Origin of the sequence: Enterobacter cloacae complex sp. BZL2005 (genome assembly GCF_049238885.1) — a bacterium.
In the GTDB taxonomy this organism is placed as follows: domain Bacteria; phylum Pseudomonadota; class Gammaproteobacteria; order Enterobacterales; family Enterobacteriaceae; genus Enterobacter; species Enterobacter roggenkampii.
In genome coordinates, this window is record NZ_JBMKGI010000001.1 from 111444 (window position 1) to 336304 (window position 224861).

A 224861-nucleotide genomic window follows, 5' to 3' on the forward strand; every position below is an offset into this window, starting at 1 on the left:
CCGGGCCTACAAAATGCAAGTTGGCAAATGCAGTACGGGGGGTATATGACCTGGTTTATTGACCGGCGTCTTAACGGCAAAAACAAGAGCACGGTGAACCGCCAGCGCTTCTTGCGTCGTTATAAAGCGCAAATTAAACAGTCTATCTCCGAGGCCATCAACAAACGCTCGGTGACCGACGTCGACAGCGGCGAGTCTGTCTCCATCCCCACCGATGACATCAGCGAACCGATGTTTCATCAGGGGCGAGGCGGCCTGCGCCATCGCGTACACCCAGGTAATGATCACTTCGTTCAGAACGACAGAATTGAGCGCCCTCAGGGCGGCGGCGGTGGTTCAGGAAGCGGTCAGGGACAGGCCAGCCAGGACGGTGAAGGTCAGGACGAATTTGTCTTCCAGATCTCAAAAGATGAATATCTCGACCTGCTGTTCGAAGACCTGGCGCTGCCGAATCTGAAAAAGAATCAGCATCGTCAGCTTAATGAATATAAAACCCACCGCGCGGGCTATACCGCCAACGGCGTGCCCGCAAACATCAGCGTCGTGCGTTCGTTGCAGAACTCGCTGGCGCGACGCACGGCCATGACGGCAGGCAAACGTCGCGAACTGCGCGAGCTGGAGAGCAGCCTGAAGGTGGTGGAAAATACGGAACCGGCGCAACTGCTGGAAGAGGAGCGCCTGCGTAAAGAGATTGCAGAGCTGAGGGCGAAGATCGAACGGGTCCCGTTTATCGACACCTTTGACCTGCGCTACAAGAACTACGAAAAACGCCCTGAGCCCTCCAGCCAGGCGGTGATGTTCTGTCTGATGGACGTGTCCGGCTCGATGGATCAGGCCACCAAGGATATGGCGAAGCGTTTTTATATCCTGCTCTATTTGTTCCTGAGCAGAACCTATAAGAACGTGGAGGTGGTTTATATCCGCCACCACACCCAGGCGAAGGAGGTGGATGAACATGAGTTCTTCTACTCGCAGGAGACCGGGGGCACCATCGTCTCGAGCGCGCTGAAGCTGATGGATGAAGTGGTCAAAGAGCGCTACGACCCGGCGCAGTGGAATATTTATGCTGCGCAGGCGTCGGATGGCGATAACTGGGCCGACGATTCGCCGCTGTGTCACGAGATCCTGGCGAAGAAAATTCTGCCGGTCGTGCGTTACTACAGCTATATCGAAATCACCCGTCGCGCGCACCAGACCCTGTGGCGGGAGTATGAGCATCTGCAGGCGATGTTCGATAATTTCGCCATGCAGCATATCCGTGACCAGGATGACATTTATCCGGTGTTCAGGGAGCTGTTCCACAAGCAGTCTGCTACCAGCAACGCATAATCCCACAGCCAGCGAACCCGCTGGCTGTTTTCTTTCGACCCCGTTCATCCCGTGCTAATGTAGACCCCTGCATACTGGATTATCACCGGGAAAATCGTTATGACTGACGACGTTATTGGCACAGGAACCCACCAGCAGCTCATTACCTTACTCACCGAGCAGGGCGCGCGTTTTCGCGTCATGGAGCACGAGGCGGTCGGGAAATGTGAAGCGGTAAGTGAAATTCGCGGAACCGACCTGCGGCAAGGCGCTAAAGCCCTGGTCTGCAAGGTGAAGGGAAACGGCGTAAAGAAACATGTTCTGGCGATCCTCGCCGCCGACCTGCAGGCTGACCTGAGCCAGCTTGCCAGCCATTTTGGCGGGCTAAAGGCCTCCCTCGCCAGCCCTGCCGAAGTCGATGCCCTGACCGCCTGCGTTTTCGGCGCTATCCCGCCCTTTAGCTTCCATCCTGACCTGGCGCTGGTTGCCGACCCGCTGCTGTTCGAGCGCTTTGACGAAATCGCGTTTAACGCCGGCCTGCTGGAGAAATCCGTGATTATGGATACCCAGGATTACCTGCGCATCGCCCGTCCTGAGCTTGTCACCTTCCATAAAGCGTAACTGCGATGGCTGACGCCCCTGTCAGCCTTTTCTTTCCAGGAACAGCACGGAGGCAACAAGAATAACGGCAATAGCGAAAAACGATGAGGAGATAATCAGCGTTTCCACAAACATGTGATCGTTCATGATGGCGACCCTTTTGCGATATCTGCTTTCGTTTTAATCCGCGTAAATGACAAGGTTATGACAACGATAAAATCTTTTTAACACTGTTCTCTGCCGCGTTTGCGCGTACAGTAAACAGGACCATTATTCTGGCAAGGATTCCCTATGTTTGACCCTACTCTGCTCATTCTTCTGGCACTCGCCGCGCTCGGCTTTATCAGCCATAACACTACCGTCGCCATCTCGATTCTGGTGCTGATCATTGTGCGCGTGACCCCGTTAAATACCTTTTTCCCGTGGATAGAAAAACAAGGCCTCACCATCGGGATTATCATCTTAACCATTGGGGTGATGGCGCCGATTGCCAGCGGCACCCTTCCCGCCTCAACGCTGCTGCATTCGTTTGTAAACTGGAAATCGCTGGTGGCGATCGCGGTGGGGATATTTGTGTCGTGGCTGGGCGGACGCGGCGTCACGCTGATGAGCAGCCAGCCCTCGCTGGTGGCGGGCCTGCTGGTGGGCACCGTGCTGGGCGTGGCGCTCTTTCGCGGCGTGCCGGTCGGCCCGCTGATTGCGGCAGGCCTTGTCTCGCTGTTTATTGGGAAGTCGTAGTCAGGCTGGCCATATAACGCGCCGGCGTCTGGCCCAGTCCCTTCCTGAACATGGTGATAAACGCGGTGGTCGAGTCATAGCCCAGTGACTGGGCCACCTGCTGCACCGATTTGCCGCTTATTAAATGCTGTAACGCCACAATCAGCTGCAGCTGGTGACGCCAGCGGCGGAAGCTCAGACCGGTCTCCTTCACTACCAGCCGCGCCAGGTTGCGCTCGCTCATGGCGAAGTGGCTCGCCCACTGCGCCAGCGTCTGCCAGGCGGCGGGCTCTTCCGCCATCTTCTCGCTCATCAGCCTGATTTTGGGATGGGGCGACACGGGCAGCTGCAGATGCTCCTGTCGCTGGAGCGGCAGCTCGTCAAACAGGACGTCCACCAGACGCGAGGTGGCCGCGAGCTGCAGCTGTTCACGTGATTTTTCCGCGAGCGATAAAATCAGCTCCCGCACCAGGGGGGAGATTTTCAGGGTACAGCAGCGCTCGGGCAGGCTGGCAGCCCCCGGCTCAATGAACAAAAAGCAGAGCTGCGCGCCCGGCGTGGCCCTGTTACTGTGCGGCATCTGTCCAGGGATCCAGACGGCATACTGGGGCGGCACCATCAGCATGGCATTTTCCACTTCACAGGTGATTGCGCCGCCGAGGGCCAGAATCAGCTGCCCCTTACGGTGATGATGAAGCGGAATATATTGTTCCTCCGCCACTACCTGAATGCGAAATGCGACGGCCGCATCGTACTGGCTATCCGGATCGTAGCCTTCCAGTCCCAGACCAATCATCAGTTTGTCCGATATGAGCGATAAACTGTCATTTTAGCCTGATTTCAACCGCTGAGAAAATCGGTATTGTGTGCGCTCGCTTGAACGTATGAGAACATAATGACTACTGCTATTCGCACCTCAGGAAAACACGGCGCGCTGTTGATTGCAGGCATCCTGATGATTGCCACCACGCTTCGCGTCACCTTTACTGGCGCAGCGCCGCTGCTCGATACCATTCGTCTTGATTATGGCTTAAGCACGGCGCAAACCGGTCTGCTGACCACCCTGCCCCTGCTGGCTTTCGCCCTTGTCTCGCCGCTCGCCGCAGGCGTTGCCCGGCGTATCGGCATGGAGCGCAGCCTGTTTATCGCCCTGCTGCTCATTTGCGCCGGGATTGCCGTTCGCTCGCTGCCTTCCGCCGCTTTGCTTTTCATCGGAACGGCGATCGTCGGCTGCGGTATTGCGCTCGGGAACGTGCTGTTACCGGGATTAATTAAGCGTGATTTTCCGGGCCAGGTGGCGAAGCTCACCGGCGCCTATTCCCTGACGATGGGCGTCTCGGCGGCGTTTGGCTCAGCGATGATCGTTCCCCTTGCACAGGGGAGCGCGGGATGGCATGGCGCGCTGCTGATGCTGATGGCGTTTCCGCTGGTCGCACTGCTGCTCTGGCTGCCGCAGTGGCGTCAGAAACACGTCGCAACGGTAACGGGCGCAGGCGCGCTGCAAAACCGCGCGCTCTGGCGCTCGGCCCTCGCCTGGCAGGTGACGCTCTTTTTAGGAATTAACTCGCTGATCTACTACGTCATCATCGGCTGGCTGCCGGCGATATTGCTGAGCCATGGCTACAGCGAAGCGCAGGCCGGTTCGGTGCACGGTCTGTTGCAGCTGGCCACGGCCGTGCCGGGACTCGCCGTTCCGCTGATCCTCCACCGCCTGAAAGATCAGCGAGCGATCGCAGGCTTAGTGGCCCTGATGTGCGCGATAAGCGCGGCAGGATTATGGTTTATGCCCGGAATGGCGGTGATGTGGACGCTGATGTTTGGCTTTGGCACTGGGGCAACGATGATCCTTGGCCTGACGTTCATCGGCCTGCGCGCCAGCTCTGCGCACCAGGCGGCGGCGCTCTCCGGAATGGCACAGTCGATTGGCTACCTGCTTGCCGCCTGCGGCCCGCCGCTGATGGGGAAAATTCACGATACCGCAGGAGACTGGCAAATCCCGCTTCTGGGCTGTGCGCTGGCCGCTGTGATAATGGCTATCTGCGGTGTGTTAGCCGGGCGAGACCGGGAGATCGCGCCCCGTTAAATCCTCAGGCAGACCAACGGGTCTGCCTTTTTTACCCGCGCGCTGCGCGCAGCATCGCCTGCACCAGCACGACCGGGCGTCCTTCCAGCGCGGCACGTTCATGCTGGAATAAGGTGATCACGAAGAACGGGTGCGTCACCAGCTCCGCGGCACGAATTTCACCCCGATCGTCCCAGCCCGTTACATGCATATCACCGCTTTCCAGCGCCTGCGCAAACGCCGGCGACACGCCATAGTTACAGTGATACCCCTCTTCAATTTCCGGCTTGCCGTACGCTTTGGCGATCAGTGTATTATTGCGCAGCTCAATGGCATCCGTTTTTTCCATCAGCGAGCAGGTCAGCGGCGCAATCACCATGGTGCCTTCGGTATCCGTCTCAGCGTGTGCCGCATCAGCCCAGCCCAGCACGTTTCGGGCATACTCAATCAGCGCATGCTGGAACCCGCCGCAGGTGCCCAGGAACGGGATGCCGTTCTCACGGGCGTAGCGCGCGGCAATAAAAGCGGCCGCCGTGTTTTTATAGGGGCTGGCAGGAACCAGCCAGATGGCATCGTAGCCCACCAGATCTTCAGCGCTTGTTAGCTCCGTCGTGGCCAGCCAGTCGTAATCGGCGGTGAGGTCAAGCACTGCAGCGGCGTCGTCAATGGCCAGCGGGATAGCCTGATGCGCAATAACATTGGGATTGTAATCGCCAACCAGCGCAATGCGCAGCGTTGTTTTAACCGGGAGGTGTTCCATGAAAGGTTCCTTATGCCAGAGTATTATCAGATAACATAAGGAACCTCAGACTACCGATCTTTTGCAATTATCACAATACCTTAAATTGGGAGGGTGGAATCATGATTCAGTGCAAACGGGTATACGAACAGGCAAGCCCTGACGACGGCTATCGGGTACTGGTGGACAGGCTGTGGCCGCGCGGGCTGAAGAAAACGGATCTCGCGTATGACGAATGGTGTAAAGCGCTCACGCCTTCGAATGAATTACGCAAGGCTTTTCACAGCGACACGATTGATTTCGCCGCCTTCAGTCAGGCCTATCGGGAAGAGCTGGCGCAGCAGGATGACGAGGGCGTGCGTCTGGCGACGCTGGCGCGCAGGCAGACCGTCACCCTGCTCTTTGCTGCCAAAAACACGGAGCAAAATCACGCCCTGGTCTTAGCCGACTGGCTGCGCCATCTGTGATCAGCCGATCGTCAGTTCATCCAGAATTTGCGGCGCTTCATCCGGGGTGAGCGGCATCAGATGTTCGGCGCGGACAAAGGCAAAGCCGTGCTGGTTGTCAAAGGCGTAGACATCACCCGTCACCAGCCAAAGCGCGCGATCTGCGGTGACCGGTAATTGCGTCATCACGCCGTTGACCGGGTTAACAAAACGCAGGCCAGGCTGGCAAAGGCCAAACAGCTCAACGGATTTACCAATATTGCGACGGCCTGACGCCGTGCGGGCGCCAACGATCATCGCCATGCTGCCCGGTTTTAGCTGAAACATACTTCTCTCACGATAACGAACGCCAGGAACTGGCTAAGAATAATCTTAAAGAGAAGTGTATCGCAGGCAATATTACTTTGTCACCTGGCGGGTTGCGGATGGTCGCGACGATAGAGCGTCCATTCATCAATCACTTCGCCGCCCGGTAATTTGCACTCGGTACGCACGCCCTGCGGGCTTTGAACCGGGACCTGTTCCCCGCCTTTCTCCAGACAGTAGACGGAAGCTGGGTTCGCCATACCGATAACGTGCGGCGGTTTCGGTGCATCAGGTGGCGTGGTTTTGGCGGTGCAGGCGGCCAGGGGAAGCGCCAGCGCCAGAAGCAGAAATCTCATCTCATTGATCCTTTTGACGTCATCAGAGTCTAAGGGTAACGGGTCATCGCCACGTTCTCCATGATTTCTCCATTTTAACTGCACTTTTCAGCACTATAGTGTGGCATGTTCTCGATATGACCAGAGAACATCATTCCGTAATCAAGATGTCTTTGCCCCGGTCTCAACAACGGGGCTTTTTTTCTCGCCTGCGGCCCGCCCCCTGCATATATTAAATTTTCTGTATTCATGTTTTACTATGTCTGAAGCCTAAAAATTCAGCATAACATGCAGATGCAGACGTCTTCTGCCTGGGAGTCATTCTACGTCATGTCGGATCTTATCCTCGCTCGCGTTTCAGAAACCCTTGCCACCGAGCAATCCCTTGAAAGCCTCGTTCGCCAGCTGCTGGAGATGCTGGAGATTGTCACCGACATGGAGTCGACCTACCTGACGAAGGTGGATATCGAAGCGCGGCTGCAGCACATTCTCTACGCCCGCAACAGCAAGCAGATGACGATTCCGGAGGGGCTGAGCGTCCCATGGGATGAGACGCTGTGCAAACGCGCGCTGGATAGTGACACGATGTTCAGCAATGACGTGCCCGAGCGTTGGCCCGAGTGTGAAGCAGCGAAAGCACTTGGCATTACCACCTACATGAGTATTCCTGTCCATTTTGCGGATGGTTCACTTTACGGAACGCTCTGTGCCACCAGCACGGCCAGAAAGCCGCTGAGCGAGCGCGCTGAACAGGTGCTGAAGCTCTTCGCCGGGCTGATTGCCCAGTCCATTCAGAAAGAGTCGCTGGTGACCCAGCTTCGCGAAGCCAATGCGGCCCTCATCGCGCACTCCTATACGGATGCCCTTACCGGTTTACCCAACCGTCGCGCCATTTTTGAAGATCTGACCACCCTCTTTTCTCTGGCCCGGCACCTGAAGCGTAACGCCATCATCGCGTTTATCGATCTGGATGATTTCAAGCTGATTAACGATCGTTACGGCCACGAGGCTGGCGACCAGTTCCTGATAGAAGTGGGCAAGCGTTTGACCGAAGAGAAACAGCAGGACGATATTATCGGTCGTCTGGGCGGGGATGAATTTCTGGTGGCGTCGCTAAGCCAGCCCCACCAGGACGGGGATAACGCGCAGCTTACGCTGCTCAAAACGCGCCTCAGCGCCTGCATCGCTGGCGAATACTGGCTGGGCAGCGTTCATATTATTTATCCGGGCGCCAGCTTCGGCGTGATCGAAGTGGACCCTGCCGCAACCGATCCTGACAGCGCGTTACGCGCTGCGGATGTCGCGATGTATCAGGATAAGAAAGGAAAAAGCAAATCACGCTTTCTCACTATGGATTAACCCCGTACACTCTACGGCGTTACAGAAACCGAAACAGGTGATGGTATGAGAATAGGGATCCTCTTCCCGGTCGTTATATTTATAACGGCGGTGGTATTTTTAGCGTGGTTTTTTGTCGGCGGTTACGCGGCGCCGGGGGCATAAATGCGGAAGACAACCGTCATTATGCTGATCGTTGCCATCGCGGCGTTTGCCGGCACGCAGCTTGGCTGGTGGTAAACGCCAGTACGTAAAAAGGCCGCCATCTGGCAGCCTTTTTCAACGCTTTCAGACCTTAGCTTTTGATCTTTCTGTAGATAAACAGAACAACCAGCGCACCGATCACCGCGACGGCGAAACTGCCGAAGTTAAAGCCATCGACCTTGCCAAAACCGAACAGCGTACTGATCCAGCCGCCGACTACCGCGCCGACAATACCCAGTATTACGGTGACGATAAACCCACCGCCATCTTTGCCCGGCATGATCCACTTCGCCAGAATACCCGCAATAAGCCCAAAGATAATCCAGGATAAAATTCCCATAACTTTCCTCTCTGTATGGTTTTTGTCATTAAATCAACGACACAAAAAAGGATAGCACAGGATTCCAGAAAGGAAATTTGTGATAAGCATCACAATGAGAGAGTGGGGAATTATTCATCAAAAAAATGTACGGGCCACAGAAACTGTGGGGTTGCATCTTTTGTTGAGAAAGATTATCTTTCTCAACACTGAATAGTTGAGAGAAACACTCAAGTATTCAGTACGACATTGCTCACATTGCTTCCAGTATTTCTTGCCCACTCCTGAGTGGGCTTTTTTTTTGCTCATACCCCAACAAACGCGTACCGGTTACGTACCGCGCGTTTCGCCTGATAGAGCGCCTGGTCTGCGGCAATAATGATATTTTGCTGGCTGCCTGCAATGTCGACGGCACGGGCGGTGGAAATTCCGACGCTTACCGTCACCCGGCCGAAGGGGCTAAAGGCATGCGCGATTTGCAGCGAGAACACATTGCGAATAATCGTCTGGGCCAGACGAAGTGCCTCCTGAATATCCGTATCCGGCAATATCAGCGCAAACTCCTCTCCGCCGTAGCGCGCCACAAGCTGATTATCACGGGTAAGGCTCTCCCTGAGGCTGTTTCCGAGCATTGCCAGACACCGGTCCCCTTCAGGATGACCATAGTTATCGTTGTATTTTTTGAAGTAGTCCACGTCCACGATCAGTACCGAAATCGGCGCGTCATGTGCGGCGCACGTAGCAATTTCCGAGAGGATTTTTTCATGAAAGACGCGGCGGTTGTACAGCCCGGTCAACGCATCTTCTGAAGCGATAATCTTCAGCGCTTTGTTATCCCGTGTTTTTCGGGACAGGTCGGAATACAGGAAGTACGACGCCACGATGAGTATCGCCGTAAACACGAAAATGAGTACCGCCAGCTGAATCGCCTGCTTGCGCCAGGGTGCAAGCGCTTCATCAATGCTGACGGCCACTGTGGTGACCAGTCCGTAGCGTCGGTTTTTCTCATAGGCATAGATGCGCTCGATTTTATCAAACCGTGAGATGGAGCTGGCTATCCCCGTATTTTGTACTTTGAGATATTTCCTGAAGAGCGGTGAATCAGAAACAATCGTGCCGATATAGGTATTTTTAAAGGGATAACGGACCAGCAGCACGCCTGATTGCGTCGTTAAGCCGATGACGCCCGAGTGACCGATATTAATCTGCCCGTAGAGTGCCAGAAAATTTTCAATACCGAGCGTCACCACCACGACACCGTTAAATGCCCCGGACTGGGTTTCAAGGCGCCGACTGAGGGTGATAACCCATTTGCCATTGGTTCTGCTTACCACCGGCTCCCCAATAAAGACCTGCTGAGTTTTATTTTCCTGGTGATAGATAAAAAACTCTCTGTCCGAGCCTTTGCGTGGCCCCGTGAAACTTTCATGCAGCGCGGTGAAGATATCGCCCTGAGCATCGTAAACAACCACATTATTAATCTGGGTAAGAAGGTTATCCTGATTATGGATCATGTGCTGAATATTGGCCGCCTGCTGCGGGGTCATGCCATAAATTTCGATTATGTCGGAAACGGTAGTAATTAACATTTCACTCTGGCGCATGATCCCTTCAGTATAAACATCCAGGGTGTGGCTGAGGTTAGCGACGCTGGTATTAATTTGCTGGATTGACTGCTGTCTGGACGTGGCAATTTGGACGGCAAGCGACAGCGAGATGATCAATGAGACAATGATGACGGTAATGGTTGTTGTGTAAAAAGTATTTTTCACATGCACGAGCTTTTCCACCTTATCACGCCTGATATCCCTGGCTGACAACTCTTGTCACTGTAACAAAGCTCAGGATAAGAGGAAAATGAATTGCACTTAAGCATACAACAGAAGCTCGTCTTTATTTTGTGTTTCACCGCCAGGCAACCTGCTCTATTCCTGATTTTTTTACAGCGCCTGACGTTTTACAGCATCACGGCCTCCCTGGGCTTAGATAAAATGACTTTAATAAAATCGATATAGGAGACGGGTTTACCAAAATAATACCCCTGCAACAGGGTAATTTCATTACGGTTGAGGTACTCCAGCTGCTCTTTCGTTTCCACACCTTCGGCCACGATACGCAATGAGAGTTTTTTCGCCAGGTCAATAACGCAGTCCAGCAGGATCGTTGAGTCCTTCTCCTCAGAAACCCGGTTAACAAAGCTTTTATCAATTTTAATATAATCTATGGCAAGCGCATTAAGACATGACAGCCCGGAATACCCCGTACCAAAATCATCCAGTGCAATGACAAAACCGGCGTTATGCAGCGCGTTGAGGTTTTCCACCAGATGAGGATTATCGATCAACGGTTCACGCTCGGTCACCTCGAGAACCAGCTTCACGGCTTTACCCTGAAACCCCTTGCCAAAGAGACGACAGTCACCGAGGAAAGAAGGGGCATCAATGTGTCTGGCGCTGATGTTCACTCCGATATGGAACCCATCCGGTAGCTTCGGCAACAGCGGCTTAAGCTGTGTGACCACTTTCGCCATCAAGCCTTTGGTCAGCGGAATAATCAACCCGCTACGTTCAGCAATCGGAATAAAGACATCCGGCGGGATAAACCCAGACTTTGGATGCTTCCACCTTGCCAGGACTTCAACCCCGTATAACCCGCCGGTGTCCCCGTTCACGATCGGCTGATAATAAGGCACGATCTCTCCCTGCAAAATGGCCTTACGCAAATCGTCTTCAAAGGTGGTGCTTTTTCCCTTGTATCGGCGGATCAAAATGCCCACCGCCAGGGATAGCGCGAGAATCAGCAGTATCAGGCTCCAGCCCTGGTGCAGTAGCCGCGTCAGGCTAAAAAAGGCAGGCGGTTGCCAGGCCAGACTAAAGGGGAATTGCGAAGATGCCATAAGTGAACCCGTCCACGAGGCCGCTTTCCAGCCGGTCACGTCACCGTTGCGCGTAAACATGCTTTCGCCGACAACCAACCCCAGGTCAACGCTGTTTGATGCGTTCGCGATGACGTCCTGCAAATGCGCATCGCTGACGCTGACGATGATGCGCCCGCCTGCGATGGGCATCTGGAAGACAAGTACCGGGATCTCGTTCACCAGTCGATTACCGGGGAGCAGCATTAATTCTTTTTCAGGTAGCGTCTCCGGATGAACAATCAATACGCCATTCCCCGGAAGGGATGTACAGATGATTTCCCCCTGCTGCTGGATCATGATGGCGCGCAGATGCGGTTTTAGCGCAGCTTCTGTCCCCAGCGCCAGCTTCCCGCTGCTGGTACACCCCTGCTCCGCAACGCGCTTCGCCGTGCTGGCCGCACTGACGGCTTCCGACAAAATGCTTTCTATTTTCTGGGTGCTTACCGTGGCGGTATGAACGTTATTCATTTTCGCCATCTGCCATAACTGCCAGTTAATAATCAGTATGCCGATCAGAAAAAGAAACAGGGCACTGAGAATAGGGATCATCACGTTGCGCACGATGTTTTCCTTAATAGAATAAACAAGCATGAAGGATCTGAAAGAAGAACCCGTGGTTTACCTGACGTTGCCGATCGCAATGAAAATAGCTTAGCTGATAATTGTCTTAAAAAACTGATGCTTTCGTATGAGTTCATCCGCCCGAATTTGCTCACCCGGCGTGACTATCAGGCTTGTGCCTTGCCCAGGCTGTGTTAAGATTTATGAATTCAGGGAGCGGACAGGATAACCGGAAAATGAAAAAGCGCATTGCCGTTGCGATCGTTTCAACGCTTCTGGTCATTCTGTCTCTTTATGCGGTCAATGCGGTTATCCTTGGTCAGCAAAAAACCAAACAGCTTGAAATATCCCGGACCCTTTTACATTATTCCGAAGACCTGTCCCAAAACGTGGCGCTGGGCCTTAAAAGCATAACGACGCAGGGCTGTGATAAAACCAGCCTTGATAGCTACAGACAAATAAAGCTTAACAACCTCTATTTCGGCGATATCGGTTTTATTGAAAAAGGAAAAATTATCTGTACTGCTTTTTGGGGTAAACTCGCGACGCCCGTTCCACTTCCTGCGGAACTGCATAAAACGCCGAGAGGTTTTCTCCTCGCGCAGTTTTCAAGAAAAGACTTTTTCACGGGCAATGCGGCCATTTATAATAATATTATTATCTTCACCTCCCGCTATGCTTACGATAAATTCACCCCGGTTACCGCAAGCTATTCTCTGAGTGCCACCACAAAGGACTTTGGCCGGATCTTTTTTTCGGCTGCCCCCGACCTGCGAGCGCGGAGCTGGCTGCACTCCACGTTGTTCACCCTGACCATTACACAGTGCAGCGCCGTGTGGGATTTATGCGTGATTGTAAAACATCACGATGCGGGACTGGCCTCGTTACCCCCGTTTATCTTGACGTTTCTCGCGATCATTCTCTACTTTATCTGGGTCGCGATAACGTTATTTGTCTTGCGCATCCATGAAGACCGTTTTTCGCTGGAACGTACGCTAATCAAAGCCGTGATAACAAATACCTTCAGCGTTAACTATCAGCCCATTATTCGCATTCGCGATCAAAAAATCGTGGGCGTGGAAGTTCTGTCGCGATGGCGCGATCAAAAACACGGAGACGTCTCGCCGGAGCTGTTTATCCCATTAATTAAGAAAATCGGGCTGTATAAAAGATATTATGGCAATGTTATCGGTAAATCGCTCTCAGAAATTGCCCCGCTGGCGATTAAGCATCAGCTGATCGTTTCAATCAACGTTGGGCGGAAAGAAATTGAAGACGGACAGTTTATTAACATTTTGCGTCGCGAGTGCTTAGTCAACAACCTTCCCCTTTCCCTGATGAAGGTCGAGCTTTCTGAGAAAGCCGTTTCCGCGGCGAATATCCTAGAGGGATTCTGCCAGGAACTAAAATCGCTTGGCGTTAAAATTTCAATCGATGATTTCGGCGTACAAAATTCAAATCTGGCGCGGCTGTCGCAGCTTGAATATGATGAAATCAAAATTGACAAATCGCTGGTGGATGGCATCAGCGAAGATTATAAGCAAAACATCTTTGTTATCTTCAGCGATGCCCTCGCGAAGTTGAATAAAACCCTTGTTTTCGAGGGCGTGGAAAATGAAACTCAGTATCGCTTCATTGCGGACAGATATCCCGACGCGCTGATCCAGGGATGGTATTTTTCAAAAGCACTCACCCGGAGCGAGCTGGCGCAGCGACTCACCGGCGTCGCCCCGTAATCAGAAACCTGTCCTGCCCGTTTTTTTACACTCGGACGTTTCCATTTTTTCCGCCAAAACATATAGTCGTCATATTCAGACGGTAGATTACCCTGAAGCACACTCTTATTTTGGTTAAAAACGTGAAATTATCCTTAGTTTTTCCAGCAGTACTCTTTTTTCTGATCGTTATTTTCGCGCTGCTTGTCGATAAACCCGCTTCGCCTATTCTGCGGAAAAAATGCATGTGGTCCGATAGCGTGATGCTGAGCTGTATCGCAAAGCATCACCATAACGGTTTTTGAGGCAGGCTATTCATTTCCCCACTGATTGAGGAAGTTCGCAACATCATCAATGCGACCCGCACGGATCCCAGCTTCTGTGGCCATCTCCTGCTGGGCTTCCTCGCTGATCTCCTCATTATTCGCTAAGCGGGTGAGCAGCAGCTGGAAATAGTGTGCCAGCGCGTCGCGCTCTGATTCCGCGACTTGCTCTGCGGCCTCCGTCGCGTACTCATCGGCAATATCATAATATTTCAGGGGGATATCGTTGTGCATAACAGTCTCGTCTCTGGTCAATAAAGGTAACGTCACGAGTATATCGGACGCATTATCTCAACCAAAACATTGCTTCAGATGAGTAACGCAAGCAGCGCAGCGAGCGCGGGAATGGCCTGCACGTACAAAATTTTACGGCTGGCGGTGGCTGCGCCAAAAAGCCCGGCGATCAGCACGCAGGTCAGGAAGAAGATGGCCACCTGAATCCCGTTTTCGCCGAGCCAGAGGCTCCACAGCAGGCCCGCCGCCAGGAACCCGTTATACAGCCCCTGATTCGCCGCCAGCACGCGGGTGTCGCGTGCAAAATCAGGACGCAAATTAAAGGCCTTGTGTCCTGTTTTGGTATTCCACAGGAACATTTCCAGCACAAGAATGTAGAGATGAATAAGTGCAACGACAGTGATAAGGACAGTGGCTAACATCGGGTTGTCTCCCGCGGGCAGAGGCAAAAAAAACGGGAACCCTCAGGCCCCCGCTCTTGGTTAACCCAGAATCTGGATTACATGTTCGCGATAATCGCGTCGCCAAACTCTGAACATTTCAGCAGCTTAGCGCCTTCCATCAGACGTTCGAAATCGTAAGTTACGGTTTTCGCGTTGATTGCGCCTTCCATACCTTTAACGATCAGGTCTGCGGCTTCGAACCATTCCATATGACGCAGCATCATCTCTGCGGACAGGATGATAGAGCCTGGGTTCACTTTGTCCTGACCTGCGTATTTAGGTGCAGTACCGTGGGTTGCTTCGAACAGGGCGCACTCGTCACCGATGTTCGCGCCAGGGGCGATACCGATACCGCCAACCTGAGCTGCCAGGGCGTCAGAGATGTAGTCACCGTTCAGGTTCATACAGGCAATCACGTCGTATTCCGCTGGACGCAGCAGGATCTGCTGCAGGAACGCATCGGCGATCACATCTTTAATGACGATCTCTTTGCCGGTGTTCGGGTTTTTGATCTTCTGCCATGGGCCGCCGTCGATCAGCTCACCGCCGAACTCTTCTTTCGCCAACTGGTAGCCCCAGTCTTTGAACGCGCCTTCGGTGAACTTCATGATGTTGCCTTTGTGAACCAGGGTCACAGAGTCACGGTCGTTGGTGATCGCATATTCGATGGCCGCGCGCACCAGACGCTTGGTCCCTTCTTCGGAGCACGGCTTAATGCCGATACCGCAATGCTCAGGGAAGCGAATTTTCTTCACGCCCATCTCTTCGCGCAGGAATTTAATCACTTTCTCTGCATCAGCAGAGTCCGCTTTCCATTCGATACCCGCGTAGATGTCTTCTGAGTTTTCGCGGAAGATGACCATGTCGGTCAGTTCTGGGTGCTTAACCGGGCTTGGGGTGCCCTGATAGTAACGAACCGGACGCAGACAGACGTACAGGTCCAGCTCCTGACGCAGTGCCACGTTCAGGGAACGGATACCGCCGCCAACTGGCGTCGTCAGTGGGCCTTTGATAGCAACGCGGTAGTCGCGGATCAGGTCCAGCGTTTCTGCTGGCAGCCAGACGTCCTGGCCATAAACTTGCGTCGATTTCTCACCGGTGTAAATTTCCATCCAGGAAATTTTACGCTCGCCTTTGTAGGCTTTCTCAACAGCGGCATCAACCACTTTCAGCATTGCCGGGGTAACGTCTACACCGATACCATCACCTTCGATGAATGGAATGATCGGATTGTGAGGAACGTTAATCTTGCCGTTTTGCAGGGTGATCTTTTTACCTTCCGCCGGAACAACTACTTTGCTTTCCATTAACCTCTCCTTCGAGCGCTTCTGGTTGTTACTGATCTTATGTTAATAAATTGTAATGAGCCCTTCGATAGTACCTGATTGTCCGACGCCATGAAAGGTCTTCGTTATTAGGCTATAATGCGGCAATTGATAACGCCTGAAAATACCATGAAGAAAACTTCTTTTACAAAACACCGGGTTGAGCGATTCAGCTCGCGACAAGCCGCCAGACGACCGCAAGAAACCCAGCCAAAGCGGGTTATTCTGTTCAATAAACCCTACGATGTTTTGCCGCAGTTCACCGATGAAGCCGGACGCAGCACGCTTAAGGACTACATCCCCGTTCAGGGGGTCTACGCGGCCGGGCGTCTGGACCGCGACAGCGAAGGCCTGCTGGTCTTGACCAACGACGGCGCGCTGCAGGCGAAGCTCACGCAGCCGGGGAAACGCACCGGCAAAATTTACTTCGTCCAGGTAGAAGGCGAGCCGGATGACGAGACGCTGGAAAAATTGCGCAAAGGCGTCACGCTCAACGACGGTCCCACCCTGCCGGCAGGTATTGAACGCGTGAATGAACCGGCGTGGCTGTGGCCGCGTAACCCGCCTATCCGCGAACGCAAATCCATTCCGACAAGCTGGCTTAAAATCACCCTTTATGAAGGCCGCAACCGCCAGGTTCGGCGCATGACCGCACACGTCGGCTTCCCCACCCTGCGCCTGATTCGTTACGCCATGGGTAACTACACCCTGGAAACGCTGGCAAACGGTGAATGGCGGGACGTTACCTCTTAAGGAGTCACTATGTTTAAACCTCATGTCACGGTTGCCTGCGTGGTCCACGCCCGGGGGAAACTCCTGGTTGTCGAAGAGAGCATTAACGGCAAAGCGCTGTGGAATCAGCCTGCCGGGCACCTTGAAGCCAATGAGACCCTCCTGCAGGCGGCAAAACGCGAGCTGTGGGAAGAGACCGGTATTCACGCCGAGCCCCAGCACTTCATCCGTATGCACCAGTGGATTGCGCCCGACAGCACACCGTTCCTGCGTTTTTTATTTGCCGTTGAGCTTAGCGAAACGTGCGCCACTGAACCGCAGGATAACGATATCGACCGCTGCCTGTGGGTCACCGCCGACGAGATCCTGAACGCGCCAAACCTGCGCTCGCCGCTGGTTGCGGAAAGCATTCGCTGCTGGCAGTCAGGCGCACGCCTGCCGCTGGATGTCATCGGCGCATTTAACTGGCCGTTTACAGAGGGTGCCAATGGTGGGGGGGCGTGATAGAATACGCCGCCTTGAAGTTCAATGTCGTGAGTATTCCATGTCAGATAACAGCCAGAAAAAAGTGATCGTCGGCATGTCCGGCGGTGTCGATTCCTCCGTTTCCGCCTACCTGTTACAGCAACAGGGCTATAAGGTGGAGGGCCTGTTCATGAAGAACTGGGAGGAAGATGATGGCGAGGAATACTGCACTGCCGCAGCGGATCTCGCCGATGCGCAGGCCGTGTGCGATAAGCTCGGCATTGAACTGCATACCGTTAACTTTGCCGCAGAATACTGGGACAACGTTTTTGAACTGTTCCTTGAAGAGTACAAAGCGGGCCGCACGCCGAACCCGGATATTCTGTGCAACAAAGAGATCAAATTTAAGGCCTTCCTGGAATTCGCCGCGGAAGATCTGGGCGCAGACTACATTGCGACCGGTCACTACGTGCGTCGCGCAGACGTGAATGGTAAAAGCCAGCTGCTGCGCGGTCTGGACGGCAACAAAGATCAAAGCTATTTCCTCTATACGCTGAGCCACGAGCAAATCGCCCAGAGCCTGTTCCCGGTTGGCGAGCTGGAAAAGCCTCAGGTGCGTAAAATCGCCGAAGAGCTGGACCTGATCACTGCGAAGAAAAAAGACTCTACGGGTATCTGCTTCATCGGCGAGCGCAAATTCCGCGATTTCCTCGGACGTTACCTGCCCGCACAGCCGGGTAAAATTGTCACCGTCGACGGGGAAGAGATTGGCCAGCATCAGGGGCTGATGTACCACACCTTAGGCCAGCGTAAAGGCCTGGGTATCGGCGGGACGAAAGAAGGTAGCGAAGATCCGTGGTACGTGGTCGACAAAGATGTCGAAAACAATATTCTGGTTGTTGCTCAGGGTCACGACCATCCGCGTCTGATGTCCGTTGGCCTGATCGCGCAGCAGCTGCACTGGGTCGATCGTGAGCCGCTGAAAGGCACGCTGCGCTGCACGGTGAAAACACGCTACCGTCAGACCGATATTCCTTGCACCGTTACCGCGCTTGATGACGACCGTATTGACGTGCGCTTCGACGAGCCGGTCGCCGCCGTCACCCCGGGTCAGTCCGCTGTCTTCTACAGCGGCGAAATCTGCCTGGGCGGCGGGATCATTGAACAGCGCCTGCCGCTGCCCGCTGTTTAACAGCGTTTGCACACATAAAGGAGACCGTGTGGCGAAGAACTACTATGACATCACCCTGGCGCTGGCGGGAATTTGCCAGTCAGCCCGTCTGGTGCAACAGCTGGCGCATCAGGGTCATTGCGACGCTGATGCCCTGCACGTTTCACTCAATAGCGTTATCGACCTCAACCCCGGTTCGACCCTGGGCGTGTTCGGTGGCAGTGAAACCAATCTTCGTCTCGGTCTTGAAACCCTGCTTGGCGTGCTTAACGCCAGCAGCCGTCAGGGGTTAAACGCAGAGCTGACCCGCTACACGTTGAGCCTGATGGTGCTGGAGCGTAAGCTGAGCGCAGCAAAAGGCGCGCTTAATACCCTGGGCGATCGCATTGCCGGGCTACAGCGTCAGCTTGACCATTTTGACCTGCAGTCCGACACGCTGCTGAGCGCCATGGCCGGCATTTATGTTGACGTCATCAGCCCGCTGGGCCCACGGATTCAGGTCACCGGCTCCCCTGCCGTGCTGCAAAGCCCGCAGGTACAGGCAAAAGTACGCGCCTCCCTGCTGGCAGGGATCCGTGCCGCCGTACTGTGGCACCAGGTTGGCGGTGGCCGCCTGCAGTTAATGTTTTCTCGTAATCGCCTGACCACTCAGGCAAAACAAATTCTTGCTCATTGTTAACCTCCCGGAGTTGCGAATTATGGAATTATCCTCACTGACCGCCGTATCCCCTGTCGATGGACGCTACGGCGATAAAGTCAGCGCGCTGCGCGGGATCTTCAGCGAATATGGTTTGCTGAAGTTCCGTGTTCAGGTTGAAGTACGCTGGCTGCAAAAGCTGGCCGCCCAGGCAGCAATCAAGGAAGTTCCTGCTTTTGACGAAAAGGCAAACGATTACCTTGATAAAATCGTTGCCGAGTTTAGCGAACAAGACGCCGCGCGCATTAAAACCATTGAGCGCACCACCAACCACGACGTGAAGGCGGTTGAGTACTTCCTGAAGGAGAAAGTGGAAAGCGTTCCTGCGCTGCACGCCGTGTCTGAGTTCATCCACTTCGCCTGTACGTCTGAAGACATCAACAACCTCTCTCATGCGCTGATGCTCTCCACCGCGCGCAAAGAGGTGGTGCTGCCTTACTGGCGTAAAATCATCGACGCGGTGAAAGCGCTGTCCGTGGAATACCGCGACATTCCGCTGCTCTCCCGTACCCACGGCCAGCCAGCCACCCCATCCACGATGGGTAAAGAGATGGCGAACGTCGCGTACCGTATGGAGCGCCAGTACCGTCAGCTGGAACAGGTTGAAATTCTGGGCAAAATCAACGGCGCGGTTGGTAACTATAACGCCCACATCGCCGCGTATCCGGAAGTGGACTGGCACCAGTTCAGCGAAGAGTTCGTGACCTCGCTGGGCATTCAGTGGAACCCGTACACCACCCAGATTGAGCCGCACGACTATATTGCGGAGCTGTTTGACTGCATCGCGCGCTTTAACACCATCCTGATCGATTTCGATCGTGACGTGTGGGGCTACATCGCCCTGAACCACTTCAAGCAGAAAACCATCGCCGGTGAAATCGGCTCTTCCACCATGCCGCACAAAGTGAACCCGATCGACTTCGAAAACTCCGAAGGTAACCTGGGTCTGGCGAACGCCGTGCTGCAGCATATGGCGAGCAAACTGCCGGTATCCCGCTGGCAGCGCGACCTGACCGACTCCACCGTACTGCGTAACCTGGGCGTGGGCATCGGCTACGCGCTGATCGCGTATCAGTCCACGCTGAAAGGCGTGAGCAAGCTGGAAGTGAACCGTGACCGTCTGCTGGATGAACTGGATCACAACTGGGAAGTGCTGGCGGAGCCGATTCAGACCGTGATGCGTCGTTACGGCATCGAAAAACCGTACGAGAAGCTGAAAGAGCTGACCCGCGGCAAACGCGTTGATGCCGAAGGTATGAAGCAGTTTATCGACGGTCTGGCGCTGCCGGAAGAAGAGAAAACCCGCCTGAAGGCGATGACTCCGGCGAACTACATTGGCCGCGCCATCACCATGGTTGACGAGCTGAAATAATCCCCTCTCCCCCCTTTCCGCCCGGAAAGGGGGTTGCTTTTCCCCGGTTTACTCAATGTTTATCCCCACAGCAACATAATCAGCGTTAAACTATTCATACTATTTATTCTGGGAGAAAAGATGATGCGCGTACTGGTTGTTGAGGATAACGCATTGCTACGCCATCACCTGAAGGTTCAGCTTCAGGAGATGGGACATCAGGTGGACGATGCTGAAGATGCAAAAGAAGCCGATTATTATCTCAATGAACACCTGCCGGATATCGCCATTGTCGATTTAGGGTTGCCTGATGAAGACGGCCTGTCGTTGATTCGCCGCTGGCGCAGCCACGATGTTTCCCTGCCGGTTCTGGTGCTGACCGCCCGTGAAGGCTGGCAGGATAAGGTTGAAGTGCTCAGCGCGGGGGCAGATGATTACGTCACTAAGCCGTTCCATATTGAAGAGGTGGCGGCCCGCATGCAGGCGCTGCTCCGTCGCAACAGCGGGCTGGCGTCGCAGGTTATTTCCATCCCGCCTTTCCAGGTCGATCTCTCCCGCCGCGAGCTCTCAATTAACGATGAAGTCATCAAGCTGACCGCATTCGAATATACGATTATGGAAACGCTGATCCGCAACAGCGGCAAGGTGGTGAGTAAAGATTCTTTAATGCTTCAGCTCTACCCTGACGCTGAACTGCGCGAGAGCCATACTATTGACGTACTGATGGGACGGCTGCGTAAGAAAATTCAGGCCCAGTACCCGCAGGATGTGATTACCACCGTCCGCGGCCAGGGCTACCTGTTTGAATTACGCTAAATGAGACGGATTTTGCGTCATCTTCTGCCCCTCTCACTGCGGGTTCGTTTTTTACTGGCAACGGCTGCGGTGGTGCTGGTGCTGTCGCTCTCCTACGGCATGGTCGCCCTGGTGGGGTACAGCGTCAGCTTCGATAAAACGACCTTTCGTCTCTTACGCGGCGAAAGCAATCTGTTTTATACCCTGGCGAAATGGGAAGATAACCGAATCACCGTCGAAATGCCGGAAAACCTTAATCAGCAAAGCCCCACCCTGGCCCTGATTTACAACGAAAAGGGAAAGCTGCTGTGGGCGCAGCGCGACATTCCGTGGCTGGTCAAAAGCATTCGTCCGGAGTGGCTTAAAACCAACGGGTTTCACGAAATTGAAGCCGATCTCAACACCACCAGCTCGCTGATCCGTGAAGATCGTTCCCTGCAGCAAAAGCTGAACGAGATCCGCGCCGACGACGCGGAAACGGAGATGACGCACTCCGTTGCGATTAACCTTTATCCGGCGACGCTAAACATGCCGCAGCTGACCATCGTGGTGATCGACACCATTCCGGTCGAGCTGAAGCGTTCTTATATGGTCTGGAGCTGGTTCATCTACGTTCTGGCGGCAAATCTGCTGCTGGTGATCCCGCTGCTGTGGATAGCGGCGTGGTGGAGCCTGCGCCCCATTGAATCACTGGCGAAAGAGGTTCGCGAGCTGGAAGAACATCATCGCGAAAAGCTAAATCCGGAAACCACCCGCGAGCTCACCAGCCTGGTGCGAAACCTCAACCGCCTGCTGAAAAGTGAACGCGAACGCTATGATAAATACCGTACGACGCTTACCGATCTGACCCACAGCCTGAAAACCCCGCTCGCGGTGTTGCAAAGTACCCTGCGTTCCATGCGCAGTTCGAAGCTGAGCGTCGATGATGCCGAGCCGGTGATGCTGGAGCAGATCAGCCGTATTTCCCAGCAAATTGGCTATTACCTCCACCGCGCCAGCATGCGTTCCGGCAGCGCCCTGCTGAGCCGCGAGCTGCATCCGGTCGCCCCGCTTCTGGATAACCTCACGTCCGCCCTCAACAAGGTGTATCAGCGTAAAGGGGTGAATATCAGCCTCGATATCTCGCCAGAGATAAGCTTTGTGGGTGAAAAAAATGACTTCATGGAAGTGATGGGCAACCTGCTGGATAACGCCTGCAAATACTGTCTGGAGTTCGTGGAAGTGTCGGCGCGCCAGACGGATAACGAACTGCATATCATCGTGGAGGATGATGGCCCGGGGATCCCGCGCAATAAACGTGATGTGGTGTTCGATCGCGGTCAACGCGCCGATACGCTACGTCCTGGCCAGGGCGTTGGATTAGCCGTCGCGCGTGAGATTGTCGATCAGTACGACGGGAAAATCGAAACCAGTGAAAGTTTGCTGGGCGGCGCGCGAATGGAGGTCATTTTTGGTCGCCAGCAGCCGACATCGAACGATAGTTAACCCGTTATGTGAAAAATGCGAGGATCTCGCAGCCGGGGGGCTGAGCTTCCGTTATAATCCGAGTCAGTAAGAGCCTGCGGAATAAAAAAATATGGATTATCACTTAACGCTTAACTGGCCCGAGTTTATTGAACGTTACTGGCAAAAACGCCCGGTCGTTCTGAAACGCGGGTTCAGCAATTTTGTCGACCCTATCTCGCCTGACGAGCTGGCCGGTCTGGCCATGGAAAACGAAGTCGACAGCCGCCTGGTCAGCCACCAGGACGGGAAATGGCAGGTTAGCCACGGTCCTTTCGAAAGCTACGATCATCTCGGTGAAAACAACTGGTCGCTGCTGGTACAGGCGGTCAACCACTGGCACGAGCCGACGGCCGCATTAATGCGTCCGTTCCGCGCCCTGCCCGACTGGCGCATGGACGATCTGATGATCTCCTTCTCCGTACCGGGCGGCGGCGTAGGCCCGCATCTGGACCAGTACGATGTGTTCATCATTCAGGGTACGGGCCGCCGCCGCTGGCGCGTGGGCGAAAAAGTGCCGATGAAGCAGCACTGCCCGCATCCGGACCTGCTTCAGGTTGATCCCTTTGAAGGGATTATCGACGAAGAGCTGGAGCCGGGTGATATTCTCTACATCCCGCCGGGATTCCCTCACGAAGGTTACTCCCTGGAGAATTCCCTCAACTACTCCGTCGGGTTCCGCGCGCCAAGCGGCCGCGAGATGATCAGCGGATTTGCCGACTATGTTCTGCAGCGCGAGCTGGGCAGCTATCGTTATAGCGATCCCGACGTGCCTGCGCGTGAGCACCCGGCAGACATCCTGCCTGCGGAGCTGGATAAGCTGCGCGGCATGATGCTGGATCTGATCAACGAGCCGGAACATTTCCGTCAGTGGTTTGGCGAGTTTATTAGCCAGTCCCGCCACGAGCTGGACGTTGCGCCTCCGGAGCCGCCGTATCAGGCGGACGAGATTTACGATGCGCTTCAGCAAGGCGACAAGCTGACGCGCCTGGGCGGGTTGCGCGTGCTGCGCATTGGTGAGGACGTGTTCGTCAACGGCGAGAAGCTGGACTCTCCGCACCGACCGGCGCTGGAAGCGATTGCCAGCCATCTGGTGCTGACTGCTGATACCTTTGGCGATGCGCTGGAAGACCCGTCCTTCCTCGCGATGCTGGCCGCACTGGTCAACAGCGGGTACTGGTTCTTTGAGGACTGAGTCGCTTTAGTGCCCGGTGGCGCTGCGCTTACCGGGCCTATGGGATCGAGCTTTTGTAGGCCGGGTAAGGCGTAGCCGCCACCCGGCTTTTCACTTCCGCTCCCCCGCGGCAAAATCCTCAATCTCTCCTGCCCAATCCACCGGATACAACCCTTCAGCCACGTCCCGATGAAACGTTGAATACGGCCAGTCGCTGACTTTACCCACATAGCCGTGCTTCAGCGGATTGATATAAATGTAATCCACATGCCGCCGGTAGTCCTCTTCGTTGCGGATAGTGTGCTCCCAGAATCGTGGCTGCCAGATATAGCGCATGTCGATGCTGCGGCTGAATGTCTTTTTGATATCCCGCCAGCGGGCGGAAAAATCACTGTCCCCGTCCGGTAGGGTCCAGATACAGTGCATATGTTCAGGCAAAATAACCCACGCGTTGATGGTGAAGGGCTTCGCACGCTTAACCGTTGAGGTGGCGGAACGCAGGTTATCGATATGGCGGGTAAGCAAATCGCTTTGACGGTTTTGCAGGTTAACGGTGAAAAACCAGGTGCCACCGGGGACGTAATGGCGACGGTAGTTTGACATGGGCACTCCTTGCCTCATTGCCCGGTAAGCGCAGCGCCACCGGGCATTTTTTAGCGTTTAGCGGTCAACTCAGCTATCCGCACTATCACCTTCACCGCCTTTTCCATCCCTTCCAGCGTCACAAACTCATGTTTACCGTGGTAGTTATAGCCACCGGTAAACAGGTTCGGGCACGGTAGTCCCATAAACGACAGCTGAGAACCGTCGGTACCGCCGCGAATCGGTTTTAATACCGGTTCAATATCGCAGTCGCGCATCGCCTGCTGGGCGATATCGAGAATATGCGGATGGGCCATCACCTTCTCGCGCATATTGTAATAGCTGTCTTCGATGATGAGCTCGATATAGCAGTCAGGATGCAGGCCCTTGCCCACCTTCTTGGCGATCTCCATCATCTTACGCTTGCGCGCCTCAAAGGCTTTACGGTCAAAATCGCGGATGATGTAGTGCATCTGCGCGCTGTCCACGGTGCCTTTGATGCTGGTCAGGTGATAGAAACCTTCATACCCTTCGGTCTGTTCGGGGCTCTCTTCCGCCGGGACTTCCGCGTGAATTCGCGACGCCAGCGACAGCGCGTTGACCATGACGCCTTTGGCAGAGCCTGGGTGGACGTTGTTGCCGACAATTTTGATCGTGACTGACGCGGCATTGAAGTTTTCATACTCCAGCTCACCGACGCCGCCACCGTCGACGGTGTAGGCCCACTGGGCGTTAAAGGCGTCCACGTCGAAGTGCTTCGCGCCCTTGCCGACCTCTTCATCCGGCGTAAAGGCCACGCGGATATCACCGTGCGGAATATCGTTGCCCTTCAGCACTGCCAGCGCCGTCATGATCTCCGCGATGCCCGCTTTGTCATCCGCCCCCAGCAGCGTTTTACCATCGGTGGTGATCAGCGTCTGACCGAGCAGCTGGTGCAGCACCGGGAACATCACGGGCGAGAGCACTTCGTCGCCAATGCCCAGCGCAATGTCGCCGCCGCGGTAGTTTTCAACAATCTGCGGGTTCACATGTTTACCGCTAAAATCCGGAGAGGTGTCGACATGGGAGATAAAGCCAATCGCCGGAATGTCGCCTGGGACATTCGCCGGCAGCGTTCCCATCACAGTGCCTTTCTCGCTTAACGTGACGTTGACCAGCCCCATGGCGTCAAGCTGCTCTTTAAGCAGGTTTAATAGCTTCCACTGGCCTTCGGTGCTCGGCACCTGGCGAACACCCGGCTTAGATTGGGTATCCAGCGAAACGTACTGTAAAAAACGCTCAAGTAATTTATCCATGCAGTCACCCTCACTTTTTGTGACAACATTATCAATAAGCATCAAAACGCAAATATTGCGTCAGGTCACTTTTATCCCGCAAACGAGAATATTTTCCGTTTATATCGTTGTGCGTTAGTAAATGTAGCTTATGAATCAGTGACAAGGATTGGCGATTGCGGGGGATTGCCGTAGAATGTCCGCCCTCATTACGAGTCACCAAGGTGGTTACACACAAACCCCGCTTCAGTCTGCTGCCTGAGGCGTCTATATGGGACAGCGCAAAAATTGAATACACAATCCCGTTCACGTTCACCGCTGGTGCAACTGGAACGAATTCGTAAAAGTTTTGATGGCAAAGACGTCATTTCCGACCTCACTCTCACCATCAATGACGGTGAGTTTCTGACGCTGCTTGGCCCCTCCGGCTGCGGCAAAACCACCGTACTGCGCCTTATCGCCGGGCTGGAGAGCGTCGATAACGGCCATATCCATCTTGAAAACCAGGACATCACCCAGGTTCCCGCTGAAGACCGCCACGTCAACACTGTCTTTCAGAGCTATGCCCTCTTCCCGCACATGACCGTGTTTGAAAACGTGGCGTTTGGCCTGCGGATGCAAAAAACCCCGGCGAATGAAATCGAACCGCGCGTCACCGAAGCCCTGCGCATGGTGCAGCTCGAGACGTTTGCCCAGCGAAAACCGCATCAGCTTTCCGGCGGCCAGCAGCAGCGCGTGGCCATCGCCCGCGCCGTGGTCAACAAGCCGCGTCTGCTCCTGCTGGATGAATCCCTCTCCGCGCTGGATTACAAGCTGCGTAAGCAGATGCAGAACGAGCTTAAAGCCCTGCAGCGCAAGCTCGGCATTACCTTTGTCTTCGTCACCCACGACCAAGAAGAAGCCCTAACCATGTCCGACCGCATCGTGGTGATGCGCGACGGCAAAATCGAGCAGGACGGCACGCCGCGTGAAATCTACGAAGAGCCGAAAAATCTGTTTGTCGCCAGCTTCATTGGTGAAATCAATATCTTCGACGCCACGGTGATTGAGCGTCTGGACGACCAGCGCGTTCGCGCCTGCGTCGAAGGACGCGAGTGCGCCATCACGGTGAATTTCCCCGTCGAAAAGGGACAAAAGCTCAACGTTCTGCTGCGCCCGGAAGATCTGCGCGTCGATGAAATCCACGGCAATGCCGAGGCCGAAGGGTTAATCGGCTATATCCGCGAGCGCAACTACAAAGGGATGACGCTGGAGTCTGTCGTCGAGCTGGAGAACGGCAAAATGGTGATGGTCAGCGAGTTCTTTAACGAGGACGACCCGGACTTCGACCACTCTCTCGACCAGAAAATGGTTATCAACTGGGTAGAAAGCTGGGAGGTTGTACTGGCTGATGAAGAACACAAGTAAGTTCCAGAATGTGGTGATTGCCACGATCGTCGGTTGGCTTGTGTTGTTTGTCTTTTTACCCAACCTGATGATCATCGCCACCAGCTTCCTGACCCGTGACGACGCAAACTTCGTTTCGCTGGTTTTTACGCTGGACAACTACGCGCGCCTGCTCGATCCGCTCTATTTTGACGTGCTGCTGCATTCGCTCAATATGGCGCTGATTGCCACCATTGCCTGCCTGGTGCTGGGTTATCCGTTCGCATGGTTCCTCGCGGGTCTGCCGCAAAAGGTGCGTCCGCTGCTGTTGTTTCTGCTGATTGTCCCGTTCTGGACCAACTCGCTGATTCGCATCTACGGGCTGAAAATCTTCCTCAGCACCAAAGGCTACCTCAATGAATTTCTGCTGTGGCTGGGGGTGATTGATACGCCGATCCGCATCATGTTTACCCCGAGCGCGGTGATTGTGGGTCTGGTCTATATCCTGCTGCCGTTTATGGTGATGCCGCTCTACTCCAGCATTGAGAAGCTGGATAAACCGCTGCTGGAAGCGGCAAAAGATCTGGGTGCCAGCAAGTTCCAGACCTTTATCCGCATTATCATTCCGCTGACCATGCCCGGCATTATCGCGGGCTGTCTACTGGTCATGCTTCCGGCCATGGGGCTGTTCTACGTTTCGGACCTGATGGGTGGCGCGAAAAACCTGCTGATCGGGAATGTGATCAAGAGTCAGTTCCTCAACATTCGCGACTGGCCGTTCGGCTCCGCCACCAGCATTACGTTGACGGTGGTGATGGGTCTGATGCTGCTGGTTTACTGGCGCGCCTCACGGCTGCTGAACAAGAAGGTGGAACTCGAATGATCGGTCGACTGCTTCGCGGCGGTTTTATGACCGCCATTTACGCTTACCTGTATATCCCGATCATTATTTTGATCGTGAACTCGTTTAACAGCTCGCGCTTTGGGATTAACTGGCAGGGCTTTACCACCGACTGGTACAGCCTGCTGATGAACAACGACAGCCTGCTGCAGGCCGCGCAGCACTCGCTGACGATGGCGATCTTCTCCGCCACCTTCGCCACGCTGATTGGATCCCTGACCGCCGTGGCGCTCTACCGCTATCGCTTTCGCGGTAAGCCGTTCGTCAGCGGCATGCTGTTTGTGGTGATGATGTCGCCGGACATCGTGATGGCGATTTCGCTGCTGGTGCTGTTTATGCTGCTGGGCGTACAGCTTGGCTTCTGGTCGCTGCTGTTTTCCCATATCACCTTCTGCCTGCCGTTTGTGGTGGTGACCGTCTTTGCGCGCCTGAAAGGGTTCGACGTGCGCATGCTGGAGGCGGCGAAAGATCTGGGCGCCAGCGAAATGACCATCCTGCGCAAAATCATCCTGCCGCTGGCGATGCCCGCCGTGGCGGCCGGATGGCTGCTGAGCTTTACCCTGTCGATGGATGACGTGGTGGTCTCCTCCTTCGTGACCGGGCCGAGCTATGAAATTCTGCCGTTGAAAATTTATTCGATGGTGAAAGTCGGCGTTTCACCTGAGGTGAACGCGCTGGCGACCATTCTGCTGGTGTTTTCGCTGGTTCTGGTGATCGCCAGCCAGGTTATTGCTCGTGATAAAACAAAATCTCAGGGGACAATGAAATGAAAAAAATGCTCGCCGCTGCGGCGCTGGTGCTTGGTATGGGTGCCGCACACGCTGATGACAGCAAAACGCTCTACTTCTACAACTGGACCGAGTACGTGCCGCCGGGCCTGCTGGAGCAGTTCACCAAGGAGACGGGCATCAAGGTGATCTACTCGACCTACGAGTCGAATGAAACCATGTACGCCAAGCTCAAAACCTACAAAGATGGCGCGTACGATCTGGTGGTTCCTTCCACCTACTTTGTCGACAAAATGCGCAAAGAAGGCATAATCCAGAAGATCGACAAAACGAAGCTAACCCATTTTTCAAACCTCGATCCTGAGATGCTCAACAAGCCGTTTGACCCAAATAACGACTACTCCATTCCGTATATCTGGGGGGCAACCGCGATTGGCGTTAACAGCGAGGCCGTCGATCCGAAATCGGTGACAAGCTGGGCCGATCTGTGGAAACCGCAATACAAAGGCAGCCTGCTGTTGACCGACGACGCGCGCGAAGTCTTCCAGGTGGCGCTGCGCAAGCTTGGCTACTCTGGCAACACGACGGATCCTAAAGAGATTGAAGCGGCATATGCCGAGCTGAAAAAGCTGATGCCTAACGTGGCGGCATTCAACTCTGATAACCCGGCAAACCCGTATATGGAAGGCGAAGTAAACCTGGGGATGGTGTGGAACGGCTCCGCGTATGTGGCCCGCCAGGCCGGTACGCCGCTTGAGGTAGTCTGGCCAAAAGAAGGCGGGATCTTCTGGATGGACAGCCTCTCCATTCCGGCTAACGCGAAAAATGTGGATGGGGCGCTGAAGCTGATTAACTTCCTGCTGCGCCCGGACGTGGCGAAACAGGTTGCCGAGACGATTGGCTACCCGACGCCAAACCTGGCCGCACGCAAGCTGCTGAAGCCTGAGGTGGCTAACGATAAGTCGCTCTACCCGGATGCGGAAACCATCAGCAAAGGTGAGTGGCAGAACGATGTCGGCGACGCCAGCCGGCTCTACGAAGAGTATTACCAGAAGTTAAAAGCGGGCCGCTAACCGGTAACGCGTACTTCCTCACGCCGCCTGCGCGCCGTGAGGAAGGATTAACTGACCGTATTCTCTCCAGCCCAGAGCGTCGCTTTTCGCATCGCCTCAACCACCTCTTCATCTGACAGGCCCAGCGCCTGACGGACCCGGGTCGCCTCGTCCCACCGCTGCTGTTCATAGTAACGGCAGAGGTTAATCATGTCGGCTAACCGTCCCTCCTGGTGGCACAGCGCGTTGCTCACGCTCTGCGGCACCGCAATTTGCTTCATCAGCTCTGCCATCGGAAGCTCCAGAAGGGTATCGAGCAGAGAAAACAGGCCGCACATGAACGCATTTTCAGCCAGAGTAGGTTCGTTCATCGTCTCAGCCAGCAGTTCGCAGAATTTGCCGCGCATCATACTCAGCGGGTAAAGCTCGCTGACGGTGTCATTGCCCGCACTGGCGAGGACCACGACGGCAACAAACCGTCGGAGCTGGTTTTCGCCAAGATACCTGAGCACCTCGCTCAGGGTTAACTTGCTGAAATTACAGGCGCCGACATGCTTAAACGCCGTATGCTTCATATAGCGCATGATTTTATAAGAGAGCGTGAGATCGGTTTTTATCAACGACTCGATGATTCGAAAATCAGGTTTATTGCGTCCAACCTCCATTTGCAGCCGAAAAATCGCCAGCTGATTTTGCGACAGCCGTTTATATTTAATGACCTCCGGACGGCAGAAAAAATAGCCCTGAAAAAGGGAAAATCCCTCGTCTCTGTATTGGTTGAATTCCTCTTTAGTCTCAATTTTTTCAGCAAGATATTTAATATGACCGGTCAGATGTTTACGTACTTTCAGATACGCTTTAATTTGCGCTAAGGTATAATTTCTGACGTCAAATTTCAGGATTGAAATAAAGGGTAAAAAAACATCCCATTCTGGCGCAAGGGTGAAATCATCAAGCGCAAACTGATAGCCGTGCGCATTCATCTCCCTGACGGCCTGCAGCAGTTCGGCCCCAGGCACAGCATCTTCAAGGATCTCAATCACCACGCTCTCTTTATCAAGCGCTTCTCCACTGCGGTCAATAACCATCCTTGAAGGGAAATTAATAAACGACGTATGTGCCCCGGCAATGCGCTGGGACGGCACACATAAGAACTGATCTGATATCATCCTGGACGTGGCATATTCTGCCGACACATCCGGAAAACGATTTGTCATCCCGTCTCTGAAAAGCAGCTCATAGGCTACGGTATTCATTCCAGGGTTAAAAATGGGTTGTCGCGCGATAAATCCGTACATATCCCATCCTCCTCTACCACTTTATATTTATTAGCATCCTCTTTCTACACGACGATAACGAGTTTTATCGAGCACTATTTTGATTGAATGCACAAAATAAAAGCATCCACACTAATTAACGGGAATTAATCGTCTGGATTTAAATTAAATATATCCTTCGCTCTACAGAAAGGGGATGAAATATCCGATAAGTACTTTGTGCCTGCCCGACATGCACGACATTACGGGAGATGAGAATGAAAGACGCCATGGTCCGAAGACAAAAAATAAGAGTCAAGACGTTGATGCTATTGTCCATTTTCCTCACCGTGACGGTGGGCTTTACGGCAACGATCGGGTTTATGATGTGGCAATGGATGGCGCAGCAAGAGGTGCTGGCCAAAAACCATATTCGCCAGATAGCCGAGGTACAAGCTTTACAGGTCAGCAAACAGCTGGATTCTGCCCTGACTGCCGCCCGGGATATGGGCAACAGCGCCCTCGCGCTACGCGAAGCGGGCATTTCCGACCGCCAGAGCCTGAACCAGCTGCTCGTCCACTACCTCTCGGCTCACCCGTCGTTTCTCTCCATGTCGATGGCCTTTGAGCCCAACGCGTTTGACGATAAAGATGCCGTCTTTGCCGGTCAGAGCGGTGAAGATCCTGCCGGGCGCTACGCCCGCTACGTCGACCGCGATGCCACCGGCAAACCGACATTGCACCTGCTGACGGACATCGAAACGCCCGGCAGCGGTGATTACTATCTGTTGCCGAAACAGCGGCATAAAGATGTGATCATCGAACCCTATATTTACCCCTACAACGGCGTGGACGTGATGCTCACCTCAATTGCCGCCCCCATCATGCGTGACGGTCAGTTTCTGGGCTCAGTCACCTCTGACTTCTCGCTCGCCACGCTGCAGTCCATGATTGGCGCCATTAAACCGTGGAACGGCACAGGCTACGCCCTGCTCCTGTCTGCGGGCAATAACGTGGTGTCCAGCCCGGACAAAGGTGCGGCGGGCAAGCCTTACGCGGGTCACATTGCAGGACATGACGTCACTCGGGTAAACGATCCGCTGCTGAAAGAAGAGGTGTTTATCACCTGGCAGGCGATCGCCGTCGGCAATAGCCAGACGCCGTGGAAACTCGCCATCATCACCCCGGTCAGCGAAGTGATGGCCGAAGCGCGCGCATTTTTACTGAAGGCCATCGTCATGATGGTGTTAAGCATCGTTGCGGTTAGCCTGGTGATGGCCCAGATCTTTACCCGCAAGGTTGACCGTCCGGTGGGGGGAGAACCTTCCGAGGCCGCCGGGATCGCCCTGGCCGTCGCCCGCGGGGATCTGAACAACACCATCCCGGTGCGATCCGGGGATACCCACAGCATTTTTTATGCCCTGCACACCATGCAGACGCAGCTCAAGCGCATCGTCGACAACATCAGCGAAGCCAGCCACTCCGTGCACGGCGGGACCAGCGAAATTTCGGCGGGCAACCTTGACCTCGCCTCGCGTACCGAGGAACAGGCGGCGGCGATTGTTGAAACCGCTGCCAGCATGGAAGAGATTTCGGTTACGGTGAAGAACAATGCCGACAACGCCCACAAGGCGACCACCCTGACCGATCGCGCCGCGAGCCTTGCCGGGCATGGCGAAACGCTGGTGAACGACGTGGTCGTGGTGATCGGCGAGATTGATGAGAGCGCGCGCAAGATCGGTGAGATTAACAGTATCGTCGACGGCATCGCCTTCCAGACCAATATCCTGGCGCTGAATGCGGCCGTTGAAGCGGCGCGCGCGGGCGAACAGGGTCGCGGTTTCGCAGTGGTCGCAGGTGAAGTGCGCAATCTTGCCCAGCGAAGCGCCAACGCGGCAAAAGAGATCTCTCAGCTGATTGCCGAGTCCTCAGGCCGCGTCAGCAAAGGCGTTGAGCTGGTCAATGAAACCGGCGTAATGATGAAACAGGTGATTGAGGCGGTGTCGCACGTGCATCTGGTCATCAACGACATTGTTCAGGCGCTGGACGAGCAGAATCGGGGAATTAGCCAGGTCAGTACCGCCGTTAACCAGATGGACAGCACCACCCAGCAGAACGCCTCTCTGGTTCAGCAGATCTCTGCGGCGGCGCTCTCGCTGGACGAGCAGGCTAAATCGCTGGAGAAGACGCTGGCGTTCTTTCATTCTTAAATAAAAAGGCACCCGTCCGGCGGGTGCCTTTTCACGCCATGAGCGTCACAGCCCTTTCAGCAGCTTGTCGACAAACTCAGGAACAACCGTGCTTGCCAGACCGTAGTGTTTCTCTTCAAACTCGCTGCCCACCTGGCTTGGCTCAAGATTGAGCTCTACCGTATGCGCACCGTGCAGCCGCGCTTCGTGAACAAACCCCGCCGCCGGGTAAACGTGGCCGGATGTACCGATGGCGATAAACACGTCGGCCATCGCCAGCGCGCTGTAGATCTCATCCATTCCCAGCGGCATTTCGCCGAACCAGACCACGTGCGGACGCAGGCGCGACGGGAACTGGCAGCAGTGGCACTTATCCTCCGGCAGCACGTCCTCTTTCCAGTCCAGCACCTGACCGCTCCATGCGCAGCGAACCTTGAGCAGCTCGCCGTGCATATGGATGATGTTCTTGTTACCGGCCCGCTCGTGAAGGTTGTCGATATTCTGCGTCACCAGCAGAAAACGATCGCCCAGCGCCTCTTCCAGCTTCGCCAGCGCCAGATGCGCCGCATTCGGCGCGACGTCAGGCTGCTGAAGCTGACGACGGCGGGCGTTATAAAACGCCTGCACAAGATCCGGATCGCGGGCAAAGCCTTCCGGCGTGGCGACATCCTCCACGCGGTGCTCTTCCCACAGCCCGTCCGCCGCGCGGAAGGTTCGAATTCCTGACTCGGCGGAGATCCCCGCCCCGGTCAGCACCACCACTCTGGGTTTATCCATCGCTTCTGGCATCATTCTGTCTCTGAAAAAGATCCGCTGGCGCAAGCGCTCACGCAAGCGGCGTTTATTTTTGCGAAAACGGCTGAGTCGACCCTGGCGACGCGACAGCATAGAAACCTCGTAAACTAATCGGTGAGATGAAGGAATGCGGCTCCGCGCATGCCTCCTGCGTCCCCGTGTCGCGCGCGTTCAATACGCGGCACGCGGGCAACCGGCAATAAGTGTCGGGGCAAACGCCCGGACAACCGTTCCGTAATCGCGGTAAAGTTTGAGAGCCCTCCCCCGATCACCAGCAGATCCGGGTCGACGATGGTGAGAATATTGCCCAGACACACCGCCAGCAGATCCAGATAGCGCTCGACGTGCTCACGCGCCTGCGCATCCCCTTGCTCCCACAGGGTAATGATTTGAGGGGCCTCAAGTTTCTGATGATAGAAGTGTTCGTAAAGCCATGCAAACCCGCGGCCTGACAGGTAGTTCTCAATACAGCCGTGCTGCCCGCAGCCGCAGCGGGTCAGCGGGAAATCACGGCCGACGACCTCCAGCGCATCCACCGGGAGGCGGATATGACCAAACTCGCCGGTGATGTAGCTGCGGCCGGTGATGGGCTTACCGTTGATGACGATTCCTCCGCCGACGCCGGTACCGAGGATCAGCCCCATCACCAGCGGGTAGCGACGGAACTCATCATCCCAGGCTTCGGAGAGCGCAAAGCAGTTGGCATCGTTATCTAAACGCACGTCGCGTTCAAGGAGCGCGGAGAGATCGGCGCGCAGCGGTTTACCGCTGGCGGCAGGCACGTTGGCCGCGTAAAGCGTACCATCGTCGGTTTCCGGCATGCCCGGAATACCAATGCCGACGCTGCCTTTCACGCCAAAGCGTTCATCGGCCTGCGCCACCAGCGCGGCAATGGCGGTTAAAAATTCGTCGTAGCTGTCGCGCGGCGTGGGAACGCGGGTTTCCCACTGCAGTTTGAGGTCTTTATCAAACACGCCGAGCGCAATCTTGGTGCCGCCAATATCAAATCCATAATACATAACGCATTCCTCTTTCGATCTGGCGACCCGAAAGCCGCTAGATCGTGACGTAATTACTGGCCACTTAATACCCTCGCCGGATCAATTCGGCTTGCGCGACGCGCCGGATACCAGCTTGCCAGCAGACTCAGTAAAAGTGCTGTAAGCAGCACATAAAAAACATCCAGCCAGTGCAGTTCAGACGGCAGGAAGTCAATAAAATAGATATCACCCGACAGGAACTGGTGACCAATAAGCTTTTCAATGCCGTTGATAATCGGCGTTAGCTGCAGGGAAACCACCACGCCAATCACCACGCCGCACAGGCTGCCGAACAGACCCGCCAGCAAACCGTACCAGACGAAAATGGCGCGAATAAGACCGTCTTTTGCCCCAAGAGTACGCAGCACGGCGATGTCGCCGCTCTTGTCTTTGACCGCCATCACCAGCGTCGAGACGATATTAAAGCACGCGACACCGATCACCAGCACCATCGCCAGATACATAATGGCGCGGATCATCTGGATATCACGGTACATATAGCCGTAAGTGCCGATCCAGCTTTTGATGTAGACATAGTTATTGGTCACGCTGCCCGCGTCGCGCACCAGTTTGTTAGCGTTAAAGACGTCGTTCACCTTAATGGCAATGCCCGTCACGCTGTCGCCCATGTCGAGATACTGGCGTGCATCCTCCATCGGCACCATCGCAAAGCTGTGGTCAAGCTGACCGCTCAGCTGAAGAATACCGGTAACGTGCAGGCGCACGCGCTTTGGCTGCTGCAGTTTGTGATCGGCGCTGGCATTCGGGATCATGATTGACACCCAGTCGCCCTGCTTCACCTTCAGGGCATCAGCAACGCCTTTACCCATGATGATCTGCTGCTCGCCCGCCTTGAAGTTGGCCCACGCGCCGTTCTGCACGTAGTTCGGCAGCGCGCTGAGGCGCGCTTCCTGCGCCGGGTTCACCCCTTTCACCTGAATGGCGCGCAGGTTTACCCCGCTCTCCACCAGCCCGGTAAAGTTAATGTAGGGCGCAGCCGCGGCGATGCCCGGCACTTTTTCAACTTTGGTGAGCGCATCGCTCCAGTTCGTCCACGGCTGGTTAACCGGTTCGATCTCCCCGTGCGGCACCACCGCCAGAATGCGGTTATTCAGCTCGCGCTCGAAACCGTTCATGGCGCTCAGGCCGACAATCAGCACCGCCACACCCAGCGCAATACCGATGGTCGAGATAACGGAGATCAGCGACACCATGCCGCCGCGACGGCGGCCGCGGCTAAAACGTAAACCGATGAGTAACGATAACGGTGACGCCATTACTCTGCTCCCATCAGGGTCAGTTCCGCGTTCAGATGGCCGTCGCGCATCTCAAGCTGGCGCCCCATGCGTTTTGCCAGCTGCAGATCGTGGGTCACCACCAGAAACGCGGTGCCCTGCGAGGCGTTCAGCTCGCCCAGAAGCTGGAAAATACTGTCCGCGTTGCGCGCGTCCAGGTTACCGGTAGGCTCATCCGCCAGCACCAGACGCGGGTTGTTGACCAGCGCACGGGCAATCGCCACGCGCTGACGCTCGCCGCCGGACAGCTCCGACGGACGGTGGTTTCCGCGATGGCCCAGCCCTACCGCTTTCAGCATGTCGCTGGCGCGGGCGTTAATCTCTGCCGGTTTCTTTTTGCCAATCAGCAGCGGCATCTCCACGTTTTCCAGCGCCGTGAAGTCAGGCAGCAGGTGGTGGAACTGGTAGATAAAGCCCAGCTCGCGGTTGCGCAGCTCGGCCTTCGCCGCCGAGGACATTTTGCTCATCGGCTGGCCGGAGAAAATCACGTCGCCGTTGGTTGGGGTATCCAGCCCGCCCAGCAGATGTAATAAGGTACTTTTACCCGAGCCGGAGCTGCCGACAATCGCCATCATCTCGCCTTCGCCCACGCTAAAGCTCACATTGTGCAGCACGTCGGTTTGCACAGTGCCTTCCTGATAGCGTTTGGACAGGTTGTCGCATTGCAACAGGATCTTATTCATAACGTAAAGCCTCAGCGGGTTGAGTGGCGGCAGCGCGCCAGGAAGGATAAAGCGTAGAAAGCAGCGCAATGGCCATCGCGGCCAGCGCGATACCGACCACCTGCAGCGGCTCGATGGCCACCGGCAGCGCCGCGCCGTCAAGCAGCGCACCGATGATCGGCATTAAATTGTTGAGCTGGCTGGCAAGCAGCGCACCCAGCACCGCCCCGAGCAGCGCGCCGATGATACCGGCGCTGGCCCCCTGCACCATAAACACGGCCATGATCTGCCGCGGCGTCAGCCCCTGGGTTTGCAGGATAGCGACCTCGCCCTGCTTCTCCATCACCATCAGCCCCAGCGAGGTGATGATGTTAAAAGCAGCCACGGCGACGATCAGGCTCAGCAGCAGCCCCATCATGTTTTTCTCCATCCGCACGGCCTGGAACAGCTCGCCTTTACGCTCGCGCCAGTCCTGCCATTTGGTGCCGTCCGGCAGTTTTTGCTGGCTGAGGGTATCGACCTTCAGCGGCGCGTCGAGCCACAGGCGCCAGCCGGTGATATTGCCGGCCGGGTAGCGCATCAGGCGTGACGCGTCCTGAATGTTAACCAGCATCTGGTAACCATCGACTTCACTGTTGGCGGCAAAGGTCCCAACCACGGTAAACAGGCGCTGGCTTGGCAGGCGCCCCATCGGCGTAAACTGGCTGGCTGAAGGCACCATCACGCGCAGCTGGTCGCCGCGGTTGACGCCAAGCTGACCGGCAAGCTGCTCACCCAGAATCACGTTGTATTTCCCGGCTTCCAGATCGGTCTGCTTCACGTTAACGAGATACGGCGTCAGCGGATCTTTTTGTGCCGGATCGATACCCAGCATCACGCCGACCGCCACGCTGCGGGCGCTTTGCAGCACCACGTCACCGGTGGTCAACGGCGCAACGCGCGTGACGCCCTGTAACTTCGCCGCGCTTTCCGGCAGCTGCTGTGGGTTAACCGAACCGTGAGTGGATGAGAGTACGGCCTGCGGCATCAGCCCCAGGATGTTGTTTTGCAGCTCGCGCTCGAAGCCATTCATGACGGAAAGCACCGTCACCAGTGCCATCACGCCAAGCGTAATGCCAATAGTCGAAAGCCAGGAGACAAAGCGACCGAAGCGGTCCGCGGCGCGCCCACGCATGTAGCGTAAGCCTATGAAGAGTGCGACAGGTTGATACATGAAGTCCGTCTGTTTGCTGATAGCAGACCCACGAGTATATAAGCGAATCCGTTAAGCGTAAATGACTGAAACCGTAAGCTTTGGTAATCATTTTTCCAAAAAATTCAGATAAATCAGGATACTAATATCTGAAACCGCCCCTCGCAACCTCCACCTTTTCCGAAAAACCTCCTGATACAGACTGTTACCCATTACAGCCCGGTTTCGTTTAACAACAATTGCTCGTTCGTCTATGGCAATAAGGTAGTTGCGAACAATGAAGCAAAAAGCATTATGGATTAACCAGATAAAAGGGCTGTGTATCTGCCTGGTGGTTATCTACCATTCGGTTATCACGTTTTATCCGCACCTGATCGGGCTGCAACACCCGCTCTCCGGCCTTCTCGCCAAATGCTGGGTCTATTTTAATCTCTACCTCGCCCCCTTCCGTATGCCGGTCTTTTTCTTTATCTCCGGCTATCTGATCCGTCGTTATATTGATGAGGTGGACTGGCGAACCAGCCTCGACAAGCGAATCTGGAGCATTGTCTGGGTCCTGGCGCTGTGGGGGATTCTGCAATGGCAGGCGCTGACCCACCTGAATGCCTGGCTGGCCCCCGATCGTGAGCTTGCCACCTCATCGAACGCGGCCTACGCCGATTCCCTCTGGGGATTTGTGCGAGGCATGCTCACCGCCAGCACCAGTCTGTGGTATCTGTATGCCCTGGTTGTGTACTTCACGCTGTGTAAACTGCTGAGCCGCTGGAAGCTGCCGATGCTGGGGCTGCTGGCGCTGGCAAGCATCGCGATCAACTTCCTGCCGCTGCCGTGGTGGGGAATGAACAGCGTGGTACGCAACATGATCTACTACAGCCTCGGGGCGTGGTATGGCGCTGAGCTGATGACATGGATGAAAAATCTAAACCTGCGCCGCACCTGGCTGGCAACGGGCGCTTTCGCCGCCGTCTCCGTGGTGCTGTGGTTTGCTAACGTTCCGCTGCAGCTCTCCTTGCTGTCGATTGTGCTGATCATGAAGCTGTTCTACAGCGTTGAGCAGCGCTATGCCGTTCACCCTGACAACCTGCTGAACGTGATTGGCTCCAATACCATTGCGATTTATACCACCCACCGCATCCTCATTGAGGCCTTTAGCCTGTTCCTGATTGGCGAGATGAATGCCGCTTACTGGCCGGTCTGGGCTGAACTCACCTTAATTCTGGTCTACCCGTTTGCCAGCCTGCTTATCTGTACCCTGGCCGGGCTGGGGGTGCGTAAACTCTCCACCGCGCTGTTCGGGGACATTTTCTTTTCTCCGCCTTCGACGCTTACGCTCTCGCCGACCACTCGTTAATGCCCTCTCCGCCCCCTTTCGGGGGCGTATAACCCCGCCGTGCGGTTACGATTTGCTTATGTAAAACGATCGAGGATAATAAAGACATTGCGTATCAGTGATATGCCCCAATACTGTTGGTATATCCATAAGAGACTCTGACATAGCCATGCCTGAACACTATCGTTATTCCTTGCCTGTCAAAGCGGGCGACCAGCGCCAGCTGGGTGAACTCACGGGCGCAGCGTGCGCCACGCTGGTGGCGGAAATTGCTGAGCGTCATCCTGGCCCGGTGATCCTGGTTGCCCCGGATATGCAAAACGCCCTGCGCCTGCACGATGAAATTCGCCAGTTCACCGATAATCTGGTGTTCAGCCTGGCCGACTGGGAAACGCTGCCCTATGACAGCTTCTCTCCGCACCAGGAGATCATCTCCTCGCGCCTGTCGACGCTGTATCAACTCCCGACCATGCAGCGCGGCGTGCTGATTGTGCCGGTAAACACCCTGATGCAGCGTGTCTGTCCGCACAGCTATCTGCACGGTCACGCGCTGGTAATGAAAAAAGGCCAGCGCCTGTCCCGTGATGCCCTGCGGGCGCAGCTTGACGGCGCCGGGTATCGCCACGTCGATCAGGTGATGGAGCACGGGGAATATGCGACCCGAGGCGCGCTGCTCGACCTTTACCCGATGGGCAGCGACCAGCCGTATCGTCTGGACTTTTTCGATGATGAAATCGACAGCCTGCGCGTCTTCGACGCCGACACGCAGCGCACGCTGGAGGAAGTGGAGTCCATCAATTTACTGCCCGCACATGAGTTCCCGACGGACAAAACCGCTATCGAACTGTTCCGCAGCCAGTGGCGCGATAAGTTCGAGGTGAAGCGCGACGCGGAACATATTTATCAACAGGTCAGCAAAGGCACGCTGCCTGCCGGGATCGAATACTGGCAGCCGCTGTTCTTCAGCGAGCCGCTCCCTGCCCTGTTCAGCTACTTCCCGGCGAATACCCTGATTGTTAACACCGGGGATATCGACGCCAGCGCCAGCCGCTTTGAAAGCGAAACCCGCGCTCGCTTCGAAAACCGGGGCGTTGACCCGATGCGTCCGCTGCTGCCGCCGGAGGCGTTGTGGCTGCGTACCGACGAGCTCAACGCCGAGCTGAAGCGCTGGCCGCGCATGCAGCTGAAAACCGATTCGCTTGCCAATAAGGCCGCTAACACCAACCTCGCCTTCCGGACGCTGCCGGACCTGGCCGTCCAGGCGCAGCAGAAATCCCCGCTGGATAATCTGCGCAAGTTCCTGGAGTCCTTTACCGGCCCGGTGGTGTTCTCCGTTGAGAGTGAAGGCCGTCGCGAAGCGTTAGGTGAGCTGCTGGGACGCATTAAGGTGGCGCCGAAGCGCATCCTGCGCCTGAGCGAAGCGACCGGAAACGGCCGTTACCTGATGATTGGCGCCGCCGAGCATGGGTTCATCGACACGCTCAACAACCTGGCGCTGATTTGCGAAAGCGACCTGCTGGGCGAGCGCGTCGCGCGCCGTCGTCAGGACAGCCGTCGAACCATCAACCCGGACACGCTGATCCGCAACCTGGCCGAACTGCATCCGGGCCAGCCGATTGTGCACCTGGAGCATGGCGTTGGACGCTATCAGGGGATGACCACGCTGGAAGCGGGCGGCATTAAAGGTGAATACCTGATGCTGACCTACGCGAACGACGCCAAACTGTATGTCCCGGTGTCGTCCCTGCATCTGATCAGCCGCTACGCGGGCGGTGCCGAAGAGAACGCGCCGCTGCACAAGCTGGGCGGCGACGCCTGGGCGCGCGCGCGCCAGAAGGCCGCGGAAAAAGTGCGTGACGTGGCCGCCGAGCTGCTGGATATCTACGCCCAGCGCGCGGCCAAAGAGGGCTTCGCCTTTAAGCATGATAAGGAACAGTATCAGCTGTTCTGCGACAGCTTCCCGTTTGAAACCACGCCGGATCAGGCTCAGGCTATTAACGCCGTGCTGAGCGACATGTGCCAGCCGCTGGCGATGGACCGTTTAGTGTGCGGCGACGTCGGCTTCGGCAAAACCGAAGTGGCGATGCGCGCCGCCTTCCTTGCGGTGGAAAACAACAAGCAGGTGGCGGTGCTGGTGCCAACCACCCTGCTCGCTCAACAGCATTTCGACAACTTCCGCGACCGCTTCGCCAACTGGCCGGTACGCATCGAGATGCTGTCGCGTTTTCGCAGCACCAAAGAGCAGACGCAGATCCTGGAGCAGGCCAGCGAAGGCAAGATCGATATTCTGATCGGCACCCATAAGCTCCTGCAAAGCGACGTGAAGTGGAAAGATTTGGGGCTGCTGATCGTCGACGAAGAGCACCGCTTCGGGGTGCGTCATAAGGAACGCATCAAAGCGATGCGCGCCGACGTCGATATCCTGACCCTGACCGCGACGCCAATCCCGAGAACCCTGAACATGGCGATGAGCGGCATGCGCGATCTGTCGATTATTGCCACGCCGCCGGCGCGCCGTCTGGCGGTAAAAACCTTCGTCCGCGAATACGATAATCTGGTGGTGCGTGAGGCCATTCTGCGTGAAGTGCTGCGCGGGGGTCAGGTCTATTACCTGTACAACGACGTGGAAAACATCCAGAAAGCCGCCGACAGGCTGGCGGAGCTGGTGCCGGAGGCGCGCATCGCTATCGGTCACGGGCAGATGCGCGAGCGCGAGCTGGAACGGGTGATGAACGACTTCCACCATCAGCGCTTTAACGTGCTGGTGTGCACCACCATCATCGAAACCGGGATCGACATTCCGACGGCGAACACCATCATCATTGAACGTGCGGATCACTTTGGCCTGGCGCAGCTTCACCAGCTGCGCGGGCGCGTCGGGCGTTCGCACCATCAGGCCTACGCCTGGCTGTTGACGCCGCACCCGAAAGCGATGACCACCGACGCGCAGAAGCGTCTGGAAGCCATCGCCTCGCTGGAAGACCTCGGCGCAGGCTTCGCGCTGGCCACGCACGATCTCGAGATCCGCGGTGCCGGTGAACTGCTGGGTGAGGACCAGAGCGGCTCGATGGAGACCATCGGCTTCTCGCTCTATATGGAACTGCTGGAAAACGCGGTTGATGCCCTGAAGGCCGGGCGCGAGCCGTCGCTGGAAGATCTCACCAGCCAGCAGACCGAGGTCGAGTTGCGTATGCCTTCCCTGCTGCCGGATGATTTCATTCCAGATGTAAATACCCGACTGTCGTTCTACAAGCGCATCGCCAGCGCGAAGACGGAAAGCGAGCTGGAAGAGATTAAGGTTGAGCTGATCGACCGCTTTGGTCTGCTGCCCGATGCGGCGCGAAATCTGCTGGATATCGCTCGCCTGCGCCAGCAGGCGCAGAAGCTGGGCATTCGCAAGCTTGAAGGCAACGAAAAAGGCGGCGTGATTGAGTTCGCCGAGAAGAACCACGTCAACCCGATGTGGCTCATCGGTCTGCTGCAAAAACAGCCGCAGCATTTCCGTCTGGATGGCCCAACGCGTCTGAAATTTACCCAGGAGCTGACGGAGCGCAAAACCCGCATGGACTGGGTGCGTAGCTTTATGCTCCAGCTGGAAGAGAACGCGATCGCCTGACCTCCCTTCACCCCGTTAGCCCAGCGCTAACGGGGGACAATTTACAAACTCTTTGCACTTCACCCGATCTTCCCGACACACCCATTCGCCATAATTATCTTTAACGCTTTATAAAACAATAACCTTATCATTTATATGGACTATAGTGATGATCTCTTCGCGTATGACTCGCTGGTTAACCCTGTTTGCGCTGGCAGCCACCGTTGCGGTTGCACTTCCCGCTCGCGCAAATACCTGGCCCCTTCCTCCGCCCGGCAGCAAGGTGGTGGGGGAAAACCGCTTTCATGTGGTTGAAAATAATGGCGGTTCGCTGGAAGCCATTGCCAAAAAATATAACGTTGGTTTTCTGGCCCTGCTGCAGGCGAACCCTGGCGTCGACCCCTACGTCCCGCGCGCGGGCAGCGTATTGACTATCCCGTTACAGACTATCCTGCCGGACGCTCCGCGTGAGGGGATCGTCATAAATCTGGCTGAGCTGCGTCTGTACTATTACCCGCCGGGTAAAAATGAGGTGACCGTCTACCCGATTGGTATTGGTCAGCTGGGCGGCGACACCCTGACGCCGACGATGGTCACCACCGTCTCGGATAAACGCGCGAATCCAACCTGGACACCAACGGCCAATATTCGTGCCCGTTATAAAGCTCAGGGCATCGATCTTCCAGCCGTGGTGCCAGCAGGCCCGGATAACCCGATGGGTCACCACGCGATCCGTCTGGCGGCCTACGGCGGCGTTTACCTGCTGCACGGAACGAATGCGGACTTTGGCATCGGCATGCGCGTCAGCTCCGGCTGCATTCGTCTGCGCGATGACGATATCAAAACGCTGTTTAAAGTCGTTACGCCGGGTACCAAAGTCAATATTATCAATACGCCGATCAAGGTTTCTGAGGAGCCGGGCGGCGTGCGGCTGGTTGAAATTCATCAGCCGCTATCGAAAAACATTGGCGATGACCCGCAGACGCTGCCCATTAACCTGAATGCCGCGATGGTAAGCTTTAAAACGAATGCGAATACCAACAGCGAGGTGATGGAGCGCGCAATGGAGGCCCGCTCAGGTATGCCGACCGACGTCACCCGGCATCACGATGTCATCCAGCAATCGATGTAAATCATAAATAAAAAACGCCCTGCTAAGCAGGGCGTTTTTTATTGCAGTGGCATAAATGAGGGTTTATGCCCGGCTTATTTGTAGATGACGGCGGTGCCGTGCAGGGTGTTAGGACCGGTCACAGAGGTGATGCGGTAAGATTTTGCACCCATCTCTTGCGCTTTTTGCGCCAGCTGATCTTCCAGTGAACCCAGGTTAGTCCCGGCAGAGGCAGAGATCGTGCCGACTTTATGCTGATCGGCTGGAGTGGACTGTACCTGTACAGCCGCAAAGCTTGCGAAAGAGAGTGAACTCAGGACAGCAGCAGCGATGAGGGTTTTTACGTTTTTCATGATGTTTACCTTTAGCAGATGAATTAGGAGGTCGCTAGCTATTTAGTTAACGATCGATAGGTAAATAATAAATGTGATCCATCTCACACGTCAACATAATTTTATAATGGTCGTTAACTTAATTTTAAAGTCGTTATTTTTCATACTCATATGATTAATTTATTTTTAAGCATTCAGCGCTGGTGGTGACTTGGGTTTATTTTTATAATGGTCATTCAACAAACCAACAGAGGACCAACGGCACATGACAACCGACGTCACGAGTTGTGCAAAGAAAAGCCGTGGCCGACCAAAAGTGTTTGACAGGGATGCAGCGCTTGATAAGGCCATGACTCTCTTCTGGCAACATGGGTATGAAGCAACCTCACTTTCCGATCTGGTAGAAGCCACCGGCGCCAAAGCGCCGACGCTCTATGCCGAATTTACCAATAAAGAGGGGCTGTTCAGGGCAGTGCTGGACAGATACATTTCGCGCTTTGCGGCGAAACACGAAGCCCAGCTGTTTTGTGAAGAGAAAAGCGTCGAACAGGCGCTTCGGGATTACTTTACCGCCGTCGCGACCTGCTTCACCAGTAAGGACACGCCTGCGGGCTGCTTTATGATTAACACCTCTGCCACCCTGGCGGCGTCCTCGAAAGAGATTGCCAATACGGTGAAATCGCGTCATGCCATGCAGGAGGAGACGCTGAGCGCCTTTCTGGCTCAGCGGCAGCAGCGCGGTGAAATCCCTGCACAGTGCAACCCTCAGCTGCTGGCGCAATACCTGAGCTGTATTTTGCAGGGGATGTCGATCAGCGCCCGTGAAGGGGCAACGCTGGAAAAACTGCAGAAGATTAGCGACACCACGCTGCGGCTGTGGCCTGAGCTACTCAAAATCTGAAGCAAAAAAAGCTCCTCAGCCTGAGCGCATGAGGAGCTAAATTCAGAGAACATCTTTTTTACACTTTGTTATTCAGAACCAGCTGGCCATTTCCATCGAGCGGAATTTGCGTGCCCGGGTCTTTATCCATGCGGATTTTGCCCTGCTGATCGCCAATTTTGTACGTCACGTCATAACCCAGCATTTTTTCCGACTTGTCATAGACGGTTTTGCAGCGTTGCTGAGTCGTGGTGTAGGTATCGTTATCCTGCATCGCGCCCTGCACCTGGTTACCGGCATAGCCGCCACCCAGCGCGCCGACCACGGTCGCCACATCTTTACCCCGGCCGCCGCCAAACTGGTGACCAATCACGCCACCCGCTACCGCACCCAGAACAGAACCGGCGATACGGTTTTCATCCTGCACCGGACGACGATGCGTCACGGAGACGTTACGGCACTCCTGACGAGGCGTTTTTACCGTTTCTTTAATCGGTGTAGCAGAAACCACCTGCGCATACTGCGGGCCGCGGTCTAATACGTTGAGACTGGCAACGGCAGCCACACCTAACGCAGCCGCGACGCCAATCCCTATACCCGCCAACATTGATTTATTCACGGGACTTCCTCCTTTGTTGCTATTGGTAACAATTTTGCAATGGAGGCACGGCTTCGCCAATCAGATAAAGGATCAAAAAAGGGGCATAGCGAGGAGATATATTCTATTTAGGAGAACTCTTAAGCAGTCAAACTGTGATCTGCAGCATGAAATGCTAAAAACTCCCTCCGGAGAGCCCGGAGGGAGTGAAAGATTAGTGCAGCTTCAGACGCGGACGGATCACGCGGTTGATTCTGCCCACCAGCATCATCAGCCCGGTTTTGAAGTAGCCGTGCAGCGCAATCTGGTGCATACGGTACAGGGAGATGTACACGAAGCGGGCAATGCGCCCTTCTACCATCATCGAGCCCCGCATCAGGTTGCCCATCAGGCTGCCGACGGTTGAGAAGTTTGACAGAGACACCAGAGAACCGTGGTCTTTGTAAACATAGGCCTTCATTGGCTTGCCTTTGTACTGCGCCAGAATGTTGTGCAGGACCAGGCTTGCCATCTGGTGTGCAGCCTGGGCGCGCGGCGGCACAAATCCACCTTCAGGACGGGCGCAGGAGGCGCAGTCACCGATAGCAAAGATTTCAGGGTCACGGGTGGTTTGCAGCGTTGGCTCCGTGACCAGCTGATTAATGCGGTTGGTTTCCAGGCCGCCGATATCTTTCATAAAGTCAGGCGCTTTGATACCTGCCGCCCAGACCATCAGATCCGCTTTGATATACTCGCCGTCTTTGGTGTGCAGGCCGCCTTCGTCGGCGCTGGTCACCATGGTCTGCGTCAGCACCCGCACGCCCAGCTTGGTGAGTTCATTGTGCGCCGCACCGGAAATACGCGGAGGCAGCGCAGGCAGAATGCGTTCACCGGCTTCAACCAGCGTGACGTTCAGCGCTTCGTTCGTTAACCCTTTGTAACCGTAGCTGTGCAGCTGCTTCACCGCATTGTGCAGCTCAGCGGACAGCTCAACGCCCGTCGCACCGCCGCCGACAATGGCGATATTGACCTTACCGTTCGCACCCATATTGCTGGTGTACTTCAGGAACAGGTTCAGCATTTCCTGATGGAAACGACGCGCCTGGTGCGGGTTATCGAGGAAGATACAGTGCTCTTTCACGCCCGGCGTGTTGAAGTCGTTGGAGGTACTGCCCAGCGCCATGACCAGGGTATCGTACGGCAGCTTGCGCTCAGGAACCAACAGCTCCCCTTTTTCATCACGCAGTTCTGCCAGAGTGATGGTTTTGCTTTCACGGTTGATGTCCACCACCGAGCCCAGCTGGAACTGGAAATGGTGGTTGCGCGCGTGTGCCAGATAGCTGAGCGCGTCCACGCCCTCGTCCAGAGAGCCGGTCGCCACTTCGTGCAGCAGCGGTTTCCACAGGTGGCTGTGGTTACGATCCACCAGCGTGATTTTGGCTTTTTTACCGCGCCCCAGCTTCTTACCCAACTGTGTCGCCAGCTCCAGCCCGCCAGCACCACCGCCTACAATCACTATCTTTTTCAATGGCGTAGTCAACGTGACCCCCTCAAATTATTAACCAATTGTTAATTAAAAGTTATAAAAATAACCCTTAATTAACAACAGGTTACAGCACTGAAACCATTCAGGTGCATTGAGAATACCACGTCAGGCGCATTGGTCATACCAAAATTGATATGCATCAAGTTTTGATGGCTTAAAAGTAGACAATTTTGGACAAAAAGAAACCCGGTGCGCGTTCGCGACCGGGTTTCTGAAGTGGCAGGCTGTGGTTTAGCCCAGCGTTTTAAAGGCTTTGATGCGCTGGAGGTGCGGGGAGATATTCTTAAACTTGTGGGTCTGTTCTTCGTCCCAGACAATTTCATAGTAATGATGCAGGAGTTCTGCCGCCCGGTGGCTGTTGAGCGCCTCATCGTTACGCGACAGGATCACCAGGCAGCGGTCACGGTTTTTCTCCCGAAAATTGCTGACGCACTTGGTCGCAATATCGACATACTCTTCCGGGCGGTCGATTTTGCCTTCCATGTTTTCGTTCGGGAAAAGGTTGGGATTGAATACGACCTGGCGGATGTCGCACAGGAAGCCAATCCGCTCTGCCCAGTAGCCGCCCAGCCCCACGCCACAAATCAACGGCCGATCGTCGACGTTGAGCTGCAACATCTTGTCCACCTCTTTGAGCAGGTGCTGCATATCATGCTTCGGATGGCGCGTGCTGTAGCTGATCAACCGGACATCCGGATCGATAAACTGCAGCTGCAGCACCTTCTCATGATTACCAGGACTGTTTGAGTCAAAACCGTGTAAATAGATGATCATCGTCTTCTCACCACGCTACGCCTTCCGGGAGGGTTTACAGGCTGGCTTTATGTGCCTGCCAGCGCTCATTCAGGTCTTCAAGCCGGGCGTTGACCGTCTTCCAGCGCGCCGAATCCATCAGCTCCTGACGGCTAAATGAACCTTTATGATACAATTGTGTAACACGCTCTGCATTGATCGGCGACAGGTTATCCAGCACGCTAACGGCACCTTTATGATTATTGCAGACCAGGATCATATCGCAACCTGCATCCAGCGACGCCTGACCGCGTTCAGCGTAGCTGCCCATAATCGCCGCCCCTTCCATTGATAGATCGTCAGAGAAAATCACGCCATTGAAGCCCAGCTCCTGACGCAGAACGGTTTTCAGCCAGTGCGGAGAACCGCTGGCAGGACGCGGATCAACGTCGCTGTAAATCACATGCGCAGGCATGATGGCATCCAGCTTGTTGTCGGTGATAAGCGACCTGAACACCGACATATCTTTGGCGCGAATTTCTGCTTCCGGACGCGGATCGCGCGGGGTCTCTTTATGCGAGTCCGCCGTTACCGCCCCGTGGCCAGGGAAGTGTTTCCCGGTGGTTTTCATCCCGGCATCGTGCATGCCGTCAATGAAGCGGGTCGCCATGGCCAGCGCAATGCGCGGATCGTCATGGTACGAGCGCTCGCCAATGGCGGCGCTGATATGCCCCACGTCCAGAACCGGGGCAAAACTGATGTCGATATCCATGGCAATCATTTCACTGGCCATCAGCCAGCCGGCCTCCTGCGCCAGTGTCCCGCCCTCTTCCGTGCCGAGCAGCGCGGCAAAAGACTGGGCTGCCGGCAGGCGGGTAAACCCTTCGCGAAAGCGCTGCACGCGGCCGCCTTCCTGATCGACGGCGACCACCAGATGGTTGTGCGACGCGGCGCGGATCTGGCGCACCAGCTCGCGCAGCTGCGCCGGATCGTGATAGTTGCGGGTAAACAGGATCACGCCCCCCACCAGCGGATGCGCCAGAATTTCACGCTCCTCCGCATCCAGTTCAAACCCTTCTACATCCAACATGACTGGACCCACATCCACCTCTCTTATCCTTTCGTTTATAACTGACGCCAGGCATCGTCTGCCAGCGCAATAAAATGTTTGTCTCTTGACTGCTGATAGCGCATTTCAAACCAGCCAGCCATTAACATGACGACCCATGGCCGCCAGCGTTTGACCTGACGCCTCAGCGCGTCGGCGTCAATGTGCGCCACCTCGGCGTAGTCCCTGATAAGCCTCTGCCGCGCGTCGTCACTCTCCGTCCAGACTGCCGCCAGCTCCAGCGCCACATCGCCATCTCCGGCGTATTCCCAGTCGATGAGCCTGATGCCCTCTGCCGTATGCACAATATTTCCGGCATGAACATCCATGTGCAGCGGCGATAGCCGAATCGGCTGCGGCTCGCCTGCTTTACGCAACCGCTTGAGATGTGCCAGCCACACTGGAGTGCGTCTGTCAGGCGCGGCCTGCTGCCAGTAGCGTTCAAGCAGCGGGTATAACGTGATTCGCCATCCCAGACGTGGCTGTCGGTGCAGATGATACAGCATTGCCGCGAGCGTCGGCGTGTCCGGCAGCGCGCTTTTCACGTCACCGTCCAGATAGTCGACGGCCATCCAGCCCTCGCTGAAAAAACGGGGGGCAGGCACGAGATCTGACGGAAGGCGCCTCAGGGCGCGAAACTGACGACGGAAATGGGAGGCAGGCGCATAGGGGTCGTGATGTTGCCGCAAGACCAGGCGTCGTTCCCCCTGCGCTATAATGCAACTCGCGCCGCCAAGCCCGGAGTGGGCCTGCGGCGCGATAAGGCGGTACTGAGGAAAATAGCGCGTCAGAATCTCTTCACGCGTGCTGTCATTGTTGCGTAACCGCACCTTTACCTGACCAGATAATTTCGCCTGTCTGAACCAGCATCAGCTGCATCTGCAGGGCCGGTGTATTCACGTTACCGGTGGCGTTAGAGTACAGCACATACTGTGCGCCAACGTTACGGGCAATGCCGATCGCCTTGCTGCGTGTGCCGAGGCTATCCTGCGGCGACAGGCCCAGCTGCTGTTTGGCTACCGCGAGCTGCTGAGCCGAGACCAGCGTAAACTTACCGTTGTTTGCCAGCGCATTGCGCAGCGTTTCTGTCGCTTCACCCGCGTTCAGCGAACCGTTGGTACGGTTGTTCACGCTATCGACCAACAACACGCTGCCTGCCGTCACGCCCTGTGCCTGCAGCATTTTGCCGACCATGGGCTGCATTGCCCCATTCCAGTCGTAATGGCGCACGCGCGGCGTGGGCTGCGACGTCTGGTCCGGATGCTCAATCGGGCCAGGCTGTGACGGAATAGACGGCACAGACGGCACGGTTGGCTGCGGCTGCGTTGGCTGTGTCGGCTGTTCAGTGCCCGGTTTCGCCTCTTCCACAGGCGCTGGCTGTTCAGTTCGGGTCACACACCCCGCCAGGAACAGCGCGAAAGCTGTCACGAGCGCATAGCGGCTCAAGTTTTTAATCAAGGTTCACCCCTTAGAGATAAAGATAAAGTCTCACCTTATGCGCACCCAGATAGTTGGCGCTGCCATAGAGCGTTACCGACGATCTGGCCGGAATGGTGACGCTGCGCGGCGCCTCCAGCGGATGCATTTCAAGACCTCTTACGTCATACCAGAAAAAACGGTAGTGGACCGTCACGGGTTCATGTCTTTCATTAAAGAGCGTAGAGGAGGCAGAGGAATTGATTTCACTGATGGTCAGCACGGGTTGTTGCGCCGTGATGCCCGCGGCAAGCACGGAGGATTCCATCACCAGCGTCTGTTCATCGTTCACGGGGATCGCCGGGCGCGAGCTGCACCCCACAATCATCATCGTCAATACCAGCGCTGCAATACGCCCTTTACGCATATCAAAGACCTTTATGTGCCAGCATCGGCCCCAGAGGACGTCCACCCAGCAGATGCATGTGAATATGATAAACTTCCTGGCCACCATGACGGTTGCAGTTCATGATCAGACGGTAACCGTCTTCTGCAATGCCTTCCTGTTCAGCGATTTTCGCGGCCACCGTCAGCATACGACCTAACGCCACTTCATGCTCGGTTTTTACGTCGTTTACGGTCGGAATCAGAATATTGGGAATGATAAGGACGTGCGTCGGGGCCTGAGGGGAAATATCCCGGAAAGCCGTTACCAGTTCATCCTGATAGACGATATCCGACGGGATTTCGCGACGGATAATTTTACTGAAAATCGTTTCTTCAGCCATGACCTTTTCCTTTTTTGTTTAATCTGGCGCGAGCAATTGCTGTTAACACACGCTCTGGTTGAGTGCGTGACACAATTCAAGAGTATGAGCGAGTTTCTCCTGTCCTTTCAACCTCCTCCCTCGATTTCTTTCCTGAATGTTCATCAGCTGAACGAAGAGTGACCGTTAAAGCGTGCTGCTGCATTTTTTTAAGACAGAAATAAAAAAGGCAGCCATTCGGCTGCCTTAGTCTCCCCAGGTCACAGCTTAGTTGTTGCGGATGTATTCATCCATTTCGGTTTTCAGGTTATCGGATTTCGTACCGAAAATTGCCTGTACACCAGAACCTGCAACAACCACGCCCGCTGCGCCCAGTTTTTTCAGACCCGGCTGGTCTACTTTCGCGACGTCGGCAACGCTCACACGTAGACGAGTGATGCACGCGTCCAGGTTAGTGATGTTCTCTTTACCGCCGAACGCGGCAACCAGTGCCGGGGCCATTTCGCTGGTCGCGCCAGCTTTGCTGTCTTCTGTCGCATCTTCACGGCCTGGGGTTTTCAGGTCCAGTGCTTTAATCAGCACGCGGAAGATGGTGTAGTAAACAACGGCATAGCACGCACCCACGATTGGGAACAGCCACAGTTTGCTGCTGTTACCGGACAGAACGATGAAGTCGATCAGACCGTGAGAGAAGGACGTACCGTCACGCATACCCAGCAGAATACAGATTGGGAACGCCAGGCCCGCCAGAATCGCGTGGATGACGTACAGGATCGGCGCAACGAACATGAAGGAGAACTCGATCGGCTCGGTGATACCGGTCAGGAACGAGGTCAGCGCTGCGGAGATCATGATACCGCCCACTTTTGCACGGTTCTCTGGCTTAGCAGAGTGCCAGATAGCAATCGCCGCTGCTGGCAGACCGTACATTTTGAACAGGAAGCCACCAGACAGTTTACCTGCAGTTGGGTCACCCGCCATGTAACGTGGGATATCGCCGTGGAATACCTGGCCTGCTGCGTTGGTGAATTCACCAATCTGCATCTGGAATGGAACGTTCCAGATGTGGTGCAGACCGAATGGCACCAGGCAACGCTCGATGAAGCCGTAGATACCAAACGCCACGACCGGGTTCTGGTAAGCAGCCCACTGAGAGAAGGTCTGGATAGCGGAGCCGATTGGTGGCCAGATGAAGGACAGGATCACGCCAGTGAAAATCGCTGCCAGACCAGAGATGATCGGAACGAAACGCTTGCCCGCGAAGAAGCCCAGGTACTCAGGCAGCTTGATGCGATAGAAGCGGTTGAACATGTACGCTGCAATCGCACCGGAAATGATACCGCCCAGAACACCGGTGTCCGCCAGGTGTTTCGCGGCGATCTCTTCTGCCGGTAAATGCAGAACCAGCGGCGCAACCACAGCCATGGTTTTCACCATGATGCCGTAAGCAACCACTGCAGCCAGCGCAGATACGCCGTCGTTATTGGTGAAGCCCAGAGCCACACCGATCGCGAAGATCAGTGGCATGTTAGCAAAGACAGAACCGCCTGCTTCGGCCATCACATGGGACACTACGGCTGGCAGCCAGCTGAAGTTAGCAGAACCGACACCCAGCAGGATACCTGCGATAGGCAGTACGGATACTGGCAGCATCAGCGATTTACCGACCTTTTGCAGGTTAGCAAATGCATTCTTAAACATAATTGAGAGTGCTCCTGAGTATTTGTGCTTTTTTTACGCTTTCACGCATTGGCCCGGGGGGAGTACCGTGCCGTGGACAGGACATCTAAGCGCCCTTTATTTATTACACAGAGTAAAATAATTCCCTCTGAGTTTGTTTGACGGCTATCACGTTTCAGCTTAAGGCGGTCGAAAAACTTTCAGTTATTTACAAAAAGCATGTCCGGATGTGTCTAAAAACACCCTCACCGCCCCAAATGAGGCGGTGAACTTTACTCGTTTTATTTATTAATTACGAGCCTAAAAAAAACAGGTGTATCAGACAGATTGCAGGCGGGCGGGGTCAATATGGAACAGCGTTGAGAAGTTTTCCGTGGTCACGCGGGCCAGCTCTTCGATGCTGACGCCCTTCAGTACGGCCATGTACTCAGCCACGTCTCGCGTCATCGCCGGTTGGTTCTCTTTACCGCGATGCGGAACCGGGGCCAGATACGGAGAGTCTGTCTCCACCAGAATGCGATCGAGCGGAACATAACGCGCGGCATCCCGGAGCTGCTCAGCGTTACGGAACGTCACGATCCCGGAAAACGAAATATAAAACCCTAAATCAAGCAGTTTACCCGCCGTTTCTCTGTCTTCTGTGAAACAGTGTAGTACGCCACCGCAATCCGTCACGTTTTCTTCCCGAAGGATCGCCAGGGTTTCGGCACGCGCATCGCGGGTATGCACAATGACCGGCTTGTTCAGTTCGCGGCCAATGCGGATATGATGGCGGAAGGACTCCTGCTGCCGCGGTTTCGTTTCCGGCGTGTAAAAATAGTCCAGGCCGGTCTCCCCCATCGCCACCACGCCCTCTTCTGCTGCCAGTCGGCGCAGTTCCTCAACGTCATACGCCTCGTCCTGATTCAGCGGATGCACGCCGCAGGAGAACACCACGTTGTCGCGAACGCCCACCAGCTCACGCATGGTGCGATAACCCGGCAGCGTCGTCGCCACCGCAAGGCAGAATTTCACATCGCGGGCAGCGGCTTTTTCCAGCACGTCATCCACGTTTTTATGCAGGGATTGATAATCCAGGCCATCAAGATGGCAGTGTGAGTCGACTAAAAACATAATGTCTCTCTCAGAGATGGGAAACTGGCGGTGTGACGCCGGGTTGCAGGTAATGTTCAATACGCAGTAACTGGTCGGTCAGTAAAAGCTCGCGATTAAGACCCGTCACGGTTAAAAGCTGTTCGCGGCTCTGGCAAACTTCATGAAGCATCGCGTGAAGAATCGCGCCGGAGAGGCGGTTCGCCAGCGTACTCACCAGTGGCCACGCGTCAGGGTTAGTCAGCAGCGTTGCCCCTTGCTGAATTTTAAGGGCATCCAGCAGCAACGCGGCCAGCCAGTGCAGACGCTCAACGGCACTATCGCTGTTAAGTGTCGGGAGTAAGCTTAGCCAGTCGTTGTTATTCAGCGCCGCTTCGACGGCCCGGCAGAGCGCTTCTCGCTGTGACCAGACGTCAGGTTGCAGCAAGGCCAGCGCCGCCGCGGGCGCGCCGCTACTCAGGCGCAAGGCGGACAGCGCACTTTCAGGTGACGTTGTCACCTCTCGCTCCAGCCAGCTCAGCGCCCATGATTCCTGAGGCACCGCAAGGTGATGAAGACGGCAGCGGCTGCGCAACGTCGCCAGCAATCGTCCCGGATCGCGGCACGAGAGGAAAAACCACGTTTTTTCCGGCGGCTCTTCAAGAGTCTTAAGCAGGGCGTTAGCCGCCGCCTCGGTCAGCAGGGTGGCGTCTTTGAGCAAGACGACCTTAGCGCCACCCAGACGCGCATGTTCGTACAATTTTTCACTGACCTCACGCACGGCATCAATACCCAGCGCGCTCTTGCCCTTCTCAGGCTCAAGGGTGTAGTAGTCAGGATGTGTGCCCGCCTGCATCAGCTGGCAGCCGCGGCACTTACCACAGCTTTTGTGCCCTTCCGGCTGCTGGCACATCAGAAAACGGGTGAGGGCATAAATTAGCGCCTCATCCCCCATCCCTGGCAATGCCTGAATCAGTAACGCATGATGCCCCCGCCCCGCCTGATAGCTGCCGATCAGCTGCTCAAAGTGCGGACGCAACCATGGATACCATTTCATGCCTGCTGCTCCTGTACCCACTGCGTAACGGTCTGCTGGATGTTGTGCGTGACGTCATCCAGCGACTGCGTCGCATCGATGGTACGAATAGCGCTATCCTGTGCCGCCAGCTCAAGATAGCGCGCACGGGTGCGGTTAAAGAAATCAAAGGACTCTTGTTCAATGCGGTCCAGCTCGCCGCGCGCGCGGGCGCGCTTGAGGCCCACTTCCGGCGTAACATCCAGATAGAGGGTCAGGTCGGGGCGAAAATCACCCAGTACGGCATCGCGCAGCGTTGCCAGCATCGTCTGGTCAATACCGCGTCCCCCGCCCTGGTAGGCCTGAGTCGACAGATCGTGGCGATCGCCGATCACCCATTTACCCTCGGCCAACGCGGGTTTGATCACCGTCTCAACCAGTTGTACGCGCGCCGCGTAGAACATCAACACTTCGGCTTTGTCAGTGATAACTTCGTCGCCAACGGATTTAATATCCAGCACCAGGCTGCGCAGTTTCTCCGCAAGTTGTGTACCGCCCGGCTCGCGGGTGAAGACCATGTCGGCGACGCCAAGCGATTTCAGCGTATCCACCACTACGTTGCGGGCAGTGGTTTTACCCGCCCCTTCGAGTCCCTCAATGACAATGTATTTACTGCGCATTTTTTTCCTTAAGTGCCTTCAGATAGTCCTGAACAGAGCGATTGTGGCTGGCAAGGTTGGTGTTAAAGGTATGCCCCCCTTTTCCATCAGCCACAAAATAGAGATACGGTGTTTTCGCCGGGTGCGCGGCGGCTTTTAGAGAAGCCTCGCTAGGCGTGGCAATCGGGCCAGGCGGTAAACCGCTAATCACGTAGGTATTATACGCCGTTGGCGTTTCCAGATCTTTTCTGGAAATCTTGCCCGTATAGTTCTCTCCCATGCCGTAGATGACGGTAGGGTCGGTTTGCAGGCGCATACCAATGCGCAGACGATTGATAAATACTGACGCCACCCGATCGCGCTCGGCGGCAACGGCGGTCTCTTTCTCGATAATCGAGGCCATGGTAACAAACTGATTTTGATCTTTATAAGGTAAACCATCCATTCGCCCTTCCCAGGCGGCGTCCACGGCGGCGACCATTTTTTTGTGTGCCCGCTTCAGGATCGCCACATCGGTCGTGCCTGCGGTGTACATCCAGGTATCCGGCCAGAACCAGCCCTCTACCCACTCGGGATGCTCAAACTTGAGCACGTCGGCCACCGTCTGGTAGCTGTCGTCCTTCAGGGTATGTTTGATATACGGCGCATCGCGCAGCTGTTTGAGGTAATCGCTCAGGCGCATACCTTCGACAAAACGCAGCGGGAACTGGGCTTCTTTACCGCTTTCCAGCAGTTGCAGCATCTCTCTGACTGTCATGCCGGGCGTAAAGCGGTAGGTACCAGCCTTGAAGTGAGATAGGTCAGGCTCAATACGCAATAACCACTGGAACACACGAGGACGGTTAATGATTTTATCCCCGTAAAGCTGCTCGCCCAGCGCCATCCGCCCGGTACCGGCTTTCAGGGTAAAAATCGTCTCGTCTTTAATCAAGATTTTACTGTTCGCCAGCTGGCGGACTTTCCATACTCCCGCTCCGCCAGCAATGCCCAGCGCAATAATAAGGAGAAGGACAAAACGCAACATTTTCTTCATGACTATCTGGTTTGCTCACATATCGGGGCTAAAAACTGGAACAGCTCGCGCGAAGACCAGCGCTGTTGGTCATACGCACGGACGGCGATAACAGGCATCAAGGCATTGCAGATCACAACTTCATCGGCGGAAAGCAGCGCCTCTTCCTTCGCGTTTACTTCGACAACGCGAAAGCCTGCATGTGCCAGCTGTTGCAAACAAAACTGGCGCATGATTCCGTTAACGCCAGCCTGCGCCAGCGAAGGGGTGAAGACCTCACGGCCCTTCCGCCAGAGTAAATTAGCCGCACAGCATTCCGTAATGAACCCTTCGCTGTCAAGGACTAGCGCCTCATCGGCGTCCGTCTGTTCAAGATGAGTACGAATAAGCACCTGTTCAAGGCGGTTAAGATGTTTTAGTCCGGCAAGCATCGGGTTTCGCCCCAGCCGCACCGGGCTCAGCGTCAACGTCACGCCCTCTTCACGCCAGCGCGCATAGTGAGCAGGATAAGCTGAAACAGAGAGAATACGTGTTGGATGCTGACAGGCGGCACCGCTGTACCCCCGCCCACCGCTGCCTCGGCTAATGATAACCTTTAAGACACCGCTGGTTTTACCTGACGCCAGCTGACGCATCTCATGTTCAAGAATTTCCCACTGCGTAAAAGGGATCAGTAACGTCTGGCAGGCGTCTTGTAACCGGCGGAGGTGTGCATCAAGCAAGCACACGTCGCCTTCCAGAATACGCGCTGTCGTAAAGCAGCCATCGCCAAACTGCGTCGCCCTGTCGCTTGCTGGCAGCGTGTCTTGCTCAAGGCCATTAATTAAAAACATGGTGGCTCCTTATGCGTGGGCGTTTAGTCTGGCAGGATGCCATGCAACCGACAAGAAGATTAGGCTTAATAAAAAAGGCCCGGCAAGCGGACCTTTTTTTATAGCTTTCGGGCCGTCAGGCTCAGACCTTTTTGAAGATCAGAGAACCATTCGTGCCGCCAAAGCCGAAGGAGTTACACAGGGTGTACTCCATACCGCTAACCTGGCGCGCTTCATGAGGAACGAAGTCCAGATCGCAACCTTCATCCGGGTTATCCAGGTTGATGGTTGGCGGAACAGCCTGATCGCGCAGCGCAAGGATAGAGTAGATGGACTCTACTGCACCCGCAGCACCCAGCAGGTGACCGGTCATAGATTTCGTGGAGCTAACCAGTACGCGGCTGGCAGACTCGCCGAAGATAGACTTCACAGCCTGCGCTTCAGCTTTGTCGCCTGCTGGCGTAGAGGTACCGTGAGCGTTAACGTAGCCAATCTGCGCTGGGGTAATACCCGCATCACGGATCGCGTTTTCCATCGCCAGCGCAGCGCCCGCACCGTTCTCCGGAGGAGAGGTCATGTGATAAGCATCGCTGCTCATACCAAAGCCAACGACTTCAGCATAAATTTTCGCACCGCGTTTTTTCGCATGTTCGTACTCTTCCAGCACGAGCATACCTGCGCCGTCACCCAACACGAAACCATCGCGGTCTTTATCCCACGGACGGCTCGCCGCCTGAGGATTATCGTTACGGGTAGAAAGCGCACGCGCTGCACCAAAGCCACCAACACCCAATGGGGTACTGGCTTTTTCAGCACCGCCCGCAACCATAGCATCTGCATCGCCGTACGCAATGATACGCGCGGCCTGGCCGATGTTATGCACGCCAGACGTACACGCGGTAGCGATAGAAATGCTTGGCCCACGCAGGCCGAACATAATGGTCAGGTGACCTGCCACCATGTTAACAATCGTGGACGGAACGAAGAACGGGCTGATCTTACGCGGTCCGCCATTCATCAGCGATGTATGGTTTTCCTCGATCAGGCCAAGACCGCCAATCCCGGAGCCGATAGCAGCGCCGATACGGGTTGCGTTCTCTTCCGTAATCTCAAGGCCAGAATCCTGCATGGCCTGAACGCCAGCGACAATTCCATATTGAATGAAGGCATCCATCTTGCGCTGTTCTTTGCGCGAGATGATCTCTTCACAGTTAAAATCCTTTACTAAGCCAGCAAATTTCGTTGCATAGGCGCTAGTATCGAAATGGTCGATTAGGCTGATGCCGCTCTGACCGGCAAGGAGAGCTTTCCAGGTGGACTCTACGGTATTGCCGACAGGAGACAACATGCCAAGTCCGGTCACAACTACACGACGCTTAGACACGTTTGTCCTCCAGGGAGGGATAAAAAAAGAGATTCGTGGGACTAAAAAAGATAAAACTCAGGCGGTCGAATGACCGCCTGGAGATGTTCACTTACGCCTGGTGGCCGTTGATGTAATCAATGGCAGCCTGAACGGTGGTGATTTTCTCAGCTTCTTCGTCCGGAATCTCAGTATCAAACTCTTCTTCCAGAGCCATTACCAGCTCAACGGTGTCAAGAGAATCTGCGCCCAGGTCTTCAACGAAGGAAGCGGAGTTCACAACTTCTTCCTGCTTAACGCCCAGCTGTTCGCCGATAATTTTCTTAACGCGTTCTTCGATAGTGCTCATACTCTTAAATTTCCTATCAAAACTCGCTTTCGCGATGGTTTTCGTAGTGTATAAAATGTTGAAAAATTTGCAACTAAATCCCGGCAGGTCTTACCACGATTTTACGTTATTTTGAGGCCATTTGCCCTAATAACGCAAATATTTTCGATCGTGATTAAACCATGTACATCCCGCCGTTGACGTGGAGGGTCTCACCAGTGATGTAACCCGCTTCGTCAGAGGCTAAAAATGCAACCGCACTGGCGATTTCTTTAGGATCGCCAAGACGACCCGCCGGAACTGCCGCCAGTGTACCCGCACGCTGCTCATCGGTCAGCGCACGCGTCATGTCCGTTTCAATAAAGCCCGGAGCAACAACGTTTACAGTAATCCCGCGGGACGCGACTTCACGCGCCAGCGATTTACTGAAACCGATCAGACCTGCTTTCGCCGCAGCGTAGTTAGCCTGACCAGCATTTCCCATGGTACCAACCACAGAACCAACAGTGATAATACGACCATGACGCTTTTTCATCATAGCGCGCATTACCGCTTTTGACAGACGGAATACAGATGACAGGTTGGTTTCGATAATATCGTTCCACTCGTCATCTTTCATTCGCATCAGAAGGTTGTCGCGCGTGATCCCGGCATTATTGACCAGAATATCCACTTCACCAAACTCTGCGCGAATATTTTCCAGAACAGATTCGATAGATGCTGGTTCGGTCACATTCAGTACCAGACCTTTACCGTTCGCACCCAGATACTCGCTGATGGCCTGCGCGCCATTCTCGCTGGTTGCTGTACCAATCACCTTCGCGCCGCGCGCAACCAGTGTTTCAGCAATTGCACGCCCGATGCCGCGGCTTGCGCCAGTCACCAGGGCGATTTTTCCTTCAAAACTCATGGTATTCCTCTTTTATTGCGAGAGTGCCGCTGACATCGCTTCCGGCTCGTTAATCGCCGAGGCTGTCAGGGTGTCAACAATACGTTTCGTCAGACCGGTGAGGACTTTCCCTGGGCCGACTTCATACAGATGCTCAACGCCCTGAGCGGCCATAAACTCAACGGTTTTGGTCCACTGTACCGGGCTGTAGAGCTGGCGAACCAGTGCGTCGCGGATAGCTTCCGGGGCGGTTTCGCATTTCACGTCGACGTTGTTCACAACGGCAATCGTCGGTGCGTTAAACGTAATTTTTTCCAGCTCAACCGCCAGTTTCTCGGCGGCTGGCTTCATTAACGCACAGTGGGACGGCACGCTGACCGGCAGCGGCAGCGCGCGTTTCGCGCCAGCAGCTTTACAGGCAGCACCGGCACGCTCAACCGCTTCTTTATGACCAGCGATAACCACCTGGCCCGGCGAGTTGAAGTTAACCGGTGAAACCACCTGCCCTTCAGCAGATTCTTCACACGCTTTTGCAATCGCAGCATCATCCAGACCGATGATAGCAGACATGCCACCTGTGCCTTCCGGCACCGCTTCCTGCATGAATTTACCGCGCAGTTCCACCAGACGTACGGCGTCAGCAAACGCGATCACACCGGAACAGACCAGCGCTGAGTATTCACCCAGACTATGGCCCGCGAGCAGCGCTGGCGCTTTACCGCCCTGCTGCTGCCAGACACGCCACAGCGCAACGGACGCTGTCAGCAGCGCTGGCTGTGTCTGCCAGGTTTTGTTCAGTTCTTCGGCCGGGCCCTGCTGGGTCAGCGCCCATAAATCATAACCCAGCGCATCAGAAGCTTCACGGAAAGTCTCTTCAATGACCGGATAGTGTGCTGCCATTTCAGACAACATCCCAACGGTTTGAGAGCCCTGACCCGGGAACACAAAAGCAAATTGCGTCATTTTTTAATCCTTATTCTAGAAACGAACCAGCGCGGAACCCCAGGTGAACCCGCCACCGAAGGCTTCAAGCAAGACCAGCTGGCCCCGTTTGATTCGCCCGTCGCGTACCGCTTCATCAAATGCGCACGGTACTGACGCCGCAGAGGTGTTGCCGTGACGATCCAGCGTCACCACAACGTTATCCATCGACATGCCCAGCTTTTTCGCGGTCGCGCTGATGATACGCAGGTTCGCCTGATGCGGCACCAGCCAGTCGAGCGCGGAGCGCTCAAGGTTATTCGCTTCCAGCGTTTCATCAACAATGTGCGCAAGCTCAGTCACCGCCACCTTGAACACCTCGTTCCCTGCCATGGTCAGGTAAATCGAGTTGTCCGGATTAACGCGATCGGCGTTAGGCAGGGTCAAAAGCTCACCGTAGCTGCCATCAGCATGCAGATGCGTAGAGATGATACCCGGCTCTTCGGACTGCCCCAGCAGCACCGCGCCCGCACCATCACCAAAAATAATGATCGTTCCGCGATCGGTTGGATCGCAGGTACGCGCCAGCACGTCAGCACCGATCACCAGCGCATATTTGACGGCTCCGGACTTCACGTACTGATCGGCAACGCTCAGCGCATAGGTAAAACCTGCGCACGCAGCGGCAACGTCAAACGCCGGGCAACCTTTAATGCCGAGCATATTCTGCACCTGGCATGCCGCGCTTGGGAAAGCATGTGTAGCAGACGTCGTGGCCACCACGATCAAACCGATCTGTTCTTTATCAATGCCCGCCATCTCGATAGCACGCTGTGCGGCTTCGTAACCCATGGTGGACACGGTTTCGTCTGGCGCGGCGATACGACGTTCACGGATACCTGTGCGCGTGACAATCCACTCGTCAGACGTATCTACCATTTTTTCCAGATCGGCGTTGGTACGCACTTGTTTTGGCAGGTAGCTGCCGGTACCTAAAATCTTCGTATACATGTACGCTCAGTCACTTTTAGCTAATACAGATTCCAGGCGAGCGGCAATCCGCTGAGGGACTTGTCGCTGCACCGCCTGCACTGCCTGTTCAATGGCGACAGAAAATGCTCGCTGATTGGCGGCGCCATGACTCTTAATCACGATGCCGCGCAATCCTAACAGACAGGCGCCATTATACTGGTCGGGGTTGAGGTGACTGAATCGCCGCGTCAGGCTCTTTTGTAACCAACGCTTCAATAAAATCAGCCACCAGGCGCTTTTTTTGCCCTCTCCCTGTGATTTCAGCAGAGAAAGAAACATCCGCACGACCCCTTCCATGGTCTTCAACGTTACGTTTCCAGTGAAGCCATCGCAGACCAGAACATCCGTTTTACCCGTCAACAACTCATTGGCTTCGAGATAACCAATATAGTTGATGGAGGGAACCTGTTTGAGCAATTCAGCTGCTTCGCGAATGCTGTCCAGGCCTTTGGTCTCTTCTTCACCAATGTTCAGTAACGCAACACGGGGAGTATTGATCCCGACCACTTCTTCTGCCAGCACCGATCCCATTACGGCAAACTGAGCCAGCATTGTACTATCACAATCGACGTTCGCGCCCAAATCAAGCACCACCGTCTTGCCCTTCTGCTGATGCGGCAACACCGTCACCAGCGCCGGGCGCTCAATACCGTCAATCGGTTTGAGCAACAATTTCGCCAGTCCCATCAGCGCGCCGGTATTACCCGCGCTGACGCAAGCCTGGGCTCGTCCTTCTTTCACCAGCTCCAGCGCTATCCGCATCGAGCTGCCGCGGCTATTGCGAATCGCCTGCGAGGGTCGGGCATCACTGGCAATAACTGACTGCGCAGGAATAATCTGCAGACGTGAACGTTGTTCAAAGTCAGCTTTTGCAAGTAATGGCGTGATTGCGTCGGGATTGCCGACTAAAAGAAGAGTGAGTTGCGAATTAGAATTCAGTGCCTGCAATGCTGCAGGCACTGTCACGGAAGGGCCAAAATCTCCCCCCATGACATCTAACGCCAGGGTTAGACGTGTCAAGGTATCGTCGCAGCCTGGTTCGGTAAGTTCCCCGTTTGCACGGGGAGCTCCTCACTAAGCCTAATCACGCTGACGCGTGATTACTTAGTGATAACCTTGCGGCCGCGGTAGAAACCGTCAGCGGTGATGTGGTGACGCAGGTGTTTCTCACCAGAAGTCTTGTCTACAGACAGGCTGGTAACTGCAGTCAGCGCGTCATGGGAACGACGCATGCCACGTTTGGAACGGGTTGGTTTATTCTGTTGTACGGCCATGGACCTTACTCCTCAATTACTTACGCTTTAAGCTGGCTAATACGGCAAATGGGTTTGGTTTTTGCGCTTCATCAGGCAGTTCCCCAAAGACCATGTCCGCCTCGGACACTTCACAGTGTTCAGAATCATGCACCGGAACGACTGGCAAGGAGAGGATGATTTCATCTTCAACCAGAGCCAGAAGATCGATTTCACCGAATTCGTTAACCTCAATCGGCTCATACGCTTCCGGGAGTGCTTCAGCCTGTTCGTCAGAACGAACCGGACTGAAACAATACGTTGTGTGAACATGCTTTACAAACGGTTTCCCGCAACGCTGACACTCGAGCGTTACCGTCACCTTTGCATCACCGGTTAACACGGCGAGGCGCTGGTTGTCGATAGCGAACGACATGGAGCATTCTACATCACTGTCCACACTGACTACGGATTCGGCAATACGCTCAGCCTGATCGGAAGTATAGATACCTTCGTAATCGAGGCGTTTTTGAGCCGTACGTACCGGATCAAGAGTCAGGGGTAATTTTACCTTTTGCATAGGGCGCGCATATTAACTTTGTAACGTCATAGAGTCAAAGAAAAAGGCAACCAGAGCTGCCTTTTGCCAATTATTCGCACACATTGCGGCCTGTAGTTTAAAATGGCTGGCATCGATACGCTATATCTGGTGATAAAAATATGCCAAATCTCGTCCTTGCTTCCACGTCTCCCTACCGCCGAATGCTGCTGGAAAAGCTCGGGATCCCGTTTGAATGCGCTGCACCAGACGTGGATGAGACGCCACAGCCGGGCGAGTCACCGCGCCATCTGGTGACGCGTCTTGCTAAGGAGAAAGCGCAGTCGCTGGCCGCACGCTATCCTTCGCATTTGATTATAGGCTCCGATCAGGTTTGCGTACTGGACGGTGAAATCACCGGCAAGCCGCATACAGAGGAAAATGCCTGCCAGCAGCTTCTGCGCGCGCGCGGTACTATCGTGACCTTCTATACGGGCCTCGCTCTCTATAACGCCGCGTCTGGCCATCTGAAAACAGAGTGTGAGCCGTTCGACGTACACTTCCGCCATCTCAGCGAGCAAGAGATTATGGATTATGTGCGTCGTGAGCGCCCGCTGGACTGCGCGGGGAGCTTTAAAAGTGAGGGGCTTGGGATTGCGCTGTTCGACAAGCTGGACGGTCGGGATCCGAACACCCTGGTGGGGTTACCGCTGATTGCCTTGTGTCAGATGTTACGGCGAGAAGAGTGTAATCCGCTGACGATGTGACCTTCGCCGGGTGGCGCTGCGCTTACCCGGCCTACAAAACCGTAGGCCCGTGCAAGCGCAGCGCCGCCGGGCAAAATCAGCCGCGCAGAACCTTCAGGCAGCGTTTCAACTGCTCATCCAGCGGCGCTTCAATACGGATGACTTCACCGGTATTTGGGTGGGTAAATTTCAGCGCTGCCGCATGCAGGAACAGACGCGATAGCCCCGTTCCCGCCAGCTGCTTATCAAACTCGCGGTCGCCATAGCGGTCATCAAACGCGATGGGGTGCCCTGCAAACTGCGTATGTACGCGGATCTGGTGGGTACGACCGGTCACCGGACTGCAGCGCACCAGCGTGGCAAACTCATAGCGCTCTTCAACCTTAAACCGCGTCTCAGACGGTTTCCCTTCCTGGCTGACGCGGACAATACGCTCGCCGCTTTGCAGAATGTTCTTCAGCAGCGGCGCCTGCACCACTTTTACATGGGACTGCCATTGGCCGCGCACCAGCGCCAGGTAGTCTTTCTGCATCCCTTTTTCACGCAGCTGTTCATGCAGGGAACGCAGCGCAGAACGTTTTTTCGCTACCAGCAGCACGCCAGAGGTGTCACGGTCGAGACGGTGCACCAGTTCAAGGAAACGCGCATCCGGGCGCAGCGCGCGGAGCCCTTCAATAACACCGAAGCTCAGGCCGCTACCGCCATGGACTGCCGTTCCTGACGGTTTATTCAGCACCAGAATGTGGTCATCTTCGTAAAGGATGACATCGCTCAGGGCCGCCACTTTCTGTAGCTTCGGTGAAACGGTCTCTTCTTCACGCTCTGCCACGCGCACCGGCGGAATACGCACTTCATCGCCCGCCTCGAGTTTGTACTCGGGCTTCACGCGTTTTTTGTTCACCCGCACTTCGCCCTTACGCAGGATGCGGTAAATCATGCTCTTTGGCACCCCTTTCAACTGGGTGCGCAAGAAGTTATCGATACGTTGCCCCGCTTCATCTTCGGCGATGGCAACCATTTTTACGGCTGGAGTCTCTGTTTTCATGGTTGGCGATTCTAAATATCGTCAGCCATTAGCGCCACTCATTTTTCTATGCTTATATTTACTTTTATCCGGCCTGCGCCCCGTTTCACGCAATCGATTTGGTGGTTATTAAACCAATCACCACCTTGAGGTGAAGAAACTGTGAGTAACCGGGTGATAATTGGTAAAAGTCATCTTGCTATAACCCGGCGAGCAGTGGAATAATGAGGTCGTTTTCCGCGTTAAATCCGGGTTTTGTAAGGATGTCGACGGAATGACCAATTTTGTCTGACCGATCATCCACGCAGCAATGGCGTAAGACGTATTGATCTTTCAGGCAGTTAGCGGGCTGCGGGTTGCAGTACTTCCCGGTATAAGGATTGTTCTCTGGAGAGTTCTACCCAGGCAATTCCCCTGATAATTGCGCTGTGTTTCCGTATGAAACACAGGCAACCGACACTCTGCGCCTCTTAAGCGAGCGACAACCGTGAGGTTGGCGACGTGAACAGACACGAGGCCATCGGTTCATACCCCGGAAAGCGTCACCTTGCCCGCAGCTTTGTCGTCAATGTAAGAATAACGAGTAAGTTACGATGAAAAGAATGTTAATCAACGCAACTCAGCAAGAAGAGTTGCGTGTCGCCCTTGTGGATGGGCAGCGCCTGTACGATCTGGATATCGAAAGTCCTGGACACGAACAGAAAAAAGCGAACATTTACAAAGGCAAAATCACCCGCATTGAACCAAGCCTTGAAGCTGCATTTGTCGATTACGGTGCTGAGCGTCATGGTTTCCTCCCTCTGAAAGAAATCGCCCGCGAATATTTCCCTGCAAACTACAACGCACATGGCCGCCCAAACATCAAAGATGTTCTGCGTGAAGGTCAGGAAGTTATCGTTCAGATTGATAAAGAAGAGCGTGGCAACAAAGGTGCCGCACTGACAACCTTTATCAGCCTGGCGGGGAGCTATCTGGTGCTGATGCCAAACAACCCGCGTGCGGGTGGTATCTCTCGCCGTATCGAAGGTGATGACCGTACCGAGCTGAAAGAAGCGCTGGCAAGCCTTGAACTGCCTGACGGCATGGGGCTTATCGTGCGTACCGCAGGCGTCGGGAAATCCGCCGAAGCGCTGCAGTGGGACCTGAGCTTCCGTCTGAAGCACTGGGAAGCCATCCAGAAAGCAGCGGAAAGCCGCCCTGCTCCGTTCCTGATCCACCAGGAAAGCAACGTGATCGTGCGTGCCTTCCGTGACTACCTGCGTCAGGACATCGGTGAGATTCTGATCGATAACCCGAAAGTGCTTGAGCTGGCGCGCCAGCACATCGCCGCGCTGGGCCGTCCGGATTTCACCAGCAAAATTAAGCTCTACACCGGTGAAATCCCGCTGTTCAGCCACTATCAGATCGAATCCCAGATTGAGTCCGCCTTCCAGCGTGAAGTGCGTCTGCCATCCGGCGGTTCTATCGTTATCGATACCACTGAAGCGCTGACCGCTATCGACATCAACTCCGCGCGTGCAACCCGCGGCGGCGACATCGAAGAGACAGCCTTCAACACCAACCTTGAAGCCGCTGATGAAATCGCCCGCCAGCTCCGCCTGCGCGACCTGGGTGGTCTGATTGTTATCGACTTCATCGACATGACCCCTGTACGTCACCAGCGTGCGGTAGAAAACCGTCTGCGCGAAGCGGTGCGTCAGGATCGTGCGCGTATTCAGATTAGCCATATCTCACGCTTTGGCCTGCTGGAGATGTCCCGTCAGCGTCTGAGCCCATCGCTGGGTGAGTCCAGCCATCACGTCTGCCCACGCTGCTCCGGCACCGGCACCGTGCGTGATAACGAGTCGCTGTCCCTCTCTATCCTGCGTCTGATTGAAGAAGAAGCGCTGAAAGAGAATACCAAAGAGGTTCACGCGATTGTGCCTGTGCCAATTGCGTCCTACCTGTTGAACGAAAAACGTGCTGCGGTCAGTGCCATTGAAGCGCGTCAGGGCGGCGTTCGCTGCATCATCGTGCCAAACGATCAGATGGAAACCCCGCACTACCACGTGCTGCGTGTCCGTAAAGGTGAAGAGACGTCAACGCTCAGCTACCTGCTGCCGAAGCTGCACGAAGAAGAGATGGCCCTGCCATCTGATGACGAGCCAGCAGAGCGTAAGCTGCCAGAGCAGCCTGCGTTAGCGACCTTCATCATGCCAGAAGCCCCACCGGAAGCCGCCCTGGAAAAACCAGCGGCCAAACCTGCGGCGCAGAAACCAGAAGCGACGGCAGCGAAAGCACAGCCAGCGCAGCCGGGTCTGCTGAGCCGCTTCTTCGGCGCGCTGAAGAAGATGTTTGCCGGCGAGGAAGTTCAGCCAGAGCAGCCGAAAGAAGAGCCAAAAGCGGCCAAGCCTGAACGTCAGCAGGACCGCCGTAAGCGTCAGAACAACCGCCGCGACCGTAATGACCGTAGCGATCGTAATGAGCGCAACGAGCGTCGTGACAACCGCTCTGACAATAACGAAGGCCGTGAGCAACGCGAAGACAACCGTCGCAACCGTCGCGAGAAACAGCAGCAGAATGTTGAAGATCGTGAAATTCGCCAGCAGGCGGGCGATGAGTCTGAGAAGAGCAAACAGCGTGACGACCAGCAGCCGCGCCGTGAACGCAACCGTCGTCGTAACGACGAGAAGCGTCAGGCACAGCAGGAAGTCAAAAACCTGAACCGCGAAGAGCCTGTTGAGCAGCAGGACGGCGAGCAGGAAGAACGTACTCAGGTCATGCCGCGCCGTAAGCAGCGCCAGCTTGCTCAGAAAGTCCGCTTCGCCTCTGAAGCAACCGGAGAGACAGCAAACGTTGCGGTTGAAACTCGCGAGAGCGCAACCGGTACGCAGCTGGCAAAAGTTGACCTGCCAGCGGTCGTTGATAACAACATTGAGCAGGATGAAAACGGTGAAAACCGTGATAACGCCGGTATGCCGCGCCGTTCACGTCGTTCCCCACGTCATCTGCGCGTCAGCGGTCAGCGCCGTCGTCGCTATCGTGACGAGCGGTACCCGACTCAGTCTCCAATGCCGCTGACCGTTGCCTGTGCTTCACCAGAAATGGCTTCCGGCAAAGTCTGGATCCGCTACCCTGTTGCTCGCCCGGAGCAGGTTGTTGAAGAACAGCCGGTAACGGAAGAGGTCATTGCACCTGTAGCAGCGGTAGAAGAGGTCGTGACTGAAACGGCAACCGTGGTTGAACCTCAGGTTGTTGAAACTGAAGCACCTCAGGCCGCGGACGTCGAAACCACGCATCCGGAAGTGATTGCCGCGCCGGTTGATGCCGCACCGCAGCTTATTGCTGAAGAAGATGTCGTGGTGGCTGAGGAAATCGCTGAAGAGGCTGAACCTGTAGCCGCGGTAGAAGAAGCCGCTGAAACCCTCGTCGAAACCACCGCTGAAGAGGTCGTTCAGGACGTTGAGATTCAGGTTGAACCGGTTGTTGAAGAGCCGAAAGCGCCAGAAGTGAAGCCTGAGCCGGTTGTTTCTGCGCCAGCCGCTGCCCACGTAGCGACAGCACCAATGACCCGCGCCCCGGCGCCGGATTACGTGCCTGAAGCGCCGCGTCACAGCGACTGGGTTCGCCCGGCCTTCAGCTTCGAAGGTAAAGGCGCAGCCGGTGGTCACAGTGCAACGCATCAGGCGACTGCACCGGCAACGCGTCCACAGTCTGTCGAATAACGACAAACGACACTGAAGTAAAAAGCCGACCCTTGGGTCGGCTTTTTTATGGCTGCTGAACAGGCTTTCTCATCCCGGTCACCTCCGGCATGACCTGCCGCATCAACTCCAGAAATCGCCGCAAGCGTGCCGGATAATAACGGGACCAGGGATAAACCAGATGTACCGGTAGCGCCGCGGGCTGCCACTCGGGCAGCAAATGCACCAGCCGCCCTTCCCGAATATCGTCCTGTACCGTCCAGCTGGATACCACGGCCACGCCAAGGCCGGTAAGTGCCGTATTGCGTGCGACATACAAGCTGTCGGTGCTGAGCCGTGGCGTAATAGCAATCCGCGCGGTGGCGGACGAGGCATCGTGAAAAAGCTCCACGTGGCGCTGGTAGAAAGAGCTGATGGCTATCCAGGGAAACTGCTGCAAATCCTCCGGCGTATTCACCGCCGGAAAGCGGGCCAGCAGTGCCGGAGAAGCCACCACCGAGCGCGGCACCTCCGCCAGCAGTACGGATACGGTTGCCGGATCGACCTCCACGCCCACCCGAATAGCACAGTCAAGGTTGTCGCCGAGGAAATCCGCCGACCGATCGTTGAGCATCCACTCAATCGAAAGCTGCGGATAGCGTTGCAAAAATTCGGTTACGGGTTTCAGAAGCTGATCCTGACCAAACGCGTGCGGTGCCCGCACCCGCAGCACGCCTACAGGCTCATCTTCCGTCTGCCCCACCTCATCCTCCAGCGCCAGCCAGCTGTCAATCACCCGACGGGCGTGCTGATAGCAGCGCTCGCCGTCATCCGTTAGCCGCGTCGTGTGGGTAGTGCGCAACAACAGGCGCACGCCCAGCATGGTTTCAAGCGACTGCAACCGTCGGCTTACCGTGGCCTGGGTTGTTGCCAGCTGCCGCGCCGCCGCTGAGAGCGAACCCGCCTCGACAATGCGGACAAACGTCCGCATTAACTCTACCCTGTCTATACGCTCAGCTCTTTTCATCGCATTTTCATTTATACGTTCAACGTATAAGCGTTTTACCACCGGGCCCGCTACCGTCGCAAGGCGTACTGATAAAAAATAGCCGCACACGATGAATGAGGAACAACTTATGAACACAACAACGACTCCCCATGCTGTAAGCCGCTGGGTGATCTTTATGCTGGCTCTGGGGGCTGGCTTCAGCGTGGCATCAATCTATTACGCGCAGCCCCTGCTGCCGCTGATGGGTGCCGACCTGCATTTGAGTATTGAAGGTATGGGCCTGGTGCCAACATTAACGCAGGCAGGCTACGCGCTTGGCATCCTGTTCCTGCTTCCTCTGGGCGATCGCCACGACCGCAGGACGTTAATTTTGATCAAAAGCGCGGCGCTGGCGCTGTTTCTTCTCGGCTGTAGCCTGACCGGGCAGATCCATTCCCTGCTGCTGGCAAGCCTGCTTATCGGCATGGCCGCCACCATGGCACAGGATATCGTCCCTGCCGCGGCCATTCTTGCGCCGGAAGGCAAACAGGGAAAAACCGTAGGTACAGTAATGACCGGGCTGCTGATGGGTATCTTATTATCCAGAACCGTGAGCGGCGTGGTGGGCGAAGCGTTTGGCTGGCGCGTCATGTACCAGCTGGCAGCGGCGAGCATTGCGTTCATCGGGGTGATGATGTGGTTTGTACTTCCCCGTTTTGCCATTCACTCCACGCTGAGCTACCCCGCGCTGATGCGCTCAATGGAACACCTGTGGCGTCGCTACCCGGCGCTGCGCCGCGCGGCGCTGGCTCAGGGTTTCCTGTCGATTGCCTTTAGCGCCTTCTGGTCAACGCTTGCGGTCATGCTGCTGGAACGCTATCACCTGGGTAGTGCCGTCGCAGGTGGTTTTGGTATTGCCGGTGCCGCGGGTGCGTTAGCTGCCCCACTGGCGGGGGATCTGGCGGACAAACTGGGGGCAGGAAAAGTCACGCAGCTTGGTGCCGTTCTTGTGACCGTCTCTTTCGCCCTGATGTTCCTGATGCCCGCGCTGGGCGTTCATGGACAGCTGATGCTGATCGCCATCTCTGCCGTCGGGTTCGACCTGGGCCTGCAGTCCAGCCTGGTCGCCCATCAGAACCTGGTGTACAGCCTTGAACCGCAGGCGCGTGGTCGTCTCAACGCCCTGCTCTTTACGGTCGTCTTTATCGGGATGGCCCTGGGGTCCGCGTTAGGCAGCAATATCTACTCGTTGGCTGGCTGGACGGGTGTGGTCGCACTGGCCACCGTCTGTGGTGTCATTGCGCTGGTCATCCGTCTGATAGAAAGCGCGCGTGTCGCCTCAGTAACGGCAGAAGTCGCATAAAAAAAATGCCCAATCCAGACGGATTGGGCAGCAAAACATGCCCAGTTTCAAGACATGTTCTAAGAGGTCAAGATGTTATTTGTTCAGCTGGAACAGAGACATGCCCTGCATATCGCTAAACGCTTTATAAGACGCCTGCAAGGCCGCCTGCTGCATGGTGTAAGAGGAAATCGCTTCGTTCCAGTCGACATCCACCAGGTCGCTCATCTGCTTGGTCTGGCCCAGCGCGCGGTCATCGCCCAGCGTATCGAGTTTTTCCAGCTCGTTCATCTTGGTGCCCACATCCGCGACGACCGTCAGGATATTGTTCTGGGAGTTTTTGATGCCGATTTGCGCATTGGCAATCACCTGGCTTTGCGCCGTTGCAGCAGCCGGATCGTTCTCAATCGGCGTCTTCAGCGACGCGATGGCAGAATCCAGGATTTTGAACATGTTCGTCTGGCCATATCCACCGCCCGGCAGCTCTTCCGCATTACTGGTAATGCTTTCGAAAATCTGCTGCCCGGTATGGCTAATGGTCATATTTCGCGCCGTATCAACCTGCTGCGTGATGGCCTCTGCGCCGCCGTTATAATCCCCGGTCGCCGCATCAAACGGTGCGCTCTCGGTTTTGTATCCCGCAAAGATAAAGCGACCATTACCATCCGTCGTGTTGGCCAGGTTCATAAGCTGATCGCGGATCCCCTGAATATCGGTCGCCAGAGAAAGGCGGTCGTCATCGCTTAATGTGCCGTTCGACGCATAAACGAGCTTCTCGCGCACGCTTGAGAGCGCGGTGTTCACCTGCGTTAACACGTTATCTTCCAGCGAGACTTTTTGCGTGGCGAAGGTACGTGCAAGCGCGAACTGGCTGTTTTGCGACTGCGATTGTGACAGAACGATGGCCTGCGACGCGGCGATAGGATCGTCCGAAGGACGGTTAACGCGCTTACCGGTGGACATCTGCTCACCGTAGCTCAGCCATCTGCTCTGGGAATCGGTGATCCCGCGCATGTTCTGCTCATACATCATCTGGGTGCTAATACGCATTATTCACCTCAACCTTAACGAATGTTGATAATTGCATCGAAGAGCGTACTGGCAGTCTGGAGAACCTGGGCGTTTGCCAGGTAATACTGCTGATAACGCTGCAAATTGCCATACTCTTCGTCGAGGTTTACCCCAGAGATGGTCTGCTGCTGCTTGATTAACTGCGTTTCCACATTCGCTTTCGTCTGGCTGCTCACCTTCAGTGACGCCGTTGAGCTACCGACTGTACTGACGAGAGAGGCATACGCATCGTTAAAGGTTTTATTCCCACCCACAACTTTCGCGTTTTGAAGATCAAGCAGTTTCTGGCCATTACGGTTATCACTTTCGCCGCCGTTCTGCACTGACGCCATCGCCAGTTTGGACTCGTCGCTGATCGCCAGATCCATGTTCATGATGACGTCGGAAACCGGCTTCACGGTAAAGCTGTCTTTGGTATTTGCCGTGCCGCTCACGTTGACGTTAAGACCATCAAACGACAGGTTGCCGCTGGCATCCGGGCTCATCGTAAAGCTGGTTTTGTCTGATGTACGAGTGATCGTCCAGTCAGTGCCGTTGAACTGCAGCTTATAGTCTGTCGCCTGGACCTGTTTGCTGTCCGTCACAGAGGCCGTAACAACCGCCGATCCGCCGTTCTTGCTGTTGGACAGCACCGCCGGAGAACCAAAGTTGAACAGCTTACCGCCCGCATCACCGTTAGCGTCAAAGCCAGCCTCATGCTGCGTGTTCATCGAATCGGCAAAGGCCAGCGCCATCTGGTTCAGGGTGTTACGAGCTTTATCCAGATCTTCCGTGCGGAAGGTCAGTAAACCGCCCAAAGAACCGGTGGTGATCATCTTTTCCGGGATCTCTACGTTCCCGGCCACGTCATCGACATAGGCTACGGTAGTACGAGCCGGATCGGCACTCGACTTCACGGCAGCCAGCTGGTTGGCTTTGCTGCCCTGTACCAGGCTGTAACCGTTGCCGAAAGAGATGTTATACGTGCCGCTATCCTGAACAGACACTTCCACGCCGACGATTTTGTTCAGCTCATTGACGAGCTGATCGCGCTGGTCAAGCAGATCGTTAGGCGATGCGCCCGCACCGACGCCGGTCAGACGGGAAATCTGATCGTTCAGGTTGGCAATCTGTTTGGCATAGTTGTTGATCTGAGAAACGCTGGTGCTAATCGCGGTATTCACCTGCGTATCCTGGTCACGAAGATACTGATCGTTGGTTTTGAACTGATTGACCAGACCGCCCGCTTTACCCAGCACCGTCTGACGCGCCGCCGGATCTTCCGCGTTGCTCACCAGCGTTTGCAGGCTTTTGAAGAAGTCCTGCAGCGTGGTGGAGAGCGAGTTGGTGGTATCGGAGAGCACATCGTCGATTTTTGACATCTGCTGATAGCGCGTCGTCAGGCCGCTGCTCTGCGTCTGCGCGGCGCGCAGCTGATTGGTGATGAAGGCGTCATACTCACGCTGGACACCGGAGACATACACCCCGTTACCCACCCAGCCACCGCCGGTCAGCGTGCTGTTAGATGCGCCCAGCACCGTGGTCTGGCGGGTATAGCCTGCCACGTTATAGCTTGAAATATTATTACTGACGGTATTGAGTGCCGACTGCGCAGCACTGAGGCCACTCATGGCGCTGTTAATCAAACTGGACATGGGGGTTCCTTTTATACGTTCAGACACGAGTCCTGATGAAGGTTATCGGCAACCTCCACCGGGACTTGAGAACTTTCAGAACAGATTTTCAATATCTGTGCTATAGGCTTTGCTGACCTTCTCGCCCATGGATTTCAGCTGCTGGATCATGCTGGTGAGCTTGCGTGCATAGTTCGGGTCGGTCGCGTAGCCCGCGTTTTGCAGCGCCTGAGCGCCCTGCTCCGCCGTTGCCGCCTGCGTCACGGCGGTATAGCGCGGATTTCGGCTCAGCAGGCCAACATAATCGGACAAGGCTTCCAGATACGAGCTGTAGACGCGGAATTTGGCTTTGACCTTCACCGCCGCACCGTTCTCGTATTCGGTGGTTGTGATCTCCGTAGTTGGCCCCTTCCAGCTGGAGGTGGCTTTCACGCCGAAGATGTTGAAGCTCGGTTCGCCGTTTTCCTTGCGGATCTGGCGCTGACCCCAGCCCGACTCCAGCGCGGCCTGCGCCAGAATCAGGTGATGCGGCACGCCGCTCTGTTCGCTGGCAAGGCGCGCAGGCAGAGAAAGCTGCGCCAGGAAGTCTTTGCTGTCACCGGAGAGCGGCTCATCGCCGCTGCCCGTGGCTTTCGGCATGGCTTTACGCACCATTTGCGTCAGAGCCTGGTTCTGATAGCTGGTCACCGTTTCCAGGTCGAACTTCATCGGCACCTGCTGCGGCTGATCCTGAGGCTGAATGCCCTGCGCGGCTTCGGTCTGCTTGACAATCATGTCAGCCAGACCGAGGCCTTTCCCGGCGGTCATCTGCTGCGCAATCTGCTGGTCATACATGCTGGTGTAGAGACGCGTTGAATCACTGCTGAACATCCCGTCTTTCGGCAGGGTTTCGCGCATGCTCTTCAGCATCATCTGTACAAACATTCCTTCCACCTGGCGGGCGACCGGGCGGATATTCGCCGCCGGGTCTTTGCCTGCTTTGGTTTTCAGTTCGTTGAGCGACTGGGCGTCCCAGGCTGCACTGGTCAACAGTTTGCTATCGGTCAGCATTAGATGATTTCCAGTTTGGCGCGCAGGCAGCCCGCGCTTTGCATGGATTGCAGAATGGACATCAGATCCATTGGCGTTGCGCCCAGGGCGTTCAGGGCGCGCACCACGCTGTTCAGGTTGGCGCTGGAGCGCACGCTCTGTAAAGACCCACCGCTCTGACGTAAATCAATCTGCGTTTGCGGAGTTACCACCGTCTGACCACCGCCAAACGGCGTGTCCGGCTGGCTGACGTTAGCGGAGCGGTTCACCGTCACCGACAGGTTCCCCTGCGCCACGGCACAGCTGTCGAGCGACACTTCCCGGTTCATCACCACCGAGCCGGTACGGGAGTTGATGATCACCTTCGCATCCTGGACCGGAACGTTCACTTCCATATTCTGGATATCGGCCAGCATGCGCACCTGATTGCTGCTGCCGGTAGAGGTACGGATCTGCACGGTGCGCGCATCGAGTGCCGTGGCATTACCGTAGCCGCGGCTGCGGTTGATGGTATCGGCAATCTGCTGCGCCATCGTGAAGTCTTCATTATTGAGCTGCAGTTTGATGGTGTTGCCCGCGCCAAACTGGGTCGGCAGTTCACGCTCAATGATCGCCCCGTTGGTAATCCGTCCGCCGTTGAGCTGGTTCACCTGCACGCTGCTTCCGCCTGCGGATGCACCCGCACCGCCGACCAGAATGTTCCCCTGCGCCAGCGCATAAACCTGGCTGTCGACGCCTTTCAGCGGGGTCATCAGCAGCGTACCGCCGCGCAGGCTTTTGGCGTTACCCATTGAGGAGACCACCACGTCAATGGTCTGTCCCTGACGCGCAAACGCCGGGTAGGACGCGGTGACCATTACTGCCGCCACGTTTTTCAGCTGCATGTTAGTTCCCGCCGGCACGGTAATGCCGAGCTGGGAAAGCATGTTGTTCAGACTTTGGGTGGTAAAGGGGGTCTGGGTCGTCTGGTCACCGGTACCGTCCAGCCCCACCACCAGGCCATAGCCAATCAGCGAGTTTTCACGCACGCCCTGTACGCTGGTGAGATCGCGAATACGGTCAGCCTGGGCAAAGGTAGCCACCAGCGCGAGCGCCACGGCGAAGATCGATTTAAACATGGGTCACCTCGCTTACATCGGCGATAAGTTAAGGAAGAAGCGCTGCAGCCAACCCATATTCTGCGCTTCATTAATGTAGCCGTTACCGACGTACTCAATGCGCGCATCCGCCACCTGGGTGGACGGAACGGTGTTGGTGCCGCTGATGGTGCGAGGGTTAACCACGCCCGAGAAGCGAATGAATTCAGTGCCCTGGTTGATGGCGATCTGTTTTTCACCCACCACGTGTAAGTTGCCGTTAACCAGTACCTGGTCAACCGTGACCGTCAGCGTGCCGCTGAAGGTGTTGCTGGCGTTCGCGCCACCTTTACCGTTAAAGGTGTTGCCGCCAGAGGCATCGACATCAGCACGCGCGTTGCCGAACAGTCCCTGCAGGTAGCGCGGGACGGTATCGAAGCCAAAATTCGTTTTGCCATCGCGGCTGGCGTTCGCCGACGAGCTCTTGCTCGCGCTGACGTTTTCCTGCAGCACAATGGTCAATGTATCGCCGACGTTACGCGGGCGGCGATCTTCAAACAGCGGCTGATAGCCGTAATTAATCGGCTGCGCGGTCTGGAAAATGGAGCCGTTGACTACTGGCGCAGGGCCAGGAACGGGTTGGGCAGTCGTCGCACCCTGGACCAAAGGTTTAGACGGGATCCAGGCACACCCGCTGAGGGTGACGGCCAGAACAGTCAGTATCGGATAACGAAACGCCGCGTTTTTTTGCATTGCCTTCATCTTCGAAAACAGGGAGCCGGCGCGGCGTTTACCGCACCGGGCTGCACCTTAGAGTTGCGTCAGTTTCTGCAGCATCTGGTCGGTCGTCGACACTGCTTTACTGTTAATTTCATACGCGCGCTGAACCTGGATCATATTCACCAGCTCTTCCGCCACGTTCACGTTGGAGGTTTCAACATAGCCCTGATACAGCAGGCCCGCGCCGTTCAGGCCCGGGGTGCTCTCATTTGGCGTACCGGAGGATTGCGTCTCGGTGTAGAGGTTCTCACCAATGCTTTCCAGACCGGTATCGTTCATGAAGGTGGTCAGGTTGAGCTGCCCAACCTGAACCGGCGCAGCCTGCCCCTGCTGGGTTACGCTGACCACACCGTCACGTCCGATGGTAATGCTCAGGGCGTTCGCCGGGATGGTAATCGCAGGCTGAACCTGGAAACCGCCCGCCGTCACCAGCTGGCCGTTCTGATCGACCTGGAACGAGCCGTCGCGAGTGTAGGCAGAAGTCCCGTCAGGCAGCTGCACCTGGAAGAAGCCCTGGCCTTTGATCGCCACGTCTTTGCTGTTGTTGGTCTGAGACAGGTTGCCCTGGCTGTGCAGACGCTCAGTCGCCACCGGACGAACACCAGTACCGATCTGCAGGCCCGATGGCAGCGTCGTCTGTTCAGAAGACTGCGCGCCCGGCTGGCGGATGGTTTGATAAAGCAAATCTTCGAAAACGGCGCGTTGACGCTTGAAACCATTGGTGCTCACGTTTGCCAGGTTGTTGGCAATCACGTCCATATTGGTTTGCTGGGCGTCCAGGCCAGTTTTCGCGATCCATAAAGAACTGATCATAAGGAATCCTGTTAGCTCATAGCCAGAAGTTGGTTAGCCTTGCCCGCGTTTTCATCGACGCTGCTGATGATCTTCATCTGCATTTCAAAACGACGGGCGCTGGCGATCATGTCGGTCATGGCTTCGACCGGCTTGACGTTACTGCCTTCCAGAACACCGGACATCACGCGGATGCTCGGATCGGCCTGTAAGGTGGCACCCCGCGTCGCCTGCGCCGCCTGGGTCAGACGGAACATACCGTCGTCGCCACGCTGCACTTCTTTGCCTTCCGCCTTAACCAGCTTCAGACGACCGACGGGCGCAACGGTATTGGCCGGGTCGCCAGGGTTGAGCGCCGAAATGGTGCCGTCCGCAGCGATAGTCAGCTCAGAGCCTTCCGGTACGGTCAGCGGACCCGCTTCCCCCATCACCGGATGCCCCTGAATCGTCAGCTGGCCCGTCGCGCTCACCTGGATGTTCCCGTTACGGGTATAGCCTTCGCTACCGTCCGCCGTTTGCACCGCCAGCCAGCCGTCCTGCTGCAGAGCCACGTCCAGCGGGCGTGAGGTGTAATCCATCTGCCCTGGCGTCATATCGGCGCCAGGGGTTGATGCCGTCACCAGCGTACGGGTCGGCAGGGAAAGCCCTTCTACCGGCACCGCGCGCAGCGCATTAAGCTGCGCGCGAAAGCCCGGCGTTGAGGCGTTTGCCAGGTTGCTGGCGGTAACGGCCTGCTGATTGAGCGTCTGACTTGCCGCGCCCATCGCGGTATATATTGCGTGATCCATTGCGCTTTCCTGTTAGCCGCTTAACGCAGGTTAACCAGCGTGTTGAGGATCTGGTCCTGGGTTTTGATGGTCTGCGCGTTCGACTGATAGTTACGCTGCGCGACGATCATGTTCACCAGCTCTTTGCTCAGATCGACGTTAGAGGCTTCCAGCGCACCGTTGGTCAGCGTGCCGAAGTTACCGCTTCCGGCAGTACCCAGCAGCGCCACGCCGGAGGACTGGGTGGCAGACCAGACGTTGTCGCCTTCCGATTTCAGACCTTCGTTGTTGGCGAAGTTTGCCAGCACGATCTGGCCCAGAACCTGGGTCTGTTCGTTGGAATAGTTACCGACCACAGTGCCGTCGTCATTGATTTGGTAGCTCACCAGGTCGCCTGGTTTAAAACCATTCTGGCTGGTCGCGACGATATTGTTCGCACCGGTGTTCTGCTGCATGGAGTTAGCAAAACTCATGGCGAAGGTCGCTGGCGTCGCACCTGGGATGGTCGCGGTAGTGATGTTGATATTTCCACCACCGGTCAGCGTACCGTTATTATCGAAGGTCAGCGTGGTGGCCAGTGCCGCCGTGCTGCCTGCGACGCTACCGTCCTGGGCATACACTTTCCAGGAGTTAGCCGGGGTCGCATCTTTGACATAAAACAGGTTCATGTTGTGCGCATTACCCTGGCTATCAAAGACGGTCACCGTACCTTTTTTGTTGTACGTGTCCGGGTTAGCCGGATCAAAGGCGGTGGTCGGCGCGGTATCGGTGGAATTCAGGTTAATCTGCTGGGAAGCCGTGGTGGTGGACTTCGCGGCCATCAACGTGGTTGGGATATTAATGACCTGTGGGTTCGCCCCGGTCTGAACCGTTGATGGCGTCCCGGCAACCGGATACCCGGTTAACTGCATCCCCTGCATGTTCACCAGGTTACGGTTTTCATCCAGCTTGAACTGGCCGTTACGGCTGTAGAACACAGAACCGTTGGAGTCGACCATACGGAAGAAACCGTTCTGGCTGATGGCAACGTCCAGACCGCGACCGGTGTTGGTGGTGGTGCCGTCGCTAAAGTCCTGAGTGATGCCCGCAACTTTCACGCCCAGGCCGACTTTGGAACCGGCAAACATGTCTGCAAAGGAAGCAGAACCGGATTTAAAACCATAGGTCGCGGAGTTGGCGATGTTGTTGCCAATGACGTCCAGGTTGGTGGCCGCAGCATTCAGGCCGCTGACCGCTTGAGAAAAGGCCATGACTTACTCCTGATAAGTGTTAAGGCTTAGATAATCTGCCGAACTTCGTCGAGTGTGGTGGAACCAGAGGTTCCCAAATCCAGTTTGTTGCCGTCGCTTCCTTTAATCACGCCCTGGACCAGCGCGAACTGCAGCGGCTGCGCCACCAGCTGGGTCGTCCCGTTGCTGGCGCTGATCGCTACTTTGTAAGCACCGTTTGGCGCTTTCGTGCCGTCGGTCAGGCTGCCATCCCACGTAAAGGTGTGAACGCCCGCCTTCAGCTCGCCGATGTCGATGGTGCGAACCACGGCGCCGGTTGAGTCGGTGATCGTCGCCGTCACTTTGTCAGCCGCCTGCTGCAGCTCAACGCCAAACGGCGTTGTGGTCGTTGTGGTGTTGCCTTCAGTAGTGCTGGTGCCTGCCAGAATCGTGGTTCCCGGGATCATCACCCCGTGGCCAATCAGGCTTGCCGCCTGCAGAGACTGGGCGCTATTAATCTGTCCAGAGACGGAACCAAGGGTGGTGTTGAGTTTCTCAATGCCGCTAACGGTGCTGATCTGCGCAAGCTGCGTGGTCAGTTCGTTGTTCTGCATCGGGTTAGTGGGATCCTGGTTCTTAAGCTGCGCCACCAGCAGCGTCAGAAAGCTGCCCTGAAGATCGGCGGCGTTACTTCCCGTCAGGGAGTTAGAACCCGTCGTACTCTTTGTGTTGTTAACACCCGAGTTCGTCGGATCATTCACATTTACGGCGATGGACATGCATGTCTCCTTTACTGGCCGAGAGTGAGTGTTTTGAGCATCATGCTCTTCACGGTATTAAGCACTTCGACGTTGGCCTGGTAGCTACGGGAAGCCGACATGGAGTTCACCATCTCACCCACCACATCCACGTTTGGCATCTTCACGTATCCGCTGGCATCCGCCAGTGGGTTACCCGGCTCATACACCAGTCTGTCCGGGGCCTGGCTCTCCACCACATCCGAGACCTTCACGCCGCCCGTCGCCGCGCCTGGCGCAGCATCGACCTGAAAGACAACCTGTTTGGCACGATAAGGCTGGCCGTCGGGTCCGGTGACGCTGTCGGCGTTCGCGAGGTTACTGGCGGCCACGTTGAGGCGCTTGGACTGTGCGGTTAACGCCGAACCGGCGATATCAAAAATATTCAGCAAGGCCATCTATCAATTCCCCCCCTGCAGGACGTTCATCATGCCTTTGATTTGTCCGCCGAGTACGGTCAGGCCCGTCTGGTATTTCAGGCTGTTGTCGGCAAACTGGGTACGCTCCCGGTCCATATCCACGGTGTTACCGTCGAGTGAGGGCTGATCGGGAATGCGATAAAGTAAATCGGTCGCTGGCGCGGTCATCGCCTGAGCAGGAATATGGCGAGAGGATGTCATGGCAAGTGCAACACCCGTTCCTTCGGCACGTCCACGCTCCATCACCTTTTTGAGTTCACTGGAAAAATCAATATCGCGCGCCTGATACCCTGGGGTATCGGCGTTAGCGATATTGGCGGCTAAAATCTCCTGCCGCTGGGCGCGTAAGTTGAGCGCTTCCTGCTGAAAACGTAACGCGGCGTCGAGTTTATCGAGCATGTCTCCTCCGCTGATGGCAAAATTTCAGTTCACAGCTTAAATCTCACCCGGTCTCCCCTATCGACGGAATAAGCGCAAAATGCGTCGCTATTTATTCCGTTGATGCAAAACCACAGCAGGTAGAATTCGTTCAACTCTGGAAACGGTGGAACTTGCGATGCAAACGTTAAAACGTGGTCTGGTGGCGGCGCTCTTGCTGTTAAGCCCTCTGGCGCAGGCTGATGGGTTACAGGATCGGCTAACGGCTTTTTTTGCTGAAAAACTGGCAGGCTTTAGCGATGACGTGACCGTTACCGTGCGCACGCCACCGAATCTGTACCCGACGTGCGACCAGCCGTCCTTCAGCGTGGTAGGGTTCACAAAGCTCTGGGGGAATGTGAACGTGCTGGCACGCTGCGCCAACGAAAAACGCTATTTACAGGTTGCCGTTCAGGCGACGGGCAATTATGTTGTCGCCGCCGTGCCCATTGCGCGCGGCAGCGTACTGCAGACAAACAGCGTGACCTTGAAGCGCGGCCGTCTGGATCAGCTGCCGCCACGCACCATGTTGGATATTAACCAGGCACAGGACGCCGTCAGCCTGCGCGACGTCGCGCCAGGCCAGCCGATACAGATCTCCATGCTGCGTCAGGCATGGCGGGTAAAAGCAGGCCAACAGGTGATGGTGGTGGCCAACGGAGATGGCTTTAGCATCAACAGTGAAGGGAAAGCGTTGAACAATGCCGCGGTGGCGCAAAACGCCCGCGTCAGAATGTCCTCAGGCCAGGTGGTGAGCGGAACCGTCGATGCTGATGGGAATATTCTGATTAACCTATAATCTTTTTAAAGATTTCGCGGCGCGTGCCGATAAATATTCCACTAATGATGATGTCAGGCGCAAACGCCGCGAACCCTCGATGAGGACAACACTATGAGCATTGATCGTACATCAGCCCTGAAGCCGGTAAGCGCTGTACAACCTCGCGAAACGAATGACGCAACGGCGCAGAAAACGCGTCTGGAGAAACCGTCAACGTCCAACAGCACCAGCGTGACCCTGAGCGACGCGCAGGCAAAACTGATGCAGCCGGGCAGCAACGATATCAATATGGAACGTGTTGAAGCGCTGAAAACGGCTATTCGTAACGGTGAGCTGAAAATGGACACCAGCAAAATCGCTGACGCCCTGATTCAGGAAGCACAGAGTTTCTTACAGAGTAACTAACCGTATGAGTCGACTGTCAGAAATACTGGATCAAATGACGGTTGTCCTGAACGACCTGAAAACGGTAATGGACGCTGAACAGCAGCATCTCTCTTCCGGTCACATCAACGGCAGCGCGCTGCAGCGTATTACTGAAGACAAAAGTTCGCTTCTGGCAACGCTGGATTATCTGGAACAACAGCGACGCGCTGAGCAAGATCCTAAGCGCAGCGCCAATGACGATATTATTGAGCGCTGGCAGACCATTACTGAAAAAACCCAGCACCTGCGCGATCTTAACCAGCATAACGGCTGGCTACTGGAAGGGCAGATTGAGCGTAATCAGCAGGCGCTTGAGGTGTTGAAACCGCATAAAGAAACCGGTCTGTACGGTGCGGATGGTCAGACGGCGACGGCGCGTATTGCAGGTGTGAAAAAGATTTCGATTTGACGCATAAGCGACTAATCATGCAGTGGGGAGCACCATGAGGTGAACTCCCCTTTTGGCGTTTATGCCGTCCGGCGGGCAAACTCTTTGACTTTGAAACCCAGCACCGCGAGCGTGGCAAAGTACGCCACCACACCAACGCACACCACGGCCATCAGGCGCATCAGACGATAAGGCATCGTGCCCAAGGACCACTCCGGCATCACGTGCATCATGCCAAGCAGCGCGGCAGACATCACCAGTACCGCAACGATCAGACGCACCAGGAAACTGCCCCACCCCGGCTGCGGCGTGAAAATATCCTGCTTGCGCAGCTGCCAGTACAGCAGCCCGGCATTCAGACAGGCCGCGAGACCAATCGATAATGACAGGCCGGCATGTTTCAGCGGACCAATAAACGCCAGGTTCATCAGCTGCGTCATAATCAGCGTCACGATGGCAATTTTTACCGGCGTTTTGATGTCCTGACGCGAGTAAAAGCCCGGCGCCAGCACTTTCACCACGATCAGCCCCATCAGTCCCACCGAGTAGGCAATCAGCGCGCGCTGGGTCATGGCGGCATCGAAGGCAGTGAATTTCCCGTACTGGAAGAGCGACACCGTCAGCGGTTTGGCCAGAATACCCAGCGCCACCGCACTTGGCAGGGCCAGCAGGAAGCAGAGACGCAGGCCCCAGTCCATCAGGCGGCAATACTCATCATGATTGCCGCTGGCAAAACTTTTCGACAGCGACGGCAGCAGGATGGTCCCCAGCGCCACGCCCAGCACCCCGGACGGAAACTCCATCAGGCGGTCGGCGTAGTACATCCAGGAAACCGAGCCGGACACCAGGAACGAGGCAAAGATGGTGTTGATAATCAGCGAGATCTGGCTGACGGAGACGCCGAGAATGGCGGGCCCCATCTGCTTGATGACGCGCATCGCCCCGGCATCTTTGAGGTTGATGCGCGGCAGCACCAGCATGCCGATTTTTTTCAGGTGCGGCAGCTGATACGCCAGCTGCAGCACGCCGCCGACGGTGACCGCCCAGGCCAGCGCCAGCACAGGCGGGTTGAAGTGCGGGGCGGCGAACAGGGCAAAGCCGATCATGCTGACGTTAAGAAACGTCGGCGCAAACGCCGGAACGGAGAAGCGGTTCCAGGTATTGAGGATCGCCCCCACCAGCGAGGCCAGCGAGATCAGCAGAATATAGGGGAAAGTAATGCGCAACAGCTGCGAGGTCAGGGCAAACTTGTCGGCCGTATCGGCAAAGCCGGGCGCGGTCACCATAATGACCCAGGGCGCGGCCAGCATCCCGAGGACGGTCACCACCGCCAGCGCCAGCGTCAGCAGGCCGGAGACATAAGACACAAAGACGCGCGTGGCGTCCTCGCCCTGCTTGCTTTTATATTCTGCCAGGATCGGGACGAATGCCTGGGAAAACGCCCCTTCCGCAAAAATACGACGCAGCAGGTTCGGTAATTTGAACGCGACGAAAAAGGCGTCCGTGGCCATCCCTGCACCAAATACCCTTGCCACAATGGCGTCGCGCGCAAAACCCAGCACGCGGGAAAACATGGTCATCGAGCTGACGGCCGCCAGCGATTTTAATAAGTTCATTAACGTGAATTTCCAGAACCATACGGATTTCCAGGACGGGCAAGCGTAAGCGCCACCCGGCAAAGCCTACAAGCGGCGCTTAGTCTACCCGGATTTCAACGAATTACTATCCGCAGATGTTACAGCGAGTTATTCACTCATGGCCTCGCGCCAGAGCCTTTCCACAATGCGCTGCGCCATGATGGCCTGCTCGCCGGACGTTTCAGGAACCGTCTGATTTTGCACGCAGGTGATGAAGTGGCGGGCGCAACCGGCAAAACCGCGCTGTTCAAGCGTGCTCTGCCAGCCAGGCGCGGGGAGCGTCACCACGCCGCTGCCCTTCTCTTCCCGCCATTCACGCATGTCGGTAATGTCGTACAACGCGCCGTCGGTGACGGCCTGGACGCATTCTCGCTGGCTGCCGGCACGACGATGCATGCTGGTCGTGATCTGCAGATGGTCAATCGCGAAATGGTGTTCTGCGTAGACCATTTCACCCTGCTCGTTCGTGAGCAGCGTGCCACTTTGCAGCTGCGCGTTGCTACCGGCGAGCCACAGCGCCGTATCCACAACGTGGAGATAATCATCCAGCAGCGTGAAGCGCAGATCGTTTGGCCCGATGCTGTCCGTGCGGTGTTTATCCATCCGCAGCGAGGCAAGCGTGCCCGACTGTGCCTTAAGCTGCTGGTAAAGGGGCGCGAAGCGGCGGTTGAAGCCGACCATCAGCGTCAGTTTTTTACGCGCCGCCAGTTCAATCAGGCGTTCCGCGTCCGGAACATTTTCCGCCAGCGGTTTATCCACGCAAACGTGAACGCCTGCATTGAGCAGCTCGCTCACGACCTGATAGTGGGTAGACGTTGAGGTATGCACAAAGACCGCATCGCACTCGCGGGCCAGATCCTGAAGCGACGCCGCATACGGCATACGCCAGGTTTCGCAGATCCTCTCGGCCTTCTCGCGCGTGGGTGACCATGCCCCTTGCAGCGTCCAGTCCGTCGCTGCCCCCAGAACCGGCAGCCAGGCTTTTTGTGCAATACCGCCCAGCCCTACTACGCCAATGCGTAATTTTTTCACCGTCAGTCTCCCAAATGTGCCAGCAGGGCATCCAGACGCTGTTTCAGCCCGGCGACCTCGTCTTCCAGCGCCGCTACGCGGGCAACCAAATCATCATCTACGGCCGTTATGTCGGTTGCGCTGGATTTAACTGAACTATCAACGTCACCGCTGAACAGGTGCATATAGCGGCTTTCACGCTTGCCCGGCTCGCGCGCCAGACGCACCACGTAAGGACCGTCTTCACGCGCGGCCAGCCCTTCGAGGGTCTGCTCGACCTCCTGCATATCGCTGAACTCATGCATGCGGGAAGCGCGCGTGCGCAGTTCTCCCGGCGTTTGCGCCCCGCGCAGCAACAGCGTGGTGATGACCGCCACTTCCGCACTGCTCAGCTTCAGGTCACCGAATTCGGAGTTACAGAAGCGCTGTTCGTATTTGGTCACGCGGTTGCCGAAGCCGCTGACGGTGCGCAGATAGTGGCGTTTGACCAGCGCATCCAGCACGTCCTGAACCTCATGCTCGCTGAGGTTCATCACCGGCTCGCGGTTGGTTTTCTGGTTGCAGGCCATGGTCACGGCGTTTACGGACAGCGGATACTGCTCCGGCGTGGTGACCTGTTTTTCGAGTAAGCACCCAATCACGCGCGCTTCTGTACCGTTTAGCTGATACTTCATCTTTTCTCCTTAACGACCTGCAGTCCAGTCCCGGGTGGTTAATGCCGTCAGAACGTGGTCGCGCCACTCTCCGTCTATCAGCAGATAGTCTTTGGCGTAACCCTCTTTCTCGAACCCTAAACGCGCCAGCAGATTTCCGCTGCGCTGGTTATGCGGCATATAGTTCGCCATAATGCGATGAATGTGCTGGGTGCGTTGCATATAGCGGATCGCTACCGTCAGCGCCTCGTACATCAGCCCCTGCCCCTGCCACTTCTGGCCGATGGAGTAGCCCAGGTAGCAGGCGTGAAACGATCCCCGCACCACGTTTGAAAAATTGGCGATCCCGATAATCTCTTTCTCTTCAGGATCCAGCAGCGCGAAATAAAACGCGCTGCCCTGCTTGTGAAATTCCGTAATCATGCTGAGGCGCGCCTGCCAGCCGGAAGGGTAACAATGGCTCTCATCCCGAACGGGTTCCCAGGGTTTTAAAAACTGGCGATTCTCGGCGTAATAATCCGCCAGACGCCAGGCATCACGCTCATGCACCAGACGAACGACCAGCCTGTCCGTTGTCAGACGCACTTTTGGCACATTGCTGCGATAGCCAAACATCGATACCACTCCTTCCCGTCACTTCAGCTTGCCCATTAGCTTTACTATACCTGCGCCTGCGCCGTCTGTGAAAACAGTGACATACCATTTTCACCTCTTTTCACATTTTTCGATGAGAACTCTCTATCAAAGCACCCTTTTGATAAAAAAATATTGTCACGTGCAGGGGTGGGAAAAAACGCGGCGACACCGCAGAATGTTAGCGTGCTCACCATCTTATTTTCCCTGGAGGGAAAATGTCCCGCGTATCACAGGCCAGGAGCCTGGGTAAATATTTCCTGCTCGTCGATAACATGCTGGTCGTGCTCGGCTTTTTTGTCGTTTTTCCGCTTATTTCGATCCGCTTTGTCGATCAGATGGGCTGGGCGGCATTAATGGTCGGCATTGCCCTGGGGCTACGCCAGTTTGTCCAGCAGGGCCTGGGCGTCTTTGGCGGGGCCATTGCCGACCGCTTTGGCGCGAAACCGATGATCGTCACCGGTATGCTGCTGCGCGCGGCAGGGTTTGCCACGATGGCGGTCGCCCAGGAGCCCTGGCTGCTCTGGTTCTCCTGTTTCCTCTCCGGCATCGGGGGCACGCTGTTCGATCCGCCCCGCACCGCGCTGGTGGTAAAGCTGATTCGCCCGCAGCACCGCGGCCGTTTCTTCTCCATTCTGATGATGCAGGACAGCGCCGGGGCGGTTATCGGCGCCCTGCTGGGAAGCTGGCTGCTGCAGTATGACTTCCGTCTGGTCTGCGCGGCTGGGGCGGTGCTCTTTATGCTGTGCGCGCTGTTTAATGGCCTGTTCCTGCCGGCGTGGAAACTGTCAACGGTGAAAGCGCCGGTTCGGGAAGGGCTGGGCCGCGTTCTGCGCGACAGACGTTTTGTCACCTATGTGTTGACCCTGACGGGATATTACATGCTGGCCGTGCAGGTCATGCTGATGCTGCCGATCATGGTTAACGACATTGCAGGTACCCCTGCGGCGGTGAAATGGATGTACGCCATCGAAGCCTGCCTGTCGTTAACGCTCCTCTATCCGATTGCCCGCTGGAGCGAGCGGCGTTTTCGCCTGGAGCATCGCCTGATGGCCGGACTGTTCCTGATGACGCTGAGCATGATGCCGATCGGCCTGGTGAACACGCTCCAGCAGCTGTTTACGTTGATTTGCACGTTCTATATTGGCTCGATCATCGCCGAGCCTGCCCGCGAAACGCTGAGCGCCTCGCTTGCGGATGCGCGTGCACGCGGCAGCTATATGGGGTTCAGCCGACTGGGGCTGGCGCTTGGCGGGGCATTAGGTTACGCCGGCGGCGGCTGGTTGTTTGATGCTGGCAAAGCGTTAAATCAACCTGAACTTCCGTGGATGATGCTGGGCGTGGTGGGCTTTATGACGCTACTCGCCCTGTGGTGGCAGTTCAGCCAGAAACGCAGCGCGAGCGGCATGCTCGAGCCTGGCGCGTAGCCTTTCCCTCGGGCGGGAGGCCTTCCCGCCCCACTTCTCAGTTTTTTCTGCTGGTTTCTGCCCATTCACGCTGACATACTGGCGTAACAGGACAGAAGCGCCGATTTTTCGTTGAGGAACACTATGAAGAAAATTGTCTTAGCCGCGGCATTGATTGTCAGCGGCCTGCTGGTTGGCTGTAACCAGCTCACGCAATACACCGTCAGTGAACAGGAAATTAATCAGGCGCTGGAAAAACATAACAATTTCTCGAAAGACATTGGCGTACCGGGTCTTGCCGATGCGCATATCGTGCTCACAAACCTCACCAGTCAAATCGGACGTGAAGAGCCAAACAAAGTCACCCTGGCCGGTGATGCGGACCTCGATATGTCCTCCCTCTTTGGCAATCAGAAAGCCAACATCAAGCTCAAGCTGAAGGCACTGCCTGTTTTCAACAAAGAGAAAGGGGCGATTTTCCTGCAGGAGATGGAAGTGGTCGACGCGAAGGTGTCTCCGGACAAGATGGCGCCGGTTTTGCAAACCCTCATGCCCTATCTGAATCAGTCGCTGCGGAATTACTTTAACCAGCAGCCCGCGTACGTCTTAAGCGAAGACAAAAGCAAGGGTGAAGCTCTGGCGAAAAAATACGCAAAAGGCATAGAGGTGAAACCGGGCGAAATTATCATTCCTTTCACCGATTAACCTGAAGGGCGCTGCGGCGCCCTTTTTTTTCACGGAAAAGTGTGCAAACGAAAACGTTTCCGCTTATGATTTGTGTCCGGCAAAAACAGCCATCCTTATGACTGATTCCTGACAAGCCGGAGCTTCCATGACTGCACAACCCCAGGTTCTTAAAATCCGCCGCCCTGACGACTGGCATATCCATCTGCGTGATGGCGATATGCTGAAAACCGTCGTGCCTTATACCAGCGAAATTTATGGCCGCGCGATTGTCATGCCTAACCTGGTGCCACCAGTCACCACCGTCGATGCCGCGATAGCCTATCGCCAGCGCATTCTCGACGCCGTTCCTGCGGGACACGATTTTACCCCGTTGATGACCTGCTATCTGACCGATTCACTGGATCCGAACGAAGTGGAGCGCGGGTTTAACGAAGGCGTCTTTACGGCAGCGAAACTCTACCCGGCGAATGCCACCACCAACTCCAGCCACGGCGTCACCAGCATTGATGCCATTATGCCGGTGCTGGAACGCATGCAGAAACTGGGTATGCCGCTGCTGGTTCACGGCGAAGTAACGCATGCCGAGATTGATATCTTCGACCGCGAAGCCCGTTTTATCGAGACCGTGATGGAGCCTTTGCGCCAGCGCCTGCCCGCGCTGAAGGTGGTCTTCGAGCATATCACCACCAAAGACGCGGCAGAGTACGTGCGTGACGGCAACGATCTTATCGCCGCCACCATTACGCCACAGCACCTGATGTTTAACCGTAACCACATGCTGGTGGGCGGGGTGCGCCCTCACCTCTACTGCCTGCCTATTCTTAAGCGCAACATCCACCAGCAGGCGCTGCGCGAGCTGGTCGCCAGCGGGTTCTCCCGCGCGTTCCTCGGTACCGATTCCGCGCCTCACGCCCGCCATCGTAAAGAGGCGAGCTGCGGCTGCGCGGGCTGCTTCAACGCCCCAACGGCGCTGGCCAGCTACGCAACCGTGTTTGAAGAGATGAACGCGCTGGAACATTTCGAAGCATTCTGCTCCCTTAACGGCCCGCGCTTCTACGGCCTGCCGGTCAACGACACCTTCATCGAACTGGAGCGTAAAGCGAGCCACGTTGAGGAGTCCATTGCCCTGACGGATGACACGCTGATCCCCTTCCTGGCGGGTGAAACCGTAAGCTGGACGGTAAAACGTTAAAAAATCAGTGCCCCTTGTTGTCAAACTGATAATATACCTGTATAAATAAACAGTATATTACACAGGGGGCATTTATGCGTATTGAAGTCACCATAGCCAAAACTACCGTTCTGCCTGCCGGCGCGCTTGATGCACTGGCAGGCGAATTATCCCGTCGTATTAACAACACCTTTCCCGACAACGCGGGTGCCGTCACGGTGCGTTACGCCGCGGCGAACAACCTCTCCGTCATTGGCGCCGCAAAAGAAGATAAAGATCGCATCAGCGAAATCCTCCAGGAAACGTGGGAAAGCGCTGACGACTGGTTCATCACGGATTAACACTGCTCCCTCATTGTGTTTTTTTGCCGGGTCGCCCCGGCTTTTTTTTGCCTCATAATCCTGTAAGTTCAAAATAATTCGGCATCTTCTTTAAAAATCGTGAACGAGATGGTGTTTTATTGTTCGAACAATCCTAAAAAGCAGAAAAATGTGTTGCCACCTGTTTATTTTTCCCTTCGGAACCCTTATTACTTGGTATACTGAAGTTGCTTTCAGAAAAACATGCATTGAACCTCAAAGCCGTTGTCTTCTAACACGCATTAAGGGGGTTATAATGGAAAAGAATAGTGAAGTCATCCAGACCCACCCACTTGTTGGCTGGGATATCAGTACCGTAGATAGCTACGATGCGCTGATGCTGCGTTTGCACTACCAGACCCCAAATCAACTCAACCGTGAAGAAGCGGAAGTTGGACAGACGCTGTGGCTAACAACAGACGTCGCCCGTCAGTTTATTTCTATTTTAGAAGCAGGTATTGCAAAAATAGAATCTGGCGACTATCAGGAAAATGAGTATAAACGGCACTAAGCTTATGCCCACTTTTCTCTCTACAGGCACCCTCGCGGTGCCTTATTTATTTCTCCCTTGTCTAACCCCGCGTTGTTAATTACTCTGCTAACAAAACATCAGTTTATGAGATGCATATGAGATACGACTTAATCATTATTGGCAGCGGCTCCGTAGGATCTGCCGCAGGCTATTACGCAACACAGGCTGGTCTGAAGGTTCTGATGATCGATAGCCATCTGCCTCCTCATGCGGAAGGCAGCCATCATGGCGATACCCGCCTCATCCGCCATGCGTACGGTGAAGGTGAACGCTACGTTCCGCTGGTGCTTCGCGCCCAGACGCTGTGGGATGAACTGGCGAAACAGACCGAAGATCGTATTTTCGAGCGTACTGGCGTCATCAACCTGGGTCCGGCACATTCTGCGTTTCTCGCTGGCGTCGAACGCAGCGCGAAAGCGTTTAATCTGGACGTTGAGAAGCTGGACGCGACGGGCATTACCGCACGCTGGCCCGAAATTACCGTCCCGGACGATTATATTGGCCTCTTTGAAGCCCACTCCGGGGTGCTCCATTGCGAAACGGCGATCAAAACCTGGATCGAGCTTGCTGCGAAGGCAGGCTGCGCGCAGCTGTTCAACTGTCCGGTAGAGGCCATCACCCATGATGATAATGGCGTCACGGTCACCACTATTGACGGCGATTATTCAGCGTCCCGCCTGCTGGTCAGCGCAGGTACCTGGGTTACCCGCCTGCTGCCCGATCTGCCGATCCAGCCGGTGCGCAAGGTCTTCTCCTGGTTCCAGTCGGATGGCCGTTACAGCGCCCAGAATAAATTCCCGGCCTTCACCGGCGAATTACCCAACGGCGACCAGTTCTACGGCTTCCCGTCAGAAAAAGACGCGCTGAAAATCGGTAAACACAACGGCGGCCAGGCGATCTCCTCCCCTGAAGAGCGTAAACCTTTCGGCGCCTTCCCACAGGATGGTTCAGAGGCCTTCTCGTTCCTGCGCACTATTCTTCCGGGCATTGGCGGCTTGCTGTATGGCGCGGCCTGTACCTACGACAATACGCCGGATGAAGACTTTATCATTGATACACTGCCGGGGCATGACAACACCCTGCTCATCACCGGACTGAGCGGCCACGGCTTTAAGTTTGCTTCCGTGCTGGGTGAAATCGCCGCGCAGTTTGCCCAGGGCATTGCGCCGCAGTTTGATCTGACGCCCTTCTCCCTCTCGCGTTTTAACGGATAATCCGCACGGGCTCCGGAGGTCACGGGGCCCGCTTCATTCACACCGCATGTTGGGGCGTTATGCGCAAGATCGTTAGCTTTCTGATGAATAATATTCGCGAGCATTTTATGCTCTATCTCTTATTGTGGGCGCTGCTGGCCATTATTGATTTTGTTTACATTGTATTTTACTGAAAACCCAGACTGACAATAATTGACATTACTTTATCTTTATTGAAACTTATAATTTCATCTTGCACGAAGAGATTGAATTAGCGTTAGCGATCCTTTTCAAAATTGCTGAAATAAATAAAATAAAAATCAATAGCCAATTATTTCAGTTGCAATATCCCGCCTTCCCGTTCATTTTTACTTTCCGGTTAATTTGAAAATGGACATTCTGATGCAATGGCGTAACTCCTCCCGGCGCTACGGAATAATATCCATAGGTTTGCACTGGATATTTGCTCTTGCCGTCTACGGTATGTTTGGACTTGGACTCTGGATGGTCACGCTCAGCTATTACGATGGCTGGTATCACCAGGCGCCGGAATTGCATAAAAGCATTGGTGTCCTGCTGATGCTGGGTCTGGTTTTCCGCGTTATCTGGCGGCACATTTCCCCACCGCCCGGCGCGCAAAAGACTCACAGCAAATTTACCCGCATCAGTGCAGTCGCCGCGCATATTGCCCTTTATGCGCTGCTGTTTGCCATCCTGATTAGCGGCTATCTCATTTCGACGGCTGACGGTAAGCCGATTAACGTTTTTGGCCTGTTCGAGGTTCCGGCAACCCTTAGCGATGCCGGCGCTCAGGCCGACACGGCGGGGGTTGTTCACCTCTGGCTCGCCTGGAGCGTGGTGATTCTGTCCGTGCTGCACGGGCTTGCCGCCCTCAAACACCATTTTATTGATAAAGACGATACGCTAAAGCGCATGCTTGGCCGCTCGTCAGTTGACTCTGGAGCATAAAATGAAAAAACACCTGCTGGGTATCGCACTGGGTTCTCTGTTATTCACCGCCGGCTCCGCCGTGGCGGCGGATTATAAAATTGATAAAGAGGGCCAGCACGCTTTCGTTAATTTCCGTATTCAGCACCTGGGATATAGCTGGCTGTACGGCACCTTTAAGGATTTTGACGGCACATTCACCTTTGACGAAAAAAATCCCGCAGCCGATAAAGTCAATGTGACCATTAATATAAACAGCGTCGACACGAACCACGCAGAGCGCGATAAACACCTGCGCAGTGGGGAATTCCTCAACGTCGCGAAATTCCCGCAGGCGACCTTCACTTCTACTGAGGTGAAGAAAGAGGGTGATAAGCTGAATATTACCGGCAACCTGACGCTTAACGGCGTAACCAAACCGGTCACGCTTGATGCGAAATTACTGGGCCAGGGTGACGATCCGTGGGGCGGTAAACGCGCAGGCTTCGAAGCGGCAGGGAAAATTCACCTGAAAGATTTTAACATCACAACGGATTTAGGCCCGGCGTCTCAGGACGTGGAGCTGATTATTTCCGTTGAAGGTGTACAGCAGAAATCATAATAACGTCGCCCGGCAGGCTTTTGCCGTGCCGGGCGTTATTATCATTCCGGGTCAGGGATACCCAGTTTGGTATTCAGACGACCGCGAGATTTATTGAAAATCTTGTTGCCGTTTTCACGTCCTGCGCGACGGCGACGCTGCTCTTCTTCCGGCAGGATGCTCTCTTCACTGCACAGCTCGCTACAGCAACCGTTAAACTTCTCGGCACAGGCCGGGCACTGAATGAACAGCAGATGACAACCGTCGTTTTTGCAGTTGGTGTGGGTATCGCACGGCGCGCCGCACTGGTGGCACTGGGCGATGACGTCATCCGAAATACGTTCACCCATACGCTCGTCAAAGACAAAGTTTTTCCCGATAAAGCGTACCGGCAACCCCTGTTCACGAGCGCGGCGAGCGTACTCAATAATGCCGCCTTCAATGTGCCAGACTTTATTGAAGCCGTTGTGCTTCATCCACGCGCTGGCTTTCTCACAGCGGATACCGCCGGTGCAGTACATAACGATCTTTTTATCTTTATGCTCCTGCATCATCTCAACCGCTTTCGGCAGCTGCTCGCGGAAGGTATCCGCCGGAATCTCCATCGCATTCTCGAAATGCCCCACTTCATACTCATAGTGGTTACGCATATCGATGAACACGGCATCCGGATCGTCCAGCATCGCATTCACTTCCGCCGCCTTCAGGTATTCACCGACGTCCGCCGGGTTAAACTCAGGATCGTCGATACCGTCCGCCACGATGCGTTCACGCACCTTCATGCGCAGCACCCAGAAGGATTTCCCGTCATCATCCAGGGCAATGTTCAGGCGTAAGCCGTTAAGGGCCGGGTCAAATTGATAAAGTACGTCGCGGAAGGCGCTGACTTTGCTTTCCGGTACGCTAATCTGCGCGTTGATGCCTTCACGGGCAAGGTAGACGCGGCCGAAGACGTTCAGCGCCGTGAACGCCTGATAAAGCGCATCTCGGGTCGCCTGCGGATCGTCGATCGTGAAGTATTTATAGAATGAGATGGTTGTGCGCGGTTCGGTTTCAGCCAACATACGCGCTTTTAACATCTCGTTCGAAACGCGGTTGTGTAACACTGGCATGGTGTACAGTCCTGGAGTCGTTAGAGAGAATGAAAAATCGGTCGGCATCATATAGCAAACAAAACCAATTTACATCCACACAATTTACGCTACATTTCACACACCCTGATTAATCAGGATTAACAATTGCTGTATTCGTGCACGCTTCGAAAGCAGATATTTTGGCTACGCCTCAAAAAATGAGACACTAGCGAAACAGGACGTTTGAACACAGGAAAGACATGACCCAGTTACCAAAATTTACTGCCGCCCTTTTGCATCCCCGCTATTGGTTGACCTGGCTTGGCATCGGCTTTTTATGGCTTCTGGTACAGCTTCCCTACCCTGTTATTTTTCGGTTGGGTAAATTTCTGGGCCGTTTCGCACAACTATTCATGAAGCGTCGCGCCAGAATCGCGTACCGCAACCTTGAGCTGTGTTTTCCGCAGATGAGCGACTCAGAGCGTCACAATATGGTCGCGAAGAACTTCGAATCCGTTGGGATGGGCCTTATGGAAACCGGCATGGCGTGGTTCTGGCCGGACAAACGCATGGCCCGCTGGAGCGAGGTAACGGGAACCGGCATGGATCCTGTACATACGCTTCAGGCCAACCAGACGGGCGTTCTGCTGATCGGCGTCCATTTTCTGACGCTGGAAATCGGGGCGCGTATGTTCGGCATGCAGGCGCCCGGCATTGGCGTTTATCGCCCTAACGATAACCCGGTCATCGATTTAATCCAGACCAATGGCCGCATGCGCTCCAACAAAAGCATGATCGACCGTAAAGATCTGAAGGGAATGATCCGTGCGCTGAAATCCGGCGAAGTGGTCTGGTATGCCCCCGACCACGACTATGGCCCACAGGCCAGCGTTTTTGTCCCCTTCTTCGCCGTTGAAGAGGCCGCCACAACCACCGGCACCTGGATGCTGGCGCGCATGTCCAAAGCCGCCATCGTACCCTTTGTTCCCCGCCGCAAGCCTGACGGTTCGGGCTACGAGTTGATGATGCTAGAACCGGAACTCGCGCCGCCGCTTGACGATGCAGAAACCACCGCGCGCTGGATGAACGGTATCGTAGAGAAATGCATCATGCTCGCACCCGAGCAGTACATGTGGTTGCACCGCCGCTTTAAAACACGGCCAAAAGGCACGCCGTCCCGCTATTGATTTTCAGGATGCGATCCCCAGGGTCGCATCCTGTTTTAGCTTTAAAAGCTCCCCCTCATTGCGGCAATCATAACCCAGGCGCATAATTAGCAGGCTTATTACTTCTTGCCTCAGGTGCTCAGCACCTCATTATGCGGATTGTTATGTCACCTTCAGATGCCCCCATAAACTGGAAGCGTAACCTCACGATTGCGTGGCTTGGCTGTTTTCTCACCGGCGCGGCGTTTAGCCTGGTCATGCCTTTTCTGCCGCTTTACGTCGAACAGCTGGGCGTGACGGGCCATAGCGCGCTCAATATGTGGTCCGGCTTGGTATTCAGCATCACGTTCCTGTTCTCCGCGATAGCCTCGCCCTTCTGGGCGGCCTTGCCGACCGCAAGGGCCGTAAAATCATGCTGCTGCGCTCGGCGCTGGGGATGGCCATTATCATGGCGCTGATGGGCGTGGCGCAGAACGTCTGGCAGTTCCTGATTTTGCGCGCGTTGCTGGGTTTGCTGGGAGGATTTATTCCCAATGCCAATGCCCTGATTGCCACGCAAATTCCTCGCCATAAGAGCGGCTGGGCGCTGGGCACACTCTCAACCGGCGGCGTAAGCGGTGCCCTGTTGGGGCCACTGGCCGGCGGACTCATGGCCGATAGCTATGGCCTGCGTCCGGTGTTCTTTATCACCGCCTGCGTGCTGTTCCTGTGCTTTGTTGTCACCCTGCTCTGTATACGGGAAAACTTCACGCCCGTTGCGAAGAAAGAGATGCTCCACGCCAGGGAGGTGCTGACCTCGCTTAAAAATCCCAGACTGGTGCTGAGCCTGTTCGTGACGACCCTGATTATTCAGGTCGCAACCGGATCGATTGCCCCTATCCTCACGCTGTACGTTCGCGATCTGGCGGGCAACGTCAGCAATATCGCGTTTATTAGCGGGCTGATTGCGTCCGTGCCCGGGGTGGCGGCGCTGCTTAGCGCGCCGAGGCTGGGGAAACTGGGGGACCGCGTCGGTCCGGAAAAAATTCTGATCTGTGCGCTGGTGATCTCCGTCCTGCTGCTGATCCCCATGTCGATGGTGCACTCTCCGTGGCAGCTGGGCTTACTTCGCTTTTTGCTTGGTGCCGCAGACGGGGCCTTGCTGCCCGCCGTACAGACCCTGCTGGTTTACAACTCCACGAACCAGATTGCCGGGCGGGTCTTCAGCTATAACCAGTCATTTCGCGACATCGGTAACGTCACCGGACCGCTTCTCGGGGCGAGCATCTCCGCCAGCTTCGGTTTTCGCGCCGTCTTTATCGTGACGGCGGGCGTGGTACTGTTTAATGCAATTTATTCGTGGTTCAGTTTATCCCGCGCGCTACGGCCAGTGGCGGAATAAGACGAACGCCTGACGCTTATTTTCGCATTCATACTTGCAGAATCGGATATTAAGCTATTCTTTCCCTGAAACCTTCTGGAAAACAGGGAGACACCAATGACCATGTACGCCACGCTGGAAGAAGCTATTGATGCCGCTCGTGAAGAGTTCCTCGCCGACAACCCCGGCGTTGAAGAAGAAGATGCTGACGTGCAACAACTTAATATCCAGAAATACGTTCTGCAGGATGGGGATATTATGTGGCAGGCCGAATTCTTTGCCGATGAAGGTGAAGAAGGGGAATGCCTGCCGGTCCTGAGCGGTGAAGGTGCGCAGGCCGTCTTTGATGGCGACTATGATGAAATCGAACTGCGGCAGGAATGGCTGGAAGAGAACACATTGCACGAGTGGGATGAGGGCGAATTTCAGCTCGAGCCACCGCTGGATACGGAAGAAGGTCAAACCGCAGCCGATGAGTGGGACGAGCGTTAATTTACGCTACTCGTAAGGGCCGTGGCTGGCATCGATCGGCAGCAGCAGCGTGTCGAAAATTAGCGAGAATGGCAGATCCAGCACGGTGAGGTAGCGCCATGCGGAGTCACGGAGATCCCATTTCACGCCCGGGTAATACTGATTCCCGTGGCCCTGCCCTGGAATGGTGCGGCTGATGATACTGCCGCAGCCGCTGAGCAGGCATGCCATCAGAACGACGATGATGATTCTCATGAGTAACCTCTAAAAAAATACCGGCGATTATGCCGGTATTTTAGTTGGCGGGAGGCGCTTCGCTTACCCGCTCTACTTAACCACTTACTTCGCCTTCAACGCCAGCGGGTTCAGCTTCAGTTCTTTATAGTAGTTTACCCACGAAGAGTATCTCTCCGGAGCGGACCATACGCGGTAGTGAAGACGCGCCATCGTAACCGGGTCGCTCAACAGGACCAGACGACGGTCACGGTTGAGTTTTTCCGGAGTCTCGTTCAGCGCCTGCTCAACGTGACGATCGCGGGCAATCTCCAGCACCTGGCTGGCGCGGTGACGCGCCGTCGCCATTGCCGTTGCCAGGGCGTTGAATGACGGGTTAAACACGGCGTGCATAAAGCCATCATCCAGGGTGCGATTGCGGTTCTGCTCGAGATAGCGATCGGTATCCACCAGCACCTGCGGCGGGGAATACTCTTCCGGGATCAGGAACAGCTTCCAGCGTTTGGTCCGCAGCCCCACCGTCGAACGGCTGGAGATCACGGAGACAAACGGCGACAGGATCAGCGAGAAGACAATCGGCGCCAGCCAGAACAGGAAGCGCAGATCCAGCCACGCCATCCCGGCCGCCCACACCAGACCCAGCAGCAGCTGAGAACCATGGCGCATAAAGGCTTCGCTCCACGGCGTGGAGTCGTCATCACGCTGCGGTGAGTTCCAGACCACTTCCCAGCCCAGGAACGCACTGACCACGAAAACGGTGTGGAACAGCATACGCACCGGTGCCAGCAGCACGGAGAACAGCACTTCCAGCAGCAGTGAAAGGGTCACGCGGAAGAAACCGCCGTACTCTTTCGAGCCTTTGCACCAGATCAGGATAATGCTGAGCAGCTTAGGCAGGAACAGCAGCACCATGGTGGAGGCAAACAGCGCAATCGCCAGCTCCGGACGCCACTGCGGCCACACCGGGAACAGCTGGCGCGGCTGCAGGAAGTATTGCGGCTCCGTCAGGGCATGGACGACCTGCAGCGCTGTGGAGAGCGCAAGGAACATAAACCACAGCGGTGCGGAGAGATAAGACATCACGCCCGTCAGGAACACCGCGCGGTGAACCGGGTGCATCCCTTTCACCAGGAACAGGCGGAAGTTCATCAGGTTACCGTGACACCAGCGGCGGTCACGCTTGAGCTCGTCCAGCAGGTTCGGCGGCAGCTCTTCGTAAGATCCCGGCAGGTCGTAGGCAATCCAGACGCCCCAGCCAGCACGACGCATCAGCGCCGCTTCCACGAAGTCATGTGACAGAATAGAACCGGCAAACGAACCCTCGCCCGGCAGCGGCGCCAGCGCACAGTGCTCAATGAACGGCTTCACGCGGATGATGGCGTTGTGACCCCAGTAGTGGGATTCACCCAGCTGCCAGAAGTGCAGACCTGCCGTGAACAGCGGCCCGTAAACACGGGTGGCGAACTGCTGACAGCGCGCATAGAGCGTGTCCATTCCCGACGCTTTTGGCGAAGACTGAATGATACCCGCGTTCGGGTTGGCTTCCATCAGACGCACCAGACCGCTCAGGCAGTCACCGCTCATGACGGAGTCAGCATCCAGCACCACCATGTAGCTGTACTGGTTACCCCAGCGACGGCAGAAGTCATCGATGTTACCGCTTTTACGCTTCACACGACGGCGGCGGCGACGGTAGAAGATCTGCCCTTCGCCCTGCACTTCTGCAATCAGCTCCATCCACGCTTTTTGCTCTGCCACGCAGATATCCGGGTTGTAACTGTCGCTCAGGATGTAAACGTCAAAATGCTCCGCGTTGCCGGTCGCCTTCACGGACTCCCAGGTGGCACGCAGGCCCGCAAACACGCGGTCAACGTCTTCGTTACAGATAGGCATAATCAGCGCGGTACGGTGCTCAGGATTGAGGGGTTCATCCCCGACCGTTGACGCCGAAATGCTGTATTTGTCACGCCCCATCAGCAGCTGCAGGAAGCCCATCAGCGCGGTCCAGAAACCGGCCGAGACCCAGCAGAAGAGAACCGCGAACAGCAGAAGGATGCCGCTCTGCAGGATATACGGCAGCAGCTGCATGAAGGAGACCCAGAGATCCTGGCCCATCATGTCCATCGGGTTGATGAACGCCCAGCCCTGATACGGCAGGATGGTTTTCATATACCAGGTCGCGACGACCGTCTGCGCCAGCGTCAACAGCAGCAGGATGTAGCGACGGATGGTCCCCACGGTACGCCATTTCTGTTCGGAAGCCTGCTCTTCTTTCGTCAGGCGTGACAGATAGCGCGGCGTCACATCACGCCCGCGCAGGCGATCCCAGAAGCGGCCCACCGGGTTGGTGCGCCACGGATCGGGGAACATTGAGGAACGCGTGGCCTTCGGCATCGCCTGAAGCTGATCGCGCCCTTCGTCGTCTTTAATCAACTGCCCTTCTGCCAGCGAGTCCGACCAGGCCTGCTCCAGACGTGCCTTTACTGACCCCAGCGGCGTGTCATCATCACGGGAAAACTGACGATGTTCGCCATCCAGCGCGGTGTGAACCGCGCGGATGTCGCTCTTAGGCAGTGCCGCTTTTTCGATATCCGTCAGCGGCATGGCATCAATATATTCAGATGTATTATTCATTGGCAGGTAGCTGATAGCTCCAGGTTTCACTCAGCGGCTGATCGTTACTGACCAGCGCAGCACGCATTTCAGTGGTCTGTTTCGGATCTTTCACTTTCACGCGCAGGGTCAGACGCCAGCCTTTGGTTACCGGGTTGTAACGCACGGTATTCTCAACGATTTCACCGTTATCACCGATGCTGGCCTGAGCGGCAACGGCGGTGTCCGGTGACAGTTTCTTCATATCCTGGCCTGTAAAGTCCACGACAAAGGCCACGGTACCGTCAGGCTGACGGATAAGATTAGACTGCTTCACATCACCCGTTGAACGGCGAGTCTGCATCACATACGCGTTATCCGGCGCATGCAGCTTATCTTCGTCGCGGCTGAAGGTGATGGTGTACTTGAAGTTCATCTCTTTACCGGCTTCCGGCAGCTGATCCGGCGTCCAGTAAGCCACGATGTTATCGTTGGTTTCGTCGTTGGTTGGAATCTCAACCAGCTCAACCTTACCTTTACCCCAGTCACCGTTTGGCGTGACCCAGGCGCTTGGACGCTGGTCATAGCGGTCGTCCAAATCTTCAAAGCGGGAGAACTGACGGCCACGCTGCAGCAGGCCAAAACCTTGCGGGTTTTCCATCGCGAAGCTGCTCACCGCCAGATGTTTCGGGTTGTTAAGCGGACGCCAGATCCACTCTCCGTTACCGGCATGAATAGACAGACCGTTGGAGTCGTGCAGTTCCGGGCGGAAGTTAGTGGCCGGAGACGGCTGGTTCGGCCCAAACAGGAACATACTGGTCAGCGGCGCAACGCCCAGCTTGCCCACTTTATCACGCAGGTAAACCTTAGACTGCACGTCAACCACGGTGTCACGACCCGGCATGATCACAAAGCGATAGGCACCGGTCGCACGCGGAGAATCCAGCAGCGCATATATAGTCAGACGTTTGTCCGTTGGTTTTGGACGTTCAATCCAGAACTCACGGAAACGTGGGAATTCTTCACCTGATGGCAGCGCGGTATCAATAGCCAGTCCGCGCGCAGAAAGCCCGTATACCTGCCCCGCGCCAATCACGCGGAAATAGCTGGCACCAAGCATGCTGACGATTTCGTCGTTTTTATCTTTGCTGTTGATCGGGTAAAGCACCTTAAAGCCAGCGAAGCCCAGGTCTTTCACCGTATCTTTGTCGTGTTGCACATTGCCAAAATTGAAGTAATCCGGGCTGTATTTAATCTTACGTACCGCTGTGGCCGTCACTTCATTGATGGCAACAGGCGTGTCGAAATACATACCCTGATGATAAAACTCAAGCTTGAACGGGGTCTTGATGTTGCTCCAGTAGGCTTTGTCGTGATTGAACTGGATCTGCTGATAGTCCGCATATTTCATATCGCGGAAAACGGAGGGCAAGTTACTTTTCGGCGCTTCGTAGCTCTTGCCAGCCATCGATTTTGCCTGTTTTGCGACATCGTCGATGTTAAAGGCCAGTGCCGATGAGGTATACAGTGATAACACCACTGCAGCACCTAACCAACGCATTTTCATCATCTGTGGTTTATGTTTCATAATAAGTAAGCACTTCCCCCTTTGTGTGCTTATATCGATCCGATCCATTTTAATGGAAACTCAGGCAATCCGACAACATTATCACTGCTTTGTTCAGCTGCTGGCTCATGGATTAAGCAAATGAAAGAACCCATTATTCACTTTGCGTGCTTATCCTGGAGACAGGGTGTCGGTCTTGGTGTAGGGTTGCTTTCGAATGTAACCATTATGAGTCTTAGGGATAAGACGAAAAGTCTGAGAATGCACAACGTTATATGAGCACAACACCAACAGAACGTGAATATTTCCTCGACTCGATCCGGGCATGGCTGATGCTATTGGGGATCCCTTTTCACATATCACTGATTTACTCCAGCCACACCTGGCATGTGAATAGCCAGATGCCCTCCTGGTGGCTGACGCTGTTTAATGACTTTATTCACGCCTTCCGTATGCAGGTGTTTTTTGTCATCTCCGGCTATTTCTCTTACATGCTGTTTCTGCGATACCCGCTTAAACGCTGGTGGAAGGTGCGCGTCGAGCGCGTGGGGATCCCCATGCTGACCGCGATTCCGCTGCTGACGCTGCCTCAGTTCATTATGCTGCAGTACGTCAAAGGCAAAGCGGAAAACTGGCCGAATCTGTCGCTGTATGAAAAGTACAACACGCTGGTCTGGGAGCTGGTGTCTCACCTGTGGTTCCTGCTGGTCCTGGTGGTGCTTACCACGGTGAGCCTGTTCATTTTCAGCCGCCTGCGTCGCCACCTGAGTTCGAGAGCTGACGCCTTTTTCGCCACCGTTACGCTGGGCAAACTGTCGGTGCTCTTCTTGCTGTTGGGTATCGCTTACGCCGCGGTGAGACGCATCCTGTTTATCGTCTATCCACCGATACTGAGCGACGGCCTGTTTAATTTTGTGGTGATGCAGTCCCTTTTCTACATTCCGTTCTTTTTAATCGGCGCGCTGGCGTTTATTTACCCGAAGCTGAAAGCGCTGTTTACTACCCCGTCACCGTGGTGTGCTGTGGGTGCGGCCATCGCGTTCGCGGCCTATCTGCTGAACCAGCGCTACGGGAGCGGTGACGCCTGGATGTACGAAACGGAAAGCGTGATCACCATGCTGCTGGGTTTATGGATGGTGAACGTAGTATTCGCGCTCGGCCACCGCCTGCTGAACTTTAAGTCCAGCCGCGTGACCTACTTCGTGAATGCGTCGCTGTTTATTTATCTGGTGCATCACCCGCTCACGCTCTTCTTCGGGGCTTACATCACCCCGCATATCGCCTCCAACACGCTGGGCTTCTTTACCGGTCTGGTGTTTGTCGTGGGGATTGCGATCGTGCTCTATGAAATCCATCTGCGGATCCCGCTTCTGCGTTTCCTCTTCTCAGGAAAACCTCAGGTAAAAGCCTCATAAACAACCGCGGCGCACTCAGTGCGCCGCGTTTGCTTCAGGTGTCCAGTTCCTGCCCGCGCTGGGTCAGCAACCGTTGATAAAGGTGGGTGGTTTCTTCATCGAAACAGACAAAGATTACTTTCTCAGGCATCGGTTTTAGCGACAGATAGCGGTAAACGGTGTCGACGGCGATCGTAGCGGCAGCCGCCTTAGGATAGCCATACACCCCCGTACTGATGGCCGGGAACGCCATTGTTTTATAGCCGTTGTCGGCAGCCAGCCGCAGACAGTTTCGGTAAGCCTCTTCCAGAATACTCGCCTCGTGCCGATCGCCACCGTGCCAGACAGGCCCTACGGCGTGGATCACCGCTTTGGCAGGCAGATCGCCCGCAAGCGTAATGACCGCATGGCCGGGAGGACATTCGCCCTGCTGTTGCCGTACGGTTTTGCAGGCTTCCAGCAGCTGCGGTCCGGCAGCCCGGTGGATAGCCCCGTCCACACCGCCTCCCCCCATCAGGGAGGGATTGGCCGCATTGACGATGACGTCGACGTGCATGGTCGTAATATCACCATGAATAACTTCAATTTGCGGTTTCATAAAGCCCCTCTGCAACCCGCCTTTTTATTAAGTGTATCGCAGGGCTGCCCGGGAGAAAAAACTATCAGAAAAAATCCTCTTCCGCACAAAGCGGAAGAGAGAACGCTATCGATACTGGATTTCGACAACCGCGAGCGTTTTTTCAGGGTTAAGGTATTTCATGCGGAGCGACACCAGATCTGAATCGGACACTTTGCCATTAAGCGCCTCTTCATAACTGACCATGCGCGTTTGCATACGATTATTATCCGGACAGGACATAGCAAACTGTCTCTGCTGCGGCGTAACTTCACAGGGGTCTGCAACAATGGCACCGCGAAAATGAATAACGCCACCGTTCACAATGGTAGCCGAATAAACCGGGAGGCTAAAAACAGAAACAATCAGGCCCAGACCCGTCACGAGTCGAGCGAAAGAGTGGTTCATTATCGGTACTCCTCAATGAAAATCGTCCTTGAGGGGTAAACGCACTTCATTATGACAAACGAAGTCTCACGTTAAGGAACATAATGACCTGATCCCTGATATCAGCATAGCTCAACGGCACAGACCCGCCACATTCGCAACACATTGATTTCATGAATGATTAAAGCGAACGTTCCGCTGGCGACCACTGCTGTGATAAATGAAGCGATTTACCGTCTGAAACGGTGACAACGATTTTTACCGTGTCTCCCGCATTAATATTTAAACTCAGGCGCATTAAATCAATCGTCTGATTAGCGGGTATAAAAAGGGTATTTTGCTGTCGGGACGAACTTTGTCCCCCCTGCCCTTCCCGAACGGAAACAATCTGAACCTGACAATCACACGGCTGCGCCAGGGTGACCTGAGGAATAATGGTGGTCATATTTTCCTGCTGCGACGTTTTGAAAGTTATCTGGCTGGAAAGCGCGGCAAGAAGAATTAAGGTATTCATGATGAACTCCCGAAAAAAAACAGGGCATCAGCCCTGTTTTTTTGTAGCACAGATTTAAGTATCAGTACTGATGAGCTGTCGCGTGGTTACCAAAACCAATCTGGGTAACGTTGACAGTAGAGTTAGAGGCAGTCTGGTCGACGAGGGCGCCGTTAAAGCCGCCGGACTGGCTAACGTTCATAACAGATTTTTTGCTGTTCCACTGATCCAGTGTTGCACTGTTGCCAAATCCTTTCTGGGTCAGGTTGATTTTACTGTCATCAGAACCCTGACCAACGTCAGCGCCGTTACCGCCACCTTTCTGGGTAATATTCAGCACGGAATTTCTGGCGTCTGTCTGCAGAGCAACCGCGGAGTTACCGCCACCGTCCTGATAAATATTCAGGGTTGAATTTGGGCCACTGTATCCGCCATGACCATGCCCATGGCCCCAGCCGCCCTGATTAATAGAACCCGCCATAGCACTACCAGAAACTACGATTGCTGCAAGCGCTGCCACTTTGAGAAATTTCATGGTAAACCCCCATCGGATTGATTAAAATCGTCGCGAATGCGCTAATGTTGAATAACGTTAATCGCCATTTGCGACTGTTTCTGCACTACAACTGCGGTTTTCTGCGTACCGTACTGCGTAATATTTGCTCTATTACCCGACCCTTTCTGGATAATTTTCGCGCTATTACCGTATCCCTCTTGCGTAATACCTGCATCATTAGCGGTACCGCTCTGATCGATCCAGGCTATATTGTAACTCCCTGATTGTTCAACTCTTGCTCTGTTGCCCGCTCCATCCTGTGAAACAATGGACAAGAGTTTTGAACCTTCCTGGCGAACCTGAGCGTCATTAAAAACACCCTGTTGACCAATAATGGCTGCCTGATTGAGTGATGAAAGACTTAATTCGTTAACCGCAAAGTTATATTCAGGATTGGCTAAATCTGAATTCGCTGCGGTTACAAATCCAGGCGCACCCAGTAATGTAAACACCATAAATAACGATGTGTATTTCATGTTGTCACCCTGGACCTGGTTATTTAATCACGCCATAACCTATAACCGTGTTACTTGTAAAAACGATGCATATTGTGTTAACGCGTCGTTACGGTGAAGAGTATGTCCGCTGAAACATTTTAAATATCTCACCCGCGCGGCTTATTTTTATTTTTCGGATCACCACAAAGTCGTAATTAACGACAAAAATCACTTTACTCAGGCCAGCTTATATTTTTTATTTGCCCTGTCCAACAATCAGGTTGTACAACGAGGCGAAGGCTGTCCACGCGTCTTCTCGCGTTGTTTAAACGTAACGGCAGAAGGACACTTTTTCACAGTCGTGACACGAAGCCCGTTTTCTTAAGCCAGACAACCGCGCATTTATGGGCTTAGAAATAATCTGTACCTCATACAGTTTTATCGTTCGCATAAAATAATAAATACACCTAATAATCAATGAGATATAAATATTTGTATGATTTTTAAAAACTGTGCATCTCTATTTAGATGTACAACTTTCTCATCATTTCTCGCTATTCATCACAAGTGATTTTCACAAATTAATATTGATTTTTACATTCGGTTACATGTTTAACACTTGCTTTAAACTTCGTAAAAGCTAGATTGAAATTAGATGTACGAAATTGGTTTTATATTTACCTCCCCGTGGAGGTTATGGTCTGATTCTACACACAGCAGTGCAACATCTGTCAGTACTTCTGGTGTCCTCTATTAAACAGGAGGACAGCTGCCAGGTGCCAAAAAAAAGTGGGGTTTCATCATGTATAATGAAGTCCATAGTTTACATGGTCATACATTACTGTTGATCACAAAACCTTCTTTGCAAGCGACAGCGTTATTACAACATTTAAAGCAATCTTTATCACTGAACGGGAAATTGCATAATATTCAACGTTCTTTTGATGATATTGCACCTGGCAGCATCATTCTGTTCGATATGATGGAAGCTGATAAAAAGCTCATCCATTACTGGCAAGATATTTTAAGCAGGAAAAACAATAATATCCGCGTGCTATTATTGAATACGCCTGATGAATATCCTTTCAGGGATATTGAAAGCTGGCCGCATATCAATGGCGTGTTCTACGTCACGGAAGAAGAAGACCGGGTAGTTGAGGGTCTGCAAGGCATATTGCGCGGAGAGTGTTATTTTTCGCAAAAGCTGGCCAGCTACCTCATCACGCACTCCGGAAATTATCGCTATAACAGCTCAGAGTCAGCACTGCTCACGCACCGTGAGAAAGAGATCCTGAATAAGTTACGCATTGGTGCTTCAAATATTGAAATCGCCCGTTCGTTATTTATCAGCGAAAATACGGTAAAGACGCACCTTTATAATCTTTTCAAGAAGATAGCTGTAAAAAACCGAACTCAGGCGGTTTCGTGGGCAAACGATAACCTCAGGCGTTAATCACATGAAGCGCACGTTGAGTTGCATCGCCGCAGCGAGTTTCCTGCTCGCTGCCGGGAATCTGAAGGCCATCGAGGTCGAAGTTCCCGGATTGTTAACAGACCACACTGTCTCATCGGTCGGGCACAGTTTTTACCGAGCCTTCAGTGACAAATGGGACAGTACTTATACCGGAAATATAACAATCAACGAGCGGCCCAGTGCACGATGGGGAAGTTGGATAACAATAACGGCCAATCAGTACGTTATTTATCAAACGTTTTTATTCCCCACTAAAATGGACTTCGATAAAAACGTAGCCCTGGCACTGGCCCAATCAGAAGACGCTATTAATCGCCTGCAAATAGATAAAGCCCTATTAAGCACCAGCGATTTAGCTAAAGACGAGTTCTAGCGAACCGATATGCGGAGGCTGTCATGCGTATTGCATATGCAGTTGTTTCGATAATGCTAATAACACCTATAAGCTGGGCCGGAAATATGACGTTTCAGTTCCGTAACCCTAACTTTGGCGGTAACCCTAACAACGGTGCCTTTCTGCTGAATGAAGCGCAGGCGCAAAACTCCTATAAGGACCCAAGCTTAAAGGATTTTAGCGTTGATACCCCATCCGCACTGGACAACTTCACTCAGGCTATCCAGTCGCAGATTTTAGGCGGGTTACTGACCAACATTAATACCGGCAAACCCGGCCGGATGGTGACCAACGATTTTATCGTTGATATCGCCAACACCGATGGACAGCTTCAGCTGAACGTGACCGATCGTAAAACCGGAAGGATCTCCACTATTCAGGTTTCCGGTCTACAAAGTAATTCAACTGACTTTTAAACAATAGCTAAATAAGGACAACGATCATGCAGCGCTTCCTGATATTTGTTGCAGTGTGCTTATTGAGCGGTTGTTTAACTGCTCCACCTAAAGAAGCTGCAAAACCAACATTAATGCCTCGGGCCCAGAGTTATCGTGATTTAACGCATTTACCTGCTCCAACGGGGAAAATATTTGTCTCCGTATACAACATTCAGGATGAAACCGGGCAATTTAAGCCTTACCCGGCAAGTAACTTCTCCACGGCCGTGCCGCAAAGCGCCACCGCGATGCTGGTTACCGCGCTCAAGGATTCGCGCTGGTTTATTCCGCTGGAACGTCAGGGTCTTCAGAACCTGTTGAATGAACGGAAAATCATTCGTGCCGCACAGGAGAATGGTACCGTCGCGGCCAATAACCGCACGCCTCTGGAATCTCTGGCGGCAGCGAACGTGATGATTGAAGGATCGATTATTGGTTACGAAAGTAACGTTAAATCGGGTGGTGCGGGCGCGCGGTACTTCGGTATCGGTGCGGATACCCAGTACCAGCTCGACCAAATCGCCGTTAACCTGCGTGTGGTCAACGTCAGTACAGGCGAAGTGCTCTCTTCGGTGAACACCAGCAAAACCATCCTGTCTTATGAAGTTCAGGCAGGGGTATTCCGCTTCATCGATTACCAGCGTTTGCTGGAGGGTGAAATTGGCTACACCTCTAACGAGCCGGTCATGATGTGTCTGATGTCGGCCATTGAAACCGGCGTGATCTTCTTAATCAACGACGGTATTGACCGCGGGCTGTGGGATCTGCAAAACAAAGCAGACGTGCAGAACCCGATACTGGTGAAATACCGCGATATGTCAGTCCCTCCGGAATCCTGACAGGAAGCGCATAAAAAAGGCGAGATGATTATCTCGCCTTTTTTTATTCGCTCACCGCCGTGATGCCTTGCGCTTTTTCCCGCCGCGACGCCAGCCAAAGACCGCTGTTTTTCATGGCATAGCCAAACAGCAATCCCAGCGCCAGAGAAGGAACGACCAGCTTCCAGTCACCCTGCCCTGCAAAGGTCGCGCACGCCCCAATAAAGGTGCCCGGCACAAACGAAAGCAGGAGATGCTTAGCCTGAATACACATCAGGAAGGCAACAACGCCCGTCATGATGTACCCCAGCATCTCCAGATGCGGCGCCAGCGCGCTGCCTTTCATGATCACCAGCGCCCAGATCACCCCGCTCATCAGCGTGCAGCCTGAGATAAAGAGCCCTTTGACGCCCCCCTGCGGGCAGGCGAAATAGGCCGTACAGCCAAGGAATCCAGCCCAGCTGAGCAATCCGAGAGACACGGCCACCCATCCCCAGAGCCCGGAGAGAATGCCCGTTGTTATTGCGATACAAAGTAATATGTTCATGGCGCGCATCTTAGCAGAAGCGCACCATGGAAATGCGATCAGAAGCACATTATGTGCAAATTGAAATGCGGCGTTGCAGAATTTATGTGATCTAAATCACTCTCCGTTCTCTTCTTCCAGCTCATCCCACATCGCCGCAATTGCGTCGCGGGTCAGCGGTGCCAGCGTTCTCCAGAATGGCGAGGCGGCGTGGGCTTCTACTTTCCCAAGGAATGTTCCGACCCACGGCAGCAGGTACGTTTCGAAAAGCGTTTCGATAGCTTCGTTCTCATCATCCCCGGCGTTATCTTCAATCCAGGAAGCGGCCAGCAGCAGCGTACCGATATGGTCCGCAGGCGTATCGCTCAGCGGCATACCGCGCGTGGAGAGGAAAGCACGGACTTCCGCTTCCGTCGCCCCTTCCTGCCAGGCAGAACGGTATGGCGAAACGCGGCACTCATCGCCGACGAACAGCGCATTGTAATCGGTCGCAATCTGCTGCATGTCGCAGCTTTTTTGCAGACGCGCCAGTAAATCATCCTGTTCCAGCGGCCAGTTCTCCGCCAGCTTACCTTCACGAATTAACGTAAAGAGCGGAACCAACAGCGGGTCTTGCGGCTGGCGATAATAGAGCGTACCCAGCACGCGGCAAAGGATGGAAAACTCGTTCATTTTTATTATTCCATTACACAATTAAAGATCGGCAAATTCGGCAATCGGCTCCATGCCGCGCGATTCGAGGAAATCGAGCATGCGGCGCGGAGTCACGTTCAGGATTTGCGCTTCCGGGAAGTTAACGTCATTGAGCACTTTCAGGCACTCGCTGAAATCACCCAGCGTAAAGGCGGTATGGGAATCCGAACCCAACGCCACCATGCCGCCCGCATCGCGTACGGCGGCGGCCACTTCGCGGCAGTTGGCTTCACTGCCCTTGCGCGAGTGAACAAAGGAGGAGTTGTTAATCTCCAGCGCCACGCGGTGCTTCGCTGCCGCCTGCGCGACAGCCTGAATATCAATCGGGTACTTCGGGTTGCCGGGGTGGCTGATAATGTGCACATTGCCGCTGGCAATGGTGGCAATCATCGCCGCGGTGTTGGTCTCTTTATCCTGAGGTGCAAAAACCGGCTCGTGGAAACCGGCGAGGATAAGATCCAGAGACGTCAGCATCGGCCCGGTGCAGTCGATCTCACCGTCGGTATTTTTGATATTCGCCTCGATGCCGCGCAGTATCCCAATGCCGTCCACCAGACGTGGCCAGATCCGCATATTCACAAAATGCCAGTAGTGCGGCGCATCCGCCATGTCCGGACCATGATCGGTGATCGCGAACAGCTTAATGCCTTTCAGCTTCGCCTGGGCGATATAATCATGGAGGTTGCTATACGCGTGGGTACTGGCGACGGTGTGCATATGCAGGTCAACGGGATACATCTCTCTCTCCTCTGCGGTTTTTCCAAAGGATAGCAGTTATCAGCGGCGAATATTAGCAAAAACCCGGCGAACGCCGGGTTTCTCTCAGTAGCCGCGCTGTCTGTCAACCTGGCCGGTGACCGCGTTACCCTTCTCCATTTCGCTGATGGTATGGGATATGTACGCCACCGCTTCTGCCGGACGCGTCACGGCGGCCACGTGCGGGGTCATCGCCACGCGCGGATGTGCCCACAGCGGGCTTTCCACCGGCAGCGGCTCACGGCTGTAGACATCCAGCATGGCGCCTTTTAGCTTTCCACTGTCCAGCGCCTTCAGCAGATCGGGCTCGACCAGATGCACCCCGCGCGCCAGGTTCATCAGGTAGCTCTGATCGGCTAACTGGTTGAGCAAGGTTTCATTGATGATCCCTACCGTTTCCGCCGTGTTGGGCAGCAGGTTGATCAGCACGCGCGTGCCGTTCAGAAAGGCCGGAAGCTCATCCGTTCCGGCAAAGCTCTCTACGCCCGGATAGTCCTTACGGCTGCGGCTCCAGCAGCGCAGCGGGAAGCCCCACGGAGCGAGAGCTTCAGCCACTTTTGAGCCCAGCACGCCCGCACCGAGGATGCCGATGGTAAAGTCTTCGCGACGGTAATCCGGCAGCGGCTCCCAGTGGGCCTGCTGTTTAAAGGCCTGATAGTCATCAAAGCGGCGGAACCAGTGCAGCACCTGGCTGACGGCATATTCCTGCATCTGCTGGCCCATGCCGGTATCTTCCAGGCGGAACAGGGGAATCGCTTCCGGCAGCATGTCAGGGTGCGCCTTCAGCTTGCTCAGAATGGAATCCACGCCCGCCCCCAGGGCAAAAACGGCCTTCAGCTTACGGCCCTGGAGCATTTCTACCGGCGGATGCCAGACCAGCGCATAGTCAGCATGTTCGTTATCTCCACGCTTCCACTCGCGAACGCGTGCGCCGGGTAAAGCTGCCGTGAGCGCCTCGATCCAGTAGGCCGTATCAAACGTGGGGTGATAGAAAAGTATATCCATAGTCATTCCTGCCTTTTATTGCGCTGATTTATTTTGCTTTTTAACGAGGTTGTCAGCATAACAAATTTATTGCGCGGCTGTGTTGCTGATAAAAAAGACGCTTTCAGCACAATTAAGAATCATGTTGCCTGAAGTTTGTCTAAACGCGCTAAATTACTGAAAAAGTGAGTTGACGGCAGTTCGGCTTTTCCTTACATTAGCGCCCGTCCCGTCAACAACGGGATGACAATATGGTGAGGTGTCCGAGTGGCTGAAGGAGCACGCCTGGAAAGTGTGTATACGGCAACGTATCGGGGGTTCGAATCCCCCCCTCACCGCCATATTTAAAGAAGAGCTCGCATGAAAATGCGGGCTTTTTTTTCGCATATTGCACGCATGCAGGGGGGATTCGAACCTTGAAACTCCCTGCGCTCTTTATGTCGGGTGGCGCTGCGCTTACCCGACCTACAAAAAGCTACTCCTCCACCATCTTCGCATACTCTTCAGTCAGAAAATCCACCAGCGTCCTGACCGACGGCAGCATGCCGCGCCGCGAAGGATAAACCGCGTGAATCACTTCCCGTCGGGGTTCCCACGCGTCCAGCACCCGTACCAGTTCCCCTGACGCAAGCTGATCCTTCACCATCAATATCGGCAACTGTACAACGCCCACGCCCGCCATCGCTGCTTCCCGCAATGCCAGCATGTCGGTGGTAATAAAGCGCGGTGCGTAGTGGATCTCCGCTTTCGCCCCTTCTGGACCACTGAGCTCCCATTTATGCACCTGTTTACCGGCCCCCATACTTAATCCAGGCCATTCACTGAGCTCGGAAGGCATTCGCGGTTTACCCATACGTTCAATCAACTGCGGACTTGCCACCAGGCAATGCCCCCTGTCAGCCAGCACCCTTAACACCAGATCGCTGTCATCAAACGGACGCGGACGCACGCGGATAGCCACATCAATACCTTCGCCAACAAGATCGACCCGACGATTGGTGGCCTCAAGCTGGAGATTAATCCCGGGGTAGCGCGCCATAAACCGCGCCAGCATCGGTCCCACGTGGACGTGCAGTAACGTGACGGGACAGGTGATCCTGACGACGCCGCGCGGCTCAGCCTGCAGCGCAGCAACGGCCTCCTCTGCCGCTTCTGCTTCTATCAGCATTGCCTTACAGTGCTGATAGAAAGTGTGCCCCACTTCCGTCACCGTAAACTGCCGCGTCGTGCGCTGTATCAACCGTACGCCAAGCCGCTCCTCCAGCTGCGCGATCCTGCGGCTCAGTTTGGACTTGGGTTGGTCAAGCGCCCTTCCCGCCGCCGCAAACCCCCCGTACTCCACTACCTTCACAAACCAGACGAAGTCATTGAGATCCTGCATAAATCCTCATCGTTCTATTTTCAGAACAGTGAATGCCATTTTAACTATCTACCGGGATATTAACCCTGAATATAAGCTAATTACATCAACAGAACATCAGGAGTTAATCATGAAAAACATCACTGGCGTTTATACCGCTCCTCGTCAGCACTGGGTGGGCGACGGTTTCCCGGTCCGTTCAATGTTCTCCTATCAGACGCACGGCGAGCCGCTCAGCCCGTTCCTGCTGCTGGACTACGCGGGCCCATACACCTTTCCGGCAGACGGTGCGAAACGCGGCGTAGGCCAACACCTTCACCGGGGTTTTGAAACGGTCACTCTCGTCTATTCCGGTGAAGTGGAGCATCGCGACTCCACGGGGAAAGGCGGCGTCATTGGGCCCGGCGACGTGCAGTGGATGACCGCCGGCGCAGGCATTTTGCACGAGGAGTTCCACTCCAGCGCGTTCTCACAGAAAGGCGGAGAACTCAAAATGATGCAGCTTTGGGTCAACCTGCCGGCGAAAGACAAGATGGCCGCACCGGGCTACCAGAGCATTACGAAAGCCGACATCCCGGTAGTGACGCTGCCTGACGACGGTGGAACGCTGCGGGTTATTGCCGGTCGCTACGACACGGTGACCGGCCCGGCGCACACCTTCTCGCCGCTCAACGTCTGGGACTTCGCGCTGAACCAGGGAAGCCATCTTACGCTCGCTCAGCCGGAAGGCTGGAGCACGGCGCTGGTCGTGCTTGAAGGCAGCATCACGGTAAACGGTACCGCTCAGGCGGGTGAAGCCCAGCTGGTCGTGTTAAGTCAGGAAGGCGACAAACTGCACCTGGAAGCGAACAGCGATGCAAAAGTGCTGCTGATGGCCGGCGAGCCGCTGAATGAACCGATCGTGGGCTACGGCCCGTTTGTGATGAACAGTAAAGCCGAAATCAACGAAGCCATTCGTGATTTCAATTCCGGCCGCTTCGGCCAGCTCTGAACGTAATAAAGGAGAAGAACATGTCTACACCTGCGAACTTTAATGGAACCCGTCCGGTCATCGATGTGAACGATGCTGTGATGCTCCTTATCGATCACCAGAGCGGTCTGTTCCAGACCGTTGGTGATATGCCAATGCCGGAACTGCGTGCCCGTGCGGCAGCGCTGGCAAAAATCGCTACCCTGGCGAAGATCCCGGTGATCACCACCGCGTCCGTCCCGCAAGGGCCGAACGGACCGCTTATCCCGGAGATCCACGCCAACGCGCCGCATGCGCAATATGTTGCCCGCAAAGGCGAGATCAACGCCTGGGATAACCCGGAATTCGTGGCGGCGGTAAAAGCCACCGGGCGTAAGACGTTGATCATTGCGGGTACCATTACCAGCGTCTGCATGGCCTTCCCGTCGATCAGCGCGGTTGCGGACGGGTATAAGGTGTTTGCGGTGATTGATGCCTCCGGCACCTACAGCAAAATGGCGCAGGAGATCACGCTGGCGCGCGTTGTACAGGCCGGTGTGGTCCCGATGGATACGGCGGCGGTGGCCTCTGAGATCCAGCGTACCTGGAACCGTGAAGATGCGGCGGAGTGGGCGGAAGTGTACACCCACATCTTCCCGGCTTATCAGCTGCTGATCGAAAGCTACAGCAAAGCGCAGGAAGTGGTTAAAAACAGCGAAGTGCTCGATTCACAGCGTTAATCCCCTGCTCCGCGGCGTAAAAACCGTGGAGCTGATTATTGCTTAACCGAACAGGCACTAAAGCTGAAAATCTGCTTGACCGTGTCAGCGCAACTCCCTATAGTAGCGCCCCGTTGCCCCCCACGCGGTCAGGCAGCAAAACAATATGGTGAGGTGTCCGAGTGGCTGAAGGAGCACGCCTGGAAAGTGTGTATACGGCAACGTATCGGGGGTTCGAATCCCCCCCTCACCGCCATATTCGAGATGAGAGCTCGTACGAAAGTACGGGCTTTTTTCTTTTATATTCTCCGAAAGGGGGGATTCAAACCTTGAAACTCCCTGCGCTCTTTATGCCTGGTGGCGCTGCGCTTACCATGCCTACGGGTATTGTAGGTCGGGTAAGCGCAGCGCCACCCGACAACATGCCTGCACATAAAACAAAGCCCGGTTTCCCGGGCCTTGAACGCAACTGCACACTCAGTAATACGCTTGCAGCGTGCGCTGGCAGAGCGCCGAGCGCACGCAGTCATCTTTGGTGAAGCGTACCACCCCAATCATCTCATCTTCCTCAAAACGTGACATGGCGTCGCTCAGTCCGGATTTCACGCCGGACGGCAGGTCACACTGGGTAATATCGCCGTTAACGATAACCGTCACGTTCTCCCCGAGGCGCGTTAAAAACATCTTCATTTGCGCAGCGGTCACGTTCTGAGCCTCGTCAAGAATGACGACCGCATTTTCAAATGTACGTCCGCGCATATAGGCGAACGGCGCGATTTCCACCTTGCCAATCTCTGGCCGCAGGCAGTACTGCATGAAAGATGCACCCAGCCGCTTCACCAGCACGTCATAGACGGGCCTGAAGTACGGGGCAAACTTCTCCGAAATGTCACCGGGCAAGAAGCCGAGATCTTCATCAGCCTGCAGTACCGGACGGGTAACAATGATTCTTTCCACGTCCTTATGGATCAGCGCTTCCGCCGCTTTGGCTGCACTGATCCAGGTTTTCCCGCATCCGGCTTCACCGGTTGCAAAGATGAGCTGTTTACTCTCGATAGCATTCAGGTAGTGCGCCTGAGCCTCATTGCGCGCCACAATTGGAGAATTATCACGGCTGTCACGGGCCATGCCAATTGCTTCTACGCCACTCATCTGCACAAGCGAGGTGACCGATTCTTCTTCACGCTGTTTATGGCTACGTGAATCCCGTCTCAGCACACGTTTTGCTTCGCGACGAGCTTTGATCACTGCTTTTTGTCTTCCCATGGATAGCACCTTGAGTTGTTGGTATTCATCACACGCGCCAGCATCGGCACGATTATGCGCACGAACATCAGAGGGTTGGCTTCCTTGTAAGCCATTGCTTGCACTATCGGATGACGATACGGAACAGCTACGCGCACCGTTCTGCACGTCGGTCGAATCAGATTCTTGAGGGAGGGGGGAAAATTTAGTGGTGAGGAAATCGCTGCCGGAGTCTGAGCCTCCGCGCCGGGTGCTGCGGTTGTTATGTTTACCTTGTCCAGTACAGGACGCAACCATTCGCGATCTCCATAGTGATTCAGCATCACTGCCGGGAACTACCGCTGTCTTATCTTAAGTACATCAGGAGTTATCATAAATGCAACATTTATTTTACCTGAATGCAACTTTTAGGACTGTCCCTACAGTTGAAATCAGTCTCATATAGAAATATTACAGAAATATAACAGCAGGATAGTCATATGAAAAAATAATGTCCCCGCGAACGGTTGCGGGGACAATTATCAGGCTTCAATAAGACCCTGCGCGAGATACGCGTTGCTGTCGCGCACGCCTGGCAGGGCAAAGAAATAGCCGCCGCCGATAGGTTTAATGTACTCTTCCAGCGCTTCGCCGTTTAAGCGCTTCTGTACCGTCAGGAACCCCTTCTCGAGATCGTGCTGATAGCAGACGAACAGCAGCCCCATATCGAGCTGACCGGAATTGGTCACGCCGAGCGAGTAGCTGTATCCCCGACGCATCATCAGACTGGACTGCGTCTCTTTGGTACGCGGATTGGCCAGACGAATATGGCTGTCCAGCGCAATCACGTCGCCATTCGGATCGCGGGCGTAGTCAGGCACATCATGCTCGTTCTTCATGCCGAGCGGCGCCCCGCTTTGCTTATCGCGACCGAAGATCGTCTGCTGCTCTTTGAGCGGCGTGCGGTCCCAGAACTCCACGTGGAACTGAATAATGCGCACCGCCTGATAGCTACCGCCGACCGCCCATGCCGGTTCGCCCTGATCGGCAGTGACCCACACCACCTCCTTCATGAGCGCGCTATCATGGCTGTCCGGGTTGGCCGTGCCGTCCTTGAAGCCCAGCAGGTTCACCGGTGTCTCTTTCCCTTTGCTGCGGGCGGCGTGGTCAGAGATAAACCCTTCCCGCTTCCAGCGCACGCTCAGCAGATCCGGCGTGTGCTTAATGATGTCGCGCAGGGCGTGGATTACCGTGTCCTGCGTATTGGCGCAAATCTGCAGAAGCAGATCGCCGTGGCAGAGGGCGGCGTCCAGGGAATCATTCGGGAAACGCGTCATTTTTTGCAGCGCCTTCGGCTTCTGTTTTGCCAGCCCGTAGCGCGCGTCAAACAGCGATTCACCCAGCGAAACGGTAATGGTCAGGTTATCCGGGGCGATGAAAGGCCCCAGAATGCCGGAGTCCATTGGCGGCAGACGCGGGTTCGGCGTCTCGGGCGCCGGTCCACCGGCGGTAAGAAACGCGATGCGCGTCGTCAGCAGGCGGAACAGGCGTTCCAGATCGGCTTTATCGCTGGCCAGCGAATCAAAGGCCACCAGCATCATCGACGCCTGCTGCGGCGTAAGAATGCCCGCCTGATGCTCGCCATAAAACGGCTGCGTCTCCATGCGGGCGTTGGGTGACAGCGTGCCGGGCGCGCTTTGCGGTTTCGCCGCGTGCGCCACCGGACACCCGCCACCCAGAGCAAGCGCGCCCCCGAGCGCCCCCACCCCTTTTAACAACCGACGACGGGAAGGCTCAGCCACGTCGTTCTCGTTATGCTTATTCATCGTGCTTAGTCCAGACCCAGTACGCCACGCAGCAGGGAGAGATCTTCCGCCAGGGCGGTAATCGGGCCTTTCAGCGCGTTACGGTCGGCATCGGTCAGCTTATCGTAGGTCTCAAACCCGTCTTTGGTGCGGTACTTCGCCAGGATGGTGTCGACTTTTTTGAAGTTGGCATCCACCTTGGCCAGCAGCTCGCCGTTCTCTTTCTGCAGCTGAGGACGCAGCAGGTTAACAATTTTCTGCGCGCCGTCGACGTTTGCCTGGAAGTCCCACAGGTCGGTATGGCTGTAGCGATCTTCTTCGCCGCTGATTTTGCTCGCGGCCACTTCTTCAATCAGACCGGCCGCGCCGCCCACCACTTTAGACGGCGGGAAGGCCAGCTCGCTGATGCGCTTTTGCAGCTCCAGCACGTCGCTGTTCAGCTGCTCAGCGTATTTCTCCATCCCTTTGGTGGTGTTGTCGCCAAACAGGGCTTTCTCCAGACGGTGGAAACCGGTGAATTTCGGATCGGCGGCCTTCTGCTCGAAATCATCTTCACGGGCATCGATGCTGCCATCAAGGTCAGAGAACAGCTCGGCGATCGGCTCGATGCGCTCGTAGTGCTGACGGGTTGGCGCATAGAGGGATTTCGCTTTTTCGATATCCCCGGCCTTCACCGCATCGGTAAAGGCTTTGGTTGCCGTCGCCAGCTCCGCCGTCTCTTTCGTGACGTACGCCTTATACGCGGTAATTGCATCGCCCAGGCTCAGCACCGCAGCGCCTTTCGCCGCATCGGCCGTCGCTTCACCTTTGACGATGAGCTTCCCTTTCGGGTTGGTCAGCAGGCCGCAGGTCATCTCATACTCGCCCGGCTGCAGGTTGGCGGTCATCTTCTGGCTAAAGCCAGGGGCGATATTTTCACGCTCTTCCACCACCAGAACCCCTTTCAGGATCTCCCACTCCAGCGCCTTCTGGCTGTGGTTCTGAATAATAAACTGGGTTTTACCGCTGTTCACCGTGAGGGTCATCGGCTCACACTGCTTGTCGTTGACGGTGACCTTAACCTGTGGAACATCCGCGCCCCAGGCGGAGAAAGCAGAAGCGAACAGCGCGGCAATGCCTGCGCATAACGCACTACGACGGAACTGAATTGCCATGACTCTTCCCTTTAAAAGTATGTTGTCACTAAATCAAAAATTACGGCGCAACGCGCGACGCCTGCGTGCCGGTACGCGGCGGCATTGCGAACAGCACCAGCGCCGGAACCAGATAAATGAAGTACATCGCCACCTCGCTGACGCTCGGCGTTTCCTGATAGCCGAAGATACCTTCGAGCAGGGTTCCGGTCAGAGAGTGCGTGGAGAGAACGTTGCTGAGGTCAAACGCCACGTCCTGGAAATGGTTCCACAGGCCCGCTTCATGGAAGGCGCGAATCGCCCCAGCCGCCAGACCCGCCGCCACCAGCAGAATAAACAGGCTGGTCCACTTGAAGAAGGCGCCCAGGTTCAGGCGGATACCGCCCCAGTACAGCAGGAAGCCGAGCACCACGGCCGTGGCGAGGCCCAGCACGGCCCCCAGCGGCGGCCAGATCCCCACATCCTGCTGAAACGCTGCCAGCAGGAAGAAAACAGACTCCAGCCCTTCACGCGCGACGGCGAAAAAGACCATCATAATGAGCGCCCAGCCGTGGTTGTTCCCCTTCTGCAGCGCGTTATCCACCGCCTGCTCCAGCTGCACCTTCACGTTACGCGAGACTTTACGCATCCAGAACACCATCCAGGTGAGGATCACCACCGCAATCACGGCGACGATACCTTCAAACAGCTCCTGCTCTTTCTGCGGGAACTCGCCGGTGGTTTCGTTAATGAGAATGCCCAGGCCCAGGCAGAGCGCCGCGGCAAGGAATACGCCGACCCACATGACGCCAATCCAGCGCCCGCGCTGGGTTCGCTTCAGATAACTGGCGATGAGGCTCACGATAAGGGCGGCTTCGAGCCCTTCACGTAACATAATGAGAAATGGAACAAACATGCCGACACCTTAAATGTTTATCGCGGTCAACTGATGCAAAGAAAGGTAAATTCTTGTGATAGTGATTATCATTACGACGGAAAGAAAAACAAGCGAAATGTGCGGTGTTTTGATGACGAGTTGTAAACGCAAAGCCTGATAATAGTGACGTACGTAACGTTCAGGTTTATAAGTTATAACGAAAATGCCCATTTACGCTGATTCAGGGCTGTGGCTAAATATCCGCCTCACAACCTAACTGAAAATAAACCATGTTTAAAATTGTCCATTTCCTGCTGGCGCTGGTGATTATTCTTGCGCTCGCCTGGCTTACGAGTTTTGACCGCCGGAAAATTCGGGTTCGTTTTGTTTTACAGCTGATTGTTATTGAAATTGCGCTGGCGTTCTTTTTCCTGCACGCCGAAAGCGGGTTATTCCTGATTAAATACGTCTCAGGATTTTTTGAGTCACTGCTCAAATTTGCTGGCGAAGGCACCAATTTCGTCTTTGGCGGTATGGGTGAAAAAGGGCTGGCGTTCATTTTCCTCGGCGTGCTTTGTCCGATTATTTTTATTTCCGCACTGATCGGTATTCTTCAGCACTGGCGGATCCTGCCAATTTTTATTCGGGTAATCGGTACGCTGCTGTCAAAACTGAACGGTATGGGCAAGCTGGAATCCTTTAACGCGGTGAGCTCGCTGATCCTCGGCCAGTCGGAAAACTTCATTGCCTACAAAGGCGTGCTGGGCGATCTCTCCTCGCGTCGTCTGTTCACCATGGCGGCCACGGCCATGTCGACGGTCTCCCTGTCGATTGTCGGGGCGTATATGACCATGCTCGACGCCAAATATGTCGTCGCGGCGCTGATTCTCAACATGTTCAGCACCTTTATTATCCTCTCAGTCATCAACCCGGCGCGCCCGGAAGCGGAACCGGATGTTAAGCTCGAAAAACTGCATGAATCCCAGAGCTTCTTCGAGATGCTCGGCGAGTATATTCTGGCCGGTTTTAAAGTGGCGATGATTATTCTGGCGATGCTGATCGGTTTTATCGCGCTTATTAGCGCCGTTAATGCCCTCTTCTCCAGCGTATTTGGCATGAGCTTCCAGCAGATCCTGGGCTATGTATTTTATCCCCTGGCGTGGCTGGTAGGGATTCCGCTGAGCGATGCCTTAAACGCGGGCAGCATTATGGCAACCAAGCTGGTGGCGAATGAATTTGTGGCGATGATTGAGCTGCAGAAAATAGCCCACCAGATGTCCCCGCGCGGGCTGGGGATTTTATCCGTCTTCCTCGTCTCGTTCGCGAACTTTGCCTCTATCGGCATCGTGGCCGGGGCGATTAAGGGCCTGAACGAGCAGCAGGGTAACGTGGTATCGCGTTTCGGGCTGCGTCTGGTGTACGGCGCGACGCTGGTGAGTTTGCTGTCGGCGAGCTTTGCGGGGTTGGTGCTCTGATGCAATGCCGGGTGGCGCGCAGCGATCCCGGCCTACAAAACAACAACGGCGGGAATTCCCGCCGTTTTCATTAAAATTGCACGCACACCGGCTGATCGACACGCATCACCGACTCCTGCGCGAAGCGGGACTTATAAATCCCGCGTAACGCTTCGATGTTCTTCTCGCTCTGCGCATCTTTACCGTGGATCAGCATCAGCGCCTTGCTCGGCTCGCGCGCCACTTTTCCGTCGTTCCCCAGCCACTGCCCGCGGGCATCAAACACCGTTAAGCCATCGCGAAAGCGCGGCGTCACGTCCTGGTCAACAAACTGCTGCCACTCGTTGTTGGTAATCTGCGCCCCGGCAGGACGGTTTAAGCCGAAATAGAGCGTGGTTTGCTGCATCTGGCTATCCGCTTTGCAGGTCTCCACCGCCGCGTGTTGCGATGGCGCGTTGCAGCCCGCCAGCATCAATAATGCCGCCGCCATTAACCCTGTTTTGATTGTCATGCTTCGCTATCCTCATTGTTATAAGCACATGGATATCACAGGAAAAGACGGGTTTTGGCAAGAAAAAAGCCGGGTGCGCTTGCGCTTACCCGGCCTACGGTTTTCCGTGGGAAAAATTATTCCGGCTGCAGCTTAGACGGCGGCGCGGAGTGGTAATGCGCGTCGGCTTCCGCAAAGCGTTTCTGCATGGAGGCAGACGGTGCTTTACCCAGCAGGCTGAAGACCACGATACCGATGCTGCCGAAGATGAAGCCAGGAATGATTTCGTACAGGCCCAGCCAGGCGAACTGTTTCCAGACGATAACGGTCACCGCACCGATAATCATCCCCGCCAGCGCGCCGTTACGGGTCATACGGGACCACATGACGGAGAACAAGACGACCGGACCAAACGCCGCACCGAAGCCCGCCCACGCGTAGCTCACGAGACCCAGCACGCGGTTTTCCGGGTTGGCCGCCAGCGCAATCGCCACCAGCGCCACCAGCAGCACCATAAAGCGCCCTACCCACACCAGCTCTTTCTGGCTCGCGTTTTTACGCAGGAAGGCCTTATAGAGGTCTTCGGTGATTGCACTGGAGCAGACCAGCAGCTGACAGCTCAGGGTGGACATCACCGCCGCCAGGATCGCAGAGAGCAGAATACCGGCAATCCACGGGTTAAACAGAATCTGCGCCAGTTCGATGAACACGCGCTCGGCGTTCTGGTTCACCGCGCCCGCCTGCGCCGGGTTGTTATTAAAGTAGGCGATACCGAAGAAACCGACCGCACACGCGCCCGCCAGACACAAAATCATCCACGTCATGCTGATGCGACGCGCATGAACGATGGTGTGATGAGAATCCGCCGCCATAAAGCGCGCCAGAATATGCGGCTGACCGAAGTAGCCCAGGCCCCAGCCCATCAGGGAGACGATGGCGACAAAGTTCAGCCCTTTCAGCATGTCGACGTTTTCAATGCTCTTCTGCTTGATCACTTCCAGCGATTCGCCAAAGCCGCCAACGGTGAAAATCACAATCACCGGGGTCAGGATCAGGGCAAAGATCATCAGGCTCGCCTGCACGGTGTCGGTCCAGCTTACCGCCAGGAACCCGCCCACGAAGGTATAGAGGATGGTCGCCGCCGCACCGGCCCACAGGGCGGTTTCGTAGCTCATGCCGAAGGTGCTTTCGAACAGGCGCGCGCCCGCCACGATGCCGGAGGCACAGTAGATGGTAAAGAACAGGAGGATAACCACGGCAGAGATAATGCGCAGAATGCGGCTGTTATCTTCAAAGCGTCCGGTGAAGTAGTCCGGCAGCGTCAGGGCATTATTGTTAGCCTCGGTATGCACGCGCAGACGGCCCGCCACCAGCTTCCAGTTGATCCACGCGCCCACGGTCAGACCGATGGCGATCCAGCTTTCCGAGATGCCGGAGATAAAAATCGCACCCGGCAACCCCATCAGCAGCCATCCGCTCATGTCCGATGCGCCCGCGGAGAGTGCGGTCACCATCGGGCCTAAACTGCGTCCGCCCAGAATGTAGTCGTCAAAGTTTTTCGTGGAACGCCACGCCAAAAACCCTATCAGGATCATGCCAAAAATATAAACGAGAAATGTCACCAGCATCGGTGTGCTAATTGCCATTCAAATTCTCCAAAAGTGTCGAGCGACAACCATCCGGGTTGCCTTGTTATATGATCACCGGAACGAGGTGACGGTATCTTGTGTTTCGGTTGGGCGCGCTATCCTGCCGTATGCGCCCTCCGCTGACAAACGATTTAACACTGCATTTACATCAATTTCATCCCCGGTTTGATACGAGTTTCCTATAGGTTGCACTCGCTCACGCTTTTACGGGTTGCACCTTTGAAAAGTGTTAACTCCCGCATAAAACCAGGCTTTCCGCGACAAAGCCAGCACGTTTTTCCAGCTAACCATTCGTTAACAATCCATTCATTTTCTGGGTTGCAAACCAGGTCACATTTAACACGGTTGCACAAAGTTGCAACATGGTGGATATTTCACGCTAACGACCAAACACGATGAAAGCACAACAGGAGCTTTGGCATGGGTATGACCACCATGGGGGTTAAGCTGGATGACGCGACCCGCGAACGGATTAAGACCGCAGCAACCCGCATTGATCGCACGCCGCACTGGTTAATTAAGCAGGCGATTTTTAACTATCTCGAAAGACTCGAGAGCGACGAGGGCCTGCCGGAGCTGCCTGCCCTGCTCGCCGGTGCCGCCAATGAAAGCGAAGACGCGCCAGCCGCTGGCGATGAAAGCCATCAGCCGTTCCTCGAATTCGCCGAGCAGATCCTGCCGCAGTCCGTCAGCCGCGCCGCCATCACCGGTGCGTACCGTCGCGCCGAAACCGACGCCGTGCCGATGCTGCTGGAGCAGGCCCGTCTGCCGGAAGCTATTGCCGCACAGGCGCACAGCCTGGCGTACCAGCTGGCTGACAAACTGCGTAACCAGAAAACCGCCACCGGCCGCGCCGGGATGGTTCAGGGTCTGCTGCAGGAGTTTTCCCTCTCCTCACAGGAAGGCGTGGCGCTGATGTGCCTGGCGGAAGCGCTGCTGCGTATTCCGGATAAAGCCACCCGCGACGCGCTGATCCGCGACAAGATCAGCAACGGCAACTGGCATTCGCACATTGGCCGCAGCCCGTCGCTGTTCGTCAACGCCGCGACCTGGGGCCTGCTGTTCACCGGCAAACTGGTCTCGACCCATAACGAAGCCAACCTGTCCCGCTCCCTGAACCGCATCATCGGCAAGAGCGGCGAGCCGCTGATCCGCAAGGGCGTGGACATGGCGATGCGTCTGATGGGCGAGCAGTTCGTCACCGGGGAAACCATTGCCGAAGCGCTGGCGAACGCCCGCAAGCTGGAAGATAAAGGTTTCCGCTACTCCTACGACATGCTGGGCGAAGCGGCGCTGACCGCCGCCGACGCGCAGGCCTACATGGTTTCTTACCAGCAGGCGATCCACGCCATCGGTAAAGCGTCCAACGGTCGCGGTATTTATGAAGGCCCGGGCATCTCCATTAAGCTTTCCGCCCTGCACCCGCGCTACAGCCGCGCGCAGTACGATCGGGTAATGGAAGAGCTCTACCCGCGCCTGAAGTCCCTGACCCTGCTGGCGCGCCAGTATGATATCGGCATCAACATCGACGCCGAAGAGGCCGACCGTCTGGAGATCTCCCTCGATCTGCTGGAAAAACTGTGCTTCGAACCGGAGCTGGCGGGCTGGAACGGCATTGGCTTCGTGATCCAGGCCTACCAGAAGCGCTGCCCGTTCGTCATTGATTACCTGATTGACCTGGCCAGCCGCAGCCGCCGTCGCCTGATGATCCGCCTGGTGAAAGGGGCCTACTGGGACAGCGAAATCAAACGCGCCCAGATGGAAGGGCTGGAAGGCTATCCGGTCTACACCCGCAAGGTCTATACCGACGTCTCTTACCTCGCCTGCGCGAAAAAGCTGCTCGGCGTGCCGAACCTGATTTATCCGCAGTTCGCCACCCACAACGCCCACACCCTGGCGGCCATTTACAGCCTGGCCGGGCAGAACTACTACCCGGGCCAGTACGAATTCCAGTGCCTGCACGGCATGGGTGAACCGCTGTACGAGCAGGTGACCGGTAAAGTGGCGGACGGCAAGCTTAACCGCCCGTGCCGCATTTACGCCCCGGTGGGTACCCACGAAACCCTGCTGGCGTACCTGGTGCGTCGCCTGCTGGAAAACGGCGCGAACACCTCCTTCGTTAACCGCATCGCCGACACCACCCTGCCGCTCGACGAGCTGGTCGCCGATCCGGTGCAGGCCGTTGAGAAGATGGCGTCGCAGGAAGGCCAGATTGGCCTGCCGCATCCGAAGATTGCCCTGCCGCGCGAGCTGTACGGCCAGGGTCGCGTCAACTCGGCGGGGCTGGATCTCGCCAACGAACACCGTCTGGCGTCCCTCTCCTCTGCCCTGCTCAACAGCGCGCTGCAGAAGTGGCAGGCGAAACCGATGCTGGAGCAGCCCGTTGCTGACGGCGACATGCAGCCGGTCATCAACCCGGCGGAGCCAAAAGACATCGTCGGCTACGTGCGTGAAGCCACCGATGCGGAAGTGGATCAGGCGCTGGACAGCGCGGTGAATAACGCCCCTATCTGGTTCGCCACGCCGCCGCAGGAGCGTGCCGCCATTCTGGAACGCGCGGCGGTGCTGATGGAAGACCAGATGCAGTCGCTCATCGGCATTCTGGTGCGCGAAGCGGGTAAAACCTTCAGCAACGCCATCGCCGAAGTGCGCGAGGCGGTCGACTTCCTGCACTACTACGCTGGTCAGGTGCGCGATGATTTCGACAACGAAACCCACCGTCCGCTCGGCCCGGTCGTCTGTATCAGCCCGTGGAACTTCCCGCTGGCGATCTTCACCGGCCAGATTGCCGCCGCCCTGGCCGCTGGCAACAGCGTGCTGGCAAAACCGGCAGAGCAGACCCCGCTGATTGCCGCACAGGGCATCAACATTCTTCTGGAAGCCGGCGTACCGGCGGGCGTGGTCCAGCTGCTGCCGGGCCGCGGTGAAACCGTGGGCGCCAAACTGACCTCCGATAACCGCGTGCGCGGCGTGATGTTTACCGGTTCGACCGAAGTGGCCTCGCTGCTGCAGCGCAATATTGCCACCCGTCTGGATGCGCAGGGTCGTCCTACGCCGCTCATCGCGGAAACTGGCGGCATGAACGCCATGATCGTCGACTCCTCTGCCCTCACCGAGCAGGTGGTAGTTGACGTTCTGGCCTCTGCCTTCGACAGCGCCGGTCAGCGCTGCTCCGCCCTGCGCGTGCTGTGCCTGCAGGATGACGTGGCGGACCACACGCTGAAGATGCTGCGCGGCGCGATGGCCGAATGCCGCATGGGCAACCCGGGCCGTCTCACCACAGACATCGGGCCGGTGATCGACGCGGAAGCGAAAGCCAATATTGAAAACCACATTCAGGCCATGCGCGCGAAAGGCCGTCCGGTGTTCCAGGCGGTGCGAGACAACAGCGAAGATGCCCGCGAGTGGCGTTCCGGCACCTTTGTGCCGCCTACGCTTATCGAGCTGGCAAGCTTCGACGAGCTGAAAAAAGAGGTCTTCGGTCCGGTGCTGCACGTGGTGCGCTACAACCGTAACAACCTCAACGAGCTGGTTGAGCAGATCAACGCCTCCGGCTATGGCCTGACGCTCGGCGTGCATACCCGTATCGACGAGACCATCGCGCAGGTGACCGGCAGCGCCAAAGTAGGCAACCTGTACGTTAACCGCAACATGGTGGGTGCGGTCGTTGGCGTGCAGCCGTTCGGCGGTGAAGGCCTCTCCGGCACCGGTCCGAAAGCGGGCGGTCCGCTCTACCTGTACCGTCTGCTGGCGAACCGTCCTGAGAACGCGCTGGGCGTCACCCTGGCGCGCCAGGATGCGGAGTATCCGGTGGATGCGCAGCTGAAAACCGTGCTGACCCAGCCGCTGGACGCGCTGATTAAGTGGGCTGATAATCGTCCAGAGCTGCGTGCGATTGCGCAGCAGTATGGCGAGCTGGCACAGGCCGGTACGCAGCGTCTGCTGCCGGGGCCGACCGGCGAGCGCAATACCTGGACGCTGATGCCGCGCGAGCGCGTTCTGTGCGTGGCGGATAACGAGCAGGACGCGCTGGTACAGCTGGCCGCCGCGATGGCCACCGGGTGTGAAGTGCTGTGGCCGGACGATGCGCTGCATCGCGACCTGGCCAAACAGCTGCCGAAAGCGGTCTCGGCCCGCATTCACTTCGCGAAAGCCGATGCGCTCCTGACGCAGCCGTTCGATGCCGTCATTTACCACGGTGATTCTGACCAGCTGCGCGAGCTGTGCGAGCAGGTTGCGGCCCGCAGCGGGGCGATTGTTTCGGTGCAGGGCTTCGCGCGCGGCGAAACCAACCTGCTGCTGGAACGCCTGTACGTGGAGCGCTCGCTCAGCGTCAACACCGCTGCAGCGGGCGGTAACGCCAGCCTGATGACCATCGGTTAATCGTGTAAACTTTCCCCGGTGGCGCTACGCTTACCGGGGCTACAAAACAACCGTAGGCCGGATAAGCGCAGCGCATCCGGCTTTTTTACACGGAGGGGATGATGAAAAGAGTATTTCTCGCAGGCGCAGCGCTGCTGCTGAGCGCCAGCGCGCTGGCCGACGAGTGCGACAAAGCGACCACCCAGGTTGAGCTGAATACCTGTAGCGCGCAGCAGTATCAGGCTGCCGACAAAAAGCTCAACCAGACCTATCAGGCCGCCGTCAAGCGTGCGGAAGCCCCTCAGCGCGAGCTGCTGAAAAAGGCGCAGCAGGCCTGGATTGCCCTGCGCGATGCGGACTGTGCGTTTATCGGTTCGGGGACGGAAGGCGGCAGCGTTCAGCCGATGATCGTGAATCAGTGCCTGGCGGAGAAAACCGTGGAGCGCGAAGCGTTTCTGGCCTCGCTGATGCAGTGTGAAGAGGGCGACTTAAGCTGCCCTCTCCCACCGGGGAACTAGCGCAAGCGGATCCCTTCGATAATCATCCGCTGCACGTTCTCCAGGGTGCTGTGGAAAAACGCTTCGTCCTGGAGCGTTTTTCCGGTCACCGCCTCGACCTGGGCCGCAAAGTCAGCGTAATGCTGGGTGGAGGCCCAAATCATAAAGATCAGATGATGCGGATCGACCGGAGCCAGCTTTCCGCTGGCCACCCATCCGGCGATAATGGCCGACTTATCGTCCACCAGCTGCTTTAAATCTCCGGTCAGCTCCGCCTGCAACAGCGGCGCGCCCTGCAGCATCTCGAGGCAGAACAGCCTTGATGCCTGCGGGTAATCGCGCGACACCTCCAGCTTCAGGCGTATGTACTCTTTGATCGCCACCAGCGGGGCCAGCTCCTCGCGGAACGCTTTCAGCGGCGCCAGCCAGATATCGAGGATCTGCTGCATCACCGCGACATAGAGCGCCTCTTTCGACGGGTAATAGTAGAGCAGATTGGTTTTGGATACCCCGGACTGCTCCGCCACCTGCTCCAGGCGCGTGCCGTGAATGCCAAACTGCGAAAAGGTCTCCAGCGCCGCGCTGAGGATCGCCTGCTTCTTGGCGCTCACCGCCTGCGAACGTTTACCTGGTGTTTTCACTGCGCCTTGTGTCATTCCCGCTCTCCTTATTCTGCGTTGCCCTCAGCATAGCAAAACCCCCGTCTCGCCACGACATCCTGCACCCCGATCGCGCATGAATGCCTGTTTTCTGTGCAATGTTTTTGACCAGTTAGTCCACATTTAATCACATCAAACCACCAACCTCTGATTAACACATTAATAACACTGCCATTTTCAAAACTGGCACTGCCTTTGCAAAAACACCGTTACACCTGCGACGTAATGAAGAGAGGTTCGTGATGAAAATTGGCGTATTTGTCCCCATCGGCAACAACGGCTGGCTTATCTCGACCACTGCACCGCAATACATGCCGACCTTTGAGCTGAATAAAGCCATCGTGCAGAAAGCGGAGCACTACCATTTCGACTTTGCGCTTTCGATGATCAAACTGCGCGGCTTCGGCGGCAAAACCGAGTTCTGGGATCACAACCTGGAGTCCTTCACCCTGATGGCCGGGCTGGCCGCGGTCACCTCGCGGATCCAGATCTACGCCACCGCAGCCACCCTCACCCTGCCCCCGGCGATCGTGGCGCGCATGGCCTCCACCATCGACTCCATCTCCGGCGGACGCTTTGGCGTCAACCTGGTGACCGGCTGGCAAAAACCGGAGTACGAGCAGATGGGTCTCTGGCCGGGCGACGATTACTTCTCTCGCCGCTACGACTACCTGACCGAGTACGTGCAGGTCCTCCGCGACCTGTGGGGTACCGGTAAAAGCGATTTCAAGGGCGACTTCTTCACCATGAACGACTGCCGCGTCAGCCCGCAGCCCTCGGTGCCGATGAAGGTGATTTGCGCCGGGCAGAGCGACGCCGGGATGGAATTCTCGGCGAAATACGCCGACTTCAACTTCTGCTTCGGTAAAGGGGTTAACACGCCTGCCGCCTTCGCCCCGACCGCCGCGCGCATGAAAGAAGCCGCCGACAAAACCGGGCGCGACGTGGGCTCCTACGTTCTGTTTATGGTCATTGCCGACGAAACCGACGAGGCCGCGCGCGCCAAATGGCAGCGCTATAAGGACGGCGCCGACGAGGAGGCCCTGAGTTGGCTTACGGAGCAGAGCCAGAAGGATACCCGCTCCGGCGCGGATACCAACGTGCGCCAGATGGCCGACCCGACCTCTGCCGTCAATATCAACATGGGCACCCTGGTCGGCTCGTATGCCAGCGTCGCCAGAATGCTTGACGAAGTGGCGGCCGTGCCCGGTGCCGAGGGCGTCCTGCTGACCTTCGACGATTTCCTCACCGGCGTGGAAACCTTCGGCGAGCGCATCCAGCCGCTGATGCAGTGCCGCGCCCACATCCCTGCCGTCACCAAGGAGGTGGCGTAATGACAACCCTTAACGCACGCCCGGAAGCCATTACCTTCACGCCACAGCAGAGCGCGCTGATCGTGGTGGACATGCAAAATGCCTACGCCAGTAAAGGCGGCTATCTGGACCTGGCGGGGTTCGACGTCTCCGCCACAAGGCCTGTGATCGAGAACATCAAAACCGCCGTCGCCGCCGCGCGCGAAGCGGGGATGCTCATCATCTGGTTTCAGAACGGCTGGGATGACCAGTACGTCGAGGCCGGCGGCCCCGGCTCGCCCAACTTCCACAAGTCGAACGCCCTGAAAACCATGCGCAGGCGGCCCGAACTGCAGGGCAAGCTGCTGGCGAAGGGCGGCTGGGATTATCAGCTGGTGGATGAGCTGGTCCCGCAGGCGGACGATATCGTCCTGCCGAAACCGCGCTATAGCGGCTTTTTTAACACCCCGCTCGACAGCCTGCTGCGCAGCCGGGGCATTCGCCATCTGGTCTTCACCGGCATTGCCACCAACGTCTGCGTGGAGTCGACCCTGCGCGACGGCTTTTTCCTCGAGTATTTCGGCGTGGTGCTGGAAGACGCGGCCCATCAGGCCGGGCCGGATTTCGCCCAGAAGGCGGCCCTGTTCAATATCGAAACCTTTTTTGGCTGGGTCAGTAACGTTGCGGATTTCTGCGACGCCCTGACTCCCCCGCTCGCCCGTATCGCCTGAGGAGACGCACGATGCCGAAATCCGTAATCATCCCGCCGGGCACCAGCACGCCCATCGCCCCGTTTGTCCCCGGCACGCTCGCCGACGGCGTGGTGTATGTCTCCGGCACGCTGCCGTTTGATAAAGACAACAACGTGGTGTTTATCAACGACCCAAAGGCGCAAACCCGCCACGTGCTGGAGACGATCAAAACCGTGATCGAAACGGCGGGTGGCACGATGGAGGATGTGACCTTCAACAGCATCTTTATCACCGACTGGAAAAACTACGCCGCGATTAACGAAATCTACGCGGAGTTCTTCCCCGGCGATAAGCCGGCCCGGTTCTGCATTCAGTGCGGGCTGGTGAAGCCAGACGCGCTGGTTGAGATCGCCACCGTTGCGCACATCGCGAAGTGAGGCGGCCATGAAACTCTCCGTCTCACCGCCCCCGTATGAGGGTGCGCCCGTGGTGGTCCTTATTGCCGGTCTCGGCGGCAGCGGCAGCTACTGGCTGCCCCAGTTGGCCGCGCTGGAACCCGAGTATCAGGTGGTATGCTATGACCAGCGCGGAACGGGCAATAACCCCGACGCCCTGCCGGAAGGATACAGCCTGGCACAAATGGCGGACGAACTGGCCCAGGCGCTGGCTGAGGCCGGGATTGCCCGCTACAGCGTCGTCGGCCATGCGCTGGGGGCACTGGTCGGCCTGCAGCTGGCCCTCGACCGCCCCGACGCCCTCACCGCGCTGGTGTGCGTCAACGGCTGGTTGACCCTCAGCGCGCATACCCGCCGCTGCTTTCAGATCCGCGAGCGCCTGCTGCATTACGGCGGCCCGCAGGCGTGGGTTGAGGCGCAGCCGCTGTTTCTCTACCCGGCAGACTGGATGGCCGCTCGCGCCCCCCGTCTGGAGGCCGAAGAAGCGCTGGCGCTGGCCCACTTTCAGGGAAAAGCCAACCTGCTGCACCGGCTCAGCGCCCTGAAAAAGGCCGACTTCAGCCGCCACGCCGCGCGCATCCGCTGCCCGGTCCAGATCATCTGTTCCGCCGACGACATGCTGGTGCCCTCTGTCTGCTCGTCTGAGCTGCAGGCGGCCATCCCGCACAGCCACAGCTCGGTGATGCGCCAGGGTGGCCATGCCTGCAACGTCACCGAGCCGGACACCTTCAACACCCTGCTGCTGAACGGGCTTGCCAGCCTGCTGCACAGTCATGAACACGCTTTATAAGGAGCCTTAATGAGCGAAGCCATTACCCCCGCCGCGCTGGAAACCCTGTTCACCGGCGCCCGCACCCATAACGGCTGGCAGGATATTGCCGTCAGCGACGAGACGCTGCGCGAAATCTACGACCTGATGAAATGGGGGCCAACCTCGGCCAACTGCTCCCCGGCACGGATTGTGTTTGTGCGAAGCGCGGAAGGAAAAGAGAAGCTCCGCCCGGCGCTCTCCAGCGGCAATCTGGAGAAAACGCTCACCGCCCCGGTCACGGCGATTGTGGCCTGGGACAGTGAATTCTACGAGCGCCTGCCTGAACTGTTCCCGCACGGCGATGCCAGAAGCTGGTTTACCGCAAGCCCCGCGCTGGCGGAAGAAACCGCCTTTCGTAACAGCTCGCTGCAGGCCGCGTACATGATTTTCGCCTGTCGCGCGCTGGGGCTGGACACCGGCCCGATGTCGGGCTTTGACCGACAAAAGGTCGACGAGGCCTTTTTCACCGGCACGACGCTTAAAAGCAATCTTCTGATCAACATTGGCTACGGCGACCCGGGCAAACTTTACGGGCGCCTGCCGCGCCTGACCTTCGACGATGCCTGCGGGCTGGCGTAAGGAGCGATCATGACGACACCGGATAAGCAAACCTTTCGCGACGCCATGGCCTGCGTTGGCGCGGCGGTGAACATCATCACCACCGACGGCCCGGCGGGGCTGGCAGGCTTCACCGCCAGCGCGGTGTGCAGCGTTACGGATTCACCCCCCACCCTGCTGGTGTGCCTGAACCGCGGCGCGTCCGTCTGGCCGACGTTCAGCGAAAACCGCACCCTTTGCGTGAATACCCTCAGCGCCGGACAGGAGCCGCTCTCAAACCTGTTTGGCGGCAAAACGCCAATGGAAGAACGCTTCGCCGCCGCCCGCTGGCAGACGGGCGACACCGGATGTCCGCGTCTGGAGGATGCGCTGGCCTCGTTTGACTGCCGCATCAGCCAGGTGGTGAGCGTCGGCACCCATGACATTTTGTTCTGCGACATCGTTTCGATTATTCGCCACCCGGCGCCGCAAGGGCTGGTGTGGTTTGACCGCGGCTACCACGCGCTGATGCGACCCGCCTGTTAAGGCGCTCTAAGGAGACAGACCATGTTCGGATTTCCCCACTGGCAGTTGAAATCGACCTCCACAGAAGCTGGCGTGGTCGCGCCGGATGAACGCCTCCCGCTCGGGCAGACGATGGTGATGGGCGTCCAGCACGCGGTCGCCATGTTTGGCGCCACGGTGCTAATGCCGATGCTGATGGGACTCGATCCCAACCTCTCGATTCTGATGTCGGGTATCGGCACCCTGCTGTTCTTTTTTGTCACCGGCGGGCGCGTGCCCAGCTATCTCGGCTCCAGCGCCGCCTTTGTCGGGGTGGTCATCGCCACCACCGGGTTTAACGGCCAGGGAATCAACCCCAACCTGAGCGTGGCCCTCGGCGGCATCATCGCCTGCGGTCTGGTGTATACCCTGATTGGTCTGGTGGTGATGAAGATCGGCACGCGCTGGATCGAACGCATGATGCCCCCCGTCGTCACCGGCGCGGTAGTAATGGCGATCGGTCTGAACCTTGCGCCGATTGCGGTGAAAAGCGTCTCCGGCTCGCCCTTTGAAAGCTGGATGGCCGTCGTGACCGTGCTGTGCATCGGTCTGGTGGCGGTATTTACGCGGGGCATGATCCAGCGGCTGCTGATCCTGGTCGGGTTGATTGTCGCCTGTCTGGTATATGCCCTGCTGGCGAACGTTTTTGGTCTCGGCAAGCCGGTTGATTTTACGCTGCTGCATCAGGCCGCCTGGTTCGGCCTGCCGCAGATCACCTCCCCCACCTTTAACACCCAGGCGATGATGCTTATCGCCCCCGTCGCCGTTATCCTGGTGGCGGAAAACCTGGGCCACCTGAAGGCGGTCGCGGGAATGACCGGACGCAGCATGGACCCGTACATGGGCCGCGCCTTCGTCGGCGACGGGCTGGCGACCATGCTCTCCGGTTCCGTGGGCGGCAGCGGCGTTACCACCTATGCCGAGAATATCGGCGTGATGGCGGTGACCAAAGTCTATTCGACGCTGGTCTTCGTGGCGGCGGCGGTGATGGCGATGCTGCTCGGCTTCTCGCCGAAATTCGGCGCGCTGATCCATACCATTCCGTCACCGGTCATCGGCGGGGCATCAATCGTGGTGTTTGGGCTGATCGCCGTGGCCGGGGCGCGCATCTGGGTGCAGCATCGGGTCGATCTCAGCCAGAACGGCAACCTGATTATGGTGGCCGTTACGCTGGTGCTGGGCGCGGGCGATTTTGCCCTGACGCTGGGCGGGTTTACGATCGGCGGGATTGGCACGGCGACCTTCGGCGCGATCCTGCTTAACGCCCTGCTGAGCCGCCGGATGGCCGCTGCGCCGCAGGGCGAGGTGGTGCGTCAGGAGTCGTGAAATCTGAATGTCGGGTGACGGCGATGCCTTACCCGACCTTTATGTTCGCTAAGAACACCTTTATGTCAGGCAATCACGCCTGCTCAAACAGTCGTTCGATAGATTTTGTAGGAAAGAAAAGAGAATGGCTGTTTTCAACCGTCAGCGGAATAAAGCCCTGCTTCAGATAAAATTGTTTTGCCTGGTCGTTGAGTGCATCAACAAATATTCCGTGTACGCCCACCGCCTGCGATGCCAGATAGACAACCCGCATGGCATGCGTGACGAGCGTCGTTCCCCACTCCAGCCCCTGTAAGTCTTTATGTATCGCCAGGCGCCCCAGCGTTACGCTCGGTACGTTGCTATAAGGGATTCGACGCTGCTGAGTCTTAGAAGGCAGCATCGCTTTTTCAAAGCAACTACCAGACAACGTGTAATAGCCCAGGACCCGCGGACCATCGCGATCTTTAAGCAAATAGCCTCGCAAAATACGCCCATTGTGCTGACGCACCAGATGTTCTGTGAGGAAGACATTTAGCGAGGGTTCACCACAATCGAAGTCCCTGAAATTATAGTCTTTTCCCTCTGAAAACATTTCGATCGTGAGATTGTCCACGACGCTTCACTCCATGTTTCGAAGACGTTTTGCCGCTCGCTTCAGGCGTTCATTTGGCTCTGGTGGATTGTCGATGGCATCCATCACCGCATTCCAGGATGCTTCGTTTAATACGAGACGGCGGTGCTGCTCGATGACTTCCGCTGCCCGCTCTGACGCACTGTTCACCATAAACTGGGTGATCGTTTGATTTGTCATCGCTGCCGCTTCTTCAATCATTGTTTTGTCTTCGTCCGTTAAGCGAAGATCGATACGCTGTTTTTTCAGTGCTGGCATGGTTTACTTCACCGTGTACGGTATTTATCCGTACACATCGTAGATAAACCCGTCTGTTTTTTCAATCTAAACCTTCTTCAGCAGTCATGTCGCTCACCGGGTTCCGACGCTTTCTGAGCTTCAACTCGCTCACCAGCACCCCGGCGACAATAAACGCCGCGCCCACCAGGGCCAGCAGCGGCAGACGTTCCCCGGCCAGTCGCCCGAAAATGCCCGCCCAGACCGGCTCGCCGGTGTAGATGACCGTTGCCCGCGTTGGCGATACGCTGCGCTGCGCCCAGTTCATGGTGACCTGGATAATGGCGCTGAAAATCCCCAGCCCCAGCGCCACCACGACCAGGCCCGTGGACATCGGCGGCACGGACTCCCCTGCCGGCACCATCGTCGCAAAGGCCACCAGCGAGGCCGTGGCGAGCTGCACCACCGTCACCCGTTTGACGTCGACCTTGCCCGCCCACGCGCTGATGAGAATAATCTCCGCCGCAATGGCAATCGCCCCAATCAGGGTGATGATTTCACCCTGTCCCAGCGCCAGAAGATTGTTTTCCGGCCCGGCCAGTAAGATCAGGCCGATAAACGCCAGCACGATGCCAATACAGGACATCAGACCCGGCAGCCGCCCCAGGCACAGCCATTGCAGTAGCGGCACCAGCGGCACATACATGGCAGTGATAAACGCGGATTTGCTGCTGGAGATGGTCTGCAATCCCCACGTCTGCAGGCTGTAGCCCATGGCTATCGCCACCCCAATCGCCACACCCGCCTTAAGCTCTTTCAGCGTCAGACCCCGCAGCGTTTTAAGGGATATTAGCCCCACGGCTAACGCCGCCGTCGCAAAGCGAAGGCCGACAAAGAAGAACGGATCGCTGAGGGTCACCGCGTACTGAACGGCCAGAAACGTCCCGCCCCAAAACATGGTGATGAGAATGAGGATGGCTTCCTGTGGTTTTACGGAGAACTTAAAGCGTGAGACAGACATGCGGCACCAGCAAATGAGAACAATTCTGTAGTGTGCGTTGCCTTTGGTTACAGTTCAATGTTGCAGAAATAAAAAAACCGCCGGGGGAAACCCGGCGGCAGGGAGTCAACCTGGCGAATTACTTATTACCGCCATGGCTGTTTTTCCCCCCTTTCTTGCCAGCCTCAGATGCGCGCTGAGGGTCATTTTTAAAATTCCCCCCGCTATGCTGGCCACCTTTACGGCCTGCTTCTGATGCTCTTTCACGGTCTTCTGCGAAATTACCTGAACCACCACGATGGTTTGCCATCTCTAACCTCCAGAGTGTGAAACATTAGACATCATATTGCATTCAGTAAAAGAGGATTCTTTCACCTCGCGGCTCAAGGACAACGCCTTTATCTGTGCCGCGTGAAACTAAGCTTAGTGGAATGAGGTTATCCGGCAAGCCGAAGGTAATATCCTGCAACATGATCTCAGTCTTTCGGGTGAGATGACGCGGCGGTAATTCATAAGCCTTTCTTATCATTTTAAAAATCCGCACCGGGAAAGTTGTATCATTTTGCTACAAAGCCATTTTTCTCCTCATGTTGTTATAAATCAAATAAATGGCGTTCATTTTTGCAGTCTGGCTGTGATGACATATCTTTAAAAGAGCGCAGCGATCCGCTGTCAGAGAAACCAACGAGGAGTGAAGCAAAATGGCAAAAGTTCTGGTGCTCTATTATTCCATGTATGGACACATTGAAACCATGGCTCACGCGGTAGCAGAAGGTGCAAACAGGGTTGACGGCGTTGAGGTTGTGGTGAAACGCGTACCGGAAACCATGCAGGCGGAAGCCTTCGCGAAAGCCGGGGGAAAAACACAAAACGCCCCGGTCGCCACCCCGCAGGAGCTGGCGGATTATGATGCCATTATCTTCGGCACCCCAACCCGCTTCGGCAATATGTCAGGCCAGATGCGCACCTTCCTCGATCAAACCGGCGGACTTTGGGCATCCGGGGCGCTCTACGGCAAACTCGCCAGTGTATTCAGCTCAACCGGGACCGGCGGCGGTCAGGAGCAGACGATTACCTCAACCTGGACTACCCTTGCTCATCACGGGATGGTGATTGTGCCAATTGGCTACGGCGCGCAGGAGCTGTTTGATATTTCCCAGGTGCGCGGCGGTACGCCGTACGGTGCAACCACCATTGCCGGTGGGGATGGTTCACGCCAGCCAAGCAATGAAGAACTGTCTATCGCCCGCTATCAGGGTGAATACGTCGCGGGTCTGGCCAAAAAACTCAACGGCTAACACCCAACAGGAGGACAAGCATGCCAACTCAAGAATCCAAAGCTCACCACGTGGGCGAATGGGCAAGTTTACGCAACACCTCTCCGGAGATTGCCGAAGCTATCTTTGAAGTCGCGAAATACGATGAAAAGCTGGCCGAGCAGATTTGGGAAGAAGGCAACGATGAAGTGCTGGTGCGCGCCTTCGAAAAAACGGACAAAGACTCGCTCTTCTGGGGTGAGCAAACCATCGAACGTAAAAACGTTTAAGCGTTTCCCCCCGCCATCACGCGGGGGGTTCTCCTTTACTTCGCCGCGTTATTCATCACCGCATTGAATTTATCGACAGGACAGAAGCCGTTCGCATCCACCGGGCAGCCCTTCAGCTCCAGCGTCACGCGCTGCGCAGGCGACTGCTGCGACAGCACGCTGGCGTTGCGCAGCTGCTCTGAGCTCTGATAGACATACTCAATTTTCATCAGCTCCTGGTTGGCATTTTTGTCATGCCAGCGCTGGAAGACAATCTTGCCGCCAATCGGGGTGCGCTCCTGCTGGTCGTGCAGCTGGTACGGTTTGAAATCGAGGGCGGTGAGCAGGGAAGCAATGTTCGAATCATGCCCCACCAGCAGGGTGATCTTAGGCGCTTTCGCCTGCTCGGTGACCAGCGTTTTATCGATATACTTCACCAGCGGTTTCGCCACGTTTTGCGCCACCTCGGTAGAGGTAAACAGCGAGTCCTGATAGCCGTTTTTCAGCTTCGACAGCACGCGCCACTGCTGGTCGGTTTTGATTTCGCCCCAGGCGACCTGGTCGGCCGGGAAGCCTTCATAATACTGCAGCGTGAACGCGTCCACCAGCGAGTTGCCCACCTTCAGCGGCCCGGAAACGCCGGGCTCTTTTTCATAGTCGGCGCTGAAGGTATCTTTCGCGTCCGCCAGCGAGCAGACTTTTTTCTCTTTGCAGGACGGCGAGTCGGCGTAGTTGGTCATCTGCTCCAGCAGCTTGTAGCTTTCACCAAGCTGCATTTTCTGCCGCTCGGACTCCATCGCCTTGAGCGCTTTTTCGCGGAATGCCGGCGAGTTATCGGTAATCACCGGATTGAATGTCGGGTCCATGGTGCCCATTTTTTCCTGATGGTGCACGGGCACATCGCAGCCCGGGAACGCGCCGGTAATGAAGAACTGCGCGGTGGCGACGGTGCGCTGCAGGCTGTTGGCGTAAGCATAAACGCTATCCGCCGGTGGACATTCTCCCGTCTTCACCATCCCCTGCTGCGCCAGCCACTCGCGCATGTAGTGCCCCATATAGACCTCCAGCACGCCACCTTTGGTGGTGAGCTGGCCGCCCGGCACTTCCCACTCCGGCCACTGCTTCGGCGTGGACTGCTCCAGCACGCTGCCGTTATTGGCCAGCGGCGCGCGCAGGTTGTGACGGCTCATGATTAAAACTTGCTCCAGCTGATACCCTTCCGGCGTCTCTTGCGCCTGTACGCCAAACGTTGCTGAAATGGAACCGGCGACTGCCAGCGCGAGTAGTGCTTTTCTCATCCCTAATTCCTCACTCGTTTTAAAATGTCGCGTTCAGTGTGACAGGTTCGTCACAATTTTCCGGGAAGCATTTCTCAAACTGATGATTAACGTGCTTACGGAGTGTGCCAATTAGTTTTATAATAAAACCACACCCCACCGGAGAATTCGCTGTGAAACGTACCCGCCTTGAAGAGAGCACCTGCCCCGTTGCCCGTTCGCTGGATATCATCGGCGACTGGTGGTCGCTGCTGATCGTTCGAGACGCGCTTCGCGGTATTAAACGCTTCGGCGAGTTTCAGAAAAGCCTCGGTATCGCGAAAAACATGCTGACCACGCGGCTCAAGCTGCTGGTGGACGAAGGCATCCTCCGGCTTCAGCCCGCCTCCGACGGCAGCGCCTGGCAGGAATACGTCCTGACCGACAAGGGACGCGCCCTGCAAACCGTGCTGGTTGCCTTGTCCCAGTGGGGCAATGAATTTTTGTTCGCGGAAAACGAATGTGGCACCGTTCTCGTCGATAGCGAACAGCGCAAACCGCTGCGAAAACTGATGCTTATCGCCGACGACGGGCGCGAACTGACGCCTGAAGAGATCGTGGCCAAACTCCCCTCCTGAGCCCACCCGCCAGGCAAAAGCAAAAAAATCTCGCCAATGTGGTTGCATTATAAAACCAAATGGCAGAGAGTTAATTCAGTTTCATATTGAAACCAAATAACCCACTTTGCCTGAGGTAATGCATTATGACTACGCAAATCACCACCGCCCTGATCACGGGTGCCTCTTCCGGGATCGGTGCCGTCTATGCCGATCGCCTTGCCGCGCGCGGTGCCAACCTGGTCCTGGTCGCCCGCCGCGAGGATCGCCTGAAAACCCTCGCCGCCGACCTGCGCGCGCGCTACGGCGTGGCCGTCGATATTCTGGTGGCCGATCTCACCGATGAAGCCGGGATCCGCGCGGTGGAAGAGGAACTGCGCAGCAATACCGCCATTGATACGCTGGTTAACAACGCGGGCACCGCGCAGATGGCGCCGTTCCTCGCGGGCGAGGTGGCGCAGCATCAGGCCATCAATACCCTCAACACCACGGCGCTGATGCGGCTGACCTACGCCATTCTCCCGCGACTGGCGCGGAACAATCGCGGCACGCTGATCAATATCGCCTCGGTGTTATCGCTCCATGTCCGTGCGGGCAGCGCGCTCTACAGCGCCACCAAGGCCTGGGTACTGAGCTTTACCCGCGGACTGCAGGAAGAATTTGCCGACAGCAACGTGCGCATTCAGGCCGTGCTGCCCGCCGCGACCGCGACGGAGATCTGGAGCCATTCAGGCGTCACGGTGGACGATCTGCCGGAAGGATCGGTGATGACCACCGACGATATGGTGGATGCGTCACTGGCGGGTCTGGATCAGGGCGAACCGATCACCATCCCGCCGATGCATGACGTCAGCCTGTGGGACCGCTACGAAGCGGCACGCCTCGAGCTGTTTAACAGCGCGCGCACCGGCATCCCGGCTCCGCGCTACGTAAAGCAGTAGCCTAACGCTCCAGCTGGTCGCCGTACTCGCTCATCCAGGCGGCCAGCGGAGAGAGGGCATCCTGCAGGGTTAACCCCAGCCCGGTAATCTGATACTCCACGCGCGGCGGGATCTCCGGGTAGACCGTCCGCGTCACCAGCCCGCGCTGTTCAAACAGGCGCAGCTGCTTCGTCAGCTCTTTCTGGGTAATGGGTGCAGCCGCCCGCAGCAGATCGCCAAAGCGGACAGGCGTGTTAATCACAATAAGACGATAAAGGATCGGGATTGCCCATTTGCCGGATATCAGGTTGACAAACTGCGTCATCGGGCAGGTATAGGCCTCAGATTTTTTTTCACAGCACTCACCCAGCATTTCTGCCATAGCACACCTCTTGCCTCGTTAGTATCCATTTGGTACCTGGTTTCCTTTCGATACTAACGTTTCTATAGTGCTTTCTCCAGTGACATTTCAGGAGAAGAACATGGGTCGTTTAACCGATAAGTATACGTTGATTACCGGCGGCACCAGCGGCATCGGTCTTGCCACCGCGCAGGCGTTTATCGCCGAAGGCGCCCGCGTCGCCGTGACCGGACGCAACCCGGACACCCTCGCCGAAGCTGAGCGCATTCTGGGCGATAAGGCCTGGGTGATCCCGACCGATGCGGGCGATATCACCTCGCAAAAAGCGCTGGCGGAAACCCTCGCCGCCCGCTGGCCGCGCCTGGACGCGGTGTTTCTCAACGCCGGCGACGTGACGCACGCGCCGCTGGAAGCCTGGCAGGAAGAGGCCTGGGACCGTCTGATGAACATCAACCTGAAGGGGCCGTTCTTTTTAATCCAGGCGCTGCTGCCGCTGCTGAACAACCCGTCCTCGGTGATCCTCTGCGGCTCCGTGAGCGCGCGCATCGGCCTGCCCACCAGCAGCGTGTATGCCGCGAGCAAGGCCGCCCTGCTGTCGCTGGCGCGCACGCTGTCGGCGGAGCTGCTGCCGCGCGGGATCCGCGTCAACGGCCTGAGCCCCGGTCCGGTGGAGACCCCGGCGTTTACGAAAACGGGCTTAAGCGACGAGGCGCTTAACGCGATGATGGCGGAAATCATCAAGCTGGTGCCGCTCGGCAGAATGGGCTCGACGACGGAGCTGGCAAAAGCCGCGCTCTATCTGGCCTCCGACGAGTCGAGCTACACGGTGGGAACGGAGCTGCTGGTGGACGGCGGCATGGGAAGTCTGTAATTCAAAAGGCGCTGATGCCGGTGACCGCGCCGACATACAGCGCCGCCCACGCGCAGGCGGAAAGCAGGCTGACGGCGTAGACTTTGACGGCGTTAAGCCTGAGCATCCCCGCCGCCAGCGGCACGACATAGCGCAACACCGCCAGAAAGCGCGACGTAAACAGGGCGATGACGCCGTTTTTTTGCAGCTGATGCTGAACCCGTAAAAACGTAGCGGCATGCTTCGCCGTAAAGCGCGCGACCAGCCGGGTGTGTCCCATCAGCTGGCCGATATGGTAATTCAGCATCGAACCTGCCGTCGCCCCCATCACCACGGCGAGCCACGTCAGCGCCGGATGCATGCTCCCCTGGCTGACGCCGATGCCCGCCAGCAGCATCACCGAGGCGGGCGGCAGCACGGAGGAGATCAGCACCGTGGACTTGCTCAGCGCCATCACAAATAACAGCGCGAACAGATGTGCCGGATACAGCGCAAAATGATTCAGCAGATTATCAAGCCACGCCATTTTCTCTCCTCCGTTAATTATTTAATCCTCCATTTAAAGTGAATAAACCTAAATAAAGCCTCAACATTTTATTAATAATATTTATCTAAACCGTTCTTAAACATTATTTAATTTTCTGAGCGCTAAATTTAAACAGGCGTATTATCCCTCTCGTTTTACAACGATCTCGTTATGGCGAGGCTCCTGTACAAATACACGTTATCGCTCTGGTAGGTTCGAGAGAACCGGCACAGGGTAAAACAGGCACTGTCGAATCAAGGCTTTGTCAGTATAACTTCCCTTGCGGGATACGGTGTACAGTGCTGAACCCAGGACGTGGGGATCTCCTCTTCGACATGCCCTGTCTTGCTCGCCCCTGAGAGATGTTATTATTCAAAGGGAATTCACTATGTCTTACGCTATTCACAACCAAAACCTGGCATTCAATGACAGCGCGGTCGCGCAATATATGAATACCGATTTTATCGTCCTCGACGTTTCATTATGCGTGGCGCTGGCGCGCGAGCAATTCTTCGAAAAATTAAAAGACGATGATATTCCGTCGCATATTTTTATTGAAGACAATGGCCGCCTTGCGGGGATGGTTGCCGTGCGCAAGCTGCTACAGACCACAGATACCGTACAGCCAATTAAAAGCCTGATGATTTCGCAGTTTTTGCAGGTCAAACCGGAGGATGAACGTGCCGATGTTGCAGGACTGCTGGCGCACGGCGACGCAGATGTCGTGCCCGTGGTGACCCACGGCAAACTCGTCGGCTGCCTGACCGAGCGGGAAATTGCCCATCTGCTGGAAGATGACGTCACCGAAGATGCCCAGCTTCAGGGGGCGACGCTGCCGCTGGAGAAGCCCTATCTGGAAACCAGCGCCTTCAGCCTGTGGAAGAAACGCTCCGTCTGGCTGCTGCTGCTGTTTGTCGCCGAAGCCTACACCAGCTCGGTCATTCAGCATTTTGAAGAGGCGCTGGAGTCCGCCATCGCGCTGGCATTCTTTATTCCGCTGCTGATCGGCACGGGCGGCAACAGCGGGACGCAGATCACCTCCACGCTGGTGCGCGCCATGGCGCTGGGTGAAGTTCATCTGCGCGACGTGGGCCGCGTGCTGCGCAAAGAGATGACCACCTCGCTGATGATTGCCGTGACGCTCGGCATTGCCGGGTGCATTCGCGCCTGGATGATGGGGATCGGGCTGGAGATTACGCTCATCGTCAGCCTGACGCTGGTGTGCATTACGCTGTGGAGTGCGATTGTCTCGTCCGTCATTCCGATGGTGCTCAAGCGCTGCGGTATTGACCCGGCGGTCGTCTCCGCGCCGTTTATCGCGACGCTGATCGACGGTACCGGGCTGATTATCTACTTTAAGATCGCGCAATATACGCTGGGGCTGGAGTGATGTGATTCCTTGCCGGGTGGCGCTGCCGCTTACCCGGCCTACCCATCCCGTAGGCCCGTGCAAGCGCAGCGCCGCCGGGCAACAATCAGATAGCACCAAGCGCTCTCACCGCCTGCCCAAATGCCTCAATCGCCAGGGCAACATCCTCAGCCATCACCGATTCCGCCGGATGGTGGCTTATCCCGCCCTTACAGCGCACAAACAGCATCCCCACCGGCCAGCGTTCCGCCAGGGCGATGGTGTCATGCCCGGCGCCGCTGGGCAGAGATAACGAGCGCCCCTGCACCGATTCAACCGCGTCGCCCAGCAGTCGCTGCAAACGCGCATCGCACGGCGTGGCGGCGATCCGGTAAAACTCCTCGGCGCTGAAGCTCAGCCCGCGACGGGCGGCGATCGCCTGCGCCTGCGCCAGCAGTTCAGCGAGCAGCGCGTCCAGCGGGGCATCCTGCGGGCCGCGAATATCCAGCGAGAGCGCAACCTCACCGGGGATGACATTGACCGCGCCGGGCAGGCAGCGCAGTTCTCCGACCGTTGCCACCCGGTTGCCGCCCTGCTGCCGGGTGGTGTTTTCAATCAGCACCATCCACTCGGCGGCGGCGGCCAGAGCATCCTTACGATGGTTCATCGGCACGGTACCGGCGTGCCCGGCCTCGCCGGTGAAGCGGCAGTTGAGGCGGCGCGCGCCGTTGATGGCTTCCACCACGCCCAGCGCCAGCCCTTCCTGCTCCAGACACGGTCCCTGTTCGATATGCAGTTCCAGACAGGCGCTGAAATCCTCCTGATGGCGTGCCGCGAGCGCCACGCGGGCGGGATCGAGCCCCGCCTGCACCATCGCCTGCGCCACGCTGATGCCCTGGGCATCGCACGTCTCCAGCCAGCCCTGCGGCCAGGTGCCCGTCAGACCACGGCTGCCCAGCAGGGTGATACCAAAGCGGGTGCCCTCTTCGTCGCCAAAGCCGACAATCTCGATGGCCTGCGCCAGATGCCGCCCCTGCTGGTGCAGGCTATCCACCACTTCGATGGCGGTGAGCACCCCGAGCATGCCGTCGTAGCGCCCGGCGTTGCGTACGGTGTCCAGATGCGAGCCAAGCAGCACCGCCTGCGCCCCCTCCTGCGCGCCCTCGTAGCGTCCACAGATATTGCCCACGCTGTCCTGCCAGACGGTCATGCCCGCCTGGCGCATCCACTCCCCGACCAGCTGGTTGGCCTGGAGATGCTGCGTGGAGAGATAGACCCGCGTCAGGCCGTCCGGGGTTTCGCTGATGGCGGCCAGCGCGTCGGCGCGCGCCATCACCCGCTCTGCCGCCGGGCTCATTGCGGCGTCTCGCGACGATAGTGGTCCCACGCGGCCTGCATGGCGGCCCCCTGGGTGGTAGTGAATTTGAGGTAGTTCAGCACCGACTCCAGCGCGCTCAGGGTAGTCATCACGCAGTCCTTGCGCGCGTTGTAGCCCATGGTGCCAATGCGCCACACTTTGCCGTGCAGCGGGCCAAACGAGGTGCCGATTTCAATCCCGAAATCCTCCAGCATCAGCTTACGCACCTGGTCGCCGTTGATGCCCTGCGGGATGACCACGCCCAGCACGTTATTCATCTTGTGCTTCAGGTCGCCGAAAGTCTCCAGCCCCATCGCCTGAATGCCCTTCAGCAGCGCATCGCCGTGCAGCCTGTGGCGCGCGATGCCGTTATCCAGCCCCTCCTGCAGGATCAGCCGCGCGCATTCGCGGGCGCCAAACAGCGCGGTAGTTGCTTCGGTGTGGTGGTTCAGCCGCTCCGGCCCCCAGTAGTCCATCACCATGCCGAGATCGAAGTAGTTGGAGTAGATCATCTCCTCGTCGCCGTCGCGGTGGGCGTCGGTGCGAATACCCTCCTCCACGCACTTGCGGCGGCGGATTGCCTCTTCCATCCGCGCGCTCAGGGTGATCGGCGACGTGCCGGACGGGCCGCCGAGGCACTTCTGCATCCCGGCCGAGACGGCGTCCAGCCCCCAGGCGTCGGTCTCCAGGGCGTTACCGCCGAGCGACGCGGTGGCATCGGTGTAAAACAGCACGTCGTAGCGGCGGCAGATCGCGCCAAGCTCGGCGAGCGGCTGCAGCATGGTGGTGGAGGTGTCGCCCTGCACGGTCAGCAGCAGACGCGGACGAATACGTTTTATCGCATCCTCGACCTGGTCCGGGGTAAACACCTCGCCCCACGGTACTTCGATGGTATGCACCTCCGCGCGGCAGCGGCGGGCAATTTCGCACAGCAGGTGACCAAAGCGGCCAAAGACCGGCACCAGCACCTTATCGCCCGGGCGAATGGCGGAGACCAGAATGGCTTCAATCCCCGCGCGGGAGGTGCCGTCCACCAGCATCGTCCAGCGGTTTTCGGTGCGGAACACGCCGCGATAGAGCGCCATCACCTCGTTCATGTAGTGTGTCATGGCCGGATCGTACTGGCCGATCAGCTGGCTCGACATGGCGCGCAGCACGCGCGGGTCGGCGTTGATCGGGCCCGGCCCCATCAGCAGGCGCTGCGGCGGGTTGATTTGCGGAAAGTGTGCGATATCCATTGTTCAGTCCTTATCAGTTGAGGCCGCGCACGGAGGAGATGAACTGCTTCAGTTCCGTGGTCTGCGGGTTGGCGAACAGCGTTTTGCTGTCGCCCTGCTCCCAGACTTTCCCCTGGTGCATAAACACCACGCGGTCGCCCACTTCGCGGGCAAAATTCATTTCATGGGTAACCAGTATGAGCGTCATCCCCTCGGCCGCCAGCTGCTCCAGCACCTTGAGCACTTCGCCCACCAGCTCCGGGTCGAGCGCGGAGGTGATCTCGTCGCAGAGTAACACTTTCGGCGACATCGCCAGCGCGCGGGCAATGGCCACGCGCTGCTGCTGGCCGCCGGAGAGGCTCGACGGGTAGTAATCCAGACGATCGCCAAGCCCCACTTTCTCCAGCATGCGCTGGGCCAATTCGCGGCATTCGGCGGCGCTTTTCTTCAGCACCCGACGCGGGGCGAGCATCACGTTCTCCAGCGCCGTCATGTGCGGGAACAGGTTAAAGCTCTGGAACACCATCCCCACCGAGCGGCTGATTTCGCGCGCCTGGGAATCCCGGTCGGTAATGGTCATGCCGCCCAGCTTGATGCTGCCGTCCTGATAGCCTTCCAGGCCGTTGATGCAGCGCAGCAGCGTGCTTTTGCCCGATCCGCTGCGCCCGATGATGGAGATCACCTGGCCCATGTCGATATCCAGATCGACGCCCTTGAGCACGTGGTTATCGCCGTAGTATTTCTGCACCTGATTAATGGTGATGAGAGGCATTGAATTTCGTCTCCAGATAGCGGCTGTAGCGCGACAGCGGATAACACAGAATAAAGTAGCCGAGCGCCACCAGCGCAAAGACCTTAAACGGCTGATAGGTCACGTTGGTCAGCATGGTCCCGGCCTTGGTCAGCTCGACAAAGCCGATGATCGACGCCAGCGCGGTGCCTTTGATCACCTGCACGGCAAAGCCGACCGTCGGCGCAATGCCGATGCGCAGCGCCTGCGGAGCGACCACGCGAAACAGGGTCTGGCCAAAGGTCAGCCCCAGACAGCGCGACGCTTCCCACTGCCCCTTCGGCAGCGCGCGAATGCTGCCGTACCAGATATCGAGCAGAAACGCGCTGGTGTAAAACGTCAGCGCCAGCGAGGCGGCGGTCCACGGCGAGACGTCGATGCCGAACAGCGCCACGCCGAAGAAGGCCAGGAACAGCTGCATCAGCAGCGGCGTGCCCTGAAACAGCTCAATATAGCCGCGGATAATGCGCTTCACCGTGCGCCCGCCCGTCAGGCGCAGCAGCAGGAGCGGCAGCGTTACCACCGCCCCGCCGACGAACGCCACCAGCGACAGCAGCACCGTCCAGCGTCCGGCCAGCAGCAGATTGCGAATAATGTCCCAGTCGGTAAAGGTGGTCATCATGCCTGCACCCCCAGCCATTTCCGTCCTGCCGCCATCATCAGCTGGCGCAGGGTAATCGACAGCGCTAAATAAATCCCGGTGGTCACCAGATAGACCTCAAAGCTTAAAAACGTTCTGGACTGGATCAGGTTGGCGGCGAAGGTCAGCTCTTCATACGAGACCTGCGACACCACCGACGAGCCGAGCATCACGATGATGCACTGGCTCACCAGCGCCGGATAAATGCGCTGCAGCGCAGGCGGCAGCACCACGCGGATAAAGGTCTGCAGGCGGGTCAGCCCCAGCACGCGACCGGCCTCCCACTGCCCTTTCGGCGTGACCTGAATGCCCGCGCGGATAATCTCGGTGCTGTAGGCGCCCAGGTTGACCACCATGGCCAGCAGCGCCGCTTCCCCCGCCGTCATCTTCAGACCCAGGTTCGGCAGGCCGAAGACGATGAAAAACAGTTGCACCACAAACGGCGTGTTGCGGATGATCTCCACATACCCGCCCCAAATCCGGCTGTACCAGGTGGTGCGTCCGCTGCGGATCGCCGCGCCGATAATCCCTGTTGCCAGCCCGCCGACGGTGGCCATCACCGTCAGCTGAATAGTGACCCACAGCCCGGCCAGCAGCGCCGGCCAGTGCGGCCAGAGGGCGGAAAAATCAAGTTGCTCAGTCATCGGCTCAGGCGCCAAGATTTGCCGGCAGCGGGGCCTTCAGCCACTGCTCAGACAGACCGTTCAGCGTGCCGTCCTTAATGCCCTGCTCGATCAGCGCGTCCACTTTTGCCTTCAGGGCCGGTTCGTTTTTCTTCAGGCCAATGAAGCACGGCGAGTCTTTCAGCATAAAGCTCGGCACCGGGGCTTTCGCCGCGTTCTGGCGCGAAATGGCCGCCACCACGAGATTGCCGGTCGCCACGTACTGGACCTGGCCGGACAGATATGCCGACAGCGTGGTGTTGTTGTCTTCGTAGCGTTTCACGTTGGCATCTTTCGGCGCCAGGCCGGTCAGCACCATGTCCTCCACCGCCCCGCGCGTCACGCCGATGGTTTTTCCGCTGAGCGCGGCGGCATCCTTCAGTTCAGCCCCTTTCGGGCCAAACACGCCGAGGAAGAACGGCGCGTAGGCGCGGCTGAAGTCGATTACCTTCTCGCGCTCCGGGTTTTTACCGAGGCTGGAAATGACCAGATCCACCTTGTCGGTTTGCAGGTACGGCACGCGGTTGGCGCTGGTCACCGGCACCAGCTGCAGCTTGAGCTTCATCTGTTTAGCCAGATAGCGCGCCATGTCGATGTCATAGCCCTGCGGCTGCAGATCGGTTCCCACCGAGCCAAACGGCGGGAAATCCTGCGGAACGGCAATGCGGATGGTGCCGCGCTTCTCGATATCCTGAAGCTGGTCAGCCTTTGCCGGCAGCTGTGTGAAGAGGCATGCGGCCCCGGCCAGTGCAATTAACAGTTTTTTCATGGTGCTTCCCCGTAACGTTAACATGAAACAAAAGATTCTTTGAAGGTGTTTTTGCAACTAATGTGCCAGATAAGGTGAAGCGGGGGTTTTTCTAATAAAGCCTGATAAAACGCGGGCGGGGCGAAAACGCTCTCCATTTTCGCCCCGCCCTTATGCACCATTTTAATGCAAAGCACCACCCTGATGCCCCATTATCGCTGTTCGAGTTCGTCCAGCTGCTGGTAGAGGGAGGCAATCTCGTGAATGCGCGGGCGGCCCTTATCAAGAATGTCATGCAGGAAGGCGTTCGCCAGCAGGTTGATCAGGCTGTTGACCGAGGAATAGCTGTCATAGGCGGAAACGCTGTCCAGCGGGGCGCAGAGCTGCCAGCTCGCCAGCGGAAACAGGCTGTGGGCCTGCGGCTCGCACATCAGCAGCACCGGAATACCGCTGCTCTGAAGCTGCTGCAGCAGCGGGCGGATGATGCGCGGGCGACGGCGAAAGGCCATCATCACCACCAGATCGTCCGGCGTTAAGTCCACCAGCTCCTCGCTCAGGCTCTGCCCCGGCTGCGGCAGGACCAGCACCTGACCGCGCGCCTGCAGCAGCTGCTGGCGCAGATGAAGCGCCGCCGGATAGGCGTTACGCATGCCGATAATGACGATACGCCGCGCCTTCACCATGCAGGCTATGGCGTCGGCAAACTGCTGCGCGTCGAGGGCATTGACCCACTGGGTCAGGTTTGCCATCTCCTGCTTATAGTGGCGCGCCAGCAGCGTATTGCCCTGCACCGCATCGCGATTGTCGGTGAGCGGCATCCCGCTCTGGCGCAGGGTGCGCAGCTCTTCGCGCATGTCCTTATATTTCTCATAGCCCAGACGCTTAAACAGACGGCTCACCGTGGCTTTCGACACCCCGCTCAGCTGCGCCAGCTCGGCGCTGTTGTAGCTAATGAGGTCGTCAAAATGATCGAAAATAAAATCCGCCACCCGCTGCTCCTGCGGCGACAATGACGCGTATTGTGCTTTCAGACGTTCATCTAACTGTTCCATAGCGCCTCTGTAACTTTTGTTTCATTACATTGTACCTTTTTTGTATGTATTCATTATACGTGCCAGTTTACTGAAACTTTTCTTTCAGAACTGGAACAGCTTTTGCAGCACTTTGTGACTTTCAGAGTTACGAGGACGCTTCATGCAAAGTAATGTCTCCACGCACGGCATGGCCGTTGCGCCCCACAATCTTGCCAGCCAGAGCGCGCTGGCGGTGCTGCGCGAAGGCGGCAGCGCGATAGAGGCGATGGTCGCGGCAGCGGCCACCATCGCCGTGGTTTACCCGCATATGAACGGGCTGGGCGGCGATGGCTTCTGGCTTATCGTGCCGCCGGAAGGCGACCCCATCGCCATTGACGCCAGCGGCGCGGCGGGTTCGCGGGCAACGCTTGCCGCCTACGACGGTCTGGCGCATATCCCCCATCGCGGGCCCCGTGCGGCGCTGACCGTCGCCGGCACGGTAAGCGGCTGGGACGAGGCGCTGAAGGTCTCGCGCGAAATGACCGGCAAAACGCTGCCGCTGGCCCGCCTGCTGGCCGACGCCATTGACTATGCGCAGAACGGCACCCCGGTCACGGCCTCTCAGGCCCACGCCACGGCCAGCAAGTTCGACGAGCTGAAGGCCATCCCCGGCTTCGCGGAAACCTGGCTGGTGGACGGTAAGCCGCCGCAGGTCGGGAGCCGCTTTTACCAGCCCGCCATGGCCACGACCCTGACGCGTCTGGCGGAAGAGGGTCTCGACAGCTTTTATCGCGGCCCGCTGGCGGAAGTCCTGGCGCACGGCATGGAGACGCTGGGTCTCCCCGTGACGCTGGCCGATCTCAACGCCCACGCGGCCCGGCGCACCACGCCGCTGAAGCTGGAGCATCAGCAGGGAGAGATCTTTAACCACGCCCCGCCAACGCAGGGGCTGGTCTCGCTGGCGATACTCGGCATCACCGACCGCCTGAACATGGCGGACGCCGACGACGCCGAAACCCTTCACCGCATCGTGGAAGCCACCAAGCTGGCCTTTGGCCTGCGCGATGCCCACATCACCGACCCACGCGCGCTGAAAACCGATGTTCAGAAACTGCTGGATCCCGCCGCCCTGCAGGCGCTTGCCGACAGGGTTGACGACGGCCGCGCCGCGCCGTGGGGAACCGGAAAAGGCCCCGGCGATACGGTGTGGATGGGGGTGATGGACAGCAGCGGGCTTGCCGTCTCGTTTATCCAAAGCCTTTATCACGAGTTCGGCAGCGGCGTTGTCCTGCCCGATACCGGCATCGTCTGGCAGAACCGGGGCGCATCGTTCAGCCTCGATCCCGCCCATCTTCTGGCCCTCGCGCCGGGCAAACAGCCGTTCCACACCCTGAACCCGGCGGCGGCGCGTCTGAAGGACGGGCGCGTGATGGTTTACGGATCGATGGGCGGCGACGGCCAGCCGCAAACCCAGGCCGCGCTCTTTACCCGCTACGTTGTCCAGGGCGTCCCTCTGCAGGAGAGCATCACCCGCCCACGCTGGCTGCTGGGGCGCACCTGGGGGCAAACCTCAGACACCTTAAAGCTTGAAGGGCGTTTTTCACCCGAGACGGTCGCGCGCCTGCGGGCACTCGGTCACGAGGTGGAGCTATTCCCTGACTTTAGTGAAGCCATGGGCCACGCGGGCGCCATTGTTCGCCACCCCAACGGGCTGTTTGAAGGGGCATTTGACCCGCGCAGCAACGGCGCGGCCGCCGGATTCTGAGGAGAAAACAATGACGACACACCAACCCGACTGGCAGGCGTACCTGGCGCAGATGGAAACCGTACTCGGCGTGACGCTGGATGACGCCCGCCGGGCCGAACTGCAGCTGCAGTTTAGCCGCATAGCCAGCATGGCCGCCCCGCTGATGGCGCTGCCGCTCGACGACCGTCTGGAGATCGCAGGAGTGTATAAAGCATGACGCTACACGAGATGAGTATCAGCGCGATCCAGCAGGCGCTGAGCGCAGGCGAGCTGAGCGCTCGCGAGATTGCCCGCCAGACGCTGGAGGCGATTGCGCGCGTGAATCCGCAGATCGGCGCCTGGACCGCCGTGACGGAAGCACGCATGCTCGCCGAGGCCGACAATATCGATACCCTGCGACGGGAAAAGCGCCCCCTGCCGCCGCTGGCGGGCGTGCCCTACGCGGTAAAAAACCTGTTCGACGTTGCCGGTCACACCACCCTCGCCGGGGCCGAGCTGTTCAGCCAGCGCCCCGCTGCCGCCGCCGACAGCTTCGCCGTGCGCCAGCTGCGCAGCGCGGGCGGGCTGCTGACCGGGATGGTCAATATGGACGCCTACGCCTACGGCTTCACAACCGAGAACAGCCACTACGGCGCGACGCGTAACCCGCACGACCTGGCGCGCATTGCGGGCGGGTCGTCCGGCGGTTCAGCCGCCGCGGTGGCCGCCGGGCTGGTGCACTTTTCGCTCGGCACCGACACCAACGGCTCGATTCGCGTTCCGGCCTCACTGTGCGGCATCTACGGCCTGAAGCCCACCTTTGGCCGCCTGTCGCGATCCGGCAGCCATCCGTTTGTCGCGAGCCTGGATCATATCGGGCCCTTTGCGCGCCGCGTATGCGACCTGGCGTCCGTGTACGACGCGCTGCAGGGCCGGGACACCAGCGACGGTTTTCAGGCAGAGAGCTCGCGTGAACAGACGCGCCCCCTGCTTGACCGCGGGCTTGACGGCCTGCGCTGCGCGGTGCTCGGCGGCTACTTCACCACCTGGTGCGACGCGGACGCCAGAGACGCCGTGGCGCGGGTGGCGAAGGCGCTCGACGTGCAGGATGAGCTTCAGTTTCCTGACGCCGAGCTGGCGCGTTCCGCGGCGTTTATCATCAGCGCCTCCGAAGGGGGAAATCAGTACCTGCCTGCGCTTCGCCGGGAGCCCGAGCGTTTTGAGCCGCACTCCCGCGAACGCCTGCTGGCCGGGGCGATGATCCCTTCCGCCTGGTACATTCAGGCCCAGCGGTTTCGCGCGCAGGCACGGCAGGCGTTTCACGCGCTGTTTGCACGGGCCGACGTGCTGATTGCCCCGGCAACGCCGCGCAGCGCCACGCGGATCGGCGAGCAAACCATGGAGATTAACGGTCAGCCGCTTCCCATCCGCGCCAGCATGGGGATGCTGACCCAGCCGATTTCGTTTTTAGGCCTGCCCGTGACCACCGTTCCGCTGCGCACCGCGCAGGGCGCGCCCATTGGCCTGCAGCTGATTGCCGCGCCGTTTAACGAGCAGGCCTGCCTGCGCGTCGCGCGGGTTCTGGAAGAGAGCGGCATCACCGATGCCCGCCCGGCGGAGATAGCAGCATGATGAATCACGATGACATTAACCTCCCGTGGGTGGTTGCCGAGGTGACGGCCGCGTTTTACCGCTATGAGGACGCGCTGGTGAGCAACAACGTTGCGGTGCTGGACGAGCTGTTCTGGCACGACAAAAACACGGTGCGGCTGGGGGCAGGTGAAAATCTCTACGGGATCGATGAAATCCGCGCCTTTCGTGCGGCGCGCCCCGCCGCCGGGCTGCAGCGGACGTTGCGCCATACCGTCATCACCACCTTCGGGGAGGATTATGCCGTATGCAGCACCGAATTTACCCGCGAGAGCACGGAACGCATTGGCCGCCAGCAGCAGACGTGGGTGCGGTTTGCCTACGGGTGGCGCATTGTGGCGGCGCAGGTGAGTTTGATGGTGTAACGCTGAAAAACCTGCCCGGTGGCGCTGCGCTTACCGGGCCTACGATGTTCCGTATGCCCTGTGGGCCCTGTAGGCCGGGTAAGGCGCAGCCGCCACCCGGCAAAACATCGCACACTTACTTCTGAAACGGATGCACCTCCCGCCAGTGGTCGGCAATCTGCTGGCGGGTACAGACCCACACCCGCTCGTGCTGCTCAACGTAATCCAGGAACCGCTGCAGCGCGCGAAAACGCCCCGGTCGCCCGAGCAGGCGGCAGTGCATGCCGATGGACATCATCTTCGGCGCGCTTTCCCCCTCTTCGTACAGCACGTCAAAACTGTCCTTCAGATACGTATAAAACTGCTCGGCGGTATTAAACCCCTGAGCGGTGGCGAAGCGCATGTCGTTTGCATCCAGCGTGTAGGGCACAATCAGGTGCGGTTTGCGGGTGCCGTCGCTGCAGGCCACTTCCGTCCAGAAGGGCAAATCGTCGCCGTAGTAGTCGCTGTCGTAGTCAAAACCGCCATGCTCCACCACCAGCTGGCGCGTGTTGGGGCTGTCGCGCCCGGTGTACCAGCCCGCTGGCGGCTTGCCGAACAGGTCGGTCAGAACGTGCACCGCCTTGTGCAGGTGTTCGCGCTCCTGGCTGATGTCCATATTCTGATAGTGGATCCAGCGCCAGCCGTGGCTGACCACGTCGTAATCCGCGGCTTTGATCGCCTCAACAATCTCCGGGTGACGCGCCAGCGCCATCGCCACGCCGAAGACCGTCAGCGGCAGGCCGCGTTTCTGAAATTCATTGTGGATCCGCCAGAACCCGGCGCGGCTGCCGTATTCGTAGAGGGAGTCCATCGACATGTGTTTGTCCGGGTAGCTGGCCGCGCCGATGATGTCCGACAGGAACTGCTCGGACCCGGCATCGCCGTGCAGAACGTGGTTTTCCGCCCCCTCTTCATAATTGAGCACAAACTGCACGGCGATGCGCGCCTGATTCGGCCACCGCGCGTGCGGCGGGTTGCCCGCGTAGCCGCGCAGATCCCGCGGATAATCCTGTTTGAAAAGCCCCATTGCCACCCCCAAAAATTAAAATGGATTCAATGCCTGAAAAGGCCCGCTTAACGCTTTGTTCTCCGGGAACGCCAGATCGCCGTACTTGCTGGTCGACAGCCCCAGCGCCACCAGCGATTCCACCATCTTCACCGCCGCGCTGACGCCGTCGATCACCGGCACGCGCAGTTCGCGGGTCAGCTCCTGCGCCAGGGTCGCCATGCCGCCGCAGCCCAGCACGATGGCACCGCAGCCATCCTCTTGCAGCGCCTGTATACAGCGCGCGCGTACTTTCTCCTGCGCCAGTCCGCTGCCGTCTTCCAGCGCCAGCACCGGGAGATCGATAGCGTGCAGCGCCGCGCAATGGTCCTGAAAGCCATACTGGTGCAGCAGATGACGGGCAATGATCAGCGTGCGCGGCAGCGTGGTAACTACCGAAAAGCGCGTCGCCACCAGCGTCGCCATATGCATGGCGGCTTCCGCAATGCCGACTACCGGCCCCTGCGCCAGCTCGCGCGCCGCCAGCAGGCCCGGATCGCCAAAGCAGGCGATGACGTGACCGTGCACGCCCTGCTCTCTTCCGAGCTTGACCTGTTCAAGAACGCCCACGGCGGCGATGGCCTCATCGAAGTGGCCTTCTATAGACGGCACGCCCGCGCTCGGACAGACCGCGAGGATCTCCGTCCCCGGCGCCGCCACCGCGCGGGCCGCCGCGCCGATGGTTTCCGTCATGGCGAGGCTGGTGTTGGGGTTGATCACTTGTATACAGACAGACATTACGACTCCTTGTGGCCGGCAAACAGCCGGGCAAAATCAGGCAGGCACTCGCCCGCCCGCTCGAAGCAGAGGCTGGCGACGATATGTTCAAAATGGTGCATGAGGGCATCGCTTAGTGGCTCAAGCGCCTTCTGGCGCAGCAGATCCACCAGCTGTTCGTGATCGTTGCAGCGGCAGTCCTGACGCCACGGCGCGCCCCAGGTGGCAATCACCAGCGAAGAACGCTGGCTCAGGCCGGTCACCAACTCCGTGAGCACCTGGTTGCCGGAGATAGCCTGCAGCTGAATGTGGAAATTGGCGGAGTGGCGAATTGCCGCCGGACCGTCATAGGCCTCGTGCGCGTGCTGCTCCTGGCGAATAATGGCCTCCAGCGCGGCAAGGTGCGGCGGCTGACAGTGCGCCAGCACGTCCGGCAGGTTGGCGACCTCCAGCAGCGCGCGGGTGCGGAAGATGTGCCGCGCCTCTTCCACCGTCGGGCTGGCGACGTGTGCACCACGCTTGGGCGTCAGGGTGACCATTTGCACAGCGGCGAGTCGTTGAAGCACCTTGCGGATGCCCGTGCGGCTCACGCCAAAGACCTCTGCCAGCGCCTCTTCCGGCAATTTGCTCCCCGGCAGCAGCTGGTGTTCGACAATCGCGGTCATCAGCGCCTGGAAGATGGTTTCGTCTTTGTCATGCAGGTCTGGCGCGGTCTGCAGGGCGTTAATGTTGTTCATTCACCACTCCGAATTTTACTTTCCGTTATCGAATCGTATACATAAAAATAAAATATTGCATACAAGATTTATTATTTTGGCCTGGATCCTGCAACACCGTTTGCACTCCCACTCAACGGGTTTTCATTCACAGGAGCAGGTTTCATGCCAAACAGTCAAAACGCACAACAAGGTACGGCCGCTGATTCCGGTGCGGTTTACAGCCCACGTCTTTGCAATGAGGATCTGGCACCGACGCGTGACCAGAACTGGAGCTGGTACAACATCTTTTCGTTCTGGATGTCGGACGTTCACAGCATGGGGGGTTATGTGGTCGCCGCGAGCTTCTTTACGCTCGGGCTGGCAAGCTGGCAGGTGCTGCTCTGCCTGCTGGTGGGGATTTGCATCGTGCAGCTGTGCGCCAACCTGGTGGCCAAACCGAGCCAGATGGCGGGCGTGCCCTATGCGGTGATCAGTCGACAGGCGTTCGGCGTGTTCGGGGCCAATATCCCGGCGGTGATCCGCGGGCTGATTGCCTTCGCGTGGTACGGGATTCAGACCTATCTCGCCGCCAACGCCCTGATGCTGGTGGCGCTGAAGTTCTGGCCATCGCTCTCTTCACTCACTACCGGCGCATTCCTGGGCCTGTCGCATCTGGGTTGGATCTGCTTTGCCATTATGTGGGTCCTGCAGGCGATGGTCTTCTGGCACGGCATGAGCGCCATCAAGCGCTTTATTGATATCGCCGGTCCGGCGGTCTATGTGGTAATGCTGGCCCTTGCCGGCTGGATTGTATACAAGACCGGTTTTGACGGGATCTCCTTTACCCTCGCCAGCAAATCCCTGAGCGCGGGCGAGCAGACCTGGCAGATGATCACCGCGACCGCGCTGGTGGTCTCCTACTTCTCCGGCCCGCTGCTCAACTTTGGCGATTTCTCCCGCTACGGCAAAAGCATGGGTGAGATCCGCCGCGGCAACCGCTGGGGGCTGCCGTTTAACTTCCTGCTGTTCTCCATCGTCACCGTGGTGATTGTCTCCGGCACCCAGTCGCTGTTTGGCCGCATGATCACCGATCCGATCGAAACCGTCAGCCGCGTGGGTAACGATCTGGCCGTGGCGATAGGCCTGCTGACGATGATCACTGCCACCATCGGGATCAACATCGTCGCGAACTTCGTCTCCCCGGCGTTTGATTTCTCTAACTGCTCGCCGCAGAAAATCAGCTTCCGCACCGGGGGCATGATCGCCGCCGTCGGTTCGATCCTGCTCACCCCGTGGAACCTGTTCAACTCGCCGGAGCTTATCCACTACACCCTGGACGTGCTCGGGGCGTTTATCGGCCCGCTGTTCGGCATTCTGATTGCCGATTTCTACCTGATTAAGCGCGGCAAGGTGTCGGTTGACGATCTGTTCGACGACACGCCAAAGGGCAAATACTGGTACCGCAACGGCTTTAACCCGAAAGCCATTGGCGCGCTGATCCCGTCCGTTGCCGTGGGCCTGGTCATCAGCTTTATCCCGGCCCTACATGAGGTGGCAAACTTCAGCTGGTTTATCGGCGTCTTCCTCGGCGGCGTCACCTACCGCTGGCTGGCGCGGGAAGAGCGCGAGACGGCTGGCGCGACGTCGTTTGGCTCCCGCGTGGCGACGCAAAAAGAGTAATCCCTTCCCTCTGGCCGCAGCGTATCTGCGGCCCGTTCATTCTGGCACCGTTCTTGCTGAGCTTTCCCACCCCGCTACGCACACACGAAGGCAGGAACCATGATGGAATACCAGACTGCGATACGCGGTGCATTTTTTGATATTGCCCGGGTCTGCGACAGCGCAGACGCCATTGCCCGGCACGCGCGCTACCTTGAGGACGGCCTGCTGTTTATCCGGAACGGAAAAATTCTGGCACAGATGCCGTGGCAGGAGGGCGAGCAGTATCTTGACCCCCACAAGGGCTACACCGACCTGCGCGGCAGGCTGCTGCTGCCCGGTTTTGTCGACACCCACGTCCATTACCCGCAAACGGAGATGATCGGCGCCTTTGGCGAACAGCTGCTGGAGTGGCTGACCACCTACACCTTCCCGGTGGAGAGCCAGTTTGCCGATGAGGCCTACGCGAAAGAGATCGCCGAATTTTTCATACAGCAGCTGGTGAGCAACGGCACCACCACCGCGCTGGTGTTTTGCACGCTGCATCCGCAATCGGTCGAAGCGCTGTTTACCGAGGCCCTGCGCCTGAACATGCGCCTTATCGCCGGAAAGGTGATGATGGACAGGCACGCGCCGGACTACCTGAGCGAAGACGCAAAGCAGAGCTACCGGCAGACGCGGGCGCTGATCCAGCGCTGGCATCACCGTGGGCGGTTGGGATACGCCATTACGCCGCGCTTTGCGCCGACCTCATCACCCGAGCTGCTTGCGGCGGTCAGCCTGCTCAGAGAGGAGTTCCCGGACACCTGGCTGCAGACCCACCTGAGCGAAAACCCCAACGAAGTGGCCTGGGTAAGCGACCTCTGGCCGGAGCATGAGCGCTATCTGGACGTGTATCACCACTACGGCCTGACCGGCGAGCGCAGCGTGTTTGCCCACGCGATCCATTTGCACCACAGCGAGTGGCAGTGCCTGCATGACACCGGATCGGCGGTGGCGTTTTGTCCCACTTCGAACCTGTTTCTCGGCAGCGGGCTGTTTCGCCTGCCCGCCTGCTGGCAGCACAGGGTGCGGATGGGCATCGGCACCGACGTCGGCGCGGGCACCACCTTCAGCATGCTGCGCACGCTGGGCGAAGCCTACAAGGTCGGCCAGCTTCAAAGCTACCGCCTGCGTGCCAGCGAGGCCTTTTACCACGCCACGCTGGGCGGCGCGCACGCCCTCCGGCTGGATGACAAGATTGGCAACTTCGCGGCAGGCAAAGAGGCGGATTTTGTGGTTATCGACCCCAACGTCACGCCGCTGCAGCGCCTGCGCAATCGGCGCTGTCAGGATATCTACGAGCAGCTTTTCGTGCTGATGACCCTGGGCGACGAGCGCAACATCAGCGAGACCTGGGTCAACGGCGAGCGGGTATGGTCAGCTGCCCCGGTAGGTTGACCACCCGCCGGGGGCAATCACAAACGGCAGATGGAAGTGTTCGTCTGCCGTTTCTCCCGTGACAAACTCAATGTGCGCGCAGGGATAGATCGTCTTCCGGCCGGTATCGCTAAACCACGCCCCGATCTCCGCCACCAGCCGATAGCGGCCCGCGGGCAGAGAGGGAACGAACGCGGCGATGCGCCCCTGGGCGTTGGTCACGCCCGTGGCCAGCGTCTTCCCGTCCTGTTGCAGATGAACCGTCACGCCCTCAGCGGGCTTGCCCGTCGAAATATCGAGAATATGGGTGCTGAGTGTGCTCATTCGTGGATGACTCCTTCCAGGCGCAGCAGCGTAATTTCCCGCAGCTGTTCCAGCGCGGCACGGATTTCCTGCGCGTCGCTGTTCTCCAGCCGCGCGTGCAGGGCCTGTAATATCTCCTCGCCGCTGCGGCCCTTCGCGCGGATCAGAAAGACGCGTCCAAAGCGGGCTTCGTAGCGGGCGTTGCCTTCACGCAGCGCCCGGGCAAGAGCAGCATCGCGGTCATTCACCGCCCCCTGCTCCTGGCGCGACAGCGCCGCCTCCGCCGCTGAACCCGCTGGTTTTTCCCCGATGCGCGGATGGGCGCTCAGGGCTTGCGCCAGCGCCGCTTCGTTCCAGTTTTGCATCAGCGATTTCGCCGTACTGAACAATTCGTCCCGGCTGGCGTAAGGCCGCCCGTGAACCAGCGCATCGGCCCAGCGGGGAAGCGCCACGCAGGGGTGAATCAGCGCTAACGCCTGTTCATGGGGAAGATGATTGAAGTCGTGCAGTGCGATCATAGTGTCTCCTTTATTGTCCTTCTCCAGGCTATTGCACAAACCACGCCACCCTGAGCACAGGCGTGAAACAGTCGATTCCACAAGGTCGACCAGGAAATTTTTGATTCATAAAAAGGCACGCTCACCGCGTTTACGCACCTTAGCAGTGCAAACGTCTCCCTTACAACGCCGTTTTCGCCATGCTGCAGCCTGGTACGCAAATTGCTGACTGTCTTTACACCCTGCAAAAGGAGAGAAGCATGAAAGCAATCGTTATTGGCGCGGGTATTGGCGGCCTGAGCGCCGCCGTCGCGCTGAAGAAAGCGGGCATCGACTGTACCGTGTTTGAAGCCGTAAAGGAGATCAGGCCCGTCGGGGCGGCCATCTCCATCTGGCCTAACGGCGTGAAATGCATGCAGCACCTCGGCATGGGCGACATCATCGAGACCTGGGGCGGGCCGATGCGTTTTATGGCCTACAAGGATTACCGGCGCGGCGATACCCTGACCCGCTTTAGCCTTGCCCCGCTGGTTGAGCGTACCGGCGGACGCCCCTGCCCCGTCTCGCGCGCTGAGCTTCAGCGCGAAATGCTGGACTTCTGGGGTCGCGACAAGGTGCAGTTCGGCAAGCGCGTCGAAGGCGTCCATGAAGACGACGCGGGCGTGAGCGTGACCTTCACCGATGGCACCACCGCCGCCGGGGATTTCCTGATTGCCGCCGACGGCAGCCACTCGGCGGTTCGCCCGTACGTGCTGGGATACACCCCGGAGCGCCGCTACGCGGGCTATGTGAACTGGAACGGGCTGGTGAAGATTGACGAAGAGATCGCCCCGGCGCACCAGTGGACCACCTTCGTTGGCGAAGGCAAACGCGTGTCGCTGATGCCCGTCTCCGGCGGACGCTTCTATTTCTTTTTTGACGTGCCGCTGCCCGCAGGCCTGGCGGAGGATCGCACCACCCTGCGCGCCGATCTCACGGGCTACTTCCGCGGCTGGGCGCCGCCGGTGCAAAAGCTTATCGCGGCGCTGGATCCTGAAACGACCAATCGGATTGAAATCCACGACATTGAGCCGTTCGACAGCCTGGTGCGCGGCAACGTCGCGCTGCTGGGCGATGCCGGGCACAGCACCACGCCGGATATCGGCCAGGGCGGCTGCGCGGCGATGGAAGATGCCGTGGTGCTGGGGGAATGCCTGCGTGAAAACCACAACATCACGCTGGCGCTGCGGCAGTACGAGGCGCTGCGCTGCGACCGCGTACGCGACCTGGTGCTGAAGGCGCGCAAGCGCTGCGACGTCACCCACGGCAAAGATATGGCGTTGACGCAGGCCTGGTATCAGGAGCTCAAAGAGGAGACCGGAGAGCGCATCATCAACGGTCTGTGCGAGACCATTCAGGGCGGCCCATTAGGCTGAACGTAAGAGGGACAACGATGAAAAGAGAACCGACCCCACCCGCCCACTGTACGTTTGAGCCAGAGGACTGGCTGCGTCTGGCGAAATGCTGGCATCCGGTCGCGCGCGCCTGCGACGTCGGTCCGGCGCCGGTCAAAGCGACGCTGCTGGATGAGCAGCTGGTGATTTACCGGATTAACGACCAGGTCGTGGTTGCCCGTGACGTGTGCCCGCACCGCGGCGTGCCGCTGACGCTCGGCTTTCACGACGAGCACGGGATTATCTGCCCCTATCATGGCTTACGCTTTGGCGAGGACGGGCGCTGCAACCGTATTCCCTCCAGCCCCGACCAGCCCGTTCCGGCGAAGCTGAACCTGATTAACTACGCGGTCGAAGAGCGGTTCGGGCTGATCTGGGCCTGCCTGGCCTATGATCCGGATAACCCCGCGCCGCTGCCCGCCATGCCGCACTGGGATGACGACGGATTTCAGCAGATTAACTGCCCGGCGTTTGAGGTGAACGGCTTCGCCGGACGTCAGGTAGAGGGTTTTCTGGACGTGGCGCACTTTGCGTGGATCCACACCGAAACCTTTGCCGACCCCAATAATCAGCTTGTGCCTGCCTATCAGCCACAGGAGACGCCGTTCGGCTTCGTGGCGGATTACTGGAGCGCCGTGAGCAACTATCCCGCCAGTTCCCCCGTGCAGGCTCCGGAAGGGTTCCAGTGGCTGCGCCATTTTGAAATGCACCTGCCGTTCACCGCCACCCTGACGATTCATTTCCCGGGTGAATCGCGGCTGGTCATTATGAACGCCGCATCACCGGTATCATCGCGCGTGACCCGCATGTTCGCCCCTATTGCCCGCAATTTTGACCTGCATATTCCGGTGGAGGACGTGCATGCCTTCAACCTGCGGATTTTTGAAGAGGATCGCCTGATGGTCGAAACCCAGCGCCCGGAAAGCCTGCCGCTGGACCTGACCCTGGAAGCGCATATCCCCGCAGATAAAAGCTCGATTGCCTACCGTCGGGGACTGAAGAAGATGGGCTTTGGCGAGTTTTTCCTGGTATGACGGAGGTCGATATGCTGAGCGTAATTGTTGACGGGTTGTGGCGCGAGGGCGACAAAAGCCTCGCCGTCAGGCTGGTGGCGGAAGACGGCGAAGCGCTGCCACCCTGGCAGCCCGGCGCACATATTGATGTTCACCTGCCCTGCGGCGTGGTTCGCCAGTATTCCCTGACCGGAGCGTGTAGCGGTGAGAGCTACCTGATCTGCGTGGGGCGGGAAACCGCCTCGCGCGGCGGGTCGAGCTACGTTCACGAGACGCTGCGTCCCGGCCAGAAGCTGATGATATCGGCCCCGCGCAACCTGTTTCCGCTTCAGCAGGCAGAGCGGGTTTTGCTCCTGGCGGCGGGAATAGGCATTACGCCGCTGTATGCGATGGCCCTGCAGCTGAAGGCGACCGGAACGCCGTTCACGCTGCACTACTACGTCAGGAACCGGGAAAGCGCGGCGTTTACGCGCGAACTCTCGCTGTGCGATGAGTGTATCATTCATACCGCCAGCCCGCGCACCGCGCTGGCGGAAAATCTCCCCGCGGCCGAATCGGGCCTTCACGCCTGGGTCTGTGGTCCAGCAGGTTTTATGGAAAAAGTGCGTGAGGTCGCCACGGCAAAGGGATGGGATGACGCCCATCTTCACAGCGAGGCGTTTCAGCCCGTTGCGCCCGCCGCAGGCGGTGAAACCGGGGAGATCTTCACGGTCAAGCTGGCCTCCACCGGGGAGCGCTGGCCGGTGCCTGCGGATAAAACCATCGCCCAGGTGCTGCAGGAAAATGGCGTGGCGGTCCCGCTTTCCTGTGAGATGGGGATCTGCGGCGCCTGCCTGACGCCGGTGATTGACGGCGTGGTGGATCACCGGGATAGCGTGCAGTCGGAGGCGGAAAAAGGCGCAACGGACCAGCAGGTGGCGCTGTGCTGTTCGCGAAGCTATTCCGGGGAGCTGGTGATTGGGCTGTAAAACGAAAAAACCCTGCGATATTGCTATCGCAGGGTTTTCAAATTTGGCGGAAGCGTAGAGATTCGAACTCTAGAACCCTTTCGGGTCGCCGGTTTTCAAGACCGGTGCCTTCAACCGCTCGGCCACGCTTCCAAAGTGAGGCGCACTATAAACATCTATTAGCGCCTTGTAAAGCAGGAATTTTTCGATTTTTCCCCACGGGCGTTTGACTGCGCAAAAAGTCACCCAAACGCTGACTTCACATCACTCTCCGCGACCTTGTACATACCGTAACACAGCAACGCTCATCCTTTTAAATCGCTCTGGTATAGAATGCCACAAAAATAGACGGCCATTTGTTGTGTAATTGTTATAAATCTGAATTTCCGCAGATTTAAGACATTACTGCCATGCAGTGTTACTGGTTGATGATGAAAATCAAAAATACGCTTTGCTTACATTTTCTGATGGCCTTTCTGGCCATTTTGTTTCTTTGTCTTCACCCGCTGGTGGCGAGCTTCGATCCGCCGCTTACCTTCCAGCCGCTGATTAAATCAATGGCGGGCACGCCTAAAGAACAGGCGGAAAAAATTGCCACTATCTCTCATGCCTTAGAAGGGAATGCGATATTCTTCATTGGTGCGTCTGAGGTGGCGACGTCAGAAGATGAACATTACGCTGTCTATAATTACTTTAATAAGCAATTGCACAAACCCGTCGTGGCGTATGGCGATGCGTTTGTCGATGACGAAACGCAGTTTTTACTGTTCTCACGTTTTAAAAATAGCCTTAACGCAAACAGTAAAGTTGTTTTGCTGCTGGCACCTGACAGCTTTTACTCAAAAGGCCTGCCTCCCGCTATCTATGCTGATAATTTCCCGGGTTCTGTTTTTAATCCTTTGATGAAGGATCCGCAGGCACGCCCAATATTGGTTAATTATTTAAAACATATTGAGAGTAAAGAAATAAGCCATTTAACCTTTGGCCAAATGCGTGTCTTTGGCTGGCACCCCGATCTGATATGGGACGAGGTGAGTTTCCAGTTTGCCAACGTCTGCACCCTGATAAAAAACGACTGGCTGGCGCTGCTTCACGTCACGCCCCGGACGGAACAGCCGTGGCCGCCACAGCCAACCACCCACATTGCCCCTGACTGGGATAAAGAGCTGGCGAATGCCCGCGAGTTAAATAAAAAACGCCAGCAGAGCGCGGCCACCCTGTGGATGGACAAAACGATTTACGAGGAGGACGGTACGCGGCAGCAGTGGGATGACACGCCGGTCGTGCCTGCGCAAATCGCTGCCTTCAGTAAAACCGTCCAGCTGCTTAAAGAACACCACGTGCAGGTGATTGCTATCGTCGACCCGGTTAACCCCTGGGCGCTTTACAACACCGATACCTTCCGCCCGGTGGATAAGCAAATTAAAACCATTCTGGAAAAGAACCAGATCCCGTATTTAGATATGTACGCCATGCCTTATCAGAATGGCTGGAACTGGGATCGTTTGCACCCTTCCGAACTGGCCTGGGTTCCTATGATTCGCTTTATTGCACAGAGCTTTAAATAATGAAAATCGTGATTCGTCTTTTTTTCCTTTATCTCCTGCTGGCGATCACCATCGTCGCGTGGACCTCTGTCGATGACAGTATGAGTATGCAGCTGCATTTTGAATATCAAAAGTTCTGAGGCCGAATGATGTATAGCTCAGGAATGTTTTTTGTCTGTTTGTTTTCATCCGCCCTGGCGTTTGCGCTGGTCAATCGCCTATTACGCCATCGCCTGACGTATTTATCGGCATTATCCGTCATGGCCGCATTAGGCTGGGGCTATATTTTTCAGGGTGATTACCGTGTTCCCGCGGTCGTTTTTATCATTTTTTATCTAGTCGCCGCGTTAAAAGAAAAAGGATGGTTAAAAACCTGGCAGGCGATTGTGTTAACGCTGCTTCCTTTATTTTTGGTGAAATTGCACCTTAATCATCATCTCGGCATGATCGGCCTCTCTTTTATGACATTCCGCGCGGTGGACGTGCTGCTCTATCGCAGTAAAAAAGAAGGGCAGAATTTCCTGCACTATTTCTGCTATCTGTTTATGCCCTTTATTATTCTGGCAGGCCCAATGTACCGCTGGCGGACATGGATGAACGACGTCAGCAAGCCCGTCTTTGCCCTTAACCGCGAACAGTTTTTAGTGGCGCTGGAGCAAATCATTACCGGCATTATCCAGAAGTTCCTGTTTGCCATGCTGGTTGATTCGCTGGTCGTACAGCCCTGGAGCCATAAGCCGTTTACGCTGACCGTGGGCGTGGTGATGTCGATAGCCTACAGCGCCTACCTCTACTTTGATTTTGCGGGCTACAGCAATATGGCCATCGGTGCGGGCCGCCTGTTTGGGCTCAACATCCCGGCAAACTTCAATATGCCGCTTCTGGCAAAGAACCCGCAGGATTTCTGGCGCCGCTTCCACATCAGCCTGTCTGAATGGCTGCGCGATGTGGTCTTTATGCCCGTTTATATGAACCTGATGAAGTTCAATTTTTTCCGTCAGAACAAAACTCTGGCGCAAAATATCGGTATTTTCTGCACCCTGTTTTGCATGGGGGCATGGAATGGCCTGGAACGCCATTACGTCATCAGCGGCGCGCTGTTTGGCGCCATTTCTGTCGCTCACAACATGCTGCTGTGGTCAGCCAAACGCAGCCCGGCGTTACACCGCGGGTTGCAGTATCCGGCTGTTGCGTTTTTAGGGCGCATTCTGACGCTGGGAAGCGCCGCGGGCGCCCTTTACATCTTTAGTGGAATGTCACCTCTATGAAAAATCTCTCCGATCTTCAGGAACTGCAGGATTTCTTGCGTGCGGCATTATGCGATCCCGCCTCCCCGCAGCAGCTGGCCATCAGCGGCAGCGACGAAGCCTTAAGCTGGCTGCAGCTTTCCGCTGCCGTGACGGACTGGGCGCAGCGCTATCAGCGTAGCCAGCCTGTTGCCGGTACGCCGGTCGTCTTGTACGGACACCAGCAGGCCGAGTTCGCCGTGGCGATTTATAGCTGCCTGCTGCACAACATTCCGTACATTCCGGTGGACTGCATTTACCCGCAGGAGCGCCTGCGGGAGATCTGCCATCTGGCCAGCGCCCCTTACTATTACGACGTCGCGACCCGGCAGTTCATCGCCACGGGTGAACCGGGCAAGGTGCTGGAGGAGCAGGATCTGGCCTACATCATGTTTACCTCCGGCAGCACCGGCAAGCCTAAAGGGGTGCAGATTGGGCGTGAAAGCGTGTGGCACTTCATGAAATGGGTCAGCCAGGACTTTTCGCTGCCGGAAAAACCGGTCCTGATGAACCACGCGGTGTTCAGTTTTGACCTCTCCCTGATCCCTTTGCTGGCGAATCTGGCGATGGGTGGACACATCGTGCTGAACGCCAAAGACGATATTCAGAAAGCGAACTGGCTGGAGCGACTGAAAAGCAACGCCGTCTCCGCCTGGGTTTCCACCCCCTCTTTTGCTTACCAGCAGCTGCTTTCCCCGCAGTTCAACAGCGAGTATTTACCTGAACTCAACGTCTTTATCTTCATTGGTGAAGTGTTGAATAAAGCGCTGGTTAAACAGCTTCGCCGCCGCTTCCCGCAGGCCAAAATCATCAACTCCTATGGCCCAACGGAAGCGACCATCGCGACTACCGTGGTCGAGATCACGGATGCGATCATGAACAGCGACAGCGCCGTGCTGCCGGTGGGGGTCATGATGCCTGAGAGCAGAATGGAAATTTCCGCCGAGGGCGAGCTGATTATCTGGGGTAAAAACGTCATGCGCGGCTACCTCGGCCTGCCGCAGGAGAACGCAGAAAAATTACTCCGTCGGGAAAATGAAGCATTTCGCGGCTACCGGACCGGCGATCTGGGCTATGAAGCGGGGCTTATCTACTGCCAGGGACGCAACGACAGCCAGGTCAAACTGAATGGCTACCGTATTGAAATCAACGAAATTGAAAACCGCCTGCTGGCGATGTCCGGGATTAACGAAGCGGTGGTGATGCCACTGATGAAACCCTGCGGCAGCGTGCTGCGCATTGCCGCGTTCTGCGTGACGGAACTGGCGCCGGATACCATCAAAACCTCGCTCTCGAAGGTAGTCCCCCACTACATGGTGCCGTCACAAATTATCGTAAAAGACGCTTTGCCGCTGAATCCTAACGGCAAAATTGACCGCAAGCTGCTGGACGCTTACGCCCGCACAAATTAATGACTCCAGGAAAAATTATGGAACAAGAAATTCTCGCCCTGTTCGAAAAAGTGTTATCCCGTAAGGTGGGCTTTCACGATGAGCTGATTGAATCCGACATTCTCGACTCCATCCTGGCGGTCGATATGGTTCTGGAAGTGCAGGACGTTTACGGCTGCACGATCCCGCCGACAGACGTGGCGACGGTGCTGAAAACCCCGGCGGACCTGGCCCGCTATATTGAAGAAAACCGCTAAACGCCCCTGCTGTTAATCCTGCCCTGAAGGCTCTGGCGCATCGCGCCAGAGCCCAGACGCAAAATGAATATCCTTCACCGGAATTAAACCAACCGCTTTTGTGATTTCTCCTACACTTTAGGGGTCGTGTTGTTCTTAACAGAGGAGTCTGCGGTATGGCATTCGTAACCACGAAAGACGGCGTCAACATTTACTACAAAGACTGGGGTCCGAAAGAGGCTCAGCCCATTGTCTTCCACCACGGCTGGCCGTTGAGTGCCGATGACTGGGATAACCAGATGCTCTTCTTCCTGGCAGAAGGCTATCGCGTTATCGCTATCGATCGCCGCGGACATGGACGATCGGACCAGGTGAGTGAAGGCCACGATATGGATCATTATGCGGCCGATGCGTCAGCCGTGGTTGAAAGCCTTGATCTGCACAATGCCGTGCACGTCGGTCACTCCACCGGCGGCGGACAGGTCGCCCGCTATGTTGCGCGGTATGGACAACCACAGGGGCGCGTCGCCAAAGCGGTGCTCGTCAGCGCCGTCCCGCCTCTGATGGTCAAAACGGAGACGAACCCCGGCGGAACGCCGATCGAGGTCTTCGACGGCTTCCGCAAAGCGCTGGCGGCTAACCGCGCCCAGTTTTATCTCGACGTTGCCAGCGGTCCTTTCTACGGTTTTAATCGCGATGGTGCCGACGTTTCGCAGGGTACGATCCAGAACTGGTGGCGTCAGGGGATGATCGGCAGCGCCAAAGCCCACTATGAGGGGATTAAGGCGTTTTCAGAGACCGACCAGACGGAAGATTTGAAAACCATCACCGTTCCCGTTCTGGTGCTGCAGGGCGATGACGATCAGGTTGTGCCGTATAAAAATGCCGCCCTTCTCCAGGACATGCTGCTGGCGAACAGCGTGCTGAAAATTTATCCGGGCTTCCCGCACGGGATGCATACCACCCATGCGGATACTATCAACGCGGACATTCTGGCCTTTATTCGCTCATAACGCCGCGTTTCTTGCCGGGTGGCGCTGCGCTTATCCGGCCTACGCCACGATATCCCGCTCAATGCATGAACGCCACCCGAGGGTGGCGTTGTTTATTCCGCTTAGCGATTATCCAGCTGGGCGCGAACGTTGTTCAGCCCGGTGGTGTTGATGCGGTAAGGCTGCCCGTTCACGGAGCGGATGAGCTTTTTGGTGCGGAGTTTTTTGAAGACGTTCAGCGTGCAGTCGCTCAACACCAGCCCTTCACGGGTGTAGCACTCAACGGACGTGACGCGGCCAGAGCTGTCGCGGACGTGCACGATACGCCCACCTTTGGCGAGAACGTGTAAGGTACGTTGTTCCTGACGGGATAAATTCATACTGGAAAACCTGTGTAATCATCATGCGTAAAAACGAGCCCACACCCGCAGGTGCGTGCGTAAGGTTTAAGCGCAGCGATAACCAGTCCGTCCTGAAAAGGGCGGGAAGCTGATTATCTGATGAAAACATTCTCCAGCATCAAAGCCTCGGTAAGCGATGAAAAGGTATTTACGGGGTGAATGATAACGCCGGGGTTTTACAGGGAAATAACCGGGTCTTAAAAATGTGAGGCGGATCGGCTAATCCAAAAGAAAAACCCCAAGTCAACGAGTAACCTGGGGTTTATATCTGGCGGAAGCGCAGTCCGCCAAATTAACGTCCGAGAACGCCAGAAATAGTTCATTTTTACCATTAATAAACAATATGTTGTCAAAAACAGATGTCCGAAGACGTCTTGCGACATCCGAGAAAATCTGACATTTTATGCAGTACCTTATGTATGGCGGGTTGTATGACAGGGTTTAACATATGCCAAAGAAAGCCAAAGAACTCACCGGACTGGCCGTTTCCAAGCTAAAAACTGAAGGCTCTTTTGCAGTTGGTGGGGTTGATGGTTTGTATCTCCGGGTTCGGGGTCAGTCCCGTTCATGGATACTCTGTATCGCTATGGGAGTCAGAGTAAACAGATTGGGAAGGACAGTCCCCAGACGTTTGAACATGGGACTTGGTGCCTACCCTGAAGTCTCCTTAGCTGATGCCCGTGATAAGGCTCGTGAACTGCGTAAGCAAGTCCGTAATGGTGTTAATCCCCTTGAAGAAAAACACGCCGCCAGAGCAGAACAAGAAAAGCTGGCTCATAAGAGAAAGACGTTTACCGAATGCGCTGAAGAGGTTATCGAAATTAAGGCCAAGGAACTTAAAAATCAGAAACACATTGCACAATGGCGTTCAACGCTTGAAGCCTATGCTTACCCTGTCGTAGGTGAAAAGCCTATCAGCGCAATCACGAAAGTTGATGTACTGGCAATACTTGAACCTATCTGGTTAACAAAAAATGAAACCGCCAGCCGCCTGCGTGGTCGTATTGAAACCATTATTGATTACGCCAAGGCGAAAGAATACTTTGAGGGCGATAACCCTGCTTCATGGAAAGGTATGCTTAAACCCCTGCTGCCAATGCCAAGTAAGGTTCAGCAACAAAAGCACCATGCAGCCCTGCCCTATAGTGAGATCAAACCCTTTATCTCTGAACTGCAGAAACGAGCGGGCATTTCAGCACGAGCACTTGAGTTTTCAATCCTGACCGTCGCACGTTCTGGTGAAGTCCGTGGCGCTGAATGGTCAGAAATTGATCTGAAGAACAAAACGTGGACCATTCCCGTCAGCAGAATGAAAGCCAGTAAAGAACATCGTGTACCGCTGTCTGACGCTGCGGTAGCCCTGTTAAAGGCTTTACCACGTTTCAAGGACAATAATCTTGTATTCCCTGCCCCTCGTGGTGGACAGCTATCTGATATGTCTTTGCTGGCAGTACTGAAACGAATGGGCCATAGTGGTTTAACACAGCACGGTTTCCGATCAACATTTCGTGACTGGGCTGGTGAAACTACAGATCATCAACGTGAAGTTATTGAACACGCACTGGCCCATCAACTAGCTGATAAAGCAGAGGCCGCTTATCAGCGCGGAACGTTATGGCCTAAGCGTGTGGCGTTGATGGATGATTGGACGCGATATTGTTTTGCCGTTTAACTGCTCTGTTTGAAAACACCATCAATAAAGCGCTGCGTAAGATGGGCTATGACACTACACAGGACATCTGCGCTCATGGTTTCCGCACACTAGCCTGTAGTGCCTTAATTGAGTCAGGTTTGTGGTCAGAAGACGCTGTAGAGCTTCAAGATGAGCCATAAGGAAAGCAACAGCATCCGTGCTGCTTATACCCACACAGCCCAGCATCTTGAGCAGCGCCGCCTGATGCTCCAGTGGTGGGCTGATTTCCTTGATGCTAACAGCAACGATATGGTCAGGCCGTTTGAGTTTGCTACAAATAAATAAAGGGAAAGGCCGTTCGCGGCCTTTCAACTTCATGCTTAATTACAGTCTATGCTGAATATGATACTGAATCTTTCTCTATCGCTAAACCAGCGATTTTTTCCAGCATTATTTCCCAGAGTGCGTATTTTCTTTTGTGCTCAATAAACAGAGATTTTAAATACTCTTCTGTTGAAGGGATTTTTTCAGTCCATGCAATATCTTTACTGTAATCAATGCTTTTTTTCATATCAGATGCCGCATAGGTGTAGTATTTACTCTGAGAACGACTGATACTGTCCTCTGCCAGCACTCTACGGAGCAGAGTTGCAGAACATGCATAACCATGCCTGTAAAGCTCACTCGATAAGGTACGAACAAAAGAACCGCGTAATAAAGACATCATCTCTGCGATTTCATTTTCACTCGCATTCATGACTTCAGAATCAAGTTTTCCATAACTATCTGTCCCGGACAAGAAAAGAATAACAAACGGAAAGCCTTTGTTCTTTGCTATGCCAGAGAACAAATCCAGTGAGTCATTATTTTTCTCTACCCGATTATAGATATTATAAAAAATAACATCACACCTGTTCTTAAATCCGTCTATACAAATTGTTTTTGCCTGCTGAATCTCGCCTTCTTCAATCAACGCCAGAGCCAACACCTCAGTCCATTTATCACGAAGCCCTGCCTGATCAACTGATTTATCTTCTTTGATTTTATTGAGAACCTGAATGGCTTCCTCAGTGCACAGTTCATCAACCAGCAACTCAGCAAACTTAATGATGTATTCTGGCTGGTTCAGTTTTCTTTTCTCAAAGCATTGCCTGATGAAATCAACATCCCTGATATACAGACTTAACTCAACAGCATAATTAACATCACCTGTCTTAAGAAGACTTTCCCTTAAAGCACGAATAACATTGTATCCCAGCTCTTTTTTATACTTATCAAAAATATCAAAGTTAAAATATACATCACCTTTAAGCACGGAAAGTATTTTATCCGCTATAACATCAATGCTTTTGTCTTTTTGTAGGGACAGGGATTTTAACCATGTTTCGACTGCACCATTATAATAGTCCATCCATGATCCATCTGATGTATCAGCAATTTCGCTGATTTTATCAAATGAGAGCAGTAAATCATGGCAAAACGCCTCGGTTTTTTCAGGCAGCGTTGATACCGTCTTTTCAAGTGGAAATATGACATTCCTGTATAGCCCCTCAAAAAAAACCGCTGCTTCATAATAATCATAAAAGCGTTTTGTTTTAATTACCCTTTTGTATTCAGCCTCAGCCTTTTTCAGTGATTCTTCTGGAGTTAACAGATATTTATTAATAATAAAGGATTTTGCCTGACCATTACTCTCTGCAATATCACAAATTATTTGCATGAGTTGATCGGCAGGCATTTCCTTGAGTAAAGCAAGTTGTTTCTTGTTCAGTTTAGCCATCATCACATCCTGATAATGTTTGGTAGACGCATAAAAGCTAATTGTACTAATACAAGGACAGGACATTCAATAAATGCATTAACATAATGATTTAAAAAGAAATCTGCAGCACACTGTTCATTGATGAAATGCACTATTTACCGTAAAATATCCCCCATCACACAGTAACCTGATACAGATACGTGGAATGGTCAATGAACAAACTTTCGCCTGAAATGCCCGAACTGCAATCAATGAATATCACTGCCGATAACATCACCAAACTTAAATCATTGTTTCCTGAAGCTTTTAATGAAGACAGTGTTGATTTTGAGGTTTTAAAGCAGCTTTTGGGTGAAAATGTAGACGACAAAGAAGAACGCTATGGCCTGAACTGGCATGGTAAACGTCAGGCTCGTCAGCTTGCTCTTACCCCTTCCCGTGGCACCTTGCGTCCATGCAAAGATGAAAGCGTTGATTGGGATAATACCAAGAACCTCATGATCGAGGGCGATAACCTTGAAGTGTTAAAACTTCTTCAAAAAAGTTACGCTGGAAAAGTTAAGCTTATATATATTGATCCTCCTTACAACACCGGTAAAGATTTTGTCTATCCTGATAACTTCCAAGATAATATGAAAAATTATCTTGAAATTACTGGACAGACAGAAGACGGAGCACGTTTAAGCACAAATACAGAAACCAGTGGACGTTATCATACTGATTGGCTGAACATGATGTATCCTCGTCTTAAGCTTGCGAGAAACTTGCTTAGTGAAGATGGTGTTATTTTTATTTCTATCGATGACTCAGAAATAGAGAATCTGAAAATCACCTGTAATGATATTTTTGGTGAAGACAACTTCATATCAACTATATCACGACTAATGAAAACTGGCGGTGCAAAAGGGAATTTTTTCACGCCAAATGTTGAATTTATTTTAGTTTACGCAAAAAATATCAACAGAGCGACTCATTTCAGAGCAAAGATTGGTGCAGAACAAATTGCAACTTATTATAACAAAACACAGAGCGGCGGCATACGCGATGGTGAAATTTATGGTGAAGAAAGGCTTTATAAAGCTAGCTTGGATGCAAGGGCTAACCAACGCTACTGGATAGAATGTCCAGATGGTAGTTTTGTTATTCCTCCGGGTTCCACTTTCCCCAACAGTGTGAAAGAAGGAGTGCAGATCACTCCTGAACGAGGTGATGGTGTATGGAAATGGACGTACACAAGATATAAAGAGGAATATAACCTCGGGAATATTGTTTTCAAAGAAACCACTACATCAGCACTTGTAGATGAAGAAGGGAAGCAGGCAAAATATAACATATACAACAAGCTTTGGTTAAAAGATCAGCAAGAAAAAGGAATGGTGCCGGGAAATTTAATAAATAAATGGGAGAACAGACAAAGTTCTAAAGAATTAAAAGAACTTGGCATACCATTTGATTTTGCTAAGCCCACAAACCTTCTGAAATATCTCGTTGAAATTTCTAGAGTTAAAGAAAATGAAATTGTCATGGATTTCTTTGCTGGTTCAGGCTCCTTTGGCCATAGCCTTTACAAGTACAATGCCGAAAACAACACTTCGCTGAAATATATATTAGTTCAGTTACCCGAAAAATTATCATTTGATAATCAGGAGCAAAAACAGGCATATAACTTTTGTGTCCAAGAAAGGCTACCAAAAACTATCTGTGAATTAACCAAAGAGCGCCTCCGCCGCGCTGGTAAAAAGGTTCGTGAAGACAATCCAGAGTGGAAAGGTGATGTCGGTTTTCGTGTGTTTAAACTCGATACATCTAACATTCGTCCGTGGGAAGCCTCTGCCGAAACCCTTTCAGAACAGATTGATGCCTATGTAAGCCCAATCCTTGAAGGCCGTAGTGAAGAAGATTTGCTCACAGAGTTGATGCTCAAACGTGGCATTGACCTGAGTGTAAACATTGAAACCCGTCAGTTTGATGGATTAACCGTTTCTTGTGTTGACGGTGGCAAATTGTTTACCTGCTTTACCAGTCAAATCCCAGCCTCTTGTGTTGAGGTACTAACCAAGGGGATCATCGACTGGCATAAGAGTTTAAAAGCTGGCAAAGATACTGTCTGCTATTTCCTTGATGACGCATTTGAAAATAATGTTGCTAAAACAAATCTTTGCGCCATTCTGGAACAACATGGCCTAACTAACCTGCACAGCCTGTAAGGGAATGAGATGAAACTACATTTTGAATCTGACCTTACCTATCAGCAAAACGCCATAACATCGGTCTGTGATTTGTTTGAAGGGCAAGAGAAATGGGAAAGCGAAATGACTGTGCTGGCCCCAGCTCAGGGTGCACTCTCATTTGAAGGCGCAACAGGTTCAATGCCTGTTAACCCACAAATACCCGAAGATGATGTTCTGCTGAAAAACTTAAACAATGTTCAGTTAAAAAACCAGCTTCCACCTTCACCTGTGCTCGACAGCCATGATTTTACTGTCGAAATGGAAACAGGGACAGGTAAAACGTATGTTTACCTTCGCACCATGCTTGAGTTGAACAAACGCTACGGCATGAGTAAATTTATTATTGTTGTTCCTTCCGTTGCCATCAAGGAAGGCGTTTATAAAACACTACAGATCACTGAAGAACATTTTAAAAGCCTGTTTGCGGGTATCCCATACGAATACTATCTTTATGATTCGGCAAAACCTGCGGATGTTCGAAATTTTGCAACCAGTTCTGTTATGCAGATCATGGTAATGACGGTGGGTGCGATTAACAAAAAAGATGTTAACAAGCTCTATCAGTCCAGTGAAAAAACAACTGTGGACGATCTGGATAAGCCCATTGATTTAATCCGTGCTACACGTCCAATTATCATTGTCGATGAACCGCAAAGTGTTGATGGTGGCTTGAACGGTGCGGGTAAAACCGCACTTGATGCTATGCACCCTATGTTCACCTTACGCTATTCAGCAACACATATTCATAAACATCATATGGTGTACCGCCTTGATGCCATTGATGCTTACAACCAAAAACTGGTCAAACAGATCGAGGTTGCCGGGCTTGAAGTCCAGAATGCGAGTAACAGCCCTTATGTTAAGCTGCTAAGCATCAACAGTAAGAAAAACGCCATCAATGCTACTGTTCTTGTTGATGTCGCTGATAAAAAAGGCGTGGTGAACCGGACAGAAATTACAGTTTATGATGGCACAACGCTCGACGATGAAACGGGACGGGATATTTACCAAGGTTTCCGAATCAGTGAGATCCGTACGGGTAAAGAGGGTTATCTTACACTCGAAACACCATCAAACACCTACTATATGAACGTTGGTGATGTTGTTGGTGATATTGACCCTATGCTCATCCAGCGTCATATGATTAGACGTACAATCCGTGAACATCTGGATAAAGAACTGCGTCTCAACAATCAGCAAATCAAGGTCCTTACTCTGTTTTTCATTGATAAGGTTGATTTCTACCGCCAGTTCAATGAAGAAGGACAGCGTGAACCGGGTGAATATGCTCGTATTTTTGAAGAAGAATACCTCAAAGCTATTAAAAGCCCTGCATATAAAGATTTGATTCCTTCTCACCCAGAACATGCGAAAGACGTTCATGATGGTTATTTCTCCATCGATAAAAAAGGTGCATGGGCTGAAACAAGCGAAAGCAATAATGCAGGTCGTGAAAATGCTGAGCGTGGTTATAATCTCATCATGAAAAATAAAGAGAAGCTCTTGAGTTTCTCCAATCCGGTTAGATTTATTTTTTCACACTCCGCATTAAAAGAAGGCTGGGATAATCCCAATGTATTCCAGATCTGTAGCCTGCGTGAAATGGGTAGTGAACGTGAACGCCGTCAGACATTAGGCCGTGGTCTTCGCCTGTGCGTTAACCAAGAAGGTGAGCGTGTTCGTGATGATAATATTAACATTCTGACTGTTATTGCCAGCGAAAATTATGAATCCTACGCTGAACGATTACAGACTGAAATTGAGAATGAAACAGGTATCCGTTTCGGTATCATCGAAAAAGAAGCGTTTGCACATTTGATTTTTTCAGATACGGCAAAGCCAGTAGGTATCACTGGTTCACATGAAATCTGGTCAAGCCTGCAGACAGAAGGACATCTGGAAACATCAGGAAAAATAACCAAGTTCCTGAAAGAAGCCCTTTTCGAAGGTTCTTTTGCTATAACCGACAAGTTCGCATCACTGCAGGAACAAATTGAAGCGATCCTTCGTAAATCAGCAGGACGCCTGAATATTAATAATGCTGATGATCGTGAAATAATAAAATACCGTAAGGAAGTCATAAACAGCCCTGAGTTTGAGGCCTTATGGCAACGAATCTGTCAAAAAACACTTTACCGTCTGGCCTTTGATGAAGATGTACTGCTTACATCCTGTACGAAATCACTTTCTGAGATGCCGCCTGTAGCAAAAGCGATGGTTAGTTTTAGCAAGGCTACAATCAAACAAAGTCAATCTGGCCTTGATGTCAAAGCTCAGTCGAATGGGACAACAAGCGCTGTTATTGATGTTGCTGAACAACCGCTGCCTGATATTCTTGGTGTGCTGCAGGAAAAAACAGGACTGACAAGACGCAGTTTAAGTGCCATCCTGAAAGAAAGTGGAAGACTCGCTGATTTTGCTAAAAATCCGCAGCAATTTATCAGTGAAGCCATAGGCCGCATCAACTACTGCAAACGCCTGTCGATTGTTGATGGTATTAAATACTATCCACTGAAAGGTGAAGTATATGCACAAAGCCTGTTTATAGATAAAGAACTTACAGGATATGCTCGAAATCTATTTGAAACCTCATCTAAATCAGTTTACGAATATGTTCCTAAAGATTCTGATGTTGAAAATCGTTTCGCTCAGGAACTCGAAGAACAGGATGAAGTTAAGCTTTATGTGAAGCTTCCCGGCTGGTTTAAAATCCCAACACCGTTAGGAACTTATAATCCCGACTGGGCCTTAGTTATTGAGGACAATGGCGAAGAACATATTTACTTTGTCGTCGAAACAAAAAGTAAGCATATCGGACTTAGCAATGAAGAGGATGCAAAAATAGCTTGTGGCACTGCTCATTTTGATGCACTTGAAGAGCTAAAAGTTAATCCAGCAAGATATATGCGAGCCACAAATTTAAATGAAGTTATGAGCAATAGCTAGAATATAACAAAGGGTCGAAAGGCCCTTTGCGTTCCCTCTAAGGGAACACTCCACTGGAGTGAATACAGAACCTCATACTTAGGAAAAATGGCTCCCATTCAAAATATGTTTTATTTATTTTTTACAAGATGTAATTTATTCCCCCTGCGTTATAGTAAACAATAAATCAATATAGCATTGGTTTTTGAATGATAAATAAAACAAACAGATATGAATATATAAAAATTACCAATCTAAGCACAGCGCCATTTCACTACCATTTTTGACTGTTATTCTCCACAAATCAGTCGCGTATTGCTCAACCCCTCTCCAAGTATCGTCTTGATCATTTTCATTTCCATAAATAGATACACAGACATCATGCTGACCAATATAGGAATAATTGTATGAGTTATTATAGTTTGAATAATAATAAAATGATTTTCTCGGTTTACCGCCAGATGAGGCCCACACACCATTAACACATGATAAGATTTGTCCTGCTGCCGTTCTACCTTGTAAGCCATTAGGGGAACAACTAGCCCCGGCATTAGCTACTCCATTTAGTTGGGCAAATTCACCAACTGTGAGTCTTCCATCTGCTTGAACAGAACCACCTCTGATTTGTCCACCTGTATACACATTTTTGTTACTATATGCTCTGATCCATGAGCTGTCACTCATATACCAGCCACCACCCCATTTTTGGCTGTACCAGCCTGTATCACCCAATGTTCTGAACCAGTTCTGAGTGTAAGTTTCCCCACGGGAAGTGATTGTTGCACCTGATACCGTATTGTTTGAGTTTATTGTGCCATTTACCTGCGTATTTCCTGAAACATTCAGATTTGCACCAACATTAGTATCACCTGTTGAATGTAATATGCCAGAAGTCGTAGTTCCTGTTGCGGTGATATCTTTCGCATTATTAATGTCATTCCCACCCATATTCAGATCACCTGTCATAGGGAGTGTCCCATCACGACGCAAGTAAACAGAATACATCGCTGAATCATATCCAACACGATAGGCCATAAGACCTGCACTGTTGATATTACTGTAATCTGTTGATGTTTCTTTCCACGCCCCCTGCAGCCCTGATGCCACAGTTGCTGATTGTGTCATTCCGCTATCAATACCGGCTTCCTGCATAGCCTTCCCTAATAAGTCGTAGCGATATTTACCACCCTCACTCCAAGGTAAAGTCGTTGTAATAAGTCCATTGATAACATAGTTAGGTGTGGTTCCTGTACGTTTTAGCAGTATCTTATAAGATGATTTTTGGGCATTTACCCCGGTATATGATACTGGCAATAATCCTTCATTAATAAGTGTCTGGTAAGTGATTTCACAACCAGAACTATCACACGTTCTTGGACCCGGATCACTTGACTGGCTGCTGCTCGCCGTCAGCGTAGAAAGCTTGTCATAGCGGATATTGATATAACCATTGACCGCCTCCCCCATCTGTTTCATTTGTTGTCCAACAGCCTTAGCAATCACCGTGTCTTGCTCATTCTTCATATCCTGAAAGCGCATAAACGCCATCATACTACCCACACCCAGCACCAAAACAAGTTCCAGCAAAGAGAACCCTTTTTTATTTTGTTTTTTCATTTTCATCGTCCTTTTTTATTTCACGTACGTATCAATTAACAAAAATAAAAAAGAGGTCAAGGTTGGTTAAGATGTAATCCATAAAAAACCGTTAACAATAAAAATTAGGAGGCGTAATTTTATCCATTATCGTCTTTTGTATGTTATCCTGCTTATGATCTTAAACATTCAGGATAAAAGGTAATGACTGACGCTATTAAAACACTTAATAACATCCGTACCCTTCGCGCTCAGGCACGAGAAACAGATCTGGCTACACTTGAAGAGATGCTGGAGAAATTAACTTCTATTGTCGAAGACAGACGCCAAGAGGAAACAATCGCAAAGCAACAAAATGCTGAACGTCAGGGCAAAATCGAAGCCCTGCGTGCGCAACTGCTTGAAGATGGCATTGACCCGTCTGAGCTGCTGGGTAATGTTAAATCATCACGTCCTGCTGCTGTCCGTGCTCCTCGTCCTGCAAAGTACAAATACATCGACGAAAATGGCGATGAGAAAACGTGGACAGGTCAGGGGCGAACACCAAAAGTGATTGCAGCTGCACTGGAAAGCGGTAAGGTTCTGGAAGACTTTGCTATGTAATGTATGGTACACCCTGTTAGCTGGGGTGTATCATCAAAATGAAAATTAAATTTTTATGAGGTTTCATTATGTCTCGTTATATAGCTATTGTTGTAAAATACGAAAAAATAGAAGATTCTGAACTAATCAAGCCGATAGAATGGGCTATCTACGATCTATTAGATGAAAAGATGCTTCCAGAGCGTTATACACGCCTTTGTGATGCTGAAGAAGAAATAATTGCCCTCGATAAAGTTGCTATACAAAATGAAAAAAATGAAATTAATAAAATAGAAAAAAAGAGATCACGCAAGAATTCTTTTTCTAAATCTTGAAATTAATCAGTAAGGGCGAAAGTCCTTACTGTATACCTCAAATGGAGCTGTTATATCAGTAAACGAATCTCTTAGCGTATTACGGTACATAACAAAATCACCTCCAGCCTCATCTACTTGCTCAAGTATTAATTTTGCAATCGATGATCTTTCATTACTGTAAAAAAGTACATGCTTTTCATGGTGTCTATATCTTAGATAGTATATTAAATATTTAAGTTCTTCAGGATTCATTCTGGAAAAGACGTTACACAATATCTTTCGTGTTTTACTATTTTTGTTCTCTGTATATATATCTGAAATTCTCCTCCCTATAAACCTTGGGTCTATTCCATCTTTAAGCATTTTATTAAAAAAACATTCCAAAAGCTTAATCTGTTCTCTCCTCATTAATACCATCACTCTCTTTTCATTACCATCATTCATATAGCCTCCAGTTTAAATATTAAAAAATTAATTTCCCATTATCAATTTTCATTTGCACACATTAAAACAATGTAAATAAATATACTAAAATAACCTACCGCGCCCTCTGGGGCTTGCTCAACAGCTCCCCAGCCTAAAACAAGTTTTAAGCAGGAGAGCTGTTCGGACGTGAAATGACTTTATGGCCTGAACTTCTTGAGAACTCTTTCAATGTAGATTTGTCCATTTACTTTATACCGTTCGATATCGTGCGTATGTAAAGATGGAACTTCTAACAGCAAACCAAAGAGTAATTGTTTATCTACCTCACTTATATCACAGTTTAAAACCTTGGCAACTTCTGCACCAAGAATTATTTTTTGTCGCGTATTTTCTTTTTTGCTGTCTCTTTTTTCTTTTGCTTTAAGGTAATTTAATTTATTTTGCGCTCCAGCAATTTTCTGCTCAAGTGTTTTCTTAATTTCCGGCCTGTTTCTATCATTCTGAAAAACATTGCCAGTTAGATAGGTGTTTTTTATTTTATCATCATTCATTCTTTTCTCCACTGATGCCTATGATTGTAAGGAATATTACTTCTGAACTCATCATCTGAAAGTGCTCGTTTTATTGATTTTATCCGAGATCGGAAATGTTTCCTTTCCTGCTTCTTTTTAAATTCAACTCGTACTTCTGTTATTATCTTTTCTGCTTCACTATACGCTTGTTTTAGATCGGTATAGATTCCGTTATCAAGTAATCGTTTTGCTTCAAGATCGATGGCTTCATCGTTATTTTTATACATTAAACCTCCTTGTATTTATTTCCTTAACACCAATTAGCATAATTAATAAATTAATCAATAGTATAATGATAAAATTTGATCACATATCTCCAAGTGTTTTAATGAAATTTGAAAACATCTCTATTGCTGATTATTCTCAGAAGTGATAATGGAATAGTAAGAAAGGGCCAAAAGGCCCTTTTTTTAACACTTATGCGCACTCAGGAAGACTCAAAAGATTATTAGGCTGTTCACCATCATTTTGAGTTTTCAAGTATTTGTTACCAGAAGCACTAACAGCAACAATCACCCACACTGAATGCCCTCCTGCATTAACATAAAATCTCCATTTCCCAGATTCGATTCCGCTTATAGCCTCTTGCTGCGTGAGCCTCCAGCTTGTGCCATTATCGTTCTTGCCACCAATATGAGTTATCCTCTCATGGGCACTCTGACGGTTGCTTTTATTGATGCATAACACTCGATGGTCTGACATTTCAACCTCCTTATAGTTGCTGTATGTAATTAATAAGATGCTCATCATTCCAATTTTATCAAATTATTTAAGGAGTGATGCACACTGAGCTTAGGCCATATCCTTACGATTTCCAGTCAACAAAAACCTAAATCGCGCACTTTGTAATTTATGCAACACAAGTGATAGCAATTACTAACTAAAATATCTAATACTCTCCGCGTTACTTATTTTTGTTTTTTAGTGATTTTCACTTCACCTTTCGGTTTTCCACCCTAGTTTTTGATCTTCACCTGTTCATTATATAACAGGGAAGCCATCCTTATTTTTAACTGTTTTTTATATTTTAGTGTTTTCCCGCCTTACGGCGGGATAAATTAACACTCTTTTTGTCCTACGGACGCCATCAAAACCCAATCAGGGTAATATCGCGGAATACTTCGCCCGCCCATACAGATAGCGCCGCTTAATTCGGCGATTTGTTTTACAGATGTTCATATATTTAGTATTAATTAATAAAGGCAAGCCTTATACATTGCCGTTATTTTTGAGCCATTTATGGCGATAAAAAATAAAGCAATGCCCACTTACGCATTATCGCTTCGCTCTAATGCCGTGGGGTCTACCGACGGTTGCCTGCCGCAGGCTAAAACCGTTTCCTTCGGAAACAAAATCAAGGTCAACGTCAACCCCGGCGTTTTCCTTACGTAAAACGAAAAGCAGCATTTGGCATTGAGGAATACTTGGATGGCGATATACAGTTTTAAAATGGAGAACATCAGCAGAGGCGAAGGTCAGTCTTCAGTTAACTCTGCTGCATATCGTCATCGTAAAGTTTTCTTCGATAACAGAACAGGTGAAATTTGCGGTCGCAAAACTGCACATAAAAAGGACCTTGCCTTTGCGCAGATTTTTGCACCTGAACATACCCCTCCTGACCTGATTGTTGACAGTGAAACACTCTGGAACGCTGTTGAGGCTTCAGAGAAGAGAAAAGATGCGCGTCTTGCCAAAGAGTTTAAAATTGCCCTCCCCGCCGATCTAACACCAGAACAGAACATTGAACTGACTACAGCTTTTGTTCTTGAGCACTTTACCCAGCAAGGCATCATTGCTGATGTTGTTATCCACGATATCAATGGTCATAACCCGCATATCCATATCATGGGAACAACCCGTGAGGTTCTTTCTACCGGCTTTGGTAAAAAAGTCCGTGAGTGGGATAAGCCTGAAATGCTTGATAGCTGGCGTAAGGGCTGGCAGGAAATCTGTAATGGCTTCCTTGAGCTGTATGGTCACGATGAACGCATTGATCACCGTTCTATCAGGGTTCAGTATGAGGAAGCCCTTGAACAGGCTACGGCTGCTGCTACAAACGAAGAGAAAGCAATCTGGCTGGCTAAAGCTATTGAAACAAACCGCGATCCAATACTTCATATTCCTCGTGACCGCTGGGGCACTGTTGCCGCTCAGGAACAACGTGCTGCAGAGCAAGCGATACGTGATGAGCTGAAAAAAGAAGCTGACGAAGCCTACTTTACCTTTAAAGATCTACCATTAGACATCGTGGTTGATGTTGCCAGCTTTAGGGTTCATGCACTGGCTGAACCGGAGGAAATTGTTATCCCGGATAACACAGGTAGAGCTTCGCAGAAACCTGTACTGGTTGCTCCTGCGCCTCATACACGCACTACACTGAAAACCCCATCCACTTCAACGGCAAGAGCACTTAAACGCGCTCCTGTTAAAAGTAAGAGAAAGCAGGTTAAACCCCGTCAGGATGGGATCTTCAAGCGCTTCACCTTACTGGTAGCAGATTATATAAGAGAGAAATTCATCTGGGCCAAGAAGAAGCCAGCCCCTGTTTCAGTCGATGCGGAACACGATAAGCGTATTTCTGAAAACTATGTCTTTGATGAAGTTCAAGGCATCTACGTCCCACGCGCTGAGCATGAAAGACGTGCCAGATTTAACAAGGATGACTACAAACCAACATCTGATGAAATTAGGCGTTTTCCAAGTCGTCTTAAGCAGGATCAGCCAGAACATGATCACATTATGGATCTCACTCCATCCATACCACCTGAACAGGTGAGAAAGAATAGCTATCCAAAGTTTAGACCACCGAGATCACGAGGTAGAGATTCAGATTCGTAGAGCTATAACAGAAAGAAACTATAATATCATTTATCCGTGATAGCTTTGATAAGTTTAGCAAAGCTGATAAGTCCACCTCTAGAATTTAAATGATTAGGCAAGTCTCTGGTTTTGGGAAATTTACGGTGTCCCGGACCAAAAGATAATATTATTAACTTTTTCTTAGTTGTAGGATCATACCATCTGTAATGAATAACTGCTGCGGATGTTGCCCCTGACATATTTAAATCACGGATCTTGGCTTGAGTATATGTTGAGTTAGGATTATATGGTCCAATATGATAATGCCAATGACGGCCTGATTTATATCCTACAAGGATTGATATTTCATCACCATTAGTATCAGTCCAAGATGGCTTATTTTTCCCTCTAAGAAGTTTTCCATCTTCAACATCAAGGACAAATAGTGATAAAAGGACAGCTTCACAATTCGAAGTAAAATCATTAGTCAAAAGAGAGAAATCACAAAATTTCTCTCCTCGATAACTACCACTAATAAACTCTGGATGATAATAAACGATAGCAGGCATATTTAATTAGCGCATAATCCATTATTTATAAAGAAGATGAGGGATATCCTCTTGATCTTCACCAAGAACTGTTTTTGCAACATGACGTTGCCACTCTAAAAGAGACTGTAAACGCTCTTCTCTTGTGCCATTACAAACAGGTGCTTTGATCAGATCCGACTCGTCAATATGCGCACCACGCTTGAGCAGCATTTGATGTTCTTTGGCCTTTAAACTCAGCATAATAACCTCCTATAACTCTTGAACAAATTTAAGACAAAAATCTCTTTTTGTCAATTATTTATACAGTTTTCACACTAAGGAAAGATGGCTCTATATAATTGATTTTAAAGCAGTTTAATATAAAAGCATTTGTATCCCAAACCATACCATGCATGATCCAGATAGGTCACAGTGTGAATCTTACACCATCCCTGCCACATCCTCTTCTAACAAAGTTTCACCCTTATCGTAGTTTTTATCATCATTAAACTTACCACTCCACATCGCGCTTTCGCCTACGGTCTCAAGGGAAACGCCCATACAATGGTTTATAGAACTAAAAATACTTTAATAGTTGATAGTTTTTATGATAAATAGAGGCATTCCTTCGCAGTGAACAAGGGTAAATGCAATGAATGTATTTGTGACAAAAAGTACTCTTTACTCAATTTCAGGTGTTTTAGAAATAGATTATGACATTACATCAAAAGCATGTAGCGCCATTGAGAAGATCATACATGGATATTCAAAAGCAGCAATCCTTACAAAATCAGAAATATCTTCGCTTGGAAATATGATTGCAATTAATGAAATTCTAAATAATGAAACACCTGAAACCATAAAAACAAAAAAAAGAAAACTAATTACCAATGCAGCAATGAGAGAAAGGGTCGTTTTTATAAGTCGTCATAAGACATATCATTACTACGATAACTGTCCCAAAATAACATCGGACTATCAAAACTTCACAATCCCAGATGAAATACCTGAAAAATCAATAGAAGAGTACAGAAAGTTTTTCATTGAAAATATCACAACATTTACCACCAATCCAGATGTGTTTTATTTTAGCGCCAACATTAAATTTGGTACAAACATTAATTCCATAGGTAAAATGCATCACAGAAACAGTGGGAAGGCGAACACTCAAGATATGCTCAGCATTCTTGAGTCAGACCAAGAACCGTGTGCAAAAAGCATCTCAAACGCTCTCGTTTTTTATCAGAATAACAAAAGGATAGTACAGAAATTCGGTGCTGCGTCACATCTGCGAGACAAACTTCTTAACGAGGGAAAAATGGGACCAGACGAACATAAAACAATCTGCGATTGGCATCTTTTAAAAGAAACTGTAAAAGCAGAAATCTTCCAAAAAATAACAAAAATAAATAAGATAACAAACCATGCATATTCAAGTGATATACTTGATGCCATAGGATTTACACCATGTAGTACATGTAATGAGCTGAAGAATCGCTAACATAAAAGTAAGAGTGAACATCAAATATCAATAATAACATAGTCACTCTTACTATATGCGACCTTCAAGTATACTGGTTCATAATTAGTACCGATAAAGACGTCTCCAACCTCCCCACTTTCAACACCACTCTTAACTTGTTTAACTAACGTTTTAAAATCCTTAGACAACAAAAAAGCATCCTTTGATATATTTTTTCCATCATAAGGAAAGGATTTTATTTTTTTTGTTTTTACTGCCCCATAGCAATCGACAAAACTCAAAGAGATATTTATATTTTTCGACTCTCCCCCATTACTTTGAGATGAATGTCTTGTTGCTTTTTCATATGCTTCCTTTTTATCGACATCACTTATTTTTCCGAATAGATTAACGTGATAATCCTCTGTCAAAAACGTAATCACATCACCATTCAAAACATCCCGAACTACAACAAACCAAGCATTTTCGATATTACTGTATATCAACAAATGCGCTTTTTGAATTCCCGGCTTAGAACCCAAATTCACATAGGAACTGCTATAAAGTAATGACATTACATCATCTGTAGAAAGTACTGTACGTTGTTTGACTCTAAGCCTTGCATGGTCTGTAATGCCTATATACTTCACTATCAACCTCGTCTCACACTCTCAGGGAATGAAAAATAGACAGTCCAATTTACCATACTGCACGTCTTTCGCTAAATAGCTGCGCGGAATAATAGATCACTTAAAGGGAACTCAGCCCGAATTGTGCGATCTGATCAATCGCCAAACCAACCAAAATCACCAACCGGACTGAGCGATGCCGATCATAGCACCAGTACCCCGTGGCGAACGACGTCTGACTCAGTAAGCGCCTGCAGCGGTAGCAACATTCGCTGACAACAAAGAGCTAACAGGCCAGACGGATACAGATCTCCCGGTGTTCTGATGCATACTGCTCCATCCGCTTCCGGTCTGATGGCTTCACCACTTTTTTGCCATCGCTTCCTGAATAATTTCGGCCTTCAGACGCTCATCGGCATACATTTTTTTCAGCCGACGGTTCTCTTCTTCAAGCTCTTTCAGAGCTGCTCATCAGTGCCGCGTCCATCCCGCCAAACTTTGAGCACCATTTATAATAAAAGGTACTTCTGATGCCATGCTCCCGGCACAATTCAGGCACCGGGGTACCGCCTCTGCCTCTTTGAGAATGGTGATGATCTGAATGTTAGTAAAACGTGATCGTTTCATAGAAATCCCCCTGCATTCAGGTTAGAAGAATATTTTACTTATGTATGTACTGGTTTTTCGGAGTCATTACCATATCTTCTTTTTTACTTGGCATGTATTATTAAAATAATATATTGCTAATCAACTATTTTTAAATTGTGAGACAGCCATAATAAAATCATCTTCCCATCGTTGCGTTCTAATTGTTCTAGGATGCGGCGCTCTAAGTGTATGCTTCGGAAGATCTGGGTGATTTAATTTTGTAAAGTGTTTCTTTGGCAATCCATGAATATTATCAAAAACTAAATCTTGGTATAAGTCTCTCAGTCTTTTATCATACTTGTGATTCGTAAAAAATATACATACATCGGGTTTAAGAATACTAATTTCCTCTTTAACTAGATAGTCTAGCGAAGCAATATCTTGTGCAAGTTCTGTACGATCAGGTGAGCCGCAATCAACATCAAATCTATTAAGATTAGACCACGCAATAGCATATGGCTCAATACTTAGTGATCTTTCAACTTTCCTAATTACATTCCAAAAAGCACTACTGTAGTATGATGATCCAAAATTGAAATCTTGATAAGTGGTTCGCTGTTCTACTATTGAGAGAGATTTATTCCAGCCGAACGTCTCTTGCCCTACAACCATCAATTTTATCTTCTGAGATGAATAATTACTGATATTTAAAAGAAGTGGTCCATGAAGATTTTTATCTGAATGTTTTTTCCTATATTCATTAATAATATCATTGTTTTTGATGTATAGCTGATTAAGTCTGTTATTCATTTTTTATTCACCACAAAAACTCCAGTTAATGAAACACGATACCACTGGCATTGAACATGATAAACGTGTAACAAAAAACCACATCTTTTATTAAGCGGACTGGGTCTATACTTCACCCGCAGATTACGAGAAATGAGCCATATTTGTAATTCACCACGATTGAGACCATGCGGTTATCGTGTTGATAAATAATGTAACCCCCCATAATTTATCGATCAGTTAGCTATTTAGCTTACATTTGCAGGTTTTATATTCAACATCCAAAATAGCAGATATACTTTTAGATGAATTACCTAATGGTTTTAACTTTGAATATAATGATCTTAACTTCCTGATATCCTTAACCTTTCTCATCTCCCTGATTGATTTTATTGCATCCTTTCTGTCAACACCAGCAACTAACTGTTTGGCTTGTTCTATATACTCAGCATGATTTTTATCACCTTGCTGCTTTAAGGTATTTGCTAACCCTCTAATTTTAAAATACAAAATAAGAACATCCATAACACTTTCCTTTTCAATCACTTTTTTCTTCAAATTGAAAAGACACATCCTTATATTATCTTTTCTTTTTTGTGTTGGCCTAAGCTCTTTGATTACTTTTACACCATGTACAATTTTGGACTGACCATTCCTCAAAACTTTTGATTTCTGTCTATTTAATCTAACCCCACTTTTTAGCGCCATTGACAAAATCATTGTTTTTATTTTTGAAATATCTTCATTATTAATCTCTGATTCGAAACTAATAGTTATATCATCGACATATCTCGTGTAGTTTCCACCTATTTTTCCGACTTCTGCACTGATAAGAGCCTCCTCTTCTAAAAATATCAAGTTGGCAATGTCAGTACTTAATTTAGTTCCTTGAACAAGTGAGCCTTCAAGTGTTGACAGATTGGCTATTAATGAAGAAACTTCAGGAGAGAAGTTCATGTAATATTGAAATGCTTTAGCTATCAGATCTTCTTTTATAGAAGGAAAGAAATCCTTCATATCTTCTTGAATGATAATTGACTTATTCCGATGTGATATACAATCATCTATATAGCTGACTCCTTTCCTACCTCCAGTAATATACTCCGGGAGTGATATCCCCGAAAAAACACGCTGTTTAATAAGCTCATGTATTTTTAATAACTCCCCAACCACTTTATACGTCGTTCTTTTTTTTCCTTTTCTTAATACTGGTACCGTTTTGAAAAATTTCTTTTTGTTTTTTAAAACATAAGCGAGCCTCTCTTCGTTTGTTTCTAGCATTTTTAATAGAGACTCTATATTAGCAAGTGGCCTGTTTGAATAACTCCAATTTTTATGCATTAACTAACGTATCCATTATAGTTTTTTTGAGCATATTATTGATATCAGAAAACTCATCATTTGCCTCTTCACTTTCAGAAAGAAGGATAATGATATTTAGTGGAATGTGTAGCGCTAATGATATTTTTTCTAACGCTGTAATAGTAGGATCTCTTTGATTGTTTTCTATACGAGATAAATAAGATTTAGTTAAATCCGTTCTATCTGATAGTTCTTGTAGTGTGAGTTTACGTGCTTCACGGCATAGTTTAATGGTTGAACCAATATCTAACATAATGTACCTCAGATAATGGGATTGACATGGCTGGCTGCTCGTTCAAAAAATGAAGATGGATACATAACAAATCTCCTTAGTAGGTAGAAATCAATGAATATCAGAATCACCGTGTAGAAACTTAACTACAGCCAAGATCCTAGCAACATAGGGAAGATAATCTAAGGCAGACCAGCCTTTTGAATTTTCCCTGATTCTCTCTTCAAGGGCTTGTATTGCATCATCCAGTTCTTTCAAAGAGCTATTGTCTACAGTGTGTTTGCTCTTCTCACGCACTCGGCGCAAAGTGTCTAAAACATCTTTCATAAAAACCTCTCATTTTAACAACACGATGCAACTTGCATCCCCGCCAAAATGTCCTGTGGATCGTGTTGCACACCGTAGACAAAGCCAGCCAACACCCATCCAACACAACTGATTGGATACCCCGCCATTTCAGCATTAAACAATGCCGTATCGTAGATATACGATTGCTACATACATTTCGCATAAAGTTACGATCACAATGAAGAGGGACATGGGCCACGTCTCGTATTGGAGAAATGGTTGACTGAAAATTTCACTCAGTCCTTTACCGATCCTAGAGGTTTTTAAAGAGCAAAGACAAACGAGTTCGTTCGTCCATGATTTGATAATAGCCAAGTGTTGCCTGACAGGCAACATATCACATATATCATTTTGGAATATAAAATTATTTATTATGCAATAAAAAACCACATCTACATCCGCAGACATGGTTTTTTTGCACTTACAGTAAGGGGGTTTTACATCCTCCTCCTGAACACAACATTATCAGAGAAGATCGCCTTACCAGCTATAAAAGCCACAATAGCAATTATTGGTAGGCTGATAGTAGCCCCAGCAATCCCCGCAGACATTCCGATCAATATAGACAGGCCAAAGGTAAGCAATATAACCACGAAAGCATACCACTGCGGATAAGCCCCATATAAAACAGTCGCCATGCAGCCGGTGCAGACATGAACACCGCGCTGGCTCTCTTTCAAGCAAAAAGGACACTGGATAGTTTTGTTTTCCATGATAGACCCCTTAGAGCGCTTTCCAGCCATTGCTGGTTTTAACAATGTTAATCATGCTCTCTTCAGGTTCATTCATACCCTTGACGCTGGAGAACGCTTTTTTGTCCACCCATGAAGGAACATCCGCCAACTTCCATGTATAAGATACGCGAACAACTTTCTGATTACCGTTTCCCGGTTCGGTCCATTCCTTTATCTCAGTAACTTCCCGATGACCGACGCAGGCACCATTCTCACGGTTCCAAAACTCAACCTCTTGGCCCTTGTCAGTTACTTCCAGAACATCAACACTGCTAAACCCATTTGCCTGTTGTGAAACAGTGAGCAGCCCTTGTTCAACAAGTCCTTTAAGGATTTCATCACTGGCACTGTATCTGGCAGAACGGTAGCCACGGTTAACCTTAATCGGAAAACCTTTATTAAATACAATGTCGTTGTCCTGCAGGGAGTAGCACAGCTTTGATTGTGATATTTTCCCGTTGATCGCTTTCTCAAAATCGCCTTTTTCACCGCATCCCGATACAAGAGCAGCAAGACCCGCCACGAGTAAAAATTTACGCATAGTGTTATCCCAGAATTAATGATTGATTGTGCCGTTTCTCAGAACAACCAGACGAACTGGCATATCGGCGTTGTTGACGGTAGCGAACCCACGGACTTCGAAATTGTTTACCGTTCCGGTGACGCTGACTTTCTGGCCTTTCTTGTAAGTAAGAACGGCATCATCAATACCAGAGTAGTAATCCAGCCAGACCATCCCGCCGCAGTAGCTGGTATCGGTTGTTTTAAAGAGCAGGTAATAGTTAGGGGTTGTTTTGGGCATTCCCGTCATCATATCGCTGGCACTTCTGCCCTTCGTAACTTCAAGAACAGTGGCATTGGTGATAGAAATCCTTTTGCCTGCCCATTTCTTTTCTGCTGCCATTGCATTTTCTTCATAGTCTTTGCAGACAGCACCAAGGCCAGATACTGACGATACCGGACCAAGGTTTTGAGTGGTGGCGGTTCCCCCCAGCGCTTTACCTACTGAAGACAACGACGAGCTGATTGCTCCATTAACTGTATTCACGCCATCGTTGAGCTGCTGGCATCCTGTTAGTGCGGCAGCAGACAGCACCAGTGGCATCACTATCCGTAATTTCATATCTATCCCCAATGTGTGGAAACTTTATGTCAAAGACAGCCCTACCCATAGGTTGGTCTCTCTGGGCTGTAAAAAAGCATTAATCAATTGATAGGATTCAATTTATTTTTCTGTTCGTCATATCGTTTGTATCGATCGAATTCAAATCATTTGATAGATTTAAACTATCATAAATACATAATCGATCGATATAAACAATTAAAACACCGATCAATTGACGCTCTTTTGATAGTTAAAATCTATCAAAAGTAATTCATTGATCTATTATATCGATCAATAAGTGGTGTAATGTGCACGAAGAGCCATGTCAGTAGCTGTTTGCACATGGATGGAGATAGAAAGGTATAGGTCGGAACAGGTAATACCCTGTCGACCATTACGTAGACAGGGATTGTTAGATCTCAGGTAACGTAGCTATCTTCAGATATGGTGTTGCAAAAACCTGTATGCAACGCATGTTTTAATATGCTGTTTCATATGGAATGGTTGCTACCATTCAGATTTTTCAATCATCTTCCAAAGCACTCACACCGCTTGCCGGGAAATTGGTTTTCATATTATTCGATATATTCGGAACTAAGGACTCTATTGTTTCTTCGCTAACTTGGCTCAGTTCAGAAATCAATCTTCTGTATGTATTAATCATTCGTTCCTGATCACACTCATTTGCTGATTCTGATAAGAAGAAATAGTCATAATCTTTGACATGGATATTATCACCATATTCCAAAGTGAGTTTTATTCCTTGTTCATTCTCTTCAACATTTTTAACTATACAAGTTATAAATGGTATTTTTTCATTTGCATGAAAGAGTGTAATAATCTTAATGTTGTTCATCATTTATTTTCCTTCTTATTTATTATTTAATACCATATAAGATTGGTGAAGATCAAATTTAACTTTTGTTAATTAACGCTTTACCTGTTTTTTTCTTATTCTTTTGAAAAAATATTTATCTTATGAGCTAAAGCTCATGTGCTGACGCACGGCTACGCCCTAACGCTGTAAAATATATTTAACGTTTTAACAATGGTATTTGCTATGTTTGAGGGAAAAGCCAAAAGGATCAATCTCTGTTCTTTTAATTATAATAAGATATATATGATCCTATACATCATAACAGTATTAACACTAAAACATATAGCATTTGCTCTTAATCGTATAGGAAAACTATATACAGAGAAGCAGCACTTAGTGATTGTTCAAAACAATCACATTGCTGAAACAGGGTTTATCCCTGTTAATGATGGATTTATCCATAAAGAATTTCGGCGACAGCCGCCAATAAAATAAAGGTAAAACAATTTCGGTATTCCTGAAACATCAGCAGCGCTACGTGATTGTACGAAACAATCACTTCGCTGCAAATAACTCTCCAGAAAACCACATATTTTTACGTAAAACTCTCTGCACATACGGTAAAAGGAAAGCTAGACTCTCTTAACTTCTTACTAATTATTTAATTATAAGCACTGTCCCAGCCCAATAAAACCAAGGCTTCACACCTTTTTTTCCTATGTTTAAACATAGCAGTTCCCTATGTTTAAACATAGAATCGTCCTATGTTTAAACATAGCGGGATCTATGTTTAAACATAGTTTTTTTAACATATAGCAATGTCATAATAATAAAAGTTCTATTTTATTTATAGTTTTACTATTGACTTTCATTTTTCTGCATAGTATTAAAATAGGCATAATAAAAACTATAAGAGAGAATAATATGAATACTAATGACACTGAACTACTTCGCTTATTTGAAACATTAACCACAGAGCAAAAGATTGATATCGCAAGACACTTGCTACAAAACAAAGATATAAAATCAACCACCGTTATTGCAACAGAAGAAGATAAAGCGATCTCATTTGCACAGCCTTATGTTTTTGCTTTTACTTCTAACTTTCGTGTTTTTTCTGATCTGGACATATCGAAGAATGAATTCCGTGTATTAACTTATATTTTAGAATATATGGAGTTTGGAAACCTTATCAATCTGTCTCAAGCATCACTCTGCAAGGCATTGAATATCGCATCCGGTAATATGTCAAACATATTCAAAAAGCTAAAGCAAAAAGGTATTCTGGTTGAACATCATGGACACCTGTATATCAACTCTAATATTTTCGCCAAGGGTATGAGCCATCAACTTGATGAGAAACGTAAAGAGCATTTGAGTAATGCTAAAAGCCTCAATGCTGATATTGAACAATATCCAGAGTATTATACAGATCTTTCACAGAAAGAAAGACGAAACTTATCTTTGGAAACTGAAAATAAAGAGATCTATACAGATGCCTTTGTTTTTAGCAAGAAGAAGAAAAATAATGCTGTTCCTAATGCTAAAAACAGTGTCCAGATCGATAAACCTCGCAAGGTATATAAAAGAACAAAAGAAAATGAGGTAGCAAGAAAAGACGTGTCTGATATCGACCCCTATCTAAAAGCTGCATCCTAAAACAGGATAATAATAAGGAAAAACATCCTTAATACTTTTATGCTACAAAAGTAGAAATGAAATATTTAACCCCTCATTAATTTGACACTGATGTAGCCCCCTGAAACACCAGACAGTAGCTGTATCTCCAGATAAGAGATAGGCTTGAATATATGTCTAACACTAACACCAATTTTGAGATGACCGGGATCCTGTTAGGGCAAGAAGTCCGTAAACGTAAAACTCCTCAGGAGAAGATCGCCATTATCCAGCAGACGATGGAGCCGGGTATGAATGTCTCCCATGTCGCCCGCCTGCATGGTATCCAGCCCAGCCTGCTGTTTAAGTGGAAGAAGCAATATCAGGAAGGCAGCCTCACCGCCGTTGCGGCTGGAGAGGAAGTCGTTCCTGCTTCTGAGCTTACTGCTGCTCTGAAGCAGGTCCGGGAGCTTCAGCGCCTTCTGGGCAAGAAGACGATGGAAGTTGAGATCCTGAAAGAAGCCGTGGAGTACGGTCAGTCGCGAAAATGGATAGCGCACGCGCCCTTGTTGCCAAAGGACGGGGAATAGCCATGGTCAGCCGGACCATGGGCGTGTCGCGTGCGCAACTGTCACTGCGGATTAACCGTTCTGCCGACTGGCAGGACAGGCGCTGTAACCGGCGTAATGAAGAAGCAGACGCAGAAATACTGTCGGCTATCCTCAACATTATCAGCGATATGCCGAGTTATGGTTATCGACGCGTGTGGGGCATCCTGCGCAAGCAACGTCGCACAGAGGGACAGCCACCTGTGAATGCCAAACGGCTTTACAGGATAATGAGCGAGCATAACCTGTTGTTGTTGCATCACAAACCAGAGCGACCGAAGCGTGAACATAAGGGCAAGATAGCGGTGGCAGAAAGCGATATGCGCTGGTGTTCAGATGGCTTCGAGTTCGGCTGCGACAACGGCGAAAAACTGCGGGTAACGTTCGCGCTGGACTGCTGCGACCGTGAGGCCATAGACTGGGCAGCAAGCACGGGAGGCTATGACAGTTCGACCGTGCAGGATGTGATGCTGAGGTCGGTGGAAAAGCGCTTCGGCGACAGGCTGCCCGACACAGCGGTGCAGTGGCTGACGGACAACGGTTCAGCATATACCGCGCATGAAACGCGGAGGTTCGCCAAAGAGCTGAATCTGGAGCCATGTACAACAGCGGTGAGCAGCCCGCAGAGCAATGGCATGGCCGAACGGTTCGTGAAGACGATGAAGGAAGACTATATCGCGTTCATGCCGAAACCGGATGTGAGAACAGCCCTGCGAAACCTTGCAGCGGCGTTCACGCATTACAATGAAAATCACCCGCATAGTGCGCTGGGATATCACTCTCCGAGAGAATACCGGCGGCAGCGGGCATCGTTAACTTAAGATACAAAAGCTGTCCGGAAATGGCGGGTCAAGATCACATTAATTTGACACCTTCTCTATATATCTTAACATATATATATCCACTATTTATTAACGAGGTATATATGAGAAAAGTACAATTAAACAACAGTGATTTATTAGCATATTTTAATACGGTTGAAGAACTCAAAAATCATCCATCAATGGAGGAATATAGAACTGGATACCGTAAGCTACGTGATGATGATGATGCATTTGCATATGAAATAAAAAAATATAGGTCTGCACATACCACATTGCGCAGACTGGATAAGAAAAGACAATCTCTTTTGGATAGCTTTATTGGTGAGCTTAATCCTATAAGTTACTCAGCAGCTAACACCGCTGCTAAATCATCAGGAAATTTTGATTTAATTAATGAACGAATACTTTATAGAAAAGCCATTGAAGAAAAAAGTGATACCGAAATCATTGCTCTGGTGATAAAACAACGTACAGAGGCAGCTCTTGAGTTCCGGCGCTCTGTTGAGCTGAGTCTTGAACAACTTTCTTCTATATCAGTAGAGTTCAAATCATCAAGTTCAAAACGAAGGAAAATGGCTGTTTAAAATCATAAGATCGACTAGCTGGGAGACCATCAGTCAATTCCAAACGCAACATTTAATCCGTTTTTACTGGTCCCCTGCTCTTTTACGCTCCAGAATCGTAAAGTTTGATATGGATACCCATCTTCAAATCTGTTCTTGACCTAATTACCCTAATGTTAGATTATAAGTCTAGTCGAAATTTTTTAATCATATAAATGATGCGTATTGTTCGAATTAATTGATTTTTTACAATAACATTTCGAAACCATTATGTCTGTATTTGATCTGATTTTTATAAAAATAGTTAATGATAAAAATCGTCACCACGAGGATAAAAATGAAAAAATTTAAAGACGTGTTTATAAAAATTGAGGACAAGTCAATAATAGACTTTATAAAAAAAATTACTGATACCACTAACTCATATTGGAGCAGAGCATACGAAAGTGAGGAAAACTCAAAGTATTTAGGCGAAGTTGCTTTTAGCTTTAAAAGGTCAGGTGATAACATTTTACCTGATGCTGGTCTAAGCATTTTCCAGAAAGAAAATGATATTTGGTATATTCCTAATGTTGTTCCTTTAGAAAAAGGACAGCTAAACCACGAGGAATATAATACAATAATCACAGATTTTTATAACTCGTGTTTGAAACCAGTTGCACTAGAGTTAAAAATTGATATTGAAATAACCTCAGATTCCTTAACTGAGGAAGATGTTGTAGGAAGTGAAGCAGGAAAGCTATTAAAAAAATTTTCGTCTTTAGCGAATAAATCAACGGGAAGTTCACATCCTAATGATCAAGAGAGATGGTTTGCATTTATTGTAGAAACTTGTAAAAAAGATAAATATGTGAATACTTCTGATCTTGCCCGTGTTTTATGTGAACAAGGTTGGAGTGAAGATTCAGCACATAAGCTAGTTATAGAGTATGATTTTGCAAGAGATTTAATCACGTACATGGAGAAATGATTCATGTATTTATCAATAAGCAAAGTTAAAGATGAATTGTTAAAAAATGTACAACCAGTGTTCTTCTTCGATACATGTTCAATATTGGATATATTAAATTCTATCCATTTACATGGATTGTCAGATTCTTATGCAAGCAACATGTTTGAACTCATCAAAATTAACGGAAAGTCTTGTTGGTTAGTTTCCTGCCAAAACGTTAACGAGGAGTGGATTGATAACATTGATACTGTTCTTTCCACTATGGATAAAGAAATAAAAAAGCTAGATCGTAGTATAAGTTCGACAATTAACGTGACTAACTTAGTTTTAAATGCCAATTACTCTATGCCACCGAAATTTTCAGGTCTCAGTATATCTAGTAAAATAAAGTCCTTATCCGAATCATTTCTAAATTCTTGTCGGTGTATTGAAAGAACTAATGATCATACGCTAAAAGCAATGCAGAGAGTTCGCAAACTTGAAGCACCAGCTAGAAAAGGAAAACTTGAGCCAAAAGATTGTGAAATTGTTGAATGCTTTTTAGAGTTATGTCAAGAACTACGGGGGGCTGGTTTTAATGAGAAAATCATATTCGTTACTGCAAATAAAGATGATTTTGGGTCATACAATGATCTAAAACCACCACTTGATACTCAATTTTCGTCTAATCAGGCACTATTGATAAATAGTGTGGATCATGTACTAGCAATAGCAAGAGGGCAAGCATAAAAATATTTAAAGATTAAATTTACTTCTCCTAATTTGGCAGAAACGTTAAAATTATTATTCTATACAGTTTCTGCCAAGAGGTGAATTGCTTTGATTAAGTACAGATTGTCTCTACTGCTTACTTCCCTAATATTGTGAATATTAACTTTTACCCATTAGATATCCAGAAACAGCCTTTTCTCCCTCTCCAAACATTTTTCGCCTAAAAACCACACGCCCACCTTTTGATTTAGGCCAGAATTTCTGCATACGCTCATCTACACAAACTTCATTTCTTCCTGAAGACATTTTCGTCGCCCTAAATACACACTCACCAAATGCTTTAGGTTGCTTACTTGAAGGCAATCCAACTAACGAGACAATAGCTTTGCTCATTGCAAGTCCTACACCAATATCCAGCGCAGGTAATGAATATCGCTCTGAAAGAGCAATATTAATAATGTTACGCGTATCCTCTATTGAATCAATTGCTGCTCGTCTAGCACGATACATAGCATCGGCTCTGTTATCTTCGCTCACTTTAAAAAATGCAAGAATACCATCACCTAAATACTCTGTCACTTGCCCCTGTTCAAATTCTACTGTTTTTGCTAAAGCAGGTAAAAGCGCCGAGGTTTCATAAAATACCCGTTGCAGTTGCGATACTTCAGCTGTCTTTGCAGATATTGCGTTTAATAAGTGTTTTGTTGAGTCGCGCATATCGGCAACGAAAGCAACAAACTCACTAATGATTGTCTCATCTTCAGAGACCCAAGGGTGTCCGGGCAACATTGATGGAACAGCTGCATCTATCGCATATCCTTCCATTCCTAAATTAGCTTTTGCAAGGCTTTCATGAACGACTATTGTTTTCCCACCATTTTCCCAATGTAATTCAGCCCGATCCAGAGCGGTATTAACAATATCTTTTATCTGATCTTTTTTTGCATTATCCATAATGTTTACTTGATAGTTAAGGAGTAAAGATACAATCCAATACTTAAGGATAGCCAGACATAAATAAACTTCGTGCAAATAGCGTATCGGCAGAATTTCATTTCCCTAATATAAGTTAACTTCATCTTTTCATAAATTAACTCATGCATTATCTGCGTTTCATCGGGTAACATATCAAAAACATCTTTTACCGTGTAGTTTGCCTTTGCTTTTATAAAAGATCCAATAAATGAATACTCAACTTTAAAAACTCCATCACCGTAAAATATTCCTTTCGGTTTCTGCCCATAAATCCCAGAAGTAGGATTTGATATAGAAGTTAATGCTAAAAATAAATACAACACGGACACAATCCAAGAACATATCATTATAATGATGAGCAGCTTACAGATATCATATTGTTTCCACAACAACAAAACAGCGTCAGATATATCTTTCACTAACGTTATTGGCATGAAAGCAACGACAAACAGAAAACCAATTTTAACATCAATCGCCCTAATTGTACTCTGAACATCACTGATAGATTGATAGAGAAATTCTATTTTTTTGTCCATTTTGATCACTATAAAAAATAATATACACTCGAATGCACTTGCACTATTTGCAAAGAATCATTATACACTAACCTATCAAAAACAAAAGGGCAAAATAATCAAATCACTAGCGTGAGATATCTGTTTTTTTATTCCATCTATTTAGATATAGCATTTAAGCACAACCGTTAATTTGTCTTATGTTATAACAATCAACTATTTTATGATGGGAAATATTATTTTATCTTAGAAGTTAACCAGCGCCATAAAGATGTATTTTTAGCAGTAGATGATGTGTTCGCCCATGACGGATTCATCAGGTCGCTTGGTAGTAAATATTTATGGTCATCCTCATCAACAACTACAGCATTTAACTTATCAGCTATCTGCAACATCTTACAATTAAGCGCCTCGTCTGGATGCTTAGTCGAAATCCTTCCATCATTCCAATCAAGCCAAGGTTCATCGTGTTCACTTTGACCACTCCATATAGCAAAAAACTCCCCATTCTTGCGATCTATTGATAGTTCTTTATCATCATCAACAAGCTGGAGCCATTCCTCACTACTGATTGGATTGCTTGCGCTATCGAACCAATTTTCTGTTCTTATTATATGAAGTTCCCAGCCCATAGACACCTCCGTTGCTTGTTGAAGCTACAATATTATGACTGGCTATCGCCAGTCAATGAGATCCACCGGTGATACACGATCACGTCCCATTTTCTCAATCAACTGTTGTAATCTCTTGGCTCTCAATTTCTGAGCCTTTTTCTCACCAATCTCCTGATAGTATTCTTCCCGGCGCTCCGCGACAACTTGGCGGAACTTCTTCAAAAGCTGTTCCAGTGTTTTCATATCTGTCGTCGCAGCTTCAGCTTGGATTTTTTTATACATATACATAACATGGAATTCATCAATCATATTGGTTATCTCCATTTCATTACAGGATTATTTCCCTCTGCACGAGGGAATATTGCCATTTTTCAAAACTGATTCACAGTCATTTTTAACTTCCAGTATATACGCTCATCAGCATCATCCGGTTTTATGTTTTTCAGTACAAGTTCAATAATATGCTCTTTATGCCAGTATAAAATCGTTTCCTTTAACTCATCTATATTGATCTCAGATACATCTTTTCCTTTTCCACTTTTAACATAGTCTTCAACTTCACAGGTAATCAACACATCATAAAGTATCTCTGATAACATTTCCCCTGTTAAAATATTCATGGCTGTTTCAGGCTGTTTTTCAGAGATGCTATAGATCGTTTCGCAATATCCCTGTAATACATTTGTAATAAGATTTATCGCCATTTTATTACTTTCATTTAAAATAATCTCTTTCATACTGATTCCTTTTATTAAGTTAAATATTAGATAAATATCGAGAAGGTATTAATACTATTTATTAGATACTATTTTGATGATTACAGAACCATATTCCAGATCCATCTCATCATACAGTGTCTCATTTACATAACGATTTAAATCATCTAACAAGGTCTTATCATTCATGATTTCTTCGACAGAGCTACCTCTTAATGCGATAAATATATCCAAGCTCTCTTGGATAAGACTCATCACTTCAGGTGTTTTCTCACATAACATACTTACGATTACTGACATATCATTCTTCATCTGTTTTTCCTTCTGTTTATAGTTAGCCCCTTGCGGGGCAAGATTAGTTCTTACTTTCTAAAGTTTTCTGAATACCCTACCAACAGGGCTGCTACTTGTTCAAAGTTAACCTCATAAATATCACCACAGTTTCCTTCTTGCGTGGTAAATCTCTCAAAGTTATTCTGAATATGGTCAATCACATAAATAATAAAGGGACTCATAAAATCCGGATCATCCAAATAATCATTGGCATCTCCATCGCCATTAACTTCCATAAACATATTCCAGCTTGCGGAAAATGATCTACAAGCCAGATCATAAAACAGCTCTGTTGATTTATTTTTAATAACAGTTTCTTTAGACATACTTATATCCTCATAATTAAATGCTTATTTTATTCATTTAGTTTTATATTAGCCCCTTGCGGGGCCGAATAGATGACGCCAGTGATTATGTATGTAAAATATAGTGACTCATCACATGATGTATCTGCCTCAAGTTAACAAGCACTTCATCAAAATATACGTTTTTAATCGATGCTTTGTATTTATGTTTTTTCAAGAACTCATTAAAATCTTTCTTACCGTTCTCTATTATTGATTTTAAAACACCTTCCATATAACCATCGTCTTCAAGGTTATGATAGAACCTTTCCCCCATATATTCATGCATACATCGCAAATAGTAGTCATAGTCTTCGCCACTTTTCAGAACAAAGTATTTTGTATCATCATTACTAACATTTATTTCTATTTTTTTCACTTTCATTTTCGCTTCCTCTTTTATGTTATTTATTATTTCTGCGTGAATCGGAAATGGTATTTTCAATCCATGCATCAATCTCACTTTCCACAAAGGCTACAGATCTTGCCCCGATGATTACCTTATCCGGGAATCGTCCTTCCTTGATAAGCTCATACATTGTGGTTCGACTAAATCCGACTCTTCTCAGAACTTCTGGAACACGGATTAATCTTTTACCTGCGATTTCATTTCTCATTTGTTTTTTCCTCTGTTGTTTCAACGAGAACAATAATAGCGAATTCGCTTATGGCGTTTTAGGGATGTTGGCAAAAGAGTTTTTCAAAAAAAATGGGGGTATGTGAACAGAAAAAAAATTGTTGAGGATGGATGCGATCACGTTCGCTCAGGGCGAACGTAACCCTTTTTTTACTTGTCTTCTTTCGTCTTCTTCTCGTCTTTGACGTGATCTACAATCTTTGTGTCCTTTAAGACATTGTTTTCCATCATGTAATCTTCAAACGATTTCAGATAGTTCTCGTCTGTCAGCAACGCCATAGCCAGCGGATAGTCAGTCACCTTAAGCATTCCCTCATCCCTGTCCTTCTCGCTGTTCTCATGCAGCAGCGATGACATCAATGAAAGTGAGATTTTGGTATCATTATTATCTGCCCCCCAAAAAATCAGATCCATCATCGGGATGAGTCGGTAGTCGATGATTTTTCTCAACGTGCTTTTGCCAAAGCGATACTTCCTAACAGCCGGATCGTTCATTTTTAGCTGTTTCTTCCATTGGGGAATGAGCACTTTCAGGTGTTCGATGATGTCTTCGGTTGAAGCCTCTTGCAGGAAGATATCGACGGTAATTGAGGACAGACTTTTGATACCGGATTCCTTCAGATACTCCGACATGTATTCAGACTGACTTATCTGGGATGTCTCAGGATGGGTTCCAATCAGTGTCAAACTTTTCGCATATAATTGTGCGTTGCTCCGGGTTACGGGGACCACTGCATAGGTTCTGGCAAGCCCATCTCCCTGCGTGGATGTGTCGCCGCTAAACAAAATTTCGCCTCGGAGGATCTTATAGCGGTAATCATCCAATAAGGCTCTGCTCAGAGGCGGTAACGTGTCCCGACGTATCAGCATATTGTAGGCCAATATACGCCGCTCAACCTCAACATAGAATTGCTGTAGGGTGAGTTCCTTTATCGCTTCATACCGTTCAACATCAAACCATTCTTCCAGTACTTTCCTGAGTTCGCTTCGTTTCATTACTGTGCTATCCGTTTTTACCATTTTTAGTTGTTTTAACTGACAGAACAATAAGTTGTCCAGTATTCACGTCGTGCAGCTAAGCATCTCATGCAGGTAGGTTCTTAAGATTGGCGAGTATTACAAAATGGACTGCAGGTTTTCTGTTATCAGATTACTGCTTTTAAAGGATTTAGTTGCGCTGGAAGGGCTTAAGACTGGATAAATTTTTGATGAAAAACACGGATTTTAGATACAGAAAAAGCCCGTTTTACACGGGCTTCTAATGCATTACTTTATGCATGACAAAATCAAAAACATTTTGTAAGTTATTGATTTTGCCATAAAAATGGCGGAAGCGCAGAGATTCGAACTCTGGAACCCTTTCGGGTCGCCGGTTTTCAAGACCGGTGCCTTCAACCGCTCGGCCACACTTCCTGAGTGAGGCGAACTATAAACACCTCACCGCGTGCTGTAAAGAGTGCCAGCAATCGTTCGCTGTAAAAATAGTCAAAACGTGTTTAATCGGTTGAACTGACAACACATCGACGATTTTATCAGCACAGGCCTAGTGTTTCTTGATGTACATGTCTTTCGTGTAATAGTACCCCAGCTTATCCGGCGTAAAGCCGCCCACCCACGGTTTCACCAGGTGCGTACGGACGTAGTGATACACCGGAATGGCGGGCACATCGCGTCCCAGCAGAGCTTCCGCCTGCTGGTAGAACTTACCCCGCTCTTCCGTTGTTTTGGCTTTTGCGGCATTCACCAGCGCCTGGTCGTATTCCGGATTGCTGTACTGGCTGGTGTTTTCGCTGTCGCCGGTGCGGAAGTTGTTCAGGAACGTCGCCGCGTCGTCGTAGTCGGCAATCCAGGCGTAACGCACCGCGTCAAAGTTGTGGGTGTGCATGGTATCCAGCATGGTTTTCCACTCCTGATTTTGCAGCTTCGCGTCCACGCCGAGGTTTTTCTTCCACATGGAGCTGGCGGCAATCGCGATGCGCTGGTGCGATTCAGAAGTGTTATAGAGCAGGTTGAAGCTCAGAGGATGGCTTTCGTTATATCCGGCCTCGTTCAGCAGTTTTTTCGCCTCGGCGATGCGCTTGTCCAGCGGCCAGCTGGCGTAATCCGGGTTCTGGAGCTTAACGCCGCCGATGTCCGGCTGGCTGATGAGCCACGCCGGGCGCTGCCCCTGCCCTAATACTTTTCCGGCAATGATGTCTTTATCGAGCGCCATGTTCAGCGCCTTGCGCACGCGGGCGTCGTTGAACGGCGGTCGGGTGGTATTGAATTCGTAGTAATAGGTCGCCAGCTGCGGAGACACGTCCAGCTGGCTGCCCAGGGTTTTCTTGAGCTGGGCAAACTGGTTGATCGGCACCGTGTAGACAATATCAATTTCGCCCGCTTTATAGCGGTTCACATCGGAGGCCTCCGAGGTGATGGGCAGGTAGGTGACCTTGTTAATCACGGTGTGCGCGTTATCCCAGTAGCGCGGGTTACGCTCCGCCACGATGCGTTCGTTGACCACCCACTGCGACAGCTTATACGCCCCGCTGCTGACGAAGTGCTCCGGTTTGGTCCACTTGTCGCCAAAGCGGCCAATCAGCACTTTATCCACCGGCACCAGCGACGGGTGCGCCAGCATCGCGAGGAACGCCGCATTTGGCTGGGTGAGCGTCACTTCCAGGGTGGTGTCGTTAATGGCCTTCACGCCCAGCGTGTCGGGGGATTTTTTCCCCTGAGCGATATCGGCCGCGTTGGCGATATGCATGTTGCCCGGATAGCTCGCGTACGGTGACGCCGTTTTCGGGTCAATCAGGCGCTGCCAGCTCCAGACCACATCCTCTGCGGTAATCGCCGTGCCGTCGCTCCAGGTGATGCCCGGACGCAGATGGAACGTCCAGACGGTGTTGTCCTTGTTCTCCCATTTTTCCGCCAGCCGGGGCTGGACCTCACCCGACGGGGAAACGCTCACCAGACCTTCGAATAAATCACTGATAATATTGAATTCGATGTCGCTTTCGACTTTATGCGGGTCGAGCGAAGCCGGTTCACTGCCATTATTCCTGACCAGTTCCTGTTTATCGGCCAGCGCGGTTCCTGCCGGCACGTTAGCCGCCCAGGTCGCCGTGCTGGCGCACAGGATCCCGGCGGTAAGTAAAGAGAGCGTAAAGCGCGTGCGTGTTTGTGGTTTCATGTCCTTCGCCTTATTGTCTGTTTTTGTGACGATCCGGAAATAACTCTTAGCGGCCTTATGGTAATAACGCAATAATTTTCAGTAACCTATAAGAGGTTGATCTGATTAATCGCGTCAAACCGCTGTTCATACTGGTGAAACGTATTTATGCAGAAGAAACAACCAGGTCCCGCGCTAACCTGCTGAGTAAAGATGGGTAAAACCACTTTGAGAGTGACGCGCCGTTTCCTATTCTTTCCGTTAATTACATCTGTCATAAGAGAGTGACTCATGGATCGTATAATTACTTCCTCACGCGACCGCACATCGCTACTCAGCACCCACAAGGTGCTGCGCAATACCTATTTCATGCTCAGCCTGACGCTGGCGTTTTCGGCGATCACCGCCACCGCCAGCACCGTGCTGATGCTGCCGTCTCCGGGACTGATCCTGACCCTGGTGGGTATGTATGGTTTGATGTTCCTGACCTACAAAACCGCTGACAAACCGGTCGGTATTCTGTCCGCGTTTGCCTTAACCGGCTTCCTGGGCTACATCCTGGGGCCAATCCTGAACGCGTATCTGTCCGCCGGCATGGGTGACGTGATTGGTATGGCGCTGGGCGGCACCGCGCTGGTGTTCTTCTGCTGCTCGGCCTACGTGCTGACCACGCGTAAGGACATGTCCTTCCTCGGCGGCATGCTGATGGCGGGTGTTGTGGTGGTGCTGGTGGGTATGGTGGCCAACATCTTCCTGCAGCTGCCTGCCCTGCACCTGGCGATCAGCGCCGTATTTATTCTGATCTCTTCCGGCGCGATCCTGTTTGAAACCAGCAACATCATTCGCGGCGGTGAAACGAACTATATTCGCGCCACCGTGAGCCTGTATGTGTCGCTGTACAACATCTTCGTCAGCCTGCTGAGCATCCTGGGCTTCGCCAGCCGCGATTAAGCTGACCTGCTGAAACAAAAAGGAGAATGCCCCCGGCATTCTCCTTTTTTTATGCCTTAATCACCCCGGCAAATATAGGTGGGGTAACGCCGGTCCTGAATCAGCCATACGGAAGGCGAGAGTTCAGAGATCGTGAGATAGTAGCGTGCGGTCGGGCTGGCAAAGCTTCCCCACTGGGCATCAGGGGTGTTGTCATTGTGTCGACGCCAGGTCTTGGTGTAGCTCAGGACAATTACCTTATCATCGTCCCGTCGCTCCCACGTAAAATCCACGTCCCTGTCAACGATCAGGCTCTTACCTTCAGCCTTTGCAGCGCCTTTGTAGGTGGTCAGGCCGGTGCCGTTACGATGAAAATAGAACTGGGCAACGGCATTGACCTTCACTTCATTTGCCTTTCCTTGATTGCGCGTAAAATTAAACTCGGTGCTGCAGGCCAGCGCATCGCGCTTATAGGCTCCGCCGGTGTAGATAAAGAGCGCAAACGCCCCGCCAACGACTGCGCCACCCAGTCCGAACAGAAGTCTGTTTTTCATTCTTCCGCCCCGCTTTTATAGCGAATAGTTTTACACAGGCTGGCTTCACTCACCGGGCAGGCGCCGATGAAAACCTCATCGGCGGCGGCAAGCGAAAAGCGGGCGCTGAAATAATAAATGTTGTACTCCTCGCGCTCGCACGCGACGTTATTTTTCTTCAGCAGCTCGGCCAATTTTGATAACACCAGCGGTCGGCCATGATCGTTGATCACCCAGAGCCGACAGCCAGCTATTTTTTCCTTAACGGGTTTGAGTGTTGCGGGTACGGTTATCTCAAGCTGTCGGCTAAAAAACAGGCTAAACCCCACGACTGACGTCGTTAATACCGCTAAAACCAGCCACCACTTTTTGGATAAACGCTTATATCCTGACAGCTGCTCAACGGACGGCTGAGATACTTCGGGCGTAACGCTCTCTGCGGGCTTAAAAATAACGTCGGCGTCAAAGCGGAATCCAAACCGGGGCACGGTCACGATATAGTCGTGGCTGTCGCCCAGGGCGTGGAAGCTTTTGCGTAATTCACTTACCGCCTTATTGAGGTTATTTCCCGACGGCGTAAAGCCGAACTCCTCCCACACGCGAGTGATCAACTCTTCCCGGCTCAGGTCGCGCCCTTTATGACGAATAAACTCCTGTAAAAGACGAACGGCCGGAGCCGAAAGCGTTAATACAGACTCGGGTTGCCCAACAATACTTATTGCATGTGCTTCAGGATCGAATAACAACGAATTATTGCATATAAAAAACATCTTTTATTCTCGGCTGTTACCGCATGCTTTTTAATCCCTGATACAACGACAAGAAAACCGCCTCCTGAACTGATTGTTTTTTCATCAGAAGGAGTTTTCTCCCCATCCCGGGTCGCGGTATTTTCGCTTAACTATACAACCTTAAAGCCAGGAAAGCAGGATAAAAAACTGTATATAACGAGTTAATTAATACAAATTTTCACAAACCGCTGTTCTGGTTAAAGTTTCCCTGCCCTGAAGCAATACGTTAGCAGAGGGTGTCCCGTTGTGAATGCGCCGGGAATGAACTCAACGCAGGCGGACAGAAAGTGAAACAGAAAAATAGTGTGAATAAGACAACTGCCTTTTATATCGCCGCGCTGTCATTGCCATTTTTCTCAGAAATGGCACTGGCCAATATGAGCGTGTATCCCATGGAACTTAACGTGGATAAGTCCGGTGCGGCGCAAATTAAGGTGGCGTCAAAAACGGATGATATTCAGTTCATTCGGGTGAGGCAAAAGAAAATTCTTAATCCCGGCACGCCCCAGGAAAAAGAGATTGATGTGGCCTCGTGGAAAGAAGGTGGCGTTGTTGTCACACCGGAAAAATTCGCCCTTGCGGCAGGCGCAATGCGCGTGGTTCGCCTGGTATCGCTTGCACCACCGGAAAAAGAGACGACCTGGCGCGTCTATTTTGAAGGCGTAAAGCAGCCTGACAGCATTATTCCGGGCAAGGCAGAAAGCCCTGCGGCGACGGCAAGACTGGGCGTCAATGTGATCTGGGGCGCCCTGATCCATCTCGCACCGGAAAAAAACGTGGTTTCACTGACGATTGACCCTCTCAGGGGAACGTTAAAAAACAACGGCACGTTGCGCGTGCCGCTCAGGGAGATCGGTGTTTGTGATGCGGATTCATCGTGTAGATGGATTAAAGAAGACGCGACGATTTATCCGGACACCGAACGGAAATTAAAAACGCTCACGAAGGTACAAGGCCAGAAATATAAATTCCGCTACTTCAACTGGCTGAATAGAAGCGCTGAAGAAGCTGATTTACCCGTCGTGCAATAACACGACGTCACCGTAAAAACCCCACAGGGTTTGATTAAAGAGCCAGGGTGCTCATTTGTAAATATGGAGATATCAATGCGTAAGTACTTTAAACCTCTGATGATTGTTGCCGCGATGACCACGTCCGTTAGCGCGCTGGCGATTCAAAAAGATATTACCGTCAACGCCAGCGTTGATTCACAGCTGGATATGACCCAGGCCGATAACACGCCGCTGCCGGCAAGCATCGATATGCAGTACCTGCCTGGCCGCGGTCTGGAAAGCTACCGTCTGAATACCAAGGTGTGGTCTAACTCCGCCACCAGCAACGTGAAAGTCCGTCTGGTGAGCGCCGCGAAGCTGGCGAATGCCGACGGTGCTGAAACCATCCCTATGACGGTGAAGCTGGGCGATAAAACCCTCTCTACCGCAGATGTTGAATACACCGGTACCGAACTGTTCCCGGGGAGCATTGAAAACGGTTCTGCGGTACTGCCGCTGACCATTTCCCAGACCACCAAAGGCATTCTGAAAACTGGTCAGTACAGCGGCGTTGTCAGCCTGATGCTGACGCAGGCGACGACCACGGAAGGCGGTGCGTAACACCACAGCACCTAAGGAATAACGTCAGAGGGTGCCCACCCTCTGACGTCAGGATGATGTCGAGGCTCGTTCATGGCGTTTCACAGAAATACTCTCCTCTTTGTTGCTTTGTTACCCGCTTCCATCCAACTCGCCTGCGCCGGGCTGGCCGTCCCACCAGGTTTTGAAGATCTGGCAAAGACGCAGCGCGTGTGGACAGAGGTGAACCTCTACGGCGAATCGCTGGGCCTTTTTGAAACGGATATCACGCTTGAAACGGTGAGCTTTGTCGCGCCTGAGAATGTTGTAGCGGCCATCAAACGCCGGTTTAATGACGCCCCATCCCTCGTTGCCACCGTCTCTGCCGCGTTGGCCGTTCCGCTTGCCCGTAACGGCAACCTGGCCTGCAGCAGCAACGGCTCCGCAGCGGGCTGCGATTACATCGATACCGATCGCGCGGCCATTATTTATGACGAGAATAACGCCCGCATTAACCTGTTCCTGGACAAGAAATTTCTGCCTAAGCAGACGGCAGAGAATGCATGGTATCAGCCCACGCACGGCACCGAAAATGCGCTGATCCATCAACAAAACATTAACTTCGTTGCCGACAGGGATTATCAGTCGGCCACCGTGCAGGGCAACGGCGCGCTGGCGCTCACCCAGGACGGCTATGTGAATCTCGACTGGACCTGGCTGGGGCAGCGTTCACGGCACCAGCAGCAGCAGGAGGTCACCGTCAACAACGCCTGGTTCCGCCAGGATATCCTGCGTCAGTACTACGTCCAGGCAGGCGAGATGGATACCCGCGATCTGTTCAGCAATGCCGGCGGAAATATCACCCTCAGCCAGCTGCCGCTGGGCAAAATTCGCGGCCTGCGCACGGGTTCAACAAGGGCGTGGATGAACCCGGTTCAGCAGTCGAAGGGAACCCCTGTTACCGTGCTGCTTTCCCATGACGCGCGTATCGACGCCCGCCGGGGCAACCAGCTGCTGGCGAGCTTCTATCTGAATGCCGGGGCGCAAACCCTTGACACGCGATCGTTCCCGGACGGGAGCTACACCGTGACGCTCTCCATCTATGAAAATAACCGGCTGACGCGCACCGAGCAGGTGCCGTTTACCCGAACCGGCATTACGCCATTCGACCGCGTCGAGTGGTTCCTGCAGGCGGGCGAAACCGATAATAGCGATCAGAACGAAGAACGCCGCGCGGTTGCGCAGGCGGGCGTACGCCTGCCCGTCACCCCGACGCTGGCGCTGACCAGCGGCGCAACGTTCAAGAAAAACCAGCGTTTCCTGGAGAACGCGCTCGACTGGAGCCGGGGCTTCAACGCGGGCCCGATCGATGGCGTGCTGAGTACCCGGTTTAGCTACCTCTACGGCAGCGAAGGCCAGCGCGGCAATATTCAGCAAATCAGCTACAACGACGGTTTTTCTTTGAGCGTCTATCGCAACGCGTTATCCGCTGAAAACTGCAACACCCAAAACGCGGGATTTGACGCCGTGAACGGCTGTTATCGCACCCTCTCGGTGATGTTCTCCGTCCCGGTCGGCGCCTGGTATGCGAGCCTGGGGTATTCGGATAACCGCAACGAAGGCCGGTACGTTTCACGCCGGGAGCTGCCGGACAGTGACGATCGCCACGATGCGGGTTTGCCGTGGGAATCGGTCTATATGACCCGCTCGCGCACGCGGGCCTGGCAGGCTGGCCTGAGCAATGCCTTCAGCACCCATGGCCTGAACATTAACAGCAGCATTAACCTGTTTATGCGTAACGATGACGCCCGCGAAGGCAGGGATAAAGGCGGCTACCTGAGCGTGAGCCTGTCCATGGCGCATAACCGCCAGGGCGATGCGTCAAGCTACACCTCTCTGGGCGCGACATGGCAGCACCAGCAACGTGAAAAAAACCAGCTGAGCTACAACGTGGCGCATAACTGGTATGCCGATGCCCGCGGCGAAAATGAGTACGGCCTCAGCGCGTCGGGCATTAACAGCGACTCGCTGAATACCTCAGCCTATACGCGCCAGGGCGGACGATATGGCAACGGGAGTCTGACCGTCAGCGACTCCTGGGATCGTCAGGATCGTCGCCATACGCTGAGCAGCAGCGGCAACTACAGCTCGACGCTCGCGCTGTCCCGCTCTGGCCTGTGGCTGGGCCGCTGGAGCGACGGTCGCCCTGCTTCCGCCGTCGCGGTGAACGTGACCACGCCGGAAGATGCTCAGGATCCGCGCGTCGCCGTGTCGCTGGATAACGGCGGCAGTGCCGATATTCCAGGCAATAGCCGCGCCCTCTTCGCGGTGCCGGGCTATCAGCAGACAACGTTGACGGTTAACGAATCGCTGGATGTCTCACGAGGAGCCAGCAGTGAAATCACGCAAGGATCGGGCAGCAGAACGCTGTTTATGGTGCCTGGCAAACTGCTGCGCCGGGACGTGCAAACCACCGCAAGCTACACCTGGCTCGGCCAGTTAACCGACGAGCGTCATTCGCCGTTTATCGGCGGCGTGCCGCTGAACGTGAACGGCTGGAGCGACCTTGGCAACGGCGGGTTTAGCGCCCAAAGCGACGCCCTGCTGCATAACCTCTACCTGGTGCGTCAGCAGCAGTTTTATCAGTGCGCGCTGAACGTGAAGAGTATGCGCGACGTGGTGCGTTATGTCGGGTCGATCCCCTGTAAGGAGTTAACCTTCTCCGCCCTGCCGGATGCCGTCCAGCAGCAGGCACAGCTGATGCTGGCCGGACGGTCGGTCCCTGCTGGACCGACTGCCATGAACACCGATAGCCTCACTAAAGGGAAATGATGTGATTAAGTGCCTTTTTATTTTACTGTTCTTAAGCCTGTGGGCCAGCCAGACGCTGGCGGGCGCTCCCGCGGGACGAAATACCAGCGTAGGGATCAGCTTCGATCGCACCGCGCCGCCCGCGCGTTTTGACATCTGGTTTCATGAATCGGGCGGCTTTGACGCCGCCGATCCGCAAAAGTGGGGGCGCAATACCCTGACCTGTCAGTCCCGTACCGATACCACGAACGGCGCCTGCATGAACTCACCGGTCTGGTTCTCGGCGAACCCGGCCGCGCCTTATGCCATCAATTTAGCGTTTAGCCATTCCCTTACCGGCAAGACGGTGAATATCAAGGTGTATGGCGATCACTACATGTTTATCAACAATAAAGTGTTCACCTTTGCCAGCTTTGTCACGGGAGGGACGACGGAAATTGCTAGCTGGAACAGAGAGCCCTACTTCGATTTCTATATCGTGAAAAGCGAGCTGGATAAGCTCGCCCTGCCGGGGATCTGGACCGCCACGCTGAAGCAGAACCTGCGCCAGTGGGGAAGCGCCGACTGCGGCGGCAACTTCAATGACGTGAATGTCGGCTGTCCTGGCTATCTCACCATCGCCAAATGGCAGGCAAATATTCGCATTGAGGTGGTCGACCCGGGAAACCAGCAGATTTATCTGCCAGCCTTTCCGCACTCCACGCCCATCGTTAACCTCAACCTGACCAACTTCCCGGGGCGACCCGGGGGCAGCGAGATCAAGGGGGAAAACACGCTGGATATGTGCCTGTACGACGGCAAAAACAGCACCAGCACCCGCGCCTATCTTCGTTTTGAAGATGACGGGCTTCCCTCTGCGGGACGTGCCGAAGGCGCGTTTTCTATCCGGCGGCGCGGTGGAAGCCAGACGGATGCGCGGGACCGTCTCGACTATCAGGTCTTCGTTACCCATCCCGTCACAGGCGCAACCGAAACCGTCGCGAACGGTAAAACCGTAGTCTGGCAAGGCACTAACGATCCACAGTATCTGCGTCAGGTCGTGCTGCCTGGCGGACGCGAGAGCGTACTGTGCATTCCTGCGCCAATTATCCTGAAAACCCCCGCGTTCGCCGCCAGCAGCAAAAACGCGGGCGACTATACCGGCACGCTGCGCGTCATCTATACGCCCAGCACGTTATAACGAGGTCACTGTGAGTTACGCCATTCTCGACAATAATCGATTTTACGCCGAAGGACTGCGCTATGCGCTGCTGCGTCGGGGCGTTCAGTTAGAGGTCCAGAGCGATACCGTACAATGGCAGCCAACGCTGCTTACCCGCCGCGTGATTGTCGTCCGCTGCCGTTTTTCCGTGGCGGCGACGCATCAGGCGCTGATCAATATTTTGCTCAGGCTGGAAGCCGCCCGCTGGAAAGGCAGCCTTTATCTGGTCTGCAACGAAAAGGGGTGGGCGCTGGCGACGCATTTACGCAAGCGTTTCAGTACGCTAACGCTTTATATCATCGACGACCGGATCGCCGTTGCCGATGCGGCGTATTTGCTGGCAAAAGAGCCGCGTCGCGTTCGAAGCCTGGACTGCTGCCTGACCGTTCCTGAATTCAACGTGCTCGATCTGATGCTGACCGGGTTGCCGGTCCGCCACATTGCCATCGTGACGCACATGTCGGAGAAACAGGTTTCAACCCATAAATGCAACGCGCTGAAGAAGCTCAATGCCAACAATCTGCTTCAGCTGCTCCTGTAGGTCACGGTTTATCCTGAGCCCGCTTTTTTGCTACACTGTTGCCGATTTTTCACCTACGACAGAAGATTATGTTCATTTTTGCAGGCCAGGAAATTGAGACCGATAGCGAAGGCTATCTGAAAGATACAACGCTCTGGAGCGAACCGCTGGCGGAGAAAATTGCGGAAAACGAAGGGATTACTCTTTCCCCCGAACACTGGGAAGTGGTGCGTTTTGTGCGCGAGTTTTATCTCGAGTTCAACACCTCTCCGGCCATCCGCATGCTGGTCAAGGCGATGGCCAATCAGTTCGGTGAAGAGAAAGGCAACAGCCGCTATCTCTATCGTCTGTTCCCGAAAGGTCCGGCAAAACAGGCCACCAAAATTGCCGGCCTGCCTAAGCCGGTGAAGTGTATTTAATACCGAATACCGAAGTTGACGTATTCGCGCCCCGGTTGATGGGGTTCCGTTAAGACCTTATCAACCCGCGCGCTGCGCGGCCCACCCGCTTTCAGCCACGCCACCAGCTTGTCAACCTGCTCCGCTTCGCCGCAGGCGACCACCTCAACGCTGCCGTCATCCATGTTGCGCGCGTATCCCGTTAGCCCAAGCTCAATCGCTTCGCGCTGGGTACTGTAGCGGAAACCCACGCCCTGAACGACGCCGTGAACCCAGGCAATAGTGCAGACTTTAGACATTCTTCTTCTCCTTAACGTAGCGTTTTCGGCAAACAACCGTAGTGCTGCCGGAAACGGGCGGTGAAACGAGAGCTGGACAGATACCCACATTGTAATGCGATTTCGCCGATCGGTAATCGGGTTGACTGTAACTGTGACAAAGCCACGGCCATCCTCACCTCCTCGACAATCTGGCGAAAACTCTGTGACTCCTCGCGTAACCGTCTGCGCAGCGTCGGCACGCTCAGGGCCAGACGGCTGGCGACGTCCTGCGCGGTCCAGGCTCTGGCGGGCGACAGCATAATGAACTGTCGCACCTGCTCGGTCAGGTTATTGCTTCGCTCGATAAGCAGCGGACCTGCCACGCCGTCATGCAGCAATGCCAGCAACAGACCGAAGGCCTGATGTTTTTGCAGCGCCTCCGGTAAATCCTGACGCACGGCGTGCAGCAGGTTATCCCACATAAACGCCAGCCCCTCGCTCAGCGGAGCGCAGAGCGAATGCAGCGTCGTGCGCGGCCAGGATTTCAGGTAATGCGCTTTAAACTCGGCAACGATTTCCGGCGATAACATCAGCAAGTCCGAGTGAAACAGACCGTTTGCAGGCTGATTAATGATCTCCATCGCCGTATTGGCAGGAATAATGATGAGCTCATCCCGGGTTGCCACCAGGCGGTTATTGTCCTGCACAATCACCTTACTGCCGTGAGTGATATGGCAAATCGCCGGGAAAAAGAGCTTAACCTGGTGCAGGCGATGCATTTTGCTGGCACTCACTTCACCCGCCGTGAGATGTTTATGTCGAAAATGGAACTCCTGCACCGGTTCATCCTTATCTGCTGTAGGTTGCGGTTAACTGAGCCTTTGCCAGAACGTGACTATTGAGCATAAAGCCGACCAGCGCGCCGCTCGCATTGTTGTCGATGGGCAGGGTATCCACGTCCAGCGCCCAGACGGTCATCTGATAGCGGTGAGGCTTATCGCCTGCGGGCGGACATGCGCCGCCGAATCCAGAATAACCGAAATCATTACGCCCCTGCACAGCGCCAGCAGGTAATTTTTCGCCATTTGGGTTACCGGCATCAGCGGGCAGCGTCATTGTCTTCACGGGAATGTTGGCTACTGTCCAGTGCCACCAGCCGCTGCCGGTAGGCGCATCCGGGTCATAGACCGTAATGGCAAAACTTTGCGTACCCGTGGGCGGGTTTTTCCACGCCAGATGTGGGGACTGGTTACCGCCGTGGCAGCCGAATCCCTCGAATACCTGCGGCTGCGCTAAATGGCGCTCGCCGGAAATATCCTGACTGGTGATGCTGAAAGGCGTTGCCGCTGAAACCTGAAAACTCATTGCCGCCAGAGCGGCTATTGCGATCACACTGCGCTTTTTCATGGGGGTTTCCTTTGCTGAACCGGAATCCCACTGTATATCCCGCCGCAGTGCCGTAATGTGCTTAAGCGATTTGATTTTGTGCCGAAACGCTCAACGGCATCCGCAGATGATTGCGCCTTGCTGAATGTGCTACTCTACGCGCCATTTCCCTGAAATCGACAGAACAGCAAATTATGAGTGTACGTTTAGTGTTAGCCAAAGGGCGCGAGAAATCATTACTGCGCCGTCATCCCTGGGTCTTTTCCGGCGCGGTTGCCCGTATGGAAGGCAAAGCCAGCCTCGGTGAAACCATTGATATCGTGGACCACCAGGGGAAATGGTTAGCGCGAGGCGCCTACTCGCCAGCCTCCCAGATCCGCGCGCGCGTCTGGACATTCGATAAAGACGAAACCATCGACATCGACTTCTTCGTGCGTCGTCTGCAGCAGGCGCAGCAGTGGCGCGACTGGCTGGCTAAACGCGACGGGCTGGACAGCTACCGCCTGATTGCCGGTGAGTCTGACGGCCTGCCGGGCGTGACCATCGATCGCTTCGGTAACTTCCTGGTGCTGCAGCTCCTGAGCGCCGGGGCGGAATACCAGCGCGCTGCGCTGATTAGCGCCCTGCAAACGCTGTTCCCGCAGTGCGCAATTTACGACCGCAGCGATGTGGCGGTGCGAAAAAAAGAAGGCATGGAGCTGACTCAGGGGCCGGTCACGGGTGAACTGCCGCCAGCCCTGCTGCCAATTGAAGAGCACGGCATGAAGCTGCTGGTGGATATTCAGGGCGGGCACAAAACGGGTTACTACCTTGACCAGCGCGACAGCCGTCTGGCGACGCGTCAGTACGTTGCCGATAAACGCGTGCTCAACTGCTTCTCCTACACCGGTGGGTTTGCCGTTTCGGCGCTGATGGGCGGCTGTGCCCAGGTGGTCAGCGTGGATACCTCGCAGGAAGCGCTGGACGTGGCAAAACAGAACATCGAGCTGAACAAACTGGACTTGAGCAAAGCCGAATTTATACGCGACGACGTCTTCAAGCTGCTGCGTAAATACCGCGATCAGGGCGAGAAGTTCGACGTCATCGTGATGGATCCGCCAAAGTTTGTGGAGAACAAAAGCCAGCTGATGGGCGCCTGCCGCGGATATAAAGATATCAACATGCTGGCTATCCAGCTGCTGAATCCGGGCGGAGTTTTGCTCACCTTCTCCTGCTCCGGCCTGATGACCACAGATTTATTTCAGAAAATCATCGCTGATGCCGCAATAGATGCTGGCCGTGATGTACAATTTATAGAGCAGTTCCGTCAGGCAGCCGATCACCCCGTGATTGCTACCTACCCGGAAGGACTGTATCTGAAAGGGTTTGCCTGTCGCGTCATGTAACTTGAAAAGAGAAATATTGCCCGCACATAACGTGTAAGTCGTATTTCCCGGGAGGTGACTATGATTGCCAGCAAATTCGGTATCGGCCAGCAGGTCCGCCACACTTTGCTCGGGTATTTGGGTGTGGTCGTGGATATCGACCCGGAGTATTCCCTTGATGAGCCGTCAGCAGACGAGCTGGCGGTGAACGCAGAGCTTCGCGCTGCACCCTGGTACCATGTGGTGATGGAAGGTGACGACGGGCAACCCGTCCACACCTACCTTGCCGAAGCGCAGCTAAGCAGCGAGCTGCAGGAAGAGCATCCGGAGCAACCCACTATGGATGAACTTGCTCAGACTATCCGCAAACAGTTACAGGCTCCGCGCCTGCGGAACTAAGCGTGTAAAAAAAGCCCGATGAACGGGCTTTTTTTTATTACTTCGCCAGCCCCAGACGGGGGATGTCGATCGCCGGACAGCGATCCATGACGACGTTCAGCCCCGCATCCCGCGCCAGCACGGCAGCCTGCTCGTTAATCACGCCCAGCTGCATCCACAGCGTTTTCGCCCCGACGGCGATAGCGTCCTGCGCCACTTCCCACGCCGCCTCGGAATTACGGAAGACATCGACCATATCAATTTTTTCAGGCACGTCAGCGAGCGTGGCATAACCCTGCTGGCCCAGTAAGGTTTTCCCCGCCACTTTTGGCGAGACCGGGATGACGTGATAGCCCTGATCGAGAAGGTATTTCATCACCCGATAGCTGGGACGATCGGGTTTATCGCTCGCGCCCACCAGCGCAATGGTACGCGTGGATGTCAGAATCTCGGCAATATCGTTCTCTTTCATGGTTTTTCTCCTGGCTTTTTTAAAAGTGTACGCCAAACCGCACATCTCAACCATCCATCCCATACCGATGCATGAGGGCAAAACGGCCAAATATGTCTATATGTTAGTAAACGTGATTATCGAAAAATTTAGATACATTAATGCGGCGACAGGATTTCTGACGGGAGCCTTCTATGAAAACCGGTATTGCCACTGCTCTGATTGCATTAGTGATGCCGGTCTGCGTTTTTGCTACCACGCTCCGGCTCTCTACCGATATTGATCTCCTGGTACTGGACGGAAAAAAGGTCTCCAGTTCGTTATTGCGCGGTGCGGACAGTATCGAGCTGGATAACGGACCGCATCAGCTGGTATTCCGCGTAGAAAAATCGATCGGTCTGGCCAATCACGAGCAACGGATGTACATCTCCCCGCCGCTGATCGTCAGCTTTAATACCCGACAAATCAGTCAGGTGAATATTACCCTGCCACGCCTTGAAACGGAGAAGGAGTCAGCGGCCTTCGACGCGTCTCCCCGCATTGAACTGCTGGACGGGGATGCGATGCCGATTCCGGTGAAGCTGGATATTCTGGCGCTGACGACTTCACCGAAAGGTCCGGACTACGAGGCCGCGACGCAGACCTATAACAAAGCCGGTAAACGCGCGTCGCTTCCTCAGTTTGCCACCATGATGGCTGACGACAGTACGCTGCTTTCCGGCGTCTCTGAACTGGACGTCATTCCTCCCCAGTCCCAGGCCCTGACGGAACAACGCCTTAAATTCTGGTTCCAGCAGGCCGATGCCGACACGCGGGCCCGGTTTTTACAATGGGCAAAACAACAACCTTCATCATAAGCCACATTTTTTACGCCTTTCTCTTGCAGCGTCAGACGGTTCCCGTCATCGTGTAGGCAGTTAACCTGATGGATATGATTATGGAACTGACAACACGCACGCTCCCGGAACGCAAACACATTGCTCTGGTGGCGCACGATCACTGTAAACAAATGCTGCTTAACTGGGTTCGCCGCCATCAGTCTTTGCTGGAAAAGCACGCCCTGTCGGCGACCGGCACCACCGGTAACCTGATCCAGCGCGAAACGGGTCTGGAGGTAAACGCCATGCTGAGCGGCCCGATGGGCGGCGATCAGCAGGTCGGCGCACAGATTTCCGAAGGGAAGATTGATGTGCTGATCTTCTTCTGGGACCCGCTAAACGCGGTTCCGCACGACCCGGACGTCAAGGCCCTGCTGCGCCTGGCGACGGTGTGGAATATTCCGGTGGCGACAAACCTCTCGACGGCGGATTTCATCATCGAATCGCCGCAGTTTAACTCGCCGGTAGATATCCTTATTCCGGACTATCAGCGTTATCTTTCAGAGAGATTGAAGTAGCTTTTTTTGCCGGGTGGCGGCTACGCCTTACCCGGCCTACCCATCCTTACCCTTCGTCGTTATGGCTTTCTCGCTACCGGCACATCAATACTCTTCAAAATATCAACAAACACGGATGGCTCCTCTTTATTGAACAGCAGCCACACGCGATGGCGCGCGCGGGTCATGGCCACATACAGCAAACGCCGCTCTTCGGCATCCGGAAAGTCTTCCGGCACCGGCAGCAGGGCCTGCTCCATGACCGACTCGCGGGCCGGGGCCGGGAAACCGTCGCTCCCCTCTTTCAGCCCCATGACAATCACATAGTCGGCCTGCTGCCCTTTGCTGGCGTGAATCGTCATAAATTCAAGCTGCAGCTTCGGCCAGCGGGTGGCCGCCTTTTCCAGCGCCTCGGGTTTGAGGTGATGGTATCGTGCCAGCACCAGGATACGTTCATCAGGCTTCGCGTAGCCGCTGAGCTTGTCCAGCAGCGGTTCCAGCTGGTCTTCCGTCAGCAGGGTCACAGCTTTTTTATCCCCTGCCCGCAAGCTATTGAGCGGCTTTGCCAGCTGATGCGGGTTCTGCTGGATAAAGCGGTTGGCGATTTCACCAATCCGTGAATTGAAGCGGTAGGTGGTGTCCAGATCGCTGCGATCGCCCTCGCCAAAATAGTGGTGGAACGCGGTCGTCAGCGAAAGCTGCGCCCCGCTGAAGCGATAGATGGCCTGCCAGTCGTCACCCACCGCAAACAGCGAGGTATGCTTATTTTGCGCCCGTAGCGCCGAAAGCAGCGCTGCGCGCTGCGGAGAGATGTCCTGGAACTCATCCACCAGAATATGTTTCCACGGGCTGACAAAGCGCCCCTTCTCCAGAATGATGATGGCCTGGTGGATTAGGCCGGAAAAATCGACGGCATTTTCCGCTTTCAGCGCGGTTTTCCATGCCTTCAGCAGCGGCGCCATCAGCTTGACCCGCTTCGAAAACAGATCGCGGATCGCCTCCGGCGCGCTTTCAATCATCTCTGCCTGCGTTCCGCCGTGCATTCGCATCAGGCTGACCCAGCGGTCAAGCCGTGAACCCAGCCGACGCGCCAGTTTGTCATCCTGCCAGAAGCTGCCCTCCGGCACGTCCCAGTTGAGTTCCTCCTCGAGCCACTGGCGCCACCCTTTCGCCTGCGCCTTTTTCTCACTGCACTGCTGGCGCCACGTTTTGATAAACAGTGCCTGGCGCGCCTGCGCGTCGTTTTCCAGCTTACTGATAGCAGGCACTTTTTTACTGCCCTGCTGAATAATATGCAGGGCAAGGGCATGGAAGGTTCTGGCCGTGATATCCCGGGTATGCAGACGTTCCTGGATCCGTTCATCCATCTCCTGGGCAGCCTTGCGGCCAAAGGCCAGAAGCAGAATTTGATCGGCGACCGCTTCCCCGGTCGTCAGCAGCCAGCCGGCACGCGCAACCAGCACCGACGTTTTACCGCTACCGGCCCCCGCCAGCACCAACAGCGACTGCTCGCCGTTGACCACCGCGCGCGCCTGAGCCGGATTAAGCGGAGAAGACTCCACCGTACTGAAAAAGTCGGCGTATTGGGTGAGCATGGCGTCCGTCCAGGCCTGATTATGGGCGAGTCGGCTTTTATCCTTATCATTCAGCCAGGCCTGGCACTGGCGCCAGGCGTCGCGACAATTGTCAAACTCCTCAAGACGCGCCACGGATAACGGCAGCGCCGAGAGTGCCTGCCGGATCTTTTGCTGCAACCCGGCGGTCTGCTGACGGGTGAGCCACGAATGCTGCGCGTTGCTTTGCGCGATATCGTCCAACACCTTTTGAAGCACTCCGGCGGCAATCACGCTCATATCCTGACTCCACTGCTGCCAGAGCGCGTTCAGGTGATGATGGAAACGCTGGGTTTCTGCCCACTCGGTGCCGTGAAGACGCACGACTTTATCGTCAGGCAGTACGAACTCGAGTTCGCCCCACACCAGCCCGCGTTTGCAGTGGATAGCCAGAAGCTGATTAAACGGAATAAGGTATTCGTGGCGTTCTCCAGAGACTTTTACCCCGGCATTGAGGAGAACCACCCGGTCGTAAGGGTGTTGCGCCAGACGTTTGCCTAACGACGTTGCTTTCAGTTCCATGTTCCGCCAAATCCACGAAGAGATAATTTACCTGACAGTGTAACTGCCAGTTTTAAGGTGCTCCAGCCTAAAAAAACGTTACAATCATTGGGCGTTAATTTTATCGAAAGGAAGTGAGGGTTTATGCGTACCGTTCTGAATGTGTTGAATTTTGTGCTGGGCGGTTTTGCCACCACCCTTTCCTGGCTTTTTGCCACGCTGGTGAGCATCGTCCTAATTTTTACGCTCCCCCTGACCCGCTCCTGCTGGGAAATCACAAAACTCTCCTTCGTCCCCTACGGGAATGAAGCCATCCACGTTGACGAGCTGAATCCGGAGAGCAAAAACGCCCTGATGAATACGGGGGGTACCCTGCTTAACATTCTGTGGCTGATTTTCTTCGGCTGGTGGCTCTGCATCATGCATATTTTTGCGGGTATTGCGCAGTGCATCACGATTATTGGTATTCCGGTGGGGATCGCGAACTTTAAGATCGCCGCTATCGCTCTTTGGCCCGTCGGGCGCAGGGTTGTTCCGGTCGAAGTGGCCCAGGCGGCGCGTGAAGCCAATGCGCGTCGTCGTTTTCAGTAACTAAGGACTGGCCGCGTTTATGCTAAGCCCACTGCTTCGCCGTTATACCTGGAACAGCACCTGGCTTTATAACGTCAGGATATTTATCGCACTCTGCGGCACGGTTGCCCTGCCCTGGGGGCTGAATGACGTCAAGCTCACCATCCCGCTCACGCTGGGCGTCGTGGCCGGGGCGCTGGCGGACCTAGACGATCGTCTGGCCGGGCGTTTACGCAACCTGGTCATCACGCTCGTCTGCTTTTTTATTGCGTCAGCGTCCGTTGAGTTACTTTTCCCCTGGCCCTGGCTATTTGCCCTGGGTCTGACGCTCTCAACCAGCGGGTTTATTTTGCTGGGCGGCCTTGGGCAGCGCTACGCCACTATCGCGTTTGGCGCCCTGCTGATTGCCATCTATACCATGCTGGGCGCATCCCTCTACGACCAGTGGTACCAGCAGCCGGTTCTGCTGCTGCTCGGCGCCATCTGGTATAACCTGCTGACCTTAACCGGTCATCTGATTTTCCCTGTTCGCCCTCTGCAGGACAACCTTGCCCGCAGCTTTGAGCAGCTAGCCCACTATCTGGAACTGAAATCCCGGCTGTTCGACCCGGATATCGAGGAAGAAAGCCAGGCGCCGCTCTACGATCTGGCGCTGGCAAATGGTCAACTGGTCGCCACCCTTAACCAGACAAAAGCCTCTCTGCTGACCCGTCTGCGCGGCGATCGCGGTCAGCGCGGAACGCGAAGAACCTTACACTACTATTTTGCCGCCCAGGACATTCATGAACGCGCCAGCTCCTCGCACGTCCAGTATGCCGCCCTGCGAGAGAAGTTCCGCTACAGCGACGTGATGTTCCGCTTCCAGCGCCTGCTCTCCATGCAGTCCCAGGCGTGCCAGCAGCTCTCGCGCTCCATTCTGCTGCGCACGCCCTATCAGCATGATCCACGTTTTGAACGCGTATTTAGCCATCTTGATGCGGCACTCGACCGCGTTCAGGCCAGCGGAACGTCGCCGGAACACATCAAAGCGCTGGGCTTTCTGCTCAACAACCTGCGGGCAATTGATGCTCAGCTGGCGACCATCGAGTCGGAGCAGGCGATGGCGCTTCCGGGCAGTGAGGTCGACAATCAGCTTGCTGATGACAGCGTGCACAGTTTTAGCGATATGTGGCTACGCCTGAGCCGCAACTTTACCCCGGAGTCGGCTCTCTTCCGCCACGCGGTGAGAATGTCGCTGGTGCTGTGCGTGGGTTATGCCTTTATCCAGATAACCGGGCTGCATCATGGCTACTGGATCCTGCTGACCAGCCTGTTCGTCTGCCAGCCGAACTATAACGCCACCCGACACCGTCTTGCGCTGCGCATTATCGGCACGCTGGTCGGCGTCGCAATCGGCCTGCCGGTGCTTTATTTCGTGCCTTCCGTCGAAGGGCAGCTGATTCTGATCGTGATCACCGGCGTGCTGTTTTTCGCGTTTCGCAACGTGCAGTACGCCCATGCCACCATGTTCATCACGCTGCTGGTGCTGCTCTGCTTTAATCTGCTGGGTGAAGGGTTTGAAGTCGCCCTGCCCCGCGTGATTGATACGCTGATTGGCTGCGCGATTGCCTGGGCCGCGGTCAGCTTTATCTGGCCGGACTGGCGTTTTCGCAATTTGCCGCGCGTGGTAGACAGGGCGATGAATGCCAACTGTCGTTACCTTGACGCAATTCTGGAGCAGTACCACCAGGGCCGCGATAACCGTCTGGC

At 53.9% G+C, this 224861-nt stretch carries 239 protein-coding genes, 4 tRNA genes, 4 pseudogenes and 1 riboswitch (1 of these 248 only partly in view); of the genes and pseudogenes, 108 read left to right on the top strand and 139 right to left on the bottom strand.

Translation table 11 applies throughout. From position 1 onward, the window contains the following. The first annotated feature begins 45 nt into the window (after window positions 1-45). A complete protein-coding gene (locus tag ACOTXI_RS00565; protein ID WP_032651499.1) occupies window positions 46-1329 on the top strand; it encodes a YeaH/YhbH family protein in 1284 nt (427 codons plus the stop codon). 99 nt (window positions 1330-1428) lie between these two features. Beyond that, window positions 1429-1929 (top strand): YbaK/prolyl-tRNA synthetase associated domain-containing protein, encoded by a 501-nt coding sequence (locus ACOTXI_RS00570; RefSeq protein ID WP_008500735.1) that lies wholly within the window; start codon window positions 1429-1431, stop codon window positions 1927-1929. Between the two features lie 21 nt (window positions 1930-1950). On the opposite strand, the gene yoaI is transcribed toward ACOTXI_RS00570, so the two are convergent. Next, window positions 1951-2055, bottom strand: a complete 105-nt coding sequence (gene yoaI, locus ACOTXI_RS00575) for a small membrane protein YoaI (protein ID WP_010430055.1) — start codon at window positions 2053-2055, stop codon at window positions 1951-1953. Between the two features lie 144 nt (window positions 2056-2199). Here yoaI and ACOTXI_RS00580 point away from each other — a divergent pair, with 144 nt between their 5' ends. Next, entirely contained in the window at window positions 2200-2646 is a 447-nt protein-coding gene (locus tag ACOTXI_RS00580; RefSeq protein WP_008500737.1) for a DUF441 domain-containing protein, read from the top strand. Here ACOTXI_RS00580 and ACOTXI_RS00585 read toward each other — a convergent pair. Next, a complete protein-coding gene (locus ACOTXI_RS00585) occupies window positions 2630-3421 on the bottom strand; it encodes an AraC family transcriptional regulator (RefSeq protein ID WP_008500738.1) in 792 nt (263 codons plus the stop codon). The two genes, ACOTXI_RS00580 and ACOTXI_RS00585, sit on opposite strands and share 17 nt — an antisense overlap. A 99-nt stretch (window positions 3422-3520) precedes the next feature. On the opposite strand from ACOTXI_RS00585, the gene ACOTXI_RS00590 reads away from it, so the two are divergent. Further along, the gene (locus ACOTXI_RS00590; protein WP_021241045.1) at window positions 3521-4708 is read left to right on the top strand and encodes a CynX/NimT family MFS transporter; all 1188 of its coding nucleotides are present in this window, start codon (window positions 3521-3523) and stop codon (window positions 4706-4708) included. A 31-nt stretch (window positions 4709-4739) separates the two neighbouring features. Here the strand turns inward: ACOTXI_RS00590 and ACOTXI_RS00595 are convergent, their stop codons facing one another. Beyond that, complete coding sequence (locus tag ACOTXI_RS00595) at window positions 4740-5447, bottom strand: CTP synthase C-terminal region-related (seleno)protein (RefSeq protein ID WP_032651493.1); 708 nt, start codon at window positions 5445-5447, stop codon at window positions 4740-4742. A gap of 101 nt (window positions 5448-5548) precedes the next feature. Between ACOTXI_RS00595 and ACOTXI_RS00600 the strand changes: the two genes are divergently transcribed. Then, window positions 5549-5893: a DUF488 domain-containing protein gene (locus tag ACOTXI_RS00600; protein WP_044596800.1), complete on the top strand. Its 345-nt coding sequence runs from the start codon at window positions 5549-5551 to the stop codon at window positions 5891-5893. Here ACOTXI_RS00600 and ACOTXI_RS00605 read toward each other — a convergent pair whose 3' ends face one another. Beyond that, entirely contained in the window at window positions 5894-6199 is a 306-nt protein-coding gene (locus tag ACOTXI_RS00605) for a hypothetical protein (RefSeq protein WP_008500742.1), read from the bottom strand. It abuts the gene before it with no gap. 80 nt (window positions 6200-6279) lie between these two features. Next, window positions 6280-6534, bottom strand: coding sequence for a DUF333 domain-containing protein (locus ACOTXI_RS00610; RefSeq protein WP_008500743.1), 255 nt, complete (start codon window positions 6532-6534; stop codon window positions 6280-6282). A 309-nt stretch (window positions 6535-6843) separates the two neighbouring features. Here ACOTXI_RS00610 and ACOTXI_RS00615 point away from each other — a divergent pair, with 309 nt between their 5' ends. Both ACOTXI_RS00615 and ACOTXI_RS00620 read left to right on the top strand, forming a co-directional pair. After that, window positions 6844-7872, top strand: coding sequence for a sensor domain-containing diguanylate cyclase (locus tag ACOTXI_RS00615; protein ID WP_058654745.1), 1029 nt, complete (start codon window positions 6844-6846; stop codon window positions 7870-7872). A gap of 45 nt (window positions 7873-7917) precedes the next feature. Further along, window positions 7918-8016, top strand: coding sequence for a YoaK family small membrane protein (locus tag ACOTXI_RS00620; protein WP_014883431.1), 99 nt, complete (start codon window positions 7918-7920; stop codon window positions 8014-8016). On the opposite strand, the gene ACOTXI_RS00625 is transcribed toward ACOTXI_RS00620, so the two are convergent. The 4 genes from ACOTXI_RS00625 to ACOTXI_RS00640 all read right to left on the bottom strand — a co-directional run bounded on the left by ACOTXI_RS00625 (window position 7995) and on the right by ACOTXI_RS00640 (window position 11852). Beyond that, the gene (locus ACOTXI_RS00625; RefSeq protein ID WP_008500745.1) at window positions 7995-8117 is read right to left on the bottom strand and encodes a hypothetical protein; all 123 of its coding nucleotides are present in this window, start codon (window positions 8115-8117) and stop codon (window positions 7995-7997) included. The genes ACOTXI_RS00620 and ACOTXI_RS00625 overlap by 22 nt on opposite strands. 29 nt (window positions 8118-8146) lie before the next feature. Further along, window positions 8147-8395, bottom strand: a complete 249-nt coding sequence (locus ACOTXI_RS00630) for a GlsB/YeaQ/YmgE family stress response membrane protein (protein WP_008500746.1) — start codon at window positions 8393-8395, stop codon at window positions 8147-8149. Between the two features lie 284 nt (window positions 8396-8679). Continuing rightward, window positions 8680-10164 (bottom strand): sensor domain-containing diguanylate cyclase, encoded by a 1485-nt coding sequence (locus ACOTXI_RS00635; RefSeq protein WP_369879100.1) that lies wholly within the window; start codon window positions 10162-10164, stop codon window positions 8680-8682. Between the two features lie 167 nt (window positions 10165-10331). After that, a complete protein-coding gene (locus ACOTXI_RS00640; RefSeq protein ID WP_084831987.1) occupies window positions 10332-11852 on the bottom strand; it encodes an EAL domain-containing protein in 1521 nt (506 codons plus the stop codon). A 236-nt stretch (window positions 11853-12088) separates the two neighbouring features. Here ACOTXI_RS00640 and ACOTXI_RS00645 point away from each other — a divergent pair, with 236 nt between their 5' ends. Then, window positions 12089-13588, top strand: a complete 1500-nt coding sequence (locus ACOTXI_RS00645) for an EAL domain-containing protein (RefSeq protein ID WP_058654577.1) — start codon at window positions 12089-12091, stop codon at window positions 13586-13588. Between the two features lie 290 nt (window positions 13589-13878). On the opposite strand, the gene ACOTXI_RS00650 is transcribed toward ACOTXI_RS00645, so the two are convergent. From ACOTXI_RS00650 to icd, 3 genes are all read right to left on the bottom strand, one after another. After that, window positions 13879-14124 carry a DUF2543 family protein gene (locus tag ACOTXI_RS00650; RefSeq protein ID WP_025911748.1) on the bottom strand — a complete coding sequence of 82 codons (246 nt, stop codon included), beginning with the start codon at window positions 14122-14124 and terminating at the stop codon, window positions 13879-13881. Window positions 14125-14198: 74 nt separating this feature from the next. Further along, window positions 14199-14546 (bottom strand): DUF1304 domain-containing protein, encoded by a 348-nt coding sequence (locus ACOTXI_RS00655; protein WP_008500751.1) that lies wholly within the window; start codon window positions 14544-14546, stop codon window positions 14199-14201. A gap of 77 nt (window positions 14547-14623) precedes the next feature. After that, the gene (gene icd, locus ACOTXI_RS00660; RefSeq protein ID WP_023292761.1) at window positions 14624-15874 is read right to left on the bottom strand and encodes an NADP-dependent isocitrate dehydrogenase; all 1251 of its coding nucleotides are present in this window, start codon (window positions 15872-15874) and stop codon (window positions 14624-14626) included. 117 nt (window positions 15875-15991) lie between these two features. On the opposite strand from icd, the gene rluE reads away from it, so the two are divergent. From rluE to ACOTXI_RS00700, 8 genes are all read left to right on the top strand, one after another. Next, window positions 15992-16645 (top strand): 23S rRNA pseudouridine(2457) synthase RluE, encoded by a 654-nt coding sequence (rluE, locus tag ACOTXI_RS00665; RefSeq protein ID WP_039024695.1) that lies wholly within the window; start codon window positions 15992-15994, stop codon window positions 16643-16645. 9 nt (window positions 16646-16654) lie between these two features. Beyond that, on the top strand, window positions 16655-17128 hold the full coding sequence (locus ACOTXI_RS00670) for an NUDIX hydrolase (protein ID WP_058654578.1): 474 nt from the start codon (window positions 16655-16657) through the stop codon (window positions 17126-17128). A 40-nt stretch (window positions 17129-17168) separates the two neighbouring features. After that, entirely contained in the window at window positions 17169-18281 is a 1113-nt protein-coding gene (gene mnmA / locus ACOTXI_RS00675; RefSeq protein ID WP_021241033.1) for a tRNA 2-thiouridine(34) synthase MnmA, read from the top strand. A 28-nt stretch (window positions 18282-18309) separates the two neighbouring features. Continuing rightward, window positions 18310-18939 (top strand): high frequency lysogenization protein HflD, encoded by a 630-nt coding sequence (gene hflD, locus ACOTXI_RS00680; RefSeq protein ID WP_008500756.1) that lies wholly within the window; start codon window positions 18310-18312, stop codon window positions 18937-18939. A 19-nt stretch (window positions 18940-18958) separates the two neighbouring features. After that, window positions 18959-20329 (top strand): adenylosuccinate lyase, encoded by a 1371-nt coding sequence (gene purB, locus ACOTXI_RS00685; protein ID WP_008500757.1) that lies wholly within the window; start codon window positions 18959-18961, stop codon window positions 20327-20329. Between the two features lie 123 nt (window positions 20330-20452). Continuing rightward, window positions 20453-21124 (top strand): two-component system response regulator PhoP, encoded by a 672-nt coding sequence (phoP, locus tag ACOTXI_RS00690; RefSeq protein WP_025911763.1) that lies wholly within the window; start codon window positions 20453-20455, stop codon window positions 21122-21124. Continuing rightward, window positions 21125-22588: a two-component system sensor histidine kinase PhoQ gene (phoQ, locus tag ACOTXI_RS00695; RefSeq protein ID WP_058654580.1), complete on the top strand. Its 1464-nt coding sequence runs from the start codon at window positions 21125-21127 to the stop codon at window positions 22586-22588. Between the two features lie 91 nt (window positions 22589-22679). Beyond that, complete coding sequence (locus ACOTXI_RS00700) at window positions 22680-23801, top strand: cupin domain-containing protein (RefSeq protein ID WP_025911765.1); 1122 nt, start codon at window positions 22680-22682, stop codon at window positions 23799-23801. Window positions 23802-23891: 90 nt separating this feature from the next. Here ACOTXI_RS00700 and ACOTXI_RS00705 read toward each other — a convergent pair whose 3' ends face one another. Continuing rightward, on the bottom strand, window positions 23892-24383 hold the full coding sequence (locus tag ACOTXI_RS00705) for an REP-associated tyrosine transposase (RefSeq protein WP_008500761.1): 492 nt from the start codon (window positions 24381-24383) through the stop codon (window positions 23892-23894). A 50-nt stretch (window positions 24384-24433) separates the two neighbouring features. Then, window positions 24434-25657: a peptidase T gene (pepT, locus tag ACOTXI_RS00710; RefSeq protein WP_023343774.1), complete on the bottom strand. Its 1224-nt coding sequence runs from the start codon at window positions 25655-25657 to the stop codon at window positions 24434-24436. A gap of 237 nt (window positions 25658-25894) precedes the next feature. Between pepT and potA the strand changes: the two genes are divergently transcribed. From potA to potD, 4 genes are read left to right on the top strand one after another with little or no spacing between them, the layout of a single operon-like run. After that, complete coding sequence (potA, locus tag ACOTXI_RS00715) at window positions 25895-27043, top strand: spermidine/putrescine ABC transporter ATP-binding protein PotA (protein ID WP_181008253.1); 1149 nt, start codon at window positions 25895-25897, stop codon at window positions 27041-27043. After that, on the top strand, window positions 27027-27884 hold the full coding sequence (gene potB, locus ACOTXI_RS00720; protein ID WP_023292769.1) for a spermidine/putrescine ABC transporter permease PotB: 858 nt from the start codon (window positions 27027-27029) through the stop codon (window positions 27882-27884). Before potA ends, potB begins: the two co-directional genes overlap by 17 nt. Beyond that, window positions 27881-28672, top strand: a complete 792-nt coding sequence (potC, locus tag ACOTXI_RS00725; RefSeq protein WP_008500765.1) for a spermidine/putrescine ABC transporter permease PotC — start codon at window positions 27881-27883, stop codon at window positions 28670-28672. The genes potB and potC overlap by 4 nt, the downstream gene beginning before the upstream one ends. Beyond that, window positions 28669-29703: a spermidine/putrescine ABC transporter substrate-binding protein PotD gene (gene potD / locus ACOTXI_RS00730; protein WP_103786800.1), complete on the top strand. Its 1035-nt coding sequence runs from the start codon at window positions 28669-28671 to the stop codon at window positions 29701-29703. Before potC ends, potD begins: the two co-directional genes overlap by 4 nt. A gap of 47 nt (window positions 29704-29750) precedes the next feature. Here the strand turns inward: potD and ACOTXI_RS00735 are convergent, their stop codons facing one another. Continuing rightward, window positions 29751-30980: an EAL and HDOD domain-containing protein gene (locus ACOTXI_RS00735; RefSeq protein ID WP_058654581.1), complete on the bottom strand. Its 1230-nt coding sequence runs from the start codon at window positions 30978-30980 to the stop codon at window positions 29751-29753. A 236-nt stretch (window positions 30981-31216) separates the two neighbouring features. Here ACOTXI_RS00735 and ACOTXI_RS00740 point away from each other — a divergent pair, with 236 nt between their 5' ends. Next, window positions 31217-33148 (top strand): methyl-accepting chemotaxis protein, encoded by a 1932-nt coding sequence (locus tag ACOTXI_RS00740; RefSeq protein WP_045334652.1) that lies wholly within the window; start codon window positions 31217-31219, stop codon window positions 33146-33148. A 45-nt stretch (window positions 33149-33193) separates the two neighbouring features. Here ACOTXI_RS00740 and cobB read toward each other — a convergent pair whose 3' ends face one another. From cobB to lolC, 5 genes are read right to left on the bottom strand one after another with little or no spacing between them, the layout of a single operon-like run. Continuing rightward, complete coding sequence (cobB, locus tag ACOTXI_RS00745; protein WP_021240739.1) at window positions 33194-34015, bottom strand: Sir2 family NAD+-dependent deacetylase; 822 nt, start codon at window positions 34013-34015, stop codon at window positions 33194-33196. Window positions 34016-34029: 14 nt separating this feature from the next. Further along, the gene (gene nagK, locus ACOTXI_RS00750; RefSeq protein ID WP_023292773.1) at window positions 34030-34941 is read right to left on the bottom strand and encodes an N-acetylglucosamine kinase; all 912 of its coding nucleotides are present in this window, start codon (window positions 34939-34941) and stop codon (window positions 34030-34032) included. A gap of 53 nt (window positions 34942-34994) precedes the next feature. After that, a complete protein-coding gene (gene lolE, locus ACOTXI_RS00755; RefSeq protein ID WP_046091778.1) occupies window positions 34995-36239 on the bottom strand; it encodes a lipoprotein-releasing ABC transporter permease subunit LolE in 1245 nt (414 codons plus the stop codon). Further along, on the bottom strand, window positions 36239-36940 hold the full coding sequence (lolD, locus tag ACOTXI_RS00760) for a lipoprotein-releasing ABC transporter ATP-binding protein LolD (protein ID WP_058654582.1): 702 nt from the start codon (window positions 36938-36940) through the stop codon (window positions 36239-36241). The genes lolE and lolD overlap by 1 nt, the downstream gene beginning before the upstream one ends. Beyond that, window positions 36933-38132: a lipoprotein-releasing ABC transporter permease subunit LolC gene (gene lolC, locus ACOTXI_RS00765; protein ID WP_032637640.1), complete on the bottom strand. Its 1200-nt coding sequence runs from the start codon at window positions 38130-38132 to the stop codon at window positions 36933-36935. Before lolC ends, lolD begins: the two co-directional genes overlap by 8 nt. Window positions 38133-38388: 256 nt before the next feature. Here lolC and ACOTXI_RS00770 point away from each other — a divergent pair, with 256 nt between their 5' ends. The 3 genes from ACOTXI_RS00770 (at window position 38389) to ldtC (ending at window position 44168) form a co-directional block, all read left to right on the top strand. Continuing rightward, on the top strand, window positions 38389-39462 hold the full coding sequence (locus ACOTXI_RS00770; protein WP_058654583.1) for an acyltransferase family protein: 1074 nt from the start codon (window positions 38389-38391) through the stop codon (window positions 39460-39462). 148 nt (window positions 39463-39610) lie between these two features. Then, window positions 39611-43057 (top strand): transcription-repair coupling factor, encoded by a 3447-nt coding sequence (gene mfd / locus ACOTXI_RS00775; RefSeq protein ID WP_058654584.1) that lies wholly within the window; start codon window positions 39611-39613, stop codon window positions 43055-43057. Between the two features lie 145 nt (window positions 43058-43202). Then, complete coding sequence (gene ldtC, locus ACOTXI_RS00780; RefSeq protein WP_058654585.1) at window positions 43203-44168, top strand: L,D-transpeptidase LdtC; 966 nt, start codon at window positions 43203-43205, stop codon at window positions 44166-44168. A gap of 74 nt (window positions 44169-44242) precedes the next feature. On the opposite strand, the gene bhsA is transcribed toward ldtC, so the two are convergent. Then, the gene (gene bhsA / locus ACOTXI_RS00785) at window positions 44243-44500 is read right to left on the bottom strand and encodes a multiple stress resistance protein BhsA (RefSeq protein ID WP_023616599.1); all 258 of its coding nucleotides are present in this window, start codon (window positions 44498-44500) and stop codon (window positions 44243-44245) included. 244 nt (window positions 44501-44744) lie between these two features. Between bhsA and comR the strand changes: the two genes are divergently transcribed. Further along, window positions 44745-45380 carry a TetR family copper-responsive transcriptional repressor ComR gene (gene comR, locus ACOTXI_RS00790; RefSeq protein WP_032651337.1) on the top strand — a complete coding sequence of 212 codons (636 nt, stop codon included), beginning with the start codon at window positions 44745-44747 and terminating at the stop codon, window positions 45378-45380. A 58-nt stretch (window positions 45381-45438) separates the two neighbouring features. Here the strand turns inward: comR and ACOTXI_RS00795 are convergent, their stop codons facing one another. From ACOTXI_RS00795 to yceD, 22 genes are all read right to left on the bottom strand, one after another. Next, window positions 45439-45978 (bottom strand): glycine zipper 2TM domain-containing protein, encoded by a 540-nt coding sequence (locus ACOTXI_RS00795; protein WP_008500779.1) that lies wholly within the window; start codon window positions 45976-45978, stop codon window positions 45439-45441. 193 nt (window positions 45979-46171) lie between these two features. Beyond that, window positions 46172-47476, bottom strand: a complete 1305-nt coding sequence (locus ACOTXI_RS00800) for an NAD(P)/FAD-dependent oxidoreductase (RefSeq protein ID WP_008500780.1) — start codon at window positions 47474-47476, stop codon at window positions 46172-46174. 237 nt (window positions 47477-47713) lie between these two features. Continuing rightward, a complete protein-coding gene (gene ycfP / locus ACOTXI_RS00805; protein WP_008500781.1) occupies window positions 47714-48256 on the bottom strand; it encodes an alpha/beta hydrolase YcfP in 543 nt (180 codons plus the stop codon). A gap of 34 nt (window positions 48257-48290) precedes the next feature. Beyond that, window positions 48291-49316, bottom strand: coding sequence for a beta-N-acetylhexosaminidase (gene nagZ, locus ACOTXI_RS00810; protein WP_058654750.1), 1026 nt, complete (start codon window positions 49314-49316; stop codon window positions 48291-48293). Between the two features lie 23 nt (window positions 49317-49339). Next, window positions 49340-50152 carry a thiamine kinase gene (gene thiK, locus ACOTXI_RS00815; protein ID WP_058654586.1) on the bottom strand — a complete coding sequence of 271 codons (813 nt, stop codon included), beginning with the start codon at window positions 50150-50152 and terminating at the stop codon, window positions 49340-49342. Beyond that, window positions 50133-50780: a penicillin-binding protein activator LpoB gene (lpoB, locus tag ACOTXI_RS00820; RefSeq protein WP_008500784.1), complete on the bottom strand. Its 648-nt coding sequence runs from the start codon at window positions 50778-50780 to the stop codon at window positions 50133-50135. The genes thiK and lpoB overlap by 20 nt, the downstream gene beginning before the upstream one ends. A 10-nt stretch (window positions 50781-50790) precedes the next feature. Then, a complete protein-coding gene (locus tag ACOTXI_RS00825) occupies window positions 50791-51165 on the bottom strand; it encodes a YcfL family protein (RefSeq protein ID WP_008500785.1) in 375 nt (124 codons plus the stop codon). 1 nt (window position 51166) lies between these two features. Next, complete coding sequence (hinT, locus tag ACOTXI_RS00830) at window positions 51167-51526, bottom strand: purine nucleoside phosphoramidase (protein ID WP_008500786.1); 360 nt, start codon at window positions 51524-51526, stop codon at window positions 51167-51169. Window positions 51527-51772: 246 nt separating this feature from the next. Next, on the bottom strand, window positions 51773-53206 hold the full coding sequence (gene ptsG / locus ACOTXI_RS00835; protein WP_008500788.1) for a PTS glucose transporter subunit IIBC: 1434 nt from the start codon (window positions 53204-53206) through the stop codon (window positions 51773-51775). 297 nt (window positions 53207-53503) lie between these two features. Next, window positions 53504-54298: a metal-dependent hydrolase gene (locus ACOTXI_RS00840; RefSeq protein WP_058654587.1), complete on the bottom strand. Its 795-nt coding sequence runs from the start codon at window positions 54296-54298 to the stop codon at window positions 53504-53506. Window positions 54299-54308: 10 nt separating this feature from the next. Continuing rightward, the gene (holB, locus tag ACOTXI_RS00845) at window positions 54309-55313 is read right to left on the bottom strand and encodes a DNA polymerase III subunit delta' (RefSeq protein ID WP_008500790.1); all 1005 of its coding nucleotides are present in this window, start codon (window positions 55311-55313) and stop codon (window positions 54309-54311) included. Next, window positions 55310-55951 carry a dTMP kinase gene (gene tmk, locus ACOTXI_RS00850; protein ID WP_008500791.1) on the bottom strand — a complete coding sequence of 214 codons (642 nt, stop codon included), beginning with the start codon at window positions 55949-55951 and terminating at the stop codon, window positions 55310-55312. Before tmk ends, holB begins: the two co-directional genes overlap by 4 nt. Beyond that, complete coding sequence (gene yceG, locus ACOTXI_RS00855; protein WP_025911808.1) at window positions 55941-56963, bottom strand: cell division protein YceG; 1023 nt, start codon at window positions 56961-56963, stop codon at window positions 55941-55943. Before yceG ends, tmk begins: the two co-directional genes overlap by 11 nt. A 2-nt stretch (window positions 56964-56965) precedes the next feature. Then, a complete protein-coding gene (gene pabC / locus ACOTXI_RS00860) occupies window positions 56966-57775 on the bottom strand; it encodes an aminodeoxychorismate lyase (RefSeq protein ID WP_045352899.1) in 810 nt (269 codons plus the stop codon). Between the two features lie 121 nt (window positions 57776-57896). Then, window positions 57897-59138, bottom strand: coding sequence for a beta-ketoacyl-ACP synthase II (gene fabF / locus ACOTXI_RS00865; RefSeq protein WP_008500794.1), 1242 nt, complete (start codon window positions 59136-59138; stop codon window positions 57897-57899). Between the two features lie 91 nt (window positions 59139-59229). Next, the gene (gene acpP / locus ACOTXI_RS00870; protein ID WP_003857954.1) at window positions 59230-59466 is read right to left on the bottom strand and encodes an acyl carrier protein; all 237 of its coding nucleotides are present in this window, start codon (window positions 59464-59466) and stop codon (window positions 59230-59232) included. A 154-nt stretch (window positions 59467-59620) separates the two neighbouring features. Continuing rightward, entirely contained in the window at window positions 59621-60355 is a 735-nt protein-coding gene (gene fabG, locus ACOTXI_RS00875; RefSeq protein WP_008500795.1) for a 3-oxoacyl-ACP reductase FabG, read from the bottom strand. A 12-nt stretch (window positions 60356-60367) separates the two neighbouring features. Beyond that, window positions 60368-61297, bottom strand: a complete 930-nt coding sequence (gene fabD, locus ACOTXI_RS00880) for an ACP S-malonyltransferase (protein WP_058654590.1) — start codon at window positions 61295-61297, stop codon at window positions 60368-60370. A 15-nt stretch (window positions 61298-61312) separates the two neighbouring features. Further along, the gene (locus ACOTXI_RS00885) at window positions 61313-62266 is read right to left on the bottom strand and encodes a beta-ketoacyl-ACP synthase III (protein ID WP_008500797.1); all 954 of its coding nucleotides are present in this window, start codon (window positions 62264-62266) and stop codon (window positions 61313-61315) included. 6 nt (window positions 62267-62272) lie between these two features. Continuing rightward, a complete protein-coding gene (gene plsX / locus ACOTXI_RS00890; RefSeq protein ID WP_021240758.1) occupies window positions 62273-63307 on the bottom strand; it encodes a phosphate acyltransferase PlsX in 1035 nt (344 codons plus the stop codon). 80 nt (window positions 63308-63387) lie between these two features. Then, a complete protein-coding gene (rpmF, locus tag ACOTXI_RS00895) occupies window positions 63388-63561 on the bottom strand; it encodes a 50S ribosomal protein L32 (protein ID WP_003857964.1) in 174 nt (57 codons plus the stop codon). A gap of 16 nt (window positions 63562-63577) precedes the next feature. Further along, a complete protein-coding gene (gene yceD / locus ACOTXI_RS00900) occupies window positions 63578-64099 on the bottom strand; it encodes a 23S rRNA accumulation protein YceD (RefSeq protein ID WP_058654591.1) in 522 nt (173 codons plus the stop codon). Between the two features lie 140 nt (window positions 64100-64239). Between yceD and ACOTXI_RS00905 the strand changes: the two genes are divergently transcribed. Further along, window positions 64240-64824, top strand: a complete 585-nt coding sequence (locus ACOTXI_RS00905; protein ID WP_058654592.1) for a Maf family protein — start codon at window positions 64240-64242, stop codon at window positions 64822-64824. A 76-nt stretch (window positions 64825-64900) separates the two neighbouring features. On the opposite strand, the gene rluC is transcribed toward ACOTXI_RS00905, so the two are convergent. Beyond that, window positions 64901-65848, bottom strand: a complete 948-nt coding sequence (gene rluC, locus ACOTXI_RS00910) for a 23S rRNA pseudouridine(955/2504/2580) synthase RluC (protein WP_058654593.1) — start codon at window positions 65846-65848, stop codon at window positions 64901-64903. 572 nt (window positions 65849-66420) lie between these two features. Here rluC and rne point away from each other — a divergent pair. Beyond that, window positions 66421-69531, top strand: coding sequence for a ribonuclease E (gene rne, locus ACOTXI_RS00915; RefSeq protein WP_008500802.1), 3111 nt, complete (start codon window positions 66421-66423; stop codon window positions 69529-69531). Between the two features lie 46 nt (window positions 69532-69577). Here the strand turns inward: rne and ACOTXI_RS00920 are convergent, their stop codons facing one another. After that, window positions 69578-70480 carry a LysR family transcriptional regulator gene (locus ACOTXI_RS00920; protein WP_008500803.1) on the bottom strand — a complete coding sequence of 301 codons (903 nt, stop codon included), beginning with the start codon at window positions 70478-70480 and terminating at the stop codon, window positions 69578-69580. 145 nt (window positions 70481-70625) lie between these two features. On the opposite strand from ACOTXI_RS00920, the gene ACOTXI_RS00925 reads away from it, so the two are divergent. Then, window positions 70626-71840 (top strand): MFS transporter, encoded by a 1215-nt coding sequence (locus tag ACOTXI_RS00925; RefSeq protein ID WP_058654595.1) that lies wholly within the window; start codon window positions 70626-70628, stop codon window positions 71838-71840. A gap of 75 nt (window positions 71841-71915) precedes the next feature. Here ACOTXI_RS00925 and flgL read toward each other — a convergent pair whose 3' ends face one another. From flgL to flgB, 11 genes are all read right to left on the bottom strand, one after another. Further along, window positions 71916-72869 carry a flagellar hook-associated protein FlgL gene (flgL, locus tag ACOTXI_RS00930; protein WP_008500805.1) on the bottom strand — a complete coding sequence of 318 codons (954 nt, stop codon included), beginning with the start codon at window positions 72867-72869 and terminating at the stop codon, window positions 71916-71918. A 14-nt stretch (window positions 72870-72883) separates the two neighbouring features. Further along, entirely contained in the window at window positions 72884-74524 is a 1641-nt protein-coding gene (flgK, locus tag ACOTXI_RS00935; protein WP_008500806.1) for a flagellar hook-associated protein FlgK, read from the bottom strand. A 75-nt stretch (window positions 74525-74599) separates the two neighbouring features. Further along, window positions 74600-75553 (bottom strand): flagellar assembly peptidoglycan hydrolase FlgJ, encoded by a 954-nt coding sequence (gene flgJ / locus ACOTXI_RS00940; RefSeq protein WP_021240767.1) that lies wholly within the window; start codon window positions 75551-75553, stop codon window positions 74600-74602. Beyond that, on the bottom strand, window positions 75553-76650 hold the full coding sequence (locus tag ACOTXI_RS00945; protein WP_058654596.1) for a flagellar basal body P-ring protein FlgI: 1098 nt from the start codon (window positions 76648-76650) through the stop codon (window positions 75553-75555). The genes flgJ and ACOTXI_RS00945 overlap by 1 nt, the downstream gene beginning before the upstream one ends. 12 nt (window positions 76651-76662) lie before the next feature. Continuing rightward, complete coding sequence (gene flgH / locus ACOTXI_RS00950; protein WP_008500809.1) at window positions 76663-77361, bottom strand: flagellar basal body L-ring protein FlgH; 699 nt, start codon at window positions 77359-77361, stop codon at window positions 76663-76665. A 57-nt stretch (window positions 77362-77418) separates the two neighbouring features. After that, window positions 77419-78201 (bottom strand): flagellar basal-body rod protein FlgG, encoded by a 783-nt coding sequence (gene flgG / locus ACOTXI_RS00955; protein WP_008500810.1) that lies wholly within the window; start codon window positions 78199-78201, stop codon window positions 77419-77421. A gap of 11 nt (window positions 78202-78212) precedes the next feature. After that, window positions 78213-78968: a flagellar basal body rod protein FlgF gene (locus tag ACOTXI_RS00960; RefSeq protein WP_008500811.1), complete on the bottom strand. Its 756-nt coding sequence runs from the start codon at window positions 78966-78968 to the stop codon at window positions 78213-78215. A 20-nt stretch (window positions 78969-78988) separates the two neighbouring features. Next, entirely contained in the window at window positions 78989-80197 is a 1209-nt protein-coding gene (gene flgE, locus ACOTXI_RS00965) for a flagellar hook protein FlgE (RefSeq protein ID WP_008500812.1), read from the bottom strand. 26 nt (window positions 80198-80223) lie between these two features. After that, window positions 80224-80934 carry a flagellar hook assembly protein FlgD gene (gene flgD / locus ACOTXI_RS00970; RefSeq protein ID WP_008500813.1) on the bottom strand — a complete coding sequence of 237 codons (711 nt, stop codon included), beginning with the start codon at window positions 80932-80934 and terminating at the stop codon, window positions 80224-80226. A gap of 11 nt (window positions 80935-80945) precedes the next feature. Continuing rightward, window positions 80946-81350 carry a flagellar basal body rod protein FlgC gene (gene flgC / locus ACOTXI_RS00975; protein ID WP_008500814.1) on the bottom strand — a complete coding sequence of 135 codons (405 nt, stop codon included), beginning with the start codon at window positions 81348-81350 and terminating at the stop codon, window positions 80946-80948. A gap of 3 nt (window positions 81351-81353) precedes the next feature. Continuing rightward, window positions 81354-81770, bottom strand: coding sequence for a flagellar basal body rod protein FlgB (flgB, locus tag ACOTXI_RS00980; protein WP_008500815.1), 417 nt, complete (start codon window positions 81768-81770; stop codon window positions 81354-81356). 157 nt (window positions 81771-81927) lie between these two features. Here flgB and flgA point away from each other — a divergent pair, with 157 nt between their 5' ends. From flgA to flgN, 3 genes are all read left to right on the top strand, one after another. After that, window positions 81928-82587 (top strand): flagellar basal body P-ring formation chaperone FlgA, encoded by a 660-nt coding sequence (flgA, locus tag ACOTXI_RS00985; RefSeq protein ID WP_045417113.1) that lies wholly within the window; start codon window positions 81928-81930, stop codon window positions 82585-82587. A 93-nt stretch (window positions 82588-82680) separates the two neighbouring features. Then, window positions 82681-82974 (top strand): flagellar biosynthesis anti-sigma factor FlgM, encoded by a 294-nt coding sequence (flgM, locus tag ACOTXI_RS00990; RefSeq protein ID WP_008500817.1) that lies wholly within the window; start codon window positions 82681-82683, stop codon window positions 82972-82974. Window positions 82975-82978: 4 nt separating this feature from the next. Then, window positions 82979-83404, top strand: coding sequence for a flagella biosynthesis chaperone FlgN (gene flgN, locus ACOTXI_RS00995; protein WP_008500818.1), 426 nt, complete (start codon window positions 82979-82981; stop codon window positions 83402-83404). Window positions 83405-83463: 59 nt separating this feature from the next. On the opposite strand, the gene murJ is transcribed toward flgN, so the two are convergent. The 4 genes from murJ to rimJ form a co-directional block, all read right to left on the bottom strand. Continuing rightward, complete coding sequence (gene murJ, locus ACOTXI_RS01000) at window positions 83464-84999, bottom strand: murein biosynthesis integral membrane protein MurJ (RefSeq protein ID WP_021240770.1); 1536 nt, start codon at window positions 84997-84999, stop codon at window positions 83464-83466. 129 nt (window positions 85000-85128) lie between these two features. Continuing rightward, on the bottom strand, window positions 85129-86052 hold the full coding sequence (locus ACOTXI_RS01005) for a Gfo/Idh/MocA family protein (protein WP_023327099.1): 924 nt from the start codon (window positions 86050-86052) through the stop codon (window positions 85129-85131). Between the two features lie 2 nt (window positions 86053-86054). Beyond that, entirely contained in the window at window positions 86055-86705 is a 651-nt protein-coding gene (locus ACOTXI_RS01010; protein ID WP_021240772.1) for a YceH family protein, read from the bottom strand. A 9-nt stretch (window positions 86706-86714) separates the two neighbouring features. Further along, window positions 86715-87299 (bottom strand): ribosomal protein S5-alanine N-acetyltransferase, encoded by a 585-nt coding sequence (gene rimJ, locus ACOTXI_RS01015; RefSeq protein ID WP_008500822.1) that lies wholly within the window; start codon window positions 87297-87299, stop codon window positions 86715-86717. A gap of 236 nt (window positions 87300-87535) precedes the next feature. Here rimJ and mdtH point away from each other — a divergent pair, with 236 nt between their 5' ends. The 9 genes from mdtH (at window position 87536) to ACOTXI_RS01060 (ending at window position 94214) form a co-directional block, all read left to right on the top strand. Beyond that, window positions 87536-88744, top strand: coding sequence for a multidrug efflux MFS transporter MdtH (gene mdtH, locus ACOTXI_RS01020; protein ID WP_023292794.1), 1209 nt, complete (start codon window positions 87536-87538; stop codon window positions 88742-88744). Between the two features lie 123 nt (window positions 88745-88867). Further along, complete coding sequence (locus ACOTXI_RS01025; RefSeq protein WP_008500824.1) at window positions 88868-89428, top strand: lipoprotein; 561 nt, start codon at window positions 88868-88870, stop codon at window positions 89426-89428. Window positions 89429-89555: 127 nt separating this feature from the next. Next, window positions 89556-90602 carry a dihydroorotase gene (pyrC, locus tag ACOTXI_RS01030; protein WP_021240774.1) on the top strand — a complete coding sequence of 349 codons (1047 nt, stop codon included), beginning with the start codon at window positions 89556-89558 and terminating at the stop codon, window positions 90600-90602. A 74-nt stretch (window positions 90603-90676) separates the two neighbouring features. Next, complete coding sequence (gene dinI, locus ACOTXI_RS01035; RefSeq protein ID WP_008500826.1) at window positions 90677-90922, top strand: DNA damage-inducible protein I; 246 nt, start codon at window positions 90677-90679, stop codon at window positions 90920-90922. Between the two features lie 274 nt (window positions 90923-91196). Beyond that, window positions 91197-91451 (top strand): biofilm formation regulator BssS, encoded by a 255-nt coding sequence (bssS, locus tag ACOTXI_RS01040; RefSeq protein ID WP_008500827.1) that lies wholly within the window; start codon window positions 91197-91199, stop codon window positions 91449-91451. A gap of 116 nt (window positions 91452-91567) precedes the next feature. Then, entirely contained in the window at window positions 91568-92686 is a 1119-nt protein-coding gene (gene solA, locus ACOTXI_RS01045; RefSeq protein WP_008500828.1) for an N-methyl-L-tryptophan oxidase, read from the top strand. 59 nt (window positions 92687-92745) lie between these two features. Continuing rightward, complete coding sequence (locus tag ACOTXI_RS01050; protein WP_021240776.1) at window positions 92746-92859, top strand: DUF2770 family protein; 114 nt, start codon at window positions 92746-92748, stop codon at window positions 92857-92859. 208 nt (window positions 92860-93067) lie between these two features. After that, window positions 93068-93634, top strand: a complete 567-nt coding sequence (locus ACOTXI_RS01055) for a cytochrome b (RefSeq protein ID WP_008500829.1) — start codon at window positions 93068-93070, stop codon at window positions 93632-93634. A 1-nt stretch (window position 93635) separates the two neighbouring features. Beyond that, entirely contained in the window at window positions 93636-94214 is a 579-nt protein-coding gene (locus ACOTXI_RS01060; RefSeq protein WP_421633935.1) for a YceI family protein, read from the top strand. 41 nt (window positions 94215-94255) lie between these two features. Here the strand turns inward: ACOTXI_RS01060 and ACOTXI_RS01065 are convergent, their stop codons facing one another. Continuing rightward, window positions 94256-95305 carry a rhodanese-related sulfurtransferase gene (locus ACOTXI_RS01065; protein WP_008500831.1) on the bottom strand — a complete coding sequence of 350 codons (1050 nt, stop codon included), beginning with the start codon at window positions 95303-95305 and terminating at the stop codon, window positions 94256-94258. A gap of 221 nt (window positions 95306-95526) precedes the next feature. Between ACOTXI_RS01065 and ACOTXI_RS01070 the strand changes: the two genes are divergently transcribed. The 3 genes and pseudogenes from ACOTXI_RS01070 (at window position 95527) to ACOTXI_RS01080 (ending at window position 98284) form a co-directional block, all read left to right on the top strand. Continuing rightward, window positions 95527-96453: a Kdo(2)-lipid IV(A) acyltransferase gene (locus tag ACOTXI_RS01070; protein ID WP_008500832.1), complete on the top strand. Its 927-nt coding sequence runs from the start codon at window positions 95527-95529 to the stop codon at window positions 96451-96453. 143 nt (window positions 96454-96596) lie between these two features. After that, window positions 96597-97813 (top strand): annotated as a pseudogene (gene mdtG, locus ACOTXI_RS01075) (multidrug efflux MFS transporter MdtG). 96 nt (window positions 97814-97909) lie between these two features. Next, the gene (locus tag ACOTXI_RS01080; protein WP_008500834.1) at window positions 97910-98284 is read left to right on the top strand and encodes a MysB family protein; all 375 of its coding nucleotides are present in this window, start codon (window positions 97910-97912) and stop codon (window positions 98282-98284) included. A 6-nt stretch (window positions 98285-98290) separates the two neighbouring features. On the opposite strand, the gene ACOTXI_RS01085 is transcribed toward ACOTXI_RS01080, so the two are convergent. The 3 genes from ACOTXI_RS01085 to mdoG form a co-directional block, all read right to left on the bottom strand. Further along, window positions 98291-98518: a YceK/YidQ family lipoprotein gene (locus ACOTXI_RS01085; protein WP_008500835.1), complete on the bottom strand. Its 228-nt coding sequence runs from the start codon at window positions 98516-98518 to the stop codon at window positions 98291-98293. A gap of 84 nt (window positions 98519-98602) precedes the next feature. Next, window positions 98603-101131, bottom strand: coding sequence for a glucans biosynthesis glucosyltransferase MdoH (gene mdoH / locus ACOTXI_RS01090; protein WP_087855273.1), 2529 nt, complete (start codon window positions 101129-101131; stop codon window positions 98603-98605). Beyond that, entirely contained in the window at window positions 101124-102677 is a 1554-nt protein-coding gene (gene mdoG, locus ACOTXI_RS01095; protein ID WP_021240787.1) for a glucans biosynthesis protein MdoG, read from the bottom strand. Before mdoG ends, mdoH begins: the two co-directional genes overlap by 8 nt. A 254-nt stretch (window positions 102678-102931) precedes the next feature. Between mdoG and mdoC the strand changes: the two genes are divergently transcribed. Further along, window positions 102932-104071, top strand: coding sequence for a glucans biosynthesis protein MdoC (gene mdoC, locus ACOTXI_RS01100; protein WP_045352913.1), 1140 nt, complete (start codon window positions 102932-102934; stop codon window positions 104069-104071). Window positions 104072-104105: 34 nt separating this feature from the next. Here mdoC and ymdB read toward each other — a convergent pair whose 3' ends face one another. The 5 genes from ymdB to csgB form a co-directional block, all read right to left on the bottom strand. After that, a complete protein-coding gene (gene ymdB, locus ACOTXI_RS01105; protein ID WP_008500839.1) occupies window positions 104106-104648 on the bottom strand; it encodes an O-acetyl-ADP-ribose deacetylase in 543 nt (180 codons plus the stop codon). A gap of 105 nt (window positions 104649-104753) precedes the next feature. Beyond that, window positions 104754-105074 carry a type 1 fimbrial protein gene (locus ACOTXI_RS01110; RefSeq protein ID WP_008500840.1) on the bottom strand — a complete coding sequence of 107 codons (321 nt, stop codon included), beginning with the start codon at window positions 105072-105074 and terminating at the stop codon, window positions 104754-104756. A gap of 160 nt (window positions 105075-105234) precedes the next feature. Beyond that, window positions 105235-105567 carry a curli assembly chaperone CsgC gene (gene csgC / locus ACOTXI_RS01115; protein WP_023343744.1) on the bottom strand — a complete coding sequence of 111 codons (333 nt, stop codon included), beginning with the start codon at window positions 105565-105567 and terminating at the stop codon, window positions 105235-105237. A gap of 61 nt (window positions 105568-105628) precedes the next feature. Continuing rightward, window positions 105629-106081, bottom strand: coding sequence for a curli major subunit CsgA (csgA, locus tag ACOTXI_RS01120; protein ID WP_008500842.1), 453 nt, complete (start codon window positions 106079-106081; stop codon window positions 105629-105631). A 41-nt stretch (window positions 106082-106122) separates the two neighbouring features. Continuing rightward, complete coding sequence (csgB, locus tag ACOTXI_RS01125) at window positions 106123-106578, bottom strand: curli minor subunit CsgB (protein WP_058654599.1); 456 nt, start codon at window positions 106576-106578, stop codon at window positions 106123-106125. 763 nt (window positions 106579-107341) lie between these two features. Between csgB and csgD the strand changes: the two genes are divergently transcribed. Genes csgD through csgG form a run of 4 tightly spaced genes read left to right on the top strand, consistent with a single transcriptional unit; the run spans window position 107342 to window position 109683 of the window. Further along, window positions 107342-107992 carry a biofilm master transcriptional regulator CsgD gene (gene csgD / locus ACOTXI_RS01130; RefSeq protein ID WP_021240790.1) on the top strand — a complete coding sequence of 217 codons (651 nt, stop codon included), beginning with the start codon at window positions 107342-107344 and terminating at the stop codon, window positions 107990-107992. A gap of 4 nt (window positions 107993-107996) precedes the next feature. After that, complete coding sequence (gene csgE, locus ACOTXI_RS01135) at window positions 107997-108386, top strand: curli production assembly/transport protein CsgE (RefSeq protein ID WP_058654601.1); 390 nt, start codon at window positions 107997-107999, stop codon at window positions 108384-108386. A gap of 23 nt (window positions 108387-108409) precedes the next feature. After that, window positions 108410-108823 (top strand): curli production assembly/transport protein CsgF, encoded by a 414-nt coding sequence (gene csgF / locus ACOTXI_RS01140; protein WP_008500846.1) that lies wholly within the window; start codon window positions 108410-108412, stop codon window positions 108821-108823. Between the two features lie 26 nt (window positions 108824-108849). After that, the gene (gene csgG / locus ACOTXI_RS01145; RefSeq protein ID WP_008500847.1) at window positions 108850-109683 is read left to right on the top strand and encodes a curli production assembly/transport protein CsgG; all 834 of its coding nucleotides are present in this window, start codon (window positions 108850-108852) and stop codon (window positions 109681-109683) included. 43 nt (window positions 109684-109726) lie between these two features. Here the strand turns inward: csgG and ACOTXI_RS01150 are convergent, their stop codons facing one another. From ACOTXI_RS01150 to ghrA, 4 genes are all read right to left on the bottom strand, one after another. Beyond that, window positions 109727-110209 (bottom strand): DUF1097 domain-containing protein, encoded by a 483-nt coding sequence (locus ACOTXI_RS01150; RefSeq protein WP_072205916.1) that lies wholly within the window; start codon window positions 110207-110209, stop codon window positions 109727-109729. A gap of 96 nt (window positions 110210-110305) precedes the next feature. Next, window positions 110306-110860, bottom strand: a complete 555-nt coding sequence (locus ACOTXI_RS01155) for a TorD/DmsD family molecular chaperone (protein WP_008500849.1) — start codon at window positions 110858-110860, stop codon at window positions 110306-110308. A gap of 21 nt (window positions 110861-110881) precedes the next feature. Continuing rightward, window positions 110882-111619 carry a phosphatase gene (locus tag ACOTXI_RS01160; protein ID WP_008500850.1) on the bottom strand — a complete coding sequence of 246 codons (738 nt, stop codon included), beginning with the start codon at window positions 111617-111619 and terminating at the stop codon, window positions 110882-110884. An 84-nt stretch (window positions 111620-111703) separates the two neighbouring features. Next, entirely contained in the window at window positions 111704-112642 is a 939-nt protein-coding gene (gene ghrA / locus ACOTXI_RS01165; RefSeq protein WP_021240795.1) for a glyoxylate/hydroxypyruvate reductase GhrA, read from the bottom strand. Between the two features lie 232 nt (window positions 112643-112874). Between ghrA and ACOTXI_RS01170 the strand changes: the two genes are divergently transcribed. Continuing rightward, window positions 112875-112962: transfer RNA gene (locus ACOTXI_RS01170), tRNA-Ser, on the top strand. Between the two features lie 134 nt (window positions 112963-113096). On the opposite strand, the gene ACOTXI_RS01175 is transcribed toward ACOTXI_RS01170, so the two are convergent. After that, on the bottom strand, window positions 113097-114002 hold the full coding sequence (locus ACOTXI_RS01175) for a LysR family transcriptional regulator (protein WP_025912992.1): 906 nt from the start codon (window positions 114000-114002) through the stop codon (window positions 113097-113099). 109 nt (window positions 114003-114111) lie between these two features. Here ACOTXI_RS01175 and ACOTXI_RS01180 point away from each other — a divergent pair, with 109 nt between their 5' ends. The 3 genes from ACOTXI_RS01180 to ACOTXI_RS01190 all read left to right on the top strand — a co-directional run bounded on the left by ACOTXI_RS01180 (window position 114112) and on the right by ACOTXI_RS01190 (window position 115905). Further along, a complete protein-coding gene (locus ACOTXI_RS01180; protein ID WP_103786798.1) occupies window positions 114112-114972 on the top strand; it encodes a pirin family protein in 861 nt (286 codons plus the stop codon). Between the two features lie 20 nt (window positions 114973-114992). Continuing rightward, a complete protein-coding gene (locus ACOTXI_RS01185; protein ID WP_008503510.1) occupies window positions 114993-115670 on the top strand; it encodes an isochorismatase family protein in 678 nt (225 codons plus the stop codon). 147 nt (window positions 115671-115817) lie between these two features. Further along, window positions 115818-115905, top strand: a tRNA-Ser gene (locus tag ACOTXI_RS01190). A gap of 221 nt (window positions 115906-116126) precedes the next feature. Here ACOTXI_RS01190 and phoH read toward each other — a convergent pair. The 4 genes from phoH to efeU all read right to left on the bottom strand — a co-directional run bounded on the left by phoH (window position 116127) and on the right by efeU (window position 120706). Next, window positions 116127-116915, bottom strand: a complete 789-nt coding sequence (gene phoH, locus ACOTXI_RS01195) for a phosphate starvation-inducible protein PhoH (protein ID WP_008503509.1) — start codon at window positions 116913-116915, stop codon at window positions 116127-116129. Between the two features lie 500 nt (window positions 116916-117415). After that, window positions 117416-118699, bottom strand: a complete 1284-nt coding sequence (gene efeB, locus ACOTXI_RS01200) for an iron uptake transporter deferrochelatase/peroxidase subunit (protein WP_058654602.1) — start codon at window positions 118697-118699, stop codon at window positions 117416-117418. 5 nt (window positions 118700-118704) lie between these two features. Continuing rightward, a complete protein-coding gene (gene efeO / locus ACOTXI_RS01205) occupies window positions 118705-119832 on the bottom strand; it encodes an iron uptake system protein EfeO (protein WP_021240800.1) in 1128 nt (375 codons plus the stop codon). A 40-nt stretch (window positions 119833-119872) separates the two neighbouring features. Next, a complete protein-coding gene (gene efeU, locus ACOTXI_RS01210; RefSeq protein WP_008503506.1) occupies window positions 119873-120706 on the bottom strand; it encodes an iron uptake transporter permease EfeU in 834 nt (277 codons plus the stop codon). A 251-nt stretch (window positions 120707-120957) separates the two neighbouring features. Between efeU and ACOTXI_RS01215 the strand changes: the two genes are divergently transcribed. After that, on the top strand, window positions 120958-122142 hold the full coding sequence (locus ACOTXI_RS01215; RefSeq protein ID WP_021240801.1) for a NupC/NupG family nucleoside CNT transporter: 1185 nt from the start codon (window positions 120958-120960) through the stop codon (window positions 122140-122142). Window positions 122143-122212: 70 nt separating this feature from the next. Here the strand turns inward: ACOTXI_RS01215 and ACOTXI_RS01220 are convergent, their stop codons facing one another. Both ACOTXI_RS01220 and putP read right to left on the bottom strand, forming a co-directional pair. Further along, the gene (locus ACOTXI_RS01220; RefSeq protein WP_021240802.1) at window positions 122213-122632 is read right to left on the bottom strand and encodes a DUF3574 domain-containing protein; all 420 of its coding nucleotides are present in this window, start codon (window positions 122630-122632) and stop codon (window positions 122213-122215) included. A gap of 116 nt (window positions 122633-122748) precedes the next feature. Continuing rightward, window positions 122749-124257, bottom strand: coding sequence for a sodium/proline symporter PutP (gene putP, locus ACOTXI_RS01225; RefSeq protein WP_008499815.1), 1509 nt, complete (start codon window positions 124255-124257; stop codon window positions 122749-122751). Window positions 124258-124680: 423 nt separating this feature from the next. On the opposite strand from putP, the gene putA reads away from it, so the two are divergent. Beyond that, on the top strand, window positions 124681-128643 hold the full coding sequence (putA, locus tag ACOTXI_RS01230; RefSeq protein WP_058654603.1) for a trifunctional transcriptional regulator/proline dehydrogenase/L-glutamate gamma-semialdehyde dehydrogenase: 3963 nt from the start codon (window positions 124681-124683) through the stop codon (window positions 128641-128643). Between the two features lie 101 nt (window positions 128644-128744). Then, window positions 128745-129140, top strand: a complete 396-nt coding sequence (locus ACOTXI_RS01235) for a lysozyme inhibitor LprI family protein (RefSeq protein WP_008499817.1) — start codon at window positions 128745-128747, stop codon at window positions 129138-129140. On the opposite strand, the gene rutR is transcribed toward ACOTXI_RS01235, so the two are convergent. Further along, the gene (gene rutR / locus ACOTXI_RS01240) at window positions 129137-129775 is read right to left on the bottom strand and encodes an HTH-type transcriptional regulator RutR (protein WP_008499819.1); all 639 of its coding nucleotides are present in this window, start codon (window positions 129773-129775) and stop codon (window positions 129137-129139) included. The two genes, ACOTXI_RS01235 and rutR, sit on opposite strands and share 4 nt — an antisense overlap. Window positions 129776-130020: 245 nt before the next feature. On the opposite strand from rutR, the gene rutA reads away from it, so the two are divergent. From rutA to rutG, 7 genes are read left to right on the top strand one after another with little or no spacing between them, the layout of a single operon-like run. Then, window positions 130021-131112 carry a pyrimidine utilization protein A gene (gene rutA, locus ACOTXI_RS01245; RefSeq protein WP_045372964.1) on the top strand — a complete coding sequence of 364 codons (1092 nt, stop codon included), beginning with the start codon at window positions 130021-130023 and terminating at the stop codon, window positions 131110-131112. Next, window positions 131112-131801, top strand: a complete 690-nt coding sequence (gene rutB / locus ACOTXI_RS01250; RefSeq protein WP_058654604.1) for a pyrimidine utilization protein B — start codon at window positions 131112-131114, stop codon at window positions 131799-131801. Before rutA ends, rutB begins: the two co-directional genes overlap by 1 nt. Window positions 131802-131812: 11 nt before the next feature. Then, complete coding sequence (gene rutC, locus ACOTXI_RS01255; RefSeq protein WP_008499822.1) at window positions 131813-132199, top strand: pyrimidine utilization protein C; 387 nt, start codon at window positions 131813-131815, stop codon at window positions 132197-132199. 7 nt (window positions 132200-132206) lie between these two features. Beyond that, the gene (gene rutD / locus ACOTXI_RS01260; RefSeq protein WP_058654605.1) at window positions 132207-133007 is read left to right on the top strand and encodes a pyrimidine utilization protein D; all 801 of its coding nucleotides are present in this window, start codon (window positions 132207-132209) and stop codon (window positions 133005-133007) included. A gap of 9 nt (window positions 133008-133016) precedes the next feature. Then, window positions 133017-133607 carry a malonic semialdehyde reductase gene (locus ACOTXI_RS01265; protein WP_008499824.1) on the top strand — a complete coding sequence of 197 codons (591 nt, stop codon included), beginning with the start codon at window positions 133017-133019 and terminating at the stop codon, window positions 133605-133607. Window positions 133608-133616: 9 nt separating this feature from the next. Continuing rightward, window positions 133617-134111, top strand: coding sequence for an NADH-dependent FMN reductase RutF (gene rutF, locus ACOTXI_RS01270; RefSeq protein WP_023292823.1), 495 nt, complete (start codon window positions 133617-133619; stop codon window positions 134109-134111). A gap of 21 nt (window positions 134112-134132) precedes the next feature. Further along, on the top strand, window positions 134133-135455 hold the full coding sequence (rutG, locus tag ACOTXI_RS01275) for a pyrimidine utilization transport protein G (protein WP_008499826.1): 1323 nt from the start codon (window positions 134133-134135) through the stop codon (window positions 135453-135455). A gap of 73 nt (window positions 135456-135528) precedes the next feature. On the opposite strand, the gene ACOTXI_RS01280 is transcribed toward rutG, so the two are convergent. The 4 genes from ACOTXI_RS01280 to ACOTXI_RS01295 all read right to left on the bottom strand — a co-directional run bounded on the left by ACOTXI_RS01280 (window position 135529) and on the right by ACOTXI_RS01295 (window position 137594). After that, window positions 135529-136050, bottom strand: a complete 522-nt coding sequence (locus tag ACOTXI_RS01280; protein ID WP_025912981.1) for a GNAT family N-acetyltransferase — start codon at window positions 136048-136050, stop codon at window positions 135529-135531. A 6-nt stretch (window positions 136051-136056) separates the two neighbouring features. Beyond that, on the bottom strand, window positions 136057-136326 hold the full coding sequence (locus tag ACOTXI_RS01285; protein ID WP_008499829.1) for a DUF1778 domain-containing protein: 270 nt from the start codon (window positions 136324-136326) through the stop codon (window positions 136057-136059). A gap of 61 nt (window positions 136327-136387) precedes the next feature. Beyond that, window positions 136388-137305, bottom strand: a complete 918-nt coding sequence (locus tag ACOTXI_RS01290; RefSeq protein WP_025912980.1) for a DMT family transporter — start codon at window positions 137303-137305, stop codon at window positions 136388-136390. 118 nt (window positions 137306-137423) lie between these two features. Beyond that, window positions 137424-137594, bottom strand: coding sequence for a general stress protein (locus ACOTXI_RS01295; RefSeq protein WP_013097201.1), 171 nt, complete (start codon window positions 137592-137594; stop codon window positions 137424-137426). 391 nt (window positions 137595-137985) lie between these two features. On the opposite strand from ACOTXI_RS01295, the gene wrbA reads away from it, so the two are divergent. Then, a complete protein-coding gene (wrbA, locus tag ACOTXI_RS01300; RefSeq protein WP_008499831.1) occupies window positions 137986-138582 on the top strand; it encodes an NAD(P)H:quinone oxidoreductase in 597 nt (198 codons plus the stop codon). A gap of 20 nt (window positions 138583-138602) precedes the next feature. Continuing rightward, a complete protein-coding gene (locus tag ACOTXI_RS01305; protein ID WP_008499832.1) occupies window positions 138603-138830 on the top strand; it encodes a YccJ family protein in 228 nt (75 codons plus the stop codon). Window positions 138831-138865: 35 nt separating this feature from the next. Here ACOTXI_RS01305 and agp read toward each other — a convergent pair whose 3' ends face one another. After that, entirely contained in the window at window positions 138866-140107 is a 1242-nt protein-coding gene (agp, locus tag ACOTXI_RS01310; RefSeq protein ID WP_058654606.1) for a bifunctional glucose-1-phosphatase/inositol phosphatase, read from the bottom strand. A gap of 152 nt (window positions 140108-140259) precedes the next feature. On the opposite strand from agp, the gene ACOTXI_RS01315 reads away from it, so the two are divergent. Together ACOTXI_RS01315 and ACOTXI_RS01320 are read left to right on the top strand one after the other, a co-directional pair. Continuing rightward, window positions 140260-140703, top strand: a complete 444-nt coding sequence (locus ACOTXI_RS01315; protein WP_008499834.1) for a winged helix-turn-helix transcriptional regulator — start codon at window positions 140260-140262, stop codon at window positions 140701-140703. Window positions 140704-140828: 125 nt separating this feature from the next. Further along, on the top strand, window positions 140829-141623 hold the full coding sequence (locus tag ACOTXI_RS01320) for an SDR family NAD(P)-dependent oxidoreductase (RefSeq protein ID WP_032674506.1): 795 nt from the start codon (window positions 140829-140831) through the stop codon (window positions 141621-141623). A 1-nt stretch (window position 141624) separates the two neighbouring features. Here ACOTXI_RS01320 and ACOTXI_RS01325 read toward each other — a convergent pair whose 3' ends face one another. Then, window positions 141625-141984: a winged helix-turn-helix transcriptional regulator gene (locus tag ACOTXI_RS01325; RefSeq protein WP_008499836.1), complete on the bottom strand. Its 360-nt coding sequence runs from the start codon at window positions 141982-141984 to the stop codon at window positions 141625-141627. Between the two features lie 100 nt (window positions 141985-142084). Between ACOTXI_RS01325 and ACOTXI_RS01330 the strand changes: the two genes are divergently transcribed. Continuing rightward, window positions 142085-142834, top strand: a complete 750-nt coding sequence (locus ACOTXI_RS01330) for an SDR family oxidoreductase (RefSeq protein ID WP_023292828.1) — start codon at window positions 142085-142087, stop codon at window positions 142832-142834. Between the two features lies 1 nt (window position 142835). Here the strand turns inward: ACOTXI_RS01330 and ACOTXI_RS01335 are convergent, their stop codons facing one another. Beyond that, window positions 142836-143339, bottom strand: a complete 504-nt coding sequence (locus ACOTXI_RS01335; RefSeq protein ID WP_058654607.1) for a DedA family protein — start codon at window positions 143337-143339, stop codon at window positions 142836-142838. A gap of 158 nt (window positions 143340-143497) precedes the next feature. After that, window positions 143498-143667, top strand: a riboswitch (M-box (ykoK) riboswitch). 60 nt (window positions 143668-143727) lie between these two features. On the opposite strand from ACOTXI_RS01335, the gene ACOTXI_RS01340 reads away from it, so the two are divergent. After that, window positions 143728-144729, top strand: a complete 1002-nt coding sequence (locus tag ACOTXI_RS01340) for a magnesium transporter (RefSeq protein ID WP_044596842.1) — start codon at window positions 143728-143730, stop codon at window positions 144727-144729. 85 nt (window positions 144730-144814) lie between these two features. Here ACOTXI_RS01340 and hpxK read toward each other — a convergent pair whose 3' ends face one another. From hpxK to hpxU, 7 genes are all read right to left on the bottom strand, one after another. Next, window positions 144815-146044, bottom strand: coding sequence for an allantoate amidohydrolase (gene hpxK / locus ACOTXI_RS01345; protein WP_058654608.1), 1230 nt, complete (start codon window positions 146042-146044; stop codon window positions 144815-144817). After that, window positions 146041-147282, bottom strand: a complete 1242-nt coding sequence (locus ACOTXI_RS01350; protein WP_032651243.1) for a pyridoxal-phosphate-dependent aminotransferase family protein — start codon at window positions 147280-147282, stop codon at window positions 146041-146043. Before ACOTXI_RS01350 ends, hpxK begins: the two co-directional genes overlap by 4 nt. Window positions 147283-147295: 13 nt before the next feature. Beyond that, complete coding sequence (locus tag ACOTXI_RS01355) at window positions 147296-148033, bottom strand: amino acid ABC transporter ATP-binding protein (RefSeq protein WP_008499843.1); 738 nt, start codon at window positions 148031-148033, stop codon at window positions 147296-147298. Then, a complete protein-coding gene (locus ACOTXI_RS01360) occupies window positions 148014-148670 on the bottom strand; it encodes an amino acid ABC transporter permease (protein ID WP_071882588.1) in 657 nt (218 codons plus the stop codon). Before ACOTXI_RS01360 ends, ACOTXI_RS01355 begins: the two co-directional genes overlap by 20 nt. After that, window positions 148670-149335: an amino acid ABC transporter permease gene (locus ACOTXI_RS01365; RefSeq protein WP_058654752.1), complete on the bottom strand. Its 666-nt coding sequence runs from the start codon at window positions 149333-149335 to the stop codon at window positions 148670-148672. Before ACOTXI_RS01365 ends, ACOTXI_RS01360 begins: the two co-directional genes overlap by 1 nt. Before the next feature lie 4 nt (window positions 149336-149339). Continuing rightward, a complete protein-coding gene (locus tag ACOTXI_RS01370; RefSeq protein ID WP_047745118.1) occupies window positions 149340-150122 on the bottom strand; it encodes a transporter substrate-binding domain-containing protein in 783 nt (260 codons plus the stop codon). Window positions 150123-150313: 191 nt separating this feature from the next. Next, a complete protein-coding gene (gene hpxU, locus ACOTXI_RS01375) occupies window positions 150314-151153 on the bottom strand; it encodes a MurR/RpiR family transcriptional regulator HpxU (RefSeq protein ID WP_058654609.1) in 840 nt (279 codons plus the stop codon). A 142-nt stretch (window positions 151154-151295) separates the two neighbouring features. Between hpxU and hpxW the strand changes: the two genes are divergently transcribed. From hpxW to hpxZ, 4 genes are read left to right on the top strand one after another with little or no spacing between them, the layout of a single operon-like run. Continuing rightward, window positions 151296-152879 (top strand): oxamate amidohydrolase, encoded by a 1584-nt coding sequence (gene hpxW, locus ACOTXI_RS01380; RefSeq protein ID WP_058654610.1) that lies wholly within the window; start codon window positions 151296-151298, stop codon window positions 152877-152879. 10 nt (window positions 152880-152889) lie between these two features. Further along, window positions 152890-153078 carry an oxalurate catabolism protein HpxX gene (gene hpxX / locus ACOTXI_RS01385; RefSeq protein WP_008499849.1) on the top strand — a complete coding sequence of 63 codons (189 nt, stop codon included), beginning with the start codon at window positions 152890-152892 and terminating at the stop codon, window positions 153076-153078. Next, a complete protein-coding gene (locus ACOTXI_RS01390; protein WP_058654611.1) occupies window positions 153075-154472 on the top strand; it encodes an AtzE family amidohydrolase in 1398 nt (465 codons plus the stop codon). Before hpxX ends, ACOTXI_RS01390 begins: the two co-directional genes overlap by 4 nt. Next, a complete protein-coding gene (hpxZ, locus tag ACOTXI_RS01395; protein WP_008499851.1) occupies window positions 154469-154855 on the top strand; it encodes an oxalurate catabolism protein HpxZ in 387 nt (128 codons plus the stop codon). Before ACOTXI_RS01390 ends, hpxZ begins: the two co-directional genes overlap by 4 nt. Window positions 154856-154970: 115 nt before the next feature. Here the strand turns inward: hpxZ and puuE are convergent, their stop codons facing one another. From puuE to ACOTXI_RS01410, 3 genes and pseudogenes are all read right to left on the bottom strand, one after another. After that, the gene (gene puuE / locus ACOTXI_RS01400) at window positions 154971-155903 is read right to left on the bottom strand and encodes an allantoinase PuuE (protein ID WP_008499852.1); all 933 of its coding nucleotides are present in this window, start codon (window positions 155901-155903) and stop codon (window positions 154971-154973) included. Continuing rightward, window positions 155788-156659, bottom strand: a pseudogene (gene hpxA / locus ACOTXI_RS01405) (allantoin racemase). Before hpxA ends, puuE begins: the two are co-directional and overlap by 116 nt. After that, complete coding sequence (locus ACOTXI_RS01410) at window positions 156659-157375, bottom strand: GntR family transcriptional regulator (RefSeq protein WP_058654613.1); 717 nt, start codon at window positions 157373-157375, stop codon at window positions 156659-156661. The pseudogene hpxA and the gene ACOTXI_RS01410 overlap by 1 nt, the downstream one beginning before the upstream one ends. Window positions 157376-157519: 144 nt before the next feature. Here ACOTXI_RS01410 and ACOTXI_RS01415 point away from each other — a divergent pair, with 144 nt between their 5' ends. Next, window positions 157520-159016, top strand: a complete 1497-nt coding sequence (locus ACOTXI_RS01415; protein WP_008499855.1) for an NCS1 family nucleobase:cation symporter-1 — start codon at window positions 157520-157522, stop codon at window positions 159014-159016. Between the two features lie 102 nt (window positions 159017-159118). Beyond that, entirely contained in the window at window positions 159119-160435 is a 1317-nt protein-coding gene (gene guaD / locus ACOTXI_RS01420; RefSeq protein ID WP_008499856.1) for a guanine deaminase, read from the top strand. On the opposite strand, the gene uraH is transcribed toward guaD, so the two are convergent. Together uraH and uraD are read right to left on the bottom strand one after the other, a co-directional pair. Further along, on the bottom strand, window positions 160415-160738 hold the full coding sequence (gene uraH, locus ACOTXI_RS01425; RefSeq protein ID WP_008499857.1) for a hydroxyisourate hydrolase: 324 nt from the start codon (window positions 160736-160738) through the stop codon (window positions 160415-160417). The genes guaD and uraH overlap by 21 nt on opposite strands. Next, window positions 160735-161235, bottom strand: a complete 501-nt coding sequence (uraD, locus tag ACOTXI_RS01430; RefSeq protein ID WP_008499859.1) for a 2-oxo-4-hydroxy-4-carboxy-5-ureidoimidazoline decarboxylase — start codon at window positions 161233-161235, stop codon at window positions 160735-160737. The genes uraH and uraD overlap by 4 nt, the downstream gene beginning before the upstream one ends. A gap of 239 nt (window positions 161236-161474) precedes the next feature. On the opposite strand from uraD, the gene hpxO reads away from it, so the two are divergent. The 3 genes from hpxO to ACOTXI_RS01445 are packed head-to-tail and all read left to right on the top strand — an operon-like array spanning window position 161475 to window position 164628. Then, window positions 161475-162629 carry an FAD-dependent urate hydroxylase HpxO gene (gene hpxO, locus ACOTXI_RS01435; protein WP_021240834.1) on the top strand — a complete coding sequence of 385 codons (1155 nt, stop codon included), beginning with the start codon at window positions 161475-161477 and terminating at the stop codon, window positions 162627-162629. 17 nt (window positions 162630-162646) lie between these two features. After that, window positions 162647-163681 (top strand): molybdenum cofactor-independent xanthine hydroxylase subunit HpxD, encoded by a 1035-nt coding sequence (gene hpxD / locus ACOTXI_RS01440; RefSeq protein ID WP_044596852.1) that lies wholly within the window; start codon window positions 162647-162649, stop codon window positions 163679-163681. An 11-nt stretch (window positions 163682-163692) separates the two neighbouring features. Beyond that, on the top strand, window positions 163693-164628 hold the full coding sequence (locus tag ACOTXI_RS01445) for a PDR/VanB family oxidoreductase (RefSeq protein ID WP_087855307.1): 936 nt from the start codon (window positions 163693-163695) through the stop codon (window positions 164626-164628). A 44-nt stretch (window positions 164629-164672) separates the two neighbouring features. Here the strand turns inward: ACOTXI_RS01445 and ACOTXI_RS01450 are convergent. Continuing rightward, window positions 164673-164760 (bottom strand) — tRNA-Ser (locus tag ACOTXI_RS01450). A gap of 278 nt (window positions 164761-165038) precedes the next feature. Between ACOTXI_RS01450 and ACOTXI_RS01455 the strand changes: the two genes are divergently transcribed. From ACOTXI_RS01455 to ACOTXI_RS01475, 5 genes are all read left to right on the top strand, one after another. Next, entirely contained in the window at window positions 165039-166175 is a 1137-nt protein-coding gene (locus ACOTXI_RS01455; RefSeq protein ID WP_031274971.1) for a D-alanyl-lipoteichoic acid biosynthesis protein DltD, read from the top strand. A gap of 128 nt (window positions 166176-166303) precedes the next feature. Next, window positions 166304-167422 carry an MBOAT family O-acyltransferase gene (locus tag ACOTXI_RS01460; RefSeq protein ID WP_058654615.1) on the top strand — a complete coding sequence of 373 codons (1119 nt, stop codon included), beginning with the start codon at window positions 166304-166306 and terminating at the stop codon, window positions 167420-167422. Next, a complete protein-coding gene (locus tag ACOTXI_RS01465; RefSeq protein WP_023292851.1) occupies window positions 167419-168852 on the top strand; it encodes an AMP-binding protein in 1434 nt (477 codons plus the stop codon). The genes ACOTXI_RS01460 and ACOTXI_RS01465 overlap by 4 nt, the downstream gene beginning before the upstream one ends. 17 nt (window positions 168853-168869) lie before the next feature. Then, window positions 168870-169088, top strand: coding sequence for an acyl carrier protein (locus tag ACOTXI_RS01470; RefSeq protein ID WP_021240839.1), 219 nt, complete (start codon window positions 168870-168872; stop codon window positions 169086-169088). A 155-nt stretch (window positions 169089-169243) separates the two neighbouring features. After that, on the top strand, window positions 169244-170080 hold the full coding sequence (locus tag ACOTXI_RS01475; protein WP_058654616.1) for an alpha/beta fold hydrolase: 837 nt from the start codon (window positions 169244-169246) through the stop codon (window positions 170078-170080). A gap of 101 nt (window positions 170081-170181) precedes the next feature. On the opposite strand, the gene ACOTXI_RS01480 is transcribed toward ACOTXI_RS01475, so the two are convergent. Further along, window positions 170182-170439 (bottom strand): YjhX family toxin, encoded by a 258-nt coding sequence (locus tag ACOTXI_RS01480; RefSeq protein WP_032674491.1) that lies wholly within the window; start codon window positions 170437-170439, stop codon window positions 170182-170184. 469 nt (window positions 170440-170908) lie between these two features. On the opposite strand from ACOTXI_RS01480, the gene ACOTXI_RS01485 reads away from it, so the two are divergent. Beyond that, a complete protein-coding gene (locus ACOTXI_RS01485) occupies window positions 170909-172132 on the top strand; it encodes a tyrosine-type recombinase/integrase (RefSeq protein WP_048975197.1) in 1224 nt (407 codons plus the stop codon). An 11-nt stretch (window positions 172133-172143) separates the two neighbouring features. Beyond that, window positions 172144-172438, top strand: a pseudogene (locus ACOTXI_RS01490) (tyrosine-type recombinase/integrase); the annotation flags it as partial. A 46-nt stretch (window positions 172439-172484) separates the two neighbouring features. Here ACOTXI_RS01490 and ACOTXI_RS01495 read toward each other — a convergent pair. Further along, a complete protein-coding gene (locus ACOTXI_RS01495) occupies window positions 172485-173873 on the bottom strand; it encodes a SpnT protein (RefSeq protein WP_103786796.1) in 1389 nt (462 codons plus the stop codon). Between the two features lie 194 nt (window positions 173874-174067). Here ACOTXI_RS01495 and ACOTXI_RS01500 point away from each other — a divergent pair, with 194 nt between their 5' ends. Beyond that, complete coding sequence (locus ACOTXI_RS01500) at window positions 174068-176062, top strand: site-specific DNA-methyltransferase (protein WP_063963646.1); 1995 nt, start codon at window positions 174068-174070, stop codon at window positions 176060-176062. Between the two features lie 9 nt (window positions 176063-176071). Next, window positions 176072-179032 (top strand): type III restriction-modification system endonuclease, encoded by a 2961-nt coding sequence (locus ACOTXI_RS01505; protein ID WP_155020744.1) that lies wholly within the window; start codon window positions 176072-176074, stop codon window positions 179030-179032. Window positions 179033-179257: 225 nt separating this feature from the next. Here ACOTXI_RS01505 and pilV read toward each other — a convergent pair whose 3' ends face one another. After that, entirely contained in the window at window positions 179258-180628 is a 1371-nt protein-coding gene (pilV, locus tag ACOTXI_RS01510; RefSeq protein WP_008499873.1) for a shufflon system plasmid conjugative transfer pilus tip adhesin PilV, read from the bottom strand. Window positions 180629-180811: 183 nt separating this feature from the next. On the opposite strand from pilV, the gene ACOTXI_RS01515 reads away from it, so the two are divergent. Then, window positions 180812-181210, top strand: a complete 399-nt coding sequence (locus tag ACOTXI_RS01515; RefSeq protein ID WP_016243626.1) for an H-NS family nucleoid-associated regulatory protein — start codon at window positions 180812-180814, stop codon at window positions 181208-181210. Between the two features lie 68 nt (window positions 181211-181278). After that, complete coding sequence (locus tag ACOTXI_RS01520; protein ID WP_016243627.1) at window positions 181279-181524, top strand: hypothetical protein; 246 nt, start codon at window positions 181279-181281, stop codon at window positions 181522-181524. Between the two features lie 6 nt (window positions 181525-181530). Here ACOTXI_RS01520 and ACOTXI_RS01525 read toward each other — a convergent pair whose 3' ends face one another. The 4 genes from ACOTXI_RS01525 to ACOTXI_RS01540 all read right to left on the bottom strand — a co-directional run bounded on the left by ACOTXI_RS01525 (window position 181531) and on the right by ACOTXI_RS01540 (window position 183206). Then, window positions 181531-181950, bottom strand: a complete 420-nt coding sequence (locus ACOTXI_RS01525) for a hypothetical protein (RefSeq protein ID WP_016243628.1) — start codon at window positions 181948-181950, stop codon at window positions 181531-181533. Window positions 181951-182129: 179 nt separating this feature from the next. Beyond that, a complete protein-coding gene (locus tag ACOTXI_RS01530) occupies window positions 182130-182483 on the bottom strand; it encodes a conjugal transfer protein TraD (protein ID WP_016243629.1) in 354 nt (117 codons plus the stop codon). Then, window positions 182480-182731: a hypothetical protein gene (locus ACOTXI_RS01535; RefSeq protein WP_016243630.1), complete on the bottom strand. Its 252-nt coding sequence runs from the start codon at window positions 182729-182731 to the stop codon at window positions 182480-182482. Before ACOTXI_RS01535 ends, ACOTXI_RS01530 begins: the two co-directional genes overlap by 4 nt. A 190-nt stretch (window positions 182732-182921) precedes the next feature. Further along, entirely contained in the window at window positions 182922-183206 is a 285-nt protein-coding gene (locus ACOTXI_RS01540; RefSeq protein ID WP_016243631.1) for a DUF3892 domain-containing protein, read from the bottom strand. 726 nt (window positions 183207-183932) lie between these two features. On the opposite strand from ACOTXI_RS01540, the gene mobQ reads away from it, so the two are divergent. Further along, window positions 183933-185342 (top strand): MobQ family relaxase, encoded by a 1410-nt coding sequence (gene mobQ, locus ACOTXI_RS01545; protein ID WP_103786794.1) that lies wholly within the window; start codon window positions 183933-183935, stop codon window positions 185340-185342. A 26-nt stretch (window positions 185343-185368) separates the two neighbouring features. On the opposite strand, the gene ACOTXI_RS01550 is transcribed toward mobQ, so the two are convergent. Next, entirely contained in the window at window positions 185369-185872 is a 504-nt protein-coding gene (locus tag ACOTXI_RS01550; protein WP_016243634.1) for a hypothetical protein, read from the bottom strand. Between the two features lie 21 nt (window positions 185873-185893). Then, window positions 185894-186094 (bottom strand): hypothetical protein, encoded by a 201-nt coding sequence (locus ACOTXI_RS01555; RefSeq protein ID WP_016243635.1) that lies wholly within the window; start codon window positions 186092-186094, stop codon window positions 185894-185896. Between the two features lie 403 nt (window positions 186095-186497). Here ACOTXI_RS01555 and ACOTXI_RS01560 point away from each other — a divergent pair, with 403 nt between their 5' ends. Continuing rightward, the gene (locus tag ACOTXI_RS01560) at window positions 186498-187334 is read left to right on the top strand and encodes a hypothetical protein (protein ID WP_139156390.1); all 837 of its coding nucleotides are present in this window, start codon (window positions 186498-186500) and stop codon (window positions 187332-187334) included. 20 nt (window positions 187335-187354) lie between these two features. On the opposite strand, the gene ACOTXI_RS01565 is transcribed toward ACOTXI_RS01560, so the two are convergent. From ACOTXI_RS01565 to ACOTXI_RS01610, 10 genes and pseudogenes are all read right to left on the bottom strand, one after another. After that, window positions 187355-187945, bottom strand: a complete 591-nt coding sequence (locus ACOTXI_RS01565) for a hypothetical protein (protein ID WP_016243637.1) — start codon at window positions 187943-187945, stop codon at window positions 187355-187357. Window positions 187946-188135: 190 nt separating this feature from the next. Continuing rightward, a pseudogene (locus ACOTXI_RS01570) lies at window positions 188136-188551 on the bottom strand (transposase); the annotation flags it as partial. A gap of 120 nt (window positions 188552-188671) precedes the next feature. Then, the gene (locus tag ACOTXI_RS01575; RefSeq protein WP_016243638.1) at window positions 188672-189322 is read right to left on the bottom strand and encodes a hypothetical protein; all 651 of its coding nucleotides are present in this window, start codon (window positions 189320-189322) and stop codon (window positions 188672-188674) included. Between the two features lie 219 nt (window positions 189323-189541). Further along, on the bottom strand, window positions 189542-190642 hold the full coding sequence (locus ACOTXI_RS01580; protein ID WP_016243639.1) for a reverse transcriptase family protein: 1101 nt from the start codon (window positions 190640-190642) through the stop codon (window positions 189542-189544). Further along, the gene (locus tag ACOTXI_RS01585) at window positions 190635-190916 is read right to left on the bottom strand and encodes a helix-turn-helix domain-containing protein (RefSeq protein ID WP_008499884.1); all 282 of its coding nucleotides are present in this window, start codon (window positions 190914-190916) and stop codon (window positions 190635-190637) included. Before ACOTXI_RS01585 ends, ACOTXI_RS01580 begins: the two co-directional genes overlap by 8 nt. A 90-nt stretch (window positions 190917-191006) precedes the next feature. Further along, the gene (locus tag ACOTXI_RS01590; protein WP_008499885.1) at window positions 191007-191222 is read right to left on the bottom strand and encodes a hypothetical protein; all 216 of its coding nucleotides are present in this window, start codon (window positions 191220-191222) and stop codon (window positions 191007-191009) included. Window positions 191223-191680: 458 nt separating this feature from the next. Next, a complete protein-coding gene (locus ACOTXI_RS01595; protein ID WP_016243640.1) occupies window positions 191681-191956 on the bottom strand; it encodes a hypothetical protein in 276 nt (91 codons plus the stop codon). A 10-nt stretch (window positions 191957-191966) separates the two neighbouring features. Beyond that, a complete protein-coding gene (locus ACOTXI_RS01600) occupies window positions 191967-192518 on the bottom strand; it encodes a lipoprotein (protein WP_155020747.1) in 552 nt (183 codons plus the stop codon). Window positions 192519-192533: 15 nt separating this feature from the next. Next, window positions 192534-193100 carry a hypothetical protein gene (locus tag ACOTXI_RS01605; RefSeq protein ID WP_421633854.1) on the bottom strand — a complete coding sequence of 189 codons (567 nt, stop codon included), beginning with the start codon at window positions 193098-193100 and terminating at the stop codon, window positions 192534-192536. A 505-nt stretch (window positions 193101-193605) separates the two neighbouring features. Next, entirely contained in the window at window positions 193606-193938 is a 333-nt protein-coding gene (locus ACOTXI_RS01610; protein WP_024191354.1) for a hypothetical protein, read from the bottom strand. An 885-nt stretch (window positions 193939-194823) separates the two neighbouring features. Here ACOTXI_RS01610 and ACOTXI_RS01615 point away from each other — a divergent pair. The 5 genes from ACOTXI_RS01615 (at window position 194824) to ACOTXI_RS01635 (ending at window position 199192) form a co-directional block, all read left to right on the top strand. Then, window positions 194824-195558, top strand: a complete 735-nt coding sequence (locus tag ACOTXI_RS01615; RefSeq protein ID WP_048977748.1) for a DNA-binding protein — start codon at window positions 194824-194826, stop codon at window positions 195556-195558. 179 nt (window positions 195559-195737) lie between these two features. Beyond that, window positions 195738-196945, top strand: a protein-coding gene (locus ACOTXI_RS01620; protein WP_087776199.1) for an IS3 family transposase whose coding sequence is annotated in 2 segments (ribosomal slippage) — window positions 195738-196059 and window positions 196059-196945 — 1209 coding nt in all. Because the reading frame shifts where the segments join, the coding sequence is not laid out codon by codon here. 104 nt (window positions 196946-197049) lie between these two features. After that, window positions 197050-197532 (top strand): DUF4756 family protein, encoded by a 483-nt coding sequence (locus ACOTXI_RS01625; RefSeq protein ID WP_016243645.1) that lies wholly within the window; start codon window positions 197050-197052, stop codon window positions 197530-197532. 316 nt (window positions 197533-197848) lie between these two features. After that, complete coding sequence (locus ACOTXI_RS01630; protein ID WP_016243646.1) at window positions 197849-198481, top strand: hypothetical protein; 633 nt, start codon at window positions 197849-197851, stop codon at window positions 198479-198481. 3 nt (window positions 198482-198484) lie between these two features. Further along, window positions 198485-199192 (top strand): PIN domain-containing protein, encoded by a 708-nt coding sequence (locus ACOTXI_RS01635; protein WP_016243647.1) that lies wholly within the window; start codon window positions 198485-198487, stop codon window positions 199190-199192. Between the two features lie 141 nt (window positions 199193-199333). Here the strand turns inward: ACOTXI_RS01635 and ACOTXI_RS01640 are convergent, their stop codons facing one another. The 12 genes from ACOTXI_RS01640 to ACOTXI_RS01695 all read right to left on the bottom strand — a co-directional run bounded on the left by ACOTXI_RS01640 (window position 199334) and on the right by ACOTXI_RS01695 (window position 206480). Beyond that, window positions 199334-200128, bottom strand: a complete 795-nt coding sequence (locus ACOTXI_RS01640; RefSeq protein ID WP_016243648.1) for a hypothetical protein — start codon at window positions 200126-200128, stop codon at window positions 199334-199336. 5 nt (window positions 200129-200133) lie between these two features. Further along, window positions 200134-200685: a hypothetical protein gene (locus ACOTXI_RS01645; RefSeq protein ID WP_016243649.1), complete on the bottom strand. Its 552-nt coding sequence runs from the start codon at window positions 200683-200685 to the stop codon at window positions 200134-200136. A 215-nt stretch (window positions 200686-200900) separates the two neighbouring features. Continuing rightward, a complete protein-coding gene (locus ACOTXI_RS01650) occupies window positions 200901-201296 on the bottom strand; it encodes a hypothetical protein (RefSeq protein ID WP_016243650.1) in 396 nt (131 codons plus the stop codon). 42 nt (window positions 201297-201338) lie between these two features. Next, the gene (locus ACOTXI_RS01655) at window positions 201339-201587 is read right to left on the bottom strand and encodes a hypothetical protein (RefSeq protein WP_016243651.1); all 249 of its coding nucleotides are present in this window, start codon (window positions 201585-201587) and stop codon (window positions 201339-201341) included. Window positions 201588-201649: 62 nt separating this feature from the next. After that, on the bottom strand, window positions 201650-202015 hold the full coding sequence (locus ACOTXI_RS01660) for a hypothetical protein (protein WP_048977746.1): 366 nt from the start codon (window positions 202013-202015) through the stop codon (window positions 201650-201652). Window positions 202016-202069: 54 nt separating this feature from the next. Continuing rightward, window positions 202070-202306, bottom strand: coding sequence for a hypothetical protein (locus tag ACOTXI_RS01665; RefSeq protein ID WP_048977744.1), 237 nt, complete (start codon window positions 202304-202306; stop codon window positions 202070-202072). Window positions 202307-202356: 50 nt separating this feature from the next. Next, window positions 202357-202653 carry a hypothetical protein gene (locus ACOTXI_RS01670; protein WP_048977742.1) on the bottom strand — a complete coding sequence of 99 codons (297 nt, stop codon included), beginning with the start codon at window positions 202651-202653 and terminating at the stop codon, window positions 202357-202359. Window positions 202654-202738: 85 nt separating this feature from the next. Further along, on the bottom strand, window positions 202739-203056 hold the full coding sequence (locus ACOTXI_RS01675) for a hypothetical protein (RefSeq protein WP_008499901.1): 318 nt from the start codon (window positions 203054-203056) through the stop codon (window positions 202739-202741). Window positions 203057-203075: 19 nt separating this feature from the next. Continuing rightward, on the bottom strand, window positions 203076-203288 hold the full coding sequence (locus tag ACOTXI_RS01680; protein ID WP_023302112.1) for a helix-turn-helix transcriptional regulator: 213 nt from the start codon (window positions 203286-203288) through the stop codon (window positions 203076-203078). Window positions 203289-203458: 170 nt separating this feature from the next. Further along, complete coding sequence (locus ACOTXI_RS01685; RefSeq protein ID WP_048977741.1) at window positions 203459-204304, bottom strand: DUF6387 family protein; 846 nt, start codon at window positions 204302-204304, stop codon at window positions 203459-203461. Window positions 204305-204633: 329 nt separating this feature from the next. Continuing rightward, window positions 204634-204721, bottom strand: a tRNA-Ser gene (locus ACOTXI_RS01690). 130 nt (window positions 204722-204851) lie between these two features. Further along, entirely contained in the window at window positions 204852-206480 is a 1629-nt protein-coding gene (locus ACOTXI_RS01695) for an ABC transporter substrate-binding protein (RefSeq protein WP_058654638.1), read from the bottom strand. A gap of 270 nt (window positions 206481-206750) precedes the next feature. On the opposite strand from ACOTXI_RS01695, the gene yccA reads away from it, so the two are divergent. Next, a complete protein-coding gene (gene yccA, locus ACOTXI_RS01700; RefSeq protein WP_058654639.1) occupies window positions 206751-207410 on the top strand; it encodes an FtsH protease modulator YccA in 660 nt (219 codons plus the stop codon). 56 nt (window positions 207411-207466) lie between these two features. Here the strand turns inward: yccA and ACOTXI_RS01705 are convergent, their stop codons facing one another. Next, window positions 207467-207943 (bottom strand): hypothetical protein, encoded by a 477-nt coding sequence (locus ACOTXI_RS01705; RefSeq protein ID WP_008499906.1) that lies wholly within the window; start codon window positions 207941-207943, stop codon window positions 207467-207469. Further along, complete coding sequence (locus tag ACOTXI_RS01710) at window positions 207940-208692, bottom strand: winged helix-turn-helix domain-containing protein (protein WP_058654640.1); 753 nt, start codon at window positions 208690-208692, stop codon at window positions 207940-207942. The genes ACOTXI_RS01705 and ACOTXI_RS01710 overlap by 4 nt, the downstream gene beginning before the upstream one ends. Before the next feature lie 308 nt (window positions 208693-209000). On the opposite strand from ACOTXI_RS01710, the gene ACOTXI_RS01715 reads away from it, so the two are divergent. The 6 genes from ACOTXI_RS01715 to tusE all read left to right on the top strand — a co-directional run bounded on the left by ACOTXI_RS01715 (window position 209001) and on the right by tusE (window position 215235). Beyond that, window positions 209001-209744 (top strand): hypothetical protein, encoded by a 744-nt coding sequence (locus ACOTXI_RS01715; RefSeq protein ID WP_058654641.1) that lies wholly within the window; start codon window positions 209001-209003, stop codon window positions 209742-209744. Window positions 209745-209819: 75 nt separating this feature from the next. Continuing rightward, on the top strand, window positions 209820-210326 hold the full coding sequence (locus ACOTXI_RS01720) for a CS1 type fimbrial major subunit (protein WP_021240847.1): 507 nt from the start codon (window positions 209820-209822) through the stop codon (window positions 210324-210326). A 72-nt stretch (window positions 210327-210398) separates the two neighbouring features. Beyond that, window positions 210399-213116 (top strand): TcfC E-set like domain-containing protein, encoded by a 2718-nt coding sequence (locus tag ACOTXI_RS01725; protein ID WP_058654642.1) that lies wholly within the window; start codon window positions 210399-210401, stop codon window positions 213114-213116. A gap of 1 nt (window position 213117) precedes the next feature. Further along, a complete protein-coding gene (locus ACOTXI_RS01730; RefSeq protein ID WP_058654643.1) occupies window positions 213118-214275 on the top strand; it encodes a CfaE/CblD family pilus tip adhesin in 1158 nt (385 codons plus the stop codon). A 10-nt stretch (window positions 214276-214285) separates the two neighbouring features. Continuing rightward, window positions 214286-214837 carry a LuxR C-terminal-related transcriptional regulator gene (locus ACOTXI_RS01735; RefSeq protein WP_008499912.1) on the top strand — a complete coding sequence of 184 codons (552 nt, stop codon included), beginning with the start codon at window positions 214286-214288 and terminating at the stop codon, window positions 214835-214837. Window positions 214838-214905: 68 nt separating this feature from the next. Further along, a complete protein-coding gene (tusE, locus tag ACOTXI_RS01740) occupies window positions 214906-215235 on the top strand; it encodes a sulfurtransferase TusE (protein ID WP_058654644.1) in 330 nt (109 codons plus the stop codon). Here tusE and yccX read toward each other — a convergent pair. The 3 genes from yccX to ACOTXI_RS01755 are packed head-to-tail and all read right to left on the bottom strand — an operon-like array spanning window position 215232 to window position 216881. Beyond that, entirely contained in the window at window positions 215232-215513 is a 282-nt protein-coding gene (yccX, locus tag ACOTXI_RS01745) for an acylphosphatase (RefSeq protein WP_008499914.1), read from the bottom strand. The genes tusE and yccX overlap by 4 nt on opposite strands. An 11-nt stretch (window positions 215514-215524) precedes the next feature. Next, window positions 215525-216313, bottom strand: coding sequence for an AraC family transcriptional regulator (locus ACOTXI_RS01750; protein ID WP_058654645.1), 789 nt, complete (start codon window positions 216311-216313; stop codon window positions 215525-215527). Window positions 216314-216323: 10 nt separating this feature from the next. Further along, on the bottom strand, window positions 216324-216881 hold the full coding sequence (locus ACOTXI_RS01755; RefSeq protein ID WP_058654646.1) for a kinase inhibitor: 558 nt from the start codon (window positions 216879-216881) through the stop codon (window positions 216324-216326). A gap of 173 nt (window positions 216882-217054) precedes the next feature. Between ACOTXI_RS01755 and rlmI the strand changes: the two genes are divergently transcribed. Beyond that, window positions 217055-218245: a 23S rRNA (cytosine(1962)-C(5))-methyltransferase RlmI gene (gene rlmI / locus ACOTXI_RS01760; protein WP_058654647.1), complete on the top strand. Its 1191-nt coding sequence runs from the start codon at window positions 217055-217057 to the stop codon at window positions 218243-218245. 60 nt (window positions 218246-218305) lie between these two features. Then, window positions 218306-218623, top strand: a complete 318-nt coding sequence (gene hspQ, locus ACOTXI_RS01765) for a heat shock protein HspQ (protein ID WP_008499919.1) — start codon at window positions 218306-218308, stop codon at window positions 218621-218623. A 37-nt stretch (window positions 218624-218660) separates the two neighbouring features. Here hspQ and ACOTXI_RS01770 read toward each other — a convergent pair whose 3' ends face one another. Continuing rightward, complete coding sequence (locus ACOTXI_RS01770; RefSeq protein WP_008499920.1) at window positions 218661-219074, bottom strand: CoA-binding protein; 414 nt, start codon at window positions 219072-219074, stop codon at window positions 218661-218663. Window positions 219075-219247: 173 nt separating this feature from the next. On the opposite strand from ACOTXI_RS01770, the gene csgI reads away from it, so the two are divergent. Beyond that, window positions 219248-219910 (top strand): curli synthesis inhibitor, encoded by a 663-nt coding sequence (gene csgI, locus ACOTXI_RS01775; RefSeq protein ID WP_058654648.1) that lies wholly within the window; start codon window positions 219248-219250, stop codon window positions 219908-219910. 80 nt (window positions 219911-219990) lie between these two features. Next, complete coding sequence (gene mgsA, locus ACOTXI_RS01780) at window positions 219991-220449, top strand: methylglyoxal synthase (RefSeq protein ID WP_008499922.1); 459 nt, start codon at window positions 219991-219993, stop codon at window positions 220447-220449. Between the two features lie 59 nt (window positions 220450-220508). Here the strand turns inward: mgsA and helD are convergent, their stop codons facing one another. Continuing rightward, window positions 220509-222563, bottom strand: coding sequence for a DNA helicase IV (gene helD / locus ACOTXI_RS01785; RefSeq protein ID WP_058654649.1), 2055 nt, complete (start codon window positions 222561-222563; stop codon window positions 220509-220511). A gap of 123 nt (window positions 222564-222686) precedes the next feature. Here helD and ACOTXI_RS01790 point away from each other — a divergent pair, with 123 nt between their 5' ends. After that, complete coding sequence (locus tag ACOTXI_RS01790) at window positions 222687-223133, top strand: YccF domain-containing protein (RefSeq protein WP_008499924.1); 447 nt, start codon at window positions 222687-222689, stop codon at window positions 223131-223133. Window positions 223134-223152: 19 nt separating this feature from the next. Then, window positions 223153-224861, top strand: the 5' portion of a protein-coding gene (gene yccS, locus ACOTXI_RS01795) for a YccS family putative transporter (protein ID WP_039025219.1). It continues 454 nt past the right edge of the window; 1709 of the gene's 2163 nt are visible here — the first part of the coding sequence; the start codon lies at window positions 223153-223155; its stop codon lies beyond the right edge, outside the window.

Bases quoted from the DNA above. Each gene is read 5' to 3' on its own strand.
- ACOTXI_RS00565 (WP_032651499.1), top strand. From the start codon at position 46: ATGACCTGGTTTATTGACCGGCGTCTTAACGGCAAAAACAAGAGCACG.
- ACOTXI_RS00570 (WP_008500735.1), top strand. From the start codon at position 1,429: ATGACTGACGACGTTATTGGCACAGGAACCCACCAGCAGCTCATTACC.
- yoaI (WP_010430055.1), bottom strand. From the start codon at position 2,055: ATGAACGATCACATGTTTGTGGAAACGCTGATTATCTCCTCATCGTTT.
- ACOTXI_RS00580 (WP_008500737.1), top strand. From the start codon at position 2,200: ATGTTTGACCCTACTCTGCTCATTCTTCTGGCACTCGCCGCGCTCGGC.
- ACOTXI_RS00585 (WP_008500738.1), bottom strand. From the start codon at position 3,421: ATGATTGGTCTGGGACTGGAAGGCTACGATCCGGATAGCCAGTACGAT.
- ACOTXI_RS00590 (WP_021241045.1), top strand. From the start codon at position 3,521: ATGACTACTGCTATTCGCACCTCAGGAAAACACGGCGCGCTGTTGATT.
- ACOTXI_RS00595 (WP_032651493.1), bottom strand. From the start codon at position 5,447: ATGGAACACCTCCCGGTTAAAACAACGCTGCGCATTGCGCTGGTTGGC.
- ACOTXI_RS00600 (WP_044596800.1), top strand. From the start codon at position 5,549: ATGATTCAGTGCAAACGGGTATACGAACAGGCAAGCCCTGACGACGGC.
- ACOTXI_RS00605 (WP_008500742.1), bottom strand. From the start codon at position 6,199: ATGTTTCAGCTAAAACCGGGCAGCATGGCGATGATCGTTGGCGCCCGC.
- ACOTXI_RS00610 (WP_008500743.1), bottom strand. From the start codon at position 6,534: ATGAGATTTCTGCTTCTGGCGCTGGCGCTTCCCCTGGCCGCCTGCACC.
- ACOTXI_RS00615 (WP_058654745.1), top strand. From the start codon at position 6,844: ATGTCGGATCTTATCCTCGCTCGCGTTTCAGAAACCCTTGCCACCGAG.
- ACOTXI_RS00620 (WP_014883431.1), top strand. From the start codon at position 7,918: ATGAGAATAGGGATCCTCTTCCCGGTCGTTATATTTATAACGGCGGTG.
- ACOTXI_RS00625 (WP_008500745.1), bottom strand. From the start codon at position 8,117: ATGGCGGCCTTTTTACGTACTGGCGTTTACCACCAGCCAAGCTGCGTG.
- ACOTXI_RS00630 (WP_008500746.1), bottom strand. From the start codon at position 8,395: ATGGGAATTTTATCCTGGATTATCTTTGGGCTTATTGCGGGTATTCTG.
- ACOTXI_RS00645 (WP_058654577.1), top strand. From the start codon at position 12,089: ATGAAAAAGCGCATTGCCGTTGCGATCGTTTCAACGCTTCTGGTCATT.
- ACOTXI_RS00650 (WP_025911748.1), bottom strand. From the start codon at position 14,124: ATGCACAACGATATCCCCCTGAAATATTATGATATTGCCGATGAGTAC.
- ACOTXI_RS00655 (WP_008500751.1), bottom strand. From the start codon at position 14,546: ATGTTAGCCACTGTCCTTATCACTGTCGTTGCACTTATTCATCTCTAC.
- icd (WP_023292761.1), bottom strand. From the start codon at position 15,874: ATGGAAAGCAAAGTAGTTGTTCCGGCGGAAGGTAAAAAGATCACCCTG.
- rluE (WP_039024695.1), top strand. From the start codon at position 15,992: ATGCGGCAATTGATAACGCCTGAAAATACCATGAAGAAAACTTCTTTT.
- ACOTXI_RS00670 (WP_058654578.1), top strand. From the start codon at position 16,655: ATGTTTAAACCTCATGTCACGGTTGCCTGCGTGGTCCACGCCCGGGGG.
- mnmA (WP_021241033.1), top strand. From the start codon at position 17,169: ATGTCAGATAACAGCCAGAAAAAAGTGATCGTCGGCATGTCCGGCGGT.
- purB (WP_008500757.1), top strand. From the start codon at position 18,959: ATGGAATTATCCTCACTGACCGCCGTATCCCCTGTCGATGGACGCTAC.
- phoP (WP_025911763.1), top strand. From the start codon at position 20,453: ATGCGCGTACTGGTTGTTGAGGATAACGCATTGCTACGCCATCACCTG.
- phoQ (WP_058654580.1), top strand. From the start codon at position 21,125: ATGAGACGGATTTTGCGTCATCTTCTGCCCCTCTCACTGCGGGTTCGT.
- ACOTXI_RS00700 (WP_025911765.1), top strand. From the start codon at position 22,680: ATGGATTATCACTTAACGCTTAACTGGCCCGAGTTTATTGAACGTTAC.
- ACOTXI_RS00705 (WP_008500761.1), bottom strand. From the start codon at position 24,383: ATGTCAAACTACCGTCGCCATTACGTCCCCGGTGGCACCTGGTTTTTC.
- pepT (WP_023343774.1), bottom strand. From the start codon at position 25,657: ATGGATAAATTACTTGAGCGTTTTTTACAGTACGTTTCGCTGGATACC.
- potB (WP_023292769.1), top strand. From the start codon at position 27,027: ATGAAGAACACAAGTAAGTTCCAGAATGTGGTGATTGCCACGATCGTC.
- potC (WP_008500765.1), top strand. From the start codon at position 27,881: ATGATCGGTCGACTGCTTCGCGGCGGTTTTATGACCGCCATTTACGCT.
- potD (WP_103786800.1), top strand. From the start codon at position 28,669: ATGAAAAAAATGCTCGCCGCTGCGGCGCTGGTGCTTGGTATGGGTGCC.
- ACOTXI_RS00735 (WP_058654581.1), bottom strand. From the start codon at position 30,980: ATGTACGGATTTATCGCGCGACAACCCATTTTTAACCCTGGAATGAAT.
- ACOTXI_RS00740 (WP_045334652.1), top strand. From the start codon at position 31,217: ATGAAAGACGCCATGGTCCGAAGACAAAAAATAAGAGTCAAGACGTTG.
- cobB (WP_021240739.1), bottom strand. From the start codon at position 34,015: ATGCTGTCGCGTCGCCAGGGTCGACTCAGCCGTTTTCGCAAAAATAAA.
- nagK (WP_023292773.1), bottom strand. From the start codon at position 34,941: ATGTATTATGGATTTGATATTGGCGGCACCAAGATTGCGCTCGGCGTG.
- lolE (WP_046091778.1), bottom strand. From the start codon at position 36,239: ATGGCGTCACCGTTATCGTTACTCATCGGTTTACGTTTTAGCCGCGGC.
- lolD (WP_058654582.1), bottom strand. From the start codon at position 36,940: ATGAATAAGATCCTGTTGCAATGCGACAACCTGTCCAAACGCTATCAG.
- lolC (WP_032637640.1), bottom strand. From the start codon at position 38,132: ATGTATCAACCTGTCGCACTCTTCATAGGCTTACGCTACATGCGTGGG.
- ACOTXI_RS00770 (WP_058654583.1), top strand. From the start codon at position 38,389: ATGAAGCAAAAAGCATTATGGATTAACCAGATAAAAGGGCTGTGTATC.
- mfd (WP_058654584.1), top strand. From the start codon at position 39,611: ATGCCTGAACACTATCGTTATTCCTTGCCTGTCAAAGCGGGCGACCAG.
- bhsA (WP_023616599.1), bottom strand. From the start codon at position 44,500: ATGAAAAACGTAAAAACCCTCATCGCTGCTGCTGTCCTGAGTTCACTC.
- comR (WP_032651337.1), top strand. From the start codon at position 44,745: ATGACAACCGACGTCACGAGTTGTGCAAAGAAAAGCCGTGGCCGACCA.
- ycfP (WP_008500781.1), bottom strand. From the start codon at position 48,256: ATGATCATCTATTTACACGGTTTTGACTCAAACAGTCCTGGTAATCAT.
- ACOTXI_RS00825 (WP_008500785.1), bottom strand. From the start codon at position 51,165: ATGCGTAAAGGGCGTATTGCAGCGCTGGTATTGACGATGATGATTGTG.
- hinT (WP_008500786.1), bottom strand. From the start codon at position 51,526: ATGGCTGAAGAAACGATTTTCAGTAAAATTATCCGTCGCGAAATCCCG.
- ptsG (WP_008500788.1), bottom strand. From the start codon at position 53,206: ATGTTTAAGAATGCATTTGCTAACCTGCAAAAGGTCGGTAAATCGCTG.
- ACOTXI_RS00840 (WP_058654587.1), bottom strand. From the start codon at position 54,298: ATGTTTTTAGTCGACTCACACTGCCATCTTGATGGCCTGGATTATCAA.
- holB (WP_008500790.1), bottom strand. From the start codon at position 55,313: ATGAAATGGTATCCATGGTTGCGTCCGCACTTTGAGCAGCTGATCGGC.
- tmk (WP_008500791.1), bottom strand. From the start codon at position 55,951: ATGCGCAGTAAATACATTGTCATTGAGGGACTCGAAGGGGCGGGTAAA.
- yceG (WP_025911808.1), bottom strand. From the start codon at position 56,963: ATGAAGAAAATGTTGCGTTTTGTCCTTCTCCTTATTATTGCGCTGGGC.
- pabC (WP_045352899.1), bottom strand. From the start codon at position 57,775: ATGTTTTTAATTAATGGCCTTGAGCAAGACACGCTGCCAGCAAGCGAC.
- acpP (WP_003857954.1), bottom strand. From the start codon at position 59,466: ATGAGCACTATCGAAGAACGCGTTAAGAAAATTATCGGCGAACAGCTG.
- fabG (WP_008500795.1), bottom strand. From the start codon at position 60,355: ATGAGTTTTGAAGGAAAAATCGCCCTGGTGACTGGCGCAAGCCGCGGC.
- fabD (WP_058654590.1), bottom strand. From the start codon at position 61,297: ATGACGCAATTTGCTTTTGTGTTCCCGGGTCAGGGCTCTCAAACCGTT.
- ACOTXI_RS00885 (WP_008500797.1), bottom strand. From the start codon at position 62,266: ATGTATACGAAGATTTTAGGTACCGGCAGCTACCTGCCAAAACAAGTG.
- rpmF (WP_003857964.1), bottom strand. From the start codon at position 63,561: ATGGCCGTACAACAGAATAAACCAACCCGTTCCAAACGTGGCATGCGT.
- yceD (WP_058654591.1), bottom strand. From the start codon at position 64,099: ATGCAAAAGGTAAAATTACCCCTGACTCTTGATCCGGTACGTACGGCT.
- ACOTXI_RS00905 (WP_058654592.1), top strand. From the start codon at position 64,240: ATGCCAAATCTCGTCCTTGCTTCCACGTCTCCCTACCGCCGAATGCTG.
- rluC (WP_058654593.1), bottom strand. From the start codon at position 65,848: ATGAAAACAGAGACTCCAGCCGTAAAAATGGTTGCCATCGCCGAAGAT.
- rne (WP_008500802.1), top strand. From the start codon at position 66,421: ATGAAAAGAATGTTAATCAACGCAACTCAGCAAGAAGAGTTGCGTGTC.
- ACOTXI_RS00920 (WP_008500803.1), bottom strand. From the start codon at position 70,480: ATGCGGACGTTTGTCCGCATTGTCGAGGCGGGTTCGCTCTCAGCGGCG.
- ACOTXI_RS00925 (WP_058654595.1), top strand. From the start codon at position 70,626: ATGAACACAACAACGACTCCCCATGCTGTAAGCCGCTGGGTGATCTTT.
- flgL (WP_008500805.1), bottom strand. From the start codon at position 72,869: ATGCGTATTAGCACCCAGATGATGTATGAGCAGAACATGCGCGGGATC.
- flgK (WP_008500806.1), bottom strand. From the start codon at position 74,524: ATGTCCAGTTTGATTAACAGCGCCATGAGTGGCCTCAGTGCTGCGCAG.
- flgJ (WP_021240767.1), bottom strand. From the start codon at position 75,553: ATGCTGACCGATAGCAAACTGTTGACCAGTGCAGCCTGGGACGCCCAG.
- ACOTXI_RS00945 (WP_058654596.1), bottom strand. From the start codon at position 76,650: ATGTTTAAATCGATCTTCGCCGTGGCGCTCGCGCTGGTGGCTACCTTT.
- flgH (WP_008500809.1), bottom strand. From the start codon at position 77,361: ATGCAAAAAAACGCGGCGTTTCGTTATCCGATACTGACTGTTCTGGCC.
- flgG (WP_008500810.1), bottom strand. From the start codon at position 78,201: ATGATCAGTTCTTTATGGATCGCGAAAACTGGCCTGGACGCCCAGCAA.
- ACOTXI_RS00960 (WP_008500811.1), bottom strand. From the start codon at position 78,968: ATGGATCACGCAATATATACCGCGATGGGCGCGGCAAGTCAGACGCTC.
- flgE (WP_008500812.1), bottom strand. From the start codon at position 80,197: ATGGCCTTTTCTCAAGCGGTCAGCGGCCTGAATGCTGCGGCCACCAAC.
- flgD (WP_008500813.1), bottom strand. From the start codon at position 80,934: ATGTCCATCGCCGTAAATGTGAATGATCCGACGAACTCGGGTGTTAAC.
- flgC (WP_008500814.1), bottom strand. From the start codon at position 81,350: ATGGCCTTGCTGAATATTTTTGATATCGCCGGTTCGGCGTTAACCGCA.
- flgB (WP_008500815.1), bottom strand. From the start codon at position 81,770: ATGCTCGATAAACTCGACGCCGCGTTACGTTTTCAGCAGGAAGCGCTC.
- flgA (WP_045417113.1), top strand. From the start codon at position 81,928: ATGCAAACGTTAAAACGTGGTCTGGTGGCGGCGCTCTTGCTGTTAAGC.
- flgM (WP_008500817.1), top strand. From the start codon at position 82,681: ATGAGCATTGATCGTACATCAGCCCTGAAGCCGGTAAGCGCTGTACAA.
- flgN (WP_008500818.1), top strand. From the start codon at position 82,979: ATGAGTCGACTGTCAGAAATACTGGATCAAATGACGGTTGTCCTGAAC.
- murJ (WP_021240770.1), bottom strand. From the start codon at position 84,999: ATGAACTTATTAAAATCGCTGGCGGCCGTCAGCTCGATGACCATGTTT.
- ACOTXI_RS01010 (WP_021240772.1), bottom strand. From the start codon at position 86,705: ATGAAGTATCAGCTAAACGGTACAGAAGCGCGCGTGATTGGGTGCTTA.
- rimJ (WP_008500822.1), bottom strand. From the start codon at position 87,299: ATGTTTGGCTATCGCAGCAATGTGCCAAAAGTGCGTCTGACAACGGAC.
- mdtH (WP_023292794.1), top strand. From the start codon at position 87,536: ATGTCCCGCGTATCACAGGCCAGGAGCCTGGGTAAATATTTCCTGCTC.
- ACOTXI_RS01025 (WP_008500824.1), top strand. From the start codon at position 88,868: ATGAAGAAAATTGTCTTAGCCGCGGCATTGATTGTCAGCGGCCTGCTG.
- pyrC (WP_021240774.1), top strand. From the start codon at position 89,556: ATGACTGCACAACCCCAGGTTCTTAAAATCCGCCGCCCTGACGACTGG.
- dinI (WP_008500826.1), top strand. From the start codon at position 90,677: ATGCGTATTGAAGTCACCATAGCCAAAACTACCGTTCTGCCTGCCGGC.
- bssS (WP_008500827.1), top strand. From the start codon at position 91,197: ATGGAAAAGAATAGTGAAGTCATCCAGACCCACCCACTTGTTGGCTGG.
- solA (WP_008500828.1), top strand. From the start codon at position 91,568: ATGAGATACGACTTAATCATTATTGGCAGCGGCTCCGTAGGATCTGCC.
- ACOTXI_RS01050 (WP_021240776.1), top strand. From the start codon at position 92,746: ATGCGCAAGATCGTTAGCTTTCTGATGAATAATATTCGCGAGCATTTT.
- ACOTXI_RS01055 (WP_008500829.1), top strand. From the start codon at position 93,068: ATGCAATGGCGTAACTCCTCCCGGCGCTACGGAATAATATCCATAGGT.
- ACOTXI_RS01060 (WP_421633935.1), top strand. From the start codon at position 93,636: ATGAAAAAACACCTGCTGGGTATCGCACTGGGTTCTCTGTTATTCACC.
- ACOTXI_RS01065 (WP_008500831.1), bottom strand. From the start codon at position 95,305: ATGCCAGTGTTACACAACCGCGTTTCGAACGAGATGTTAAAAGCGCGT.
- ACOTXI_RS01070 (WP_008500832.1), top strand. From the start codon at position 95,527: ATGACCCAGTTACCAAAATTTACTGCCGCCCTTTTGCATCCCCGCTAT.
- ACOTXI_RS01080 (WP_008500834.1), top strand. From the start codon at position 97,910: ATGACCATGTACGCCACGCTGGAAGAAGCTATTGATGCCGCTCGTGAA.
- ACOTXI_RS01085 (WP_008500835.1), bottom strand. From the start codon at position 98,518: ATGAGAATCATCATCGTCGTTCTGATGGCATGCCTGCTCAGCGGCTGC.
- mdoH (WP_087855273.1), bottom strand. From the start codon at position 101,131: ATGAATAATACATCTGAATATATTGATGCCATGCCGCTGACGGATATC.
- mdoG (WP_021240787.1), bottom strand. From the start codon at position 102,677: ATGAAACATAAACCACAGATGATGAAAATGCGTTGGTTAGGTGCTGCA.
- mdoC (WP_045352913.1), top strand. From the start codon at position 102,932: ATGAGCACAACACCAACAGAACGTGAATATTTCCTCGACTCGATCCGG.
- ymdB (WP_008500839.1), bottom strand. From the start codon at position 104,648: ATGAAACCGCAAATTGAAGTTATTCATGGTGATATTACGACCATGCAC.
- ACOTXI_RS01110 (WP_008500840.1), bottom strand. From the start codon at position 105,074: ATGAACCACTCTTTCGCTCGACTCGTGACGGGTCTGGGCCTGATTGTT.
- csgC (WP_023343744.1), bottom strand. From the start codon at position 105,567: ATGAATACCTTAATTCTTCTTGCCGCGCTTTCCAGCCAGATAACTTTC.
- csgA (WP_008500842.1), bottom strand. From the start codon at position 106,081: ATGAAATTTCTCAAAGTGGCAGCGCTTGCAGCAATCGTAGTTTCTGGT.
- csgB (WP_058654599.1), bottom strand. From the start codon at position 106,578: ATGAAATACACATCGTTATTTATGGTGTTTACATTACTGGGTGCGCCT.
- csgD (WP_021240790.1), top strand. From the start codon at position 107,342: ATGTATAATGAAGTCCATAGTTTACATGGTCATACATTACTGTTGATC.
- csgE (WP_058654601.1), top strand. From the start codon at position 107,997: ATGAAGCGCACGTTGAGTTGCATCGCCGCAGCGAGTTTCCTGCTCGCT.
- csgF (WP_008500846.1), top strand. From the start codon at position 108,410: ATGCGTATTGCATATGCAGTTGTTTCGATAATGCTAATAACACCTATA.
- csgG (WP_008500847.1), top strand. From the start codon at position 108,850: ATGCAGCGCTTCCTGATATTTGTTGCAGTGTGCTTATTGAGCGGTTGT.
- ACOTXI_RS01150 (WP_072205916.1), bottom strand. From the start codon at position 110,209: ATGAACATATTACTTTGTATCGCAATAACAACGGGCATTCTCTCCGGG.
- ACOTXI_RS01155 (WP_008500849.1), bottom strand. From the start codon at position 110,860: ATGAACGAGTTTTCCATCCTTTGCCGCGTGCTGGGTACGCTCTATTAT.
- ACOTXI_RS01160 (WP_008500850.1), bottom strand. From the start codon at position 111,619: ATGTATCCCGTTGACCTGCATATGCACACCGTCGCCAGTACCCACGCG.
- ghrA (WP_021240795.1), bottom strand. From the start codon at position 112,642: ATGGATATACTTTTCTATCACCCCACGTTTGATACGGCCTACTGGATC.
- ACOTXI_RS01175 (WP_025912992.1), bottom strand. From the start codon at position 114,002: ATGCAGGATCTCAATGACTTCGTCTGGTTTGTGAAGGTAGTGGAGTAC.
- ACOTXI_RS01180 (WP_103786798.1), top strand. From the start codon at position 114,112: ATGAAAAACATCACTGGCGTTTATACCGCTCCTCGTCAGCACTGGGTG.
- ACOTXI_RS01185 (WP_008503510.1), top strand. From the start codon at position 114,993: ATGTCTACACCTGCGAACTTTAATGGAACCCGTCCGGTCATCGATGTG.
- phoH (WP_008503509.1), bottom strand. From the start codon at position 116,915: ATGGGAAGACAAAAAGCAGTGATCAAAGCTCGTCGCGAAGCAAAACGT.
- efeB (WP_058654602.1), bottom strand. From the start codon at position 118,699: ATGAATAAGCATAACGAGAACGACGTGGCTGAGCCTTCCCGTCGTCGG.
- efeO (WP_021240800.1), bottom strand. From the start codon at position 119,832: ATGGCAATTCAGTTCCGTCGTAGTGCGTTATGCGCAGGCATTGCCGCG.
- efeU (WP_008503506.1), bottom strand. From the start codon at position 120,706: ATGTTTGTTCCATTTCTCATTATGTTACGTGAAGGGCTCGAAGCCGCC.
- ACOTXI_RS01215 (WP_021240801.1), top strand. From the start codon at position 120,958: ATGTTTAAAATTGTCCATTTCCTGCTGGCGCTGGTGATTATTCTTGCG.
- ACOTXI_RS01220 (WP_021240802.1), bottom strand. From the start codon at position 122,632: ATGACAATCAAAACAGGGTTAATGGCGGCGGCATTATTGATGCTGGCG.
- putP (WP_008499815.1), bottom strand. From the start codon at position 124,257: ATGGCAATTAGCACACCGATGCTGGTGACATTTCTCGTTTATATTTTT.
- putA (WP_058654603.1), top strand. From the start codon at position 124,681: ATGGGTATGACCACCATGGGGGTTAAGCTGGATGACGCGACCCGCGAA.
- ACOTXI_RS01235 (WP_008499817.1), top strand. From the start codon at position 128,745: ATGAAAAGAGTATTTCTCGCAGGCGCAGCGCTGCTGCTGAGCGCCAGC.
- rutR (WP_008499819.1), bottom strand. From the start codon at position 129,775: ATGACACAAGGCGCAGTGAAAACACCAGGTAAACGTTCGCAGGCGGTG.
- rutA (WP_045372964.1), top strand. From the start codon at position 130,021: ATGAAAATTGGCGTATTTGTCCCCATCGGCAACAACGGCTGGCTTATC.
- rutB (WP_058654604.1), top strand. From the start codon at position 131,112: ATGACAACCCTTAACGCACGCCCGGAAGCCATTACCTTCACGCCACAG.
- rutC (WP_008499822.1), top strand. From the start codon at position 131,813: ATGCCGAAATCCGTAATCATCCCGCCGGGCACCAGCACGCCCATCGCC.
- rutD (WP_058654605.1), top strand. From the start codon at position 132,207: ATGAAACTCTCCGTCTCACCGCCCCCGTATGAGGGTGCGCCCGTGGTG.
- ACOTXI_RS01265 (WP_008499824.1), top strand. From the start codon at position 133,017: ATGAGCGAAGCCATTACCCCCGCCGCGCTGGAAACCCTGTTCACCGGC.
- rutF (WP_023292823.1), top strand. From the start codon at position 133,617: ATGACGACACCGGATAAGCAAACCTTTCGCGACGCCATGGCCTGCGTT.
- rutG (WP_008499826.1), top strand. From the start codon at position 134,133: ATGTTCGGATTTCCCCACTGGCAGTTGAAATCGACCTCCACAGAAGCT.
- ACOTXI_RS01285 (WP_008499829.1), bottom strand. From the start codon at position 136,326: ATGCCAGCACTGAAAAAACAGCGTATCGATCTTCGCTTAACGGACGAA.
- ACOTXI_RS01290 (WP_025912980.1), bottom strand. From the start codon at position 137,305: ATGTCTGTCTCACGCTTTAAGTTCTCCGTAAAACCACAGGAAGCCATC.
- ACOTXI_RS01295 (WP_013097201.1), bottom strand. From the start codon at position 137,594: ATGGCAAACCATCGTGGTGGTTCAGGTAATTTCGCAGAAGACCGTGAA.
- wrbA (WP_008499831.1), top strand. From the start codon at position 137,986: ATGGCAAAAGTTCTGGTGCTCTATTATTCCATGTATGGACACATTGAA.
- ACOTXI_RS01305 (WP_008499832.1), top strand. From the start codon at position 138,603: ATGCCAACTCAAGAATCCAAAGCTCACCACGTGGGCGAATGGGCAAGT.
- agp (WP_058654606.1), bottom strand. From the start codon at position 140,107: ATGAGAAAAGCACTACTCGCGCTGGCAGTCGCCGGTTCCATTTCAGCA.
- ACOTXI_RS01320 (WP_032674506.1), top strand. From the start codon at position 140,829: ATGACTACGCAAATCACCACCGCCCTGATCACGGGTGCCTCTTCCGGG.
- ACOTXI_RS01325 (WP_008499836.1), bottom strand. From the start codon at position 141,984: ATGGCAGAAATGCTGGGTGAGTGCTGTGAAAAAAAATCTGAGGCCTAT.
- ACOTXI_RS01330 (WP_023292828.1), top strand. From the start codon at position 142,085: ATGGGTCGTTTAACCGATAAGTATACGTTGATTACCGGCGGCACCAGC.
- ACOTXI_RS01335 (WP_058654607.1), bottom strand. From the start codon at position 143,339: ATGGCGTGGCTTGATAATCTGCTGAATCATTTTGCGCTGTATCCGGCA.
- ACOTXI_RS01340 (WP_044596842.1), top strand. From the start codon at position 143,728: ATGTCTTACGCTATTCACAACCAAAACCTGGCATTCAATGACAGCGCG.
- hpxK (WP_058654608.1), bottom strand. From the start codon at position 146,044: ATGAGCCCGGCGGCAGAGCGGGTGATGGCGCGCGCCGACGCGCTGGCC.
- ACOTXI_RS01350 (WP_032651243.1), bottom strand. From the start codon at position 147,282: ATGGATATCGCACACTTTCCGCAAATCAACCCGCCGCAGCGCCTGCTG.
- ACOTXI_RS01355 (WP_008499843.1), bottom strand. From the start codon at position 148,033: ATGCCTCTCATCACCATTAATCAGGTGCAGAAATACTACGGCGATAAC.
- ACOTXI_RS01360 (WP_071882588.1), bottom strand. From the start codon at position 148,670: ATGACCACCTTTACCGACTGGGACATTATTCGCAATCTGCTGCTGGCC.
- ACOTXI_RS01365 (WP_058654752.1), bottom strand. From the start codon at position 149,335: ATGACTGAGCAACTTGATTTTTCCGCCCTCTGGCCGCACTGGCCGGCG.
- ACOTXI_RS01370 (WP_047745118.1), bottom strand. From the start codon at position 150,122: ATGAAAAAACTGTTAATTGCACTGGCCGGGGCCGCATGCCTCTTCACA.
- hpxU (WP_058654609.1), bottom strand. From the start codon at position 151,153: ATGGAACAGTTAGATGAACGTCTGAAAGCACAATACGCGTCATTGTCG.
- hpxW (WP_058654610.1), top strand. From the start codon at position 151,296: ATGCAAAGTAATGTCTCCACGCACGGCATGGCCGTTGCGCCCCACAAT.
- hpxX (WP_008499849.1), top strand. From the start codon at position 152,890: ATGACGACACACCAACCCGACTGGCAGGCGTACCTGGCGCAGATGGAA.
- ACOTXI_RS01390 (WP_058654611.1), top strand. From the start codon at position 153,075: ATGACGCTACACGAGATGAGTATCAGCGCGATCCAGCAGGCGCTGAGC.
- hpxZ (WP_008499851.1), top strand. From the start codon at position 154,469: ATGATGAATCACGATGACATTAACCTCCCGTGGGTGGTTGCCGAGGTG.
- puuE (WP_008499852.1), bottom strand. From the start codon at position 155,903: ATGGGGCTTTTCAAACAGGATTATCCGCGGGATCTGCGCGGCTACGCG.
- ACOTXI_RS01410 (WP_058654613.1), bottom strand. From the start codon at position 157,375: ATGAACAACATTAACGCCCTGCAGACCGCGCCAGACCTGCATGACAAA.
- ACOTXI_RS01415 (WP_008499855.1), top strand. From the start codon at position 157,520: ATGCCAAACAGTCAAAACGCACAACAAGGTACGGCCGCTGATTCCGGT.
- guaD (WP_008499856.1), top strand. From the start codon at position 159,119: ATGGAATACCAGACTGCGATACGCGGTGCATTTTTTGATATTGCCCGG.
- uraH (WP_008499857.1), bottom strand. From the start codon at position 160,738: ATGAGCACACTCAGCACCCATATTCTCGATATTTCGACGGGCAAGCCC.
- uraD (WP_008499859.1), bottom strand. From the start codon at position 161,235: ATGATCGCACTGCACGACTTCAATCATCTTCCCCATGAACAGGCGTTA.
- hpxO (WP_021240834.1), top strand. From the start codon at position 161,475: ATGAAAGCAATCGTTATTGGCGCGGGTATTGGCGGCCTGAGCGCCGCC.
- hpxD (WP_044596852.1), top strand. From the start codon at position 162,647: ATGAAAAGAGAACCGACCCCACCCGCCCACTGTACGTTTGAGCCAGAG.
- ACOTXI_RS01445 (WP_087855307.1), top strand. From the start codon at position 163,693: ATGCTGAGCGTAATTGTTGACGGGTTGTGGCGCGAGGGCGACAAAAGC.
- ACOTXI_RS01455 (WP_031274971.1), top strand. From the start codon at position 165,039: ATGAAAATCAAAAATACGCTTTGCTTACATTTTCTGATGGCCTTTCTG.
- ACOTXI_RS01460 (WP_058654615.1), top strand. From the start codon at position 166,304: ATGTATAGCTCAGGAATGTTTTTTGTCTGTTTGTTTTCATCCGCCCTG.
- ACOTXI_RS01465 (WP_023292851.1), top strand. From the start codon at position 167,419: ATGAAAAATCTCTCCGATCTTCAGGAACTGCAGGATTTCTTGCGTGCG.
- ACOTXI_RS01470 (WP_021240839.1), top strand. From the start codon at position 168,870: ATGGAACAAGAAATTCTCGCCCTGTTCGAAAAAGTGTTATCCCGTAAG.
- ACOTXI_RS01475 (WP_058654616.1), top strand. From the start codon at position 169,244: ATGGCATTCGTAACCACGAAAGACGGCGTCAACATTTACTACAAAGAC.
- ACOTXI_RS01480 (WP_032674491.1), bottom strand. From the start codon at position 170,439: ATGAATTTATCCCGTCAGGAACAACGTACCTTACACGTTCTCGCCAAA.
- ACOTXI_RS01485 (WP_048975197.1), top strand. From the start codon at position 170,909: ATGCCAAAGAAAGCCAAAGAACTCACCGGACTGGCCGTTTCCAAGCTA.
- ACOTXI_RS01495 (WP_103786796.1), bottom strand. From the start codon at position 173,873: ATGGCTAAACTGAACAAGAAACAACTTGCTTTACTCAAGGAAATGCCT.
- ACOTXI_RS01500 (WP_063963646.1), top strand. From the start codon at position 174,068: ATGAACAAACTTTCGCCTGAAATGCCCGAACTGCAATCAATGAATATC.
- ACOTXI_RS01505 (WP_155020744.1), top strand. From the start codon at position 176,072: ATGAAACTACATTTTGAATCTGACCTTACCTATCAGCAAAACGCCATA.
- pilV (WP_008499873.1), bottom strand. From the start codon at position 180,628: ATGAAAAAACAAAATAAAAAAGGGTTCTCTTTGCTGGAACTTGTTTTG.
- ACOTXI_RS01515 (WP_016243626.1), top strand. From the start codon at position 180,812: ATGACTGACGCTATTAAAACACTTAATAACATCCGTACCCTTCGCGCT.
- ACOTXI_RS01520 (WP_016243627.1), top strand. From the start codon at position 181,279: ATGTCTCGTTATATAGCTATTGTTGTAAAATACGAAAAAATAGAAGAT.
- ACOTXI_RS01525 (WP_016243628.1), bottom strand. From the start codon at position 181,950: ATGAATGATGGTAATGAAAAGAGAGTGATGGTATTAATGAGGAGAGAA.
- ACOTXI_RS01530 (WP_016243629.1), bottom strand. From the start codon at position 182,483: ATGAATGATGATAAAATAAAAAACACCTATCTAACTGGCAATGTTTTT.
- ACOTXI_RS01535 (WP_016243630.1), bottom strand. From the start codon at position 182,731: ATGTATAAAAATAACGATGAAGCCATCGATCTTGAAGCAAAACGATTA.
- ACOTXI_RS01540 (WP_016243631.1), bottom strand. From the start codon at position 183,206: ATGTCAGACCATCGAGTGTTATGCATCAATAAAAGCAACCGTCAGAGT.
- mobQ (WP_103786794.1), top strand. From the start codon at position 183,933: ATGGCGATATACAGTTTTAAAATGGAGAACATCAGCAGAGGCGAAGGT.
- ACOTXI_RS01550 (WP_016243634.1), bottom strand. From the start codon at position 185,872: ATGCCTGCTATCGTTTATTATCATCCAGAGTTTATTAGTGGTAGTTAT.
- ACOTXI_RS01555 (WP_016243635.1), bottom strand. From the start codon at position 186,094: ATGCTGAGTTTAAAGGCCAAAGAACATCAAATGCTGCTCAAGCGTGGT.
- ACOTXI_RS01575 (WP_016243638.1), bottom strand. From the start codon at position 189,322: ATGAATAACAGACTTAATCAGCTATACATCAAAAACAATGATATTATT.
- ACOTXI_RS01580 (WP_016243639.1), bottom strand. From the start codon at position 190,642: ATGCATAAAAATTGGAGTTATTCAAACAGGCCACTTGCTAATATAGAG.
- ACOTXI_RS01585 (WP_008499884.1), bottom strand. From the start codon at position 190,916: ATGTTAGATATTGGTTCAACCATTAAACTATGCCGTGAAGCACGTAAA.
- ACOTXI_RS01590 (WP_008499885.1), bottom strand. From the start codon at position 191,222: ATGAAAGATGTTTTAGACACTTTGCGCCGAGTGCGTGAGAAGAGCAAA.
- ACOTXI_RS01595 (WP_016243640.1), bottom strand. From the start codon at position 191,956: ATGGAAAACAAAACTATCCAGTGTCCTTTTTGCTTGAAAGAGAGCCAG.
- ACOTXI_RS01600 (WP_155020747.1), bottom strand. From the start codon at position 192,518: ATGCGTAAATTTTTACTCGTGGCGGGTCTTGCTGCTCTTGTATCGGGA.
- ACOTXI_RS01605 (WP_421633854.1), bottom strand. From the start codon at position 193,100: ATGAAATTACGGATAGTGATGCCACTGGTGCTGTCTGCTGCCGCACTA.
- ACOTXI_RS01610 (WP_024191354.1), bottom strand. From the start codon at position 193,938: ATGAACAACATTAAGATTATTACACTCTTTCATGCAAATGAAAAAATA.
- ACOTXI_RS01615 (WP_048977748.1), top strand. From the start codon at position 194,824: ATGAATACTAATGACACTGAACTACTTCGCTTATTTGAAACATTAACC.
- ACOTXI_RS01625 (WP_016243645.1), top strand. From the start codon at position 197,050: ATGAGAAAAGTACAATTAAACAACAGTGATTTATTAGCATATTTTAAT.
- ACOTXI_RS01630 (WP_016243646.1), top strand. From the start codon at position 197,849: ATGAAAAAATTTAAAGACGTGTTTATAAAAATTGAGGACAAGTCAATA.
- ACOTXI_RS01635 (WP_016243647.1), top strand. From the start codon at position 198,485: ATGTATTTATCAATAAGCAAAGTTAAAGATGAATTGTTAAAAAATGTA.
- ACOTXI_RS01640 (WP_016243648.1), bottom strand. From the start codon at position 200,128: ATGGATAATGCAAAAAAAGATCAGATAAAAGATATTGTTAATACCGCT.
- ACOTXI_RS01645 (WP_016243649.1), bottom strand. From the start codon at position 200,685: ATGGACAAAAAAATAGAATTTCTCTATCAATCTATCAGTGATGTTCAG.
- ACOTXI_RS01650 (WP_016243650.1), bottom strand. From the start codon at position 201,296: ATGGGCTGGGAACTTCATATAATAAGAACAGAAAATTGGTTCGATAGC.
- ACOTXI_RS01655 (WP_016243651.1), bottom strand. From the start codon at position 201,587: ATGATTGATGAATTCCATGTTATGTATATGTATAAAAAAATCCAAGCT.
- ACOTXI_RS01660 (WP_048977746.1), bottom strand. From the start codon at position 202,015: ATGAAAGAGATTATTTTAAATGAAAGTAATAAAATGGCGATAAATCTT.
- ACOTXI_RS01665 (WP_048977744.1), bottom strand. From the start codon at position 202,306: ATGAAGAATGATATGTCAGTAATCGTAAGTATGTTATGTGAGAAAACA.
- ACOTXI_RS01670 (WP_048977742.1), bottom strand. From the start codon at position 202,653: ATGTCTAAAGAAACTGTTATTAAAAATAAATCAACAGAGCTGTTTTAT.
- ACOTXI_RS01675 (WP_008499901.1), bottom strand. From the start codon at position 203,056: ATGAAAGTGAAAAAAATAGAAATAAATGTTAGTAATGATGATACAAAA.
- ACOTXI_RS01680 (WP_023302112.1), bottom strand. From the start codon at position 203,288: ATGAGAAATGAAATCGCAGGTAAAAGATTAATCCGTGTTCCAGAAGTT.
- ACOTXI_RS01685 (WP_048977741.1), bottom strand. From the start codon at position 204,304: ATGAAACGAAGCGAACTCAGGAAAGTACTGGAAGAATGGTTTGATGTT.
- ACOTXI_RS01695 (WP_058654638.1), bottom strand. From the start codon at position 206,480: ATGAAACCACAAACACGCACGCGCTTTACGCTCTCTTTACTTACCGCC.
- yccA (WP_058654639.1), top strand. From the start codon at position 206,751: ATGGATCGTATAATTACTTCCTCACGCGACCGCACATCGCTACTCAGC.
- ACOTXI_RS01705 (WP_008499906.1), bottom strand. From the start codon at position 207,943: ATGAAAAACAGACTTCTGTTCGGACTGGGTGGCGCAGTCGTTGGCGGG.
- ACOTXI_RS01710 (WP_058654640.1), bottom strand. From the start codon at position 208,692: ATGTTTTTTATATGCAATAATTCGTTGTTATTCGATCCTGAAGCACAT.
- ACOTXI_RS01720 (WP_021240847.1), top strand. From the start codon at position 209,820: ATGCGTAAGTACTTTAAACCTCTGATGATTGTTGCCGCGATGACCACG.
- ACOTXI_RS01725 (WP_058654642.1), top strand. From the start codon at position 210,399: ATGGCGTTTCACAGAAATACTCTCCTCTTTGTTGCTTTGTTACCCGCT.
- tusE (WP_058654644.1), top strand. From the start codon at position 214,906: ATGTTCATTTTTGCAGGCCAGGAAATTGAGACCGATAGCGAAGGCTAT.
- yccX (WP_008499914.1), bottom strand. From the start codon at position 215,513: ATGTCTAAAGTCTGCACTATTGCCTGGGTTCACGGCGTCGTTCAGGGC.
- ACOTXI_RS01755 (WP_058654646.1), bottom strand. From the start codon at position 216,881: ATGAAAAAGCGCAGTGTGATCGCAATAGCCGCTCTGGCGGCAATGAGT.
- rlmI (WP_058654647.1), top strand. From the start codon at position 217,055: ATGAGTGTACGTTTAGTGTTAGCCAAAGGGCGCGAGAAATCATTACTG.
- hspQ (WP_008499919.1), top strand. From the start codon at position 218,306: ATGATTGCCAGCAAATTCGGTATCGGCCAGCAGGTCCGCCACACTTTG.
- ACOTXI_RS01770 (WP_008499920.1), bottom strand. From the start codon at position 219,074: ATGAAAGAGAACGATATTGCCGAGATTCTGACATCCACGCGTACCATT.
- csgI (WP_058654648.1), top strand. From the start codon at position 219,248: ATGAAAACCGGTATTGCCACTGCTCTGATTGCATTAGTGATGCCGGTC.
- mgsA (WP_008499922.1), top strand. From the start codon at position 219,991: ATGGAACTGACAACACGCACGCTCCCGGAACGCAAACACATTGCTCTG.
- helD (WP_058654649.1), bottom strand. From the start codon at position 222,563: ATGGAACTGAAAGCAACGTCGTTAGGCAAACGTCTGGCGCAACACCCT.
- ACOTXI_RS01790 (WP_008499924.1), top strand. From the start codon at position 222,687: ATGCGTACCGTTCTGAATGTGTTGAATTTTGTGCTGGGCGGTTTTGCC.